The organism is Roseibium alexandrii DFL-11 (assembly GCF_000158095.2).
GTDB classification, from domain to species: Bacteria; Pseudomonadota; Alphaproteobacteria; order Rhizobiales; family Stappiaceae; genus Roseibium; species Roseibium alexandrii.
In genome coordinates this window covers 2,575,203-2,805,888 of record NZ_CM011002.1, presented here as the reverse complement: position 1 = coordinate 2,805,888, position 230,686 = coordinate 2,575,203, and the positions used below count along the sequence as shown (strand labels likewise).

202 protein-coding genes (1 of these 202 running past the window's edge) are annotated in these 230,686 nt (G+C 57.0%); 102 read left to right on the top strand and 100 right to left on the bottom strand.

Annotated features, from left to right (window positions below):
- On the top strand, positions 1-1,195 hold the 3' portion of the coding sequence (locus SADFL11_RS12960; RefSeq protein ID WP_008193119.1) for a DEAD/DEAH box helicase. It extends 98 nt beyond the left edge of the window; only the last 1,195 of its 1,293 coding nucleotides appear in the window; its start codon lies beyond the left edge, outside the window; the stop codon is at positions 1,193-1,195.
- Between the two features lie 869 nt (positions 1,196-2,064).
- Here the strand turns inward: SADFL11_RS12960 and SADFL11_RS12955 are convergent.
- On the bottom strand, positions 2,065-2,442 hold the full coding sequence (locus tag SADFL11_RS12955; RefSeq protein WP_008189338.1) for a winged helix-turn-helix transcriptional regulator: 378 nt from the start codon (positions 2,440-2,442) through the stop codon (positions 2,065-2,067).
- Between the two features lie 178 nt (positions 2,443-2,620).
- Here SADFL11_RS12955 and SADFL11_RS12950 point away from each other — a divergent pair, with 178 nt between their 5' ends.
- Entirely contained in the window at positions 2,621-3,391 is a 771-nt protein-coding gene (locus tag SADFL11_RS12950) for a nuclear transport factor 2 family protein (RefSeq protein WP_040452912.1), read from the top strand.
- 89 nt (positions 3,392-3,480) lie between these two features.
- On the opposite strand, the gene SADFL11_RS12945 is transcribed toward SADFL11_RS12950, so the two are convergent.
- Complete coding sequence (locus tag SADFL11_RS12945; protein WP_008192970.1) at positions 3,481-5,157, bottom strand: electron transfer flavoprotein-ubiquinone oxidoreductase; 1,677 nt, start codon at positions 5,155-5,157, stop codon at positions 3,481-3,483.
- Positions 5,158-5,553: 396 nt separating this feature from the next.
- On the opposite strand from SADFL11_RS12945, the gene SADFL11_RS12940 reads away from it, so the two are divergent.
- From SADFL11_RS12940 to SADFL11_RS12920, 5 genes are all read left to right on the top strand, one after another.
- A complete protein-coding gene (locus tag SADFL11_RS12940) occupies positions 5,554-6,456 on the top strand; it encodes a uracil-DNA glycosylase (protein ID WP_008196457.1) in 903 nt (300 codons plus the stop codon).
- 309 nt (positions 6,457-6,765) lie between these two features.
- Positions 6,766-7,401: a PilZ domain-containing protein gene (locus SADFL11_RS12935; RefSeq protein WP_008196019.1), complete on the top strand. Its 636-nt coding sequence runs from the start codon at positions 6,766-6,768 to the stop codon at positions 7,399-7,401.
- 90 nt (positions 7,402-7,491) lie between these two features.
- A complete protein-coding gene (locus SADFL11_RS12930; protein ID WP_008191079.1) occupies positions 7,492-8,349 on the top strand; it encodes a S49 family peptidase in 858 nt (285 codons plus the stop codon).
- 47 nt (positions 8,350-8,396) lie between these two features.
- A complete protein-coding gene (locus tag SADFL11_RS12925; RefSeq protein WP_008193716.1) occupies positions 8,397-8,582 on the top strand; it encodes a hypothetical protein in 186 nt (61 codons plus the stop codon).
- Positions 8,583-8,690: 108 nt separating this feature from the next.
- Positions 8,691-8,924 carry a hypothetical protein gene (locus SADFL11_RS12920; protein ID WP_008190791.1) on the top strand — a complete coding sequence of 78 codons (234 nt, stop codon included), beginning with the start codon at positions 8,691-8,693 and terminating at the stop codon, positions 8,922-8,924.
- A gap of 33 nt (positions 8,925-8,957) precedes the next feature.
- On the opposite strand, the gene SADFL11_RS12915 is transcribed toward SADFL11_RS12920, so the two are convergent.
- The 3 genes from SADFL11_RS12915 to SADFL11_RS12905 form a co-directional block, all read right to left on the bottom strand.
- On the bottom strand, positions 8,958-9,548 hold the full coding sequence (locus SADFL11_RS12915; protein WP_134853025.1) for a hypothetical protein: 591 nt from the start codon (positions 9,546-9,548) through the stop codon (positions 8,958-8,960).
- A gap of 124 nt (positions 9,549-9,672) precedes the next feature.
- Positions 9,673-10,059: an MAPEG family protein gene (locus SADFL11_RS12910; RefSeq protein ID WP_008191677.1), complete on the bottom strand. Its 387-nt coding sequence runs from the start codon at positions 10,057-10,059 to the stop codon at positions 9,673-9,675.
- Positions 10,060-10,255: 196 nt separating this feature from the next.
- The gene (locus SADFL11_RS12905) at positions 10,256-10,573 is read right to left on the bottom strand and encodes a YciI family protein (protein ID WP_008192826.1); all 318 of its coding nucleotides are present in this window, start codon (positions 10,571-10,573) and stop codon (positions 10,256-10,258) included.
- Between the two features lie 109 nt (positions 10,574-10,682).
- On the opposite strand from SADFL11_RS12905, the gene SADFL11_RS12900 reads away from it, so the two are divergent.
- From SADFL11_RS12900 to SADFL11_RS12870, 7 genes are all read left to right on the top strand, one after another.
- Positions 10,683-11,279: a TetR/AcrR family transcriptional regulator gene (locus tag SADFL11_RS12900; protein ID WP_008188672.1), complete on the top strand. Its 597-nt coding sequence runs from the start codon at positions 10,683-10,685 to the stop codon at positions 11,277-11,279.
- Between the two features lie 190 nt (positions 11,280-11,469).
- Positions 11,470-12,435, top strand: a complete 966-nt coding sequence (locus SADFL11_RS12895) for a glycine--tRNA ligase subunit alpha (RefSeq protein WP_040451578.1) — start codon at positions 11,470-11,472, stop codon at positions 12,433-12,435.
- A gap of 159 nt (positions 12,436-12,594) precedes the next feature.
- On the top strand, positions 12,595-13,152 hold the full coding sequence (locus SADFL11_RS12890; RefSeq protein ID WP_040452916.1) for a LemA family protein: 558 nt from the start codon (positions 12,595-12,597) through the stop codon (positions 13,150-13,152).
- 22 nt (positions 13,153-13,174) lie between these two features.
- Positions 13,175-15,136: a DUF2207 domain-containing protein gene (locus SADFL11_RS12885; RefSeq protein ID WP_050776048.1), complete on the top strand. Its 1,962-nt coding sequence runs from the start codon at positions 13,175-13,177 to the stop codon at positions 15,134-15,136.
- A 379-nt stretch (positions 15,137-15,515) separates the two neighbouring features.
- Positions 15,516-16,736: a sodium/glutamate symporter gene (gene gltS / locus SADFL11_RS12880; protein ID WP_008192419.1), complete on the top strand. Its 1,221-nt coding sequence runs from the start codon at positions 15,516-15,518 to the stop codon at positions 16,734-16,736.
- Between the two features lie 138 nt (positions 16,737-16,874).
- Positions 16,875-18,962 carry a glycine--tRNA ligase subunit beta gene (gene glyS / locus SADFL11_RS12875; RefSeq protein WP_008196589.1) on the top strand — a complete coding sequence of 696 codons (2,088 nt, stop codon included), beginning with the start codon at positions 16,875-16,877 and terminating at the stop codon, positions 18,960-18,962.
- Between the two features lie 66 nt (positions 18,963-19,028).
- The gene (locus SADFL11_RS12870) at positions 19,029-19,469 is read left to right on the top strand and encodes a 6,7-dimethyl-8-ribityllumazine synthase (protein WP_040452920.1); all 441 of its coding nucleotides are present in this window, start codon (positions 19,029-19,031) and stop codon (positions 19,467-19,469) included.
- 276 nt (positions 19,470-19,745) lie between these two features.
- Here SADFL11_RS12870 and SADFL11_RS12865 read toward each other — a convergent pair whose 3' ends face one another.
- A complete protein-coding gene (locus SADFL11_RS12865; protein ID WP_040451580.1) occupies positions 19,746-20,981 on the bottom strand; it encodes an MFS transporter in 1,236 nt (411 codons plus the stop codon).
- A 411-nt stretch (positions 20,982-21,392) separates the two neighbouring features.
- Between SADFL11_RS12865 and nadA the strand changes: the two genes are divergently transcribed.
- The 3 genes from nadA to nadC all read left to right on the top strand — a co-directional run bounded on the left by nadA (position 21,393) and on the right by nadC (position 25,054).
- Complete coding sequence (gene nadA / locus SADFL11_RS12860) at positions 21,393-22,475, top strand: quinolinate synthase NadA (protein ID WP_040452922.1); 1,083 nt, start codon at positions 21,393-21,395, stop codon at positions 22,473-22,475.
- 99 nt (positions 22,476-22,574) lie between these two features.
- Positions 22,575-24,179: an L-aspartate oxidase gene (locus SADFL11_RS12855; protein ID WP_008195289.1), complete on the top strand. Its 1,605-nt coding sequence runs from the start codon at positions 22,575-22,577 to the stop codon at positions 24,177-24,179.
- A 14-nt stretch (positions 24,180-24,193) separates the two neighbouring features.
- The gene (gene nadC / locus SADFL11_RS12850) at positions 24,194-25,054 is read left to right on the top strand and encodes a carboxylating nicotinate-nucleotide diphosphorylase (RefSeq protein ID WP_008190707.1); all 861 of its coding nucleotides are present in this window, start codon (positions 24,194-24,196) and stop codon (positions 25,052-25,054) included.
- Between the two features lie 6 nt (positions 25,055-25,060).
- Here the strand turns inward: nadC and SADFL11_RS12845 are convergent, their stop codons facing one another.
- Positions 25,061-25,654, bottom strand: a complete 594-nt coding sequence (locus SADFL11_RS12845; protein ID WP_008194370.1) for a HupE/UreJ family protein — start codon at positions 25,652-25,654, stop codon at positions 25,061-25,063.
- 332 nt (positions 25,655-25,986) lie between these two features.
- Here SADFL11_RS12845 and SADFL11_RS12840 point away from each other — a divergent pair, with 332 nt between their 5' ends.
- Positions 25,987-26,487 (top strand): YqhA family protein, encoded by a 501-nt coding sequence (locus tag SADFL11_RS12840; protein WP_008195956.1) that lies wholly within the window; start codon positions 25,987-25,989, stop codon positions 26,485-26,487.
- Between the two features lie 36 nt (positions 26,488-26,523).
- Complete coding sequence (locus tag SADFL11_RS12835) at positions 26,524-27,561, top strand: GlxA family transcriptional regulator (RefSeq protein ID WP_008196532.1); 1,038 nt, start codon at positions 26,524-26,526, stop codon at positions 27,559-27,561.
- Positions 27,562-27,700: 139 nt separating this feature from the next.
- Here SADFL11_RS12835 and SADFL11_RS12830 read toward each other — a convergent pair whose 3' ends face one another.
- The 5 genes from SADFL11_RS12830 to ygfZ form a co-directional block, all read right to left on the bottom strand.
- Complete coding sequence (locus tag SADFL11_RS12830) at positions 27,701-28,861, bottom strand: cell wall hydrolase (RefSeq protein ID WP_209002588.1); 1,161 nt, start codon at positions 28,859-28,861, stop codon at positions 27,701-27,703.
- Between the two features lie 317 nt (positions 28,862-29,178).
- Positions 29,179-30,162 carry an NUDIX hydrolase gene (locus tag SADFL11_RS12825; RefSeq protein ID WP_008193942.1) on the bottom strand — a complete coding sequence of 328 codons (984 nt, stop codon included), beginning with the start codon at positions 30,160-30,162 and terminating at the stop codon, positions 29,179-29,181.
- A 12-nt stretch (positions 30,163-30,174) separates the two neighbouring features.
- Entirely contained in the window at positions 30,175-30,684 is a 510-nt protein-coding gene (locus SADFL11_RS12820) for a tyrosine phosphatase family protein (RefSeq protein WP_008193284.1), read from the bottom strand.
- A 70-nt stretch (positions 30,685-30,754) separates the two neighbouring features.
- Positions 30,755-31,417, bottom strand: coding sequence for a YfbR-like 5'-deoxynucleotidase (locus SADFL11_RS12815; RefSeq protein ID WP_008195875.1), 663 nt, complete (start codon positions 31,415-31,417; stop codon positions 30,755-30,757).
- A 25-nt stretch (positions 31,418-31,442) separates the two neighbouring features.
- Complete coding sequence (ygfZ, locus tag SADFL11_RS12810; RefSeq protein ID WP_008191816.1) at positions 31,443-32,333, bottom strand: CAF17-like 4Fe-4S cluster assembly/insertion protein YgfZ; 891 nt, start codon at positions 32,331-32,333, stop codon at positions 31,443-31,445.
- Positions 32,334-32,699: 366 nt separating this feature from the next.
- Between ygfZ and SADFL11_RS12805 the strand changes: the two genes are divergently transcribed.
- From SADFL11_RS12805 to SADFL11_RS12795, 3 genes are all read left to right on the top strand, one after another.
- Positions 32,700-33,941, top strand: coding sequence for a L,D-transpeptidase family protein (locus tag SADFL11_RS12805; protein WP_040451585.1), 1,242 nt, complete (start codon positions 32,700-32,702; stop codon positions 33,939-33,941).
- A 144-nt stretch (positions 33,942-34,085) separates the two neighbouring features.
- A complete protein-coding gene (locus tag SADFL11_RS12800; protein WP_008193916.1) occupies positions 34,086-35,348 on the top strand; it encodes a BtaA family protein in 1,263 nt (420 codons plus the stop codon).
- An 18-nt stretch (positions 35,349-35,366) separates the two neighbouring features.
- Positions 35,367-36,020 carry an SAM-dependent methyltransferase gene (locus SADFL11_RS12795; protein ID WP_040451587.1) on the top strand — a complete coding sequence of 218 codons (654 nt, stop codon included), beginning with the start codon at positions 35,367-35,369 and terminating at the stop codon, positions 36,018-36,020.
- 10 nt (positions 36,021-36,030) lie between these two features.
- Here the strand turns inward: SADFL11_RS12795 and SADFL11_RS12790 are convergent, their stop codons facing one another.
- Positions 36,031-36,711 (bottom strand): hypothetical protein, encoded by a 681-nt coding sequence (locus tag SADFL11_RS12790; RefSeq protein WP_050776049.1) that lies wholly within the window; start codon positions 36,709-36,711, stop codon positions 36,031-36,033.
- Between the two features lie 171 nt (positions 36,712-36,882).
- Here SADFL11_RS12790 and SADFL11_RS12785 point away from each other — a divergent pair, with 171 nt between their 5' ends.
- Entirely contained in the window at positions 36,883-37,521 is a 639-nt protein-coding gene (locus SADFL11_RS12785) for a LysE family translocator (RefSeq protein ID WP_008192098.1), read from the top strand.
- 80 nt (positions 37,522-37,601) lie between these two features.
- Here SADFL11_RS12785 and SADFL11_RS12780 read toward each other — a convergent pair whose 3' ends face one another.
- From SADFL11_RS12780 to SADFL11_RS12765, 4 genes are all read right to left on the bottom strand, one after another.
- Positions 37,602-37,874 (bottom strand): hypothetical protein, encoded by a 273-nt coding sequence (locus SADFL11_RS12780; RefSeq protein WP_008193146.1) that lies wholly within the window; start codon positions 37,872-37,874, stop codon positions 37,602-37,604.
- Positions 37,875-38,065: 191 nt separating this feature from the next.
- Positions 38,066-38,455: a TIGR02301 family protein gene (locus tag SADFL11_RS12775; protein WP_209002586.1), complete on the bottom strand. Its 390-nt coding sequence runs from the start codon at positions 38,453-38,455 to the stop codon at positions 38,066-38,068.
- 93 nt (positions 38,456-38,548) lie between these two features.
- A complete protein-coding gene (locus tag SADFL11_RS12770; protein ID WP_040451589.1) occupies positions 38,549-38,977 on the bottom strand; it encodes an NUDIX hydrolase in 429 nt (142 codons plus the stop codon).
- A gap of 28 nt (positions 38,978-39,005) precedes the next feature.
- Positions 39,006-39,518, bottom strand: coding sequence for a hypothetical protein (locus SADFL11_RS12765; RefSeq protein WP_040451591.1), 513 nt, complete (start codon positions 39,516-39,518; stop codon positions 39,006-39,008).
- 118 nt (positions 39,519-39,636) lie between these two features.
- Between SADFL11_RS12765 and SADFL11_RS12760 the strand changes: the two genes are divergently transcribed.
- Positions 39,637-40,383: an SOS response-associated peptidase gene (locus SADFL11_RS12760; RefSeq protein WP_008196819.1), complete on the top strand. Its 747-nt coding sequence runs from the start codon at positions 39,637-39,639 to the stop codon at positions 40,381-40,383.
- A gap of 176 nt (positions 40,384-40,559) precedes the next feature.
- On the opposite strand, the gene SADFL11_RS12755 is transcribed toward SADFL11_RS12760, so the two are convergent.
- From SADFL11_RS12755 to SADFL11_RS12740, 4 genes are all read right to left on the bottom strand, one after another.
- A complete protein-coding gene (locus SADFL11_RS12755; protein WP_008190738.1) occupies positions 40,560-41,069 on the bottom strand; it encodes an anthrone oxygenase family protein in 510 nt (169 codons plus the stop codon).
- Positions 41,070-41,137: 68 nt separating this feature from the next.
- The gene (locus SADFL11_RS12750) at positions 41,138-41,965 is read right to left on the bottom strand and encodes an NmrA family NAD(P)-binding protein (RefSeq protein ID WP_008195933.1); all 828 of its coding nucleotides are present in this window, start codon (positions 41,963-41,965) and stop codon (positions 41,138-41,140) included.
- A gap of 227 nt (positions 41,966-42,192) precedes the next feature.
- Positions 42,193-42,807: an isochorismatase family protein gene (locus tag SADFL11_RS12745; protein WP_008191376.1), complete on the bottom strand. Its 615-nt coding sequence runs from the start codon at positions 42,805-42,807 to the stop codon at positions 42,193-42,195.
- Positions 42,808-42,847: 40 nt separating this feature from the next.
- Complete coding sequence (locus SADFL11_RS12740; RefSeq protein ID WP_134853022.1) at positions 42,848-43,714, bottom strand: pirin family protein; 867 nt, start codon at positions 43,712-43,714, stop codon at positions 42,848-42,850.
- Positions 43,715-43,824: 110 nt separating this feature from the next.
- Between SADFL11_RS12740 and SADFL11_RS12735 the strand changes: the two genes are divergently transcribed.
- A complete protein-coding gene (locus SADFL11_RS12735; protein WP_040452929.1) occupies positions 43,825-44,745 on the top strand; it encodes a LysR substrate-binding domain-containing protein in 921 nt (306 codons plus the stop codon).
- 238 nt (positions 44,746-44,983) lie between these two features.
- Entirely contained in the window at positions 44,984-45,853 is an 870-nt protein-coding gene (locus SADFL11_RS12730; protein ID WP_008190257.1) for a class I SAM-dependent methyltransferase, read from the top strand.
- A gap of 215 nt (positions 45,854-46,068) precedes the next feature.
- On the opposite strand, the gene SADFL11_RS12725 is transcribed toward SADFL11_RS12730, so the two are convergent.
- The 3 genes from SADFL11_RS12725 to SADFL11_RS12715 form a co-directional block, all read right to left on the bottom strand.
- A complete protein-coding gene (locus SADFL11_RS12725; protein WP_008188781.1) occupies positions 46,069-46,503 on the bottom strand; it encodes a glyoxalase superfamily protein in 435 nt (144 codons plus the stop codon).
- Positions 46,504-46,855: 352 nt separating this feature from the next.
- The gene (dnaA, locus tag SADFL11_RS12720; RefSeq protein ID WP_040452932.1) at positions 46,856-48,316 is read right to left on the bottom strand and encodes a chromosomal replication initiator protein DnaA; all 1,461 of its coding nucleotides are present in this window, start codon (positions 48,314-48,316) and stop codon (positions 46,856-46,858) included.
- 1,055 nt (positions 48,317-49,371) lie between these two features.
- Positions 49,372-50,784 (bottom strand): FAD-binding oxidoreductase, encoded by a 1,413-nt coding sequence (locus tag SADFL11_RS12715; RefSeq protein ID WP_040451594.1) that lies wholly within the window; start codon positions 50,782-50,784, stop codon positions 49,372-49,374.
- A 171-nt stretch (positions 50,785-50,955) separates the two neighbouring features.
- Here SADFL11_RS12715 and fabI point away from each other — a divergent pair, with 171 nt between their 5' ends.
- The 3 genes from fabI (at position 50,956) to SADFL11_RS12700 (ending at position 53,844) form a co-directional block, all read left to right on the top strand.
- Positions 50,956-51,774, top strand: coding sequence for an enoyl-ACP reductase FabI (fabI, locus tag SADFL11_RS12710; protein WP_008191954.1), 819 nt, complete (start codon positions 50,956-50,958; stop codon positions 51,772-51,774).
- 100 nt (positions 51,775-51,874) lie between these two features.
- Positions 51,875-52,528, top strand: coding sequence for a histidine phosphatase family protein (locus SADFL11_RS12705; protein WP_050776197.1), 654 nt, complete (start codon positions 51,875-51,877; stop codon positions 52,526-52,528).
- A gap of 122 nt (positions 52,529-52,650) precedes the next feature.
- Positions 52,651-53,844, top strand: a complete 1,194-nt coding sequence (locus tag SADFL11_RS12700; protein ID WP_134853020.1) for a DUF3095 family protein — start codon at positions 52,651-52,653, stop codon at positions 53,842-53,844.
- A gap of 21 nt (positions 53,845-53,865) precedes the next feature.
- Here SADFL11_RS12700 and SADFL11_RS12695 read toward each other — a convergent pair whose 3' ends face one another.
- Positions 53,866-56,124 carry a putative bifunctional diguanylate cyclase/phosphodiesterase gene (locus SADFL11_RS12695; RefSeq protein WP_008196707.1) on the bottom strand — a complete coding sequence of 753 codons (2,259 nt, stop codon included), beginning with the start codon at positions 56,122-56,124 and terminating at the stop codon, positions 53,866-53,868.
- Between the two features lie 267 nt (positions 56,125-56,391).
- On the opposite strand from SADFL11_RS12695, the gene aroC reads away from it, so the two are divergent.
- Positions 56,392-57,477, top strand: coding sequence for a chorismate synthase (gene aroC / locus SADFL11_RS12690; RefSeq protein ID WP_040452940.1), 1,086 nt, complete (start codon positions 56,392-56,394; stop codon positions 57,475-57,477).
- A gap of 120 nt (positions 57,478-57,597) precedes the next feature.
- Positions 57,598-58,503: a YghX family hydrolase gene (gene yghX / locus SADFL11_RS12685; protein WP_008191823.1), complete on the top strand. Its 906-nt coding sequence runs from the start codon at positions 57,598-57,600 to the stop codon at positions 58,501-58,503.
- Between the two features lie 62 nt (positions 58,504-58,565).
- Here the strand turns inward: yghX and SADFL11_RS12680 are convergent, their stop codons facing one another.
- The 19 genes from SADFL11_RS12680 to SADFL11_RS12595 form a co-directional block, all read right to left on the bottom strand.
- A complete protein-coding gene (locus SADFL11_RS12680; protein WP_008195229.1) occupies positions 58,566-59,126 on the bottom strand; it encodes a hypothetical protein in 561 nt (186 codons plus the stop codon).
- Positions 59,127-59,150: 24 nt separating this feature from the next.
- Positions 59,151-60,470 carry a 3,4-dihydroxy-2-butanone-4-phosphate synthase gene (gene ribB / locus SADFL11_RS12675; protein ID WP_008193243.1) on the bottom strand — a complete coding sequence of 440 codons (1,320 nt, stop codon included), beginning with the start codon at positions 60,468-60,470 and terminating at the stop codon, positions 59,151-59,153.
- A 72-nt stretch (positions 60,471-60,542) separates the two neighbouring features.
- On the bottom strand, positions 60,543-61,637 hold the full coding sequence (locus SADFL11_RS12670; protein WP_008194581.1) for a class I SAM-dependent methyltransferase: 1,095 nt from the start codon (positions 61,635-61,637) through the stop codon (positions 60,543-60,545).
- Between the two features lie 27 nt (positions 61,638-61,664).
- On the bottom strand, positions 61,665-62,897 hold the full coding sequence (locus tag SADFL11_RS12665) for a class I SAM-dependent RNA methyltransferase (RefSeq protein ID WP_008189493.1): 1,233 nt from the start codon (positions 62,895-62,897) through the stop codon (positions 61,665-61,667).
- 49 nt (positions 62,898-62,946) lie between these two features.
- Positions 62,947-63,687, bottom strand: a complete 741-nt coding sequence (locus SADFL11_RS12660) for a TlyA family RNA methyltransferase (protein ID WP_008190101.1) — start codon at positions 63,685-63,687, stop codon at positions 62,947-62,949.
- 49 nt (positions 63,688-63,736) lie between these two features.
- A complete protein-coding gene (locus tag SADFL11_RS25715; RefSeq protein ID WP_008196332.1) occupies positions 63,737-63,871 on the bottom strand; it encodes a hypothetical protein in 135 nt (44 codons plus the stop codon).
- Positions 63,872-63,912: 41 nt separating this feature from the next.
- A complete protein-coding gene (locus tag SADFL11_RS12655) occupies positions 63,913-64,539 on the bottom strand; it encodes an SCO family protein (RefSeq protein ID WP_008197065.1) in 627 nt (208 codons plus the stop codon).
- Positions 64,540-64,566: 27 nt separating this feature from the next.
- Positions 64,567-65,076, bottom strand: coding sequence for a copper chaperone PCu(A)C (locus SADFL11_RS12650; protein ID WP_008190227.1), 510 nt, complete (start codon positions 65,074-65,076; stop codon positions 64,567-64,569).
- A 36-nt stretch (positions 65,077-65,112) separates the two neighbouring features.
- A complete protein-coding gene (locus SADFL11_RS12645) occupies positions 65,113-65,499 on the bottom strand; it encodes a hypothetical protein (protein ID WP_134853019.1) in 387 nt (128 codons plus the stop codon).
- A gap of 104 nt (positions 65,500-65,603) precedes the next feature.
- A complete protein-coding gene (locus SADFL11_RS12640; RefSeq protein WP_081450638.1) occupies positions 65,604-67,046 on the bottom strand; it encodes an MFS transporter in 1,443 nt (480 codons plus the stop codon).
- A 182-nt stretch (positions 67,047-67,228) separates the two neighbouring features.
- Positions 67,229-69,190, bottom strand: coding sequence for a 1-deoxy-D-xylulose-5-phosphate synthase (dxs, locus tag SADFL11_RS12635; protein ID WP_050776050.1), 1,962 nt, complete (start codon positions 69,188-69,190; stop codon positions 67,229-67,231).
- Between the two features lie 333 nt (positions 69,191-69,523).
- A complete protein-coding gene (locus tag SADFL11_RS12630) occupies positions 69,524-70,678 on the bottom strand; it encodes a helix-turn-helix transcriptional regulator (RefSeq protein ID WP_008196593.1) in 1,155 nt (384 codons plus the stop codon).
- A 316-nt stretch (positions 70,679-70,994) separates the two neighbouring features.
- A complete protein-coding gene (locus SADFL11_RS12625) occupies positions 70,995-71,249 on the bottom strand; it encodes an exodeoxyribonuclease VII small subunit (protein WP_008190357.1) in 255 nt (84 codons plus the stop codon).
- Between the two features lie 125 nt (positions 71,250-71,374).
- Positions 71,375-72,304 (bottom strand): histone deacetylase family protein, encoded by a 930-nt coding sequence (locus tag SADFL11_RS12620; RefSeq protein ID WP_186009072.1) that lies wholly within the window; start codon positions 72,302-72,304, stop codon positions 71,375-71,377.
- 108 nt (positions 72,305-72,412) lie between these two features.
- A complete protein-coding gene (locus SADFL11_RS12615; protein ID WP_008192317.1) occupies positions 72,413-73,219 on the bottom strand; it encodes a mechanosensitive ion channel family protein in 807 nt (268 codons plus the stop codon).
- Positions 73,220-73,326: 107 nt separating this feature from the next.
- Positions 73,327-74,865 carry an ankyrin repeat domain-containing protein gene (locus tag SADFL11_RS12610; RefSeq protein WP_040452946.1) on the bottom strand — a complete coding sequence of 513 codons (1,539 nt, stop codon included), beginning with the start codon at positions 74,863-74,865 and terminating at the stop codon, positions 73,327-73,329.
- 178 nt (positions 74,866-75,043) lie between these two features.
- Positions 75,044-75,907 (bottom strand): SDR family oxidoreductase, encoded by an 864-nt coding sequence (locus SADFL11_RS12605; protein ID WP_040451598.1) that lies wholly within the window; start codon positions 75,905-75,907, stop codon positions 75,044-75,046.
- Positions 75,908-75,942: 35 nt separating this feature from the next.
- Entirely contained in the window at positions 75,943-76,689 is a 747-nt protein-coding gene (locus SADFL11_RS12600; RefSeq protein WP_008189313.1) for a crotonase/enoyl-CoA hydratase family protein, read from the bottom strand.
- A 41-nt stretch (positions 76,690-76,730) separates the two neighbouring features.
- Positions 76,731-78,512 (bottom strand): acyl-CoA dehydrogenase family protein, encoded by a 1,782-nt coding sequence (locus SADFL11_RS12595; RefSeq protein WP_040451599.1) that lies wholly within the window; start codon positions 78,510-78,512, stop codon positions 76,731-76,733.
- 218 nt (positions 78,513-78,730) lie between these two features.
- Between SADFL11_RS12595 and SADFL11_RS12590 the strand changes: the two genes are divergently transcribed.
- Positions 78,731-79,726 carry an L-threonylcarbamoyladenylate synthase gene (locus tag SADFL11_RS12590; RefSeq protein WP_008196452.1) on the top strand — a complete coding sequence of 332 codons (996 nt, stop codon included), beginning with the start codon at positions 78,731-78,733 and terminating at the stop codon, positions 79,724-79,726.
- Between the two features lie 473 nt (positions 79,727-80,199).
- Here SADFL11_RS12590 and SADFL11_RS12585 read toward each other — a convergent pair whose 3' ends face one another.
- Both SADFL11_RS12585 and SADFL11_RS12580 read right to left on the bottom strand, forming a co-directional pair.
- Complete coding sequence (locus SADFL11_RS12585) at positions 80,200-82,923, bottom strand: cation:proton antiporter (RefSeq protein WP_008192956.1); 2,724 nt, start codon at positions 82,921-82,923, stop codon at positions 80,200-80,202.
- 87 nt (positions 82,924-83,010) lie between these two features.
- On the bottom strand, positions 83,011-83,925 hold the full coding sequence (locus SADFL11_RS12580; RefSeq protein ID WP_008189496.1) for a DMT family transporter: 915 nt from the start codon (positions 83,923-83,925) through the stop codon (positions 83,011-83,013).
- Positions 83,926-84,170: 245 nt separating this feature from the next.
- Here SADFL11_RS12580 and SADFL11_RS12575 point away from each other — a divergent pair, with 245 nt between their 5' ends.
- The 6 genes from SADFL11_RS12575 to SADFL11_RS12550 all read left to right on the top strand — a co-directional run bounded on the left by SADFL11_RS12575 (position 84,171) and on the right by SADFL11_RS12550 (position 88,808).
- Positions 84,171-86,333, top strand: coding sequence for a malate synthase G (locus SADFL11_RS12575; RefSeq protein ID WP_040452948.1), 2,163 nt, complete (start codon positions 84,171-84,173; stop codon positions 86,331-86,333).
- Positions 86,334-86,473: 140 nt separating this feature from the next.
- Complete coding sequence (locus SADFL11_RS12570) at positions 86,474-86,848, top strand: hypothetical protein (RefSeq protein ID WP_040451604.1); 375 nt, start codon at positions 86,474-86,476, stop codon at positions 86,846-86,848.
- 68 nt (positions 86,849-86,916) lie between these two features.
- Positions 86,917-87,213, top strand: a complete 297-nt coding sequence (locus SADFL11_RS12565; protein ID WP_134853017.1) for a hypothetical protein — start codon at positions 86,917-86,919, stop codon at positions 87,211-87,213.
- Complete coding sequence (locus tag SADFL11_RS12560) at positions 87,206-87,676, top strand: DUF411 domain-containing protein (RefSeq protein WP_040452949.1); 471 nt, start codon at positions 87,206-87,208, stop codon at positions 87,674-87,676. Before SADFL11_RS12565 ends, SADFL11_RS12560 begins: the two co-directional genes overlap by 8 nt.
- Before the next feature lies 1 nt (position 87,677).
- Positions 87,678-88,334 (top strand): L,D-transpeptidase, encoded by a 657-nt coding sequence (locus tag SADFL11_RS12555; RefSeq protein WP_008195997.1) that lies wholly within the window; start codon positions 87,678-87,680, stop codon positions 88,332-88,334.
- Between the two features lie 3 nt (positions 88,335-88,337).
- A complete protein-coding gene (locus SADFL11_RS12550; protein ID WP_008191345.1) occupies positions 88,338-88,808 on the top strand; it encodes a c-type cytochrome in 471 nt (156 codons plus the stop codon).
- A gap of 18 nt (positions 88,809-88,826) precedes the next feature.
- Here SADFL11_RS12550 and SADFL11_RS12545 read toward each other — a convergent pair whose 3' ends face one another.
- Genes SADFL11_RS12545 through SADFL11_RS12535 form a run of 3 tightly spaced genes read right to left on the bottom strand, consistent with a single transcriptional unit; the run spans position 88,827 to position 93,171 of the window.
- On the bottom strand, positions 88,827-90,038 hold the full coding sequence (locus SADFL11_RS12545) for a mandelate racemase/muconate lactonizing enzyme family protein (protein ID WP_008188585.1): 1,212 nt from the start codon (positions 90,036-90,038) through the stop codon (positions 88,827-88,829).
- An 11-nt stretch (positions 90,039-90,049) separates the two neighbouring features.
- Complete coding sequence (locus tag SADFL11_RS12540; RefSeq protein ID WP_008195804.1) at positions 90,050-91,537, bottom strand: aldehyde dehydrogenase family protein; 1,488 nt, start codon at positions 91,535-91,537, stop codon at positions 90,050-90,052.
- Complete coding sequence (locus tag SADFL11_RS12535; RefSeq protein WP_228198197.1) at positions 91,534-93,171, bottom strand: GMC family oxidoreductase; 1,638 nt, start codon at positions 93,169-93,171, stop codon at positions 91,534-91,536. Before SADFL11_RS12535 ends, SADFL11_RS12540 begins: the two co-directional genes overlap by 4 nt.
- Positions 93,172-93,320: 149 nt before the next feature.
- Here SADFL11_RS12535 and SADFL11_RS12530 point away from each other — a divergent pair, with 149 nt between their 5' ends.
- Positions 93,321-94,205, top strand: coding sequence for a LysR substrate-binding domain-containing protein (locus tag SADFL11_RS12530; protein ID WP_008196820.1), 885 nt, complete (start codon positions 93,321-93,323; stop codon positions 94,203-94,205).
- Positions 94,206-94,452: 247 nt separating this feature from the next.
- On the opposite strand, the gene SADFL11_RS12525 is transcribed toward SADFL11_RS12530, so the two are convergent.
- Both SADFL11_RS12525 and SADFL11_RS12520 read right to left on the bottom strand, forming a co-directional pair.
- Positions 94,453-96,543: a fatty acid cis/trans isomerase gene (locus SADFL11_RS12525; RefSeq protein ID WP_008190451.1), complete on the bottom strand. Its 2,091-nt coding sequence runs from the start codon at positions 96,541-96,543 to the stop codon at positions 94,453-94,455.
- Positions 96,544-96,834: 291 nt separating this feature from the next.
- On the bottom strand, positions 96,835-97,068 hold the full coding sequence (locus tag SADFL11_RS12520) for a hypothetical protein (RefSeq protein WP_008196998.1): 234 nt from the start codon (positions 97,066-97,068) through the stop codon (positions 96,835-96,837).
- A gap of 191 nt (positions 97,069-97,259) precedes the next feature.
- On the opposite strand from SADFL11_RS12520, the gene SADFL11_RS12515 reads away from it, so the two are divergent.
- The 4 genes from SADFL11_RS12515 to SADFL11_RS12500 all read left to right on the top strand — a co-directional run bounded on the left by SADFL11_RS12515 (position 97,260) and on the right by SADFL11_RS12500 (position 101,110).
- Entirely contained in the window at positions 97,260-98,585 is a 1,326-nt protein-coding gene (locus SADFL11_RS12515; RefSeq protein WP_008190752.1) for an NAD(P)/FAD-dependent oxidoreductase, read from the top strand.
- Position 98,586: 1 nt separating this feature from the next.
- Complete coding sequence (locus tag SADFL11_RS12510) at positions 98,587-99,909, top strand: NAD(P)/FAD-dependent oxidoreductase (protein WP_008195580.1); 1,323 nt, start codon at positions 98,587-98,589, stop codon at positions 99,907-99,909.
- Positions 99,885-100,541: a GNAT family N-acetyltransferase gene (locus tag SADFL11_RS12505; protein ID WP_008189902.1), complete on the top strand. Its 657-nt coding sequence runs from the start codon at positions 99,885-99,887 to the stop codon at positions 100,539-100,541. The genes SADFL11_RS12510 and SADFL11_RS12505 overlap by 25 nt, the downstream gene beginning before the upstream one ends.
- A gap of 68 nt (positions 100,542-100,609) precedes the next feature.
- Positions 100,610-101,110 (top strand): ClbS/DfsB family four-helix bundle protein, encoded by a 501-nt coding sequence (locus SADFL11_RS12500; protein WP_008195763.1) that lies wholly within the window; start codon positions 100,610-100,612, stop codon positions 101,108-101,110.
- Positions 101,111-101,196: 86 nt separating this feature from the next.
- On the opposite strand, the gene SADFL11_RS12495 is transcribed toward SADFL11_RS12500, so the two are convergent.
- Positions 101,197-102,198 carry a DnaJ C-terminal domain-containing protein gene (locus SADFL11_RS12495; protein WP_008195399.1) on the bottom strand — a complete coding sequence of 334 codons (1,002 nt, stop codon included), beginning with the start codon at positions 102,196-102,198 and terminating at the stop codon, positions 101,197-101,199.
- Positions 102,199-102,383: 185 nt separating this feature from the next.
- Positions 102,384-102,866: an RT0821/Lpp0805 family surface protein gene (locus SADFL11_RS12490; protein ID WP_209002584.1), complete on the bottom strand. Its 483-nt coding sequence runs from the start codon at positions 102,864-102,866 to the stop codon at positions 102,384-102,386.
- A gap of 83 nt (positions 102,867-102,949) precedes the next feature.
- Here SADFL11_RS12490 and pdxH point away from each other — a divergent pair, with 83 nt between their 5' ends.
- The gene (pdxH, locus tag SADFL11_RS12485) at positions 102,950-103,585 is read left to right on the top strand and encodes a pyridoxamine 5'-phosphate oxidase (RefSeq protein WP_040452960.1); all 636 of its coding nucleotides are present in this window, start codon (positions 102,950-102,952) and stop codon (positions 103,583-103,585) included.
- A 6-nt stretch (positions 103,586-103,591) separates the two neighbouring features.
- Here pdxH and SADFL11_RS12480 read toward each other — a convergent pair whose 3' ends face one another.
- Both SADFL11_RS12480 and SADFL11_RS25295 read right to left on the bottom strand, forming a co-directional pair.
- Complete coding sequence (locus SADFL11_RS12480; RefSeq protein WP_008191436.1) at positions 103,592-104,566, bottom strand: CorA family divalent cation transporter; 975 nt, start codon at positions 104,564-104,566, stop codon at positions 103,592-103,594.
- Between the two features lie 248 nt (positions 104,567-104,814).
- On the bottom strand, positions 104,815-104,958 hold the full coding sequence (locus SADFL11_RS25295; protein WP_008193877.1) for a hypothetical protein: 144 nt from the start codon (positions 104,956-104,958) through the stop codon (positions 104,815-104,817).
- A gap of 377 nt (positions 104,959-105,335) precedes the next feature.
- Here SADFL11_RS25295 and SADFL11_RS12475 point away from each other — a divergent pair, with 377 nt between their 5' ends.
- The gene (locus SADFL11_RS12475) at positions 105,336-106,322 is read left to right on the top strand and encodes a DUF1499 domain-containing protein (RefSeq protein WP_008192226.1); all 987 of its coding nucleotides are present in this window, start codon (positions 105,336-105,338) and stop codon (positions 106,320-106,322) included.
- Positions 106,323-106,331: 9 nt separating this feature from the next.
- Here the strand turns inward: SADFL11_RS12475 and SADFL11_RS12470 are convergent, their stop codons facing one another.
- Positions 106,332-107,234, bottom strand: coding sequence for an MBL fold metallo-hydrolase (locus SADFL11_RS12470; RefSeq protein WP_008194830.1), 903 nt, complete (start codon positions 107,232-107,234; stop codon positions 106,332-106,334).
- Between the two features lie 112 nt (positions 107,235-107,346).
- On the opposite strand from SADFL11_RS12470, the gene SADFL11_RS12465 reads away from it, so the two are divergent.
- The 8 genes from SADFL11_RS12465 to phoB all read left to right on the top strand — a co-directional run bounded on the left by SADFL11_RS12465 (position 107,347) and on the right by phoB (position 116,015).
- Positions 107,347-107,868, top strand: a complete 522-nt coding sequence (locus tag SADFL11_RS12465; protein WP_008191763.1) for an SRPBCC family protein — start codon at positions 107,347-107,349, stop codon at positions 107,866-107,868.
- Between the two features lie 161 nt (positions 107,869-108,029).
- Positions 108,030-109,346, top strand: coding sequence for an ATP-binding protein (locus tag SADFL11_RS12460; protein WP_008194179.1), 1,317 nt, complete (start codon positions 108,030-108,032; stop codon positions 109,344-109,346).
- A 401-nt stretch (positions 109,347-109,747) separates the two neighbouring features.
- A complete protein-coding gene (locus SADFL11_RS12455; protein WP_040452964.1) occupies positions 109,748-110,785 on the top strand; it encodes a substrate-binding domain-containing protein in 1,038 nt (345 codons plus the stop codon).
- An 89-nt stretch (positions 110,786-110,874) separates the two neighbouring features.
- Positions 110,875-112,347 carry a phosphate ABC transporter permease subunit PstC gene (pstC, locus tag SADFL11_RS12450; protein WP_040451609.1) on the top strand — a complete coding sequence of 491 codons (1,473 nt, stop codon included), beginning with the start codon at positions 110,875-110,877 and terminating at the stop codon, positions 112,345-112,347.
- On the top strand, positions 112,347-113,696 hold the full coding sequence (gene pstA / locus SADFL11_RS12445) for a phosphate ABC transporter permease PstA (protein WP_008195675.1): 1,350 nt from the start codon (positions 112,347-112,349) through the stop codon (positions 113,694-113,696). The genes pstC and pstA overlap by 1 nt, the downstream gene beginning before the upstream one ends.
- Positions 113,697-113,717: 21 nt before the next feature.
- Positions 113,718-114,506 carry a phosphate ABC transporter ATP-binding protein PstB gene (gene pstB / locus SADFL11_RS12440; protein ID WP_228198287.1) on the top strand — a complete coding sequence of 263 codons (789 nt, stop codon included), beginning with the start codon at positions 113,718-113,720 and terminating at the stop codon, positions 114,504-114,506.
- A 31-nt stretch (positions 114,507-114,537) separates the two neighbouring features.
- Positions 114,538-115,233, top strand: coding sequence for a phosphate signaling complex protein PhoU (gene phoU / locus SADFL11_RS12435; RefSeq protein WP_008196366.1), 696 nt, complete (start codon positions 114,538-114,540; stop codon positions 115,231-115,233).
- A gap of 86 nt (positions 115,234-115,319) precedes the next feature.
- The gene (gene phoB / locus SADFL11_RS12430; protein WP_040451610.1) at positions 115,320-116,015 is read left to right on the top strand and encodes a phosphate regulon transcriptional regulator PhoB; all 696 of its coding nucleotides are present in this window, start codon (positions 115,320-115,322) and stop codon (positions 116,013-116,015) included.
- Between the two features lie 66 nt (positions 116,016-116,081).
- Here phoB and SADFL11_RS12425 read toward each other — a convergent pair whose 3' ends face one another.
- Positions 116,082-116,627, bottom strand: coding sequence for a GcrA family cell cycle regulator (locus SADFL11_RS12425; RefSeq protein WP_008192977.1), 546 nt, complete (start codon positions 116,625-116,627; stop codon positions 116,082-116,084).
- Between the two features lie 423 nt (positions 116,628-117,050).
- Here SADFL11_RS12425 and SADFL11_RS12420 point away from each other — a divergent pair, with 423 nt between their 5' ends.
- The 5 genes from SADFL11_RS12420 (at position 117,051) to SADFL11_RS12400 (ending at position 125,174) form a co-directional block, all read left to right on the top strand.
- Positions 117,051-118,250 carry an aspartate aminotransferase family protein gene (locus SADFL11_RS12420; protein ID WP_008195439.1) on the top strand — a complete coding sequence of 400 codons (1,200 nt, stop codon included), beginning with the start codon at positions 117,051-117,053 and terminating at the stop codon, positions 118,248-118,250.
- Complete coding sequence (argF, locus tag SADFL11_RS12415) at positions 118,247-119,176, top strand: ornithine carbamoyltransferase (RefSeq protein WP_008196528.1); 930 nt, start codon at positions 118,247-118,249, stop codon at positions 119,174-119,176. Before SADFL11_RS12420 ends, argF begins: the two co-directional genes overlap by 4 nt.
- A gap of 12 nt (positions 119,177-119,188) precedes the next feature.
- A complete protein-coding gene (locus SADFL11_RS12410) occupies positions 119,189-120,163 on the top strand; it encodes an Hsp33 family molecular chaperone (protein ID WP_008189620.1) in 975 nt (324 codons plus the stop codon).
- Positions 120,164-120,354: 191 nt separating this feature from the next.
- Positions 120,355-121,764 carry an efflux RND transporter periplasmic adaptor subunit gene (locus SADFL11_RS12405; RefSeq protein ID WP_008188868.1) on the top strand — a complete coding sequence of 470 codons (1,410 nt, stop codon included), beginning with the start codon at positions 120,355-120,357 and terminating at the stop codon, positions 121,762-121,764.
- A gap of 11 nt (positions 121,765-121,775) precedes the next feature.
- Positions 121,776-125,174: an efflux RND transporter permease subunit gene (locus SADFL11_RS12400; protein WP_040451611.1), complete on the top strand. Its 3,399-nt coding sequence runs from the start codon at positions 121,776-121,778 to the stop codon at positions 125,172-125,174.
- Positions 125,175-125,176: 2 nt separating this feature from the next.
- On the opposite strand, the gene SADFL11_RS12395 is transcribed toward SADFL11_RS12400, so the two are convergent.
- Positions 125,177-125,818, bottom strand: coding sequence for an alpha/beta family hydrolase (locus SADFL11_RS12395; protein ID WP_008194557.1), 642 nt, complete (start codon positions 125,816-125,818; stop codon positions 125,177-125,179).
- A 178-nt stretch (positions 125,819-125,996) separates the two neighbouring features.
- On the opposite strand from SADFL11_RS12395, the gene SADFL11_RS12390 reads away from it, so the two are divergent.
- Positions 125,997-126,761: a sterol desaturase family protein gene (locus tag SADFL11_RS12390; protein WP_008193208.1), complete on the top strand. Its 765-nt coding sequence runs from the start codon at positions 125,997-125,999 to the stop codon at positions 126,759-126,761.
- On the opposite strand, the gene SADFL11_RS12385 is transcribed toward SADFL11_RS12390, so the two are convergent.
- Positions 126,755-127,552, bottom strand: a complete 798-nt coding sequence (locus SADFL11_RS12385) for a transporter substrate-binding domain-containing protein (protein WP_008196162.1) — start codon at positions 127,550-127,552, stop codon at positions 126,755-126,757. The genes SADFL11_RS12390 and SADFL11_RS12385 overlap by 7 nt on opposite strands.
- 143 nt (positions 127,553-127,695) lie before the next feature.
- Between SADFL11_RS12385 and SADFL11_RS12380 the strand changes: the two genes are divergently transcribed.
- The 3 genes from SADFL11_RS12380 to SADFL11_RS12370 all read left to right on the top strand — a co-directional run bounded on the left by SADFL11_RS12380 (position 127,696) and on the right by SADFL11_RS12370 (position 131,685).
- The gene (locus SADFL11_RS12380) at positions 127,696-129,549 is read left to right on the top strand and encodes a glycosyltransferase family 2 protein (protein WP_008190256.1); all 1,854 of its coding nucleotides are present in this window, start codon (positions 127,696-127,698) and stop codon (positions 129,547-129,549) included.
- Between the two features lie 130 nt (positions 129,550-129,679).
- A complete protein-coding gene (locus SADFL11_RS12375) occupies positions 129,680-130,501 on the top strand; it encodes a bifunctional allantoicase/(S)-ureidoglycine aminohydrolase (protein WP_008190682.1) in 822 nt (273 codons plus the stop codon).
- A 200-nt stretch (positions 130,502-130,701) separates the two neighbouring features.
- Entirely contained in the window at positions 130,702-131,685 is a 984-nt protein-coding gene (locus SADFL11_RS12370; RefSeq protein WP_008189842.1) for a type I glyceraldehyde-3-phosphate dehydrogenase, read from the top strand.
- 1 nt (position 131,686) lies between these two features.
- Here the strand turns inward: SADFL11_RS12370 and SADFL11_RS12365 are convergent, their stop codons facing one another.
- The 3 genes from SADFL11_RS12365 to SADFL11_RS12355 form a co-directional block, all read right to left on the bottom strand.
- A complete protein-coding gene (locus tag SADFL11_RS12365) occupies positions 131,687-132,175 on the bottom strand; it encodes an ureidoglycolate lyase (protein ID WP_008191192.1) in 489 nt (162 codons plus the stop codon).
- On the bottom strand, positions 132,172-133,587 hold the full coding sequence (puuE, locus tag SADFL11_RS12360; RefSeq protein WP_008195155.1) for an allantoinase PuuE: 1,416 nt from the start codon (positions 133,585-133,587) through the stop codon (positions 132,172-132,174). The genes SADFL11_RS12365 and puuE overlap by 4 nt, the downstream gene beginning before the upstream one ends.
- Before the next feature lie 88 nt (positions 133,588-133,675).
- Complete coding sequence (locus SADFL11_RS12355) at positions 133,676-134,593, bottom strand: LysR family transcriptional regulator (protein ID WP_008194771.1); 918 nt, start codon at positions 134,591-134,593, stop codon at positions 133,676-133,678.
- Between the two features lie 103 nt (positions 134,594-134,696).
- Between SADFL11_RS12355 and SADFL11_RS12350 the strand changes: the two genes are divergently transcribed.
- The 3 genes from SADFL11_RS12350 to SADFL11_RS12340 all read left to right on the top strand — a co-directional run bounded on the left by SADFL11_RS12350 (position 134,697) and on the right by SADFL11_RS12340 (position 138,849).
- Positions 134,697-135,956, top strand: coding sequence for a urate hydroxylase PuuD (locus tag SADFL11_RS12350; RefSeq protein ID WP_008194352.1), 1,260 nt, complete (start codon positions 134,697-134,699; stop codon positions 135,954-135,956).
- A gap of 289 nt (positions 135,957-136,245) precedes the next feature.
- Entirely contained in the window at positions 136,246-137,961 is a 1,716-nt protein-coding gene (locus tag SADFL11_RS12345) for an AMP-binding protein (RefSeq protein WP_008189978.1), read from the top strand.
- A 6-nt stretch (positions 137,962-137,967) separates the two neighbouring features.
- On the top strand, positions 137,968-138,849 hold the full coding sequence (locus SADFL11_RS12340) for a bile acid:sodium symporter family protein (RefSeq protein WP_008191643.1): 882 nt from the start codon (positions 137,968-137,970) through the stop codon (positions 138,847-138,849).
- A gap of 59 nt (positions 138,850-138,908) precedes the next feature.
- Here SADFL11_RS12340 and SADFL11_RS12335 read toward each other — a convergent pair whose 3' ends face one another.
- A complete protein-coding gene (locus SADFL11_RS12335) occupies positions 138,909-140,978 on the bottom strand; it encodes a peroxidase family protein (protein WP_008189303.1) in 2,070 nt (689 codons plus the stop codon).
- 612 nt (positions 140,979-141,590) lie between these two features.
- Between SADFL11_RS12335 and SADFL11_RS12330 the strand changes: the two genes are divergently transcribed.
- Positions 141,591-144,383: a bifunctional aconitate hydratase 2/2-methylisocitrate dehydratase gene (locus SADFL11_RS12330; RefSeq protein ID WP_008194801.1), complete on the top strand. Its 2,793-nt coding sequence runs from the start codon at positions 141,591-141,593 to the stop codon at positions 144,381-144,383.
- Between the two features lie 82 nt (positions 144,384-144,465).
- Here the strand turns inward: SADFL11_RS12330 and SADFL11_RS12325 are convergent, their stop codons facing one another.
- The 3 genes from SADFL11_RS12325 to SADFL11_RS12315 form a co-directional block, all read right to left on the bottom strand.
- Positions 144,466-144,855 carry a hypothetical protein gene (locus SADFL11_RS12325; protein ID WP_040451613.1) on the bottom strand — a complete coding sequence of 130 codons (390 nt, stop codon included), beginning with the start codon at positions 144,853-144,855 and terminating at the stop codon, positions 144,466-144,468.
- A gap of 199 nt (positions 144,856-145,054) precedes the next feature.
- Positions 145,055-145,984, bottom strand: coding sequence for a cobalamin B12-binding domain-containing protein (locus tag SADFL11_RS12320; RefSeq protein WP_008195882.1), 930 nt, complete (start codon positions 145,982-145,984; stop codon positions 145,055-145,057).
- A gap of 123 nt (positions 145,985-146,107) precedes the next feature.
- Positions 146,108-148,003 (bottom strand): 1-deoxy-D-xylulose-5-phosphate synthase, encoded by a 1,896-nt coding sequence (locus SADFL11_RS12315; protein ID WP_050776052.1) that lies wholly within the window; start codon positions 148,001-148,003, stop codon positions 146,108-146,110.
- 345 nt (positions 148,004-148,348) lie between these two features.
- Between SADFL11_RS12315 and SADFL11_RS12310 the strand changes: the two genes are divergently transcribed.
- A complete protein-coding gene (locus SADFL11_RS12310) occupies positions 148,349-148,795 on the top strand; it encodes a TspO/MBR family protein (RefSeq protein ID WP_008190755.1) in 447 nt (148 codons plus the stop codon).
- 27 nt (positions 148,796-148,822) lie between these two features.
- On the opposite strand, the gene SADFL11_RS12305 is transcribed toward SADFL11_RS12310, so the two are convergent.
- The 6 genes from SADFL11_RS12305 to SADFL11_RS12280 form a co-directional block, all read right to left on the bottom strand.
- Positions 148,823-149,092: a hypothetical protein gene (locus SADFL11_RS12305; protein WP_008189120.1), complete on the bottom strand. Its 270-nt coding sequence runs from the start codon at positions 149,090-149,092 to the stop codon at positions 148,823-148,825.
- Positions 149,089-150,294 carry a geranylgeranyl diphosphate reductase gene (locus tag SADFL11_RS12300; RefSeq protein ID WP_008194180.1) on the bottom strand — a complete coding sequence of 402 codons (1,206 nt, stop codon included), beginning with the start codon at positions 150,292-150,294 and terminating at the stop codon, positions 149,089-149,091. Before SADFL11_RS12300 ends, SADFL11_RS12305 begins: the two co-directional genes overlap by 4 nt.
- A 28-nt stretch (positions 150,295-150,322) precedes the next feature.
- On the bottom strand, positions 150,323-151,693 hold the full coding sequence (locus SADFL11_RS12295; protein WP_008194770.1) for a BCD family MFS transporter: 1,371 nt from the start codon (positions 151,691-151,693) through the stop codon (positions 150,323-150,325).
- A gap of 23 nt (positions 151,694-151,716) precedes the next feature.
- Entirely contained in the window at positions 151,717-152,637 is a 921-nt protein-coding gene (gene chlG, locus SADFL11_RS12290) for a chlorophyll synthase ChlG (RefSeq protein ID WP_008194167.1), read from the bottom strand.
- Between the two features lie 95 nt (positions 152,638-152,732).
- Positions 152,733-154,169, bottom strand: a complete 1,437-nt coding sequence (gene ppsR / locus SADFL11_RS12285; protein ID WP_008194855.1) for a transcriptional regulator PpsR — start codon at positions 154,167-154,169, stop codon at positions 152,733-152,735.
- A complete protein-coding gene (locus SADFL11_RS12280) occupies positions 154,166-155,191 on the bottom strand; it encodes a cobalamin-binding protein (RefSeq protein ID WP_134853014.1) in 1,026 nt (341 codons plus the stop codon). The genes ppsR and SADFL11_RS12280 overlap by 4 nt, the downstream gene beginning before the upstream one ends.
- A gap of 173 nt (positions 155,192-155,364) precedes the next feature.
- Between SADFL11_RS12280 and bchF the strand changes: the two genes are divergently transcribed.
- From bchF to idi, 15 genes are all read left to right on the top strand, one after another.
- Positions 155,365-155,922, top strand: a complete 558-nt coding sequence (gene bchF / locus SADFL11_RS12275) for a 2-vinyl bacteriochlorophyllide hydratase (RefSeq protein ID WP_008192132.1) — start codon at positions 155,365-155,367, stop codon at positions 155,920-155,922.
- Complete coding sequence (locus tag SADFL11_RS12270; RefSeq protein WP_008190331.1) at positions 155,919-157,223, top strand: ferredoxin:protochlorophyllide reductase (ATP-dependent) subunit N; 1,305 nt, start codon at positions 155,919-155,921, stop codon at positions 157,221-157,223. Before bchF ends, SADFL11_RS12270 begins: the two co-directional genes overlap by 4 nt.
- Complete coding sequence (gene bchB / locus SADFL11_RS12265) at positions 157,214-158,776, top strand: ferredoxin:protochlorophyllide reductase (ATP-dependent) subunit B (RefSeq protein WP_008191798.1); 1,563 nt, start codon at positions 157,214-157,216, stop codon at positions 158,774-158,776. The genes SADFL11_RS12270 and bchB overlap by 10 nt, the downstream gene beginning before the upstream one ends.
- Positions 158,751-162,521 (top strand): magnesium chelatase subunit H, encoded by a 3,771-nt coding sequence (locus SADFL11_RS12260; RefSeq protein WP_040451615.1) that lies wholly within the window; start codon positions 158,751-158,753, stop codon positions 162,519-162,521. The genes bchB and SADFL11_RS12260 overlap by 26 nt, the downstream gene beginning before the upstream one ends.
- Entirely contained in the window at positions 162,518-163,447 is a 930-nt protein-coding gene (bchL, locus tag SADFL11_RS12255; RefSeq protein ID WP_008189250.1) for a ferredoxin:protochlorophyllide reductase (ATP-dependent) iron-sulfur ATP-binding protein, read from the top strand. The genes SADFL11_RS12260 and bchL overlap by 4 nt, the downstream gene beginning before the upstream one ends.
- 17 nt (positions 163,448-163,464) lie before the next feature.
- Positions 163,465-164,184, top strand: coding sequence for a magnesium protoporphyrin IX methyltransferase (gene bchM, locus SADFL11_RS12250; RefSeq protein WP_008197000.1), 720 nt, complete (start codon positions 163,465-163,467; stop codon positions 164,182-164,184).
- Positions 164,184-165,620 (top strand): BCD family MFS transporter, encoded by a 1,437-nt coding sequence (locus SADFL11_RS12245; RefSeq protein ID WP_008195766.1) that lies wholly within the window; start codon positions 164,184-164,186, stop codon positions 165,618-165,620. The genes bchM and SADFL11_RS12245 overlap by 1 nt, the downstream gene beginning before the upstream one ends.
- Positions 165,621-165,654: 34 nt before the next feature.
- On the top strand, positions 165,655-166,434 hold the full coding sequence (puhA, locus tag SADFL11_RS12240; RefSeq protein WP_050776198.1) for a photosynthetic reaction center subunit H: 780 nt from the start codon (positions 165,655-165,657) through the stop codon (positions 166,432-166,434).
- Positions 166,431-167,108, top strand: coding sequence for a photosynthetic complex putative assembly protein PuhB (puhB, locus tag SADFL11_RS12235; protein ID WP_008194962.1), 678 nt, complete (start codon positions 166,431-166,433; stop codon positions 167,106-167,108). The genes puhA and puhB overlap by 4 nt, the downstream gene beginning before the upstream one ends.
- A 9-nt stretch (positions 167,109-167,117) precedes the next feature.
- Positions 167,118-167,612, top strand: a complete 495-nt coding sequence (gene puhC, locus SADFL11_RS12230) for a photosynthetic complex assembly protein PuhC (protein WP_008193468.1) — start codon at positions 167,118-167,120, stop codon at positions 167,610-167,612.
- A complete protein-coding gene (locus SADFL11_RS12225; RefSeq protein WP_040451617.1) occupies positions 167,609-167,914 on the top strand; it encodes a hypothetical protein in 306 nt (101 codons plus the stop codon). Before puhC ends, SADFL11_RS12225 begins: the two co-directional genes overlap by 4 nt.
- Positions 167,911-169,020 (top strand): magnesium-protoporphyrin IX monomethyl ester (oxidative) cyclase, encoded by a 1,110-nt coding sequence (acsF, locus tag SADFL11_RS12220; RefSeq protein ID WP_008190570.1) that lies wholly within the window; start codon positions 167,911-167,913, stop codon positions 169,018-169,020. The genes SADFL11_RS12225 and acsF overlap by 4 nt, the downstream gene beginning before the upstream one ends.
- 10 nt (positions 169,021-169,030) lie before the next feature.
- The gene (gene puhE / locus SADFL11_RS12215; RefSeq protein ID WP_008196535.1) at positions 169,031-169,882 is read left to right on the top strand and encodes a putative photosynthetic complex assembly protein PuhE; all 852 of its coding nucleotides are present in this window, start codon (positions 169,031-169,033) and stop codon (positions 169,880-169,882) included.
- Positions 169,883-169,912: 30 nt separating this feature from the next.
- Complete coding sequence (hemA, locus tag SADFL11_RS12210) at positions 169,913-171,130, top strand: 5-aminolevulinate synthase (protein WP_008191681.1); 1,218 nt, start codon at positions 169,913-169,915, stop codon at positions 171,128-171,130.
- A gap of 61 nt (positions 171,131-171,191) precedes the next feature.
- On the top strand, positions 171,192-171,725 hold the full coding sequence (idi, locus tag SADFL11_RS12205; protein ID WP_040452982.1) for an isopentenyl-diphosphate delta-isomerase: 534 nt from the start codon (positions 171,192-171,194) through the stop codon (positions 171,723-171,725).
- Between the two features lie 305 nt (positions 171,726-172,030).
- Here idi and pufC read toward each other — a convergent pair whose 3' ends face one another.
- The 12 genes from pufC to SADFL11_RS12145 all read right to left on the bottom strand — a co-directional run bounded on the left by pufC (position 172,031) and on the right by SADFL11_RS12145 (position 183,113).
- Complete coding sequence (pufC, locus tag SADFL11_RS12200) at positions 172,031-173,173, bottom strand: photosynthetic reaction center cytochrome PufC (RefSeq protein ID WP_008192490.1); 1,143 nt, start codon at positions 173,171-173,173, stop codon at positions 172,031-172,033.
- Positions 173,174-173,184: 11 nt separating this feature from the next.
- Positions 173,185-174,147 (bottom strand): photosynthetic reaction center subunit M, encoded by a 963-nt coding sequence (gene pufM / locus SADFL11_RS12195; protein WP_008189646.1) that lies wholly within the window; start codon positions 174,145-174,147, stop codon positions 173,185-173,187.
- A gap of 10 nt (positions 174,148-174,157) precedes the next feature.
- On the bottom strand, positions 174,158-175,003 hold the full coding sequence (pufL, locus tag SADFL11_RS12190; protein ID WP_008192657.1) for a photosynthetic reaction center subunit L: 846 nt from the start codon (positions 175,001-175,003) through the stop codon (positions 174,158-174,160).
- A gap of 147 nt (positions 175,004-175,150) precedes the next feature.
- Complete coding sequence (pufA, locus tag SADFL11_RS12185) at positions 175,151-175,351, bottom strand: light-harvesting antenna LH1, alpha subunit (protein WP_008192311.1); 201 nt, start codon at positions 175,349-175,351, stop codon at positions 175,151-175,153.
- 30 nt (positions 175,352-175,381) lie between these two features.
- Positions 175,382-175,528, bottom strand: coding sequence for a light-harvesting protein (locus tag SADFL11_RS12180; RefSeq protein WP_008196822.1), 147 nt, complete (start codon positions 175,526-175,528; stop codon positions 175,382-175,384).
- Between the two features lie 130 nt (positions 175,529-175,658).
- On the bottom strand, positions 175,659-175,892 hold the full coding sequence (locus tag SADFL11_RS12175) for a hypothetical protein (protein WP_040451621.1): 234 nt from the start codon (positions 175,890-175,892) through the stop codon (positions 175,659-175,661).
- A 46-nt stretch (positions 175,893-175,938) separates the two neighbouring features.
- Positions 175,939-177,384, bottom strand: coding sequence for a chlorophyllide a reductase subunit Z (gene bchZ, locus SADFL11_RS12170; protein ID WP_008191743.1), 1,446 nt, complete (start codon positions 177,382-177,384; stop codon positions 175,939-175,941).
- Positions 177,378-178,886 (bottom strand): chlorophyllide a reductase subunit Y, encoded by a 1,509-nt coding sequence (gene bchY, locus SADFL11_RS12165; RefSeq protein WP_050776199.1) that lies wholly within the window; start codon positions 178,884-178,886, stop codon positions 177,378-177,380. Before bchY ends, bchZ begins: the two co-directional genes overlap by 7 nt.
- 84 nt (positions 178,887-178,970) lie before the next feature.
- Positions 178,971-179,978 carry a chlorophyllide a reductase iron protein subunit X gene (locus SADFL11_RS12160; protein WP_008188882.1) on the bottom strand — a complete coding sequence of 336 codons (1,008 nt, stop codon included), beginning with the start codon at positions 179,976-179,978 and terminating at the stop codon, positions 178,971-178,973.
- The gene (bchC, locus tag SADFL11_RS12155) at positions 179,975-180,916 is read right to left on the bottom strand and encodes a chlorophyll synthesis pathway protein BchC (RefSeq protein ID WP_040452985.1); all 942 of its coding nucleotides are present in this window, start codon (positions 180,914-180,916) and stop codon (positions 179,975-179,977) included. The genes SADFL11_RS12160 and bchC overlap by 4 nt, the downstream gene beginning before the upstream one ends.
- Before the next feature lie 134 nt (positions 180,917-181,050).
- Entirely contained in the window at positions 181,051-182,172 is a 1,122-nt protein-coding gene (locus SADFL11_RS12150; RefSeq protein ID WP_008197181.1) for a methyltransferase, read from the bottom strand.
- 71 nt (positions 182,173-182,243) lie between these two features.
- On the bottom strand, positions 182,244-183,113 hold the full coding sequence (locus SADFL11_RS12145; RefSeq protein ID WP_008191139.1) for a polyprenyl synthetase family protein: 870 nt from the start codon (positions 183,111-183,113) through the stop codon (positions 182,244-182,246).
- A gap of 102 nt (positions 183,114-183,215) precedes the next feature.
- Between SADFL11_RS12145 and crtD the strand changes: the two genes are divergently transcribed.
- Complete coding sequence (gene crtD / locus SADFL11_RS12140) at positions 183,216-184,811, top strand: 1-hydroxycarotenoid 3,4-desaturase CrtD (RefSeq protein ID WP_040451624.1); 1,596 nt, start codon at positions 183,216-183,218, stop codon at positions 184,809-184,811.
- Between the two features lie 68 nt (positions 184,812-184,879).
- Entirely contained in the window at positions 184,880-185,665 is a 786-nt protein-coding gene (locus tag SADFL11_RS12135) for a hypothetical protein (RefSeq protein ID WP_008190062.1), read from the top strand.
- 16 nt (positions 185,666-185,681) lie between these two features.
- On the opposite strand, the gene SADFL11_RS12130 is transcribed toward SADFL11_RS12135, so the two are convergent.
- From SADFL11_RS12130 to SADFL11_RS12120, 3 genes are all read right to left on the bottom strand, one after another.
- Positions 185,682-186,866 carry a phytoene/squalene synthase family protein gene (locus SADFL11_RS12130; protein WP_008195685.1) on the bottom strand — a complete coding sequence of 395 codons (1,185 nt, stop codon included), beginning with the start codon at positions 186,864-186,866 and terminating at the stop codon, positions 185,682-185,684.
- Positions 186,863-188,428: a phytoene desaturase family protein gene (gene crtI / locus SADFL11_RS12125; protein WP_008196559.1), complete on the bottom strand. Its 1,566-nt coding sequence runs from the start codon at positions 188,426-188,428 to the stop codon at positions 186,863-186,865. The genes SADFL11_RS12130 and crtI overlap by 4 nt, the downstream gene beginning before the upstream one ends.
- A gap of 173 nt (positions 188,429-188,601) precedes the next feature.
- Positions 188,602-189,381 (bottom strand): hypothetical protein, encoded by a 780-nt coding sequence (locus SADFL11_RS12120; protein ID WP_008196829.1) that lies wholly within the window; start codon positions 189,379-189,381, stop codon positions 188,602-188,604.
- 52 nt (positions 189,382-189,433) lie between these two features.
- Here SADFL11_RS12120 and SADFL11_RS12115 point away from each other — a divergent pair, with 52 nt between their 5' ends.
- Positions 189,434-190,816: a cytochrome P450 gene (locus tag SADFL11_RS12115; protein ID WP_040452988.1), complete on the top strand. Its 1,383-nt coding sequence runs from the start codon at positions 189,434-189,436 to the stop codon at positions 190,814-190,816.
- Here the strand turns inward: SADFL11_RS12115 and SADFL11_RS12110 are convergent.
- The 4 genes from SADFL11_RS12110 to bchI are packed head-to-tail and all read right to left on the bottom strand — an operon-like array spanning position 190,797 to position 195,923.
- A complete protein-coding gene (locus tag SADFL11_RS12110; protein WP_008196138.1) occupies positions 190,797-192,047 on the bottom strand; it encodes an ATP-grasp domain-containing protein in 1,251 nt (416 codons plus the stop codon). The genes SADFL11_RS12115 and SADFL11_RS12110 overlap by 20 nt on opposite strands.
- A 33-nt stretch (positions 192,048-192,080) precedes the next feature.
- Positions 192,081-193,001, bottom strand: coding sequence for an alpha/beta fold hydrolase BchO (bchO, locus tag SADFL11_RS12105; RefSeq protein WP_008196476.1), 921 nt, complete (start codon positions 192,999-193,001; stop codon positions 192,081-192,083).
- Positions 193,001-194,875: a VWA domain-containing protein gene (locus tag SADFL11_RS12100; RefSeq protein ID WP_008195491.1), complete on the bottom strand. Its 1,875-nt coding sequence runs from the start codon at positions 194,873-194,875 to the stop codon at positions 193,001-193,003. The genes bchO and SADFL11_RS12100 overlap by 1 nt, the downstream gene beginning before the upstream one ends.
- Positions 194,868-195,923, bottom strand: a complete 1,056-nt coding sequence (gene bchI / locus SADFL11_RS12095) for a magnesium chelatase ATPase subunit I (protein ID WP_008190478.1) — start codon at positions 195,921-195,923, stop codon at positions 194,868-194,870. The genes SADFL11_RS12100 and bchI overlap by 8 nt, the downstream gene beginning before the upstream one ends.
- A gap of 302 nt (positions 195,924-196,225) precedes the next feature.
- On the opposite strand from bchI, the gene SADFL11_RS12090 reads away from it, so the two are divergent.
- Positions 196,226-196,639, top strand: coding sequence for a universal stress protein (locus SADFL11_RS12090; RefSeq protein ID WP_040451626.1), 414 nt, complete (start codon positions 196,226-196,228; stop codon positions 196,637-196,639).
- Between the two features lie 81 nt (positions 196,640-196,720).
- On the opposite strand, the gene SADFL11_RS12085 is transcribed toward SADFL11_RS12090, so the two are convergent.
- Positions 196,721-198,328 carry a BCCT family transporter gene (locus SADFL11_RS12085; RefSeq protein ID WP_008191215.1) on the bottom strand — a complete coding sequence of 536 codons (1,608 nt, stop codon included), beginning with the start codon at positions 198,326-198,328 and terminating at the stop codon, positions 196,721-196,723.
- Between the two features lie 464 nt (positions 198,329-198,792).
- Here SADFL11_RS12085 and SADFL11_RS12080 point away from each other — a divergent pair, with 464 nt between their 5' ends.
- The 4 genes from SADFL11_RS12080 to SADFL11_RS12070 all read left to right on the top strand — a co-directional run bounded on the left by SADFL11_RS12080 (position 198,793) and on the right by SADFL11_RS12070 (position 202,462).
- On the top strand, positions 198,793-200,097 hold the full coding sequence (locus SADFL11_RS12080; protein WP_008192424.1) for a tyrosine-type recombinase/integrase: 1,305 nt from the start codon (positions 198,793-198,795) through the stop codon (positions 200,095-200,097).
- A 419-nt stretch (positions 200,098-200,516) separates the two neighbouring features.
- On the top strand, positions 200,517-200,702 hold the full coding sequence (locus SADFL11_RS12075) for a helix-turn-helix transcriptional regulator (RefSeq protein ID WP_008196627.1): 186 nt from the start codon (positions 200,517-200,519) through the stop codon (positions 200,700-200,702).
- A 50-nt stretch (positions 200,703-200,752) separates the two neighbouring features.
- On the top strand, positions 200,753-200,914 hold the full coding sequence (locus SADFL11_RS25290; RefSeq protein ID WP_008194057.1) for a hypothetical protein: 162 nt from the start codon (positions 200,753-200,755) through the stop codon (positions 200,912-200,914).
- A 200-nt stretch (positions 200,915-201,114) separates the two neighbouring features.
- A protein-coding gene (locus SADFL11_RS12070; protein WP_134853011.1) for an IS3 family transposase occupies positions 201,115-202,462 on the top strand; the annotation gives its coding sequence in 2 pieces (ribosomal slippage) (positions 201,115-201,447 and positions 201,449-202,462; 1,347 coding nt in all).
- Between the two features lie 645 nt (positions 202,463-203,107).
- On the opposite strand, the gene SADFL11_RS12065 is transcribed toward SADFL11_RS12070, so the two are convergent.
- Positions 203,108-203,347 (bottom strand): hypothetical protein, encoded by a 240-nt coding sequence (locus SADFL11_RS12065; RefSeq protein ID WP_040451628.1) that lies wholly within the window; start codon positions 203,345-203,347, stop codon positions 203,108-203,110.
- A 35-nt stretch (positions 203,348-203,382) separates the two neighbouring features.
- Positions 203,383-203,781 (bottom strand): hypothetical protein, encoded by a 399-nt coding sequence (locus SADFL11_RS12060; protein WP_008197178.1) that lies wholly within the window; start codon positions 203,779-203,781, stop codon positions 203,383-203,385.
- Positions 203,782-204,257: 476 nt separating this feature from the next.
- On the opposite strand from SADFL11_RS12060, the gene SADFL11_RS12055 reads away from it, so the two are divergent.
- Positions 204,258-208,139 (top strand): bifunctional DNA primase/polymerase, encoded by a 3,882-nt coding sequence (locus tag SADFL11_RS12055; protein ID WP_008195785.1) that lies wholly within the window; start codon positions 204,258-204,260, stop codon positions 208,137-208,139.
- A gap of 64 nt (positions 208,140-208,203) precedes the next feature.
- Positions 208,204-208,512, top strand: coding sequence for a hypothetical protein (locus SADFL11_RS12050; protein WP_040451630.1), 309 nt, complete (start codon positions 208,204-208,206; stop codon positions 208,510-208,512).
- A 481-nt stretch (positions 208,513-208,993) separates the two neighbouring features.
- Here SADFL11_RS12050 and SADFL11_RS12045 read toward each other — a convergent pair whose 3' ends face one another.
- Positions 208,994-209,794, bottom strand: coding sequence for a hypothetical protein (locus tag SADFL11_RS12045; RefSeq protein WP_008193238.1), 801 nt, complete (start codon positions 209,792-209,794; stop codon positions 208,994-208,996).
- Between the two features lie 130 nt (positions 209,795-209,924).
- Positions 209,925-211,568 (bottom strand): sulfatase-like hydrolase/transferase, encoded by a 1,644-nt coding sequence (locus tag SADFL11_RS12040; RefSeq protein ID WP_040452996.1) that lies wholly within the window; start codon positions 211,566-211,568, stop codon positions 209,925-209,927.
- A 173-nt stretch (positions 211,569-211,741) separates the two neighbouring features.
- Between SADFL11_RS12040 and SADFL11_RS12035 the strand changes: the two genes are divergently transcribed.
- A complete protein-coding gene (locus SADFL11_RS12035) occupies positions 211,742-213,121 on the top strand; it encodes a tetratricopeptide repeat protein (protein WP_134853010.1) in 1,380 nt (459 codons plus the stop codon).
- Between the two features lie 279 nt (positions 213,122-213,400).
- Here the strand turns inward: SADFL11_RS12035 and amt are convergent, their stop codons facing one another.
- The 4 genes from amt to SADFL11_RS12015 form a co-directional block, all read right to left on the bottom strand.
- Complete coding sequence (gene amt, locus SADFL11_RS12030; RefSeq protein ID WP_081450562.1) at positions 213,401-216,073, bottom strand: ammonium transporter; 2,673 nt, start codon at positions 216,071-216,073, stop codon at positions 213,401-213,403.
- 328 nt (positions 216,074-216,401) lie between these two features.
- Positions 216,402-217,226, bottom strand: coding sequence for a sulfurtransferase (locus SADFL11_RS12025; protein ID WP_008190300.1), 825 nt, complete (start codon positions 217,224-217,226; stop codon positions 216,402-216,404).
- Between the two features lie 213 nt (positions 217,227-217,439).
- Positions 217,440-218,072, bottom strand: a complete 633-nt coding sequence (locus SADFL11_RS12020) for a tyrosine-type recombinase/integrase (RefSeq protein WP_040453001.1) — start codon at positions 218,070-218,072, stop codon at positions 217,440-217,442.
- A gap of 199 nt (positions 218,073-218,271) precedes the next feature.
- Complete coding sequence (locus SADFL11_RS12015; protein WP_008195332.1) at positions 218,272-219,906, bottom strand: arylsulfatase; 1,635 nt, start codon at positions 219,904-219,906, stop codon at positions 218,272-218,274.
- Between the two features lie 525 nt (positions 219,907-220,431).
- Between SADFL11_RS12015 and SADFL11_RS12010 the strand changes: the two genes are divergently transcribed.
- The 9 genes from SADFL11_RS12010 (at position 220,432) to SADFL11_RS11970 (ending at position 229,842) form a co-directional block, all read left to right on the top strand.
- A complete protein-coding gene (locus tag SADFL11_RS12010) occupies positions 220,432-220,794 on the top strand; it encodes a hypothetical protein (protein ID WP_134853009.1) in 363 nt (120 codons plus the stop codon).
- A gap of 83 nt (positions 220,795-220,877) precedes the next feature.
- Positions 220,878-223,073 carry an efflux RND transporter periplasmic adaptor subunit gene (locus tag SADFL11_RS12005; protein WP_008193750.1) on the top strand — a complete coding sequence of 732 codons (2,196 nt, stop codon included), beginning with the start codon at positions 220,878-220,880 and terminating at the stop codon, positions 223,071-223,073.
- Positions 223,073-226,252 (top strand): efflux RND transporter permease subunit, encoded by a 3,180-nt coding sequence (locus SADFL11_RS12000; protein WP_008191732.1) that lies wholly within the window; start codon positions 223,073-223,075, stop codon positions 226,250-226,252. The genes SADFL11_RS12005 and SADFL11_RS12000 overlap by 1 nt, the downstream gene beginning before the upstream one ends.
- Positions 226,253-226,290: 38 nt before the next feature.
- Complete coding sequence (locus tag SADFL11_RS11995; protein ID WP_008191541.1) at positions 226,291-226,656, top strand: copper-binding protein; 366 nt, start codon at positions 226,291-226,293, stop codon at positions 226,654-226,656.
- Positions 226,657-226,751: 95 nt separating this feature from the next.
- The gene (locus SADFL11_RS11990; protein WP_008195796.1) at positions 226,752-227,243 is read left to right on the top strand and encodes a copper-binding protein; all 492 of its coding nucleotides are present in this window, start codon (positions 226,752-226,754) and stop codon (positions 227,241-227,243) included.
- The gene (locus SADFL11_RS11985; RefSeq protein WP_008193481.1) at positions 227,227-227,586 is read left to right on the top strand and encodes a copper resistance CopC family protein; all 360 of its coding nucleotides are present in this window, start codon (positions 227,227-227,229) and stop codon (positions 227,584-227,586) included. Before SADFL11_RS11990 ends, SADFL11_RS11985 begins: the two co-directional genes overlap by 17 nt.
- Positions 227,587-227,592: 6 nt before the next feature.
- Positions 227,593-228,474: a copper resistance D family protein gene (locus tag SADFL11_RS11980; protein WP_008196802.1), complete on the top strand. Its 882-nt coding sequence runs from the start codon at positions 227,593-227,595 to the stop codon at positions 228,472-228,474.
- Positions 228,475-228,503: 29 nt separating this feature from the next.
- Positions 228,504-229,289, top strand: coding sequence for a hypothetical protein (locus SADFL11_RS11975; RefSeq protein ID WP_040451633.1), 786 nt, complete (start codon positions 228,504-228,506; stop codon positions 229,287-229,289).
- 82 nt (positions 229,290-229,371) lie between these two features.
- A complete protein-coding gene (locus SADFL11_RS11970) occupies positions 229,372-229,842 on the top strand; it encodes a DUF411 domain-containing protein (protein WP_040453005.1) in 471 nt (156 codons plus the stop codon).
- The last annotated feature ends 844 nt before the right edge of the window (positions 229,843-230,686 follow it).

Genomic DNA, 230,686 nt, shown 5'->3' with positions numbered 1-230,686 from the left:
CCCGCTTATTCTTGACGGACAGGACCTGATGGGCCTGGCGCAGACCGGGACCGGCAAAACCGCCGCATTCGGACTGCCCCTCATCGAGCGTCTTCTGGCCGAGCCGCGACGGGCGGCACCCAAAGGAACCCGTGCCCTTATACTGGCTCCGACCCGCGAACTGGTGAACCAGATCGCCAAAAACCTGATTTCCTTCCTCAAGACTACCCCTTTGCGGGTGACCTCGGTGGTTGGCGGTGTGTCCATAAATGGCCAGGTGAAGCGGATGTCGAAGGGGACCGATATTCTGGTGGCAACACCGGGCCGGTTGCTTGACCTTGTCGACCGGAATGCGGTTGACCTTGGTTCAGCGTCCTATCTGGTCCTCGATGAAGCCGATCAGATGCTTGACCTCGGCTTTATCCATGCCCTCCGCAAGATTGCAGGTTTGGTGGCCAAAGATCGCCAGACGCTACTCTTTTCTGCCACCATGCCGAAGCAGATCAACGAACTGGCTCAATCCTATCTGACAGACCCAGCGCGGGTGGAAGTCTCTCCGGTCGGCCGTACGGCCGACAAGGTCCGTCAGAAAGTCCATTTCATGGATTCAAAAGCTAAGACCGGTTTCCTGATCGATGTGCTGTCGGACCAGCCTGACGACATGTCGCTGGTATTCTGCCGGACGAAACACGGTGCGGAGCGCCTGATGCGCAAAATGGCGCAAGCGGGCATTGCTGCCGGATCGATCCATGGAAACAAGAGCCAGAACCAGCGCGAGCGCGCCATTAAGGAACTTCGCTCCGGCGCTATCAAGGTTTTGGTCGCAACGGACGTTGCAGCGCGCGGTATCGACATTCCGGGCGTCAGTCACGTCTATAACTTCGAATTGCCGGAAGTCGCAGAAGCCTATGTGCACCGGATCGGCCGGACAGCCCGTGCAGGTGCAGACGGCGATGCCGTTGCACTCTGCGCTCCGGAAGAAATCGGTCTTTTCCGCCAGATCGAAAAGCTGATCGGCATCGACATTGAGGTTGCCAGCGGCGAGGCTCCTCCGCTCTCCGCTGCGAAGTCCGCCAAGCGCGGGAAAAACAACAAGTCCGGTGGCGGTGGCAAGCCGCGCTTCCAAAAGGCTGCCGGAGCTGGCGACAACGACAATGGCCGCCGGTTTGCCAAGAACCGCCGCCGCCGCCCTCAGGCGCGCAAGAACGCGGCATAATCCAGCATTTTGCAAGTATCAGACGCTGAAAATAAAAGCACCGGGAAGTGGCCTTCCCGGTGCGATGTCCTGTGGTCGATGGGGTCAGTGCAGTCAAACCGCGCTGAGTAGTCATTTGTCACATCGAGCCAAAAGTGCGAGACCGCCGCGTCTCTAATTTTTGCCCTCTGCTCCTGGTCCACAAGACACCATCTCTGCCTTTGCGTGTATACGCAAAGCGTAACCCGGTGTTCGCAGGTGCAAGCCCACTCTAATCTTCTAAGACTTTGTTGTTATCTTTCCGATGCAAGTGAATTTAGGTTAATCAATTGCAAAGTGCAAATACAACCTGGGCTTTGCTGTCCTTGGTTTTTTTTGAAAAAAACTAAGGAAAAGCAGATAGTTAGGCGAGGTGTGTAGGAGAATTCGCAGGTTGTGTTGTGTAAGTCCTGAACGAAGGGCCCGGACGCGGAAAGTCGGGAAAACCTTAAACATCAATGAATTGTTCATTATATTTTCTTTATCTATCACCCCATAGAAAATGCTTATATCGTCAAATCTTCCCCTGCGGCTGTGGATTGAAAATCGATAATTCGGCTGTAGTTGCTCGTGAACGCGCCGAATCCTTGAGAATCATGCAGTCCACGGTTGTGTTGTGTGTTTTGCCTCCGGAAGGATGCGCGCCAGCAACGTTGGGTTTAATGGTAAGTCTTTGTATTTGATGGATCTTTTAAGCCATAACTTTTGTTTATGTGTATCCCACTCTGGTTTTAGGGGCATCAATCCTCAGCTGGTGTCCAGCACCAATAAGGACTGATGCCACGTGGCAGGTTTAGGGCGCGTTTCAAGTCTGCGCGGCCCCTCCAGTAATTTCCGTTCGTAAGACGGGCTTATTTCGGATGAGCCCGATCATACTCCAAGCGGGCTGTTTTAACCTGCTCCATCTGCTCGCCGGACCAAAACACCAGAGGCTTCAAGGTGGCAACCAGGCTTTGGCCGAGCGGGGTGAGTTCATAGGACACAGCGACCGGCGGGCCTGGATCGACCGTGCGTGTGAGATAGCCGTCCCGCTGCAGTCCGCGCAGATTTTCCGTCAGCACTCGCTGCGTGACATCTCCGATGCAGCGTTTGATCTCGCCAAAACGCATCGGTCCGTCTTCCAGCGCCAGAACAATGATCATGCGCCATTTGCCGGTGACATTGGACAGAACGGATCGGATCGGGCAGTTCGAGGCTTCAGCCTTGGTTTCAACACCAATCGGGAGCATGGGATGTCTCAGTATGCTTAGGGTACCAGTTGCAGATATCAAACCAGAATTATGTGTCAGAACAAACGGTAAAACAACAGGTATCCTGGAGCATACCTTGTGACAAATTAGTGCGTAATTGACTGTTGGTGCGGAATGAATACCTACTATGGTGACGGCACAAGCAGAGGATACAAACATGTCGCCCAAAGAATTGGTACTTGCTCTTTTGACTGCAGCTTTCGTGGATCATGATCCGGAGGCTGCCAAGCCGTTGCTGGCGCCCGATTACATTCAACACAATCCCGCGATCCCGACCGGCGCGGACGGATTGCTGAGCGCGATCCCTATTGTGAAAGACGCCGGTTTGACCGTCACAACACATCGTGTGATCTCGGAAGGCGACTACGTCGTCTTTCACAACACCTATGAAAATGCAGATGTGTTTGGGGCGCCGAGCCTGATCGCTTTTGATGTTTTTCGGGTTGAAGATGGTGTTGTCGCCGAGCATTGGGACAATCTACAGGCACCGCCCGAGGAAACTGTCTCCGGACGGTCAATGACCGATGGCCCAGTCGAGGTGACTGACCATGACCGAACGCAGGAAAACAAGGAACTGGTTGTCGGCTTCGTGCGGGACGTTCTTGGCGGTGCGGCGCCGAAGAACGTTACCCAGTACATGGATCCGGCGGTTTACATTCAGCACAATCCGCTCATCGGTGACGGGCTCAACGGTCTTATGAAGGCTATGGAAGAGTTTGCGGCCCAGGGCCAGGTGATCACGAAGTTTGAGCCTCAGATCGTTGTTGCCGAGGGCAACTTCGTGTTTGTTGCCTCCGATGCCGTCATGGGCGGTGAGCCCTGGGCGTTTTTTGATCTGTGGCGGGTCGAGGCAGGCAAGATCGTCGAGCATTGGGACGTCGTGTCCCCGATCCTGGCAGAGATGGCCCACGACAACGGCAAGTTCTGAGCAGCCTCAAAACGTTGACTAAAGAAAAAGCCGGGGCGTCCAGTTGGACGTCCAGGCTTTCTACTATTGTTTTCGCCGCGAGCGGCAGATCACATGTTCGGGTAGTTCGGACCGCCAGCCCCTTCCGGCACCGTCCACGTGATGTTGCGGTTCGGATCCTTGATGTCGCAGGTCTTGCAGTGCACGCAGTTCTGCGAGTTGATCTGGAAGCGCGGCGCGTCTTCGCCTTCTTCCACCCACTCGTAAACCCCGGCCGGGCAGTAGCGATTGGAGGGGCCGGCAAAGATGTCGTGTTCGGACATCTTTTGCAGTGTTTCGTCGGCGACCTTGAGGTGGATCGGCTGATCTTCCTCATGGTTCGTGTTCGACAGGAAGACCGATGACAACTTGTCGAAGGAAATCACTCCATCCGGCTTCGGATAATCGATCTTCTTGCAATCCTTGGCGGGCTTCAGGGTCTCAGAGTCCCGCTTGCCATGCTTCATGGTTCCGAAGAAGGAGAAGCCGAACAGCTCGTTGGTCCACATGTCGAGACCGCCGAGTGCAACGCCCAGAACCGTGCCGAATTTCGACCAGAGAGGTTTGGCATTGCGGACCCTCCACAGATCCTTGCCAATCTCGCTGTCGCGCCACGCCTGATCATAGGCGGCCAGCTCGGTGTTGGCCTCGCCGCGGCCAATCGCGGCCATGACTTCTTCCGCCGCCAGCATGCCCGACAGCATGGCGTTGTGCGATCCCTTGATCCGCGGCACGTTGACGAAGCCGGCGGAGCAGCCCATCAGCAAACCGCCCGGGAAGGACAGTTTCGGCACGGACTGATAACCGCCTTCTGTAATGGCGCGCGCTCCGTAGGCCAGGCGCTTGCCGCCTTCGAACGTCTCGCGGACGGCCGGATGGGTTTTGAACCGTTGGAACTCATCGAACGGCGACAGCCATGGGTTTTCATAGTTGAGGTGCACCACGAAGCCGACGGCCACCTGATTGTCTTCCAGGTGATACAGGAAGGAGCCGCCGCCGGTCTTGCCGTCCAGGGGCCAGCCGAAGGAATGCTGGACCAGGCCCTGGTTGTGCTTTGCCGGGTCTATCTGCCAGAGTTCCTTGATGCCGATGCCGAACTTCGGAACATCGCTGTCCTTGTCGAGCTCGAACTTTTCGATCAGCTCTTTGGCAAGAGATCCGCGTGCGCCTTCGCCGATCAGGGTGTATTTGCCGCGCAGCTCCATGCCGCGGGTGAACATTGCGTTCGGCTTGCCATCACGGCCGATGCCCATGTCGCCGGTCGCAACGCCCGTGACATTGCCGTTGTCGTCATAAAGGATCTCGGCTGCAGCAAAGCCCGGATAGATCTCGACGCCGAGCGCTTCTGCCTTTTCCGCGAGCCAGCGGCAGACATTGCCAAGCGACACGATGTAATTGCCATGGTTGTTCATGAGCTTTGGCATGAACATGTTTGGCAGGCGCATGGAGCCCGCCGGGCCAAGCACAATAAACTGATCGTCTGTGACAGGGGTTTTCAGCGGCGTGTCTTCCGCGCGCCACTCCGGCAGCAGCTTGTCGAGGGCAACCGGATCGATCACCGCGCCAGACAAGATGTGCGCGCCAACCTCGGAGCCTTTCTCCAAGACCACGATGCTTATGTCTTCGCCTTTTTCATTGGCGATTTGTTTCAAACGGATCGCGGCGGCCAGACCTGCCGGGCCAGCGCCGACGATCACCACATCCACGTCCATGCTTTCGCGTTCGCCGAGCGCGTCCTGTTCGCTCATGAAATGTCTCCCTCCGCAAGGTTCGCAATGCCGGTTTCGCGCGATTTGCCGTTCAATGACAGGCAATTCGCGACATTTTGCATATGAAAATGCGAAGCCGGTTGCTGAATGCTCCTATTTGGGGCCAGATAGACCAAAGCTCGGCTCGGGCGTCAAGTGTAAAAGTGACGCTTACGTAAACGTAATTATGTCTGCCGGTCGATGTGGTGCCTTCGTGTTTGTGTGCGCAGCTCTTTACGCAAAGGGTGTGGTAGGATCACTGCGGCTGTGTGCTGCCGCCTTGGCAGGCATGACCTCTTAGCTTAGTTTACCGGTTCATCTGATGACTGCATTTGCGGTCAGTCTCTGGGCGCTCGGCCCTGTTGGAGAGTTCGTTTGCAACACAGCCCGTCTGATATGCGGCATCTGGAAGCCCTGCTGGATTTCTATCTGGCATCCGGCGTTGATGCATCGCTGGGTGAAGACGTCGTTGACTGGTTTCAGCTCTCCGAAGTCCAGGCAAAAGCACGCCAACAGAGTGCCACACCGCAGGCTGCAGCTCAGCCAGTTGCTGCTCCGGGGCAAAACGTATCCCAACAGGTGCGGCAGGTCTCTCCGCAGAATCAATCCCCCTCTCAGCCTAGACCAACCCAGGCTGCGCCGGCCGTTGGAGCCGGTACCCGCAGTCCCACCGATCACGGAGCAATCCCGGATCAGGCGGTCATTTCCACGGCGCGAGAGTTGGCCTCCAGCACCGGGTCTCTGGCTGATCTGCGGGCCTGTCTTGAGGCTTTCGACGGCTGCAACTTGAAACGCACGGCCAAATCACTCGTATTTGCCGATGGCAACCCGGATGCGAGGGTTATGTTGATTGGCGAAGCGCCGGGCCGCGATGAGGACCTGCAAGGCAAACCGTTCGTTGGCCGCTCCGGCCAGCTGCTTGACCGGATGCTCACGGCGATCGGCCTCGACAGATCCCGGGTCTATATCGCCAACACGGTGCCCTGGAGGCCGCCCGGAAACCGGACGCCGACACCGCAGGAGACGGAGATCTGCCGCCCGTTCATCCAGCGCCAGATCGAATTGGTGAACCCGGATGTGGTTGTGTTTCTAGGCGCAGCCTCTGCGAAGACGCTTCTTGGCGTGCAGGACGGTATCCGGAAAATGCGCGGCCGCTGGATGACCTATCCGGTCGCTGGGCGTCAGGTCGCGGCCCTTGCCACGTACCATCCGGCCTATCTGCTGCGCAGCCCGCTGGAAAAACGGCTGTCCTGGCGCGATTTTCTAAGCGTGAAATCCAAGCTGTCCGAGCTCGGCTGACCGACGAACTGAGGCGGCGCAGTGCACTGGTTGCAACTGACCGTTCGGTCAATTTATTTAAGAAAATGCAGCCGCTTTTCAAATACAAGCTCAAATATTTGCATTCTGGATGGCAGGGAAAGCTGAGCGAGTTTGTTGTAAAGATCTGTAATAAAACGGAAAAACGTTTCTTTTGTAAGTATAATGTAAAAATATCAACAAATACATCCTAGGGTCACCGGTAGAATTAACAATATTTTTGCGCTTTGAGGGCTATGGTCTTTCCCCAACTGGAAGTGGTCTTTAACCACTGTCAGCGGGAGACTGGATGTGAAGGAAATCTTTGACCGATATTCCGGCGGCTCCAACATCATGGTCCTGGTTCTCGACTTCGAGACCTTGGATTGCGAGGAGGCGGTCGCCACAGATATTACCCGATCCGGTTGCCGGATCCGGGACACCTCCCACTCGGAAAAAAACAAACTGATCGGCCTGCGCCTGTCCGGTCTGGACAAGATGGTCAAGGGCAAGATCCGGGATATCCTGGAAGAAGACGTCCGGGTGTCATTCTTGTTCGAAGACGTTACGAAACGGGAAAAGCGCAAGGAACAGCGCCGCACTGTTTCCATCGCGGCCTCGGTTATTCCTGGACACGGAATGCCTCCGGTGAGTTGTCAGATCGTGGATGCCAGCCTGTCTGGATGCCGCTTTTTCTGTAATCAGCTGGACCAATTGCCGGACACCATTGCTTTGCGGATCCCGGGCATGGATCTGCCTGTTGGCGGTAGCATCGTCTGGCGCGCCAATGGTTATGCGGGTGTCAAAATGAATTGGCAGTTCAGCGGAAAAACCGAGTTTATGGCGGCCAAGACGATCCGGCCGCCAAGCCTCGCCGAAAAAGCCGGTGCCAACGGAAGCCGCAAAAAGACCCTGGCGAAACAGCCGCACATTATTCCGGCCCGATGATCCCGCTGCCTTGTTGCGAAACCGCAGTGGTATCTTTCGAACCAGCACCTATATCTCCTGAAACAACAAACTATTCAGGATTACCTCTTCGTGCTGTCTTCCTTGCGCCGGTTTTTGCCCGGATTTTTGAAAAATGACGCCCCCATCATTCCAGTCGTGCGCCTGCAGGGGCCCATCGGCATGTCCAGCCCGTTGCGGCCGGGTCTGTCGTTGGCAACCGCAGCCCTGCCGCTGGAGCGCGCCTTTTCCATGAAAAAAGCGCCGGCTGTGGCGCTCATCGTGAATTCTCCAGGGGGCTCGCCGGTGCAATCGCGGCTGATTTTCCAGCGGATCCGGGATTTGGCGAAGGAGAACGAAAAGGACGTTCTGGTCTTTGTTGAGGATGTTGCGGCCAGTGGCGGTTACATGATTGCGCTGGCGGGCGATGAGATCATCGTCGATCCGTCCTCCGTTGTCGGCTCGATTGGCGTTGTCGCAGCCGGGTTTGGCTTCACGGAGTTGATTGGAAAAATTGGTGTTGAGCGCCGGGTCTATACGGCCGGTGAGAAGAAGGTCACGCTCGATCCGTTCCAGCCGGAAGTGCCGGAAGACATTGAATACCTGAAAACCCTGCAGCAGGAGATCCACGACACCTTCATCGACATGGTGAAGTCCCGCCGGGCGGACGTCCTGTCGGATGAACCAGATCTGTTCACGGGCAAGTTCTGGACCGGAACCAGCGCGGTTAATCTCGGGCTTGTGGATTCCCTTGGCGATTTGCGCGGTGTTTTGAAGAAACGCTACGGAGACAAGGCGGAAGCCAAGTTGATTTCCGCCCCGCGCGGACTGTTTGGGCGCAAGGGCGGTGTCGGCGTCAATTTGGAAGCCGGGGCCCTGACCGCGGGCCTTGGCAATGAACTGATTTCGGCTGCCGAGGAGCGGCTCATGTGGCAGCGCTTTGGTCTTTAAAAAAACGTATTGAGGGTGTGAGCTAGGTCAGTAACAGGGGATATAAGATGACCGAGTTGATTGGGGCCGCGGCATTGGCGGTTGGCGGATATTGGATCGTCCAGCGGATCAAGCGCAAGATGGCGAATGTCGAAGCGCAGATCTCCAAGGCAGCTGCAAAGGCCGATCCGGCCGGGCGCGGTGAAAAGCTTGTTCTGGATCCCGTCAGCGGAAAATACCGGCCCCAGAGCTAAAACGGTTTTCAGTGTCGTTCAGAAACCTTGAGGCGGTGGCTCGACCACAAAGCGCCGTGCGCTATTTTTCCTGACACAAGATATTGAACTCAAAAAGGATTGAGAGCCATGTTGCAGGAAAAGCACGGCGATTTGGACGCTGAAAAGCGAAAGAAACTCATAACGCGTTTGCTTGAAGACTTGAGCAGATCGAACCCGGATCTGTACTACCAGCCGACAAGCCAGATCGCACTGCAGATCAAACAGCAAGTCGACGAAGGCACAAATCTCAGCAATGAAGACAGGGCGCTGCTATCGCCGCTCACGCTGCGGGACATAGAAGTCTTGCTGAGCCTGCATTGACGGGCCAGCCGGGACAACACCCGTTGCCGACTCCTAGCCGAAAAGGCCAGACCCCAACGCTTTCCGGCGTTTCAGCGGTTCAGATTGCACGGCCTTGCGCTGGATGAACTTGAAGTGCCCGAGCGCCTCGCGGATCGTCTCGTGAACCGGTTTGCGCTCCAGATAATCCATCAGCCGGTAGAGATTGATCGGCTGCTTCTGAATAAGCGCCGACACCTTCTCCAGGGCTTCATCGAAGGAATAGGTGTCGATGATCTGGCAGGCCGTTTGTGTGGGCGTGAGGATGTAATAGTCCCGCTCCCGCTTCGGCGTGTAGCGCAGTACGTCGAACGGGGAGGCCCCAAGCACCTGGGGCTTCGGGATATAGCAGAACACATCATCGGCCTTATTGTGCAGGACAGATCCGGACGTCTGCTTGAACCCGTGGCGCTTGAGTTGTTGAACGGCGTGGGTGCGCATGCCCGGGCTCATGATATCGGCGTCGGAGCGGTCGTAGCGCAGATCGTCGAACACGGATAAAATGTTCAGCCGGTCATCCACCAGCGTCATGTAAACACTGAGATCCCGCCCTGCGCCGAAGGTTTTCGAAGTTCGCGTTTCCGTACCTGCCGAACTTGCGTCCATGATCTGTCTCCTGTCTTTGGACACTTAGAACACTGTGACGGCCGGGCAACGGTGCATTTTTGTAGGATTGGTAAGCTTACATTCTCTTCTTAGAGAAGGCGAAGGTGTTTTCGTAAGGTCCTGTTCATCGCCAGATCCGCAGCAAAAGCCAAAAGCCCATCAGCATCCCCGGCAGCAGAGTGACAAGCATGGCGAAGCCCCGTGTGCGGCTGTCAAAGAGAATGAAGTGCAAGACACGCCCAATGAGAAAAACGGCAACAGCCAGCCACAGCCACGTTTGTCCAAGCCCAACCATTTCGGATGCTCCCAGAACCAGGATGAAGACTGGCGCATTCTCCATCAGGTTTCCGTGTATCCGGATCCGTTTGAAGAGCGTTGCATCATCGCCGTCTCCTCGAAAGACACCACCGATTTTGTCGCGGCGCAGACCGATCCAGCCGGTCAGCGGGATGAGAGAAATAGCGAGCAGGCTGGTAAAGGTAATTGTGACGGGCAGCAGGATTTGGGTCATTGATTGTCACTTTTGATCTCCGTCGGCGATGCGGGCTCCGTTGATGTCAACAAAGCGAACACCGCCGATCAATTGATACTTGATTCATGGACGGCTTCGATCGGAGCGTCTTACAGATCGAAGGGGCGAGCTGTTTGGTTTCCAGCTGGTCTCCGCACGAGACCCATGTCTTTGTCAGGGGCCAGATCTTGCTGGCTCACATCTCCATGTCCAAAGCTTCTGCGATCTCAATCGTGCCGGTCCCGCAGAGATGAGGACAGCCTTTGGCCAAGGCAATCGCATCTTCCATTGTGTCGGCTTGTAGAACGGTCATGCCGCTTGCTGGATTGGCTCCCCCGTGATCCTCGACACCATCTGGCGTGATCGTTTTCGACGGCCCGACCGGAAGGCCTGGATCAATGACAGCCTCAGCGATGGAGGCGCTCCAGGCTTTCCACGCCTGCATGTGATTGACACCATCCTCCCGGCTCTGGATGTCAGGCTTCCCGTGATAAATCAGCAAAAATTTGGGCATGTTGAATTTTCCTTGTTTCAATCAAGGAGAGAAGGATTGGCACAAATCAAAATATGATAAAGAACATTTTTAGAGGCGGTGCTAAGTACACGTCGTATCGGAGGAAGCGATGCCCTATAGCGCTGAACACAAGGATAAAACGCGAAAGAAGATCGTGGAGACCGCGCGTGTCCTGTTCAATCGGCATGGCTTCAACGGCGTGTCGATCGACATGGTGATGCAGGAAGCCGGACTGACCCGCGGCGGTTTTTACAATCATTTCAAGAACAAGGAAGAGCTCTTCAGCGAGGCAGTGATGAGCTTTCTAATGGGGCGCGGCGCAGAGTGGCGGGAAGATGCCGGTGTCGATGTCACCAACCTGCGGCCCGAAATGGCCCACCAAATGATCGACGCGTATCTGTCGCCGGAACACCTAAATGATCTGGATGGGCAGTGCCCGATGATCGCGTTGCCTTCGGATATTGCGAGAGGTGGGATAGAGGCACAGCAGTCTTTTCAAACCCTGCTGGAGGCTATGGTCTCTCTGTTTGAGACAAACATGTCCTACGACGACAGCACCAACAGGCAGTGGGCTCAAGCGATCGCTGCGCTGTGCGTCGGCGGGATGGTTCTTTCCCGCGCGCTACCAGATTCAACGCTGGCGAAGGAAGTGCGCGTTGCTGCGGGCCACTCAGCTAAGCGTCTCTTGAGCGAAGGTGAGTGTTGATTTCTTCTGGCAAAAATTGTCCATTTTGGTTTGGAAGAGCGCTCAATTCCGGAAAACGGTCCTCAACTCGTGAGTGGCGTTTACTTCCCACCCTTGACCTCTCCCGTCCTCCGTGGCACCTGTCGCGCCAACAGGCGAGGAGAGCCCTTGCCGGATTTAGCCAAGCCTCCGTTCTCAGGAACACGAAAACATGTCGAGCGACGTTCCGGCGCATATGCGCCCTGAAAATTCCTTCCAAGGCCTGATCCTGACGCTGCAACGTTTCTGGGCCGATCAGGGCTGCGTGGTTCTGCAGCCCTATGACATGGAAGTTGGCGCCGGCACATTCCACCCGGCAACGACTTTGCGCTCGCTGGGGCCACGTCCATGGAAGGCAGCCTACGTGCAGCCGTCCCGTCGCCCGACCGATGGCCGCTATGGCGAGAACCCGAACCGCCTGCAGCATTACTATCAGTTCCAGGTGCTGTTGAAACCGTCTCCGTCCAACCTTCAAGAGCTTTATCTCAATTCGCTCTACGCCATCGGGCTCGACCCGAAGGTGCACGACATCCGCTTCGTGGAAGACGATTGGGAAAGCCCGACGCTGGGGGCCTGGGGTCTCGGTTGGGAATGCTGGTGCGACGGCATGGAAGTGTCGCAGTTCACCTACTTCCAGCAGGTCGCGGGCTTTGAGTGTTCGCCGGTGTCCGGCGAACTGACTTACGGGCTGGAGCGTCTGGCGATGTACATTCAGGGCGTCGATAACGTCTATGACCTGAACTACAACGGCATGGAAGGGGCGGACAAGGTCACCTATGGCGATGTATTTCTGCAGGCCGAGCAGGAATACTCCCGCTACAATTTCGAGCACGCCAACACCGAAACCCTGTTCCAGCACTTCAAGGATGCGGAAGCCGAATGCCGCGCCATCCTGGATGCTGGTGCCAAGGCCCGCGACGACAACGGCCTGTCGGTTCATCAGGTGGTGCTGCCGGCCTATGACCAGTGCATCAAGGCCTCTCATGCCTTCAACCTTCTGGATGCCCGCGGCGTGATCTCCGTGACTGAGCGCCAGAGCTACATCCTGCGCGTTCGCGAGCTTGCAAAGGCCTGCGGCGCAGCGTTCCTGGAAACGGAAGCCGGCGGCGTCGGCTATCACAATCAGGCCGCTGAATAACGCCGGGCTCCAGTAACCAGCTTGGGAAAAACCACAATGGACCGGGAAAAGTGTGGTCTGGATTACACTTTTCCGGTTTTGACCGTCTTCCCGGCCACCGGCCGATGACATCTGGTGCAAGTCCGGCTAGCCTCCGCTGCAAATGGTTCGGAGGTTTTGATGACCACTTGGTTTGTTCTCGCTCTTTTGATCGCGCTCTCGGTTTTCGCGATCCTTTTTTACAACGCGCTGGTGAAAAAGCGGCAGATGGTCGAGGAAGGCTGGAGCGGGATTGATGTCCAGCTGAAGCGCCGTGCCAACCTGATCCCGAATCTCGTTGAGACGGTGAAGGCCTACGCGTCCCATGAAAAGGAGGCGCTGGAAAATGTCACCCGGCTGCGCACGGATGCCGCCGCTGTTTCGGGAAGCGACATTGCTGGCCGGGCAAAGGTGGAAGGCGCGCTCACCCAGGCATTGGGCCGTTTGTTTGCCGTCGCCGAGGAGTATCCGGACCTCAAGGCCAGCCAGAATTTCTCGGATCTGCACAATTCCCTTGATGAAATTGAAAACGCCATCCAGATGGCCCGGCGTTATTACAATGGCGCAGTGCGTGGCCTCAACGTTGCCGTAGAAAGCTTCCCGTCCAACCTGATCGCGGGCCAGTTCGGTTTTCAAAAAGCAGAGTATTTCGAGATCGAGGACGCAGCGGAGCGCGCTGTTCCGAAGGTTGAATTTTAAGAAGTTTCTGGGAGATCCGATCATGCGGTTCCATCAAGGTCTGATGGCGGTCCTGGCGGCTGTCTTGTGGCTCGTAACAGTCAGCGGTGCGGTCTCGGAAGAACGCATCCTCACGTACGTCTCCGACATCGACGTTCAGGAGGACGGATCCCTGATCGTGACGGAAACCATCCGGGTCCGGGCCGAAGGCGATGAGATCAAGCGAGGCATCTTCCGCGACGTTCCCTTGCGCGCAAAAGACGCCAACGGCTGGGAGCATGATGTGCCATTTGAGCTGCTGGAGGTCTTGCGGGACGGGCAGCGCGAAAACAAGTTCACGCGGGACAACGGGCGCGGTGTCCGCATCTACATTGGCCGCGAAGATGTGTATCTGGATCCCGGCGTTTACACCTACACGATCAAATACCGCATGTGGCGCCAAGTTCGTTTTTTTGACGGCTATGATGAAGTCTATTGGAACGCGACCGGCAACGAGTGGATCTTCCCGATCGATGAAGCCGTTGCAAGGGTCCGCTTGCCTGCCGGGGCCGACGCTACGCAATATGCTGCCTACACCGGCCCATTCGGCTCTGATGCGACCGATTATGAGGCCTCCGTCGACCCGGCAACGGGGCAGGTGGTCTTCGAGACCACGCAGCCGCTCGGCGCTTACGAGGGCCTGACGGTCGCGGTCGGATTCCCGAAGGGCTTTGTCGCGGAGCCCAGCGAGTCTGAAAAATGGGACATGTGGCTCCAGGACCAGCGGGTCTTTGCGATCGGCGCGCCCGCGGTTCTGATCCTTGTTCTTTATTACTTGATTTCCTGGTGGCGCGTTGGCCGGGATCCAGCCCGCGGTGTCATCTTCCCGCGCTTCAAGGGACCGGATGGCGTTTCTCCGGCGATGGCCAACTACATCACCAATCGCGGGATCGAAGGGCAGCGCTGGGTTGCGTTGGCCGCGGCCTGTTTGAGCCTTGCCACCAAGGGGCGCCTCAAACTCTCAAAAGACGACAAGGATCTTGTTCTGGAGATTCCCGAGGAGAGCACACCGACAAACGATGAGCCGCTGCCGAAGGGCGAGGCCGTTATCGAGAGTTACATTCGGGGGCGGGGAACACCGCTCGCCTTGAATGACAAAAACGGTAAGGCGATCAGCGCGCTGGGAGACAAATTCGTTTCAGCGATCAACCGCGAATACAGCGGGGTCTATTTCAAGCACAATGGGTATTATCTGCTGCCCGGTCTTGGGGTCAGTGTTGTGACGATCTTCTCGCTGTTTTATTTCGGCAACTTGAGCGATGCGCAGTTCGAGCAGTCCTTTTTGTTCGGCTTCTTCACCATCTTTGGAATTGCGGGCTCCGTCGGCCTGACAATTCTGGTTCAAAGCCTGTTTGACAAAACGACAGGGCGCAGCTCCAAGGCGCTGGCATTCTGGCTAGTCTTCGCGGTGATCTTTGCTGGCGCGGTCTACCTTGTCATGCACCTCACCGCGTTTATCCTTCAAATCCCGCCGGAAATTCCCCTGCTGCCCGCATTTGTGATCGGGATTGTCCTGATGTTCATTGTCTATGCCAATGTCATCGACATCCCGACCACCCATGGCCGGGTGGTCATGGACGAGATCGAGGGCCTGAAGCTTTATTTGTCGGTTGCCGAAAAAGACCGTCTGAACATGACGGATGCGCCGGACATGAGTGTTCTTCATTTTGAAAAGCTGCTGCCCTATGCGGTTTCGCTGGGCGTTGAAAAGCCCTGGTCTACGCATTTTGAAACCTGGCTTTCGAGTGCAGCCAATGCAGGACAGTCGCGTGAATACCGCCCGAGGTGGTACAGCGGCCGCGACTTCGACAGCCGGGACATCTCGCGCAGCGTTGGCGCAACGGCAAGTGCCATGGCCGGATCGTTCCAGTCTTCCCTGCCGGTGTCTTCCAGCTCCAGTTCCGGCTCGTCCGGTGGCGGGTCTTCCGGCGGCGGCGGAGGCGGTGGCGGCGGCGGCGGCTGGTAGGCAGCCTCAGACCTCATGGCTCTCAGCAGTCGTCCTCGGCCTTGTGCCGAGGTTCCAGTTTTTTCACTGTGTAATGGATGTTCGGAACAAGTCCGAACATGACGCCGGAGGGTAGAAGGGGCTTTGTCAGAAGTCTGACCTCTCCCCGCGGGAGAGGTTACCTTTATGCGGGGCTGGTCCGATGCCGCCGTCCCGGCCCTGAGCCGGGACCGGGCGACGTGGCCCCGGATCATGTCCGGGGCAGCTCCGATGCTTCTAATAATCTTCAGAATAGCGAGCGGGGAAGATTGGTAGCCGTCCGCGCTGGCTCGGCGCTGATCTGGTAAACCTCGTCATTCTTCGCTAGGGTCGCTTCGGGCTAAAAAGGGGCAGGTTTGATATGAACGGCGAAGTGCTGACGCTGGATGAATTTCTCAGCTTCAATATTGCGATTCTTGTTTATTTTCTGGGCGTTCGCCTGAACAAGCAGTTCGCATTCCTGCGCCACTACAACATTCCGGAGCCGGTCTCCGGCGGTCTGATGGTCGCGACACTCGCCCTTGTCGCCTACGGGGTTTTCGACAAGGAAATCAGCTTTTCGCTCGGTGCGCGCGATTACCTTCTCTATTGCTTTTTTACCGCTATCGGCCTCAACGCCCGCTTCTCGGATCTTGCCAAGGGCGGCAAGCCACTCTTGATCCTGTTGATGCTGACGGTCGGCTACATGCTGTTCCAGAATGTGATCGGCACCGGGATTGCTGTCGCCATGGGATTGCCTGTCGGCTTTGGTCTTCTGGGCGGGACGATTTCGCTGGTGGGCGGTCACGGAACGGCGATTGCCTGGGGCCCGCGTCTGGTGGAGCAATATGGCGTTGTCGGTGCTGTTGAAATCGGTGCGGCAACGGCAACTCTCGGCCTGATTGCGGCCAGTTTGCTGGGCGGCCCGATCGGCAACTATCTGATCCAGGTGAAAGGCGGCAAGCCTGACCCGAACCGCCCGGATGAAGGCCCGGTGATCGGGATCGAGACCGATGAGGAAGCCGATACGAGCGTAACCCACACCGGCCTGATGCGGGCGATCCTTGTTCTGAACATCGCGATCGGTCTTGGCGTCGCTCTGCAGGAAGCGCTGGTGTATGGCTTCAATCTGGATCTGCCAGTGTTCGTCTGTTGCCTGTTCTGCGGCATCATCCTGTCCAACACCGTACCTCTCATCTTCAAGAAGATGATCTGGCCGGCACGGTCGCGGTCGCTCGCCGTCATCTCCGATCTTGCGCTCGGGATCTTCCTGACAATGTCGCTGATGAGCCTGCAGCTCTGGACCATTGCCGGGCTCGCCGGACCGATGATGCTGATCCTGGCAGCTCAGATTGTCGGGGCAGGGGTGTTCATTATCTTTATACTCTTTCCCGTGATGGGGCGGGACTACAACGCTTCGGTGCTGGGCGCCGGGTTTGCCGGTTTTGCGCTGGGCGCGACCCCGACAGCCATTGCCAACATGACGGCGGTGACCAAGCAATATGGCCCGGCCATGCAGGCCTTCCTGATCCTGCCGCTCGTCTCCGCCTTCTTCGTCGACCTCGCCAATGCCGCAATCATTGTCCTGTTTTTGGGAGGATAGCGCGCGGTCTCAAGTGTCTTTGAAGTGCCTTCGCTCGCTTGTGCTTGCCAAAGGGGGTGACAAGCCGCGGCTGACTTGGTAACGGACGGCCAACGCATTTCCGGTGGTTTCCACCCAGACCCGAAGGCTTTTGACCCTATGCCCGATCTTCTGCTTGAGCTGTTCAGCGAAGAAATCCCGGCCCGTATGCAGCGCAAGGCGGCCGAAGACCTGAAAACGCTTGTGACCAATGCCTTGGTGGATGCCGGTTTGCCCTATGAGGGAGCAAAAGCTTTTGCAACGCCGCGCCGCCTGGCCTTGCATGTTGCTGGTGTGCCAGCCGGTTCTGCCGCGACCCGTGAAGAGCGTAAAGGTCCGCGCGTCGGTGCGCCGGAAAAGGCCGTTGAAGGGTTTTTGCGCGGGGCTGGGCTTGCCTCCATTGACGATGCAACAATCCAGACGGACCCGAAGAAGGGCGACTTTTATGTGGCCGTGATCGAGAAGCCGGGCCGGTCCGCCATCGACATCATTGCCGAATTCATGCCGGGGATCCTGCGCAACTTCCCGTGGCCAAAGTCAATGAAATGGGGCACCACATCAACCCGTTGGGTGCGCCCGCTCCATTCTATCATCGCCACATTCGGTCCGGAAACCGAAGAGCCGGATGTCGTGCCTTTCGAGTTTGACGGGATCAAGTCCGGCAAGACCACCCGCGGTCACCGGTTCCTTGCCGATGTCGCCTTCGATGTCCGCCGGTTCGACGACTACGCACCGGCCCTTGAAAAGCACAAGGTCGTCTTGGATGCGGACCGCCGCAAGGACATCATTTTGGCAGATGCCAAGGACCGCGCACTGGCGCTTGGTCTTGAACTTGTCGAAGATCCGGGACTTCTGGAAGAAGTCGCCGGTCTGGTCGAATGGCCGGTTGTTCTAACCGGGTCCTTTGACGAGGCGTTTCTGGAAATCCCGGACGAGTGCATCCAGCTGACCATCAAGGTCAATCAGAAGTGCTTCGTGTTGAAGGACCCGAAAACCGGCAAGCTCGCCAACAAGTTTGTTCTGATCTCCAACATCGTTGCACCCGATGACGGCAAGCTGATCATCGCGGGCAACGAGAAGGTGATCCGCGCGCGCCTGTCGGATGCGCAGTTCTTCTGGACCAGCGATCTGAAAACGAATCTCACCGACAATCTGCCGAAGCTCAATGACGTGAAATTCCACGAAAAGCTCGGCAGCGTTGGCGAACGGGTCCAGCGCCTGATCGCGCTCTCCGCAGAGCTTGCTCCGCTGGTCGGGGCAGACGAAGCCAAGGCCAAACGCGGTGCGGAACTTGCCAAGGCCGATTTGGTCTCTGCCATGGTCTTCGAATTCCCGGAACTGCAGGGTCTGATGGGCCGCTACTACGCCACCGCGCAGGGAGAAGACGCCTCTGTGGCAACGGCGATCGAAGAGCATTACAAGCCGCAAGGGCCGAGCGACAGCGTACCGGCCGATCCGGTCGCGATTGCCGTGGCGCTGGCTGAAAAGCTCGATCTTCTTACCGGGTTCTGGGCGATTGACGAAAAACCGACCGGCTCCAAGGATCCTTATGCCCTGCGCCGCGCTGCTCTGGGCGTCATTCGGATCGTTCTGGAGAACAATCTGCGCCTGAAATTGGGCGAGCTGATCCTGTCCGCACTGAAAGCGCAGTCTGCTATCGCTGACGATGAAGCGGCACTGGTTGCCGATCTCCTCTCCTTCTTCGCCGACCGCCTGAAAGTCCACCTGAAGGACGAGGGCATGCGGCATGATCTGATTGACGCCGTGTTCGCGCTGGATGGTCAGGATGATCTCCTGATGGTCGTGAAACGCGTTGAAGCCTTGCAGAAATTCGTCTCTTCCGACGACGGCACCAATCTCGCGGCCGGCTACAAGCGTGCGGTGAACATCCTGAAGGCGGAAGAGAAAAAGGACGGCACACCGGTTACCGGCAAGCCGCACGCCGATCACCTGTCCGAGCAGGCCGAGATTGATCTGGCAGTTGCCATCGACACGGCACGTGCGGAGGCCGCCGAGGCTGTGAAATCGGAAAACTTTGAAGGGGCCATGGAGGCGCTGTCCAAACTGCGTGCACCGGTCGACAGGTTCTTTGAGGACATTCTGGTCAACGCCGACGATCCGGCACTTCGGATGAACCGCCTGCAGCTGCTCGCCGAAATCCGCGACGCCACCCACGTGGTTGCCGATTTCTCGAAAGTCGCCGGTTAACTCACAAATTCGGGCCTCACCTGATGAGGCTCGTTCCACCAAATTTGTTGCTTATTGGAGAAAGCCGTGACTGCAGCCCCAACCCGCTATGCCTTCATCAAGGCAAACTGGCACGCCGACATCGTGGATCGCGCTCTGGATGGGTTTTGCGAGGTGATCCCGGCAGATCAGGTCGATGTCTTCACCGTGCCCGGTGCTTTCGAAATGCCGTTGCTCGCGCGCGATCTGGCGAACAGCGGCAAATATGCTGCCGTTGCCGCGGCCGCTCTGGTGGTCGATGGCGGGATTTACCGGCATGACTTTGTGGCGCAAGCAGTTGTCAGCGGCCTGATGCAGGCGGGCCTGGACAGCAACGTTCCGGTCCTGTCGGTGTCCCTGACCCCGCATCACTTCCAGCCGACCGACCACCACATCGGCATTTATAAGGACCACTTCGTCGAAAAAGGCCGCGAAGCTGCCGAGGCCGCACTCATGATCGGCAAGACCCGGGAAAGCCTGAAGGGGTAAGGAGTGGGGGCGAGGGCTTTGAAGCCCAGGGTTCCAAAAGAAGTTCTGCAAACGAATAGGTCCCGGATCTCCGCTTCGCTGCGTCCGGGATGACAGCTAGCGCGCTTCCTTCCCACGTCATCCTCGGGCTCTTGACCCGAGGATCCATCCCGCTCCTCCTCCATGCGATCAGCAGTGCTTGTGGGGCGGTCACGGAATGGATTACCTCCCCGATCATGTCGGGGACAGGCTCTTCTCGCCGGGTAATGACGCAGAATATTTAGGCCAGGCCTTGCATCACTCCGCCGCCTGTTGGGCGAGGCGGTCGACGGGTTTTTCTTGGATTGGCCAGTGGATGATGGCGGCTGCAATGCCAAGGGCAATGCCCATCCACCAGATGGCGTCGTAAGAGCCGGTTTCATCATAGAACTTTCCGCCGAGCCAAACGCCGAGGAACGAGCCGATCTGGTGGGACAGGAACACGAAGCCGAACAGCGTTGCCATGTAGCGCGGGCCGAACATGACCGCGACCAGACCGGAGGTCGGGGGAATGGTGGACAGCCATAACAGGCCCATCAGTGCGGAGAAGACCAGCACGGAGACCGGGCTCACCGGCAGCATGATGAAGCCGAAGATCACCACGGCCCTTGCAAGATAGATCAGCGAGAGCAGGATCGGTTTGGGATAGCGCCCGCCAATATATCCAGAGGCGAGGGAGCCGACGATGTTGAACAGGCCGATCAGCGCGATCGAGGTCGCGCCCCATGACGGGTCGAGACCGAGATCGGCTATGTAGGGGGGCAGGTGGACGGTGATGAACGCCACGTGGAAGCCGCAGACGAAAAAGCCAATGGTCAGCAAAATGAACCCGCGGGTGCCGAACGCCTCGGCCATCGCGCTTGTGAGGCTCTGGTCCGCAACAGCCTGATCGGAAGACGGGGGTGCGGCCTTTCCTTTCAGCGCGATCGCCAAGAGCGGGATCAGGGCGATCAGGCCCATGAAGACGATCAGGGTTTGCTGCCAGCCGATGCCGGCAATCAGCGCGCCGCCGAGCGGAGCAAACAGGAACTGCCCGAGAGACCCGGACGCCGTGCCGATGCCGAAGGCGATAGAACGCTGCTCGGTGGAGACCGTGCGGCCAAATGAGGCGAGCACAAGCGAAAACGATGAGAAGGCGACACCCAGTCCAATGAGGACACCTGCCGAAACATGCAGCGCTACCGCGCTTTGGGCATCGACCATCAGGAAGAGGCCAGCTGCATAAAGCGTCGCGCCAATCGCCATGGCTTTCCAGGTGCCGAAGCGGTCGGCGAACATCCCCGCAATCGGCTGACCAATCCCCCACATCAGGTTCTGGATGGCAATGGCAAGTGCGAAGATCTCACGGCTCCAGTCACGGGCGTCCGTCATCGGCTGGAAGAAGAGACCCATAGCAGAGCGGGGCCCGAAGGAAATCAGCGCGATCAGACAACCGCAGGCGATAACCAAGGGAATGTTGGGGCCATCGCGCCGGGATGTGGATGCAGTTGACATCAGAACCTCTCATCGTGAATTGACGATAAGATACTCCCGTCCGGCAAAACGGCCAAACGTGTATTTGTGATGTGTCCATCAATCTTGAGAATGAATTGCCAGTTGAGGTCAACGGAAGGCCGGACCGTCCCGAAGTGCCGGTGAATTCCTGTAGGCCTCAAAGTGCCCTTTGGTTAGCCGGCGTTGAAAAAAATTTATTTTGTGAAGGAATATCAATCGCTTGCGAACTGATTTTGAGTTATTTGCCAGAAAGTAATAGATTTTGCCGTGAAAGCCTCTTATATAAACTCCGAACGAGCAAAAGAGATGGGCACAAGCCCGTTTTCTTTTGATCTAAATATGCTCAAAATGAGTATAAGTGTGCATCGGGCCAAAAACACCGGTGTTCGAGCCAAGATGAGGGAGGTCGCCATGACCATTGCCCAAACAACCGCGCCGGTCGGAACTCCGATCAAAGACGGCCTTTCGGCCCTGGATCGCTATGGCAAATTGAACCGTCCGGATCTGAGCTACACAGCTGAAGTTGCGGAAGCGACCGCCCCGATCTACCAGAAGGTGAAACACATCATTCCGGAGATCGAGTGGCCGGCCCTGGCCCCGACAATCCACGCGATCAACAAGCTGAAAAAAGAGCGGAATGCGGTCATTCTGGCGCACAACTACATGACGCCGGACATCTTTCATGGCGTGGCCGACATCGTGGGTGACAGCTTGCAGCTTGCGATCGAGGCGACCCGCACCGATGCGGATGTTATCGTGCAGTGCGGCGTGCACTTCATGGCGGAAACTTCCAAGATCCTGAGCCCGGAAAAGACCGTGTTGATTCCGGACATGAAGGCCGGCTGTTCCTTGGCTGAGTCCATCACAGGGGCGGATGTGCGGGCCTTGCGTGAGCGCAACCCGGGCGTCCCGATCATCACCTATGTGAACACGTCTGCCGACGTGAAGGCCGAATGCGATATCTGCTGCACATCGTCCAATGCGCTGCAAGTTGTTGAGAGCTTCGGTGTCGACAAGGTGTTCCTGATCCCGGACAAATATCTAGCGGCGAACGTTGGCAACAAAACCGATGTGGAAGTGCTGACCTGGGATGGTGCCTGTGAGGTCCACGAACGTTTCACCGCACAGGAATTGCGCGACTACCGCAAGATCGAACCGAAGGTGAAGATCATCGCGCACCCGGAATGCCCACCCGAGGTGGTCGCGGAAGCTGACTTTGCCGGCTCCACGGCGCACATGATCGACTGGGTGAAGACCAAACAACCGGAAAAGGTGATGATGATCACCGAGTGCTCCATGGCAGACAACGTCGCCAGCGAGACCCCGGAAGTGAACTTCATCCGTCCATGCAATCTGTGTCCGCACATGAAGCGGATCACTTTGGACAAGATCCTCGACACCCTTCTGGAGATGAAGGATGAGGTGGTCGTCGATCCGGTGATTGCCGACAAGGCGCGGGTGGCTGTTGAGCGGATGATCAACTTGAAAATCTGACCGCCCAAGGTTAGGTCACACATCTTCAAATGAATAACTTCCGGGCTTGGGCCCGGAAGCTCTTTTTGGGCATTGCCCAGTTCCATCCAGGAAGGTCTCATGGCGATCTCGACCGATGATTTTGTACCTGCCTATCCGGGCAAGGATGTCGATGACGTTGTCATTTTGGGCGGCGGATTGGCCGGCCTCTTCTGTGCACTGAAGTTGAGCCCACGGCCTGTGACGATCATCTCCAATGCACCGATCGGGCAGGGCGCTTCGTCCGCCTGGGCCCAAGGCGGTATTGCCGCTGCGATTTCTGAAAAGGATTCAGTCGAAAAGCACCGCGATGACACGCTGGCTGCCGGTTGTGGCATTTGCGAAGAAAACATCGTCGACCAGATGACCCGTGAGGGCAGCGAACGCGTTCGGGACCTTCTGTCCTACGGTGTGCCGTTTGATCAGGATCTGGAAGGCCGCCTCCAACTGTCCCGGGAAGCTGCCCACTCGCACAGCCGGGTCGTCCGTGTTCGCGGCGATATGGCCGGCAAGGCGATCATGGACGCGCTGATTACAGCTGTTCGCCGAACTCCGTCAATCCGGGTGCTTGAAGGCTACATAGGCGAAAGTTTCATCGGCGAAGGCCGGTATGTGACCGGCGTTCTGGCGCGGCGCCGCGGTGGTTTGGAACGGATGGCTTTTCCCGCAAAAGCGGTTGTTCTGGCGTCTGGCGGCATTGGCCACCTTTATGCCATGACGACCAATCCCGGCGAAGCAAATGGTCATGGATTGGCGATGGCGGCCCGCGCTGGTGCGGTCATTTCGGATGCCGAATTCGTTCAGTTCCACCCAACGGCCCTGGATGTTGGCTCTGATCCCGCTCCGCTGGCAACTGAGGCCTTGCGCGGCGAAGGCGCGATCCTTGTCAACAAGGCGGGAGAACGCTTCATGGAAGGCATCCATGCCGATCTGGAACTCGCACCTCGTGACATCGTCGCCAGAGCCATTCACCGGGAGATCCTCGAAGGCCGCGGTGCCTATCTGGATTGCCGGGACGCGATTGGCGCCCGTTTCAAGGACGACTTTCCGACCGTATTCGCCGCCGCGCAAAGCGCGGGCCTTGATCCGGTCAAAGATCTCCTGCCGGTCGCACCGGCAGAGCATTACCACATGGGCGGCGTCCTGACCGACGCCAATGGCCGGACGTCCCTCGACAACCTTTGGGCTGCGGGGGAAGTTGCCAGCACCGGCGCGCATGGGGCCAACCGACTGGCTTCCAACTCCCTTTTGGAAGCCGTGGTGTTTGCCGCTCGCATTGCGGAAGATATCCAAGGCCTGATGCCGACGCCGCGCAGCGCCTTTTGGGACGAGATGGACGCAGCGCCCGGCCTGCCGAGCCAGCGGAACATCGAAGAGCGCGATGCGATTACGGTCCTGCGGAACACGCTGTCTGAGAATGTCGGTGTCCTGCGCAGCCGGGAAGGCCTGAGAAAGGCGCTGGCGGATATTCAAAAGGCCGAAAGCGTCTGCGTGCGCCAGTCTATTCAGAACATGATGGTGACCGGCAAGCTGATTGCCGCGGCGGCCCTCATGCGCGAAGAAAGCCGGGGGGGCCATTTCCGCACCGATTTCCCGGATGAAAACCCTGCGATGGCCAAGCGGTCTTACGCGACTTTGAAAGAGGTCAACGCGCTTGTTGCCGAAAACCTCGAAACAGTGATCTGATTGCGAGTATTTCCATGCCGAGACAGCTGCCGGACCTACCGCGCCTGATGGTGGACGATGCCGTTAAGGCGGCCCTTTTGGAAGACTGGGGCCGGGCCGGGGACATCACCAGCCAGGCAACCATCCCGGTGACCTCCCGCGCCGAGGCCGTCATCGCAGCGCGCAAACCGGGGGTGTTGTCGGGGATCGCGCTTGCAGAAAGCGCGTTCCGACAGTCGGATGCCAGCCTGTCTTTCGCAGCTGACAAACAAGATGGCGATCGGCTTGAACCCGGTGATGTTGTCGCCCGGATTACCGGGCCGGCTCGAGCGCTCCTTTCGGCAGAGCGCGTGGCCCTGAATTTCCTCGGCCATCTTTCAGGGATTGCCAGTGCAACATCCCTCTTCGCCGACCGGATTGCCCACACAAAGGCATCGATTGTCTGCACTCGCAAAACCACTCCGGGTCTGCGCGGGTTTGAGAAATACGCGGTGAAATGCGGGGGCGGGTCCAATCACCGCTTCGGTCTGGATGATGCGATCCTGATCAAGGACAATCATATTGCCGTTGCCGGCGGTGTGGTAGACGCTGTGTCTGCGGCCAAGGCTTACGCCGGACATCTGGTAAAGATCGAAATTGAAGTGGATACGCTGGAGCAACTTCATCAGGCTCTTGGAGCAGGGCCCGATGTGATTATGCTCGACAACATGCCGCCCAAAACGCTTGAAAAAGCCGTCGAAATCACGGGTGGAAAGGCGCTTCTGGAAGCCTCCGGCGGTATTGAACTGGACACAGTCCAGGCGGTTGCCGAGGCCGGGGTCGACCTGATCTCGTCAGGTTGGATTACCCATTCGGCCCCGGTTCTCGATCTCGGGCTTGATATCGAAATCAGCTAAACAGTCTTAGCTCACCACAAGCAGAACACCGCCAGCGGCTGTTGCAGCGCCAATCGCGCGGATGATCGTTTTGGCGACCGGGCCATCCCGTCCGGCTGCCACGTTCGCACCATGGCCGATCAGCACACCGGCGGCGTGAAGGATGACCGTTGCGAGTGCGAAACCTGCTGCGTAACCGAGCCAGCCGGCATTTCCCATTTCGCCGCCATGCGCATATCCGTGGCACAGACCAAAGACTGCAACCAGGGCAACGCTGAGCCAGTTCGGCAGGTTGACGGCTGCCGCTACGATCAAACCAAGAATAATCACCGAAGCGAGGATGACCGGTTCCACATAGGGAATTGGAACGCCGGCGAGCGAGAGTGCAAAGCCGGACAGCATTGCGCCGACAAATACAGTCGGCAGCAACCAGATCGCGCGGCCACCGACAAGCGCGGCCCACAAACCGACGGCGATCATCGCTAGAACATGATCAAGGCCGAACACCGGGTGCGTGAAGCCGGCGGCAAAGGAGCCATGCTCTGCCGGGTCCAGGTGGGCGAATGCAGGAGAGGTCGAAACGGCCACAAGAAGCGCGGCGGCGGCAAAACGAATACTCATGTGTGATCCTTTATTTGGTCTTTCGGGTGCCCCGGAGTGGGTCGCACCTGACATGCGGGTTCTGGCTAACCCGCCGCGGTTATGGCTGATTCTCTTGTCTTTGAAAAATCAGATAAAATACGAAAGCATTTTGTCTTGATTGAGCGCGGCTCTGCGCGCCTGAGACTGTGAGATCATCGGTGTCAGGCCGGATCTGTATTGGCGGAAGTCGCCTGGTACTTTCAATGACCCTGCTTGATCTTGAGCAATGCGCTGCCTCGCGAAAGTGCGCTGAATGATCCGCAGAGGGCCTTTGTTCAGAAGCGTTGGTTTCAACTGACAGGAAGGAATGAATGAGCGACAGCGCGGACAACACCGAAAAAGAAATGGATGTGGTCACGCGCTTGACCAGATGGGCTCAGATCCCGCTTCTGATCGGGCTTGCCATAGGCATGATGTTGTTTCTGGTCACGTTCGTTGTCGATATACTGGTTGCGGTCCGGACCTTTGAATTTATGGATCGCAAGAAAACCATCCTGCTGATCCTCAATCTTCTGGACATGGTGTTCATTGCGAACCTGGTGATTATGGTGGCAACCAACACCTACAACAGCTATCGGATCCGGGCCTCGGCGCATGGAGAAGATTATATTTTGCAGGGCCAAATGGCCTACCGGCGCATGAAACATCGGATCGTCTCCACGATCATAATCATCTCGTCGATCCATGTTCTCAGCGAGCTTTTGGAGTACTCTCAGGCAACCGCGCTACAAGTGGCCGCCTTGTTTGGCTTTCATTTGATCTTGCTGGCGACCTATGTTGTGACCAATGTCTTTGAATCAAACGAGAGATAGTGCAGAAGCGCTAACCCTTGAGACACTGGTATTGAAATGCCGCAACTTGATGATAATCGCGAAGCGATACTCCAAACAGCCGAATTGAGCGGTGCTGCACCGGCGGCATCCGGGGTCACCAGCATCTGTTTCCTGCTTCTGGACAATTTCTCGCTGCTGTCCTTTTCATCCGCCATCGAACCCTTGCGCATTGCCAACAAGATCATGAAGCGCAAGGCGTTCGAGTATGTTTGCTGCACGCTGGATGGAAACGACGCCCTGGCAAGTTCCGGTGGGATTATGCGGGCGGATTGCGCATTGGATGATGTTAAGTCGTCGGATCTTCTGGCGATTTGCAGCAGCGATGATGTCGAATTGAACAGCCTGAGCCCTGCGCACAAAAACCGGATCCGGCGTTTTGCCCATCAGAAAACCAGGATCGCGGGCATTTGCACCGGTGCCTATGTGCTTGCGGATCTTGGGTTACTGGAGGGGCGGCAATGCACGATCCATTGGGAATACGCTGATCTCTTCAAGGAGCGCTTCCCGAAGGCCAAACTCATCGACAGCCTGATCCAGACCGACGATCACTATTTGACATGTGCTGGCGGGACTACGGCGCTGGATCTGATGATTGGCTACATAGCCGATCTGCATGGCGGAGCGGTGGCCAGCGATGTGGCAAGCATCGCGCTGCATCAGGATATGAGATCGGGCAGTGAACGACAGAATACCTTGATGCGGGACGAGCTCTACCTGATCCCACCGCGTCTGCGCCGGTGCATTGAACTGATGACCGAAAACGTTGGTGAAACCCTGTCCCAGAATCAGCTGGCGGCGCGGCTTAATGTCAGCCCGCGGCAGCTCCAGCGGGATTTTCAGCACTATTTCGAGTGTTCCCCGCTCGCCTATTACAGCAAGATCCGTCTCGACATTGCTCAGCGGCTGGTCTGCCGGACCGCGATGCCGATCATTGAAATCGCGGTGGCTTGCGGGTTTGCCAATGCTTCACATTTTGCAAAGCGCTACAAGAGCTTGCACGGCAAGAGCCCGATCGAAGACCGGCAGGCAAAAGGCCGGCCCCGGCAACAATGATTGCTGAAAAGGGGGAGGTGCCGGAGGAGGGCTGGATTCTAGCGAGTCGTGTTTAACTGAATACAGGCTGCTTCAGATTTCGAGTACGAGGCAAAGCCGAGTGACAGCGAAACCTGAATCCGTTTAAACGCGATTTGCTCTAGTTCCAGCCGCCAGCGTAAGTCTTGTAAAAGATGTGAAGGCCGATCTTGCCGCGCTTGGCCATGGATTTCGCCCACCGCGGATTGACGTAGTCGGCATGGTAGTGGGTCGATGCGTCGACCAACTTCAGGAACTCCTTGCCGTCGGTGACGTCCCGGGCAATACGCTCGGCGATTTTCCAGGCGCGGGGACTTGCGATCCGGTCGCGGATGCCATCACAGGCAAAGGAGAACTGGCAGCGGTTGCGCTTGTGCTTGTTCTGATAAACGACACCGCAGATGGAATCCGGATAAGACGGGTTCTTGACCCGGTTCAAGACCACCTGTGCAACTGCGATTTGACCCTCTTCAGACTCGCCGCGTGCCTCAAAGTAGATGGCTTCTGCGAGACACTTTTGTTCTTTGCGGGTGCCGACAGAAAGGGGAAGCGGGACCTGGGCCCACCAATGCGGGTTGTCGGGATCTTCCGGTGGAGGCAATTCCTGCTCGTACTTTGCAGCGCCGAAGAGTGCATCAAACGGCTCTTTGGTTTCTTTCACCGAATCTGGCGCATAGGCCGACACGAGGGAGAAACTGGCTGCAGCTGCATTGCGGGCCATCATGACCTTTTGAAGATCGATCGGAGCACCGGGTTCGAACTCATCGGAACTGGATTTTTCATCCAATGGTTCGGGCTTGACGAAGGCCACCCGCGGCAGGTCTGCATGCTTTTTCTCGGTCGAAATGAGACTGGACATCGCAAAGAGATTGCCGGCGGCCTGATCCACCATGTGCCGGTCCGGTGCCATGGTGATTTTCCGGTTTCCCTTGGAGGACACGTTCGTCTTGATGCCGTCGGGAAGCGTATCAGGCAGAACGCTGCGGGCAACGTCCTCCAGTCCAAGGACGGGCTTTGCATCGAAATCTTTATCGGCAGAGGTGAGTGTCAGAAGTGGCGCTGTTGTGTGGTCCGGAACGGTCGGGGTCGCAAGGTCCAGCATCGGAGCAATGCGGGATGTGAAGTTTGCCGGTTCCAGCGCCAGCATCCAGCGCGGCGTTTCCTGATGTTTTGCATTGATCAGGGCAAAAATGTCCTGATTGCCGACCTGGCCCTGGAGACCGAAGAACAGCAACGGACTTGCAAGAAGCACACGCGACATCTGTCGAAGACGCGCACCCATCCTGCGGGAACCTTGGTTTTTGCGAGTAGAAAACCGCTTTACTTCGCGGGACTTAAGGCCAGACATACGCAGCCAACTCCAACTCAATACACGCTGTCCGAATACGCCGGATCAATCATCGCTAACGTTGTGTAAACGTCCGCTCTGAAAGACAAGATGTCTGCTTAACCTTGAAAGACCGTTAATAAGCTTGAAATTGGCAGAATTTCTTGAGATCTGCGTAAATAATCAGCAGCTTATGGTTAATGGCGCTGAGAAAAATCAGGATGAAATGACAGCCTGCGGCCTTGTTGCAGGGGTAGATGCTCTCGGGGGTTCTACCGGCCGCCGACGCGTAGGCCAGGCGCTGGCCGTTCGCTCAAGAGCTGATGCTTGAACCGGAAGAGGGCCGCCGGCCGCCCGCCAGTCGCCGTTGACGTCGCACCTGTCGGTTCCACAAGGTCGGCGTTTTCAACCAGTCGCCGGAAGTTCTGTTTGTGGAGGTGGCGGCCTGAAATGGCTTCCACCGAGTTTTGAAGATCGGTGAGGGTGAAAGCCGAGGGCATGAGCTCAAAGATCACCGGCCGGTATTTGAGTTTGCCGCGCAGCCTTGATATCGCGGTGGCAAGAACACGGCGGTGGTCAAACTCCATGGAAATGCCAAACGGCGGGATCTCATCGCGCTTCAGGGCCGCCGGACGTCCATCCCTTTTGGCCTCGGCGACAAGGCCCGCCTCGTAGAGGAGCTCAAAACGTTCCAGAGCCCGTTCTTCGTCCCAGTCGGTTCCACCGGTGCCAAAGGCGAGGTGGACGCGTTCACTCCGGGCAAGAGCGCGGGGGGGCTCGCCTTCCGCCGGTGGCTCTTCGGCCCAGCTCTTCAGAGCTGGCAGCATGTCGGTATCCAGCAAGTCCGGCCGTCCGGCCCGCCAGTCTTCCCAAGGGAAGTAATCGTACCAGGACCGCCATGCGGAGTGATGGCGGGACAGCGTCTCTTCTGAATCCGGGGTCTGACGCGTCAAAGCGAGATATCCGACAGACACCACATGAGGGCCCTCATCTCCCGACACCCTGTGCCGTCCCCGGTCTCCAAACGTGTAGAGCTGCTCGATGTAGCCCAGCCGCAGCGCGGTCTGGTTTTCCACCCAGGCGCGCAGCCCGATCTCGAAGGTCCGGTGATGGAGAGGGTCGAAAGGACCAAAGGGCAGGCTGTCCGCCATATCCTTTTCCGGTTCTTCCACATGCACGATTTGCGGCATGCCACCCGCGACCGACACGATGACCGCATTCAGACCAATTTCAATGCTGGCGTGCCGGTGCGGCATGAAGGCTCCTCGTTAATCGAATATGGGCATCTCGAAGGGGGCACCCTCAAAAGCGTTGGCTCCGCGCCCGATGCCCCGGATGGCGTCGATCATCCGGCCATCACGATTGAGGATTCTATCCGCCATCGCAACAATTCGAGGGTTGGGCGTTGCGGAGGGCGAATGGCGGCGCAGCGTTGCGGCCATGGTGTATTCGTCTGCCTCCGGATTGAGCGCGCAAGCCGTCACATAGGCGCCCGCAGTGGAGCGGCTGATCCCGGCCCAGCAATGAATGACCAAAGGCGATGTCCGGTCCCACGCCCGGACAAACGCCAGAAGCTGCTCAACATGGCTTTCACCTGGAGGGGTCAGCCCCTTGACCGGCGCCGGGATGTCATTGAACGAGAGGTTCAAGTGACGCTCTGCAGAAATGCTTGGCGGTGTCGGCACCGGCATCTCGGCATTGATCAGGGTAACGAGTGACTTGGCGCCGGTTTTTTCAACCGTTTCGCTCAGCCGGGATAGGGAGCACACGTGCAGCATTCGGGGTTCCAGAACGAAAAATCAGTGCCGTTGGGGCGTAATGTGAAGGTAGGGCTATTCGCCGGTCAGGTCACCTGCTGGCGCGTCCGGTTTTCGGTTTTTTCCCAGCTTCCCGTAGGGCTTCGATCAGTTCGAACCGCTCCATAAACAAGATTTCTGCTTTCGCGACGGGCAAAGGCTTCAGACCATACCGCAACTTGCCATCCTCATCGGCGGGATAGCCACGGGGGCGGCCGAAGATTTTGGCAGCTTCCTTGTCTTCGAAGCCGGCAAGTTCGACAGCTTCAAAATAGGCGCAGATGATGTCCGCCCGCTTGCAGAGTTTCTTGATTGTTTGCGGCATTTCCGCAGGCAGGCCGAAGCGCAGGTGAATGGCGCCTTGTAGACGGTGTTCAACCGCCTTGTAGGCTTCACCGATTACTGTTTTGAACGGTGAAATCATGTCTCCGATCACATACTCTGGGGCATCGTGGAGAAGGATTGCAAGCCGCCAGTCCGGCGAGATATCGGGCTTCAGGCTAAGGGCGATATCTTCAACGATCAGTGAATGCTCTGCGACGGAGAAGGCGTGATCGCCGTAGGTCTGACCGTTCCAGCGGGCGACACGGGCAAGGCCGTGGGCAATGTCGGAAATCTCAACGTCGAGCGGCGAAGGGTCCAGGAGGTTCAGCCGGCGGCCGGACAACATGCGTTGCCAGGCGCGGGGCGGCTCATCGGAACGGGAAGCAGACATTGGACCCCTGTCGGTGGGTGGAACGTTACTCTGCTGCCTTGGCATCCGGCCAGCCGAACTCTGCCCAGTCGGGCAGCTTGACGGTGATGGCCACATCTCCGCAGGTCAGCGGGACGCCGTTTTCAATGGCTTGGTGCACCTTGTCAAGGCGCAGCAGGGCAACGCCAAAGGCTTGGCCGTCGATCATTGTGGACGAGCCGAGTTCGCCGACGCTTTTGTCGTTCGCGATGACGGAAGTACCCTTTTCCGGAAGCGCGCCCGCTGCCTCGATTTGGATAAACCGTTTGCGGGCCGTGCCCCGGTGGTGGACGCGCGAGACGACTTCCTGTCCGACATAGCAGCCCTTTTTGAAGGAAACGCCGCCGAGCTGATCCATATCCGCATCGTGCGGGAAAATGTCGGAGTATGCGAAATCCTTCAGACCCTCCGGAACTCCGAGGGCAACACGATGGGCGTCATAGGCTTCAAGATCCTTGACCGTTGCCGCAGACGCATCAGCAAAACCTGTAGGGCCGACGACCCGCTGGCCGAGCGCTGCGAGACGGGGATCTATCACCACAAGTTCGGCGCCGTTGGTGTCTGAAAGGTCTCCCCCCCAAAGAGCAAACACGCAGACATCTTCACCGGCAGCCTCCAGGTCCACCTTTGCCCGCAAACGGTAGAATGTGAGGCGCTTCAAAAGATCCGCGGATGTTTCTTTGGGCGCATCAATCAGGTAGCCGCTGTTCTGTTTGTAGATGAGGAAATCGAAGAGGATCTTGCCTTGGGGTGTCAGAAGCGCGGAAAGCGTCGAGCCCGGATCCGCGAGCTCATCGATGTCGGCAGTCACGAGGTTCTGCAGAAAGTGTTCGGCATCCGGGCCGGAGACGCGGATCAGGGCACGATCATGAAGCGGTGCGATGTTGGGGGATGACACGGTGAAACGCTCCTTGAAGTTCTGGCAGACGAGGCCTTGGACGGCAGATAAGCCCTTTCGTGTACACAGACAAGGTATCGACCCGCGATCCCGGCATGACACTGCATCCATTAGTCTTCAGCGAAATCCCGGAAAATGGGGTGCGACGTCAGCCACAAGGAATGTGTCCTGAAAAACACACCCGGAAACTCTTCGAATTTGTGATGTGAATAACAGCCAGCCCCCCGCTAGTGTGCGAGGAAAGGTGCGCTTAGAGGGGCTGGACGCTTGGAAACCATTTGGTAACCTTATGTCCTAACCCAAAATACACGGCTCACTTGTAAGGTTTTCTGAGGGCTTATGGGTATTGCGTTGGGGAGCTCGGGAATGTTTGTAACGAAGTACGGTGAAAGACCTTCGAAATCGCGCGGCGCTAGCCGCATGTTTTCGCAGCTCGCTTGTGCGGCTTTTCTAACCCTGTCAGCAGGCTCAACAAGCCTTGCCAGCGAAGCGGTTGAGGGCGCGCCAGACGAAGTCCAAAAACAGGACCCGTTGCATTTTCTTGTTTCTCTCGATGAGCAGCGTATTGATGTTTATCGCGGGTCGGAATTGATAGAGACATCGCCGATATCTTCCGGAAAACGTGGCAACAGCACCCCAACGGGCGTGTTTTCCATTCTGGAAAAACGGCGGAAGCACTTCTCCAATCTTTATGACAACGCCCCGATGCCGTTCATGCAGCGCCTGACGTGGTCTGGGATTGCACTTCATCAGGGCAAACTTCCCGGATATCCGGCGTCTCACGGCTGCATCCGTCTGCCGCGCAGCTTTGCCAAGTCTATTTTCGGCATGACAGCGCGCGGCAATCACGTCGTCGTAACGCGCGCAGCTGCAACACCAATGCCTGTCACGCACAGCGCTCTGCCGCAGCCGTTATCGCCCTCCACCAAGGTGGCAAGCTTGTCCGCACAGAACATTGCCATGGATCCGGCGCTGCGCGGTGCGATCCAGCCTGCCGTCCTGCAGACGCCTATAGCGGCAGCGGAACCGGAAAACCCTCACTTCGATCGACCGCTTCGGATGATCATCACACCGCAAAAGCCGCCGAGCAAAAACAAGATTTTGCAGCGGCTTTTGAACGAACTTGGATACAATGCCGGGCCGGTCGATGGCGTGGTCGGGCGCAAGACCCGGGCAGCGATCGAGCTTTATCAGGAAGGTGCGGACCTGCCGATCACCGGAAACATCACCGACAGTCTGGTGGCGCGGATTTATCGCGAGGCCGGGTATGAAAAGCCGCACAATGCCAAGCTCCGGGTTCGCCGTAAATTCCGCGATGTTTACAGCGCGCCCGTTACAATCAAGGGAACCGGTGAGGACATTGGCACCCATGTCTTCACCGCTCTTGATTTCAAACAGGGCGACCCGTCTGTCGAGTGGATTGCCGTCTCTGCAGAGGGCGAACGCGGCGGCGCATCATACGAAATTCTGGATCGCCTCGAGATCCCGCAGAAGGTGGCCGAAGACCTTTCGAAAATGTTGACGCCGGGGACATCTCTGACCGTGACGGACCGCAGCTTCCAGCGCAATACGGGGCTTGGCACAGACTTCGTCGTCATCACGCGCTAACTCTTCAAAGAGCGGACTTGCGCCGGATTTCCGGCGCAAGACTATTATCCGGATAACCTCACAATTCTGGCGTGAACGTCACCAAACTGTCGTCACTCTCCCGTATCGCAAGGGAACTTTCGACCAGCGATCCGGGAGAGCGAGATGCCTCAGAGCACGTTAACTGCATCCAAAAAACGTCTGAAAAACGCGGTGCACCGCTCCGATGCCGCGTCCCGGGATGGAATGCTGGAACGGCTCTTTACATTCGCATTCAAGGGCCTGGTCTATCCGCAAATCTGGGAAGACCCGGATGTAGACATGCGGGCGCTCCGTCTGACCCCGGAAAGCCGGATGGTGACGATTGCGTCTGGTGGCTGCAACGTGATGTCTTACCTGACAGCCAGCCCGGCAGAGATCACCGCAGTTGATTTGAACCGGGCACACGTCGCCCTCGGCCGTTTGAAACTCGCTGCGGCAAAGCACTTCCCGAACTACGAGACATTCTACCGGTTCTTCGGTGAGGCGGATGAGAAGGCCAACGTTGCCGCGTATGAGCGTTTCCTCAAAGCCAACCTCGATCCGGAAACCATTCACTACTGGGAAGGCCGGGACCTGGCCAACTGGGGCCGCAAGCGCATAACGCTGTTCTCGCGTGACCTCTATCATCATGGTCTTCTGGGCTACTGTATTGGCGCAGGGCATCTGGTCGCCCGCCTGTATGGAATTGATCCCAAGCACATGGTCCGGGCCAAGTCTCTTGAAGAGCAGCGCAGCTTCTTCGACACGGCTCTGGCACCACTGTTTGACAAGCGCCTGGTCCGCTGGGCGACATCGAAAAAGATGTCTCTTTATGGTTTGGGCATTCCGCCGGCGCAATATGATGCGCTGGTATCCGGCAATGCGGACGGCAACATGTCTGCGGTTCTGAAAGAACGGCTGGAGAAACTTGCGTGCGATTTCTCCATGTCAGACAACTACTTCGCGTGGCAGGCCTTTGGCCGGGGGTATGCGCCGCAAGATGGCGGAACGACGGGCAAATCCGGACCTCTGCCGCCGTATCTGAAGCGTGATCATTTTGAAGACATCCGCGACCGCGCAGGCCGCGTCCGGGTCCTCAACCGGAACTTCACCGAGCATCTGCAAAGCGTTGGCGAGGATATGCTGGACGCTTATGTGTTGCTTGATGCGCAGGACTGGATGACGGATCACCAGCTCAATGCGCTTTGGAGCGAGATCACGCGGACGGCGCGTCCGGGCGCGCGGGTGATCTTCCGGACGGCTGCCGAACCGAGCCTTTTGCCGGGCCGTGTTGCTGACGAGATCCTGGACCGCTGGACCTATGAAGCTGAGGAGAGCCTTGAGCTCGGCCGCCAGGATCGATCCTCGATCTATGGCGGTTTCCACCTCTACGTCTTCAAAGGATAGGCGAGAGCGGTAAACGTCATGAGCCATACTGCTGACACCGCTAGCCTGATGGATGCGGTCTACCGCAACCAGCGCCACATTTATGATCTGACGCGCAAATATTATTTGCTCGGCCGGGACCGGCTTATCCGGGATCTGGCGCCGCCGGTCGGCAGTGCCGTTCTTGAGCTCGGCTGCGGAACCGGCCGCAACCTGATAGCCGCCGCAAAGCGCTATCCGAAGGCGCGGTTTTATGGCCTCGACATTTCTGAACAGATGCTGGAGACGGCGCGCGCGAATATCGAAAAAGCAGGCCTCTCAGACCGGATCATCCTTGTTCGCGGAGATGCTTCAGACCCGGCGGCGCCAAAGCCTTTGGGTATCACCCAGTTCGAACGGGTATTTTTCTCTTACACCCTTTCCATGATGCCGATTTGGCGTGAGGCTCTGGCGGCTGGATTGGCGCACCTGGCTCCTCAAGGGCGTATTCACATCGTCGACTTCGGCCAGCAGGAGGGGCTGCCGGTGTGGTTCAAAGCGCTTCTAATGAAATGGCTGGCCTCTTTCCATGTAACACCGCGCGCGGATCTGCACGAGGAACTGCAGAAATTGGCGCAGGGCAACGGCGCCACATGTTCCTACAAGCCGATCTATCGCGGCTATGCCGTTATGGCAGAACTCCGCAAACCGTGATCCATCCGGATCAATCGCCGGCGACAAAGTAATGCAGCGTGCCATCCGGGCCAATGCCGACCCGGTAGAAATTCCACGCACCGTACTGCTCCATTTCTGCAAAGTCCCCGGATGTCACGATGCGGAACAGCTCAACCTTTTGCTCCGGCGTTAGATCCTGGATCGGATAACGGGAGAAGTACGGCCAGACATACATTTCCTGCGGAGTGCCGGCGTCCACATGCACGAAACCGGCATCCAGCACATCGGCCAGGATCGCGAGGATTTCAAAGCCTTCTCCGTCGCCGGAACTCTCTTTCAGGAAATCAATCGGATCTTCAATTTCTCCGAACGACAGTGTTGGCATCACCTCGTTGCTTTCCAGAATGATGCGCATCCGGTTGATATCGCCGGACAGAGCGGCCTCCATCATCTGGGAATGCATGCGGGCGACGGGTTTGGGCAAATAAGACTTGTTGTAAAGGATTTGCGGGCGATCCTGGAGGACGTCCGGGACGTCAACAATCACCTCATCAGCACTTTCCAATGTGCCCGGCAGATCTCCCAGTGGGATCGTTTCTGGGGAGGCCGCAGGACTGTCTTCACCTTGGGCGGGCGACACTTCTATCGTCTCGACAGTGACTGTTTTGGCTGGAGCGTGCCCAACCCACAAGAGAAAGGCAATGCATGCCCCGAGGGTGTGCAATTTCATGGGTCTTTCTCCTTTAGAATCGCTTTGCCGCCAGCCGTTCTTCTTTAATCAGTTCATGGCAATGTGAAAACAATAAGAAACGGCGTTGATATGCTTGTGGTGCATGGGCTGCAGCGCTATCGAAGGTATTCCCTTCCGCTCGGGCGATGACAACACACCTAAGGCTGGCCTGTGACCTTTCTGGAATATGCCGTTATCGGCTTCTTCATTGGTATCATTACGACGGCGCCGGTCGGACCCGTCAACATCATGGCCATCCAGCATGCCGTGCGCAGTGGGTTTCGCCATGGGGTGTTCGTTGGGCTTGGGGCTGTTGTCGCAGACACGCTCTACGCGACCGCCGCGATATTTGGCGTCTCCGCCGTCACGCGGTTCATCGAAGGCCAATTCGATCTGATTGAGATCGTTGGCGGGGCGCTTCTGATCATTTTCGGTTTGAAAATCTGGAACAGCCATCCGCATTTGAATGGCGGAGATGACGGCAAGGAACACGGGTTCTGGGGCGATGCAACGGCGGCCTTCTTCATGGCCATCACAAACCCTGGAACAATTCTCGCGTTTATCGCGATTTTCGGCAGTCTGGGGGACTGGCGTCCGGACCACGACAACTACTTCGGATCACTGATGATGGTCGCTGGCGTCACGGCCGGCGCGTGTTCCTGGTGGGTATTCATCTCCGCTACGGTGACCCATTTCAGATCCCGCATCGACGATGCCTGGCTTGACAGGGCCAATCATATAGCAGGCGCAATTCTGATGATCTTTGGCGGCCTGATCTACCTAAAGCTTGCCTACGATCTGATCCGCTGACCCTAGGCTTTGCGCAAAACGAGACTTAAAAAGGCCGGATGAACCGGCCTTTCCAGATATCGGTATTTGCTAAGCTGATGCTACTGCAGAACCCGGTTGACCGTGTAGTCGCCACGCTGAATACGGTCCGGCAAACCTTCTGCCAGTTTGGCAACAGCATCTTCGCCATAGGCCGCAACGAGGTCGGCGAGGGCGGTGAACATTGCGGCATGTGCGACAGCATCTGCGTCGACACCATTGGCAATAGCTTCTGACCAGGCTTCTGAAATGAAACCCAATGCAGCGCGCCGAATATCCTCGTCTTCGGCAAATTCGGCTTCCATTGCCGCTTCGGCGTAATCGTCGTTGATCATTCGTTCCCTTACCGGTCTTTCCCGACGCGCATGGTATCAACCCCAGCGTGTCCCATCCCCGAATCTCATGAACTGATCCTAGCACGGTGAATCGCGCTGATAAGCAACCGTGAACACAAACTTAACGGCCACCCACAAATTTGATGCAAAAAGTTTACGAACTGATAACGAAATGGAAAAAACTGCCGGGTTCAGCGCCCGTACCGGCTGGTCACGTCGGAGATGATCGTTTCGCCTTGACCCAAATACTGTGCCATGGCGAGACGGGCGGCATCCGTGCAGTCCTGATAAGCAACTGAAAAACCGCGATAACCCTGATTGAACCGCTCGATGAAGCGCCGCCGCCGGTTCTCATCCCGGGTTTCTGCGTCGAGGAATTCCTCCATACGATCCCGCCAGGTCGGCGTGTCTTCTTCTCCGCAGAGCGGACGCAGGTAATGCAACGCTCCGAAGATTTCAGACAGCCGCATCAGCTGCGGTTCATAGGGCGGAGCGCTGACACCGGGTGTGTCCTGAGCAGACGCGGTCAGAGGTGCAGATACGACGAGAAACGCCGCCATCAAGGCGGCGGCGGAAGACACAGGTTGTATCGCGTTCCCGAACATTCGGCGATCATGCGCCGGGGTCGCTCGTCCTGCAACAGCTATGGTGCGTTGACCCCAGGAATTCACTTCTCAGGCGAGCTTGGAGAGCAGGCGCCGGATCCGCGCCGGTGTTCCAGGCGTCGTGATGCGGCCGTCCAGGTCTTTTAGGGCCACCCATTCGGCTGCAGTGGCATCATCACCGGCCATCACGGTCCCGGACGGGTTTTTCGCAACAAATACCGCCAAAACGAAATGAGAGAGGATGTCCCCATTCTCATCGCGTTGGATGGAATCGAAAACCTCGACAGGGCCGTCAAGCTCTGCCGTCAGCTCTGTCTCTTCGAGTAACTCCCGCGCCGCAGCCTCTGCAAGTGTTTCGCCAAACTCCACCTTACCGCCGGGCAGGCTCCAGTGATCCTTGTAAGGCGGTTTACCGCGTTTGATCAGAAGCGCGGAGCCATCCTTGTGGCAGAGCACACTGACGCTGAGAACGGGGACGGAAGGAAAGGGCCGGGACATACCCGAACTCTGTCACATAAAAGGTTGATCAGGCAAACAGGGCGTCGATCTCTGCCTGGGCGGCATCGCCTTCCGGCTGCTCGGCTTCCGGTTTGACGTGACCGTGGATCACACCACTCGCTGTCGAGATCAGCGGCTTGATTTCGTTGGTCGCAAATCCGGCGATATCCGCAGCGATCACAGATGGATCTTCGGTTTCCCGGAGCTGATCCTGGATTTGAGCCACAAGCACATTGATGTCGGAGGCGCAGGCTTCTAGGTGCTCACGAAGATGAGACGGTGCAGCATGATAGGCGAGAATTGCCAGTTTCTTGTCTTTGAAGGATGAATTCTCAAAGTGCCCTTCATAGTCGAGCGGCTGCCATTCCAGAACGTCAGCGGCACAATCCGGCATTGCCGGCAGCATTTCGAGCAGCATCATCACTTCATTGAAATGGTTTAGGTAGTCGGTTGCCAGGCCGGTCTGGGAATTGATATTGGCCTGCTCCAGCCGTTCGGCGGCCAGCTCACCGGCGCCCAAAACTGGATCCACACATTCCATACCCGACCCCCGATTGTGTTACTTTCAAAAAAGCTAGCGCTTTATCGTTTCAAATTGCCTAACTTCACGTCATTTCTCGATAATTCGCAAACGGACATGTGAATAAGGACAACCAGACATGTGCGGACGTTACAGCCTGACAGCCACACCGGACGATGTACGGGCGCTTTTTGGCTACATCGATCAACCGAATTTTCCGGCACGCTACAACATCGCGCCGACCCAGCCGGTGGCGACAGTGATCAATGCGCATGGCCAGCGGCGGTTTCAACTTGTCCGCTGGGGCCTGATACCATCCTGGGTGAAGGATCCGGCAAGTTTCACGCTTCTGATCAATGCGCGCGCAGAGACGGCAGCCGAAAAACCATCGTTCCGCTCGGCCATGAAACACCATCGGTGTCTGTTTCCAGCCTCGGGTTTTTACGAGTGGCGGCGGACGCCAGAGGGCAAGCAGCCTTTCTATATTTCGCCCGCAGAAGGTAGGCTGATGGCCTTTGCGGGCCTTTGGGAAACGTGGTCCGACCCGGACGGCGGCGACATGGATTCCGGGGCGATGCTGACCACGCAATCCAACCGGATGATGTCCGAAATCCACCATCGTATGCCGGTGATCTTGAGGCCGGAGAGTTTCGAAACATGGCTAGACACCGGCAATGTGCCCGTTCGGGATGTGAAACAGCTGATGCTGCCAATCGAAGACGATTATCTGAAAGCTGTTCCTGTCTCCACGCGGGTCAATAAAGTCGTGAATGATGACCCGGATCTGCAAGTCGAGGTTCCGCTTGAGCAGGCAGACGCTCCGGAAAAGACGAGCCGAACTCAGAAGAAGGCGGCAACAGGCGGTGGGCAGTTGGATTTGTTTTGAGCGTCAAGGAACCGATGGTTTTCTTGCCGGTGGAATAACCGGTGTGAGCCCTAGGTGCCCATTCTCAAGGTCGCGGCGCTGGGCCGCCTTGCGAAACTTGCGACAATTTAACATGAAGCAAAAAGCAATCGGTGCGCCGTTCTAAACGGCGCGTCCCGTCCATCTTTGAACCCGCATCACGCCGGTTGTGTTTGGATCTGGATCATCCAGGGCAGCCCAAAGAGAAGCATCGCGGCCGATATGGCACAGGCGATGGTGCGCACCGAGTTCCAGAACGTCCATCGTGGCAGATAGGTCTGGCGCCAGTAGTCACGCGTGCTGTCGGATGACAGGTTCATACCCGCCAAAGCCTTGTTCATCGGGACATTGAAGAAAACGGTCACGCAGAAGCAGCCGACAAGATAGACTAGCCCGGCCAGCATGATCAGCGTTCCGGCGGGGCCCGAAAGCCCCAAGGCGCCGTAGCCTGCGATGACCAGTGAAACTGCGGTCGTTCCAAGAAACAACGTCATGAAGACCCAGCGAAACACTTCTCGGTTGATCACTTGCATAGCCTCGACACCGCCAGAGCCGCGGGTCAGCGCAAGGGAGCGCATGATGAAATCGGAGAAGGCGAGGAAAACGCCGCCCACAAGGGCATAGGCGAGGATTGTGAATTGGATAAGAAAGAAGAAAACAGGCGACATGGGCTTACTCTTCATTGCGGATAGCGCGGCAGGAGCGCTACGCCTCCTGCCGTTTTCTCTGGGGTGGATCAGGTGGCCGTAGACCAGGCGCCATCTTCCATGGCGGTCGCGGCAAACTCCGCGAAGTTACGCGGGTTGCGACCCAAGGCGCGTTCGACTCCGTCCGCAGTATAGGCGTTGCGCCCGTCAAGCGTTTCCCGCGCGATCTGTGTAAAGACGTCGGCCACAAAGTACCCGCCGGAGGCTGCGACATTGGCGTGGAAGTCCTCGAACGCAATGGGGATGTGTTGGATCGGACGGCCCATTGTGGTGGAAAGGATATCAGCCATTTCGGCAAAGGTCACCACACGTGGGCCAGTTACCTCGTACCGCTCACCCAAATGCCCCTCTTCGGTCAGAGCGGCGACAACCACATCGGCAATGTCGTCGATATCGATGATCGGTTCGGCAACGTCGCCGCCAGGCATCGGCAGCACGCCACCAAGGATCGGGTCGCGCAGATAGCCTTCGGAGAAGTTCTGCGCAAACCAGGCCGAACGCACAATGGTAAAGGGAATTCCGGAGTTGCGGATCACTTCCTCGCCCATGCTCGCGAAGTGTTCTCCCCGGCCGGACAGCAATACGATGTGTTGCATACCGGTCTCCAGCGCAACCTTGGCAAAAGCCTCCAGCTTTTCCACCGCGCCCGGAAAGGCGAGATCGGGGAAGTAGGTGACATAGGCTTTGGATACGCCGGTCAGGATCGGGGCCCAGGTGCTCTGGTCTTCCCAATCGAAGCGGGGGACCGACCCGCGCGTGCCACGGAGAACGGGCAGGCCCCTGGCTTCAAGCTTGGTAACAACGCGCGATCCGGTTTTTCCCGTGGCGCCAATGACGAGAATGGGTTGGTTGGTCATAGTCGTCTCCAATGGTGAGCCGCGAGCTCATTGATTGTGTTGAATTAGAATGGAGTGGGTCGGAAGGCTGCTGAGACCAGGGAAGTTCAGCGGCCGTCAGTCCCGGTACGAGGAGGCAAACAAGCGAAGGGAGATAGATCAGGAAAAAAGAACCTGTGATCCCTTGTGCAGACTGAGGTTGCCAAAAGGTTGCCTGCGTTTGCTCGTGTGAGTGTCGCAGCGCATCGCTATGCATGCGCCCGAACTTGACCGACCAGGATCGACCAATCCATACCCAAGGCGCTATAGACGTCGCCGGCCTGCTCATTCCCGTTATCTGCAAGAATTTCGATCATCAGACTGGCCCCATCCGCGATGACAACTCCGGCTTGTGTCAGCCGGTGCAAAGCTGTCTCACGCTTTGTCATGTTAAAGGTCCCGCTGGCATCGACGGCGATGTAGGCTTCAAACCCTTCGCGCACGGCCCTCATCGCGGGAAACGCAGCGCAGACTTCCAGAGAAAGCCCGGCGAAGATCAATTTGCTTCGCCCGGTTGCGCGAATGGCCTCTTCCACCCGTGGATCGTCCCAAGCGTTGACAGTTGTTCGGTCGATAAAGGTCTGGTCTGGCAAAGCTTCCAGTAGTTCTGGAATGGCAGGTCCCCATAATGTCTCTGACGAGGTCGTGGTCGTGACGATCGGCAGGCCGAGCGCCTTTGCGGCTTTGGCCAAGCCGACGATGTTGTGTTTGAGATCGGCGATCGAATAGTCGCGGATACCGGTCATCAGCCCGACCTGATTGTCAACAAAAACAACGGCGGCATTGTCACTGGTCAGGGGGGCTGGATTGGTCAGGTTCATCATGGTTTTCTCCTTTCAAGGGTGTCGTCGGACGGTGTTGAGTTCAGTCAATTGATCCAAGGCGACCGGCTCGGTAATCAGCCTCGACAGCGTCAAGCTCTGCTGCTTTGTCCATGGCGAATGGCCCCCTTTGAACAAAGGCTTGGCGTAAGGGATGCCCCCGAAACAGGACGGCATGGGCACCCTCTTCGGAGGTAAATGAGATGTCCGCGGCACCTGCAAATGCGATGGCTTTGCCAGGTTTCAGATCGGCAGACCCTGCGTTCCAGGTCACGGTGGAGGTGCCAGTAATGGCCAAGATCCAGGCGTGTTGGTCGCTGTTGCCGCTGTGCGTGAACTGACCGCCGGCCTGCATGTTGATATCCAGGAGCGTAAGCGGAACGTCCGGCGCGACCCGGCCCGTGACACCGTTGCCTCTCCCAAGTATCAGCCGCGCGGTGGAGCGGTCGCCTGTAAGCTTTGGGATGTCCTTGGCTGGGAGGTGAAATGCAAAAGGCGCGTCGTGCCGGTTCTCTGCGGGTAAGTTCACGAAGACCTGCAATGCGTGGGTCCTGGCATCGGGCCGCGGCGCTTCGTCATGCAGGGCGCCGCGCGCGGCCTTGAACCAATAGAGATCACCCGGCGCCAGCTCGAGGTCATTGCCAAGAGAGTCGCGGTTGTGGAACGCACCTTCGCTGTCTTCAAACATCACGGTCACGGCAGACAGGCCTGCGTGCGCGTGCGGCCCGAATGTGGGCTTTGTCGCGACGAAGTGGTCGACCATGATCACCGGGTCCATCAGCCCCTGGAAGTCCGTATGTTGGTAGCTTTGGGCCACGAAGCCATCGCCAATGGTGAGCTTTCGGCCGTCGCTTTGTGCATGTGTTTCGCAAGGGGCGCCCGCGAGTGTGTCGATAAGCTGCGTTGTCATGTCAGTCTCTCTCTTCTGTTGCATTGAGGATATGAGAGAGACAATCAGCAGAAAATCGGTCATTATCAGAACATATCGTTCCACTGATGGAACGCAGGATAAAGCACGGCATGGACCTTAACGACGCGTTCTACTTTGTTCAGGTTGTTGAAAAGGGCGGCTTTTCCGCCGCGGCACGGTTGTTGAACATTCCCAAGTCCCGGCTCAGCCGCCGTGTGCGGCAGCTTGAAGAGGACCTTGGCGTGCGCCTCTTGCAGCGCACATCGCGCATCGTCACGACGACAGATATCGGTGAAGAATACTACCGCCACGCGCAAAAGGCCCTCGCACAGTTCGAGATCGCCGAGACCGCCGTTCGCCGCAAAACCAACAGGATCGAGGGCACCGTGACCATGTCCTGTTCCGTGGGGATGGCGCAGTTTGGTTTGGACCAGATCTTACCGCGTTTTCTCCAGGAATATCCCGGGGTGACCGTTGTTCAGCGCGCCTCGAACCGGATGGAGGATTTGATCAAAGGCGGGATAGATATGGCGATCCGTGGACATATGGACACTCTGCCCGACTCGAGCCTCATCCAAGTGCGTTTGGCGCGTGTGGAATGGCACATGTTCTGTTCCCCGGACTACCAGGGCATCCTGGATCCGTCCGATGATCCGGCCGGGTTGGCAAATCACCCAGCTCTAATTCTGGGTCGACCCGGAGCGACGCACCAATGGCTGCTAACCGATGGAGACGGGCAAAGCGCATCTGTCCCGTGCCGGGTGCGGTTTGCAAGCGATGATATGTCGACGCTTAAAAACGCGGCGGCTTTGTCCTTGGGGCTCGTCGCCCTGCCTTCCTACGTATGTCGACCAGAGGTGGAAGCCGGATCGCTTGTGCGCATCTTGCCGGGTTGGACGGCGGGGACCCCGCAGATCAGCCTATTGATGCCTTCGCGTGAAGGATTGCTACCGGCATTTGAGGTGTTGCTTGATTTCTTGAAGCGTGAACTGCCCACCGTTCTGGCCGGCGACGCACCAGGGTCCAGATAGGGGGGCGTCCGACGGAATTGAACCTCGCGCGTTTGGCTATTGCCTGACATCTTTCATTACAGCTTAGCTTGGCAATTCTCCTTCTGAGCAAGAAAACAAGCAACCATTGGAGCCGAGGAACTCAATGGTCGTTTTGTCCGCAGAGCAGTCATTGGAAATTGGTTCAAGAACAATCATTTGCCGTGCATTGTAACCAAGGCCGCGATAGGAGAGGACTGTAACGAGAGATGAGAGCCTCATGAGCGACGATCAAACCAATTTCGAGGCAACTGACATGCCCGCAGCAACCGTCGAGAACGACTCGCTTGCTGAAGCTTACAATCGGGGTTTGGAACTCGAAAAGGCAGGTGACCTCGTTGCAGCGGCCGAGTCCTACCGGGAAGCCTTGGCACTCGATCCGTCCGATCCTGGCGGCGTCAGTATCCGGCTTGCAGCCATGGGCGTGGCGGAGACGCCCGGCAAGATGCCGGATGCCTATGTGGCGACCTTGTTCGATCAGCATGCCGACGTCTTTGATGAAATCCTGGTCGATGACCTTGGATATTGTGTCCCATTGTTGCTCCAGGACCTTGTCGGGCGTTTGGAGCTGGGACCGTTCGACCGTTTTCTGGAACTCGGTTGCGGCACCGGACTGACTGGTCTCGCGTTCTCCGAGACCGCTCAGCATCTGACCGGCGTTGACCTTTCGGAACGGATTGTCGAACTGGCTTATGATCGTGAGGTCTATGATGACCTCTATGTCGGGGAAGCCGTCGAGTTTCTTGAAGAATTTGAGGAAGAAGACGGCAGCCGTCCATCCTGGGACTTTGTTGCCGCAACGGATGTGTTTCCTTATCTGGGCGCGGTTGAACCTTTTCTGAAAGGGGCTTCCGAGCGGTTGGTCGTGGGGGGATATCTCGCCTTTTCGACCGAAACCCTGCCGGATGCCGTGCTGGATGGACGGGACTATATGGTCGGGCCGAAGAGCCGGTTTGCTCAGAGCGAAGCTTATGTTCGAAAAAGGCTTGAGGAATTCGGGTTCGACATCCTGGCGATGGATCCGATTACCGTCCGGATGGAGGAAGGAGAGCCGGTTCCAGGCCATCTCGTGATGACCCGGAAACGGTAACAGCGCCTCAAAGAGCATCGGGCGTTTTGTTGGAGACGCCCAAAGCCGCCCGGTCACTTCTGAAACGATCACCTTTGGACGCTCAATCGATTTCGATTGAGTGTCCGCTGATCTAGAGCGTGTCGCGTTCAATTAAATTCAGGCTGCTTCAGGTTTCGCGTACGCGGCGAAGCCGAGTGGCAGCGAAACCTGAAACCGCTTAAACGCGATTTGCTCTAGGCAGCCAGGTCCATGACCAGATGCGGACGACCGTCAGACGTCCGGTTGATCGCAATCCCGTTTTCCCGAATGGTGCAGGTGACGCGGCTCCGGTAAGCGGAGAAGCTGTCAAATGTCACCACATCGACAGGGGCGTCAAACTGGATGGTCACCCTGTAGGTCCCGGACTGCGAGGTCTTTGCGAAGCCGCGAATTTCGCCTTCGAAAGACTGACCAAGATACGTGCCGTTCACCCTGTCCCCCACAGTGAACGGACGGAAGCCGTTGTTTTGGGTGGCCGCATGCAATGTATTCCAGTCCCGGTAGCCATATTGTTTGGCGACCAGTTCCAGCGATTTGCTGTGGCTGACGTCAGCACTGTCAGAATTTGAGATCGCGAGCCGGAGGCGTTTCGCCTGAGACTTCAGATCAGTCAGATTAGGTAAAGTCATTACGTACCCTTCCAAGAAAGGCAGGCATGTTCGGATGGGGTCCGCATTGCCATCGGCCTGCACAACTTAGTCAGGAACGATTGAAGCAGCCAGCCGGCTGCGAAGGTGTTCACCGAGGCTTGTCGCCCGCGGACGGCTGGTCCCTTCAAACCGAGCCGACATGTAAGTGCGCGCTTTGAATAAATCAAGAGTGCAAAAAGAAAGCCGCACGCGGCGGCTTCAAGGGAGGGAGGAGTAGATACTCAGGTACACAACGCTTCACAATCAAATGGCAGGGCAATCACGTCTGCCACATCAATAGGGTATTGGGTGAAGCTGGCCTGAAGCTTGCGTTAATCAGGCCAGCATCGTGTCATGCGTGGACGAGACGCTTCAACAGTTCGACCTCTTGGGCCAATGCTGCGTCGCCCGCAACCATGCTTTCGATCTTGCGCACAGCATGGAGAACCGTGGTGTGGTCCCTGTTGCCGAACCGGCGTCCGATTTCCGGCAAGGACCGCCCTGTCATGACCTTTGCGATATACATCGCGATCTGGCGCGGACGGACTAGGGTCCGGGCGCGGCACGAAGACAGCAGGTCCGCTTTGGTGACGCTGAAGTGCTTGCAGACAACGTTTTGAATGTCTTCAACCTTGATGGACCGCGGCTCGCCAATCCGGACCAGATCATGAAGGGTCTTTTCGGCAAGCTGCATGGTAACCGGCTGTTTGGTCAGCTGATTGTGTGCAAACAGGCGGTTCAAGGCGCCTTCCAGATCTCTCGCTGAGGAAATCACGTAGCGGGCGATGTAGTCGATAACTTCGTCCGGTACCGTGAAACCTGGATGGGTCCGTCGCGCAGAGAAGATCCGCTTCTTGAGGATGTCGTGACGGAGCGCGTAGTCGGTCGCTTGGATCGTGACAACTTCACCGGTCTGGATGCGCTGGCGGACCGTGCTGCCCAAAGTGCTCATTTCATCCGGAGCCCGGTCTGCTGCCATGATGATCTTCATCGGCGATTCCATGAGCATTTCGAGAGTTTTGCCGAACTCCTCGTGACCCTGTTTGCCGTGCAGGAACTGCAGATCATCAATCAAAAGAAGATCGATGGACTTCATGGCCTGGCGCAGAACCGGATAGGCCGGTGTGCGCAGGGCCGGTACCAGGTGGTACATGAAGAACTCGGCAGACAAGTAGGCCACCCGGCGTCCGCCTTTCCGCGCTTCGGTCGCCGCAGCCTGAAGCAGGTGCGTTTTGCCGATGCCCGTGGAGGAGTGGATGTAGAGCAGGCCAAGCGAGCCATCATGACCGGCCGCCATTTGGCGCACCGCTGCACAGGCGAGGCTATTGGACGTTCCTTCAGCAAAGGTGTCGAAGGTCAGTTTCGGGTTCAGTGCGGCGCCATTCAGGAAATCAGCTGCAGCATCTTCACCCGTGTCCGCCAGGCACGGGATGGACGCAACCGTGTTGACCGAGCCGAATTGGGGGTTTGTGGCAAATGGGGCGGCCCGGCCGCTGATGCGCCGTGCTTTGATCGGTTTTGGGGCCTGGCTTCCAGCCGGCCGCGGGCGAAGTGCACCGCGGACCGTCAGCTCAACCCGGCTGATGTCGTCGTGCTGCCGCTGCCAAAGGTTGACCAGCTGCTTTTCGTAATTGCTCAAGATCCAGTTCTTGAGAAAGGGCGTCGGGACAGACAAACGAACCGCATCTCCGTTCGTCTCTTCGTGTTTTACCCTGCCGAACCAGTTGGAGAAAATGTCTTCGCCCAGTTCGTTTTTCAGTTCTGCCTTCACCCGATCCCACGGATCGGACACTTGTAGAGTCTGAACCTGCATTGTGGCCTCCATCCAAAGAAACGCACTCGTCGCTTCTTCACGTGCACTGTCATGCCTGGCTGCGATCGATTTCTGTTGTCGCCGCCTTGTGGCTGTTTTCTGGCCCTAGGGCCTGTTGGCTTATTTTTGCCTATGAACAACGTTAACTATTTGCTTACCATAAATTCAAATAGCTAATTCTTATGGGGTCATAGACGTTTTGTATTGTAATTTTTGTAGATGCCCAGTCTTCGATTCTGTTGATTAGGGAAGGAGACTTTCCCTTTTACTCGCCGCCGAGCAGAGAGGTAGTTCCGACCCAGTATTCCTCCTTGGTCTGCTTTTGGTTCCTACCGTTGCAAGATAGGATTTTAGGAAATTTTTAACTATTTCGGAAACTATCCAGAAGTTTTCAAACGGTAACCTGAAAAATTGGGATTTTTTTTTAGATAAAATCTGCGATCTAGCTGAGAAGTAATGATATTTTTCCCAAGGTGGCGTGTGTCAAAAAAACGACGCGAATTCTGGATGGACTGGATTTTTGCTGAAAAATCGTCTTTTCGGCAGTGGATTTCTGGGAAAAACCTGGCCTGCGGAACTCGGGACTGAGGCGGAGCAAACCGTCTTTCGACCACTTGGTCAGAATCAAAAAATTCGCTTAAACAGGCCTTTACTTCACAGAGTGAAATTATCAGGTCAGCAATCGCCGCTAAGTCGGTTGGTCTGTGCGTTCCCGTTCAGGGCATAAATCTCTGCAATATGGTAATTTTAACAATTGCACGCCTCGGCAGGAATGCTCTGCCAATCCATTTGGGCATCCTTTCGGCGCCGTTTGCCGAACCGGCAAGTACAGCATTCACTGTTGGAAGTAAAAATGGGCATTTACTCAAAAGGGGAGTGGGCGCAGTCGATGGATATTGCCAAGTGGCTGATTTTTTAAAGCAGCAGTTTTGCTTGTTGAGCCCGGCGAGACACACGGTTGTTCCAAGGCTGGAGTGCCGCCGTGAAATAACACCGCAGTAGTATGGGAAGAAAAGAGGTTAGGGGAGGCGGGCACCTCCCCATTTTCAGAATATTTAGAGTATCCGGCCCGGGTTCATGAGGTTTTTCGGATCGAAGGCCGATTTGATCCGGCGCATGAGATCGAGCTCGATCTCTGATTTGACGTCGCGCAGCAAGTCTTTCTTCAAACGCCCGATGCCGTGTTCTGCGGAAATGCTGCCGCTGAAATCTGCAACGATGCCGTGGACGATCGCATTCATCTCGTCCCACTTGGCAAGATAGGCTTCCTTGTCCGCACCAACCGGCTGGCTGACATTGAAATGGATGTTGCCGTCGCCCAAGTGGCCGAATGGCACGGGCCGGCACCCGGGAACGAATGCTTCCACAGCAGCAATCGCTTCATCAAGGAAGGCGGGAATGGAGGCAACCGGGACAGAGACGTCGTGTTTGATGGATCCGCCTTCGGCTTTTTGGACTTCCGACATGCCGTGGCGAATGTGCCAGAAGTCCTGAACCTGGCTGAGGTTCTGGGCAAAGGCTGCGTCTTCGACCAGTTCGGCCTCAAAAGCTTCGCCCAGAATACCCTCCATAAGGTCCCTGACCGGGAACACTTCAGAGCCGCTGGACAGCTCCATCAGCACATACCAGGCATGTTCGCCTTCCAGGGGATCCCGCGCCCCGTCCAGATGATCGAGACAGAATTGCACACCAACACGCGGCATGATTTCAAAACCGGTGAGCAGCGGTCCGGCCTGGGCTTTGGCCATCGAGAAGACCTTCAACGCAGCATGCGGGTTGGCGAGGCCGATAAACGAAGCTTCCAGTTTCTTCGGCTTTGGAAACAGCTTCAAAGAGGCTGCCGTAATAATCCCCAGGGTGCCCTCTCCACCGATAAACAATTGTTTCAAATCATAACCGGTATTGTCCTTGCGAAGGGTTCGTAGACCGTTCCAAATCTCACCCGTCGGCAGCACAACTTCGAGCCCGAGAACCAAGTCGCGGGTATTGCCATAAGCCAGCACGGCGGTGCCGCCGGCGTTGGTCGAAATGTTGCCGCCGATCTGACAGGAGCCCTGCGCGCCGAGTGAAAGCGGGAACAGGCGGTCGACTTTTTCAGCCTCGTTTTGCACCGTCTCAAGGATTACGCCGGACTCCACGGTCAGCGTGAAACCGTCCGGATCGACGGCCCGCACTTTGTTCATCCGGGTGAGTGAAAGAACGATTTCCTCCCCGGATTCCTGCGGAATTTGACCGCCGACGAGCCCGGTGTTGCCGCCTTGCGGGACGACCTTCAGATCGTTCTCATAGGCGTAGCGCATCACGGCGCTGACCTCGTCGGTGGACCCTGGCCGCAGCACCATTGGCGTAACGCCTTTATATAGGTCACGCCACTCGGTGAGAAACGGGGCTTGGTCGTCGGCGGTCGTCAGTACGTTGGCTGCGCCGATCATTTCGGCGAAGCGTTCAGCGTGAGGGGAGGGCTCCATAGTCGGGATTCTCGTCCTGTTCCGTGATCAAATTTTGCGGCCAACATAGTGATTGAACCGGCCCCCGTCGACGCTTCATTCCGTCCCGGTCTCACTTGAAGGAGAAAATGCCTTGTGCCATAGGAGGCCAGCCCGCTCGGGTGGTGAATGGAATCCTAATCGGAGAATACGATGGCGGAAACGCGCGGACTGATGAACGGCAAACGTGGCTTGATCATGGGCTTGGCAAACAAGAAGTCAATTGCCTGGGGGATCGCCAAATCGCTTGCCGATGCCGGTGCCGAGCTTGCCCTCACATACCAGGGCGACGCTCTGAAAAAACGCGTGGAGCCGCTGGGTGAAGAACTCGGTGCGTTTGTAGCCGGGCATTGTGATGTGACCGACACTCAGTCCATAGACGACGTCTTCAAAGCCCTTGAGGAAAAGTGGGGCAAGATCGACTTTCTGGTTCATGCCGTTGCATTCTCCGACAAGAACGAGCTGACCGGCCGCTTCGTTGATACGACTGCCGACAACTTTGCCCGCACGATGGACATCTCCTGCTACTCGCTGACCGCTGTTACCCAGCGCGCGGAAAAGCTTATGACCGACGGCGGGTCGATCCTGACCATGACCTACTATGGCGCGGAAAAGGTCATGCCGCACTACAACGTCATGGGTGTCGCCAAGGCGGCTTTGGAAACCAGCGTCAAGTATCTCGCGATGGATCTCGGACCGCAAAACATTCGCGTCAACGCAATCTCTGCCGGACCGATCAAAACGCTGGCGGCGTCCGGTATCGGCGACTTCCGCTACATCCTTAAATGGAATGAATACAATTCGCCGCTGCGCCGCTCCGTGACGATTGAAGAAGTTGGCGACAGCGCCCTGTTCCTCTTGTCCGATCTTGGCCGTGGCGTCACCGGTGAAATCCAGCATGTCGATTGCGGCTACAACATCGTCGGCATGAAAGCCGTCGATGCGCCGGATATTTCAGTCGTTAAAGACTGACGCTCAGGCTGCAAGCCAAGGCGGGGCCCCGCCTGGCATATTCCATTTTCAGCGCTCCGGCTTATATCTTGCCGGAGCGTTTTCATATCCGGACACCTTCATGACGATCGTACCTGCGCCCCAATCCCCTGAATATCTGAAGAAGCTTTTTGATCCCGGATTTCTGATTTTTATCCGCCATGGCCAGACCGATTGGAATGCCGAGGGCCGGATGCAGGGCCAGAAGGACATTCCCCTGAACGCCCACGGCGAGGGCCAAGCGACCAACAATGGCGCGCTCTTGAAGGCGTTTTTGGAGAAGGAGGGGATCGACCCGGTTTCTCTGGACTTCGTCGCGTCTCCGCTCGGCCGGACCCGGGCGACAATGGAACGCGTCAGGACGGAAATGGGGCTTGCGCCGGACACGTACCGGCTTGATGATCAGTTGAAGGAGATCACCTTCGGCGACTGGGAAGGGTTTACGCTCGAAGAGCTGGCCGTGAATGATCCGGAACTCGTCGAGCAACGGCGCGCGGACAAGTGGCGTTTCGTGCCGCCGGGCGGGGAAAGCTACGAGATGCTTGCAGATCGCATCGGCCGGTGGCTAGTGACCGTCGACCGCCCATCGGTCGTGGTGTCCCACGGTGGTGTCTTCCGGGTTCTGCGCGGTCTTCTGGAAGGCGGTTATACGGACAAGGTTCCGAAATACGATGTTCCGCAAGACAAAGTGTTCATTTGGCGGGACAGCCGAATGACTGCTGTTGAAACAATATGAGAGCACTCCGGCAGATTATCCAGCCGATGTTTTGACGCATATGTGAACTGAAAACGGTCTGTCCGGTCATCGGATGCCGCGTTTCAGTCCGTATGAACCTTTACTCATACGGAGACAAAGACATGTCCGCAGAAGACTTCTATTCCGAGCTTCCAAGCTGCCAAGATTTCAAGTCGGACAACATACACAACGATTTCATCCCGGTTCCGGAAGACTGGGTAGTTCTCACCGCGGATATCGTCCGGTCCCGCAATGCCATCAACGCCGGACGATACAAAGACGTCAACATGGTTGGCGCGGCTGTAATCGCAGCTGTTTTGAACCAGGTCGATCGTGACCGCGTTCCCTTTGTGTTTGGCGGCGACGGGGCTGTTGTTGTCGTTCCAGAAGCCGACAGAAAACTCGCTGAGGAAGCGATTGCCGGCGTTGTTGCCCTCGCTCGGGACGTTTTGGATCTGGAATTGCGGGCAGCTGCCATCCCGGTTGCCGACATTCGCAAGAAAGGCGGCGATATCAAAGTCCGCAAGTACCGCCTGAGCCCGGGAAATCACCTTGCCATGATCATTGGCGATGGGTTGTTGATTGCGGACCGGATCCTCAAAGATCCTGAGGCGGTGAAACCTTATGCCTTAGCAGCATCTTCCAGTGACCCTGTGCTGAGCGGTTTGTCCTGCCGATGGGAACCCCTGGACGCTCAAAATGGGCATATCGTTTCCCTGATCCTGAAACCGGCCACTGATGAGAGTTTGCCGGAGATTATTGAGGGATTGGCCGGCAAGCTTGGTTTCAATCCGTTGACGGACGACGAAAAGCTCCGTTTGGCAGAGGGCCCTCGTTTGAAGTTCCGGTTTCCGCCACGGACCTTATCCCTGGAGGCAAGCTTCAGCTCGCCAGCCAGCTGGTTGAAGGGTTATCTCATGGGCATCGTGGAAAGCCTGTTTTTCATGTATGGCTATTATACCGGACGGCGGGCGGGGCCTTTTGATCCAAAGAAGTACATGAAGGAACTCAGCCTCAATACAGATCACAGGAAGCTTGGGGACAGTTTGCAGCTCGTCCTCGACCTGACTGCGGACCAGCTGACTGCTTTGCAGACCTATCTGGAAAAACTCTCAGATGCTGGCCAGCTGGTTTACGGGCTTCATGTATCGGACCGGGCTCTGATGACATGTTTCATGCAGGATGTGTCCAACAATCAGCACATTCATTTTGTGGATGGGGCTGATGGTGGGTTGTCTTTGGCTGCCATTGATTTCAAGAAGCGGCTCGCGGAACGCGCCGCAGCGCCAGAAACTTCCAGTTCACCAGCCGGTTAAAACGGCGGTGAGGTGTGAGGATCACGCGTTGACGGCGTACACCTTGCCGTCTGTATTCAGGATCGCCTGCCGCTGGATCATGTCAAGGATTTCACCTTCCGGAATAGCCTTTGAGACCAGAAAACCCTGTATGTAGTCGCAACCGTTTTGCTGTAGCCAGAGCCGTTCGCCTTCGGTTTCAACGCCTTCTGCCAAAACACTGATATCGAGGCTCTTGGCGAGATTGATCAAGGCACTTGTGAATTTCTGCAGGCCCGGATTGGTGTCAACACCGGTGATAAAGCTGCGGTCGATCTTCACACGATCCACCTTGAGGTCCCGCAGACTTGAAATGCTGGAATGTCCGGTGCCGAAATCATCCAGTTCAATGAAAAAGCCGAGTTCCGACAAGCGCACGATGTTGGCCTTAACCGGCATGGCCGCGATCTCGTCGATCATGACGGCTTCAAGAATTTCCAGATTGAAATTGGACGGTTTGAGGCCGAGGCTGACGATCTTGGCGTAGATTTCTTCCGCCACATTTTCCTGTTCCAGAAAACTCGCTGAGACGTTTAGCCCGAGATGAATGCCATGAATGTCCCGGGTCTCAAGCGTTGTGGCCAACGACAACACGTTCTCGCGAACTGCTGTTTCGATGAGCTCCATGTATCCAGCATCTTCTGCAGCAGGCAGAAAGGCGCCTGGAAAGCGGACCTGATCTCCATCTATCCAGCGGGCGAGGGCTTCCGCGCCGATGATCTGTCCGGTGTGGATGTCCACCTGGGGCTGATACCAGGGAACGATGTTGCCATGTTCCAGAGCCGACAGGACTTCCTTGGCGGTCTCCGCGTTGCTCTCAAAAATGGCACGCATCATCGGCGAGAAAACTTCGAGTTCCTTCGATCCCTTTTGTTTGGCCGCGCGCAAGGCAAGCGTTGCATCCGTCAGGATGTTTTCGCTGAGTGCGGTGTTGGCCTTTTGAAAGGAAACCCCACCATTGGCGTCGATTACGGTTTCCTGGCCTTCCACCACCTTGACCGAGCAGATTTTCTTCAAGACCCTTCGGGCAAAGGCTTCAAAGTCTGCGATGCTGTTGGCGTCCCGGCGGAGCAGGGCAAACTCACTGCCTCCCGTCCGGCACAGGAAGTCTTTAGGACCTGCAACCGCCGTGAGGTCGCTCGCAATGGCCCTTAAGATCATGTCGCCAGATTTGTCCCCGAAACGATGATTGATTTTCCGAAACTGACGGATATCGAACACGACAAGGCCTGATGTGCCATTTGCGCTGGACGGGCGGACGCTTCTCAGCGCTTCCAGAAGAGCTCTGCGGTTCGGTAGGCCGGTCAGCGGATCGTGAAATCCAAGTTTTTCGAACTCCTTTTGGGTCCGGTCGGCAAGTGCCCTGACAAGAACAGCGCCGATGCCAAAGGCGATGAGAATGACGGCTGTTGCCACAGCACCTGCTAAGGAGACCGCTTGAATCGTGTCCTGCTTTTCTTCGATCAACGCGTTTCGCAGATAATCCAGCGTCTCCCGCCAAAGTGTGTACGCTGCCTCGATGAGCATGGGCTCCGCAGTGATAACGGGCTCGGCGTCGATATCGGCACCTTTTTGGGCCTGTATCGTCGACGTCAGGAATTTCGCACCCTGGGTCTGAAAGGCAACGTTTGCTTCTCGGTACTGGCGGGCCTTGAGACGCAGGGCATCGGCTGCCGGGCCGGTGAGATCCGCGAACAGCAACACGGTGTCGCGGGCCGCACCATCGGCGGCCACTTTGAACTGACCCCCTTGGACGGGGACCATCATCTTGTCCCAGACGTTAATGGTGTCCTTTGCAGACAGGAGTTCGGCATTCTCGCGCATTTTCGACGTTTCGATAATGACGGAGGGCAGAATTTCAGTCAGCAGATGTGGGAGTTTTGTTGTCTCGTACGGACTGGATGACGAGATTTTGGCGAGGGCTGCAATCGAAAGTGCCAGGCTTCTGGCATGTCTCAGCGATTTGGAGACATCTTCTTCCGTCGCAAACTCTGTCAGTTGGGTGTCCAGATAGTCCGCATAATCCGGACCGCCGAAGCGGATAAGCTGGGCGCGGTAGTCGTCTGGGATCTCCAGTGAAGGAATGCCACGCGACTTTTCCTCCGTCAGGGGCCCCAGCGCTTGAAGCAGGCCAACGCCCTTCAAACTGCGGTCAATCGCGCGGACACTTTCGAAATTTCCGTAGAACCAAAGCGAGGCAAAGAGCAGGCTGGGCACCAGCAAGAAAATGATCAGACCTGTTAGCCAACCACGAATGCGCACTATAGAATCCCGCTGACATCAACTTGGGGAGGCACGATAAAGATTGGTGTTTAACGATTGGCAAATTCGATTTTATAAAAACGGGTCTATCGCCGGTTCACACGTATAGGTGATCTGTTTTTGATCAATCAGCGATTTTCTTGTTTTCTATCTTCTTGGAGTGCGTCGAAATAGAAGACCGCTCCAACGCCTCATGGGCTTGAGCTTCAAGGGCGGATGGCTTATCGCTCGCAGTCTTGGTTCACGCTTTTTTTGGGAAAGCCACGGATGTCGCACAACAGTTTCGGTCACATGTTTCGGGTCACCACTTGGGGGGAAAGCCACGGACCTGCAATCGGCTGTGTTGTTGATGGTTGTCCGCCGCTCGTACCGCTGACCGAAGCTGACATCCAGGGTTTTATGGAAAAGCGCAAGCCCGGCCAGTCCAAGTACACGACACAGCGGCGAGAGCCCGACGAAGTGAAGATCCTGTCCGGCGTCATGATTGATGAAGACGGGGTGCAGAAAACAACCGGTACACCGATTTCGCTGATGGTTGAGAACACCGATCAACGGTCCAAGGATTACTCCGAGATCAAGGACCGGTTCCGCCCGGGTCACGCTGATTTCACCTATGATGCGAAATACGGCATTCGTGACTATCGCGGCGGCGGACGGTCCTCTGCCCGCGAAACAGCGATGCGTGTTGCAGCCGGCGCCGTTGCGCGGAAGGTTCTGCAGGGTGTAACGATCCGCGGCGCCTTGGTTCAGGTTGGGCCGCATAAACTCGATCGCGGCAATTGGGACTGGACGGAAGTCAACAACAACCCGTTTTTCTGTCCCGACGCAGCGGCGGCTGCCCAATGGGCGGAGTATCTTGATGGGGTGCGCAAGGCAGGATCTTCAGTCGGCGCGGTGATTGAAATCGTGGCGGAAGGCGTGCCCGCCGGATGGGGTGCGCCGATCTACGGCAAACTGGATACGGACCTAACCGCGGCGATGATGTCCATCAACGCGGTGAAGGGCGTTGAAGTTGGCAACGGCTTTGAGTCCGCAACCTTGACCGGCGAAGAAAACGCCGATGAAATCCGCGTTGACGATGTTGGCCGACCGGTTTTCCTGACCAACAATGCAGGCGGGGTTCTTGGCGGGATCTCCAACGGCGATCCGCTGGTCGTGCGGTTTGCAGTCAAGCCAACATCTTCGATCCTGACGGAACGCAAGTCGATCACACGTCAGGGAGAGGAGGTCGATGTGATGACCAAAGGCCGCCATGATCCGTGTGTTGGCATCCGCGCCGTTCCGGTCGGCGAGGCTATGATGGCCTGTGTGCTGGCCGATCACTTCATCCGCCACCGCGGCCAGGTGGGCTGACGGCAACGGGTTCCTGCGACATTTAAATACAAATCTTTTGCGCGGTGATTATGGTCCCGGTTGGCAAAGCTTCTAGATATCCAAGGAGCACCAATAGGCGTGCCGACAGGGAGCTATCGCATGAACGAGATGACACCGGTTCGCCGCATGACGGCGAAGGACTTCCCTCAGGAACTGCTCGACCTTTACGACTACTATGCGCATGGCAAGATCACCAAACGTGAGTTTCTGACAGGCGCTGCCAAGTTTGCAGTGGCGGGTGTCACCGCTGCCATGCTGCTAGATCAGCTATCCCCGAATTACGCTTTGGCCCAGCAAGTCGCACCAGACGATGGGGCAATTGAGACTGACCGGATAACCTATCCGTCGCCGAACGGGCATGGCGAAGTCAATGCGTACATGGTCAAGCCAGCGGGTGCGACGGGCAAACTGGCGGCGGTGCTGGTGATCCACGAAAACCGGGGCTTGAATCCTTACATTGAAGATGTTGCCCGGAGGCTCGGCAAGGCCGGCTTTCTGGCTCTGGCACCCGATGGCTTGACGTCCGTGGGCGGGTATCCGGGAAATGATGACGAAGGGCGGCAGCTCCAACGCACGGTCGACCGCGAAAAACTACTGAACGACTTTTTTGCCGGATTCGAGTTTCTGCTGAACCATGAAGACAGCACCGGCAAGGTCGGGGCGGTCGGTTTCTGTTATGGCGGTGGTGTCGTGAACGCCATTGCTGTTGCTTACCCGGAACTCTCTGCGGGTGTGCCGTTTTACGGACGTCAGCCCGCAGTCGAAGATGTCGCCAAGATAGAAGCGCCATTGATGCTGCAACATGCCGAGCTAGACGAACGCATTAATGCGGGCTGGCCCGCCTATGAGGAGGCGCTCAAGGCTCATGGTAAAGAATATGTGGCGCATATGTATCAGGGTGCGAACCACGGCTTCCACAACGATACGACACCCAGGTTTGATGCAGAAGCCGCAGAACTGGCCGAAGAGCGCACAGTTGCGTTTTTCAAGGAACACTTGACGTAGTCGGATACTGCCGGGGAGAGCTTGTTCCCCGGCAAGATCGGATAAGATGACGTTTTGGTATCTCAGACGAACTTGAACGTCCGGATGCGTGTCAGAACTTCATCCGGATCGCCGACAAGGGTGTGCAGGTTGACGGAAATCAGCTCCCTGCCGTGTTCGCGTTTGCTGCGTTTCCAGTTGCGCATCGTGAGCCGCTTCCACAAGGGTGTGTGCTGGCCTTGCGTGACGGCGTCTTCCAATGGGCGGGTTAGAAGCACGTTCAGCTTTATCAACTCGATGCTGCGGACACTCGTGCGGGTCAGATCGATCATCCGGATGGCTCCCCAGTCGATAAAGCCGATGCGGTCAACAAAGAGCCCGTCTTCATTCGCGCCCAGCTGCGGGCGCTTTTTCTCAAGCATGGGAAAATGCCAGTAGGCAATGACTGCCGGACCTAGAGCTGCGAACAACAGCAGGTACATACCGGAGACAACGCTCACTACTGCGAAGAGACCTGCAAGCAGCATGCAGCCGTAAACGATAGCCTCGCTGTTCCGCCGGTCGTAGCCGATTGTGAACGGCGCGGGAGCTGGTTTTTCAGATCCCTTGCTCTCGGCTTCCTTGTCGACCACCTGTTCTTTCATGCAGCATTATCCAATCTTTTGACCTCACAAGTCGAGGATCTCGGTTTCGTCGATCTTGATGTCAAACCCCTCCAGCCCGACGTAGTGCCGTTCACGGGAGGCCAGTAGGCGAATGGAGCTGACACCCAGATCTTTCAGAATTTGAGCACCCAGTCCGACTTCCCGCCATTGTTCCTGTCTAGCTTGCGCGGAGCTGTGGTCTTCGGTTTCCGCGGCTTCGAAATCCGATCTTGGCCGGGTGGACTGGCGGGCAACCCCAACAGATCCCTCGCGGAGATAGACAACAACGCCGCGCCCCCGGTCGGCAAAATGCTTCATGATGGTGTCGAGAGGGCGGGCATCCCCGAACGTGTCGTCCAGCACGGATTCCAGCTGCAGGCGAACCGGCACGCTGCGCCCATCCAGGATATCACCATAGACGATGGCAACATGGTGCATCGGGTCGTAAGGCGTTGAATAGGTCATGGCGTAGGCCGGTCCGGCGATTGTCTCGACCGGCTGTTCGTTGACCCGTTCGACCATGCGTTCCGTGCGCTGACGCCAGGCGATCAGGTCGGAGACCGACACCATCTTCAGATCAAATTCAGCGGCAAATTCGGCGACTTGGGCGCCGCGTTTGACCGTGCCGTCGTCATTGACCAGCTCGCTGATCACGCCAACCTGTTCCAGACCGGCCAGGCGGCATAGATCAACAGCTGCTTCCGTGTGGCCGGAGCGCATCATCACGCCGCCTTCCTTTGCAACCAGCGGGAAGATATGGCCGGGGCGGACAAAATCATCAGCGCCGACATTCGGGTTGGCGAGGGCGCGGACAGTTGAGCAGCGCTCTTCAGCTGAAATTCCGGTCGTCAGCCCCTGACGGTAATCGACCGAGATCGTGAACGCGGTTGCCAATGGAGCATCGTTTTCCGCAACCATAGGGTCCAGGCGCAGGCGGCGGGCGTGGGCGACGGTCATCGGCGCGCAGATAATCCCGGATGTGTGCCGGACCATGAATGCCATTTGTTCAGGCGTGACCTTGGAGGCGGCGACAATCAGATCGCCTTCGTTTTCGCGGTCGTCATCGTCGGTCACGACCACCATTTCTCCACGTTCGAATGCGCGGATTGCTTCTGCGACACGGGCCTGGGACACGGGATGCTCCTTGGTTGTAGCTAGTCCGAGAAAGTCGTTTGGAGTGACTTCGCCATTTGTGGCGATGGCGATCTTGCGGGCCATATCGCGCGACACCCAGACATTCGGGTCGTTGCACAGGGCGGTAACGGAGGCAGGGGACAGGTTTGCCCGGCGCGCGAAGGCGCTGCGGCTTTCCCCTGTTTGCAAGAGCCAATGATCCAATCTCATAAGACCGGATATACGCCCTTCAGCTTTCAGTCACAAGACAAGAAGCGGAAAAATTTCAGTAATACTGAAAGGTCATCCTGTTTTCACGAACTCTGCAGTTCGGGACACAAAGGCAGGCCGCATCCAGCGTTCATCAAGCCCCACATCCGCGCACAGGCTCGTGAGGTCCTCTTTCAGGTAAGAAGTATAGTACGGCTCATGGAACAGCTGCGGAAAAATCGTCAAAAGCCCGTCGTAATCCGGCACGTCTCCAGTTTGCAGACTGTCAACGAATAGAAACGAACCACCCGGTTTCAGGACCCGGGCAATCTCGCTCAACACCTGGCGCCGGATCTTCGGTGGCAGTTCGTGAAACAGAAAGACACACGAGACAACATCGAGGGAGTTGTCCGCGAAGGGCAGTTCTTCGGCCATCGCGGTCACATATCCGGCGCGCGGACTTTTGAATCGATCCCGCGCAACGTTGAGATAAGGCTCTGAAAGGTCCAGCCCGATTCCGGACAGGCGGGGAAAGGCATTGAGCGCGGGACGGAGCAGGCCGCCCGTGCCGCAAGCAATATCGACATAGGCGATCTTGCGCTGGTCCTTGCGTTTCAGGATCTCCGCGAAGGGCAGGAGAGTCTTGCGCCGCATGGCGGCCGTTGCCCCGGAAAACAGAACATCGACCTGGAAATCATAAAGGCGGGCGCTGTCTTCCGACAGCCAGCCATCTGTCTGGAAATGGAAGTTCTGGCGGTAATAGCGCGGAAGAGCATCGGCAAAGGCCGGGCCGTCTTGGTTGACTTCCTGATGGGTGTTTTCGGCCCGCCGCCGCGCGACTTTGGGCACGTCCTCGAAAAAGGCCTGGCTGGTCTGCAACAGCTCCCTTGGGCTCAGAGTGCCGTTTGAGGGCATCGGGTAGATGCCATCTTCAACCGCCTTCATGTCTTCGGCAAACAACTTGACGATATCGGCCAACATGCGCCGCTGGCTCGGGACCGGGCCTTCCGGCGTGACTTTCGGCGTTTCCGGCAGATCTTTTTGGAGCCGCAGGTTCATGCGGCGCATGGCTTCGGAGTGTAACGTGTAGAGCGCGACACGGCTGCCTTGATGGGCCGCATAGCGAAGCCGGCGGGCGACTTTGGTAATCGGGGTCGGTGACCGGCGCAAACCCTGTTTGTCAGACATATTCGAATCCGTCGCCGCAGCCATAGCTCACTCCCGTTTTAGAACCGCCACCGCCTCAATATGGGGCGAGAAGTGGAACTGGTCCACCGGGGTGACAGTGTGAAGCGCATAGCCGCCGTCGATCAGGATCCTCAAATCCCGAGCCAGCGTTGCCGGATTGCAGGAGACGGCGACGATCGTCTTCACTTTCGATTTTGCCAGCATCTCTGCCTGGGCTTGAGCGCCGGCGCGTGGCGGGTCGAAAACAACGGCGGCAAACGGCTCCAGCTCTTCCGGCACCAGCGGGCGGCGGAAAAGATCCCGCTTTTCAAATGTCACCTTCTTCAAGCCCTGCGGCTTGCGTAAGGAGCGGTCGAGCGCTGCAATCGCAGCTGAGTCGCCCTCAACCGCATGGACGTTGGCTGTGCGGGCAAGCCTGAGCGCAAAGGTGCCGACACCTGAAAACAGATCGGCCACGGTCTTGGCCTTGCCAACACCTGCAACGACAAGTTCCGAAAGTGCTTGTTCGGCGGCAAGCGTTGCCTGCGTGAAGCCGCCCGGTGGCGGGACGAGGCCGGTGCCACCCATGTCGAGCAAGGGCGGGCGCACTTCCAGCAGGACTTCGCCGTTCACACTGAGGCGCGCCAGATCCAGCTCCACGGTCTTCTGGCTCAACGCCGGGATCTTGCGGTCATAAGCCTTGTCGGCCTTGTCGAAGGCTACATCCAGACCTGAGGTGGTGCTGAGCACGGTTATCCGGAGTTCGCCGTTCTTCGGCACCAAATCGGCTGCCAGGGACTTCAGGCCCTTGAGTGCGCTGGTGATGCTTGGGTCGAGCACCGGACATTCGGAAATGTCGACCAGCTTGTGGCTGGCCTTCTCATGATAGCCGAGAAGAACCGCGCGCCCGGCCCGGGTCGCCGTAAAGGCCGCCCGCCGCCGTCCGCCTTCGGTCGCTGCGATGGTCTGTGCCACTTCAGCGTCTATGCCCTGGGTTTTGAGTGCTTTTTCGACGAGGTTCCGTTTCCACGACAGATAGGGCGCTTCGGCCAGATGCTGCACCGAGCAGCCGCCACAGGCCGCGTAATGCCGGCACACCGGCTCAATCCGGTCCGGCGATTGGGACAGATAGTCAGGGTTCTGCACCCGTCCGTTTTGGATTTCGGCCTCAACAGTCTCGCCCGGCAGGCCTCCGGCCACATAAACAGGCCCTGTTCCAGTGAAAGCAATGCCATCTCCCCGATGGCCCAGCTCGGTGATTTCTAGTCGCGTCTCAGTCATGGCCGAGCGATACAGGCGAACGCGGGTCGGGGCAAGCGATAGGTCGGCTTTAGGCCGCTTTCTTCCCGTAGAGCAGCCATTCGGCGTTGCCGTCGCCGCCTTTTACGGGGGATGGGATCAAATCTCCGGCGGTCCAGCCAGGCACGGTTCCGAGCCAATCCTGCAAGTGTTTGGCGGTGGCCTCGGCAATTTCCGGGTCCACCAGCCCGCCTTTGCCGATTTTGTCCTTACCGGCCTCGAATTGCGGCTTCACCAGAAAGATGCCGTCCGCCCCCGGGGCTGCAAGATCAAGGGCGGGAGGGAGGGCGAGTTTCAGGGAAATAAAGCTGACATCGGAGACCAGCAGCTTCGGCCGGTCGCCCCCTAGATGCTCTTGGGTCAACTCACGGGCATTCAACCCATCTTGAGCAATCACCCGGGGATCGCGGCGCAGCTTGTCGTGCAGTTGGTCATGTCCAACGTCGATGGCGTGGACTCTCGTTGCCCCGTTTTGCAGCAGAACCTGTGTGAAGCCCCCGGTGGATGCGCCGATATCAAGGCAAATCTTGTCTACCGGTGTGACATTGAAGGTGCGCAGCCCCTCAATCAGTTTCAGCGCAGCGCGGGAGACGTAGCCTGCCGCAGGATCTTCCACGGCAATTGCAGCATTCGCGGCGACCTTTTGAGCTGGTTTGCCGCAGACCGCACCGTTCACCGAAACCGTGCCGCGCAAGATCGCATCCCGGGCACGGGCACGGGACGGGAAGTGGCCGGTGTCGACGAGATGTTGATCAAGGCGTTGTTTGGACATCAGAAAGGACGAACAGACTAATCACAAAGGAAACGGGGCGACGGGGTGTTCAAAAACACCCGGCGATCGCGGAGATGAGACGGTCAACATAGACCCGCTCGCCTGCATAGAGCCACAGTATTGCGGACAGTGCGACAAGGCTTGTCGCGCCAAGCGCCAGTCCGAAATAAAGTGACGTTTGCATTCCGCCTTTATCCTTTCACCCCATTATTTATCGCCGCTCTGTCAGGACGAGGCAGGGGCATTTTGGATCAGCCGCTTGAGTTTGGCCAGCGCTGTTTCTTCCACTTCGCCATACGCAATGGTGCCGACGAACTTGTTGTCAGCATTCATCAGGTAGACGGCCGCTGAATGGTCCATCGTATAGTCGCCGTCGTCAAGTGGAACCCGCTTTGCATAGACCCGATAGGCCTTCAGCATTGAATCGATGTTCTCGCGGGACCCGGTCAGGGCAAGGATGCGGTCATCGAATGCACCGACATAATCGCGCATCACGTCTGGAGTATCCCTCTCCGGATCAACGCTGACAAAGGCGTAGTTGAGTTTGTCTGCATCCGGGCCAAGAGCTTCGATCCAGCCCTGCAGTTCCGACAAGGTGGTGGGGCAGACGTCCGGGCAATAAGTGAAACCGAAGAACATGACTGTCGGTTTTCCGGCCAGCGTCTGGTCGGTGACAGTTTCTCCATTTCCGCCGACCAGCTCAAACGGGCCACCAATGGCAGCCAGCGGCTCGATCAAGGCACCGGAATTGTTGCTGGATGTGGTTTGCAGATAGACAAGCGCGCCGGCCACGCAGGCAAGGACGGCAACTGCCGCCCAAGCCACGTACCGGAAGAGTTTCAAACCTGACATGGTTGGCTCTCCCTGGGTCCTTTGGTGTTAGTTGGTCTTGCTGTGGTCGTGACCACTGTGATCCATTTTACCGTGGTCCATTGCTTTCGCGCCCATCTTGGCGACCGGCAGTTCGACGGCGACATCACCAGCTTTTTCGAACGTCAAAACGACTGGAACGGACGTGCCCTCTTCAAACGACTCATTCAGTCCCATGAACATGATGTGCAAGCCGCCCGGCTTCAAGGACACAGTTTCGCCTGCCGGTATCTCAATGCCGTTTTCCATCTCGCGCATTTTCATCACGCCGTCGGTGACGGCCATTTCATGCAGCTCGACTTTCTTGGAGACATCGGAGTTTGCCGCGACAAGGCGGTCAGCCTCTGTTCCTGTGTTGACGATTTCGATAAAGCCGCCGCCTGCTTTGGCTTTCGGCGGTGTTGCCCGGGTCCAGGCGTTCGACAGCTCAAGAGAACCGGCGGAATAATCGGCGGCAACGGCCGTCATGGAGACGAACGAAAGAGCAGCTGCGGCTGCAACGGAAGTCCAGAGTTTCATTTGTGAATTCCTCGTGTTCTGAAGATTTGGTTCGGGTCAGACACGAAGAACAGGCGGTGCACGGATTGGCCCGCTTTTGCCAATCGAAAGATGGGGTGCGTGTTGGGCACGATGAGGCGTGTTCAGGCCTGTTGGATCATTGGCCGATAAGCGTTCAATCTGTGCCGGGGTAAGGCATGGGCCAGCTGCACAGCCATGCGGACAGCTCGTTGCGCAGGTGCAGGTTATAGGGTCATGCGCACCTTGAGAAGACGGATCCAACTCCGAGGTGATGCAGAGGCGCGTCAGTCCGTCACCAGCAATCGAGGCGGTGGGCGCGAGAGCAGTGCCGAGTGTGATCAGGATCAGCCGGAATGCAAACGCAAGCGCGGTGAGAGCCACCAGTGGTGTGCGCTCTTGCCGCAAGATTCTGAGTGTGCTCATGCGCCGTTCCATAGGGCGGCTATAAGCTGAATACGAACTTCTGTCGAGCGGCGAAACAGCGCAGAAGTCCGATTGTCAGCACAAAGGGCCTTCAACACCTAGCGTCAGGTTTTGTCTGCCGGCTTTGCTGGTTCCTCTGACACAGTCTCGGAGGGGCCGCCTTCCGGGGCATCGTCCTTGAGTGATGTGTCAGCGCCATCTGCATCATCAGCCGAAATAGCCTCGTCCTTTTTTGGCTCGTCCGAAGCTTCAGTATCGAAATTATAGATGTCATCCTCGTACGCCGGGAACTCTTCGGGCGGGATGACATATTCTTCGTCGTCGGCGTTCAGCTCTTCGGTTGAGATAACAGAACCGACCTGAGCCGTTGCAGCGTATTCGAAGTCTGTCTTTTCTTCGGCCGTCAGTGCTTCACGGGTCAGGACGCGGGTGAAGATGAACGCGGCCATCAAGATGTTGAATGCAACCACCATCACATAGAGACCGGAGGGACCCATTTGGCCCATCAAAACCGATGCAATCAGTGGTCCGATGATTGAGCCAATCCCGAAGGACAGTAGCATGCCGGATGAGGTTTCAACGAAGTCTTCCTGCGCTGCGTGGTCAAACGCGTGCGCCACTGCAATCGCGTAGAGCGGCTGTGAGAACATGCCGACCAGAACAGCAGTGCCGGCTGCAATCAGGAATACGTTCGGTGAAAAGACAACGATCGCTGTTGATGCTGCTGCGGTCGCAAGCCCGAGAATGATCAGAACAACACGCCGGTCCATTCGGTCGGACAAGCGGCCAACCGGCCATTGGGCAATCAGTCCGCCACCGATGATCGCCGCAGCGTAAAACGCGGACTGGTTGGTGCTCAATCCGATCTGAGACCCATAGAGCGGTGTTAGCGTCAGCAGCGCGCCTTGAGAAATGCCTACGAAGAATACACCGACAAAAGCGGCCGGAGAGTTCTCGTAGAGCTGTATTGGGCGGAACCGGACAAGCGTAATGGGAGCGGGCTGAGCAGAGGTTGTCAAGGAGACCGGCATGACCGCCAGGCTGACCGTGACTGAGGCGATCACGAACGGAATGAAAGACGCAATGCTCATCGTTGCGATGGACACCTGGCCAAGCATCAGCGCACCGAATAGAATCACGATGTAAACGGACATGATCGTGCCGCGATTTTCGTTTGTGGCGCTCTCGTTGAGCCAGCTCTCAACGATCATGTAAAAACCGGCGAGACAAAAACCCGAGACGATACGGATCACGACCCAGAACACTGGATCTACAACCACCGGATGGAGTATGGCAGCCGCCGACATCATGGAAACGAGCGCAGCGAAGGCCCGGATATGGCCAGCCCGCATAATCAAGAGCGGAGCGCCGAAGCAACCGATGACCATTCCCACAAAGTAAGCGGACGAGATCGCACCGATCTCGAAATCTGAGAAATAAAATCGGTCCGCGGCGAGTGGCAGCAGCGTAGTCTGCAGGCCGTGGCCAAAAATGAGCAGAGCAACCGACAACAAGAGTGCGGAAACCGAGAGTAGCGTCTGTGCCATGGCAGCCTCCTGAGCGTTTCGTTCAGCGTCCGGAACGTTCAAATCGGGCGAAAAACAAAAGCGCCGGCGAGATGCCGGCGCGGTTTTTATCGTTCTCCAGCCTTAATCTTCTCGCGCCCGGCCTGTCAATCCGCATTTTGCGGCGCGACGTGGCTCAAATTCGCCGAGCCCCGGCGTCCAGTTTATGCGCGTTGAGATCCTGTCATGAATTCGCTGCCCAGTGCTGTAAAGACCGTGGTGAGAATGCCTTCCTTGTCAAGACCGGCAGATGCGTACATGGAGGCCGGTTTGTCGTGGTCCTGGTACGTGTCGGGAAGGGTCAAGGTGCGGATCTTGAGGCCAGCATCCAGCGCGCCCTCTTGGGCCAATGCACTCAGGACATGGCTGCCGAAACCGCCAACGGATCCTTCTTCGATTGTCACAAGCACTTCGTGTTCGCGCGCAAGCCGCCGGATGAGATCCATGTCGAGCGGTTTGGCAAAGCGGGCGTCTGCAACCGTTGTGGAAAGTCCTGCAGCATCCAGTTCATCCGCAGCCTTCAGGCATTCGGCCATCCGTCCGCCAAATGAGAGAAGCGCCACCTTGGTGCCTTCGCGCCGAACAATGCCCTTGCCGATTTCCAGAACAGTTCCGCGCTCCGGCATGTCGAGGCCAACACCTTCACCGCGCGGATAGCGGAACGAGATCGGGCCTTCATCATAGGCAACAGCAGTCGCGACCATGTGCCGGAGCTCTGCTTCATCAGAGGCAGCCATGACCACAAAGCCAGGCAGGCAAGAGAGATACGCAGTATCGAACGCACCTGCATGTGTTGCGCCATCCGCGCCGACGAGACCCGCACGGTCTATCGGAAACCGGACGGGCAGTCCCTGCAGGGCGACATCGTGGATCACCTGATCGTAGGCGCGCTGCAGAAACGTCGAATAGATCGCGGCAAACGGCTTGTAGCCTTCGGTCGCCATGCCGGCCGCAAAGGTCACCGCATGCTGTTCGGCAATGCCAACATCATAAGTGCGTTCGGGGAAGGCTTCGCCGAAGAGGTTCAGGCCGGTGCCATCCGGCATGGCCGCGGTGATTGCAACCACCTTCTCGTCTTCTTCCGCTTCCCTAATCAGGGACGTTGCGAACACATTGGTGTAGCTCGGCGCATTGGCCTTCGGTTTGGACTGTTTGCCCGTGACGACGTCGAACTTGGCAACGCCGTGATACTTGTCTTTCGCGCCCTCTGCAGGCGCATAGCCTTTGCCCTTCTGGGTGACAGCATGAATCAGGACTGGCCCATTATGCGTGTCGCGGACATTTTTCAGGATCGGAAGCAGATGCTCAAGGTTATGCCCGTCGACCGGGCCGACGTAATAAAAGCCCAGCTCTTCAAACAAGGTGCCACCCGTCCAGAAGCCTCTGGCATACTCCTCCGCACGGGCCGCCTTTTCAGCCAGCTGCTTCGGGAAATTCTTGACGATGCTCTTCGCGGCGCCGCGCAGCGACTGGTAAGTCGGGCCGGAGACAAGCTTGGCGAGGTAGGCAGACATTGCGCCCACCGGCGGTGCAATCGACATATCATTGTCGTTCAGGATAACCACAAGCCGGGAACCAAGGTGCCCAGCGTTGTTCATCGCCTCATAAGCCATGCCCGCGGACATCGCTCCGTCGCCGATGACCGCTATGACATTGTTGTCGCCGTCCTTCAAATCACGGGCTGCTGCCATGCCGAGACCGGCAGATATAGATGTCGACGAATGAGCCGTGCCAAAAGGATCGTAGATGCTTTCAGAACGTTTGGTGAAACCCGAGAGGCCACCTGGTTGGCGCAGTGTCCGGATCCTGTCCCGCCGTTCGGTCAGAATCTTGTGCGGATAGCTTTGGTGTCCAACGTCCCAAATGATCCTGTCGTCGGGCGTGTTGAAGACGTAATGCAGCGCGACAGTCAGCTCCACGACACCCAGGCCGGCGCCCAAATGCCCTCCGGTTATGGAGACCGTATCAATGGTTTCGGTCCGCAACTCTTCGGCCAATTGACCGAGCTCTGCTTCGTCGAGCTGGCGCAATTCGGCCGGAGAGGACACCTGATCGAGCAAGGGCGTTTTAGAATCTGCAGTCACGCTGGGGAATGCTCCGGAATAGAAAACATGGCGCGCAGCCATACACCAACCTTACATATGGCGCAAACGCCGCAAGATCAGGGGGGGCGGACCTTGAAATGTGACACCTTGTTGAACGTACGCAGATATGATGAGTGTGGAGGCGGTAAGATGCACTTATAGCGCTAATTTTTTCGTCGATTTCCGTGCCATGTCACCCATTTGGGTGATGCATACATTATTAATGTGTATTAAACCTTTAAGTGTGGTCGATGGGGCCACGTGCACAGTGATAAACTTGGGGTCGTAATTGCGCGGCCCCAGTTTTTTGCCTTTTTAAGCGCAGTTTGTCTTTAGAACATTTGCCAGCGCATTGCCTATCCTTGGGCTCTTTTGTCACACCAGACCGGAAAGACGATACACCAATTGCACCAATTCCAATTGTGTCCGCACTGCGGTCTTGTCGAATATCCGGCGCAAATGAGTTTTCATGGTGTTTCGCGTAATGTTCAGCAAGTCCGTAGTCGCAGAAACGGAGCCGGTTTCCGCTAAAGACCGCGCAAGGTGCGCTTCAGACAGTGAGAGGCCGAGTTCCTCCTGCAGGATAGTCTCCACGGCTTCAGGTATGTTGGCTGGCTGGCAAACACGGAGAAGAACCCATGGGTCATGTGTATCTCCCGATACTGCCTCGATCGTGACCCGGTTTAAGTTGCCCGACCGGTCACGAAGACAAAAACCGGACCGGGAAAGAGAGCTGTCTGACTTGGCATCTTGGTTTTGACCGGTTTTATGCGGGGCTTTTGCAGAGGAGGGAGCTGACGGCATATCCGACAGAAGCATCTCCAGCTCTCTGTTCCGGATCTGCAGTTTCCCGCCGGCCACTAGCCCGACGTCCAGATCTGCCAGAACGGATAGCCCATTTTCATGCTCGGCCATGACGCGACGTTGTCTGTTGATGATAACGGAAGGAACCGCGCAATGGTTCGCAAAGGCGCGCTGAATGCGGCTTTGCCTTTTTAGCATGTCGATGTTTGTTATTGCCCCGAAGCAGGTCTCCAGGATCTTGGCGACTTTAGAGAAGGCAAGAACGGTTTCCGCTGAAGCCGTTTCCACCGGCGATGCGTCATCAAAGAGCAGGCCGAATATCATGGTCAAGCCTGAGCTGTTCCGTGTAATGCTGATTATCGCCGATTGGGATGAGACTTCATTTCCAGATGTAAGAGAAATGCCGGGTGCGTCGAGCTTTGAAATGTGACCTTGATGAACAACGTACACAGCATCTGGTTCCGCCAACTCAAGCAAATACTTAAACGCTGTTACTCCCGCGTGGTAGGAAGCAGAACTCAAAAAGTCCCTAAAGGCTTCCGCATGCGCTGGCCCTGTAAACCGGCCTGTTGCAAATCCATCGTCGAGATATTCTGCTGCGTAGGCGTAGCAATCAAAGAGCCCACTGACTTTGTCCAGGAATGGCAGCCAGTCCGTATGGGTCGTAATCTTGCCTAAGGCGTCTTCCAAAAGATCCAGTTCAGCGTCTTTGCGTAAATTGGGCATTTCCGGTCGCTCGATAGGTGTCCTTAGATATTACAAGTTGAGCGCAAGGATAACACCGTAAAATAGTCAATGATTTGAAAAAAATCATGAGATCGTCAATTTGCCAGAAATAAAGTAAAGGTTCAGGCAATAACGTTTTGCAATTGATTTATAAGTATTGGTAGACGACTTGAAGTATTTCTACCTATGAGTGCATAATCCCGACACTCTTGAGGTTGGTTCCTTGCAGAAACCAGCCTTCGCAAGCGGATAGGTTTGTGTTCGTCGGAAGTTATTTGGCTGCAAGAGCCGATGCTGGCGTCACCGGCTGAGCAGTCTAGCCGTTTTGCGGGTCAAGTTCGGTTGTTCCAGTTGGCTCGCCGTTTTGCCCAAGCTGGATTTTTTCCACTTTGGCCTCAGCAGCCTTCAGCAATGTATCGCAATGCTGACGCAACGCATCGCCGCGCTCGTACATTTCGATGCTGCGCTCCAGCGGAACGTTTCCCTGCTCGAGTTCGCGTACGATTGTCTCAAGCTGCTTGAGCGCGTCTTCGAAGGACAGACCGGCGATTTCCTTGGCAGCATCGGACATGCGATTTTCCTGAATGAATTCCCTACAGACCGGCACATTTGCGAGACCTGCGCCAAAGGTCAAGAGGGCGCGGGTCTATAGGCGTTGCCATCCACCGCCAACTGGAGAATTCTTGTTGTTAGACTTCAGCCGGTCATCAGCGTCATGACATGGGCGGCGGTTGAGCGGGCGAGGCCTTCTAGGTCATAGCCGCCTTCCAGGACGGAAACGACGCGGCCATCGCTGTGTTTGTCGGCGACATCCATCAGAGCTCGCGTGGCCCACGCAAAGTCAGCCTCCACGAGATTCAGGCCGCCGAGCGGGTCGCGTGCATGGGCATCGAACCCTGCGGAAATGATGACCAATTCCGGTGCAAACCCATCAAGCCGGGGAAGCAGGATAACTTCGAACGCTTCCTTGAAGCCTGCGCCGTTTTCGCCCGGAGGCAGCGGGACATTGACGATCGTGTTGGCCTCACCAGTTTCCGAGGCATCGCCCGATCCTGGATAAAGGGGCATCTGGTGCGTTGAGCAATACATCACGCTTGGGTCGTCCCAGAAGATATCCTGGGTGCCGTTGCCGTGATGCACATCGAAATCGATTATCGCGACCCGGTCGATCCCGTATTTTTCTTGAGCGTAACGGGCTGCAACAGCCGCGTTGTTGAAGAAGCAAAAGCCCATGGCCCGGTCTTTTTCCGCATGGTGCCCGGGGGGACGGGAGGCAGAAAAGGCATTGTTGACCTTCTTTGTCAGGACTTCGTCAACCGCCCGGCAGGCTCCGCCCACACCGCGCAGCGCCGCTTCCCAGGTGCCGGGCGACATGGTCGTGTCCGCATCGACACGCGCAACACCCTCGTCCGGGGACAGCCGGTGCAGTTGGTCGATATACGCCATCGGATGGGCCCGCGCGATGTCCTCCAGCGCGCCGATCGGCGCGAGATCCCGCTCCACCGACTGAAACTTTTCATGTTCCAGAATACGATCGATGGCACGAATGCGATCCGGGCGCTCCGGATGACCCACGGGGGTCAAATGATCCAGGTAGGTCGGGTGATGCAGGAGGAGTGTTGACACGGCGGGCGTTTCCATAAGGTATGAATTTATAGTTGTCCGCCATCAGATCCGCGGTCCCTGGATCTGTCAATGAGCCATCTCAATTCCGGCAGCTTATTCCGGGCCGGCTTATCCGGCTTTCTGAATTTCCACCTGGTGCGGGTAGGGAATGGAAATTCCGCCAGCGTCGAAAGCCTCCTTCACAGACTTCAGCATGTGAAACTTCAGTTCCCAATAGTCGCCTGCATCGCACCACAGCCGCACACCGAGATCCACGGAGCTGTCACCGAGATTGGTCACACGCACCCAGGGTTCCGGGTCCTTGTGGACACGGGCATCAGCAGTGGCAGTGTCGAGGATGATCTGGATCGCCTTGTCGGCATCGTCGCCGTAGTCAATGCCGAAGGTCAGATCGAGGCGGCGTGTCTTGTGCGCGGAAAAATTGGTAATGACCGTGCCCCAGGCCTGACCGTTGGGCATGATGATCTGAACATTGTCCGGGGTTACCAGCTCCGTGACGAAGATGTTGAGGTCCTTCACCGTTCCGGAGGTGCCGCCGATGGAGACAAATTGCCCGATCTTGTAGGGGCGGAAGATGATCAGCATCACTCCGGCCGCGATGTCACTCAAGGTGCCCTGCAAGGCAAGGCCGATCGCAAGCGTACCAGCGCCGAGGACGGCCACCAAACTGGTCGCCTGAATGCCAAACAGTTGCAGAACCGCAATGAATGTAACGAGAAGGACAAGCCATCGGACGATCGAGGCCGCGAAGCCGCCGATTGTATCATCGATCCGCTCGTGGGAAACGATCCGCTTCCTGACGAAGCTCGACAGGGCACCGGCAATCAGCCAGCCAATGATAAGAACGATCAGTGCTTTTGCCGCATTGATCACCAAAGGCATGTAAACGGTTACCTGATCCATTGTGCCGTTCATCGACGGTCTCCCCAATAGTTGACGTGTCTCCCCACTCGTCAAAATGTCGTAGCGGAATGATTTGCCACAAGCAAGTAAGCCTGTGGCAAATCTCGCTTTTTGTCGGATCAGGTCCGGTGGTCAAGGCTCTCCGGATGCGCGCTGATCCAGGTCTCTAGAAAGGCGGCCATCTCCTCGTCACCACACCCCTTGATGTGGTCGGGATAGATTCGACTGCCGTTTTCCAGCAAAAGCCGCGCGCAGTGCACATGGTCAGCTCCAGGTTTTTCAGGTGCGAACTCTGCGCCATGAAGCACTGTGTCGAGCGCGTCACCTCCGAAGCCGTTCTTTCTGGAAAGATCCGGCTTTAAACTCAAGAAATATGCGGTTTTTTCGGGTAGACCGTGCCAGCCAGCTGCATGAAGGGGCGATAAGCCCATCTCATCGGTGTCATTCGGGTCCAGACCGGCTGCAATAAGAGCCTTGATTTGCGGGAGACGTCCAGGTTCTGAGGCAAGCCTGACCAACAGCCGTCTGTCTTCCTCAGTTAGTGCTTCCAGATCCAGGCTCTTAGAAGGAACTTCCCCGGTGGCGCATGCCGCGAGAGCCTGCTCATCCGGAGTAAGGTTTGTGTTGCACCCAAGGTCCGACAGCGACCTTGCTGCTTCTTCATGGCCGTGGATCCTTGCAAGCGCATAGGCAGAATGGCCCTGCCACTGGGCATCAAGTTCCGCCCCGGATGACACAAGCAGCGAAACAACCTCTCCGGAACACCCTCGGCGTGCTGCCTGGTGCAAAGCAGGGGTGGTATTCATCGGTTGTCCGCTTGGATGATTGTCTTCAAGCAGGTTCGGATTGGCACCAGCCTCCAGCAGCATACGAACCTTGTCGAGGTCATTGAAATCGAGCGCGCGCGGCAGAGCGTTGGTGCCATCCGGTTTGGCACCAAATTGCAGAAGCAGCTTCAGCGCGCGTGAGTGTGCGAGCTCCGTGGCATGATAGAGGCTTTCATTGTCATTCGGATCTGCGCCGTGACGGAGCAGGAATTCGCCGAGTTCGTAATTGTCGGCATGGCACAAAGCACCGTACAGCGCTGAGAGCTTGTGATCTGTGTTTGCATCCGCGGCAAAACCGTCATTGACATCTGCGCCATGAGACAGAAGCAACTCTGTCAGGGCCAGCATGTCCACATGTTTCGAGGGAGACCGGTGGATCTCTTTCGAAAACGCGAGATGGAGCAGGGGCGTTCGAACTCCAATTGGGGTAAGAGCTTTTTGTGGATCGGCTTCAATCGCTTTGCGCACAGACACAAGATCATACAGTGCGATTTGCAGGCCTAGGCTCTCGTCACTGAGTGCCGGATCGTCGCCGAGCAGCTTCGCTGTAATCCAATGCTGACCGGCGAAGAGTGCGGTTTTCAGCCGCTCCGCCCGCTCAGAGCGGGTCATGGCCGCACTTTCGACGGCAAACTTCAGCTGCGGCCAGCTGTCTTGTCCGGCTTCACGCGCGATTACATGGAGGCAATCGGCATGCTTGAGCGGCTTATCGGCTGAAACATATTTATGTGCCCGCGCAAGAGCTGCGTGGTCGCCACTGGCAATCGCCTTCTTGAGGCGTCTGGCATCCTTGCGGAATTGGTCGAGTGAGGTAAGCGTCTTGGAAGACAAGGCTTTTCTCCTGTTGGCGTGCCCGGACGATCCGCTTGTGTCGGGCGCAGGTGAAAAACCGGCATAATGTATATGTGTCAGGGTGCTTTCGCTGTCCGCGGATCCGGGTGCCGCCCTCATCGGCTCGCGGACATTGCCGGGACGGGCCTGAAAATGCAAGCCCGCCTCGGTGAGTTTCTCAGGTGGTGACAGGTTTCATGCTAGCCGGGGCCGGGCTGTCGTCCGGGACAAAAAAGTCCGGGGTGAGCGACTGGGTTGGATCCACACGATACTGATCAAAGTCCGTCACGCCGCGGCTCTGGAGGAACGTGTCGTCTATCAGGAACTGACCGCTTAACTCCTTGGACGGTGTCGTGAAGATCTCGTAGGCAGCATCTGCAAGGATGTCCGGCGTCCGGCTGGTTTGCATCATCTTGTCGCCGCCGATGATATTCTTGATCGCCGCTGTCGCAATTGTGGTGCGCGGCCAAAGCGCATTTACCGCAATCCCCTTGGACCGAAGTTCACCAGACAAGCCCAGAACAACAAGGCTCATGCCGTATTTGGCGATTGAGTAGGGCGTGAACGGCGCAAACCACTTTTCCTGCATATCCAGCGGCGGGGACAGCATCAGGATGTGCGGATTTTCGGATTTCTTCAAATGAGCGATGGCGTGTTTCGAGCATGCCATCGTGCCGCGCGTGTTGATCTGGTGCATCAGATCAAACTTCTTCATGTCCGTCTGCTGCAGCGGTGTCAGTTGGATCGCGCTGGCGTTGTTGACAAGGATGTCCAAACCGCCGAAGTGATCCGCCGTCTTGTCGATGGCTGCCTGAACCGCTTCATCATCGCGAACATCGAGCACGATTGGCAGGGCCTTGCCGCCAGCCGCTTCGATTTCCTCGGCCGCTGAAAAAATCGTGCCCTCCAGTTTCGGATGCGGTTCTGCGGTCTTGGCAGCAACGGCGACATTAGCGCCTTCCCGCGCGGCACGCAATGCAATGGCCTTGCCGATCCCGCGCGAAGCGCCGGTGATGAAGAGTGTTTTGCCGTTCACGGACATGGTGTTCTCCTTCAAGGAAGCTGCTGAGTGGCTGTTCAGGATTTCGACTTTTTGGTCATGAAGGCCTGGAACGCGGAAATTGCCTCCGGCGACGTGAGGCGAGAGGAGAACACCTTGGCTTCCTCATCGACCCGGTCGCTGAGGTCCTGGCTTTCCTGCCAAAGGAATTGACGGGAGAGTGCCATTGCTTCCGGCGGTTTTGCAGCAATTTCCCGGGCGCAGGCCAAAGCCACTTCATCGACATTCTCAGAGACCACTTCATTGATGAGGCCAGCCTGATAGGCCCGTTCGGCACTGAACGGACGGCCAAGACACAGCATTTCAAATGCGCGGGCATGCCCCATAAATTTTGGACCGAGCAGGCTCGATCCGGCTTCCGGAACGAGACCCAAGTCGATGAACGGGGTGCGGATTACGGAGCGCGGGCTGGCAAACACCATGTCGCAATGCATCAGGAGCGTTGCGCCAACACCAACGGCAATCCCGTCAATGGAGGCGACCAGCGGTTTCCGGTTCCCCACAAGCGCGCGCAGAAAGCGGTAGACCGGTGTTTCCGACATTTGCATCTTGCCGGCGAATTGAAGGAAATCACCAATGTCATTGCCGGACGTGAAGGCTTCCGGCTGGCCGCAAATGAGGTGGCACCGGACAGCATCATCTGTGTTCCCGGTTTCCAGCGCTTCCGCCAGATCCGCGTACATCTGGCCGGTCAAAGCGTTCTTTTTTTCGGGTCGATCAAGACGCAAAGTCCTGACGCCGTCTTCAAGAGACTGCGTGATCATGAGGAAATTCCTTTCAGTATTCGTCTACAAGGCCGGGGCGTTTAAGAGGTCATGGCTTCTGGATCGAACTCCAGGATGCTGTCCGCCGAGCCGACGATGTCTTCCTTGAGACTGGTCGTGTCACAGAGAAGCGTCATTGCGTAACTTCTCGCCATGATGGTGCGCTGGGTCCGAAGAGCCCGGTTTTCCATGCCGGACTTGAGCGCCCCTTTCGCCAACAGAGCGCCGCCATAGGCAAGGCCGGCAAGCCGCAGATAGGGCGTTGCACCCGAAAGCGCTTCTTCAACTCGCCCGTCGGCCTGGGCCGCCAGCATCCAGTCGGTTGCCTCTTCCAGATCATCAAGGGCACGGCGCAGGCGTTCGGCCGTGTCACCGAACTCGGGACGGTTGGATTGGGAGACTTCCCGGGCGATCTCACGCAACTCAGTGAGGAACCCGCGAACATGATCACCGCCCGACAGCGGCAGCTTGCGCAATACAAGGTCGATGGACTGGATGCCGTTGGTGCCTTCATAGATCGGAGCAATCCGGGCATCTCGCAGGTGCTGCGCGACCCCGGTTTCTTCCACGTATCCCATACCGCCATGGATCTGAACGCCGATGGTGGCAACTTCGACGCCGAAATCGGTCGACAACGCCTTGGCAATCGGGGTGAGCAGACCGGCGCGTTCCGACCAGTGCTTCTTCTGATCCGGATCGGTGGCCGTGTCGGCCATGTCGATGGCGTGGGCGCAGGAATAACAGATCGCGCGGGCGACCTGTGTGCGGGTCCGCATGCCGAGCAAAGAGCGTTTAATGTCGGGGTGGTGGGCAATGGCGACCATGCCGTCGCCCTTCTTGCCGGGCACGTTGCCCTGCTTGCGCTCCAGCGCGTAGGCATGGGCGTCCTGGCAAGCGCGTTCCGCAACACCTAGCCCTTGAATGCCGACGGCAAGCCGGGCGTTGTTCATCATCGTGAACATGCAGGCAAGGCCCTTGTTTTCCTCGCCGATCAGCCAGCCGGTGGCACCACCTTCATCGCCATAGACCATGGTGCACGTAGGGGAGCCATGAATGCCGAGTTTGTGTTCGACACCCGCGCAGTGAACATCGTTGCGCGCACCCAAAGAGCCGTCTTCGTTCACCAGGAACTTCGGCACGAGAAACAGCGAAATGCCGCGGGTTCCAGCCGGCGCGTCCGGCAGGCGGGCAAGCACCAGATGGATGATGTTGTCGGTCAGATCATGTTCGCCGTAGGTGATGAAGATCTTCTGGCCGTAGACCCGGTACGTGCCGTCGTCATTGCGTTCGGCCCGGGCTTTTAACGCGTTGAGATCAGACCCTGCCTGTGGCTCGGTCAGGTTCATGGTGCCCATCCATTGACCGGTGACCAGCTTTTCCAGGTAGGTTGCCCGCAGCTCTTCCGTTGCGTGCTTTTCGATGGCCTCCACAGCGCCCATCGTCAAGGTCGGGCCAATGGCGAAGGCCATGGAGCCGGAGTTCCACATCTCCAGCGCAGCGGCTGAAAGCATTTGCGGCAACCCCTGACCGCCGGCTTCCTCGCTGGCAGAAAGGCCGTTCCAGCCGCCTTCGATCCAGCCATGATAAAGTTCGCGCCAACCGGGAGGTGTTGTGACTTCGCGGTTTTCAAGCGGTGTTCCGTGCTTGTCGGCGACGCTGTTGAGCGGGGCAATCTCTTCGGCAGCGAAGCGCCCGGCTTCGTTCAGAATGGCATCCACCAGATCATCGCCGAGTTCGGTATGCTGTCCGCCCTCTTGCAAGTCTGACAGGCCGCAAACGTGTTTCAAGGTGAAGGCGATCTCATCGACCGGTGCACGATACATGATTGGTCCTCCCAAGAACCGGTGGCCCATCTTGGCCAAATTTCTTCTTTCAGCCGTCCAAAGCTTGACGGAACACGGGGTTGCCCGCAAAAGGCGCTACTGGCAGCCGATTGACGCAAACAGTAGCCGTGTTGACGTAAACGTCAACCCATTTCGCTGCGGCATGTCCTTATCTTTTTGGTCAGTCTTTCAAAATGGCAAGCAACGGAACGAAATGAATGCAGCGCTGGAACGTCAATCTGAGCTCAAATGACTGGCAATGGCACCCGGAAGCTGATGCCGTCTGCCGCAGTCTGATTGACGGCGGTCTGGTCGCTGTGCCGACCGAAACCGTTTATGGCCTGGCGGCCGACGCGACGAGCGGGACTGCCTGCGCGCGGATTTTCCAAGCCAAAGGCCGGCCGAGTTTCAATCCGCTCATTTCGCATCTGCCCAACCTGGAAGCCGCTCGCCATCATGGTGTCTTTGATGACCGCGCCCTGAAACTGGCGGAGGCATTTTGGCCGGGCCCGCTGACCCTTGTTGTGCCGAAGACTAAGGCCTCAGAAATTTCAGATCTGGCGACGGCAGGTCTGTCCACGGTCGCACTTCGGGTCCCGTCCGGGCCGATCATGCGATATCTTTCGGAAATAACGGGGCGTCCGCTGGCAGCCCCAAGCGCCAACCGGTCCGGCAAAATCAGCCCCACCCGGGCGGAGGATGTGATTGCCGATCTGGGGGACGCGCTAGATTTTGTCATTGACGCCGGACCGTGTGAGGTCGGCATTGAATCAACAATCATCGGCTTGACAGACGAACGTGTTACGCTGCTGCGTCCCGGAGGTCTGGCGCGCGAAGCAATTGAGAGCGTGCTGCAGACAAAAGTCCAGACAGCAGCCTCAAACAGTCAGCCGGAGGCGCCCGCGGCGCCCGGGATGCTCACCTCCCATTACGCACCGAATGCACAGATGCGTCTTCATGCACGAGCCGTCGCGCGAGACGAGGCCTTGTTGTCGTTTGGTGCAGACCCGATTGAGGGGCGGGATGAAGCATTTGCGGAAACGAATCTTAGTCCGTCCGGGGATCTTGTAGAGGCCGCGGCGCGGCTCTTTCAGGCCATGCGGACCCTTGATTCGTCCGGTGCAAAGACGATTCAGGTGCAAGATATCCCCAATACCGGCCTTGGCGAGGCAATAAATGACCGTTTGAGACGGGCAGCGGCGCCGCGCGACTAGTCTTGTCGGTGACTGATAACGGCATGAGGGCGAGTTTAGCGAGGCCCGTGCTTGGCACGTTGTTTTGGGTCGCAGCTTAAACTTCACCAAAATCAATAAGTCGGCGGGAACTGTTGATGTTCTGCATTAACTTCGGATCACCTAAAGTTAATCTGTCTAGTGTCTTCATTTAGCGTGGATTGCCGTAGGTAATAATGCAAATGAACGGTCAATGGAAGTTAAAAATGTCATACGCCCATCTTCTAAAAACAGATCTTCATCTAAAACTTATCAACACCATAGGTGCGTTTACTTGAACAAAGGGCTGGCAAAAAACCGTTCGCATGACTTACTATGTAAATCAGATTTTGGATGTGATGTACCTCCCCTCGAGCAAGCGATGCTCGCACCTCAGACCGGACCGGCCCCTAATCGCCGGTCCATTTTTTTGCCCGGCTTTTCCTCCCTACAAACCAAAGAGCTAACCTCTGCTTTCAGGTAGCCACTTCTGGAGTTCTATTGGGAGTGGCCTCCGCAGGATCATCTGCCTCTTTTGAACGCGTATTGCTGTCCTCAGTTGGTTCTGTTTTTGCGTTGCTTTCCTGGATAGCGTCGGCGCTGGCGTCTTCGGTATTCGACCCTTGCTGCGAACCCGGTTCTGTCCTGTGTTCGGACCGCAGCTCCTCTGCGTTGTCGGAATTTTCCTTGAACTGGGGAACGACCGGGTCCTCGGTTTCAGCTTCCTGGGCCTTGGAGTTCATCTTCAAGCGCTGGGCTGAAAGGCTTTCCACATGGGCCTTCAGATCCGGATACTTGTCCATGAGCAACCGGAAGTCTTGCGCTCGCAGGCTCAGCAAGTGGCAATATCCGATCGCGACAACATCTGCGCTTCGCCGCCCGCCAGTCATGAGAGAGATTTCCCCGAACACATCACCGCGGCCGAGACGGATGGTGGTAATTGGCGTACGCACCTCGACCGCACCGGATGCGATGAAGTAGGCCGCATCTCCGCGTTCACCGGTCCGAATCAAGGTTTCCCCCGGTGTTGCGAATTGCGGGCGCATCATCTTCATGATGGCTTTCTGCTGTTGTTTGGGCAGACCTTCAAACAACGGGTGGGCCTGGACCAACTCTTTGGTCTTCATGCCAAGGTCCAGCTTCGGCCGGAAATCGCAAGCACGCCGGACCTTCTCGACGTCTCTGAGAAGATCTTGATGCAATTCGGTGCCCACCAACATCTGATCCCGGGCTTCGTCGTATGCGGTCTCTTCAAGACGAACACCGCTCATGCGCAGGAATTTGTTCTCCAGTGCGTCTGCATAGTCCGGGTATTGCAGACGCAAAGCCTCAATGGCCTGGATGGTCTCAGCTTGCCGGTTGCTCAGGGTTTCTTTCAAGATATCGGCCACCCGATCGCCCAAGAGCGGGCGGATACGGCGTTCATTGAAAACGAGCAGTTCGTCTTCGAGGATCCTGTACACCAGCAGAAACTCGAAGCGGTTGGCCAGTTGACGTGCCAGCGGCCGGTTGATCTTGAACCGGCGCTGCAAGGTCTGTGCAAAGCGGAAACCAAACCCGAACTTCAGAGGTTCCCGGCTGGCTTGACGATAGCCGCTGCGCCCTTCACTGCGGGCAAGGTCACTGGTCCGGCCTGTAATAGCCAGAAAACCGGCGACCGCGCGTCCCGAAATCGTTTTGTGGTGGAAGTGTTCCAAGACAAGTTGCTGTTCCCGGTCAGCGAGCGCAATCAGACCCATGTTGACCCGGTCCTTGTCTTTCAACTCCTCCAGCATGTTGGTCTCTGCGGCCGCAGAAGCTGCGCGTTTTTCGTAGTCATCGAGCACGACAGAGGCGACATGTGGTGCCACATGATAGGCTTTGGCAGCTTCCCCAAGCTCGGACCGGATGTCGGACAGCGTCAGGGCCAGGTACTGGGTTCGGAGGGCTTCGTCTCGTGCGTTTAGCTGGTCAAGACCCAGGAGTTTGATCAGCGGCTTCAGGCTGGTTCCATATACCAGCAAGGTGAACAGCACGAAGCCGGTGGCGAGCTTGGTGACAAACGTTGAAATCTCTGGAGACAGAGCCGCGTGTTCGGAGACACTGAGAGCCAGGGTAAGGGTGACCGCGCCGCGCATGCCGCCCCACAGCATGACAACCTTGTATTTGTCGTTCACCGCCTCTCCAGCTTTCATAAAGCTGAGGACGGGCAGTAATCCGTAAATCACGACGGCCCGGGCCGCGAGGGCCGAGACGATCACGATCAAAAGCAGCAGAATGTCGAGTGGGGCAAACCCGTCGACAAGCCGCGGGATAAGAATAGCGGCGAGCAGAAAGATGAGCGATGCGGCCCAAAAGGACATCTGGTCCCAGACCGAATGCAGAAAGTTCCAGTTGGCCGGCTGGATCCGGGCCGGGCCGTAGAGATTGAAGACGATCCCGGCGGCAACAACAGCAACAACCGCCGACACGTCGGCAAACTGATCACTGAGCACGTAGATGCCGTAAGGCAGGGCAAGGCTCAGGGTCACCTGGGCAAGCGGCAGGTCGCGCATCAGATGCAGGAAGCTGACGGCGATGCGCGCCAGAACCGCGCCCACAATGACGCCCCCAACAAACGACCGGGCGAAGGCAATGGCCACTTCGCTGCCGGTGAGGGCTTGGTCACCCGTCAGGATCCCTAGCAACAGAACGAAGATCACGATGGCAGCGGCGTCGTTCAAAAGGCTTTCGCCCTCAACGATGCGCCCAAGGCGGGCTGGGGCTCCGATGTCGCGGAAAATCGCCACAACGGCAACCGGATCAGTGGTTGCCACGATTGCGCCGAGTAACAGGCAGGCCACCAACGGCACACCGGCCAACGGGTAAAGCGCAGCTCCGATAAAGGCTGTTGCCACGAAAACGGCCACAACCGCCATGACCAAAACCGGGGCCCAGTCCTCGAACAACCGCCGCACGTCGAGGGTCAATGAGGTCTGAAACAAAAGCAGTGGCAGGAAAATGTAGAGGATCATTTCTGAATCCAGGGGCGGATTCACAAAGACATTTGCAATGGTGTTAAAGGCGTCAGTGCGCGGCGTATAAAGAAGATAGGTTGCCCCGATCCCGATCAGGGTGCCGACCATGGCAAGAAGCACACTGGGAGCCACACCGAACCGGCGGGCCAGCGGTTGCAGCAGGGCAATTGTCAGCAACAAAAGCGCAAAGGCGCCCGTAATCATTGGTGTTTCCATGACGCCAATGTGCCTTGTGATTATGGCAAATTCAAACTCGCTAAAGTGACCAGCTGCAAATACTCCGCGGCCACATCAACTGCCTGCCTTGCGTTCCGACAACCAGATCCCGCCCAAAACCAGCAGCAAGGCTAGCCCGTGGTGCCATTTGAACGGCTCACCGAGGATGCTGACGGCAAGGACGGCTGCAAAGATCGGGACCAGGTTGATGAAGACGCCTGCTCGGGCCGGGCCGATCAGTTCCACGCCGCGCATGAAAAAGATCTGGCTGAGGCAGGAAGGGCCGAGCGCTATATAGAGCACGATCAGCCAGCCTTTCATGTCGGGCCAGAGCGCCGTGTCCGTCGCCATCTCGTAGGCAAGACCGGGAAGGGAGGCGAACACGGAGATGACGGACAAAACGGCAAAAAAGACCAGCCCCGAAACTTGCGGCCGGTTGCGCAGCGCCAGCGCGTAGCCTGAATAGAGCACGCAGGCGATCAGCATGACACCGTCGCCGGGATTGACCGCAAGGCTCAAGAGAACGTCGAGACTTCCTTGAGCCGCTATCAAAGTCACGCCCAACAGTGTCGCCAAAATACCGACCACCTGAAGCAGCCGCACTTTGGAGCCAAATGCGACAACAGATCCAATGAGGACCAGGATTGGCATGGATCCCTGGATAATCCCGAGATTGACCGCCGTTGTCTCTGTCGCCGCGATGTAAAACAGCGTGTTGAAACCGACAAAGCCGAAGGCGGCCATAAGCACCATGCGCAGGAACGAGCCGCGCATCACAGGCCATTCGGACCGGATCCGCGGCCACAAGACCGGAACAAGCAGGCCGGCAACAATGATCCAGCGCAGAAAAACCACGACCATCGGGGAAACCTCCCCTGCAGCAAGTCGTCCGGCTACGGTGTTGCCGCCCCACAAAAGCGTGGTTGCCACCAAGAGCAAGACGGCATTGCCATAAGCCATGGTTCCGATACGTCCGGCAAACGAACTCATAAGGTGTCTTTCTTCCTGCCATTTTGGCAGCCGAGGAGGGGCGTTGGTTTAGAGCGGTAGCGGATTGTTGGCGTTTCGGAAAGGCCTTGGAGGCGCCGAATTGTTCGCTCTACAGCGATGATGGTGCGGATTATTTCGGAAAAGGAAAAAGTCATGAAGGCTCGCTGGCAATTGACCCGGAGCGTTTGACAGCTAAAACACCCACAAAGATCAACATAATGCCGCAAAGGCGTTTGGAGAAAATTATGACAGAACGGGTCGACGCCCACGGATTGCAAGTGGCAAAAGAACTCTTTGAGTTTGTGAACGACAAGGCCTTGCCTGACACCGGTGTTGACAAGGAGCATTTCTGGAAGAGCTTGTCAGCGCTTGTTCATGACCTTGCCCCGAAAAACCGCGAACTTCTGGCCAAACGCGACGCGCTCCAGGAAAAGCTGGATGCGTGGCATCGCGCCAATCCCGGCACGCCCGAGATGGCGACGTACAAAACGTTTCTGGAGGAGATCGGCTATCTCGTCCCGGAAGGCGAAGCTTTCGAGGTCGGCACTCAGAACATTGATCCCGAGATCGGGTCGGTTGCAGGCCCGCAGCTTGTCGTTCCGGTGATGAATGCCCGTTATGCACTCAATGCTGCCAACGCCCGTTGGGGATCTTTGTACGATGCGCTCTACGGCACGGACGCGATGGGGTCCAAGCCCCAGGCCGGCGGCTATGATGAGGCCCGCGGAGCAGAGGTGATTGCCTACGCGCGCAAGGTTCTGGACGATGCAGCCCCACTTGCAAGCGGAAGTTGGGCGGACATTTCCGGGCTCTCCATTCAAGACGGCGCCTTGATGGTCGCAACCGAAAACGGTGCGACTGGCCTCCAGGACCCGTCCCAATTCGCAGGTTATTCCGGCGATGTTGCATCCCCTTACAAGGTCTTGCTCGTCAAGAACGGTCTGCATCTTGAAATCAACGTTGACGGTCAGCATCCGATCGGGAAGACCGACAAGGCACATATCTCGGATGTTGTTCTGGAATCAGCCATGTCGACCATCATGGACTGCGAGGATTCCGTTGCTGCAGTTGATGCCGAAGACAAGGTTGTCGTTTACACCAACTGGCTTGGTTTGATGAAAGGCGATCTGGAAGAAACCTTCCAGAAGGGCGGCGAGACCGTGACCCGCCGGATGAACGGGGACCGCCAGTACACCGCTCCAGATGGCACGGCTCTGTCCCTTCACGGCCGTTCGCTGCTTCTGGTGCGCAATGTCGGCCACCTGATGACCATCGACGCGGTTCTGGATAAAGACGGCAACGAAGTCCCCGAAGGCCTTCTGGATGGCATGATCACCGCACTGATCGGCCTGCATGATGTCGGTCCGAATGGCCGGAACACCAACAGCCGCGCGGGCTCTGTCTACATCGTGAAGCCGAAGATGCACGGTCCGGAAGAAGTCGCTTTCGCTTGCGAGATTTTCAATCGTGTCGAAGACGCGCTGGGCATGGCGCGCAACACGATGAAAATGGGCATCATGGATGAAGAGCGCCGCACCACGGTGAACCTCAAGGAGTGCATCCGCCAGGCCAAGGACCGTGTGTTCTTTATCAATACCGGCTTCCTCGACCGGACCGGTGATGAAATGCACACTTCCATGGAAGCCGGCCCGATGATCCGCAAAGGCGACATGAAGGCAGCGACCTGGATTGGCGCTTACGAGAACAACAATGTTGATGTTGGACTTGCTTGCGGTCTTCCGGGACATGCTCAGATCGGCAAGGGCATGTGGGCGATGCCCGATCTCATGAACGCCATGCTCGATCAGAAGATCGGCCATCCTATGTCGGGAGCAAACACGGCGTGGGTTCCGTCGCCGACCGCTGCAACGCTGCATGCTCTTCACTATTACAAGGTATCTGTAGCAGGCCGCCAAGCCGAGCTGATATCGCGCGATGCCGCGAAACTGGACGACATTCTGTCAATTCCGGTCGCCGAACGTCCGAACTGGGCACCGGAGGACATTCAAGCCGAGCTCGACAACAACGCACAGGGCATTCTTGGCTATGTTGTCCGCTGGGTCGAGCAGGGTGTCGGTTGTTCCAAGGTTCCGGACATCAACAACGTCGGCCTGATGGAAGACCGTGCGACCCTGCGGATTTCTTCGCAACACATTGCCAACTGGCTCCGCCATGGCGTGTGTTCGGAAGCGCAGGTCGTTCAGACGATGAAGAAGATGGCCAAGGTGGTGGACGGCCAGAACGCGGGCGACCCGCTGTACCGGCCGATGGCGGATGACTTCGACGGTTCGGTTGCGTTTCAGGCGGCCCTCGAGCTTGTTCTGGAAGGTACGAGACAGCCGAATGGCTACACGGAGCCGGTTCTTCACCGCCGCCGGATCGAATTCAAGGCCAAAGCGGCCGCTTGATTGATCGGCATCTCTGAAAATCAGAAGCCCTCGCCCGAATCCCGGGCGGGGGTTTTGTTTTGCGAATGCTCTCGGTGAAGTGAGTGATTTTCATCCAGCCGGGACTGGCTTTTCAGAAACAACTGCGATAGGGCGGTCTCATGCGTTCGTTTCTGACGGTCCTTTTGCTGATTCTTTTCACCGCGGTGCATGGTGTGCCGGCGGCGGCATTTAACGTGTCCGATTGGGAAAGCCAAGCGGGATCGTTTTCTGTAGCAGCCGTGCTTGAGGACGTGAACAACGTCGAGCAACCCGCGCAAACGGCCGACTTGAAGGAAGTCATGGCCTGCTGTGGCCAGGAAGTCAGCGATGCTGCGCCGCATGCCGGCAGCAAATGCTCAAGCGACTGTGCGTCTGTTTTGCCCATGCCGCCAGGCTTGGTGGTACCTGGCTCCGTCCGGGTTCACGAAAACGCTGTGAAGACGCTCACGATGGCAGCGCCCGCCGTCGCAGACCACCCGCCCCAATCTGTCTGAGACCGGACCTTTCCGGGACATCTGCCGGCACATGCCGGACAAACACACTCAGACAGAAAGGGAGCTAAATGCTTACCTCACATAACGTTTCGCTTCTGCGCAGCCGGTTCGCTTTTGATCGGCTGCGGCAGAGTGCCAGCCCCCGTTCGCTCTTCATGCTGGCGTGCTGCCTCATGATGGCCGCAGGAATGGCTATTGTTCTTGCAAGTGCGCCAGCCAGTGCGTCGTTTGCCGATCGCTTCTGGCCCGTTTTGCCGCTTGCCGGTTGTTTGGCGATGCATTTGATCATGCATCGCTTCATGGGGGGATGTGTCCACCAAAGAAGCGGTGACAACCGCACACACGGAGACAAATCCAATGCTTAATCACAACTTGGTTCGCGCAGGCGCCCTTGCGGCAGCGCTGTTGGCCGCTCCGGCGATGGCGGATGAGGAACGTACAGTCACAGTCTTCAAAACGCCGTGGTGTGGGTGCTGCCACATTTGGGCGGAAGAGGTCGCTAAGGCCGGCTACAAGGTTGAGATCCGCGACATGGAAGACCTGACCTCCATCAAGAAGCAGGCCGGCGTTCCGGGCGATTTGCAGGCCTGCCACACGGCTGTGCTTGGCGATGAGCGCAAGTACGTGCTGGAGGGCCATGTCCCTTTGCAAGCGATGGATAAACTGATGAGTGAGCGCCCCGACATTCGCGGGTTGGCAGTTGCCGGGATGCCGATGGGGTCGCTCGGAATGGACTACGATCCCGCGGCTCAATATCTGGTTCACGCCTTGCCGATGGAACCTGGTGCAACACCACGCGTTTATATGAAAATGGGCGAGGTTAAGTAACGTGTCTTTGCTGACAAGAAGATCATTTCTTGCCGGTTCGGCGAGCCTGACCGGGCTCGCCGTTTCCGGCTGCGTGTCGACGACGACACAGCCGGCTGCGCCGCCGGTCTCACCGTATCTATCCATGTACCGGGCGATGCCGGAAGAACGGTTTCCGATCCCGGCGATCAATCTGAACAAGGTTCCGGAGCGTTATTACCGCAAGCAAGTGCGGTATAACACGCCCGAGCGTGTCGGCACGCTGATCGTCGATACCTCCAACTATTATCTCTATCTGGTCCAGGAAAACGGCATGGCCATGCGCTACGGTGTTGGTCTTGGCCGAGCCGGATTCGAATGGTCGGGCCGCGCCCGAATTGCCCGAAAAGCGCCATGGCCAAGATGGGTCCCGCCGGAGGAAATGATCCAGCGCGAGCCGGAGCTTGAGCAGTGGAGCTGGAAGAACGGCGGCATGGATCCGGGTTTAGAAAACCCGCTCGGCGCCCGCGCGCTCTATATCTATCAGGGCAATGTCGACACCCTCTACCGGATTCACGGCACAGCTGAATACTGGACGATTGGTTCTGCTGTTTCCAGCGGCTGTGTCCGTGTGATGAACCAGGACATCATCGACCTTTATGGCCGCGTGCCGGTGGGGTCCCAGATCGTCGTGATCTAGGCCGTGGGGAAGCCGTTACAATATCTGGCGATTGCCGGGGCCCTGATTGTGGGCCTCGGCGCCGCCGCGTTGTATGTGTTCCCACGCAATGAAAACACCGGTTTGCTTCAGCCCGAAGATGCTGACGCGGTTGCGCGCGGGAAGGCTATCTACGATGAGACCTGCGTGGCCTGTCACGGGGCAAATCTGGAAGGGGAAGCGGATTGGCAAACGCCAAAGGCGGATGGGCTGATGCCGGCGCCGCCACATGATGTCTCTGGTCACACTTGGCACCATTCTTCGCAGCTGTTGTTCGACATGACCAAGTACGGCGTCGCTGAGGCCGCAAACCTTGAAAACTACCAGTCAGCCATGCCCGCCTATGAGGGCGTCCTAACGGACGATGAGATCATCGCTGTGCTATCCTTCATCAAGGCAAGCTGGCCCGAAGATGTCCGGGCCAGGCACGATGCGCTTGACGCAGCCACAAACTGACAGGCCTGATGGCACTTCCTAAAGCGGCAGTGCTGGTGTTTCCTGAAAACCCAGATGAAGGTCACTGCCGGTGTAAGGATTTGCGCGGGCAACGTCTTCGTTGAGGTCATGCCCAAGGCCCGGTTCCTGTGACGGGATGATGTAGCCGTTCTCCCACCGGATTGGTGTTGTCAGAAGTTCTGCGAAGAATCCGTCAAAGGTACGGATTGATTCCAGAACCAGAAAGTTCGGGCTGCAGGTAGCAAGCTGGATATTGGCGAGCGCCACCAAAGGCCCGCAATAAAGATGCGGGGCGATTTGCGCCGAATGGCATTCCGCCATCGCCGCGATCTTCTTGGCCTCCAGAAGCCCGCCGACCCGTCCAAGGTTCATCTGCAGGATGCTGGCGGCTCCCGTCTCAAGAACTCTTGAGAACTCGTATTTGGTGCAAAGCCGTTCGCCGGTCGCCACCGGGATTGATGTGTACCGCGCGACCTCTGCCATATCCTCTGGCTTTTCGGGCGGGATCGGCTCTTCAAACCAGAGCGGATCGTACGCTTCAAGCCGCCGGGCGAGGCGCTTGGCGCCGGAGACAGTAAACTGGCCATGGGTGCCGAACAGAAGATCGGCTTTTGTGCCGACCGCCGCGCGGATCTGTTTGCAGAACGCCTCGGAGCGCTCCAGATCCTCCAGGCTCGGCTGGTGGCCGTCATAGATGGTGTAAGCGCCAGCTGGATCAAATTTTACGGCTGTAAAGCCTTGGTCTACGGCCTTTGCAGCTGCCTCAGCGGCCATATCCGCATCGTTGTAGACATTGGGTTTATCCGGATCCGGATAAACATCTCCATCGGTTGGATAAAGATAGGTGTAAGAACGCAGCCGCTCGTGCACCTTGCCGCCGAGCAGCTCATAGGCGGGTTTGCCTGCCGCCTTGCCGATGATGTCCCAGCAGGCCATTTCCAGACCCGACAGCACACCCATGACCGTTACATCCGGACGCTGGGTATACCCGGCGCCGTAGGTCTTGTGCCACAGCTTCTCGATATGGTGCGGGTCTTCTCCGGCAAACTGGCGCGCAAACACATCCTCAGCCATCTTTGCCACCAAGTCGGGCCCGAAAGTGGCATTGTAGATCTCGCCATAGCCGGTGATGCCGCAGGCAGTCACCAGCTTGACGAAGATGAAGTACCGCCCACCGTGGCGCGGTGGGGGATTGCCAACGACGAAGGTCTCGATATCGCTAAGTCTCATGTCGAACCGCTTTAGCTGGCGTTGCTGATAGTGATGGCTTTGACCTTGGTGTAGGCATCAAGGCCTTCCCAGCCCTTTTCGCGGCCATAGCCGGATTTTTTATTGCCGCCAAAGGGCAGTTCCAGCCCGCCGGCCCAATAATCGTTGACCGAAACCTGGCCGCTGTCGAGTGCATGGGCAACCCGCATCGCGCGTCCGGTGTCGCGTGTGTAGACACTTGCCATCAGGCCGAACTCCGTTCCGTTCGCCAGCTCGACGGCTTCGTCTTCTGTCTCGAAATTCTGCACTGACAGGACAGGCCCGAAGATTTCGTCCTGAACGGCCGGATCGTTCGCCCTCAGATCTGCGATGATGGTCGGCTGGAAGAACCAGCCCTTGCCGGTGTCCGGATCGGTGGTCACATCGCCGCCGGTCAGGATGTTGGCGCCGCGCGCCTTGGCGGCATCGACATGCGCCTTGATCCGGCCAAGGTGCAGATCAGAGTTGATCGCCCCCATATCCGGGTTCTTCAGGCCATGACCAACTTTCAGGTTGCTTGCCCGCTCCGTCAGGATGGCGAGGACTTCATCACGCAAGGATTTGTGCAGGATGAGCCGGGAACCCGCGGAACAGATTTGGCCGGAATTGGAGAAGATCGCCCAATAGGCGCCATCTGCGACCTTTTCGGGATCTGCATCTTCAAAGGCCACCAGCGGTGACTTGCCGCCAAGTTCCAGCGTAAGCCGGGTGACGTTCGGGGCTGCCGTTTGGGCGACGTTGACGCCGGTGGTGACGGAGCCGGTGAAGGTCAGCTGCTTGATCCGGGGATCACGGGCGAGTTTGGCGCCAACATCACTGCCCAGGCCGGTCACAACATTGACAAGCCCGTCCGGCACACCGGCTTCGCTCAGGAGCTCGGCCATCACAAGTGCGGTGAATGGTGTCGTCTCTGCAGGCTTGGCAACAACAGAACAGCCTGCGGCAAGGGCAGGGGCGACGCCACGCGCAAATGTGGACGTCGGATAATTCCACGGAATGATATGTCCGGTGACACCCACCGGCTCGCGAACCGTAAAGGCCGTCAAGTCCGGGCCAAGGTTCACCGACCGGCCGTCCAGTTTGTCGGCAGCGCCTGCATAATACTCAAAGAGCCGCGCAGAACTTTGAACATCGCCTTGGGCCTCAGCCAGCGTTTTGCCGCTGTCGAGGACTTCCAGGACCGCGAGGCGGTCTGCGTTTTCGTGGAAGACACGGGCGACATTGTTGAGGATCCGGCAGCGCTCGGACGGGAGCGCTCGTGCCCAGTCTTTGGCGGCTTTTTCGGCCGCCTCAATTGCGGTGTCCATATCGGCTTCAGTGCCGAGCGAGAACTCGGCAAAGGCCTCGGCACGGGCCGGATCGAAGCTTTCCATCTTCCGATCGGAGGCGGACGTGAACCGCCCGCCGATGAAATGGCCATCTGGCAGGCCATCAATGCGTCCGGTGGAAAGGTAGTTGGCGGCAAGGTCTTGAACGGTCATGCGGAGGCTCTTTTGTGATCTTCCAGAATTATGTCAGCGCCCTTGAGGGCAAGCATCATGGTGGGGGCGTTGGTGTTGCCGGAGGTGATGTTCGGGAACGCAGAAGCATCTACCACACGGAGGCGGTCAATGCCGTGAACTCTCAAGTGGCTGTCGACAACAGATGTTTCCTGATTGGCCCCCATCCGGCAGGTGGATACAGGATGATAGACGGTCCCGGCCCGGGAGCGGAAGTCGTCCAGAAGCCCTTGATCGTCCAGTTTCAGCAGGTCCGGTCCGGTTGGCCGGGCGACAATAGCCTGCAAGGCCTTGCTCGCCATGATTTTCTGACAAAGCCGGCCGCCGGAGATAACCGTATTCCTATCTTCGTCCGTCGACAGGGAGTTCGGCTGAATGGATGGCGCGACAGAACTGTCTGCGCTCTTGATATCGATCCGGCCCCGGCTGGTCGGCCGCGCCGGCTGGGCGCAAATGATAAAGCCGTTGAAGGGGTCAAGGGTAAAGCGGGAGGACCCGCCGGAGGATTTCATCTGATAGCTGATCGGATTGAAATAGATCTGCTGATCAGGCTGGGTGAGCTCCTTGCGCGAGCGCAAGAAACCGCCGCACTGGTTGACCGACAGGGCCAAGGGGCCTTTGCGCGAGAGGGCATATTGGAACGCCGCGCGCATTTGCCCGATCAGTGGGCGCAGAACCGCATTCAGCGTCGGTTCATGGGCCTGAAACGTGTAATTGGCCGCCAGGTGATCCTGCAGGTTTCCGCCCACATGATCGTTGGCTTGGACGATCGGAAGGCCAAGCGATTGCAGGAGCTGACCCGGTCCAACACCAGATAGCTGAAGCAGTTGCGGCGAGGCAATCGCACCAGCGGATAAGATAACTTCCCGGCCGGCGGTCAAGACTTCGCCGGATAGCAACTGAACGCCGGTTGCGCGCTGCTCCTCAAAGAGGATGCGCTTTGCCTGCGCGGCCGTGCGAACAGTCAGATTTGGGCGTTTGAGGGCGGGGTGCAAGAAGGCGCGTGACGAAGAACACCGAAGTCCGGCTTTTGTGTTTATGTGGTAGATCCCGGCCCCTTCGGGCTGATCACCGTTGAAATCTTCCGACAAAGGCAGGCCGGTTTCCGTGATCGCGGCAAAGAAATGACGGTTCAGCGTGTGTATCTCGCGGGAAATATCCTGAACGTTGATCGGGCCGTTGCCCCTCTTTATCCCGTCCGCACCGGTCTTTGTTTCAAGACGCTCGAAGGCTTCGCGCACCGCGGTCCAAGACCAACCTTTTGCGCCTGAGCTTTCCCAGTCGTCGTAGTCTTGCGGCAAGCCTCGGCAATACACCATCGCATTGATAGACCCGGAGCCGCCGAGCATTTTGCCGCGTGGCCAATAAAGCGACCGGCCATTCAGTCCGCTGTCAGCTTCGGTCGTGAATTGCCAGGTGCGTTTTGGATCGGCGTAGAGTTTGCCGTAGCCAAGTGGCAACGAAACCCACGGTGAATCGTCGGCCCCTCCCGCTTCCAAAAGCAGCACCGTGGTGCCTGGATCCGCACTCAAACGTTCGGCCAGAATGCAGCCCGCCGAACCGGCGCCCACAATGATGTAATCGGCAGTTTGCAAAGTCGGGTCTGCTCCGGTCAATCGATCGTTCCGGTAACTGTCGATGAGTTTGCAAAAAGCCTGAAGCGAAAAATCATTTGGTGTAACATTGAAAAAATTTGAAGAAGGCAACGGGCGCACAATGAGAAATGGAGCAATCCTTAACACGATCCAGCGGTTGAGAAACTTGGATGGCCTATAACCTTCCGCCCTTGCCGTGGTTGAGAGCGTTCGAAGCAGCGGCCCGGCTTGGAAACTTCACGCGTGCCGCGGAAGAGCTCCTAATTACGCCTGCCGCCGTCAGCTACCAGGTGCGTCAGTTGGAACAGCAGCTCGGCTATCCCCTGTTTGATCGCCTGCACAGGGAATTGAAACTAACCCGGCTCGGGCAGACCTACCTGCCGTCGGTGGAAAAGGCGTTTTCCGACCTGTCGATTGCAACAGTCTCGGTATTTGGAGGGCGGGAAAGCAAGCCGGTCCGGTTCCGCTGCCTGTCCAGCTTCGGGCATCTGTGGATGATCCCCCGGCTTGCGGCTTTTCAGGCGGAGAACCCTGGTATTGATGTGCAAATGATCTCCGCCGCCTGGGCTGAGACCCTCAATCCGGATCTTTTTGAGATCGATGTGCGGTTTGGCGATGGAACCTGGAGCGACGGGGCTGTCGAGTTCCTGGTCAACGACCCGGTGATCGCCGTTTGCCATCCAGATCTTGCCCTGGACAGCACGAAGAGCGACGTGGGACAGCTTAGTCAGGCTGTCCGGCTCGACATCATGGGGGTTCTGGATACGTGGGAGAGCTTTTTCCGTCTTTACGGCCATGCAGTTCCGGGGCGGTCGGGGCTGCAGGTGGACCAAACTCTGTCTGCTCTCGAGCTGGCGGCCCTTGGTCATGGTCATGCGCTCGTTTTGGAAACGCTCGCCAATCCTTATCTGGAAAGTGGACGATTGATCCGCTCAACGGATAAGGTCATCACCAGCCGGCACAGCTACTATCTGGTGACGTCCGGACCGCGCCAAGCGCTGAGCCCGGAGGCTCAGGCCTTTTGCGACTGGCTTATCCGGGAAATGCGGGCTTAGAGCCCCGGGCGGTAAGTTAGACACGTTTGACCTTTCTTATTTGTCTGCTGACGAGGCGGGTTGCTCGCAATGGTGTCCTCCACCATAAGAGCGAACCAACACAGTCAGCGGACAAATGAGTTTGGCCCTCCGGGTGGCGTTCTGCGGCCCATCGGCTATGTTGCACCGCTTGCCCGGCCAACCAGGCCGACCCGCGCGACGCGCCTGGCCAACGCCATCAAACGCTTCCAACTTATCGCCCGGGGCTCTAGTCAAAATTGAAGGTGAAACCGAACAGCCGCTCGATCGGATCTGTCACTTTCGGGTCGGTATAGCGATTGAGATCTAGAAGACCGGCTTCAACAGCATCTTGTGCGTCCAAGGCAGCCTGAACCTGATCAAAAACCATCCAGAACTCTTCATGTGTCCGGCGAATGCCAAAGGTTTCCACCACTCCCTGAAAATCAGTCTGACTGCGAACCGCGCTCAATGACTCGACAAACTCGGGCAGTGCAGCCTCTTTCACTTGGAAGATAAAGTTCGGGTAGCTGCTGAACTGGCCCGGAACAATCGTCATCGCGTCCTCTTCAGGCTTGCGGCGCAGATCCTCGTTGAACACGAAAGCAACGTTGCTGTGTGCCATGTCGTGTACCAGCGTGTAGATCTCGTCATTCTCCGAGCGCTCAACAACAAGCACGGCAATATCGGGCATAAACTTGGCAAAGGGCGCGGGTTTCACCGTCAGCGTGCGCAGCTGCCCGGCCGGTGTCTCTGGCGAGGCACACGTGTCCCCGGTGCAGCGGTTGATTGGGTCGGCTTTCGGCCAGAGGCCCGGCTCAATCTGAAGGAGCCCGTTCAGAAACTCGGCCTTTGGTGTTTGGGTCTGAAAAGGTATGCCGGTTGGTGTCTCGGTATCGAGAGGTGCTTCTTTCCATCGGTCGACCAAGGAAACGAGGGTGCCCTGGTACCAGGAGCTGTGGAGCGGGTTCCTGCTTTTCGGCGGCAGAAAAGACAGGAACAGGCGTTCGCCTTCCCGGCGCAGACTGTCCATGTAAAGACGGGTCGTCAGTTGGTGTTCGACATTTCCGAAGACGTCGAATCCGGCGACAAGATTGTAGTAGATCCGTTCAAACAGAGGAAAATCGATCACCCAGGCTGTTTCAGGTATGGACCCCGCAAACCCCCGGACCACAGACGCGGACGAGTAGTTCCGGTAAACGGTCAGCCTTGCATCATGGTTACTGCCATCCCCGTCCCAGATGTCCTGATAATCCAGACCGCCGGTTGTGCGGGCGGCATGCCTGTAGCGGGCCTGCCGAAACTCCTGATACTTGATGGGACCAAGTGTCAGAAAATTCCGCATTCGGCCTGAAATTGAGCTGTCCGAGACGGCGACCGGCAGTTCCAGAATGGGCGTTGCCTGTGGCAGATAATCTGGATCGGTGACCGAAAGATCGGCATCTGGATCGAGGAAAGACACCCAGAAGCGGTCTTCAATAACATTCACTGCGACCTGACCATAACACACCGGTCCGCGAATGAACGAGCGGACAAAATAAAGCGCGTTGTCGAGCAGGAATTTATACCGGCTGCGGGCTGGGATTGCTGCGAAGGTGGATAGCGGATTGCCGCCGGCAGTCGTGGAGTAGGCTGGCAGCGCTTCTAACGACCAGTCTGTTTTCAGGAACAATTCGTTGTAACGGTTAATCCGCTCCGGTCCGATTTCATAGACGATATGCTGCTTGTGCAGGATCGTCTCGTTCAACGGGATCAGACGGTAGAAGAAGCGGCCGCCGGGATCATCGAAGGGGCGGCGCGACGCAATTTCATCGGCCGGTTCACCCGGTGCTGTTCTGGACCGGATCAAACGGAAAAAGCGGTCCGGCTGACCGCCTTCAAGGTGCAGATGCGCCAGAAACAGATGTTCGTAGATGTAGCGGGCAACGAGTTTCGATTTCAGCGCCGGTTGATTGAAGAACGCTTCGATTTCAGTCACCTTGGCCGAGACATCTGGCGGGAGAACAACGGGCTCGACAGCACCAGGCGCCCCGGCTTTGGCCCAGGCCAACAAAATCCGGTAGTCGCTTTCAGGAAGCGCGGCCATGCCGTAAGGCATGCCGCCAAACTGGTGATCATTCAGATAGTCTGCCGTTTCATTGGGCGCAGGGCAGGACATGTTCCGGTTCAGTCCGAGCTCAACTTCGTCCGGCAATGCCGCGCCCAGTTTCAACGGATTGTCACGCCCGGCCTGCAGCAATTGCACCAGCGTCGAAGGTTGGTCTGATGTTCCTGTGACTGGAAAGAAGCCTTTCTGGCGCCATTCCGGGACAGTCTTCGCATCGACCCTCAACCGGGTCATTGGCGCATCGTCCAGGCGGGAAGATTCGTAGACCTTTTGTTTACTCGCTCCTCTGGCCCATCCATCGGGGGAGGAGAATTTCAATTGGCAGGGGGCATCATAGCAGCCGTGACACACCACGCAGCGGTTGTTCAAAACATCCTGCACCTGCGTATGCGGTGATTGTTGCGCCTGCGCAGGACTGACAATCAGGAGGACAAGTCCCAGCGACGAAAGGGTGTATTTGGCCCTGCCGAAGATTGTGCTCCTAAGGAGTGCCAAACAAGGGCTCAACATGTGCGGCATCTCCTGTCATCCCCGATCTTCAGGCGGTTTGGGTGTCGCGCCCTTGTAGGCAATGAGATACCCATAAAACGCATAAGCCGTGATCGCCCCTACGATGATCGCCCAGGTCTGGTTGTCATTATAATATTCCACGCCTGTCCAGACTGCACAAAAGCCGACGATCAGGATGCGCCTCCAGAGAGGATCCAGCCAGGGATGTTCAAATCCACCAAACACAAATTTGCCTTTCTTCTTCGCCATCAGTGGCGATGACTGGCCTCGGGACTTCCTTAGGGTAAGGTGTCAAGATGTTGCGCAACAAAGTGAAATTCCAACAGCCTTCGTCTTTTTGCCTTGCAACATTGGTCACAAGAGAACAGGGTAATCAAGCTGGCCGATGCTGAAAAGGCCATCTGCATCATGACACCATTCATGTATACCGGCACCGCGACATGTTGAATTCGCTTGACCTTCTGACCGCCAATGACACACCGGGTCAACACCCGCCCTCCTACTATGCTGCAACAGCACGGTGGCAGACGACCTATGCGCCGTTGGACGGGCCGCGGGCTGCCGATGTGGTGATTGTCGGTGCTGGTTACACCGGGCTTTCCGCGGCACTTCATCTGGCCGAGCGCGGCTTGGACGTCGTTCTTCTTGAAGCCAACCGGGTCGGTTGGGGCGCGTCCGGGCGTAACGGTGGGCAAGTCGGATCCGGTCAACGTGTTGAGCAGGACGTGCTGGAAAACCGCCACGGCAAGTCGCATGCAAAACTTCTTTGGGATTTGGCGGAGGACTCCAAGGCGCTTGTAAAAGACCTGATCGCGAGACACGAGATTGCCTGCGATTACACCCCGGGAATTCTGCACGCCGACCATCGCAAGTCCTACGTGGAAGAAAGCCGCGACCATGTCGAGCATCTCCGGCTGACCTATGGCTACGACCAGATCAGGTTTGTCGATGGCGATGAGATCGGCGACATGGTCGGCAGTCCGAAGTATTTCGGCGGATCGCTGGATATGGGCGCCGGACACCTCCACCCGCTGAACTACGCGCTGGGCCTGGCACGTGCTGCAGATAAGGCGGGCGCAAAAATCTTTGAAGAAACCAAGGTGACCGGGATTGAAGAGCAAGCTTCCGGCGGTGTGCAGGTCACAACTGACACCGGCACAGTGAAAGCCCGCCATCTGATCCTTGCCTGCAATGGCTATCTCGGCAAACTCAACCGGGAAACGGCTGCTCATGTCATGCCGATCAACAACTTCATCGTTGCGACAAAGCCGTTTTCCGAGGACGAAGCGCGGGCCCTGATCCGCGACAATGTCGCGGTTGCCGACAGCAAGTTTGTCATCAACTACTTCCGTCTGTCTGCGGACCGGCGTTTGTTGTTCGGCGGCGGTGAAAACTACGGCTACCGCTTCCCGGAGGATATCAAGTCGTTCGTCCGCCGGCCCATGACAGAGATTTATCCGCAGCTGGCGGACGTCGAAATCGACTATGGCTGGGGCGGAACTCTCGCCATCACCCCAAAGCGGATGCCCTATTTCGCACGCGTCAAACCCAACATCCTGACAGCGACAGGCTACTCCGGACACGGCGTCGCCATGGCAACGCTTGGAGGGCAGCTTCTGGCTGAAGCCATCGCTGGAACCGCGGGCCGGTTCGATGGCTTTGAACGGCTTAACATTCCGGCATTCCCGGGGGGCGACAAGTTGCGTTTTCCGCTGCTCGTCCTAGCTATGACATGGTTCTCACTGAGGGATCGGCTCGGCATCTAAAATGCTCCAGAAGACACAAGATCAGCGGCAATTGGCGGGAAGCTATTGGGAGGCGAGCAGACCCGCACTGCGCACGGACCGTCAGCTGATGGGCAATGCGTTGTTTGATGTTGCAGTGATCGGTGCCGGTTTTGCCGGATTGAGCGCTGCGATGAAGCTGGCAGCGGCTGGTGTTTCAGTCTGCGTCCTGGAAGCAGAGCATGTCGGCTACGGAGCCTCAGGCCGGAACGGCGGGTTTTGCTGTTTGGGCGGGACAAAACTGAGTGTGCACCAGCTTGTCCGGCGTTTCGGTTTGGAAGAGGCGCGCAAGTTCCTTGCATATCAAGTCGCCGGCATCAACCAGGTCGCTCAGCGGCTGGAGACTTGGGGGATTGATGCCGACTGCCATTCCAAAGGCGAAATCACACTGGCGCACCGGCCAAAAGACCTTGACGGTTTGAGGGCTGAAGCGGCCTACCTGAAGGAGAATTTCGGGATCAAGTCCCAGGTGCTGGACAAAGCAGCGCTGGACGAAGAAGGTTACGGCGGTCCCGGCTTTCACGGCGGTCTTCACATCCCGTACGGTTTTGCGCTCAATCCGATGGCCTATCTCTATGGCCTTGCCGATCAAGTACGCAGGAAGGGGGGGCGGATCTACGGCAAGTCCCCGGTGAATGGTATGAGCCGCGACGGGGACCGGTGGCGGCTTGATACCGAACATGGCTTCGTGCGCGCAAAAGGCGTCGTGCTTGCTGGCAACGGTTATGCAAAGGAAACCGTTCCGAAATGGATGCACGGCCGAACGCTCCCGGTCATGTCGTCCATCCATGTTACGCGCCAGATGTCTGAGGATGAGTTGTCCGCTCAAGGCTGGACGTCGGAGACGATGGCGTCAGACTCCCGTATTTTGCTGCATTACTTCAGGCTGATGCCCGACCGCAGGTTCCTGTTTGGAACACGCGGCGGAATATTCGAGACCGAACCGTCCCTCAAAGCCATGCACAAGCGCGCAAGGCAGGATTTTGAGTCAATGTTTCCCGCTTGGGAGAACGTTGAGAGCGAATATCAGTGGTACGGCCGCGTATGCCTGTCCCGCAACCTGACCCCGTTTGTTGGTGAAATCCCCGGAATGGACGGCGTTTATGCTGCAATGGGCTGGCATGGAAGCGGAATTGCCATGGCGTCCTTGTCCGGAGAAAAAGCCGCCGGTCTGATATTGGGCACCGTGCGCCCTGAAGATCTGCCGGCCGCCTTGCAGCAGCCATTCAAACGTTTCCCGCTGCCTTCGTTGCGCAAGCTCTATCTGCAGGGGGCCTACTGGTGGTACGGATATCAGGACCGCTAGACGATGATCTGGAGTTTCGCCCGGCGATCCGATCGGATCTCGATGCTGTCTATGACATAAGCCTTCTTACCGGCAATGCCGGACGAGATGCGACGAGCCTTTACGTAGATCCGAATTTGATGGGGCACATCTACGCAGCTCCGTACCTGATTTTAGACGGTACGATCGGGTATGTCGTCGAGAACCAAAAACAAGTTCTTGGATTTGTGCTTGGCGCCACAAATACACGAGACTTTGAAGCACAACTCGAAGATCGTTGGTGGCCAGAGCTTAGGCGCGATTATCCTTGGCCCGGACAGGTGCAGGGAGAACTCACGGCCGATCAAAAACGAATCCACATGATTCATCGCCCTGATGTTGTTCCTGAGCGGGTCGTCCAGACATTTCCCGCACACTTGCATATGAATCTCTTGCCGGAGGTTCAGGGCAAGGGTGTAGGCACAGCGTTGTTGAATGTATGGCTGGACGCTGCCCAAAACGCGTCTGTCTCCGGTGTCCATGTCCGTGTGAACGCAAAGAACACGTCGGGATTTGCCTTTTGGAAATCGCGCGGATTTCAAACGCTCCTAACCCAAAAATCCATGGGCTCCGTAGGGACCATATGGTGTGGCTTGCAGGTTGGGGTGTCGTGAGTTTTGTTCAATAAAGAAATAGGTGCCTTGAATTCGCAACTGTGCGGTATTCAAACCGGGAGGCATAGATGGCGGCAGGGTCTAAATCAGAGCTTCTTGAGATCACCGAAAAGGAATGGAGCAAACTCAAGGATGTGCTTGATGCCCTTCCGGCAATGCAGCGCCTGGAAAAGGATGAAGACGGCATCAGCCCCAAGGACATCGTGGGCCACCGTGCGCACTGGATCGAGTTGTTCTTGAAATGGTACCGGGATGGTCAATCAGGCGTACCGGTCCATATCCCCGCTGAAGGCTACAAATGGTCGGAAACGCCACGCTACAATGCCGATTTGAGAGCGCGTCAGGCCAGCTTTTCGTGGGCATCCGTCCGCACACTGCTTGAGGCCAACCATTTTGAATTGTTGGCCCTTGTCGAAAATCTGACTGAAAAAGAGCTCTATGGCGCGCCGATGAAGGGAAGCCATAGCAAATGGCCCGCTGGCCGTTTTGCAGAGGCTGCCGGTGCAAGCCACTACCGGTCGGCTGTCAAATACCTGCGGAAACGGATGCGCGCAGCCAAAGCCGGATGAGTGCTGGTCTGGCCCTCTGAGACCTATCAGTCACTTCACTATGATGGCGGTGACAGGCACCGTCATCATAGTGCTGAGTTGACGTCCTAGTCGAATTCGTGACCGCGAACCCGGTACGGTGTGATTTCCCGCCATGCCTTCATCAAGGTATCCAGCTCATCATCGCCGTGCGGCGGCAGCATGATCTGGATCTTGACCAAAAGGTCCCCGTGACCGCCGTTCTTGGTCGGCAAGCCCTTGCCTTTCAGCCGCATTGTCTTGCCGCTGGAGGTGTTTTCCGGAATGGTCAGATTGACAGCGCCGGTCAAGGTAGGTGTCCGGATCTTCGCGCCGAGGATCGCTTCATAAAGCGTGATCGGCAGATCCAGATGAAGGTCGTACCCTTTGACGTCAAACAGCTTGTGCGTCTTGAAGCGAACTTCAATCAGAGCATCACCCGCAGGACCACCCTGATCGCCCGGATGACCTTGACCTTTCAATCGGATTTTTTCACCTTCAACGACGCCTTTGGGGAGGGTGACGTTGACGGTCTTTCCGCTTGGGAGCGTGACCTGAGCCTTGCCGGAGTTCAGAATATCTTCCAGTGAAACGGCCGCCATCAGATCGGCATTTGCACCTTTGGAAGGGGAGGCCCGGCGCGCACGGGCTCCGCTCGCGCCAGCAGACCCGCCGGCACCTTGACCTGCGCCGCCTCGCGCACCTCCACGGCCACCGAAACCACCCAGAATGTCATTCAGGATGTCATCGAACCCACCAGCAGCGCCGCCGCTGGTGCTCCCCGATGATCTGAAACCCCGGGTCCCGCCAGTAGCGCCAAAATCTTCAAAGCCAGAAAAGCCATCAAAACCGCGGGATTGGAACTTCTGCTTGCCCTCGGCATCGATCTCGCCGCGATCGAACTGGGCCCGCTTGTCCTTGTCGCCGACAATTTCGTAGGCCTGGTTCACTTCGGCAAAACGCTGCTGCGCCCCCGGATCGTCTTTGTTCTGATCCGGATGGTATTTTTTGGCCAATTGCCGAAAGGCCTTTTTGATGTCGCCCTCGTTGGCGGATTTCGCCACCCCGAGAACGCTGTAGGGATCCCGCATTCGTCTCACCAGTGTTCACAAGATTGCCGGTCTGGACCGCTCGTGGCGGTCTTGATGCCTGTCATAAGGCACAGCCCGCATATCGTTGTCCGACCATCGTTACCTTAGATATCGTAACGGATAGGAAAAAATTCCAGAGCGCCGACGGTAGACTCTCGGTTCTTTTATAGTGAATTTTCTGTTGTTCAAGCGTCAGCGACCGTGAGCGCTGTTACGGCAAACTTCTGCGTAATATCCCGGCAGGCTGTACCGGAATAGAGTTTGATGCCGCTGATGGTGTTGGCGGTGGTTTTGAAACCAAGGCACCCGGTTTGCGCAAAAGCAGTCGAATTGATTTCGGAAATCGTTCCGGAATTCCCGCTGATGCCGTTCAGCCAAGGCAGTTTCAAGTCTTCCAGGCCCGCCCCGCTCGCCAGATCCTGGTCCAGGGTGTCAAAGTTCTTCGCAATCGACTGCCGGTCTTCAACGCTGAGATCTGTGTAGGCTTCATCTGCCGCAGAGGGAATGGATCCGGTCAGAATGGTCGGTGTTTTCAGATCATCGGTGCCGACTTGCATGCCGACCTGGCTGCACCCCGACGCGGTCAATCCCATGACAAGTGCGCACACCACCGCGGATTGGTTTTTCAAGGGGTGGATCTTGCTGGGTCTGGCAGTATATGAACGCATACGGCGCATCAATTGATAGCCTTTCTCAAGGGCGGCATCTTCTTGCCGTTCCTCCGGCCATCGAATCCTTCGACAGGGTACCAATGACAAACCACAAGAATCCCCATGAAGAGTTAACAAAAGGTGACTTTGTTGAGGCAGAGAAACCATTTGAGCTGTTTGATGAATGGCTTGAGGAAGCCAAAACGACCGAACCCAATGATCCGAATGCCTTGGCGCTGTCGACGGTTGATCCGGACGGATTGCCAAATGTACGCATGGTTCTCCTGAAGGGTTTTGATGAAACCGGGTTTGTTTTCTACACAAACCTTGAAAGCGCCAAGGGCCGCGAATTGTTGTCAGCTGGGAGGGCGGCTATGTGCTTCCATTGGAAGTCTTTGCGGCGGCAAATCCGGATCCGCGGCGAGATCGTCCAGGTCTCGGCAGAAGAGGCAGATGAGTATTATCAATCCCGTCCGCGCGGCAGCCGGATTGGTGCCTGGGCTTCTCGCCAGTCCCGCCCCGTGGAAAGCCGTTTTGCGCTGGAAAAGGAAGTTGCCAAGTACACGGCGAAGTTCGGTATTGGCGATATTCCGCGCCCCGAGCATTGGTCAGGACTGCGGTTGATCCCCAGTGAGATTGAGTTTTGGGCGGACCGGCCCTTCAGGCTTCATGACCGTGTAAAGTTCACCCGGTCTGCGTCGTCTGAACCGTGGAGCAAAGAGCGCCTTTATCCGTAAGCCGGCTCAAAGCAGCCGGAGCCAGCGGAAAAGGAAAAAGGTTACGCCGACGGAGATGACCATAAGACCAATGGCGAATATGAACCCCATTTGCCATTGGAGCTCCGGCATGTTGACGAAGTTCATACCGTAGATCGACGCAATCAGCGTCGGTGGCAAGAAAATCAGTCCCAGAACGGTAAAGATTTTTGCGATCTGGTTTTGCTCCATAGAGACCAAGCCAACGGTTGCATCCAAAAGAAACGTGAGTTTGTTGTCGAGCGCATCCCCGTATTCCTTGATGGAATGGATGTCCCGCCCATACATCTTGCAATCGGTCACTTGGTCGTCGCTGAGATTGAAGCGCTTTGCATGCGTGGAGATGTAAAGCACCATCCTTGCCAGACCGGCGCACACATCGTGCATCTTGGCAACTCTCAAGCCAATCCGTCCCAGTTTCCTGATAGCGTCCTTGTAGCTGGCGGTTTTCCGTGTGTTGAGGCCGTCTCCGAACACTTTCAGCGCGAGGTCGTCATAACAGGCAGATGCGGTTTCCATTTCGTCGGCGCAGCGGTCGACGATGATGTCCAACAGCGCGAACATGATCGCAGGTCCAAGATGCGCGATTGTCGCATCCGATTGCACCTTTCGGGTCAAAAGCGTCAGGGATTTCGGCTCGCCGTATCGAACGGTCACCAGGCGTTTTGCGTTCAGTACAAAGGTCACGGAAGACCGGACAGGATCCAGGGTATGGGACACAGCAGGCATCTGTGCCGTCATCACGACCGCGCCAGGTTCCAAATAGAAGCGTTCTGACGTCTCGATCGAGGTGATTTCATCCCGGTTCGGGATCTCGGCACCCATCAACCGCTCTGCTTTGGTCCGCTCTTCTTGCGTTGGACTGATCAGGTCAATCCATACAGACGTTGACGGCAACGGCGCGTCATCAGTCAGCTCGATACGTTCCAGGCCATTCACGGACGGGCAATAGGCAATGATCATTCAGACAAGCTCCACCCAGATTGCAATGCAATCGACAGTCAGGAGCTTGCCCAAAAGAACTGGGCGCACGCAACCACTTTTGCGGCTATTTCAATAACATACCCAAACCAACAAGCATTATGGATGGATCATCCAAACGCTAGCGTTTTGCGCGCACATTATTCGCTCACGCAAAAAGCATTGACGGTATGTCATTTGTTTTGAAACCAGAAGGCGATGAGTGATCGCCTCTGATTACTCCTGCCGGATTATTTTCCGGAGGTCTTTTTTGAGACGGGACGCAAGCACAATGCCGCAGCGTTCAAGGCTGCAATGCCGACTGGCTTGTAGAGGCTTTCAAGTTTTGCTCCAGCCTGTGCAGTTTGTGCAGGGCGGGCAGTTTGATCAGACATTGTTCCGTTCCGTCTTTCTGTCTCAGTTTCTAATCGATGCGGCATAAGAGTGTTCCGATCCGCAACCGGTGATGTGGTGCCGGAATAAGGCGCTTAAATGACATTTTGTCCATTTTTCGCATTTTCTTACCCGGATAAACTTAGGATGCCCCGACGTCCCGAGTTCGGCTACTCAAAAAGGATGTCAGGTTGTTACCAACTTGGTTCAAACGTGAACAATTGCGGTAAGGCTTTCTTAACGATCCGAGCGAGTGCACTGGTTGCAAGGCAATTCAGGCCGTAGGCCGATGTATTGCCGGGGACTTCACGCACATGCCCGCTATGCCGACACGGTCAGGAATGCTAAACAGGCGGTTGGAAACTGAACGCAAGGTCAGATGAAGCAATACCCGGCTCACAGATCAAAAGCTGCACCAGCCAGCCGCACTCTCGGGGCGCTTGCGTTCGCGCTGGCTTTGGTCACCTTGGTGACGCAGCGTTTTGACCTTCTGACACCCGATACATTCGTTTTGTCCCTCTCTGTGGCAGCTGTGTTGGCTGCAACGGCCATGCTGTGTGGACTGATCGCATTTGTCCGAATTTGGAGCCGCGGTGGCGGCGGTATCGGATCTTCCATACTTGGTGTCATGTTGGGTGCCGTCGCGCTGTGTGCGCCTGCAGCCGTATTGGGACTTCTAATCGTAGATCCGGAGCTCACAGATGTGACCACTGATCCGGACGAGCCTCCGCTGCTGGTTGAAGCTCTGCCGCACTCGGATCAGGCTGTGTTGGTCTGGATGGCATCACATGTCCGCAACACGGCCTGGATCCAATACCAGGAGGCTATGCGTGCCGAGAGGTCAGCTGCCGAGTTGCAACTGGAGCTCTACCCGGACATTGTTCCACGGCGCTACCGGATAACTCCGGGCGAATTGCACGCAGCTGCAAAGAAAGCGGTTGATGAGCTGAATTGGCGCGTAGTTGATGAGCTTCCGCCCGATCTCTTGGATGCGCCGACCGCATTGTGGGCCGAGGAAACCACCCAACTGCTGGGCCTTAAGCATGATATTGCGCTGAGGGTCCGCCCGGATCCTGTCGGTGCGCTCCTTGACGTCCGCTCCAGATCCCAGTCGCCTTTACGTGAGTTTTCAGGCAACGCGAATGTCATCCGAGGTCTTATGTCCGAAATCGACCGTGTTCTTCTTGAGACCTACGGCGATCTGGAGCGTCTAGCGGTTGAAGAGTCCGAACTCCAAGAGGACGCCCCTCTGGAGGTTTTTGAACGCGATCGGGAAACAATTCCGTTGCCGAGTTTCAAACCCTACTTTGAGGATGATGAAGGGCTCTCTGCCGATGCCTTCGAGCTGGATGATCTCGAAGGCTGATATCTATCGTTACGGCTTTAGCCGGAATGTTGCGTCCAGCGCCAAACTTGGGTCAGCTGTTGTCCGGCCGCGTTCGGTCAAATCCTCCAAATGCGCAAAAACCGACAGCCCTGCCGCGCCGTGCAATTTGGGGTCTACATCGGCGTAGAGCTTGGCAACGATCTCCGGAATGCTGCGTGGTTGAGTGCCAAGTTCATTCAGGATTGAGGCCTCGCGGGACAATCTGTGCTGTTTCAGCTGCTCAACATAAATGGGCGCATCAGAAACAATGCCGCCATGCCCTGGCAGGTAGGTTGTCTCGGAGCGTGCAAGCAGCTTTTCGATGGAAGCCATGTAGTCGCGCATGGAGCCGTCCGGGGCAGCCACAATCGATGTGGACCATGCCATGACATGATCCCCGCTGATCAGCACGTCTTCGCCGGGGAGTACAAAACACATGTGATTGGCAGTATGACCCGGTGTGGCAATGGCTTCAAACTTGATGGCTGCGGCTTCAAAAACATCGCCATCCTGATATTCCTGGTCCGGCGCGTAGTCTTTGTCTCCGCTGGCATCCAGCGGATTGACCTCACCTTCCATGAGGGGGCGGGCCGCACGGTGCGGCGCGCATCCGATGATCTTTGCGCCTGACCGTTCTTGAAGCATCCTGGCCGCGGGCGAGTGGTCCACATGTGTGTGCGTGACTAGGATAGCCTCGATCTGTGCGCCATCCGTCAGCGAAAGCAAGGTGTTTACATGTTCTTCGTCCGCCGGGCCCGGGTCCACAACAACCAAGTGTTTTTGGCCCAGAATGTAGCTGTTCGTGCCATGAAAAGTGAACGGGCCCGGGTTTCTTGCTGTCACGCGGCAAAGGCCGGGCAGGAGCTCCACGCGTTCCCCATAGCGCGGATCGAAGGAGCGGTCATGTTTCATGCTAAGATGTTTCCTGAAGGATGGGACCGGACGTCACGCAATTGACGTTTGAATCGGATAACGGCCATATGATGAAGCATCGAGCCCAAAACATGGGATCTTGTCAAACCCGATGAAACAAGATGTCGAAAACAACGCTGCCATGACGAGCCAAGCGGCATCAGAGTTTGAATGCCGGTTTGAGAGCGTAATCCCGCTCGCGCGGCTTGATGCGTTCAAGCTGGTTGTCGACCATCCGGAGCTTTGGTGGTGCCCGCCCTTGAGCGAGGCTCACAGCGGCGGTCTTGATGTCCGCATAGAACCCTTTGCTGGCGGCGCCTGTTACCAGATCGACGAAAAGGGGCAGCGGTGCATTTGGGGTACTGTTCTTTCTATAGAAGAACCGCTCTACATTCGGATTTCTTGGCAAGTGGCGCAGGATGGCAGTTTGATTGCCGATCCGGCTGCAGCAAGCCGGGTCATGCTCAATTTTCGCGAAGCCGGAGAGGTGACGCGGGTTGAGGTCGTACACAACAAGTTTCTGCGGCATGGCGAGGCGGGCGGCGAATATATGCAGCTCATGATGCAATCGAGCGGCTGGCCACGAATTTTGAAGAACCTTGTTGAGGCGGCAAAAACGCTTAAGCGGAAATGAAGCGCCTGCGTCAGGAAGCCGCCATTCTGTCGTTTAGCTGACATGCATTCTGTGCTAGGCGGAGTGCAAGTTTCCTGCCTTCACACTTTAACCTGTAAGGTGAGGTGTCGAAATAACCATAACTGGCGGACACTCAGAGTTCGTTTCAAACCCGCAAGCCCATGACCGTGTCTCAACCGCCTTTTGAAGACAGCCCTCAGATTTCGCCTGCGGAAACACCAAGACGCCGCTTGAGGGATGCGCGGTGGGCGCTCTTGGCCAGCGCGGTCATTCTGACTGGCCTCGTGGTTGTATATGAAATCCCGGTTTGGGTAGGGTTACTCTGTTTTACCGCCACCTTGGCAGCGACGCTCTCAATTCCCCGCAACTCCGCCAGCCGCCGGCTGAAGATCAATGCGCAGCGCAGAATGCGGCGCATGTGGCCCGGAACGGACATGAAGGTCACGGTCGATGCTTTGCCAACGCCGTGCTTCGTCGCAGATGCTCGTGGCATCACTCGGTATGTAAACGCACGGGCGATGGAGATTTATCCCGGCGCTAAACCGGGAGATCCGCTGTCGTTCTCCTTGCGGGCTCCATCGCTTTTGGAGGCGTTTGATCGCGCCTGTTCAAACGGCACTGCAGAGCGCATCAATTGGATCGAGAAGGTTCCAACAGAAACCTGGCTTGAGGCCTACATCGCACCCATTCACGAGCCGGGTCCTCAGGAAGGACAGACGAGCAGCCGCAAGCCGGCATTTGTTCTTGTCGTGGTCCAGGACCAGACGGAGAACCGCCGACTTGAGCGCATGCGGACCGACTTTGTGGCCAATGCGAGCCATGAGCTGCGCACACCACTCGCATCGCTGACCGGTTTTGTCGAGACCTTGCAAGGCCCGGCCCGTGATGATTCTGAAGCACGTGACCGGTTCCTGTCGATCATGCTGGATCAGGCCGGGCGGATGCGCCGGTTGATCGACGATATTCTATCGTTATCCCGGATTGAGCTGCGTGCGCATGTCCGTCCGCAAACTTCAGTTGATCTTTGCGAAATCGTCCGGCACACAAATGACGCTCTTGGGCCTTTGGCGCGCGACATGAAAATGACGATACGGCTTGATCTCCCCGAGACGCCGGTGATGATTTCGGGTGACCGGGACGAACTGATTCAGGTGACTGAAAACCTGGTCGAGAATGCGCTCAAATACGGCAGCACCGGCGAAGTTGTCGATGTCAGTTTGACCTCTAAACAGATGGGCGAGGGCGAGATCGCGTGGGAACTTGCCGTGCGCGACTACGGAGAAGGGATTGCTCCGGAACACTTGCCGCGCCTTACAGAACGGTTCTACCGCGTTGATGTTGATTCCAGCCGGGCCATGAAAGGCACGGGACTGGGTCTTGCGATCGTCAAGCACATCCTGACCCGTCATCGCGCTCGGCTCGATGTCGAGAGCGCGCCGGGCAAGGGCGCCACGTTCAAGGTGATCATTTCCGGCTAGTGTCTGTTTCCGGGCCGAGCAACCGCGACTTATCCGGTTGCTGGATCGAAAGTCTTCATTGTCAGAATGACTTACGGGGCGAGTTCGCTGGCTAATCACGCGAACCGTGCTGGGACGTGTTCTGCTACCTAAAGAAGCAGGCTCGAGGTGAGGGGACCTGAGAGCTTCTCTACTGCGTATCAGTCACTCCATGGATTATGTGTCAATTGGAAGCGCTGGATGACACAAAGAAATGTAGAATTGTAAAATTAATCAATAAATACAGAATCTTATAATGTCATAAAACTGAAAAAAATCTGTCATAGAACTCTCATCCATCGGGCCTAGGTTCCGGGCAGCGCTTGGGCGAAATCGCGTCCAGCGTGGATTTGCAAACCTTGACATTCAAAGGGAGTGGTCAAGTGAAATTTACGACCCTCGTTAGCGCAACTGCTCTTGCCGTTGCTTCCACTGCATTCGTTGGCGCCGCTCAGGCTCGCGACCAGGTTCAGGTTGCCGGTTCTTCAACCGTTCTTCCTTACGCTTCTATCGTCGCTGAAGTTTTCGGTGAAAACACCGACTTCCCGACACCTGTTGTTGAGTCCGGCGGTTCTTCTGCTGGCCTGAAGCGCTTCTGTGAAGGTGTTGGCGAAAACACCATCGACGTTGCAAACGCGTCCCGTAAAATTCGCGAAAAAGAGATCAAGGCTTGCGCAGAAAATGGCGTAACCGACATCATGGAAGTTCGCATTGGCTATGACGGGATTGTTTTCGCATCCCAAAAAGACGGCCCGGCTTTCACCGCTTTCACACCGGTTCAGTGGCACAACGCCCTGGCTCCTAAGGTCCTGGTTGATGGCGCTATCGTCGACAACCCGTACACAAAGTGGTCCGAAGTTGACGCTTCCCTGCCGGACGTTGAGATCGCTGCTTTCATCCCGGGCACCAAGCACGGCACCCGTGAAGTCTTCGAAGAGAAAGTTCTCCTCATCGGCTGTGAAGAGTCCGGCGCCATGAAGGCGATGATGGACGGTGGCATGTCGGAAGACGACGCTGAAGACGCATGTCTTGCAGTTCGGACAGACGGCAAGTCCGTTGACATCGACGGTGACTACACCGAGACCCTGGCTCGCATCGACTCCAACCCGAACGGCGTTGGTGTTTTCGGTCTGGCGTTCTACGAGAACAACACCGACAAGCTGAAAGTTGCGACCATGTCTGACATCGCACCTTCCACAGAGACCATCTCGACTGGTGAGTATCCGGTTTCCCGCCCGCTGTTCTTCTACGTCAAGAAAGCACACATCGGCGTTATCCCGGGCCTGAAAGAGTACGCTCAGTTCTTCGTAGCTGACGAAATCGCTGGCCCGCAAGGCCCGCTGGCTCAGTACGGCCTGGTTTCCGATCCGGAGCTGGCTGCTACTCAGGCTTCCATCGAAGCTGAAGACACCATGAAGTAATCGAACCTTCTGGTTCGAATTTAAGGGGCGGCATATTCCGCCGCCCCTTTCTCCTTTTTGGAAATTTCATATAAAATCCGGGGAAGCAGATGCCTGTGATCTGGCTCATCTTGATCGTACTCGCCATTGCTGTGGTGGGTTACGTACTCGGACGTGGTCGAGCTTTGGCGAGCGCAGGGGGCGAGCAGATAAAGCTCCATTCGCTTCCTTCGTACTACGGCTCAAACGTCGCAATGAAGGTGGTGGTTCCTGCCTTCCTCATCTTGGTCTTGTGGCTGCTGGCGCAGCCCCTTATCGTCAACAACAGTATTTCCGGCCTGATCCCGGACAGCGAGATTGCCGAGGGATCGTCCCGTGGCCTTGTACTTGCTGAAGTCCGTCGTGCAGCCCGTGGTCTGGACAATGCGGTGGCCTCCGGTCTGATAACCGAAGACTTCGCCCGCAATGCGCGTGCCGACTTCAATGATGTCACGGCGCGGCTGAAAGAGGCGGGTCAGGTTGTCACCTCTCAGATAACGCAGCCGATCCTCCGGGCCGCGCAGGAATACCGGATCCAAAACGCCACCGGCAATTTAATGATGACGATTGCGGTCATCCTGGCCGCGATGGCGGGTGCAGCGTGGGGTTTAGCGGAATCAAAAGCCGATTTCCGCGCCAGGAACACGGTTGAACAAGGCGTCAAGGCGCTGCTGATAGCAGCAGCATCGATCGCGATTTTGACTACGATCGGGATTGTTTTCTCGCTTGTGTTCAACACGATTGAATTCTTCAGGCTGTACCCAGCTTTTGATTTCTTCTTCGGTTTAACTTGGTCGCCGACCTTTTCCGGTCGGGGCGGCAATTCTCAACTCGGGATCATCCCGCTGTTGTGGGGCACATTCTACATCTCGTTTGTGGCTCTCGCGGTCGCTGTACCTATTGGATTGTTTGCCGCGGTTTATCTCTCCGAGTACGCGGGTCCAAATGTCCGGGCCGTTGCCAAGCCGCTTCTTGAAATCCTCGCGGGTATTCCGACCATCGTTTACGGGCTCTTCGCTCTCTTGACGGTCGGCCCGCTTCTGGTGTCGATTTTCGGTCCGGACGGGGTCGGGATCATGCAGGCCGGAACGGCAGTCATGACTGCGGGATTGGTCATGGGCATCATGCTCATCCCGTTTGTGAGTTCGTTGTCGGATGACATCATCAACGCAGTACCGCAGGCAATGCGCGATGGGTCTTACGGGTTGGGAGCAACCAAGTCCGAAACGGTGAAACAGGTTATTTTGCCTGCCGCTCTTCCGGGCATCGTCGGTGCGATCTTGCTCGCAGCGTCCCGGGCCATCGGCGAGACAATGATCGTGGTGCTTGGTGCCGGTGCTGCTGCGCGTCTCAGCCTCAACCCATTCGATGCCATGACGACCGTGACGGCCAAAATCGTCAGCCAGCTAACGGGCGATGCCGACTTTGCCTCACCGGTGGCTCTGGTGGCCTTTGCGCTGGGTATGACGCTCTTTGTGGTGACGCTCGGTTTGAACATTGTCGCGCTCTACATCGTGCGCAAATACCGGGAGCAGTATGACTGATGACCGACGCAACTCTCTCTCCAGATGGTGCCAAAGCACCTGAAAAAACGACCACTCAGCCGCGTTCGCTGTATGCGACGGATGACCTGACCAAAAAGCGCAACGCGTCCGAGAAGCGCTTCCAAGCCTACGGTATCACCGCAATCCTGATCGGGTTGGTCTTCCTGGTGGTCATGGCATATTCGATCATCAGTGAAGGTATACCGGCTTTCACCCGTACAGTCCTGACAGTCGAATTCACGGTTACGCAGGAACAGTTTGACGATGCTGAAAGCCAGCTCTTCAAAACGCGTGCCTATGAGGCTGTCTTCACCGAGGCCATGAGCTCGCAGTTCCAGCAAAAAAACATCCAGGTACCGTTCGACATCGCCGCAATTGAGCGGATCGTCGGTAAGCCGGGAAGCACAATTCGCGAGTTCTACCGGGCAAATCCAGACCAACTGGGTCAGCCGGTTGTCTTCGAATTGGCTGCCTCATCCCGGGTTGATGGGTACATGAACGGTCGCCTGACCCGGGACAACATTACCGACAGCCGCTTTCTCATGAAATCGGATCTGGACCTGGTTGATGTATTGGTCGAAAGCGGAATTATCGAGACAGTTTTCAACTGGCCGTTCATCACAGGAGCAGATTCCGGTGTGGACAACCCGGGCGGGGCCGGGATCGGAGCATCCGTTGTCGGCTCGTTCTTCATGATGCTGGTGGTGTTGTTCCTGTCCCTGCCGATTGGGGTGGCAGCATCCATATACCTTGAGGAGTTTGCTCCTCAGAACAGGATTACCGACTTGATCGAGGTGAACATCTCGAACCTTGCAGCAGTGCCTTCCATCGTGTTCGGTATTTTGGGTCTCGCAGTGTTCATCCAGTTCATGCACTTGCCGCAATCGGCTCCGATTGTTGGCGGACTGGTGCTGACCCTGATGACCCTCCCGACAATCATCATTTCGACGCGGGCCTCTCTCAAGGCGGTGCCGCCAAGCATTCGTGATGCTGCGCTTGGTGTTGGGGCATCAAAAATGCAGTCCGTGTTCCACCACGTGTTGCCATTGGCGATGCCCGGGATCTTGACCGGGACGATCATCGGTTTGGCCCAGGCGCTCGGTGAAACGGCCCCGCTGCTGCTTATCGGGATGGTCGGCTTTGTTGCCCGTGGATATCCGGACGGCTTTGTATCCGGGTTCATGGACCCAAATTCGGCAATGCCCGCGCAGATTTATACCTGGGCCGCCCGTTCAGACTTCGCGTTCTACGAGAAAGCCTGGGGTGGCATCATCGTCCTGCTGGTGTTCCTTCTGACTATGAACATTATCGCCATTATCCTGCGCCGCAGGTTTGAGCGTCGCTGGTAAGGAGGCCTACCCATGAATGACATGCCGAAAATTGAACAGGCGACAGATATGACCGACAGCAAGATTTCAGCCAACAAAGTGCAGGTCTATTACGGTGATACGCACGCGATCAAGGACGTGGACATTGAAATCCAGCCACGTTCCGTCACGGCCTTTATCGGGCCGTCCGGATGTGGCAAGTCCACATTCCTGCGCACCATCAACCGTATGAACGACACCATCGATATCTGCCGGGTCGAAGGCTCGATCAAGATCGATGGAGAAGACATCTACGACCCGAAGGTCGATCCGGTGCAATTGCGCGCCAAGGTCGGGATGGTTTTCCAGAAGCCCAACCCCTTTCCGAAGTCGATCTACGACAACGTTGCCTACGGGCCGCGTATTCACGGTTTGGCCCGGAACCGGGCCGAGCTTGATGACATCGTGGCCTCCAGCCTGCAAAAGGCGGGTCTTTGGGAAGAAGCCAAGGATCGTCTCGACGAGCCAGGCACCGGCATGTCCGGTGGTCAGCAGCAGCGCCTGTGTATCGCACGCGCGATTGCCGTCAGCCCGGAAGTGATCCTGATGGATGAGCCGTGTTCTGCACTCGATCCGATTGCAACCGCAAAGGTTGAAGAACTGATCGACGAGCTGCGTGAGAACTATACGATCGTGATCGTAACGCACTCCATGCAGCAGGCCGCCCGCGTGTCTCAGCGCACCGCATTCTTCCACTTAGGGATTCTGGTTGAAGAAGGTCCGACACAGGATATCTTCACCAACCCGGTGGACAAGCGTACGCAGGATTACATTACCGGCCGCTTCGGTTAACCGGATCGCACATTTTTCGAAGGGACACAGGATGTCTGAACATACAGTCACGGCTTATGATGACGAATTGAACGTCATGGCCGGCCGGATCGCTGAAATGGGCGGTCTTGCAGAAAAAGCTTTTGCTGAAGCCGTGTCGGCTTTGGTGTCCGGCGATACGGAACTTGCCCGCCAAGTCATTGACCAGGATCGCCGCCTCGATGCACTTCACCAAGAAGTTGAAGAGAGCCTGATTGCAATGATCGTGCGCCGTCAGCCGATGGGCCAGGATCTACGCGAAATCACAGCAGCCAGCCGGATCGCCAACGATCTGGAGCGTGTTGGTGATCTTGCAAAGAATGTTGCGAAGCGGGCAATCGCCATCGATAACGACATTCAAAACAAGAAGCTGGCAATCGGCGTGGAGCACATGACCGAGTTGGCCCTTGGTCAGTTAAAGAAGGTTCTCGATGCCTACACCGGGCGTAACGCTGAAGCGGCGCGCCAGGTTCAAGACGCAGATGCCGAAGTCGATGCAATATACACATCGCTGTTCCGGGAACTTCTGACGTACATGATGGAAGACCCGCGGGTGATCACCTCCTGCGTCCATCTGCTGTTCTGCGCAAAGAACATCGAGCGGATCGGCGATCATGCAACCAACATTGCCGAAAACGTCTTCTTCATGGTGACGGGCGAGCGCCTTCCGGAAGACCGTAACAAGGTTGATGAAACCGGCGCTGTGTGAGTTGCCAGGCCCAGCCTGAACGGCTGTGAAGCAGGAACTGTAGGCTGGCGCTTCGGTGCCGGCTGAGGGAATTGGAGCGAGAATTCATGCCGAAGGTCCTCATCGTCGAAGACGAAGAACCGTTGAGCCTTCTGTTGCGGTACAATCTGGAAGCTGAAGGATACGCCGTTGAGACGTGTGTCCGCGGTGATGAGGCGGAAATCCGCCTCCGGGAAACCCAGCCGGACCTTCTGTTGCTGGACTGGATGTTGCCCGGTTTGTCGGGCATCGAGCTGTGCCGGCGCCTGCGGGCACGCGAGGACACCGAGCGTTTGCCGGTCATCATGCTGACGGCGCGCGGCGAGGAAGCCGAGCGCATCAGAGGCTTGTCGACCGGAGCGGACGACTATGTTGTCAAGCCATTCTCTGTGCCGGAGCTGATGGCTCGTGTCCGCGCGATCCTGCGGCGGGCGAGCCCGGAGGTGGTGTCCACGATGCTGCGCTCCGGCGACATCGAACTTGATCGGGAAACACACCGCGTCCGGCGCAGCACCAAGGAAATCCATTTGGGGCCGACGGAGTTTCGCCTTCTGGAATTCCTGATGACCGCGCCAGGCCGGGTCTTTTCTCGCGAACAACTGCTGGATGGCGTTTGGGGGCACGACGTGTATGTGGACGAGCGCACGGTCGATGTTCACGTGGGACGCTTGCGCAAGGCGCTGAACAAGGGCAAGGCGAAGGATCCAATCCGCACGGTGCGCGGGGCTGGTTATGCCTTCAACGACCAATTTACGGCAGCCTGATCGAGACTACCAAGACAAACAAAAAAGCCCGCCAAATCGGCGGGCTTTTTCTTGGGTATTTCGAGATCAGGATGCCTGGGCAACACTGGTCTTGTTGTTGGCGCTCCGGCGGCGGTCTGCGACCGGCTGATAAGCAATCTTGCAGTGGTATGGACAGTAGGGCACACCGGCTTCGGAAACTTGACCGCAGAAGTAGAAGTCATCTGTCGCCGGATCGCCGATCGGCCACTTACAGGTGCGCTCGGTTAGCGTAAGGATCGTTGCCCGCTTGGACATCGGGACCACATCTGCGATCGGTTCTGCAACGGGTTGAACTTCTGCGACCGGAGCCGGGGTTGGCTCCATCTTCAACGCTGCGGAGCCTTGGGTCTGCGGCTGTGTTTGTGGACGTTTCGGTGCTGATTGAGACGCCGGGCTGGCTGTTGTGCGCGGGCGACGCGGTTTCGCGCTTGAGGAAGAAGACTTCGCGCGCCCGGAAAGACCGAGCCGGTGCACCTTGCCAATCACAGCATTCCGGGTAACGCCGCCAAGCTCACCCGCGATCTGGCTTGCACTCAAACCATCACCCCAGAGCTTCTTCAAAAGCTCAACCCGTTCGTTCGTCCAACTCATTGCCGCACCCCTTGCCAAGGCCAGTGACTGGCCAGAATCTCGTTAATGGACATGCAAGCGCAAGCCCATTATGGCATATCTTGTGCCTCTATTTGATACACCGCACGAGATGTCGTGTCTGATTAGCTAAAGGTTACAATAACGTTAATTTATGAAGCAACCGTCAGGCTGCAGTGAGTTGGGGATGAACGGACTTTTCCCCAACAGATGCGAGGTCATTGAGACTTTTACATAAAACAGCCCGAACCCCGGCAACGGCCATTTCCATTGACAGGCGGGGACCTCGGCAGTGTATAAGGATCTTGCAACGTGCCGCCGCTTTGGCGGCACATTGCGTTTTTGGCCTGTTTAAAGGCGATGCCCTGGAGTTCCGACGGTCCGATACCAGCGGGGCTTCCGGTGGCCAGAGGAGACTAAAGAGGTATGTCTGCGTCCGCGCTTTTTGGAAACTACGCAAGATCGAACCTGTCATTCGATCACGGGGAAGGTGTCTGGCTTGTTACGAGTGATGGCCGACGATTTCTCGATTGCGGGTCCGGGATCGCGGTAAACTCGCTCGGACATGCTCATCCGCATCTGGTTCAGGCACTTCAGGATCAGGCGGCCAAGCTCTGGCATATTTCCAATCTGCACCAGATGCCGGACGGCGCGCGGCTTGCGCAGCGCCTCACCGATGCAACATTTGCAGACAAGGTTCTGTTCGTGAATTCCGGCGCTGAGGCCATGGAAGCGGCGATCAAGTGCGCCCGCCGCTATCACTATGACCGCAATGATCCGGACCGGTATCAAATCGTGACCTTTGAAGGCGCGTTTCATGGCCGGACGCTCGGCACGATTGCAGCGGGTGGCCAGGCGAAATATCTGGAGGGTTTCGGACCGAAAGCTCCGGGCTTCGATCAGGTGCCCAGCGGGGACTTGGACGCCTTGAAGGCCATGGTCGGTCCGCAAACCGCAGCGATCGCGATCGAACCCATCCAAGGAGAGGGCGGCATTCGGGAAGTCGACTACGAATTCCTGCGTGCCCTGCGTAAGCTTTGTGATGAAACCGGAGCCCTGCTGATCTTTGACGAAATCCAGACTGGTGTCGGCCGGACCGGAAAAATGTTCGCGCATCAGTGGACTGGCGTTGATCCGGATCTGATGGCCGTTGCCAAGGGCATCGGCAGTGGGTTCCCGATGGGCGCCTGTCTTGCGACTGAAGAGGTTGCATCCGCGCTGGCACCTGGAACCCACGGCACGACATTCGGTGGCAATCCGCTCGCCATGGCTGTTGGCAATGCGGTTCTGGACGTCATCCTTGCAGATGGCTTTCTGGAAGAGGTTCAAAAGAAGGGCCTCTCCTTTAAGCAAAAGCTTTCCGGTTTGGTCGATAGCCACCCGAAGGTGTTTGAGGCTGTCCGGGGCAATGGCCTGATGCTCGGCATCAAGTGCACGGCGCCGGTTGGAGACTATGTCGCCGCCGCGCGCGAAGCGGGCATTCTTGCGGTCCCGGCCGGTGACAACGTTGTCCGCATCCTACCGCCGCTGACCATCTCGGAAGACGAGATCGCCGATGCCCTTGATCGGCTGGAACAGGCCGCCGTTGCTGTTGAAGAAAAGTTGTTGGAAGGAGCGGCCGAATGACCGCCAACGGAGCGTACAAAAACTTTCTGGATTTGACCCAGTTTGAAGGTGACGATCTGCGCGCTATTCTGGAAACCGGTAAGAAGATCAAGGCGACCCGGGATGGTGTTCGCCGGGGCGAAGGCCCGCTGGCGGGCAAAGTGCTGGCCATGATTTTCGAACAACCATCGACGCGGACCCGCATTTCCTTTGATGTTGGAATGCGCGAACTCGGTGGCGAGACATTGATGCTGACCGGTGCGGAAATGCAGTTGGGCCGGGGTGAAACCATCGCCGACACAGCGAAGGTGCTGTCCCGGTTCGTCGACGGCGTCATGATACGGATCCTGGACCACGAAGCCCTCAATGAGCTTGCGGAAAACGCAACGATTCCAGTGATCAATGGCCTGACCAAGATCTCGCATCCGTGCCAGATCATGGCAGACATCATGACTTTCGAAGAGCATCGCGGCGGTATCTCCGGGCGCAGCATCGCCTGGACCGGCGACAGCAACAATGTTCTGGCGTCTTGGGTTCACGCTGCACCGCGTCTGGATTTCGAGCTGCGCATCGCAACCCCGGCCGAACTGGCTCCACCTCAGGATCTGATTGAGACCGCCCGTGCCAAGGGTGGTTCCATTCTGGTTACCGACGACCCATATGAGGCTGTCAAAGGGACCGACTGTGTCGTCACCGATTGCTGGGTGTCGATGGGCGACGACGATGCTGAAAGCCGTCACAATCTGCTGAGTGCATATCAGGTGAACGAACGCCTAATGGCGGAGGCAAATGGTGATGCACTGTTTATGCATTGCCTTCCGGCACACCGCGGCGAAGAAGTCACCAACGAGGTCATGGACGGCCCCAACTCTGTCGTGTTTGACGAAGCCGAAAACCGGCTCCATGCTCAAAAGGGCATTTTGGCCTGGTGTTTCGGCGCAGCTTAAGGCGTAGCCAAAGTGGCACTGAACTTGGAAGAACTGGGCATCAAGCCCGTAGGGCTGGACGCTGTCCGGCCCTTTGCCGTGGAAGGGCTGGATGTCCGCGGGCGCAGTGTTGCGCTCGGCCCCATCCTTCAGAAAATTCTTGGACGTCATGATTATCCAGAGCCGGTCTCCCGGCTGCTGGCAGAAGCGATCGTCCTCACAAGCCTGCTCGGGACATCTTTGAAGTTTGACGGGCGATTTACGCTCCAGACCCAGACCCAGGGTCCGGTATCTATGCTGGTGGTCGATTTTGAAACTCCGGACGCGATCCGTGCATGCGCCACATTTGATGCAGAGCGTGTCGTAGGATTGATCGATGCCGGTACTGCGACACCTGAGGCGTTACTTGGACATGGACATCTGGCGATGACCATCGACCAGGGCAAGCATATGCAGCGCTACCAGGGCTTGGTCGAGCTGAACGGTATCTCATTGGAAGAAGTCGCGCGCCGATACTTCGAGCGGTCTGAGCAGATCCCCACCGAAGTCCGTCTGGCTGTTGGAGAACTCTACACCCGTCAGGACGGGGATGCTCCGGTCAAATCATGGACCGGCGGTGGCTTGCTTATCCAGTTTCTGCCGGAGGCGCCGGAACGGATGCGCCAGGCGGACATTGATCCGGGAGACGCGCCGGAAGGGGCCGTGCGTCACTTTATTGATGAAGACGATGCCTGGGTCGAGGCCAAGGCACTTGTCGATACGGTCAAGGACGTGGAACTGACGGATCCTGAGGTCAGCGTAGAGACGTTGCTCTACCGGCTGTTTCACGAACGCGGTGTCCGGCTTTTCGATGCGCAGCCGATTGCCGACAAATGCCGTTGCTCGCGCGACAAAGTTGCCAACGTTTTGGCAAACTTTAGCGCAGACGAGGTCGAAGCAGTCACGGTCGACGGCAAGATTGTTGTCACTTGCGAATTCTGCAGCACGGCTTACGAATTCGACCGCTGAGAACAATAGCGGGCCGGTTGTAACCGGCCTGCCGACTGTACCAATTGATACATTTGGTTACACGAAATCCTGCCTGAAAGGCGCGTTTCTGCGCTGAAAACCTTGATTTTTTGCGGTGCAAAGTAATCTTATGCCCACGGTTCGCGTATAGTTTAGAGCCGTCGAACTCGCACCTGTGAGAAAGCTTGAGTATGTTGCAGTCCGTTGAACCGGAAACCGGCAAGCCGCCAAGTCCCGAAGTCCTTCCGCCCGCAGGCCGGACACGGACAACGATGGAGCGCACCAAGCTGGTTTTAAAAGCGCTGCTTCAAACGGCTCTGGCGTTCGCCATTCTTTTTGGTGCCTTCAAGGGCATGAACCAGCTCATCGCAACCCGCCCGGATGTGCCAAAGCGGCCCGTTCAGGAAAACAGCTACGCGGTTGAGACGACCACCGTTCAACAAGGCGATTATGCGCCCTTGATCTCCGTTTACGGGCAGACCCAGGCTGGCCGGGAGGTGGATTTGCGCGCCTTGGTTGGCGGCGAGATTGTCGAAGTTCACCCGGACCTTAAGGCAGGCGGCAAAGTCGAGCGCGGCGATACCCTGGTTGTGATTGACAGGTTCGACTACGAAGGGGCTGTGACCGAAGCCCGCGCCAACCTTGCCGAAGCGCAAGCGGCTCTGGTGGAAAACGAGGGCCGGGTCGCGCTGGAAAAGGCCAACCTCATTCGCGCCGGTGAACAGCTTGAGTTTGCACAACGCGATCTGGAACGAGCGGAGGAGCTCATTGGCCGCGGTGCGATCACGGAGCGGACGGTTGATGACCGCAAGCTGATCGTTTCCCAGCGCCAGCAAAGTGTGGAGCGGTCTGAAAACACGCTCGCCCTGGAAGAGGCAAAGGTCATTCAGCAAAATGCGACGGTTGATCGGCTCGAATGGCGCCTTGAAAACGCTCAGCGCCAATTGGAGAACACCGTCCTCACGGCACCATTCGATGCGATCGTGCGCTCTTCGGCGGCAGAGCCGGGACGTCTTATCAGCGTAAATGATGCTATCGTATCACTCTACGACAGCAGCGAATTCGAAGTCCGGCTGACTCTGTCAGACAACCAGTATGGCCGTTTGCTGGCAGACAGCGGTACGGTTGTCGGGCGGCCGGTCGACGTGATCTGGAACCTTGGAGATCAGCCTGTCACTTATCCGGCGACGGTTACGCGAATTGGAGCGGATGTCGTAAGTGACCGGGGCGGCGTTGATCTGATAGCGCGCATTGATGCATCGGGAGCGGCCGTTCCGCTGCGGCCGGGCGCCTTCGTTGAAGTTGCGGTTCCGGACAGAACCTATGCCAACAGCTTCCGCATTCCAGAAACAGCCTACTACGGTCAGGGGACTGTCTATGTCGTTGAAGACAATCGCCTTCAGGCCAGGTCAGTGAACGCACTTGCAATTGATGACGGTTTCATCCTCGTGCGCGGAGACCTGAATTCCGGTGAAACCTTGTTGGTGACGCGTATCCCGGAAGCTGGCGAAGGACTTCTGGTCAGCGATGTGAACGCTGAGCAACCGGCGGCGAACGTAGCTGCTGAGCCTGCAGATCAATCTGCTGCCGTTGCGCAGTAAAGGGGGACGACATGGCACGCCCTATCGAACCCCGCGGCATCATGGAAGTTCTGGTCCGGCACCCGAATGCAGCCAACCTGATCATGGCGATCATGGTCCTGTTTGGCGCATACGGCCTTGCGAAGCTGAACACGCAATTCTTTCCAACGGTCAAGATCGACAGCATCTCCGTTTCGGTTGCCTGGCCGGGAGCCAGTGCGGAGGACGTGTCGTCCAATATTCTTGAAGTCATCGAGCCCGAACTCCGGTTTATTGATGGCATGAAGGAATTGACGTCCTACGGCCGTGAAGGCAGCGCCTCGGTGCGGATGGAGTTCTTCGAAGGCACAGACATGCAAAAGGCTCTGTCGGATGTCGAGCAGGCCGTCTCCGCTGTCACGACGCTTCCCGTGGATTCCGAAACGCCTGTCGTATCGGCGGCAAGCTTTACAGACGGCGTGGCAACGCTCGCTCTTCGCGGTCCATTCCCGGAGCAGGCGCTGAAAGTCTTTGCGCGGCAGATGCGCGATGACCTGCTCGCCCGTGGCATCGACAAGGTTGAGCTCAAGGGGTACCGGTCGCCGGAGTATCTCGTTGAAATACCGGAACGCGAACTCCGCCGCCTGGACCTGACCGTCTCGGATGTGTCTACCCAGATTGCCGGAAACACAGTTGATTTGCCTGCCGGCAATCTCGACGGAGGTGTTGAACGGCAGATCAGGGCCTTGTCTGAGGACCGGTCTCCGGAGGCTGTTGGCCGCGTTGAGGTGAAGTCCTTTGCGTCGGGCGAAAAGACCAAAGTTGAGGATATCGGCACGGTCGTCCGGGATTTTGACGAAAGCGAAAACCAGGGTTTTTCTCAAGGTGCGCGCGCAATTGAACTCGACATTCTTCGAGCCGAGACCACCGACACTTTGAAGGCGGCACAGATCGTCGATGACTATTTGGCAGAAATCACGCCTCAGCTGCCGCAGTCACTGGAAGTCCTGAAATACGATGTCCGCGCCGATGCCGTGAAGGGCCGCATCAACCTGCTGGTCGAAAACGGGCTGACTGGTCTCGTGCTTGTGGTCGGGATTTTGTTCTTGTTCCTCAACGCACGGATCGCGCTTTGGGTCGCAGCTGGCATTCCGGTCGCCATGATGGCAACGCTCGGGATAATGTGGCTGATGGGCGAGAGCATCAACATGATCTCCATGTTCGCCCTCATCATGATGCTTGGTGTGATTGTTGATGATGCGATTGTGGTCGGTGAGCATACAGCGACCCGGCAAGCCATGGGTGACAGTCCTGAAGACGCGGCTGTCAACGGGGCAACCACGATGCTGGCGCCGATCTTTGCCGCAAGCCTGACGACCATTGCGGCCTTTGTGCCGATCCTCCTGATCAGTGATGTGCTCGGTCAAATCATGGGAACGCTGCCCGTCGTTGTGGTCGCTGTTGTCATCGCATCCTTGATCGAATGTTTCATGATCCTTCCGGGCCATCTGTCGCATGCCCTCGGCAGCCGGCCGCGCTGGAACTGGTGGCGCGTCGTTCTTCTTGCGGGTGCGCCGGCGCTGTTCCTGAGCGCGCTGGTCAACCAGCCGGACATGTCCGTTCCCCCATTCCTGGATGTGATCGATGATCCCTTACGCGCCCTTAAAGACACAGTCGGTTTGGTTGCGTTCGAGGCGATTGTTGTCGCGGTCTGTTTCACGCTGGCGGTAGGATTTGAAGCGTTTCTGAGTGTCATGCGCCGATCACGGGCCGGGTCCCGCCGCAGCGGTCAGCCAAGCTGGTTCCGCCGCGGGTTTGACGCTGGCTTCAACTGGGTCCGCGATTATCCCTTCCATGCCTTTGTGAAAGTCGCTGTGAACTGGCGGTATGTGACCTTCGCGGTGGCGGTCGCGGCCATGGTGCTGGCTGTCGGGCTGGTCCGTGGCGGCCGGGTGGGCTTCACATTCTTCCCGTCTCCAGAAGCTGAGAACCTGACCGCCTCAATCTTTTTCCATGCGGGCATACCGGAAGTTCAGGCGGTCGCCGGGATTATCAGAATTGAGGACGCCCTTAAAGAAGCGGAAGCGGAGCTCTCCGGCGGTGTTGGATCGAGCCTTGTCGTTGCGACTTATGCAACGCTCGGTGTTGCGGGCAACAACCGTGGGGACAATGTCGCAAACATCACGGTGCAGCTCAGCCGGTCCGAGGAGCGACTTGTCAGGACACCGGCCATTGTGAATGCATGGCGGGCTGCTGTTCCTGAAATTCCAGGCATCTCGCGCGTTGCGATTGCCGAGCGCCGCGGCGGTCCTCCAGGACGGGATCTGGATATCCGGCTGACCGGCGCATCGCTTCAGGATCTGAAGGCAGCGGCACGGGAGCTGCAGCAGGAACTGTCTGCGTTCCCGGGAACCAGCGGAGTTGAAGATGATTTGCCCTATGGCAAGCCGGAGTTGCTGGTTGAGCTGACACCGCGGGGCCGGGCGCTCGGTTTCACGGTGGAAAGTGCAGCCCGGCAAATTCGCAATGCATTCGAAGGCAATATCGCCCGGAGGTTTGCCGAAGGCGATGAAGAGGTGACCGTTCGGGTTCGCCAGCAGATCGATGTTGACGGTACGGCCGCCCTGCGGCAGCTGTCCTTGCGAACAACGGGCGGTGAATTCGTACCGCTCACAGAAGTCGTCAACCTGACCGATGCGCAAGGCTTTTCGGTGATCTTGCGCCGGGACGGCAAGACGGTTGTCTCCGTGGTCGCCGACATCGACAGCACAGTGACGTCAAACAACCAGATCATTGCTGAGCTTCAGGAAGCCTTCCTGCCCAAACTCGCCAGAACCTATGGTCTGGAGTATTCGTTTGCGGGCAGGGCAGAGGAGCAGGCGAATGCGTTCTCCGAACTCCTGACCGGTGTTCTCATGGCAATTGCCGGGATCTATATAATCCTTGCTGCGATCTTCGGCAGTTATTCCCGGCCTCTTGTTGTGATGTCGATCATTCCGTTTGGCATCGTCGGTGCAATTGTCGGCCACTACCTGATGGGCTTTAAGCTCACGATTCTCAGCATGATCGGCTTGCTGGGACTTGCCGGGATTCTGGTCAACAACTCGATCATTTTGGTCGCTCGTTTTGAGGAACGGCGCAAGAGTGGTGAGGACCTGGATTCAGCTGCTATCAGTTCAAGTTGCGACCGTCTGCGGGCCGTATTGCTGACCTCGATGACCACCATCGGCGGGTTGTTGCCGCTGATGTTTGAGACCAGCCTACAGGCGCAGTTCCTGCTGCCGATGGCCATCACGATCGTTTTCGGGCTGGCAACCGCAACTGCATTGGTTCTGGTGCTGGTTCCCGCACTCTTGAAAATCGGCGACGATATCGCCGGTCTTGTCCAGCTGCGCCAGAGGCTTGTGCCACCATCAGATGGGACCGGACGAGGATTGACGCCCGCCGAGTAGTGTCAAAGCGCGGCTGCGAACTCTGCAACAGCTTGAGCGGCGGCGTTTATGTTGCCATCAAGTGTTGCAGGCGACTTGCCGCGCGGACCAAAATCGTGGTTGCCATCTTCTAGATAGGTCAGTGTGACACTGGTCGGCAAGGTTATCTCCGCAATCTCCGACTGGTTGCCAAACGGATCCCGGTCTCCCTGAAGGATTATGACAGGGCGTTTGGCTTCCTGAAGAGGGGCTAGACGCCATTCGACATCCGGCTTGCCGGTGGGATGGAACGGATATCCGAAGCAACCGACACCTTTGACCCGGGAGGGCAAGGAGCCGCCACCGGACAACATGGCCGCCACCCGGCCGCCCATGGATTTCCCGCCCACCAGAAGCGGGCCTTCTGCCTCACTCATCAACTTCTGCAGGGCGGTTTGGAACTCGCCGATCAGCTTGTCGGCCTTCGGCGGTGGTTTCTTGGGGCCGCCAGTTCTGCGGCCAGCCATGTAAGCGAATTCGAACCGTGCGCTTGCTATCCGGTTTTCTGCCAAAGCACCGGCAAGCTTCTCCATGAACGTGGAATCCATCGGTGCGCCGGCCCCATGCGCCAGGAGAAGTGTCGCCAATGGGTCTGTGTCCGGCCGGGTCCAAAGAAAATCTGTCATGGTTTTGTCTTCTGTGCCGCGCGAATGTGAATTGCTGGAAATCGTGTCCGTGCACTACATATGCTCGGCAAGGAAAGCAAGTCAGGGAAATGAGGTACAGGTGGAGACGGCTGGATTACTGGAAGGTCTGGATACGAATACAATCCGGCTTGCATGTTTTGCGGGAATATTTGGTCTGATGGCAGCTGTTGAATTCGCACTGCCGAAGCGTGAGCAGCCGCTTGGACGGGGCAAACGCTGGCCGACCAATTGGGCGCTTGTCGTTTTGGATGCAGCTCTGGTCCGGCTGATCTTTCCAATTGGCGGTGTTGGTTTGGCGATGCTGGCCTTCGACAACGGCTGGGGCCTGTTCGGCTGGCTTGGCTGGTCGGGCGTTGCGGCCTGGTTGCTGACCTTCGTTATTCTGGACTTTGCTGTCTGGTTCCAGCACTGGGCGTCTCACAAGGTGCCACTGTTCTGGCGCATTCACCGGATGCACCACGCAGATGCCGAGGTCGATGTTTCCACCGCCCTTCGGTTTCACCCAATCGAGATCCTTCTCTCGTTTGTCTGGAAAGGTGCGGTCATTGTCGCGCTCGGCGGACCGGTTGAAGCAGTCCTGGTGTTCGAAATTGTGTTGAATGGCGCAGCACTCTTCAATCATGCAAATGCCTCGCTTCCGGGATGGCTCGACCGGGTCTTGAGGGTTGTCATCGTGACACCGGACATGCACCGGGTTCATCATTCGGTGAAGCGCCGCGAAACAGACTCGAACTATGGCTTTAATCTTTCTGTATGGGATCGGATTTTCAGAACCTATGTGCCGCAGCCCGAGCAGGGGCACGAGGGCATGGAGCTCGGCCTCGGGCCTGAACTCACGCCGAAAGCGCACAGTTTGCCGTTCAGTCTGGCCATACCGTTTCTGAAATACGGACGGCGTAAGGAGACTTCAGAAAATCAGTAAAAGCTGAGCGGGAAGTAGCGCAAGTACAGTTCCTGATAAACGCCCTTCTGGTGCAGCTGCCTCAGTGCATAATTCAGCGCTGCAGCCCGCTCCGTATCACCGCTCCGCGTTGCAATCGCCATACCCTCCCCGAAATAACCGGGCTCCAGCCAGGGACCACCGGCAAAGCGGCAACAGCTTTCCGCCGCCGGGCTGCGCAGCCAAAAGGAAAGGCTGAGACCGTCACCAAAATAAGCGTCTGCCGTTCCATCTTTCACGGCCTCTCGTGCCTCTGCGGTGGAGGAGAAGCCCAGAATGTCAGCGCCAGGCCAGAATTTGCGGGCAAAGGCTTCGTAACGGGTTCCGGCTTGAACCGCGACTGTTTGGCCGGGTTTGGGAGAATCGCCGAAGTTAGTATCCGCTGAGTCTGAAACGATCACACGGGCTGGCAGTTTCATGTAGTCGTCGGTGAATGTCAGACCGCGGGCCTGCGGGGAATACCGGGAAAGTCCCGAGATGATTGCGTCTCCTTCCTCCTCATCCAAAGCAGGGATCAGAACCTCAAAGTCCTTTATTTTCAATGCACAGGAGATTGCGAGTTCCTGGCATAGAGCCCGGGACAAGTCGATGTTGAACCCTGTCAGGCGGCCTTGCGGATCGCGGAACACAAAGGGCGGGAAGTTGTCCGTTGCAAGAAACTGGATTGTGTCCGGGATGTTGTTGGGCCGGTCGAAAACAGCTTTGTGATCCCAGAAATTGGGAACGATGATTTCTGGCTGATCTGCCCGAGCTAAATCGGAAGTTGCAACCATAGCGATTATAGTTAATAGTAATGCAACTAAATATAGGGAAGTAACACCAAATACCCGTTTGCCGGGGGGCAGCAACTCAGCTTCGTTTATTGATAATCCCCTACGGCAGAAGTGCGTGTATCGAGTATGCGGGGGGAACGGAAATGCAGGACAGTCTGCCGGGTGTTCTTGAAATCCTGTTGTCACGTGGCGTTCCCCGATCGGTATTAACAGCGGCTCATGGCGCGGCCCAAGTTCAGGGCGTCCCGTTCGAAGAGTATCTGCTTCGCCACGCCATTGTCACTACGGAGTGTCTTTACAGCGCATTTGCAGAACTCTGCAATCTACCGTTTTTGCCGGAAAACGGGTTTCGGTTGCGCACCCTGAATGACCGGCCATTGGCCATAGGGGAGGCGGAGTTCGGCCCGACCCTGTTATCGCTTTATCGAAACCAGGCACTTTATGCGATCGCTCCGGAGCCCGGACAGTTTCTTGAAGTTCGCCGCCATTTGGAACGCCATCCGGTACTTGCCAAACAAATCCGGATTACGACCCCGGCCGCAATTGAATATGCGTCCCATGTATCCAATTCACCGGCCGGAGAACTGGAAATCCGTTTTCCGTCTTATTCGGCGAGGCATATCCGGTTGCCGGCGGTCCTTTTGATCCTGTGTTTTCTCGCTGTCTTTGTGCTGGGTGTCAGCCAGATGATTTCCGGGGCTTTGCTGTTTGTTGTAACCGGCGTCGTTTCGCTGGCCTGTTTTGGAGCCGGGATCATACGTTTTGTCTGCGCACAGTCTTCTCAAGAAGAAGACTTGGTCTACCATTTGCCAGAGCCCTTGAGCTCCGGGCTAATCATTTGGCCGAGATATACGGTTCTTGTTCCGCTTTACAGGGAAGCAGGTGTTGTTCCGGATCTGCTACGGGCCCTAAACGCACTGAACTATCCGCGCGACCGGCTTCAGATCCTTCTCCTGATGGAAACGGACGATCTCGAAACCGCAGCAGCCCTTCCTGAAGATCTGCCGTCTCACATCGAAGCCTTGGTGGTGCCGGACGGGACACCCCGGACGAAACCACGCGCGTTGGACTACGGTCTGGCAGCAGCCACCGGAACTTATGTGACTGTCTTCGATGCGGAGGACAGGCCAGACCCTGACCAGCTGAAGAAGGCGGCGTTCCTGTTTGCAAAAGGACCGGCGGAACTCGCCTGCCTGCAGGCACGATTGGTTGTCGACAATGCAAACGAGACCTTCATCTCCCGCCAGTTCGCGCTTGAATATGCCTGCCTGTTTGACCAGTTGTTGCCGTGGTTGTTCAGGCATCGTTGGCCGTTTCCGCTGGGGGGGACCTCCAACCACTTCCGCATCAGTGCTCTGCATGCTGTCGGCGGTTGGGACCGGTACAATGTGACCGAAGACGCTGATCTCGGCGTCCGGCTCGAACGGCTGGGGTTTCGGCTCGGTGTCTTGCCGTGTCAGACATTGGAAGAAGCGCCGGTTACCTTGAAGGCTTGGCTCGCCCAGCGCGCCCGCTGGCACAAAGGGTGGCTGCAGACAATTTTCGTTCATGCCCGATCACCGAGACGGCTACTGAGCGATCTGGGAGCGGTCAGAACAGCCGTTTTGGCGGCATTGTTCCTCGGCACTTTTCTTTTGATCGCACTACATCCTGTCTTCTTCGTTCTCCTGACCGGATCTCTCCTTGGGTATTACGACCACACTTATTTCTTCGGCAATATCGTGCTGACCGTGATGTTTGTATCAGGTGCGGCTGCTGGCTATGCGGGCGCTCTGTTTGCTTTGTGGACAGGTGCCCGAAGGCGCGGGCATGGCATCCGGTTGCTCGACGCGCCAGGCGTGTTGATCTACTGGATGTTTGCGGGTTTCGCCTTTTACAGAGCCGTCTGGGAATTGGCCTCAGCACCCTATCGCTGGAACAAGACGGAACATGGTGTATCGCGTCAACGAACTTCTTTGACTGATTGGAAGCCGCTGCCCGAAGCGGAACTGAAATAAGCATTATCTTTGCCACGAAGGATAATCGCCCCATTTTCTTGAAAAACCAAAAACTGCTGATCTCTTTCCCCTCTGGCTTATGGGGCCATTGAAGGCCATATTTCCGTTTGCAACTGAATTTAAGGGAAGAATGGCAGTGCCGAAGTCGTACTATGCGCCCACCGGCGGACATCCAGGGCAGGAAACACTTTTGACTGACAGGGCCGTCTTTACAGACGCCTATGCCGTCATTCCGCGCCGGACCATGCGCGATATCGTAACCAGCTACCTGCCATTTTGGCATGAGACGCGTCTTTGGGTCCTGGCCCGCCCATTGTCAGGGTTTGCCGAGACCTTTTCGCAGTACATTATGGAGGTCTCTCCAGGTGGCGGTTCTGAGCGCCCGGAAACGGATCCGGATGCTGAAGGTGTTCTCTTTGTTGTGGAGGGCGAGGCCGTTCTAAATGTCGAGGGAACGCGCCATGACTTGCGGGCCGGGAGTTATGCCTTCCTGCCGCCCGAGACGGATTGGACCTTCAAGAATGAAAGCACCAATCCAGTGCGCTTTCACTGGGTACGCAAATCCTATGAAGCTGTCGACGGTCTGGATTTTCCCGAGGCCTTTGTGACCCATGAAGACGATGTCGCGCCGATCGAAATGCCCGGCACCGAGGGTAAGTGGGCAACGACCCGCTTCGTCGATCCCAAAGACTTGCGGCACGACATGCATGTCAACATCGTCACTTTCCAGCCGGGGGCGGTCATTCCCTTTGCCGAGACTCATGTGATGGAGCACGGGCTTTATGTGCTCGAAGGCAAGGCGGTTTACCGGCTCAATCAGGATTGGGTCGAAGTGGAGGCCGGTGACTACATGTGGCTCCGGGCCTTTTGTCCTCAGGCCTGTTATGCCGGTGGCCCGGGAGCATTCCGGTACCTTCTCTACAAGGACGTCAATCGGCACATGGCGCTCTAAACAGCTGCGTCAGACGGAATGAGAAGAGGTAGGGCATTACCTTGCCCTTTTCCATAATTGTCTCTAAGGACAATGTTTTTCGAGACAGGCAGCCATGGATTGATAACAATAAGACCACGGTCCAGCTTCACCCGCCGGGCCGTGACAACCCCGGCCTTGCCGGGTGTTCCGGCTGCTCTTCATCATAGCGGACATGTTACATGCGGATCGTTATCAACGGGTTCGGCCGTATTGGCCGGACTGTCTTGCGTCAAATACTTCGGTTGCCTGCTGGTCACTCCATAGATGTGGTGCAGATCAATGACATCGCTGCGCTCGAGACCTGTGCGTACCTCTTCAAGTACGACAGCGTCTTCGGTCCTTATCCCGGGTCCGTTGAGCACACAGACGACAGCCTTATCGTGGATGGGCGTGAGATCTATTTCACGTGTGCACCGGATATTTCCGGGTTCGATTTGTCAGGTGTGGATGTTGTTCTCGAGTGCACCGGGCGGGCAGATACGAGAGACGTGGCGTCCCGGGGCCTAAAGGCCGGGGCCCGCAATGTGCTGATCTCCGGGCCGTCTGCTGCCGCAGATGTGACCTTGGTGCGTGGGGCGAACGAAGACCAGCTCGCCAGCCACACGATTGTCTCCAATGGGTCCTGCACGACGAACGCCTTGGCTCCGCTCTTGCGCGGAATTGATGATGCGATCGGCATCGAAACCGGTCACATGACCACGGTTCATTGTTACACCGGTAGCCAGCCGATGGTGGATGCGCCGCGCGGACCATTGGAGCGCAGTCGGGCCGGCGGCGTGTCCATGGTTCCGACAACGACCAGTGCGACCAAGCTCTTGGGCGTTGTTTTGCCGCAGCTGGGTGGCAAGGTCAGCGGCGCCGCCGTGCGGGTCCCATCAATCAGTGTCTCGGCAATAGACGTCACGCTCACGTTGAAAGAGCCGCCCGAAGGCGGCGTCAACGCACAGCTTCAGAAGATCTTTCAAGACAGTCCGGTTGTCGGTTTCACAAACGACCATGTCGTCTCGACCGACATGCGTACCCGGCCGGAGTCTTTGGTTGTCGCTCTGCCGGAAACACTTGCAGTTGGGGGCCGTCAGGTCCGTATTTTCGGCTGGTACGACAATGAATGGGGCTTTTCCTGCCGGATGATCGACATGGCGCGCCTCATGGCAGCCAGGTAGCTCAAACCGACTCAATGATCCACGGCGTATCGAACCAGTGTTCTTCCAGGTTCGTACCGTCACCGATCCGGTCAACGACGATATAGCGGCCGGGTTGTTCGATTGGTGCGAGAACACCGTGCCACGTGCCTCGGTGAAGGTTGATGGATTGCCCTGGCTGGGTGACAAATGCTTTCAAATTGATCGGCGCGCCGTCCTTGTCTTCGGCGACAATCACCAGCATCGAAACACGGTCCAGCGGAACAAATGCCTGGCTTCCGTCCGGGTGCCGCTCAACCATGTCGACCGTGTAGGGAAAGGTCCGAGCTTTTGCATCGAATAGGCTGATCCCGGCGCGCCCGCTGCCAAAATCAACCTTTGCCAGATCATGATGGCGCCCGCACATGCCTTGATTGATGATCTTGTCCGGCTCACCGGATACCTCGATCACATCGCCATAGGTAGAAAAGGCCTCAGCTGTCAGTGGTGCGGGCGTCAGAAAATGGGTCATGGCAGAACATCCATCAGCCGGAACTCCGCGATCCGCTCAACCTGCCGGCAGGCCTCGGCAAATTCCGTTTCACGATCATTGCCGATCCGCTCGTGAAAAGCAGCCAGGATGGACGCCTTGGTGTGATCGCGGACGGCGATGATGAATGGGAAGCCATGTTTGGCGACGTAGTCGGAATTGAGCTTGGTAAAGGTCTCCCGCTCGTCGTCGGTGAGCATGTCCAAACCCGCACCGGCTTGTTCGTTTGTGCTTTTTTCTGTCAGGCGCCCCGCTGCGGCCAGCTTTCCGGCAAGGTCCGGGTGCGCGGTCAAAACGCCCAGCCGCTCGTCTGCGCTCGCCGTCCGGAACTTGCGGCAGAGCGCATTGTGGACCCCGGCCGCGCAGTCATGCGCTGGGCCGAGTTCCAAATCAAACGCCCGCTCAGCAATCCAGGGCGAATGTTCAAAGATGCCACCGAACTTGGCGACGAACGTGTCGCGATCCATCTGGCTCGGCCGCTCAAAGGCTTGCGGCGGATGGTGTTTGGCCCAATGCTCAGCAATCTCGATCCGGCGCGGACACCAAACGTCCGTGTGGCTCTGGATGTAATCGATGAACTTCTTCAAGGCCGCGATCTTGCCCGGTCGGCCGATCAAGCGGCAGTGCAGACCGACGGACATCATCTTCGGTGCACCTGCCTCACCTTCGGCATAAAGGACATCGAACGCGTTTTTCAGGTACTCGAAGAAATCCTCACCGCTGCTCCATCCCGGCGACACGGAAAAGCGCATGTCGTTGGCCTCCAGCGTGTAGGGGATGATCAGCTGATTGCGACCGTCCACGTCCAGCCAATAGGGCAGGTCATCGTCATAGGTGTCGGAGATGTAGTCAAAGCCACCTTCTTCCGCGACCAGCCGGACCGTGCTCTCCGAGCAGCGCCCGGTGTACCAGCCGTGCGGACGCCCGCCTGTGACCTCAGTGTGAAGACGGATCGCTTCCGCAATGGCCGCGCGTTCGGTCTCCGGGTCCATGTCCTTGTGTTCGATCCATTTCAGACCATGGCTGGCAATTTCCCAGCCGGCGCTCTTCATAGCAGCAACCTGTTCCGGATTGCGGGCGAGTGCCGTTGCAACACCGTAGATGGTCAGCGGGATGTCTGCGCCGGTGAAGAGCCGATGGATCCGCCAGAAACCGGCCCGTGCGCCGTACTCATACATGGATTCCATGTTCCAATGGCGTTGGCCCGGCCATTGCGCAGCGCCCGGAATATCTGACAAGAACGCTTCAGACGCGGGATCGCCGTGAAGGACACAGTTCTCGCCGCCCTCCTCGTAATTCAAGACGAATTGCACAGCGACTTTGGCACTGTTCGGCCAGTTTGCGTTCGGCGGCGTGGGACCATAACCACGAAGATTGCGGGGATAGCGATTCAAGACAGACCTCCAAGCTTTCCGGTCTTATAAAACAGCGCGTGGGTAATCAGTTTTCGATAATTCTTGAAAGTGCTTCACAGTTCCAGCTTCAGACCAAAGGCGTTTTCGCCAGTTCGTCCTGAATGTGTGAAACCATGAAATCGATGAAGAGGCGGACTTTTGGATCCTGACGGCGGCGGTGGGTGTAAAGGCATGCCATTTGAACGGGGATCGGTGGTGCGCTTTCCAAAACCTGAACCAAGCGCCCGGACTTCAAGTGTTCCGCCACTTCAAACACCGGTTTTAGAACAATCCCATGACCTTCCAGCGCCCAGGCGGTCAGTACATCACCGTGGTCGGACTCAAAAGGGCCTTTGACCGGAATGCGTTTCACACCCTCGGGTGTTTCAAGGGGCCACTGAAATTCCGGCGCGCCGGGATAGCGCATGTTCAGGCAGTCGAATTTTCCTGTCGACAAGTCGGCGCTCGATGCCGGTTGTCCCGTCTTGGCGATGTAGTCCGGCGAAGCGCAGAGAATCCTCTGGCAATCGGCGATCTTGCGGATTTTCAGGTTCGAGTCTTCCGGAACTCCCAAAAAGAACGCCGCATCGAGGCCTTCGCCTGTCAGGTCGACCTTCCGGTCAGACAAGCGCAGCCGGATATCGATCAGCGGATGGTCTGCCTTGAAGGTCGGAATGGCTGGGGCAATCAGGCTTTGCCCCATGCTGATGGGAGCGGCCACGAACAGTGTCCCGCGCGGTGAGCGGGTCATGTTGGTGATTTCCGCTTCCGCTTCTTCCACCGCTTCCATGATTTTTGTGGCACCGCGGTAAAAGATATTGCCCTGTTCTGTCGGGCTCAGGGCGCGGGTTGTACGCTGAAACAGCCGGACATTCAGGTGTTCTTCCAGTTGAGAAATCCGGGACGACGCGACCGCAGACGAAATTCTAAGGTCCCTTGCGGCCGCGGACATGTTACCGAGCTCATAGACACGTAAGAAGGTGCGGATATTCTCCAGGTAAGCCATTTGGCGATTGTTCCGGATTTTTTGAAACTGCTTGGATTATGTCGGGATACCAGAAAATTGGTTGATCGACTAGGTTGATGGCAAAGTTTTTGGAGGGATTGGAATGCTGGATATCGCCATCATTTGGGACTGGCTGATGTTTGCCGTCAGGTGGCTTCATGTCATCACCGCGATCGCCTGGATCGGCTCGTCGTTTTACTTCATCGCGCTTGATCTGGGCCTTAAAAAAGTGCCGCATTTGCCCGTAGGCGCGCATGGTGAAGAATGGCAGGTCCACGGCGGCGGCTTCTACCATATCCAGAAATACCTGGTTGCACCCGCCAACATGCCGGAACATCTGATCTGGTTCAAATGGGAGAGTTATGCGACCTGGTTGTCCGGCGCGGCCCTCTTGATGATGGTCTACTGGGTCGGCGGCGAACTCTATCTCATCGACCCGGCAAAAGCGGACCTTGTGCTTTGGCAGGGCATCTTGATCTCCGCAGCGTCCCTGTCGATCGGCTGGCTTGTCTATGACTTCCTCTGCAAGTCGAAGCTCGGCGACAATCCGACCCTCCTGATGGTGCTCCTGTTCGCCCTCCTAGTGGTAATGGGATATGGCTACAATCTGGTCTTCACCGGCCGGGCCACCATGCTGCATCTGGGTGCCTTTACGGCGACCATCATGTCGGCGAATGTGTTCTTCATCATCATTCCGAACCAGAAGATCGTCGTTGCGGATCTGAAAGCGGGTAGGACGCCCGATCCGAAATACGGCAAGATTGCCAAGCTGCGGTCCACGCACAACAACTACCTGACCCTGCCAGTCATCTTCCTGATGTTGTCCAATCACTACCCGCTGGCCTTTGCTTCGGAGTACAACTGGGTGATCGCAGCGCTTGTCTTCCTGATGGGTGTCACCATCCGGCACTACTTCAACTCCAACCATGCCGGAACCGGAAATCCGACCTGGACTTGGTTGGTGACCGCGCTTCTGTTCCTCGGGGTTATCTGGTTGTCGATGGCTCCTCTTCAGCACGATACCTACGAAGCGTCCGAAGCGCGGCCGCTGACAAAGACTGAACGGATCTTTGCCAATGCCGAAGGGTTTGAACAGGTCATGGCGATCGTGCCGGGCCGTTGTGCCATGTGCCATGCCCGGGAGCCCTTCTACGAGGGGATCCACTGGGCGCCGAAAGATGTGCTTCTTGAGACGGAAGCTGATGTCGTGCGCTCAGCCAAACAGGTTTACTTGCAGGCCGGTGTGACCAACGCCATGCCGCCGGCCAATGTGTCTCATATGGAAGAGAGCGAACGGCGCGCCATTGTGGCTTGGTACCGGAACGCCACCAAAGACCAGCCGTTCTGGATTGGAGCGCGCTGACAGACCGGTCGGTCAATTTCTTTCATGCGTGAAATATAACGCTTGTTAAACAGCACGCGCCGGCCTCCAATGCTTTAATTCGGGGGGCGGCGGTATTCAGTGTTCGTGTCTGTCAATTGAAGACTTGTGTCATTCGTCAATTTTCCCAATAAAAAACTTTGCCTATGCCCTTGCGTCACGGGGTTTTACTAAGGCCGTCCCGCATCTATGGTTGAGGCACAATCTTCACTGCTTGAGGAGGCAACTGAAGGTTGTTTGAGGAACAGGCCGTTGATGCCGGGGGGAAGCAATGACATCAAGCGATCGTCCGTGGACCGCGTTTTATGGACCTAATGTACGGTCCGACATAGAGGCGGCATCCTACCGCACGATCAGTGATTTGATCCGGTCTGCAGCAGACACTTACAAGTCCGCCCCGGCCTTCACGACCTGCATGCACAATGGCATGAACGGCACTTTGACCTTCGAGCAGGTCGATGAAATGTCAGACGCCTTTGCGGTCTATCTCCGGGAGTTGGCGGGACTTGCGCAGGGCGACCGCGTGGCATTGCAAATGCCGAATGGCCTTTCGTTTCCAATTGCCGCCTTTGGTGTCTTCAAGGCCGGCTGTGTCCTGGTTAACGTCAACCCGCTCTACACAGCAGAAGAGATGGCGCGCCAGTTTCAGGATGCGGAACCGCATGCGCTGGTGATTGTCGACATGTTTGCCGACAAGATCCCGGCTGCAACAAAAGGGCACCCGATCCCCAACATCATCGTCACGCGGGTTGCGGAGTTCTTACCCTCATTGCCGCGCGGCATCATTGGGTTGGTGCAAAAATACTGGGACCGGTCGGTCAAACCGATCGAAGTCCCGCACATCCGCTTTCCTGAAGCGCTCGCCGCGGGGCGGGAACACAAAACCCGCGACCATGTCGAAGTTGATGCCTATCACCAGTCCGTCGAACCGGACGATGTGGCCTGCTTGCAATATACTGGCGGGACGACGGGTGTTGCGAAGGGCGCGATGCTCTCCCATAAGAACCTGCTTATGAACATGGAGCAATCGCTGGAGATGTGTCCGGCGGTGCAACGAGGTGAGGAGGTCGCACTTACTGCACTTCCGCTCTATCATATTTTTGCGTTCACGCTGAATTTGCTTGCCTTCTATTGGATTGGCTCGCGGAACATTTTGATCCCGAATCCCCGGCCGCTAACCAATCTCAAACGCGCGTTTGAGAACTACAAGATTACCTGGATGAGCGGGGTGAACACCTTGTTCAACGGTCTGTGCAACGAAACATGGTTTCTCGACAGCCCGCCAAAATATCTGAAGTTTTCCTCGGCCGGCGGCATGGCTTTGCAGGCAGATGTTGCGCGCAGATGGGAGGACGTGACAGGCCGGCCCGTTTTGCAAGGCTACGGGCTGACCGAAACTTCACCTGTTCTCAGTTTCAACCCGATCGGCAAGACGCGGGACGGTTCAATCGGGATACCGTTGCCGTCTACCTTGTTGCGGTGTGTGGACGATGACGGCAATCCGGTGCCGCAGGGCGAGCGCGGAGAAATCGCGGCAAAAGGCCCACAGGTCATGTCTGGATATTGGAACAAGCCGGAGGAGACCGCGATCGTCATGCGGGATGGTTGGTTTCTCACCGGTGATATCGGCGTGATGGAGACGGACGGGTACTTCTATATCGTTGACCGGAAGAAGGACATGATTGTCGTGTCGGGCTTCAATGTTTACCCGAACGAGATCGAAGACTGTCTTGCCTTGCATCCGGGCATCTTTGAAGCTGCCGTAATTGGCGTTCCCGATGACACCACTGGAGAGGCGGTGAAGGCGTATGTTGTTCTGAATGACAAGAGCCTGACCAAAGAGGCGATCCGGGCCCATTGCAAGGAACACCTGACGGCTTACAAGGTGCCCAAACGGGTTGAGATCCGGGACGACCTGCCCAAATCAAACGTTGGCAAGATCCTCAGAAAAGACCTGCGCGCAGAAGACCAGCAGGCGGCGGAGTAACATTACATGGTCGGACCATTTGAACAGGCGCTTCTGGCGGCCATGATCTTTGTCATCATGCTTGGAATGGGCGCGTCCCTGACCCCGCGCGACTTTTATTTGGCACTGCGCCGGCCCTATGGTCTCGCCGTTGGCGTCGTCTCGCAATATGGCTTCATGCCGTTCATCGGCTTCCTGATGACACTGGCTTTGGCTTTGCCCGAGCCGATTGCTATCGGGCTCTTGATCATGTCCTGCATGCCGGGCGGCACGACTTCGAACATTTTTGCCTATTTCTCCAAAGGCAATCTGGCACTGTCGGTACTCATGACGGTGACCTCGACCGTATTTGGCGTAATCCTCATTCCGATTGTCCTTGTGATCTACGCAACGGCGCTGGATCTCGAAATCCCTCGGGAAAATATCATCGCAACCCTGGTGATCCTGTTGGTCCCGGTCGCGATCGGTATGGGATTGCGGAAAATCAGTGCGAATATCGGAGCAGTAACAGAGTTCTTCGGATCGGCCTTGGCCTTGTTCTTCATCGCCTTTATCGCGATCTCCTGGATCCCGCGGAACTGGCAATTCCTTCTGACAACCACGCCGGCAACCTATTTCGCGGCGATCATGCTCGGCGTCTTCGGGATTTTGGTTGGTTATCTTTTCGCCCGGTCCTTAAAACTTCATCCGCGCAATGTACGGACCATCGCCTTGGAGACCGGCATTCAGAATGGACCGCTTGCTGTTGCCATCATTGCCCTAACCTTTCCAAGCGACGAACAACAAGGGATCATGGCCGTGGCGGCGCTCTATTCCCTGTTCATTGTGATCACGTCGACTTTGGTGACGCTGATCTTCCGGCGGGCGAATACGGCCGCGGAACAGAAAATCCCCGACAGCCTGCTTTAACGGCTGCCGGTTCTCTTCGTCGATCCGATCGCAGCAAGACGTCCTTCAGTTCTTTGTAATCAGATGATCTGAATATCCGATGCGTCCAACTGCGAAACGGAAACGCCCAGCAGGGTGATCGACAGGTTGTCTGAGAAACTGAGAACGGCCCCGGCGTCGGTGTCCGCGGCGAGCGCCAGGATTTCGGCAGATGACGAGAAACCTGCGACCCCGATCTGAAGGATGTCACCGTTGCGGTTACTGGTGCTGAAATCGGTCACAGTGTCTGATCCGAAAGCTCCGTCAAAAACAAAGGCGTCACTGCCGCGCCCGCCATCGAGGGTGTCGTTGCCCGTGCCGCCGACCAGCACATCATTGCCATCGCCGCCATAAAGAATGTCGTTTCCGGCCTGGCCGAACAGGACATCGTTTCCGTCCTGTCCCTCCAGTTGATCGTCTCCGCCGGCGCCGTCCAGAACGTCGTTGCCGCGATTGCCCAGGATCAGGTCTCTCTCTTCCGAACCGACCAGAGCATCATCGCGATTGGTTCCGCCGAGGCGGTCGTGAGCGAGCATCACGTTGTCCTGAATGGAGCGGATGTCCGTGTTGCGTTCGATCACGTCGGCCAGCGTGGTGGACCACAGAGCGTCAATCTGAGCCTGAGGAAGATCTAGGCCCTGGCTCCAGAAAGGGTCGCCGTCGCGCAACCGCAAAAACTGATCAAGGAGGATCGTGGCGAACAACTCTCCAACAATCCCGCTGCCCGAAGGGTCCTCTGCAAGTCCGCCGATCCAGGCATCGACTTGATCGACGGATCCGTAAATGCTGGCCAGTTGTGCGGCCAATGTGGCATCTGACGTTATATCCGAGAAGTTTGCTGCGCGTTGCAAGCCAAGAGCCTCGCGCAGGTCGTTGTAGCTGGCGACCCCAAGATCCCGGCCGCGTTCGATGTTCAGGGCGGCCAGGTCCAGGCCGCCAGAGCCTGGAGCGCCAAACAGGAAGGACCGCACATCCTCGACGATGTGTGTGTCCAACTCTTGCGCCATGCCATCTGCAAGTCCGCGCAGAAGGGGATCGATGCCTCCATTCTCTGCGATCTCCGACGGGTTGAAAAACGCTTCACTCAAAGAGAGATCTCCGGCGGCAATGGTATCGCCATCCCGGTCCAACCTTTGAATGCTGGATGACAAGAGGCTGTGGCCAAAGCGGAAAGCCGCAGTTGCAAATTCGACCGAAATGCCAGGATTGATATCTGGATTATACCCGGCGTAGTCCGTGATGGCATTCTCTCCCAAGAGGAGCGGCAAAAACTCGTTATAGGTGATTGCCTGGATTTCAGCTTCAATGATGATGCGTGCGGCATCGTAAAGCTCATCTGAATTCATGCTTGGGTCCTGGCGGGCCAGCCGGTCCACCCAGAGGTTATGCTCGCGGGCAAACAGAGTGTGCATGGATGTCAGAGCGACATTTTCCGCTGCGCGCACCTCGCCGGCCAACACGCCACCTGTTTCCGGTTCAATGAGGAGATCGTTGTCCGTAAGGCGCAACGTTCCACCGTCCCCGCGCAGCGCGGCGGCAGTTTCGGCATCTGATCCGTAGACCATGGAGGCATCGATAAATGTGGTGATTTCGTTGCTGTATTGCCGTGCGGACGTGGCTCCGGTTACATCATCAAATCCCGCGCGTGTAAACGGTATGATCGCTTCACCGGTTCCGGTCGGGTCAAAGTCGCTGTCGCCAGCAGGTACAACAATCGGCGCGAATTCAAATCCCTCGCTTCCGGTGAGTGTGATGTCATGATCGATGAATTGGCCCCAGACCCAGAACATGTCACTTAGGCCAAAGGAATTGGGTTCGTCTTCCGTTTGCTGCGCAACCGCATTACTGACCGCTCGGGCGTTGGGAAGGTCTGTTGCGATAGAGCCGATGCCGTCTGTGTAGTTCGCATCTGTCAGGCGCAGCATTTGCTGGCCGGCAGATCCCCAGTCGATATTGGTCTCATGACTGGAGGATCCGTCAATGGACCGGGTTTCAAGAGCCGCGACAAGGTTTGCCTGAATCTGAGCCAAAGTGTTCGACGCGCTTTGCTGGTTTTGGGGTTGATCCGGATTTTGCTGATCGCGGCGTTGATCTTGACTGGACCGAGGCATCTCAGGCTCCTGATTTTATTGTTGGATGGGACGGAACGTGCGGTATCGCCAAAACGCCAGTGCACGCGGCGTTTGGTCGAATGCGATGAAGTGCTGTTGCTTTGGAATGGTGAGGTGAGCGGACGTGGATCGCATGAGTAAACGGCGACCGCAGCGCCGGGCTGCAAGCTGGATGGTGTCGCTGGTTTGTGTCGTGGCCTTGCGAGAAAAAACGCAAGGAAATGGTCTCCGGTACGGAGCAACATACCGCTCGTCCCCCAGTCTGGAGTCCACCGCACCCAGATTTATGCACGCCCTACTGGAACAACCCTTCGGAACGGGTTTCATTCCGTTGGCCATGAAAAAATGCTAGTTTAGAAAGGCTTCGAGGATTGCAGGAATTGGGCGCCGCACCTGAAAGCATCACGCGGTAGGCGCATGATTTCGAGGGCCCATTAAGACTTGCTCAGTGGTGTGCGGTTAAGAAGCAATCGAACCGCAATTAATTCAGCGAACAATATTGCATACCATTGTATACTGAATTATGTAGTGCGCAGCGAGCTTACCCGGCGAGCCAGCAATTGTGCGACCCGGCGACTAAGCGATATCCAACTTCAAGACGCCGGGGTCCTTATGAGTCTCTATACTGATTATCTCGCCGAGATCGAAACGCGCAAAGAGCAGGGGCTGCACCCCAAGCCGATCGAAGAGGCGGCTCTGGTTGCCGAGCTGATCGCTCAGATCAAGGACGCTGGCAACGAACACCGTGCCGACTCGCTCAAGTTTTTCATCTACAACACTTTGCCGGGCACGACGAGCGCCGCGGGTGAAAAAGCAAAGTTCCTGAAAGACATTATCCTCGGCCAGTCCGTGGTTGAGGAAATCACACCGGCCTTTGCATTCGAGCTGTTGTCGCACATGAAGGGCGGCCCGTCCGTTGAGGTCCTACTGGATCTCGCTCTTGGCAATGATGAGGCAATCGCGAAGGACGCTGCTGAAGTCCTGAAGACCCAGGTATTCCTATACGATGCAGATACCGATCGCTTGAAGGAAGCCTATGAGGCCGGCAACGACATTGCCAAGGACATCCTGGAAAGCTATGCGCGGGCCGATTTCTTCACAAAGCTTTCTGACCTCGACGAAGAAATCAAGGTCGTAACCTTCATCGCCGCCGAAGGCGACATCTCCACAGATTTGCTGTCACCGGGCAACCAGGCGCACTCGCGTGCCGACCGTGAACTGCACGGCAAGTGCATGATTTCAGAGAAGGCGCAGAAGGAAATCGAAGCGCTGAAGCTGCAGCATCCGGGCAAGCGCGTGATGCTGATTGCCGAAAAAGGCACCATGGGTGTGGGCTCGTCCCGCATGTCCGGCGTCAACAACGTGGCACTTTGGACCGGCAAACAGGCCAGCCCCTATGTGCCGTTCGTCAACTTTGCTCCGATTGTTGCCGGCACCAATGGCATTTCGCCAATCTTTCTGACGACGGTTGGGGTGACCGGTGGTATCGGTGTCGACCTGAAAAACTGGGTCAAAAAACTCGATACGGACGGCAACCCGATCCTTAACAACGATGGCAATCCGGTTCTGGAGCAGAAGTACTCTGTCGAGACCGGCACAGTGCTGACCATCAACACGAAGAAGCAAAAACTTTTCAATGAGGCTGGCGACGAAGAGCTGGTCGACATGTCTTCTTCGTTCACTCCGCAAAAGATGGAGTTCATGAAGGCCGGTGGTTCTTATGCCATCGTTTTTGGCAAGAAGCTGCAGACACTGGCCGCGGAAACGCTCGGCATCGAAACACCGCCGGTCTTTGCACCGTCCAAGGAAGTGTCTCATGAAGGCCAGGGCCTGACTGCCGTTGAAAAGATCTTCAACAAGAACGCAGTCGGCTCGACTCCGGGCAAAGTTCTTCATGCCGGCTCAGATGTCCGCGTTCGGGTTAACATTGTCGGCTCGCAGGACACCACTGGTCTGATGACTTCCCAGGAACTGGAAGCCATGGCCGCAACGGTGATTTCCCCGCTCGTAGACGGTGCGTATCAGTCCGGCTGTCACACCGCATCTGTTTGGGATCTGAAGGCTCAGGCCAACACGCCGCGCTTGATGTCATTCATGCACAAGTTTGGTCTGATCACCGGCCGTGATCCGAAGAACGTCTACCACCCGATGACGGACGTCATTCACAAGGTGCTGAACGACATCACTGTCGACGATTGGGACATCACCATCGGCGGCGACAGCCACACCCGCATGTCCAAGGGCGTTGCCTTTGGAGCTGACTCTGGAACCGTGGCTCTGGCACTTGCGACCGGTGAGGCGTCCATGCCGATCCCGGAAAGCGTGAAGGTGACCTTCAAGGGCTCCATGAAGGATCACATGGATTTCCGCGATGTCGTGCATGCTACCCAGGCTCAGATGCTGCAACAGCACGGTGACAACGTCTTCCAGGGCCGTATCATTGAGGTGCACATCGGCACGCTGCTTGCAGACCAAGCCTTCACCTTCACCGACTGGACTGCGGAAATGAAGGCAAAAGCCTCCATCTGTATCTCCAACGATGAAACCCTGATCGGATCTCTGGAACTCGCCAAAGGCCGTATTCAGACCATGATCGACAAGGGCATGGACAACGACGCCAAGGTTCTTCAGGGCCTGATCGATAAGGCGAGCAAGCGCATTGCCGAAATCCGGTCCGGTGAAAAGCCGGCTCTGACGCCGGATACCGATGCGACATACTTCGCAGAGGTCGTTGTCGATCTGGATGAGATCGATGAACCGATGATTGCCGATCCGGACGTCAACAATGCGGATGTTTCCAAGCGGTACACGCATGATACGATCCGCCCTGTTTCCTTCTACCATGGTGAGAAGAAAGTCGATCTGGGCTTCGTCGGATCATGCATGGTGCACAAGGGCGACATGAAGATCGTCGCGCAAATGCTGAAAAACCTGGAAAAGATGCGTGGCAAGGTCGACTTCAAGGCGCCGCTCGTTGTCGCGGCTCCGACCTACAACATCATCGATGAGTTGAAGGAAGAGGGCGACTGGGACGTTCTGCAGAAGTACTCCGGTTTTGAGTTCAACGACAACGCGCCGAAGACAGCAGCCCGGACCGAGTACGAGAACATCCTGTATCTTGAGCGTCCCGGCTGTAACCTTTGTATGGGCAACCAGGAAAAGGCGGCCAAGGGAGATACCGTTCTGGCGACATCCACCCGTTTGTTCCAGGGCCGTGTGGTTGCGGATTCCGAAACCAAGAAGGGTGAATCCCTGCTTGCCTCGACACCGGTTGTCGTATTGTCGGCAATCCTTGGCCGGACGCCGACCATGGAGGAGTACAAGGAAGCGGTTGAAGGCATCAACTTGACCAAGTTCGCGCCACCAAGCCAGAAGCCGCTCGATCCGAAATCGATTCACTTCTAAGCGAGAAAGACACTCAGGCGGCTTGTTTTCCGGCTACCAGGTCCAATACGAAAAGGGCGGCAAAGATCTCTGCCGCCCTTTTTTATGCCTTCCAGTCGCCGATGCCATGCCACCACTGATTAATCAAGCCCAGGCTCAAAGCCGGGTAGGGGGTGCCAGGATCGGGGTCGTCGGGGTGCGGGAGTGCGCCATGGGACTGCAAAACCCTAAGGCTTGTCACAAAATCGCGCATGCGGTTCGTAATCTGCCGGATCTCGTCCGGCGTTTTCGCGATAGTCCCGCTGGTGGGCCGGTAAAACTGTTCCCACTGCCGGTAGAGCGCATGGCCGAGTTCAATGACTTCCTGCTCGCCATGCGGTTCGAGGCCGAGGCACATTTTGATCAGTTTGGTTGCAGGGCCTTTGCCGTCTGTGAAACCGGTAGTCACCGATGGGTCTCTTTTCTGTTCTTCTTCTTCTCGAGTGTCCGACATCCGACATGCCTGCAGCGTGTAAAGCGTGTTGGACGGCTGAGCCTCTCCCCTTTTGAGAACAAAAGGGACATTTTAGAGGCGCTGAGAGATTTGGTTTGGGACGCATTGGTTACCTGGCAACGCTTGAGTCGCCAAGCAGGCCTTTAGTTGGCAAAGCTGCCGTTGAGTGATGCAATGGATTTTTCAGTTCAGGACGAGATCATCCAACGGCTTGTTCGGCCAAAGTGATGGCCTCCAACGCAGAACGCGTGACGAAGTCGGCACCAGTGTTCTGAAAACCTTCCGGATGTGTGAGCACGGCCGCGCCGCCAATCACGATCTTGGTGTTTTCCGTAACAATCTCCGATCGGGAGCGCTCGATGGCTTCCTTGCAATCAATGGCCTCTTCAAGCCGTCCGACCGAAAGGCCAAGCAAATCATAAGACCGGGCAGAGAGGCGCATATACATTGTGTCACCGATTTCCATATCGGCTCCGCCATCGACTATCCATCCCAAGTCCTGGAAACACATTCTGACAAGGGTGACGCCTAATGTATGTTTTGTCCCGCGCGAGCGTGCCAGAAGGATACGTTTTTCGGTTTTTGGAACGGACGGCCGAGGTCCGGCATGGGTCAGGTGATTGACAATATTGCTCAACCGTGTCGAAGCCACCGCGACCTGCATGAAATCGGCATCGTCGTTACACCAGTAATTGCCGAGCTCCGTAGCGATGGGGCACAGGAGATGAATTGCGAGTGTCTGAAGAGGGATATTTGTCTGTACGAGCTCTTCGATGAGGTCTCGGTGATGGCGCGGATCGGGGTCGATCAGCGCCTTCAGGAATGGCACCCGATAGGAAATTGCCACATCCATGGACGGCATCTGGCGTGCTCGCTCATCCAATTCGGGATGCAAACGGAGATCAAGACGCGACACCGAGGTGCCGTTCAACGTTCGGTTTTTGATGTTAGGGTGCAGTGCGCCAACCAAACCGGACACTTGCCCGCGCACAGACCTCTCCAAAACAGTGAGATCCTGTACGGACAAATTGGCAGTTTCATCTGCCGTTATCGTCAGGCCATTGTCAGCAAGTGTCGACGGTGTCTTGTTATTTTCCGTCGGTTGTTCGCCGTCGTAATTGTTGGCCAATTCCCCCTCCCGATGTCTCGGCCCAGGCGGTCAAGCTCCTCCAAGCAAAAAGACCGTACTATACAACCTTTCCCCCGCCAATTGAGATCACCTACTCGTTTTCGAAATTATCTTTGCCCGTCTTCAACGGTCCTCCGCGTGGTGCGTCCATAAAGGGCGATCTTGTATTCGAGTTGTCCCGCCACCGAGTGTCACCTGTGACCCGTGACCCATGCGTGACAGGGTCACACGGACGAGATCGGCGATCTGGCGCGCATTCAACCCGGCTTCATTATACATTTCCCACGGTGATGCTTGCGAAATGAACGTATCGGGCAGTGTCATCGTGCGCACTCCGCAGCGTCCATCCAGTAACCCTTTATCTGCAAGGTGATGCAAAACCAGTGCCCCAAAGCCGCCGGTCGCACCTTCTTCAACTGTCACCAGCAACTCATGGGTCTCGACGAGGTCCTCAATCAGCTCCGTATCGAGTGGTTTGGCAAAGCGGGCATCAGCGACCGTGACGGATATGCCGAGTGCCGACAAGAGAGCTCGGGCTTCAAGACATTGCTCAAGCCGTCCGCCGAAAGACAACAGCGCGGCTGTGTGCCCGATGTCGACGATCCGGCCCTTTCCGATCGGCAGGGCAACCGGTTGAACGGGAAGCTGTGCACCCGTTCCTTCACCGCGCGGATACCGGAAAGCAATAGGTCCAAGGTCATGTTCGGCCGCGGTCTTGACCATGTTGACCAGTTCTGCCTCGTCGGCGGCGGCCATCACGGTGAAGTTCGGCAAATTTGCCAGGAAGCCTATGTCGAATGCTCCGGCGTGGGTCGCGCCGTCCGCACCGACAAGACCTGCACGATCAATGGCAAAGCGCACGGGAAGGTTTTGCAAGGCAATGTCATGCACGACCTGATCATAACCACGCTGCAGGAAGGTGGAATAAATCGCGCAGAACGGCCGCATGCCGCCGGCGGCAAGCCCTCCGGCAAACGTTACGGCATGTTGTTCGGCGATCCCGACATCGAAGCTGCGATCCGGATATTGTTTACCAAACAGATCAACACCGGTACCCTCGGCCATGGCTGCGGTGATGGCGATAACCCGGTCATCCTGCCGTGCTTCCTCAATCAAAGCGTTGGCAAAGACCTTGGTGTAGCTCGGTGCCTTTGGAACCGACTTGGACTGTTTTCCAGACGGAACGTCGAACTTCGAAACGCCATGATATTTGTCGCTTGCCGCTTCCGCGTGGACATAGCCGGCACCTTTGCGGGTAATGGCATGCAAAACGACAGGGCCCGTGCCTTCTTCTTTCAAGTGGCGCAGTGTCGCCAAAAGAGTTGGAATATCATGCCCGTCGACCGGGCCATGATAGGCAAATCCCATATTCTCAAAGAAGCTGCGTTCCCGCTGGACTGTATCGGATTGGGCGAGTGTGTTGAGATGATCCGATAATGCGCCTGTCGGCGGCGAAATCGACATGTTGTTGTCGTTCAGAATGACGATCATGCGGCTGTTGAGGTGGCCAGCGTTGTTGAACCCCTCATAGGCCATCCCGGCTGTCATCGCGCCGTCCCCGATTACACAGACGACATGGCCGTCCTTTCCTTCAAGATCCCGGGCTACGGCGAACCCAAGCCCGGCAGAGATCGATGTGGAAGAGTGGGCAGCGCCGAATGGATCGTACGGACTTTCACTGCGTTTAGTGAAACCGGAAAGGCCGTCCTTTTTGCGCAAGGTCCGCATTCTGTCGCGCCGGCCGGTCAGGACTTTGTGCGGGTAGCACTGGTGGCTTACGTCCCAAATCAGGGTGTCTTCCGGTGTGTCGAACACCGCGTGGAGGGCGACCGTGAGTTCGACAACGCCGAGACCAGATCCCAGATGCCCGCCGGTTTCTGACACGATATCAATAACATCTGTCCGAAGTTCATCAGCAAGCCGGGCGAGTTCGCCATCACTAAGGCTTTTCAGGTCTCCTGGCGTGTGGATGGTATCCAGCAATGGGGTTGTGGATGTCCTGTTGGAGTTGGAGCTCATTGCGTTTCCTCCACCGCATGGTTCCGTCCCTCTGGTGGTGCAGTGCTTCAGCCAGCTGCGAGGCCCACCAGTAGACATTGATGTCGTTAGGGTATTCTCGAGGATCTTTATAGATGTGTAAACTTTTTTTTACACATGAAGTTCGAAAATATGGCGTCAAAGTTGACAGTTTAAGCGGGTCGCGGCACGTGTTCGGGCTGTCATGAGCAAAGCGGCGGTGGGCTTGTTTTCCTGCGAGGTGCCCTTTAATCCAGTGTGACTGTTCGCAAATGCTCCGCAGATCTTCATTGCGGAACCCGCGCTTCTATCTAATGCAGGGTCTAAATCCCCGGAACGGAGCCTTTGATGGCCATCGCAGTTTTTATTGGTGTCGTTTTTCTGGCTGCAGCCAGCGGCGCTGTTTTCAAACCAGGACCTTGGTATGAGGAACTGCGCAAGCCAAGTTGGACGCCGCCGAACTGGGCCTTCCCGGTTGTCTGGACACTTCTCTACATCATGATCGCCTATGCTGGCTGGAGTGTTTGGTCCAAGGTCGGCTGGTCATTGCCGATTGTATTCTGGGCCTTGCAGATCGTGCTCAATGCGGCTTGGTCCTGGTTGTTCTTCGGACTGCGGCGCATGGATCTGGCGCTTGTTGATGTCGGTCTTCTCTGGCTGGTAATTGCAGGGTTTATTGTCACCGCGTGGCCCGTTTCACCACTCGCGGCGCTGCTTTTCGTGCCTTATCTTGCCTGGGTAACAACTGCCGGACTGCTTAACCGCTCGGTCCAGCAGCTGAATCCGGAGGCCTAGAGCGTTTCAATAAGCGCGTGAAACGCTCTAAACACGCAACCGTGTGACCAGGTCCCAAATGTGTGCGATCAGGGCGAGGCTTAGAAACAACAGCACAAGAAACAATGCCTCGCCGCGCAGAGCAAAACCAAGCGCGGCCATCAGGCAGCTTCCGGCAAGGACATTGGCGAGCAGCAACTTGAACCGCTCGCCAGGTGCGTTCGAAAACCTGCAAAGAACGGCGAACTCTATCCAAAGGAACAGAACTGCGCCGAACGGCAACCATCCGGACTGCAGCCACGTCAAAAGCAGGTTCATTTCTGGCTGGCCGGCAGGCCTGCAAGTTGTGCGAGGTCTTTGAAGAAGACCCGTATATGGCCGAGCGGATCACGGCGGACCAGACGCTTGTTGAGGTACGATTCCCAGGTCAGGCGCTGGACGTCCGGATCGGCGCACATTGTGACAAACCGCTCCCGCAGCCCATCACTGCGGTACCAGACCGCTTGCATGATGCCGAGAATGAAAAAGATACGGCCATGCTCCGCCATGAACCTTCGCCGTGCCTGGCGCAGCGCCGATGCCTGTCCGGTTGCAAGGCACTCAGCAACGGCATCTGCACTCAGGTTACCACACAGCATTGCGTAGTAAATGCCTTCGCCTGACGATGGGGCGACTGTGCCTGCAGCATCGCCGGCAAGTAGGACATTCTGTCCATTGTCCCACCGCCGCATTGGTTTGAGCGGCAGTGGAGCCCCTTCGCGCCGGATCGTCCGTTGTCCGGTCAACCCTGCACGGTCGCGCAAGTCGGACGTGGCATCCCTGAGGTTATGCCCCTTGACCGCAGAGCCGCAGCCGACGGATGTTTGTCCCCCATGCGGGAAGACCCAGCCGTAGAAATCTGGAGAAATCCGGCCATCATAGACAACGTCACAGCGGTCGCGCTGGAAGATGTCTGGGTCTGGAACCGCCGGGCTTTCCACGATCTCGTGATAGGCAAAAACGTAAGGCGGCTTCTTCTTCGCAGGGAACATCAACCGCCTGACAGCGGAATTGGCACCATCGGCACCGATTACCATGCGCGCATTGAGGTGTTCTGTAGTTCCCGGATTGTGCGGATCGGTCCCGTCCACTTTCAGATCCAGGCTGCCGTTCTGTCCTGTGTCTATGCCAGCCAGCTTGCCTCTGACAAATCGGGCTCCCGCCTGTTCAGCACGGGCACGCAAATATGGATCAAAGGTTTCCCGGTCGACCATGCCGACAAATCCTATGTCGCCAATCCGCATTTCCACCGCGTTCCCGGACGGCGCAATGACACGTGCCGCATTGGCCCGGGCCACCAGCTGATCTTCAGAGATTTCGAAGTCTTTCAGGGCGCGGGACGGGATCGCCCCACCACAGGGTTTGATCTTGTTGTCCGGGTCGACCAAAACAACAGAATGATCGGACTGCGCCAAGCGCTCCGCAGCAATTGCGCCGCAAGGACCGCCTCCAATGACAGCAACATCAAAATTCGATTTCATTGCAGGCTCCTTGGTGTGAGGTTTGCGCCTATTCGGCGGGCACTGCCGATGGTTCCCGGTGTACGGGTAAACGAGGTTGGGCAACTTGACCGCCGCCGATCCGCAACGCAATGGCAGCTGACATGAGGAACAGGACGGCTTCCATTGAAAAGACGATTGCAAAAGCGGTACTGTCCTGGGCCGTTGCCCATCGCCCAAGGGTAAGAGCGATCGTTCCGGCTAGTCCGCCAAGGCCGAAAGAGATGGCCTGAGCCGCTCCCCAAACCCCCATCCGCATACCCTCGTTGGCTTTTTTTCCAGCCCCGGCAAGGATCATCATGGTGCCGATGGCCGCAACGGCGAAAGCGCCATTCATGAAGCCGAGCACAAAGATGTTGATCTCAAGCGGCCAGGCGGGTGCAAAGGACGCCGAGACGGCGAGGCCGGTGAGCGCCATGCCCGACCCGACACAGCCGGTAACGATGAACATCTTCATCAGGCCGGGCTTGCGTTTTGAAAACAGCCATCCGGCGATCCCAACAAGTGCCATCCCTGCAAAGATACCGCCGTGCTGAGTTCCGGACAGCTTTGTTGTCTCGCCCGGAGACATGCCGAACAACAAGCCGGCAAACGGTTCCAGGATCAGGTCTTGTGTGGAATAGGCCAGCATCGACAGGAAAATGAATACCGTCAAAAGGCGCGCTTCCGGATCGCTCCAGACTTCACGGACACTTTCGCGGAAACTGCCCGGCTTCTCGCGGCCAGTTTCGCCCACCATGGTTGGTTTGCGTTCAATTCCGGCAACGGCGATGGCCGATAGAACCAGAACCACAACACCGGTGAGGGCGGTGACTGTAACAAGCCGTAGATGCGAATAGGGCTCAAGGTTGATGCCGGTGACAATTGAAGTCACCACGATGCCGGCAATCATCAGCATCCAGGTGATCGTGGCTGCCGAGGCCCGGCGTTCTGGTGCCGTTTTGGTCGCAATCAATGTGAGCAGGGACGTGCCGCTTGCGCCAATGCCGACCCCGATAAGCGCATAGGCAAGAACGGCCGCTGCCAAGCCAGCTGCAAAGCTGATCTCGAAAAGAAACGTTGTTGCCGCGGCCGCTGTCCCACTTAGGGCGAGAAGCGCCAAGCCACCCAAGATCCACTGGGTCCGCGAGTTTCCGATATCCGACCGGTGTCCCCACAAGGGTCTGGAGATCTGCACGCCATAATGAAGCCCGACGAGCAAGCCGGGAATGACGGCTGCCAGGGCGAGCTCAACGATCATGACCCTGTTCAGCGTAGAGTTGGTGAGAACCACAATGGCGCCCAGTGACGCCTGTACAAGCCCAAGACGTAAAATCGAGACCCAACTCAGCCCTTTCACGGCTGCGGAGTTTTGCTGATTGGCGTCTCCCCGACCGATCATGGGGATCTCCCTTTTAAAAAAGCCTAAGAGATGGTTGGCACCAGAGTGCGCAGCCCAAATGCTGTGATCATCATTCCTGTGACGTAGAGCCCGACGCCAATGGCCGAGTACCAGACTGCGAACCGCACGGGATTACGGGCAAAGCGAACCATGCAGACCATCTGCAGCAGCAGAACAAAAAGAATTGCCAAGGCATAGACCGGCAGACTGAGCATCCAGAGTGTGAGGACAACACCCGCCTGAGCCACGGTGATGACGGCGCAAGCGATGAGCGCTGCCGATCGTTCCCCATGCAGAACGGGAAGGGTCCGGATGCCCATTTCTTTGTCGCCTGCGATCGCCTTGAAATCGTTCAGCGTCAGGATGCCATGGGCACCAAGGCCATAGAGCAAAGCAACGATCCAGATGGGTGCTTCCGGCACAAGGCCGGTCATGGCGGTCGCGGCTGTCAGCCAAGGTAAAGTTTCGTAACTGAAGCCGACAACGCCATTGCCCAGCCAGCCGTTTTGCTTGAAGCGGAATGGCGGCGCGCTGTAGGCCCAGGCAAAGGCAAGACCGAGAAGCGCTGCTGCAAAAATGAACGTGCCCATTAGTCCGGCGACAACAAGCGAGAGCGCCGACATGATGATAGAGATATAAAGACCCCACTGTCCCGGCATGCGGCCGGAGGGGATCACCCGGTCCGGTTCGTTGATCGCATCAACATGTCTGTCGAACCAATCGTTGACCGCCTGGCTGGTGCCGCACAAAAGCGGCCCGGCCAAGAGAACTCCGAGGAAGATGAACCCCAGCCGCCCATCCATCCCATGGCCCGTGGAAATTGCTCCGCACGCATAGGCCCACATTGGCGGAAACCAGGTGATCGGCTTGAGCAAAGCAACGATTGCGCCGGGCATTGGCCAGTTGGCTTGTGGTGTTTGGCGGGTGAGTTCCATACCAAACATGCTAGGCGGCGCTCCAAAAAGTGTCAATTAAAATTGACACATTGAGCGGCCATAAAATGCGAGTGTAAATGAGGGTTGACGGTCAGCCGGAAGCTTCACTTGCCGGGACGATAGTTTTCGAGCCCGTGCCGGCGCAACTTGATGTAGAGGCTTTGGCGGGAAAGACCCAGGATCTCAGCCGCGCTGGCGCGGTTGTTGTTGGTCTGGTCAAGGGCGGCTTCAATGCAGATCCGCTCAACGACGTCCAGTGACTCGCGGATCAGCTCCTTCAAGGGAACCTTGCCAACAAGGCTCGCAAACCCCTCCGCCTGATCTGCTGTCGCTGGCGGCGGCAAGGTCATTTTACCGGCACTGGCCGCTTGAAGAATAACCAGCAGCTGTGTGGTGTCGGTCTCTTTGTTGTAATGGGCGGAGAGGCTGACATCCTGACTCTCGCCGAGCGTATCGGTCAAAACAGAAGAGAACCCGCTGAGGGTCTTTTCGTCCCGGACGCGGGTGAAAAGAACGCTCAATTCGACGGTGGATTTGCCGAGCCAGTTTGACACATTCCGCCCGACCACCTGATTGAGGGTCGGTGCATGAACACGGTCCAGAAACAGGGTATTTGCCGACAACACAGTGCCTTCACCATCAATCGTCAACGCGGCTTCGGGCAGCAGTTCCAGATCAACACGAGTGCCATTGAGCCGATCGCTTGAGCGTTTTGCATCAACCCTGTCCGTTTCCTGGGAGTTCTCAAGGGTAATGACCAGGTTTGTGGTCCCGTGTTCTCTATAGGCGCGCAGTTTTGCGTCGAACGTACTTCCAGCGCTGCTGTGAAGGTTGGCAAGCTGAACAGGTTCTCCGCTGTGGCGGGCTTCGCCGATCGCGTCTGCAAGACGCTCCCGGTCTCCTTTCTTGAAGAGATCCCGTATCGCCTTTCCGGTTAGATTGCCAGAAGCGCCGGTCAAGAGAGACACAGCTGCCGTATTCGCTTCCAGAATTGTCCTTTTTTCACTGTCCATTACGACAAGGGCTGTTTCGGACATCTTGAAGACGGTCCGGTACCGCGCTTCGGCCTGACGAAGTTCGCGGTAGTCGGCCTCCATTGCGATCTGCGCTTCCACCAAACGCTGCTGGTCCAGCATCTGCTGCCGCATTTCGTGTCCGACAACAATGGTGAAGGGAAAGTCGTCGGTCCTGCTGGCCGTGTAGGCGACCGGAAGATCGGGCTGTCCGCTGGCGCTGTGGTTGACCTGATAGCCACGGGCCGGCCGTTTTCTTGCCGGAGCAAGGAGGGCGTCAATTTTCGGAACGGATTCCACGGTCACGCAGTCGCGCAATTGCTTGCCGACAATGGCCGACAAACCGTACGCATCCAGATCGGTGTTGCGGTAATGGAGGCGCTTTACGACACCTTTTTCATCGACTAATGCGACGATATCGGCACCCAATCCGATCAAGGCTGTTAAGGCGTCTGCACCCAGCAAATCAAGCAAATCAGTCCCAACCCCGATATCTTGCAGCGCGCCATGTGTCGAGGGAGAGGTCATTGGGAATGCCGATCGATGCTGCTTTTTCTTCTTTTTGCATCGCGGCCTTCCTGCGCGGCAAAGTGATTGATTTTTTCCAAATTGTAGAAACTCTCAGCGGTTTTTACCGCTGAAAGCGCACTATCGCAAATACAATCGACGCCCATTTCCACAAGGGGGTTGATAAAATCAAGGGTAGCTGCACCACCTGCAATTATGGGTAGTGTTTTGTGGCTGGAGTACAATCTGATGTTGTTAATCAGTTGGATTGCGTTGCTTTTGAGGTATGTGGTGCTCCACGCAATGCACACAACATCGGCTTGGGTCACCACTTTGGCAAACTCAAATTCACTCAGTGATTCGTGCGGAACAACCTGTTGCTGCCATCCAAGCGCCTGAAAAAGGGCACCTGTGAGGTAAGACATCAAGCTGTGCTGTTCATCAACGGGCAGAAAGATGACGGCGAACGGTGCTGTCGATCCAGAGCGGTCCCGCGCAGCTTCCGTAGTGAGAGCTTGAGCAATGGCTTGCAGCCGGGCTGATGCGATCGTGACATCGATGAAACTGGCCGCATCGCAGCTCCAGTTCTTGCCCAGTTCGCGCGCAACCGCTTCTAAAAGCATGACTTTCATAGCGGTGGGCGGAAGTGCTACCGGGTTGCCATTTGATTTGAACCTGGAGCGCACTTCCCCGTCCAGAAAGGCAAGGTGATCCTTTATGCGGGCATCTGGTGCCAGGATACGTTCGTACATTTCTGCGATGACAGATTTGTAGCGGATGTCGGTTTCAAGACCTGCATCCAGCAGGCCAGATAATTGCTCTGCGGCCATTGCTGCTACTGGTCCTTGGATGAGGTTGCGAAGCGTCTCTTGTTCGCCGCTGTTAAGCCGGGATGTCTTTACCATATTTGCCTGGTCAGAAACATAAATATTGCCGTCGGCGGGCTCTATCCGGCGGGCGGCCACGGTTTCAATGGGCAATTCAGTTGTGCCGTTCATCCTCATTTCGCGGTCGGCCTCCCTGGCCTTGCGGAAAGGGGTCATGCTCCGGCGTGCGCATTTATTGTTGTTATTCGCACCGTGAGCCCACTAAGCATGACTCTCAGCTGATGTGATGTAAACAAAAATATACGTCAATCAAAGTTGACACTTTTGCAGTTGCGGCGTTACCCTCACTCATCTGCTGAACCCAATGTCGGGTTTGGGGGGAGGGTTGAATGTCCGTGAGTGGAAACAGGAATTCGATTAAACCCGGTTTTCTTTATACCGATGAAGAGAGACGCCGCCGTGATGAAACCGTTTGGACACTTGTCCAAGGCGTCCTGGCACCCGTTCAGTTTGTCGTCTTTCTGATCAGCCTTGCTCTTATCGTAGTTTTTTTGATCTCAGGCGAGATGCAGGGCGCAGCCGAGCTATCCGTCGTGATCAAGACGCTCACGCTCTATGCGATCATGATCACCGGATCGATCTGGGAGAAAGAGGTGTTCGGGTGTTACTTGTTCGCCCGGCCGTTCTTCTGGGAAGACGTCTTTTCCATGCTGGTTCTGGCCTTGCACACTGCTTATCTCGCAGCCCTTTTCACTGAGGCTCTGACCGCCAATCAGCTGATGGCTTTGGCCTTGGCAGCCTATGCAACCTATGTGGTGAATGCCGGACAATTCGTCTGGAAACTGCGGCTCGCCCGGCTGGATCAGACGGCCCGCAAGACTGGTCTTGAAAGCGGTGTCCGGTCCGCCGGTGTCAGTGATTTGCAGATCGCAGGAGGTTCTCAATGAACCAGGCGTTTTCTGCAGGATGCGCGACGGGACCCACAATCCGTGAGCGGGGACAGCATGAAGTTTTTTGTGGCCTGACGTCCATCATCTGGCTGCATCGGAAGGTCCAGGATGCCTTCTTTCTGATCGTCGGATCCCGCACCTGCGCCCATTTGATGCAATCGGCAGCCGGCGTTATGATCTTCTCCGAGCCGCGCTTTGCGACCGCGATCATGGAAGAGCGGGATCTTGCCGGCATGGCGGATATGCATGACGAGCTCGATGGCGTGGTCGACAAGCTGCTCGCGCGCCGGCCGGACATTAAAATGCTGGTCTTGGTCGGTTCGTGCCCGTCTGAAGTTATCAAGTTCGATTTGTCCAAGGCCGCTGAGCGGTTGAACCGGGTTCACGCGCCCAAACACCGTGTACTCTGTTATTCGGGCAGTGGGATCGAGACGACCTTCACCCAGGGCGAAGACAATTTCCTCACAGCTCTTGTGAACGAAGCGCCAGCCTCAGGTCCGCAGAACGAAACCAAATTGATTGTCGCCGGATGTCTTCCCGATGTTGTCGAGGATCAGTTCACGCGCCTTTTTGATGACCTTGGTATTGAGGGTGTTCAATTCCTGCCTGGCCGTTCGAGCGCAGCAATGCCGTCAATCGGCCCGGGAACCCGGTTCATTCTGGCCCAGCCATATCTGGGTGCGGCAGCAGCAGCTCTGCAATCGCGCGGCGCTGAACGCATTAATTCCATCTTCCCGCTCGGTGAACAGGGGACAACGGCCTGGTTTAAGGCGATCGCCGACACTTTTGGTGTGCCGGAGGACCGGTTCGAAGCGGCAACAGCCGCGCCGCGCAAGCGCGCCAAAGCCGCGCTCCAATCCTTTTTGCCGTGGCTTGAAGGACGACGGATGTTCTTCTTCCCCGATTCTCAGCTCGAGCCTTCGCTAGCCCGTTTCCTCCACAGCGAAACGGGAGCGGAGATCATCGAGGTCGGAAGCCCGTATCTGCATCGGGAACATGCAGCAGGCGAACTTGGACTGCTCCCGCCGGGCACCGCTGTTTCGGAAGGGCAGGATGTTGATCTTCAGATTGACCGCGCCCGGAAGGCCGATCCTGATCTAATTGTCTGCGGTATGGGTCTTGCCAATCCATTCGAAGCGGAAGGCCGTCTGACCAAGTGGTCGATCGAATTCGCATTCACGCCGATCCAGGGCTACGAGCAGGCAGGCGATCTTGCAGAGCTGTTCGTGCGCCCGCTGCGGCGCCAGTCCGTTTTGAAATCCGGTCTCGGATTTGAGGAGGGCGCGCCATGCAGCTGAGCATGTGGACCTACGAAGGACCGCCTCATGTGGGCGCAATGCGGGTCGCCGCCTCGATGAAGGATGTGCATTACGTCCTGCACGCGCCACAGGGCGATACCTATGCCGATCTCCTGTTCACGATGATCGAGCGGCGGGACAGTCGGCCTCCGGTGACCTACACAACGTTTCAGGCGCGCGATCTCGGTGCGTCAACCGCCGACATTTTCAAGACGGCCTGCCACGATGCGGTCGACCGGTTCAAGCCGCGTGCATTGTTGGTTGGGGCATCGTGTACCGCAGAACTCCTTCAGGACGATCCGGGCGGCCTTGCCAAGACACTTGATCTCGATATCCCGGTCGTGCCGCTTGAACTGCCCTCCTACCAGAAGAAAGAAACCTGGGGCGCAGCGGAAACCTTCTACCAGCTGGTCCGGGCGTGCGCGTCCAATCGGCGGCGGCCTGAGACCATTGCAGCCAACACCTGCAACATTCTGGGCCCGACGTCCCTGGGTTTCCGGAACCGGGACGATGTCCGCGAGATCAAAGTGTTGCTGGAAGAAAACGGTCTGAATGTCAGGGTGGTCGCCCCGCTCGGTGCAAGTCCGGAAGATTTGGCCAGGCTGCCGGAGGCTGCCTTCAACATCGTGCTTTACCCGGAAATCGCCGACACCGCAGCCCGTTGGCTGAAAAAGGCGTATGGCATGCCGTATCTGTCTACGGTGCCGATCGGCGTGTCTGAAACCCGCCGGTTTGTTGCTGAAGCGCGCGCGTTGGCCGGTCTTGAGTCGGTTCCCTCACCGTCAGAAAACAAGGACCGTCTGACCTGGTACTCCCGGTCTATCGACAGCACCTATCTGACCGGCAAACGGGTGTTCATTTTTGGCGATGCGACGCATGCAATCGCAGCAGCTCGGATTGCCGCGAACGAACTTGGCTTTGAGGTCTGCGGTCTTGGGACCTACATGCGCGAGTTCGCACGAGATGTGCGGGCTGCGGCCAAGGACTACGGTCTCGAAGCGCTGATCACTGATGATCATCTGGTCGTTGAAGATGCCATCATCGAAGCACGCCCGGAACTTGTGCTCGGCACCCAGATGGAACGCCACATCGCCAAGCGGCTGCGCGTTCCCTGCGCTGTCATTTCATCGCCTGTGCATGTGCAGGACTTCCCGGCGCGGTATTCGCCGCAGATGGGCTTTGAAGGTGCCAATGTCATCTTCGACAGTTGGGTTCATCCGCTGATGATGGGGCTGGAAGAGCATTTGCTTTCCATGTTCCGCGACGACTTTGAATTCAATGACGGTGCGACGGCCTCACATCTGCATGCCCACAGTCCCGCAGCTGCCTCAAACCAGCACACAGCCCCGGCAGGTATTTCAGTGGAAGACCAGATCACTTTGCCAGCAAGCGCAACACTCTGGACTGATGAAGCTGAAAAGGAACTCAAGAAAATCCCGTTTTTTGTGCGCGGCAAGGCGCGGCGCAACACCGAGAGCTTTGCCACTGACAATGGCATTCACCCGATAACCGTGGAGACGTTATACGATGCGAAAGCGCACTTCGCCCGATAACGACCTCCCGATCCGGGTGGTCTTTGTTACGCTCGACAATCATGTCGCAGCAGCCGTCGATGACGCGCGCAGGGCTCTGAAAAAAGAGATGCCGGGCCTGACTTTCACGGTGCATGCGGCAACTGATTGGGCGGACAATCCGGACAAGCTGGCCCGCTGCCGTGACGCCATCCGGGCAGGCGACATCATTGTTGTTTCGATGATCTTCGTCGAAGAACACGTCAAGGCGATCGCTGACGTTCTGGAAGAACGGCACCTTGAGTGTGACGCCATGGTTTGCTGCATGTCTGCCGGCACGATCATGAAGTATACGGCCATGGGCCGCTTCCGCATGAATGGCGAACAAAAAGGGCCACTGGCGCTTTTGAAAAAACTGCGCGGCAGCAGCTCCAACAGTGGCAAGGAGAGCGGTAAAACGGCCGGTGAGCGCCAGATGGCGATGCTCCGCCGGCTGCCCAAGCTTCTGAAGTACATCCCCGGCACCGCCCAGGATGTCCGCAACTATTTCCTGACCCTGCAGTACCGGATCGCAGCTTCAGACGAGAACATTGCCAACATGGTCCGCCTGCTGGTCGGCAAATATGCCGCCGGTGAACGGAAGCCGCTGCGCTCGGCAGTTACGGCGAAGCCACCGAGTGACTACCCGGATATGGGGCTTTATCATCCGCGCACCGAACCGCGGATAACGATCCAAAAGAGCGATCTTGCAACTGTTAAAGGCGCAAGTGGCACGGTCGGGATTCTGCTCCTGCGGACTTACATCCTGTCCGGTGACACAGGTCACTATGACGGCGTTATCTCGGCGCTAGAAGCGCGGGGACTGAATGTCGTTCCGGTGTTCTGTTCCGGCCTCGATATGCGGTCCGCGATCGAAACCTACATGACGGATGCCAATGGCAAGCCAACGGTCGATGCGCTGTGTTCGTTGACCGGTTTTTCACTTGTCGGTGGTCCGGCCTACAGCGACGCTGCCGCTGCAGCAGAAACCCTTCAGCAACTTGACGTTCCTTATCTGTCAGCCTGCGTAACGGAATTCCAGAGCCGCGAGGGATGGCAGGCCTCAACGCAAGGGCTTACCCCGATTGAAACCACTTTGATGGTTGCAATTCCTGAGCTGGATGGTGCCGTCGGATCCATGGTGATCGGTGGCCGCAGCGGATCGGACGCCAATGGCAAGAGCTGCATTTGCGCCCGCCAGCTTGGAACATGCCCGTCCGGCCGTTCTTGCATGCGGCCAGATGATGAACGTGTCAGTCTGCTTGCCGACCGGATCGCGGCAATGACAAAACTGCGCCAGACTCCGCGGTCAGATCGCAAGATCGCAGCCACCTTGTTCAATTACCCGCCCAACGGCGGCAACATCGGAACCGCGGCCTTCCTGTCCGTTTTTGAAAGTCTTCTGGAGACGATGAAGCGCTTGAAAGCGGAAGGCTACGACGTCGATGTGCCAGCCGACGTCCAAACACTTCAGGACATGATCCTCAAGGGCAATTCGGACCGCTTTGGCACCGAGGCCAACGTCCATGCGACAGTTTCTGCAGATGATCACGTCCGTCAGGAAAAGTTCCTGAGTGAGATCGAAACCCAATGGGGACCGGCTCCGGGACGGATTTTGAGCAACGGCCGCGGAATTCACATTCTCGGCCGCCAGTTCGGCAATTTGCTCATCGCTCTCCAGCCGTCATTCGGCTACGAGGGCGATCCGATGCGTCTACTGTTTGAAGGCGGATTTGCCCCGAACCACGCCTTTGCCGCGTACTACACGTACCTGCGCGAAACATTTGCCGCTGATGCCGTTCTTCACTTTGGAACGCATGGCGCGCTGGAATTCATGCCGGGCAAACACACCGGACTGTCCGGCACCTGCTGGCCGGACCGGTTGCTCGGTGCCTTGCCGAACTTCTATTTCTATGCGGCCAACAATCCGTCCGAAGGCTCGATCGCCAAACGCCGGTCTGCGGCAACGCTTGTTTCCTACCTGACCCCATCGATCACGGAAGCTGGTCTCTACAAGGGCCTGAATAGTCTGAAAGCCAGTCTCGATCAGTACCGCTCCATGGCGCCTGAGGCCAGAGGGGAGCGCGAACGTCTTCTGGACGTGATCCGCGTTCAAGCTGAAGAACTCGACCTTACAGGAAAAACGGCGGAGCTTTCCGAAGACCAATTTATCCAGCATCTGGTAGCGGCCATCACCGAAACCGAATACGCGCTGATTCCGCATGGGCTTCACATCGCTGGGCGCGGCATGGGCACGTCCGAGCGCTCAGAAATGCTCGCCAAAATGGCACTGAGTGTCGAAACAGACTCAGGCTTTGTTGCCGACCCGCAGCTGTGCCAGGCCATTGCCAATCGCGATCGCGATGCCCTGGCTGCGGCAACGGAGAAGCTCGACGAAGAGGCGAAGTCTGTCGTTCAAAAACTCGCCCAGATCGATCAGGACTTATCAGACAATCGGGAACTTGACGGCCTGGTACAGGCGCTGGATGCGCGCTTCGTACCGCCAGCCCCGTCCGGCGATCTGTTGCGCACGCCGGATCTCCTGCCAACTGGCCGCAATATTCACGGCTTTGACCCGTTTGGTATTCCAAGCAAGTTCGCGCTTGAAGACGGCGCACGTCAGGCGGCCCTCATTCTGGAACGGTATCTGGAAAACGATGGCAAGCTGCCGGAAACCGTTGCGATCGTTTTGTGGGGCACGGACAATCTGAAAACCGGCGGTGCGCCGCTGGCTCAGGCCATGGCATTGATGGGCGCGCGGCCACGGTTGGATTTCTACAACCGGGTCTGCGGGGCCGAGTTGATCCCGCTTGAAGAGCTGAACCGGCCGCGCATCGATGCGGTGATGACCTTGTCCGGCATCTTCCGCGATCTCCTGCCGATCCAGGCAAGTATGCTTGCGGAAGCGAGTTATCTTGCGGCCATCGCCGATGAACCGGTTGAGCAAAACTTCATTCGCAAACACGCGCTTGCCTATTGCGAGGCCAATGGCTGCGATCTGGAAGATGCTGCCTACCGCGTCTTTTCCAATGCGGATGGGACATACGGTTCCAATGTCAACATGCTGATTTCGTCTTCGGCCTGGACCGATGACGAGGAAATCGCCGAGACCTACACCAATCGGAAGAGCTTCGCGATCAGCCGCAATGGCAAGACCAGCAAACAAACCGAGCTTCTCGATTCTGTTCTCGCAGACGTCGACATGGCCTATCAGAACCTTGAATCGGTCGAAATCGGTGTCACCACGATCGAGCATTACTTCGACACGCTCGGTGGACTTTCAAAAGCAGTTTCAAAGGCCAAGGGCGGCGCGGAACTCCCCGTTTACATATCTGACCAGACACAAGGTGAAGGCAAGGTTCGTTCCATTGACGAGCAGGTTGCCCTGGAGACCCGGACCCGGACGCTCAATCCGAAATGGTACGAAGGCATGCTCCAGCACGGCTATGAGGGCGTGCGGCACATCGAAGCCAATGTCACCAATACCTTTGGCTGGTCGGCAACAACCGGCGGCGTCGAGCCCTGGGTCTATCAGAAAATCACGGAAACCTATGTGCTCGACGAGACGATGCGTCGGCGTCTCGCCGATCTCAATCCAGCCTCTGCAGCCCGTGTCGCATCACGGCTGATGGAAGCGCATGAACGCGATTACTGGCAACCTGACGAAGAAACGCTCGAGGCTTTGCGCCGGGCGGGTGAAGAACTGGAAGACCGGCTGGAAGGCCTGGCAACGGAGGCAGCCGAATGAACATCTACACCCATCCGAAGACAGCCGCACAAGAGGCAAAAACCGCTCAGAAACTCCGCGAGCGTGCGGATGGCGACGGCAGTGTCCAGGTTCATCTGGATCCGACGATGGAAATCGACGGTGCCAAGGTTTTTGCGATTTACGGCAAGGGCGGTATTGGCAAGTCGACCACCTCGTCCAACCTGTCTGTGGCTTTCTCCAAGATCGGCAAGCGCGTTCTGCAAATAGGCTGCGATCCGAAACACGACAGCACATTCACCCTGACAAAAAGCCTGATCCCGACCGTGATTGACATTCTGGAGCAGGTTGACTTCCACACAGAAGAACTGCGCCCAGAAGACTATATGGTCGAGGGCTTCAATGGAGTTCAGTGCATTGAGGCCGGCGGACCGCCAGCTGGCACCGGTTGCGGCGGGTATGTGGTCGGTCAAACCGTCAAGCTCTTGAAGGAACATCACCTTCTGGATGACACGGATGTGGTGATCTTCGATGTCCTTGGGGACGTCGTTTGCGGCGGTTTTGCCTCTCCACTTCAACATGCCGAAAGGGCGGTTGTTGTCGCGGCCAACGACTTCGATTCCATCTTCGCGATGAACCGGATCGTGGCCGCAATCAAGGCAAAAGCGAAAAACTACGAGGTGCGCCTCGGCGGAGTGATTGCCAACCGGTCCCGCGAAACGGACCAGATCGACCGTTACAATGACAGTGTTGGCCTGAAGCGTCTCGCCCACGTGCCGGACTCCGATCATGTGCGCCTGAGCCGCCTCAAAAAAAGCACGCTCTTTGAAATGGGTGACTCTCCTGAAATCGCAGCCATCCAGAATGAGTATCTCCAGCTCGCTGAGCAACTTTGGGCTGGGACAGAGGCACTTCAGGCGGAACCCATGAAAGACCGGGAAATCTTCGAGTTTCTCGGCTTTGAATAAGAAGGTTTGAACCGGATATGACACGGGCCAGCTACACACAGCGGATCGGTGAGATCGAACATTACTTCGATCGCACGGCGCTCGATGCCTGGAAAAAGCTGACCGGCGATCAGCCGGTAAGCGGGATTCGGGCTACTGTGCGCCAGGGCCGTGAAGACATGCGGTCAACCCTGGCAAGCTGGCTTCCGCAGGATCTCACCGGTTGGCGCATTCTCGACGCCGGCTGCGGTTCTGGCGTGTTGTCCATGGAATTGGTCGCACGTGGGGCGGACGTGGTTGGCATTGATCTGTCGGCGCAGATGGTTTCCTTCGCCCGCCAGCGTGCCGCTGAGCAGATGAGCCGCCTCAACGGCCATCCGCACGGAACCGTGACGTTCAAAAGCGGGGATATGCTGGATCCGCATTTGGGACAGTTCGATGCGGTCGTCGCCATGGACGTTCTCATTCACTACGCCCCCGAGGATGCCAAGAAGGTGCTCGAGCAGTTTGCCGAGCGCACCAGCAAGAGCCTTTTGTTCACTTTGGCCCCGAGTTCGCATCTCCTGAAAGCCATGCTGATGATCGGCAAGGCATTTCCGCGGGCCGACAGGGCCCCGGCCATCTATCCGGCCAACCCGGAGCGGCTGGTTGACCAGCTCGTGCATCAGCCGCATATGGCCGGTTGGACGAGTGGCCGAACGCACCGGATTTCAGTCGGTTTTTACACCTCCCAGGCCATGGAGGTGATCCGGCCATGATGTTCAAGTCCGCATCAGACAGGATGATCGGCTTCTGGCAGACCGCCGGGGTCAACTTCATGCCGTTTGCGGACGCGGCAACAAAGGACGTGCCGCTGTCACGTCTTCTTCGCCTCGCGCTCTTCCAGGTGTCTGCGGGCTGTGTCTTGGTGCTTTTGACCGGAACGCTCAACCGGGTTCTGATTGTCGAGCTCGGGGTATCCGTTGCATTGGTTTCTGCCGTGGTGGCAATCCCGGTTCTGGCAGCACCCTTGAGGCTCTTCTTCGGCTATCGTTCGGATACCTACAAGTCGGTGCTCGGCTGGCGGCGTGTTCCCTATCTCTGGTTCGGCACCATCTTGCAGTTCGGCGGACTGGCCTTCATGCCGTTCGCGCTTTTGCTGCTCGAATCCCAAAGTGTTGGACCGGCCTGGGCTGGAACCGTGCTGGCAGGTCTTGCCTTTCTATTCGCCGGCTTTGGTTTGCACATGTCGCAAACTGCGGGTCTTGCGCTCGCAACGGATCTGGTTCCGCAAGACAAGCGGCCCCGTGTTGTTGCGCTGCTTTATGTGATGCTGCTGGCGGGTATGATCGCCGCTTCGATCTTCTACAGCATCTTCCTCGCCGACTTTTCGCCAAAACGGCTCATTCAGGTGATCCAGAGCACAGCGCTTCTAACCCTGGCGCTCAACGTGATTTCCGCCTGGAAGCAGGAAGCGCGTAATCCGGCCCGAACGTCTCACGACAGGAAAGTTGCCGGGTTCTTTGAGGCTTTGGCCGACTATTGGTGCGAACCGGGCACCGTCCGCTTGTTGATTGCTGTCGCGATCGGGTCTGCAGCGTTTTCCATGCAGGATATCTTGCTGGAGCCCTATGGTGGCGAGATCCTTGGCATGACGGTCGGCCAAACCACGCTGCTGACGGCGCTTTGGGCCGCTGGCACGATGGCAGGATTTGCCTGGGCAGCGCACAGCCTTAACCGCGGCGCCCACATGTACAGGATCGCCGCCCGTGGCCTCTTGATCGGTATTGCCGCTTTCTCTGCCATTGTTTTTGCATCGCCGCTTGAGACTGACATGCTGTTCTACGGCGGTGCCGCGGGTGTCGGGCTTGGCGGTGGTCTTTTTGCAGTCTGCACCATGCTGGCAGCCATGAGCATTTCGAAACGCGCTGACAGCGGCATTCTTGTTGGCGCCTGGGGAGCGGTCCAGGCGACCGCCATCGGCGTCAGCCTGTTGCTGGGCGGTCTGATCAAGAATGGCGTCAACATCCTTGCGCTGGATGGGCTGCTCGGATCTGCAATGAACAACGAGGCTGCCGGTTATCTGGCTGTCTACCATATTGAAATCGCGCTTCTTTTCATCTGTCTCGCCGTTCTTGGTCCCTTGGCCGGGCACCAATACCGGCAAGAGCGCGGAGACGACAGGCGCTTTGGCCTTGCCGAAATACCCGGGTGATCCCGGATCGGCACCAGTTTTAGGAGGAATGACCATGACCGGTTCTATCGTCGGCAGCATAGATGTCGCCCAAGTGGTGCTCTATGTCTTTTGGGTCTTTTTCGCCGGGTTGATCTGGTACATCCGTCAGGAAGACCGGCGCGAAGGCTATCCGCTAGAAGATGATGTCACAGGCAGGTTCAACAAGGACCCGTGGCTGTTTGTTCCAGACAAAAAGACGTTCGTTCTGCCACACGGTCATGGGACCGTTCAGGTTCCGGATTTAAAGCGCGACGACCGCCCTTTGAATGCCAAACGGGTTTCTCCAGCACCTGGATATCCGATGGAGCCGGAAGGCAATCCTCTGCTCGCAGGCGTTGGGCCCGGCTCATGGGCCGAGCGCGCAGATACGCCGGATCTGACCGCTCATGGCGACGCCCGGATTGTCCCGATGAACGAGGCGGAAGGATTTTCGATCGCTGACGGTGAACTTGACCCCATTGGCCTTCCGGTTGTGGGTTGTGACAGCAGTTCTGCAGGAACCGTCAAGGACGTCTGGGTCGATCGGGCAGAATTTCTGATCCGCTACTATGAGGTTGAGATTGAGGGCGCCGAGAAAACGGTTCTTCTGCCGAACAACTTTGTCGTCATCAAGCGTGGCCGTGGCAACAAGCCGTATCTTTATGTCCATGCAATCACATCCGAGCAATTTGCTGATGTCCCGGCGCATGCGAAACCAGGCACGGTAACCTTGCTGGAAGAGGACAAGATTGCGGCCTACTTCGGCGCCGGTCTCCTCTATGCGTTGAAAAACCGTGGGGAGCCGCTGATATGAAACAGTTTGTTGCGCGGGAACATGAAATGGAGCCGGTTCCCGGTTTGCCTGAACGTCTGCCGAACGGTGAAAAAATGCTGTGGCAGGGGCGGCCTTCAACGCGCCTACTTGCCCGCCATCTCCTCAAGAACCGTTGGATATCAGGCTACTTCCTGATCCTGGCAGCATGGGCGGTGTTTGGCGGTCTTTATGATGGCCGTCCCTTGGCTGGCATCGTGTTCTCAGTCGCCGTATTGACCGCATTGGCCGCGATCTTGATCGGTATGCTGGAGTTGTTTGCCTGGGCTGTCCACAAGACGACGCTTTACACCATCACAACGCAGCGCGTTGTCATCCGCTTTGGTGTCGCGTTTTCCATGACGCTCAATTTGCCGTTCAAGCAGCTGGCAGCAATCTCGATGGCCGACCTTCCCGGTGGTGCCGGACATGTTGCGATCCAGGTCCTGCCAGGGCATCAGATCTCCTGGTTGGTGCAATGGCCGCATGTCCGCGGGTGGCGGTTTGCGAATGTCGAGCCGAGCCTTATCTGCCTGACCGACGCCAGGAAAGTAGCCGATCTCCTTGCGCTTGCGATCAGCCAGAATGCGGCTGTGACCTCTGGTCATTCGCGTTTGGCTCACAATGACACCGTACCGCAGGGCGCAGTTTCGGCGTCTGTAGAAGCTGCGGAGTAGGAGCGAGCGATGCCTTCGGTTTCCCATCTCGGATATTTCTCGGACCGCAAAGGACGGCGCGGCAAACAGTTTCCGCGCAGGATCCTGATCGGGACGGCATTGCTTTTGAGTTTTGCAGTCGCAGCGGTGGTTTTTGGTCAGACAACCGGCATTGGCGTCGTCAAGCACCAAACCGGTGCGCCGGTCGCGATCCGGGACATTCTGATCACGCGGGATGCGGCGGATATCGTCACTGTCACAGACGCGCGAAGCGGTGTTGTTGTTTCAGCCTTTGAAAAGGACAACGGGGGCTTCGTCCGCGGCTCGCTGCGCGCTTTCGAACGCATGCGGATGGTGGCGAAAGTTCCGGCCACGGCACCCTACCGGCTCATTCAATGGGAGACCGGTGCGGTCAGCCTGTCGGACACGGCAATCGGCGAACGTATCTATCTGGAAGCTTTTGGAAAAGATAATGCAGCGGCCTTTGCAGCCCTGCTTGAAACCCGGGAAGGAGCGCGCAAATGAACGCGATTTTCAATCTCATGAGCCGGAAGGAAACCGTCAGCTGCACGGTGGAGATCAACAACACTTTTGATCAACTCGGTGCGCATCTGCGCCTTGACAATGGTGTGGTGGTGCATCCTGGCGACGAGGTCTTGGTCCATGGTGCGCCAGTTTCGATTCCCTACGGCGAGAGCCAGAGTTTCCAGCGCGAGGCGACCATCCGCCGGGCCGGACGTCTGGAACGAGCCTGGACCCGTGCAACCGGCGATCTTGAAATGATGGAATTGTGTGAATTCAGCTTCACGGAAAGGGCGCTGTCATGAACAAACCCGTATCGCCAACCGAATTGGCCTCGAACGAACCGACCCTTGAAAAGCGCCGGGCCGCTGTCAACGATACGACCAAGAGCGCCTTGGTCTCAACGATGTTGACACCGCGTTTCTACACCACCGACTTCGACGAAATGGACAAGATCAATGTCGAGCCCGTCCGTGAAGAGTGGGATGCCTTGATATCTCAAATGCGATCCGACCCCAATCGGGGACATTTCAAGCGCACAGAGGCGTGGGATGACATTGACATCGACGCCCTGCCGGATGATCTACGCGAAGAATTGGTCGATTTCCTCGTGTCGTCCCTGACTTCGGAGTTCTCCGGCTGCGTGCTTTACAAGGAAATGAAACGGCGCGGCAAGAACCAGGAAATCTGCGAGCTCTTCGGCTATATGAGCCGGGATGAGTCCCGTCATGCCGGGTTCATCAATGACGCGCTTAAGGATTTCGGCATCGGCGTAAACATGGGGTTCCTCGCCAAGGCGAAGAAATACACCTACTTCAAGCCGAAATTCATCTACTACGCGACTTACCTGTCAGAGAAGATCGGCTACGCCCGGTACATCACAATCTACCGGCATTTAGAGAAGCATCCAGAGCTCCGGTTCCACCCGATCTTTAAGTGGTTCAAAGAGTGGTGCAACGACGAGTTCTCTCATGGCGAAGCGTTCTCCCTGATCATCCGGTCGGACAAGCGCTTGCTTGAAGGGCGCAACAAGCTCTGGATCAAGTTCTTTTTGCTGGCAGTCTTTGCCACAATGTATGTGCGCGATCATATGCGCCCTGCGTTCCACAAGGCACTTGGGATCAACATAGAAGACTACGATATGCGGGTGTTCCGCTTAACGTCTGAAATCTCCCGCCAGTGTTTCCCGCTCGAACTTGATCTCGATAATCCCAAGCTTGTGGAAGGTTTCCGGCGCATGGAGCGGATTAGCCGCAAGATGCAGGCTGCAACTGAAAAAGGCGGTCTGTTCGGTCAGCTGGGAAGAGCGTGGTGGGGCGCAGCCGCAGGGCTCAATTTCGTGCGGATGTACATGATCCCGACAAAGAAAAATACTTTGCCGGAGACCTCGCGCCTGCAGCCGGTCTGGTAGGCCAAAGCTCATGTGGCTCGCAAACCCGGTCATTGCTGTTCTGATTGCCACAGGCGTCTGGTGGCTGTCGACCGGGCTTGTCTTGTTGATGGTGCATTGGTCGATCCGGAATAAGCTCGGCCCCTGGCAGCTCTTGCCTCTGGTGACCCTGGTCGGGGTTGCCGGTTTTCTGCTGCTCCTGAAAGGCAGCGAGATGCAGACACCGCTTGGATCCTACGCGGGGTTCTTTGGCGCACTGCTGGTCTGGGCCTGGCATGAAACGACGTTTTTGACCGGTATGGTGACAGGCCGCAGCAAACAAGAGTGTCCGCCGGACGCGAAAGGCGCCGCCCGGTTTGTTGCTGCCTGGAAAGCCGTGTGCGATCACGAAATCGCGCTCCTGGTAACGGCCGTGTTTCTCTGGTTCGTCCTGGCGGACGCCCCCAACACCTTCGGCCTTGCCACTTTTGGGCTTTTATGGGGGATGCGGATCTCGGCGAAGCTGCTGATTTTCCTGGGTGCGCGCCATGCAATCAGCGGCCTGATGCCGCCAGGTATCGTGCACCTGAAAACCTACTTCAACACAGGCCGGACGACACCGTTTTTTCCGCTTCTTCTGGCGATCGCTGTTGGTTTGTTCGCGGTCCTGGTTACCGGCGCGATGAATGCGCACAGCGCGTACTCATCTGTAGGACACATTTTACTCGCCGCGTTTATGGCACTGGCGATCATCGAGCACTTAATCCTCGTTTTGCCGGTCTCGGACATGGCTCTTTGGCGCTGGGCGGTGCCAAAGGGTGCGCGCGAAAAGCGCTCAAATCCGCCCGCTCATGAGTTCGCACCTGCCAGCGTTGGCGTGAAACGCGGCATGGAAACGCGATAATTGGAATTGCTTAGGGAGAGGACGATAGCGATGGACATCTTGAAAACTATGGAGACCGCTCTCTCCGAATTGCACGAGGCTGGCAACTACCGCGTCTTTGCCGAGCTGGAACGTCATTGCAACGATTTCCCGAAGGCAACGTTTTATGACGATGCCGGTGAAACACGCGATGTAACGGTCTGGTGTTCCAACGACTATCTGGGCATGGGCCAGAACCCTGTTGTGACCGGCCGGATGACTGAAATCATTCAAAAGTGCGGGGCAGGCGCGGGTGGTACCCGCAATATTTCCGGCACCAACCATTATCATGTGATGCTGGAGCGTGAACTGGCGGATCTGCATGACAAGGAAGCCGCTCTGATTTTCACATCTGGCTATGTGTCCAACTGGGCGGCACTCGGCACGCTCTTGTCGAAGATCCCCGGAATAATCGTCTACTCCGATGCCCTCAATCACGCGTCCATGATCGAGGGGATCCGGCATTCCAGATGCACAAAACGGCTCTTCCGGCACAATGACCCGGAGCACCTGGCCGAACTGATGGCGGCCGATGACCCGAACGCGCCGAAGCTGGTTGCATTTGAGAGCGTCTATTCCATGGATGGCGATATCGCGCCGATCGAGGCGATTTGTGATGTCGCTGACCGGTTTGGGGCAATCACCTATCTCGATGAAGTTCATGCCGTTGGAATGTATGGACCGCGTGGCGGCGGTGTTGCCGAACGTGAAGGTCTTATGGACCGGCTCACGGTGATTGAAGGAACCCTTGGCAAAGCGTTCGGCGTCATGGGGGGCTACATCACCGGTCCGGAAGTGCTCGTGGACTTCGTCCGGTCATTTGCATCGGGCTTTATCTTCACGACAGCCTTGCCGCCGGCGCTTGCCGCTGGCGCAACTGCTTCGATCCGGTATTTGAAAGAGAGCTCGGCCGAGCGGGATGCGCACAAGGCCAATGTTGCCAAGGTGCGGGCGGCACTCAATGCCCGAGGCATTCCGCATATGGAGAACCCAAGCCATATCGTGCCCGTGATGGTTGGAAATGCATCGAAGTGCAAATGGATTTCTGATGTTCTCATGACCGACTTCGGCATATATGTGCAACCGATCAATTATCCGACCGTGCCGGTTGGAACGGAGCGGCTGCGGATCACACCGACACCACTTCATACCGAAGCCGATATCCGGCATCTGTCAGGGGCGTTGTGCTCCCTATGGTCACAATGTGCTTTGGCAAGAGCGGTGGCCTGATCAAGGCGACAGCAAAAAGACACTGTTTGAAACAAAGAAGGGGCAGCGAGCCCGTACACCAATGAACAAGCCCTTGATAATTCCTGCTGTCGCACCGGATGGATCGTTTTATCCGGTCGAGAAACTGCAAGCCCATATAGATGGCGTGTTGCATCTGGCCGTGTCTGTCTTTGTATTCGACGGCGATCATCTGCTCATTCAGAAACGGGCTGCCGGTAAGTATCATTGTGGCGGTCAGTGGGCGAACACGTGCTGCAGTCATCCCCATTGGGATGAGAGCGTTGAAACCTGCGCAGAGCGCCGGCTGATGGATGAGCTCGGTTTCACGCTGCCGCTGTCGCGGCATCAAACCGTTGAATATGAAGCCAGCGTCGGCGAGGGCCTGAAAGAGCACGAACGCGTCACGCTCTTTAGTGCGCATGTGGATCGCAGTAAGCTCATCGTGGCGCCCAATCCGGACGAAGTGGAAGATGTGCGGTGGGTCACCGCGGCGGACCTTCATCGCGAAGTCCTGGAAAATCCAAATGCCTTCACGCCCTGGTTTCGAATTTATCTGGGGCGCTTTCCGGGGCTGAAGTTCCAAGCTGCGGCTTGAATTTCCCGGAGATCAAACTTCTTTAAATCAATCACGCGATTTCAATAGCTGCGTGAGCCGCTCTCGTTGGCCGACGGGCTCCCGGAACTGTGCCGTCAGCCGACTTTTGCCGCTAACGGGCCATTCTACATTTTGAATTGAACCAAACGGCGTGACGGACTCTATGGCTGTGTTGCGGGTTTTTGAAGTTTGCTGTCTAAACACCAAACTCTAAAGCAGTCACTGAGGGCTGCTTCTGCGAGTGCAAAAAAGGCAAAAAAAATGGGAGCCCGAAAGCTCCCAAGTATCCTCGGCGGATGCCGCGCTCATTGCTGAGTGGCGGCAACCGTCGTTTTCGCCGGGAGGGCGGAGGAGTTGGTCGGTCCGTCCGGCGCCATGGTCTGGGTCTCGCCGGGGACGTATTTCGAATAATCAGGGACCGCTGTCGGTCCTTTTTTATCCAGGGCGTCTACATAGTTTTGAAGCATGGAGACGCCGTAGAGCGGCTTTTGAACACCTTGGTGGCAGGTCGAGCACCCGATCTTGAAGACATCACCTTCCGGTCCCTTGCGGTTGTCCGGGAAGACCGGGGTCAATCCGACCATATAGTCGTTGTTGAGCGCCCGTGTCATTTGAATGCCATGCCAGGCGGTAACCCGTTGCGGCGGGCTCTGATCCCAGTCGTTAAAGGCCCGGGAATTGTGGCAAGTCACGCAGTTGACGCCAAGACCCTCTGACATGTGCATCATCAAGGCCCAGGTGCTTTCCGTTTCCTTCGTTCCCGCAGGGTTTGGATTTGCAGGGTCAGGCAAAGCGGTCAGGGAATGCACCCGGATTTCCTTGTCACCCAGCAGATACTCTGCCAATGCATTTTGCGGCATAGATGTTTTGCCGACAAACTGACCGACAACGTTCTGTCCGCCCCGGCCGGACGCGCTGGCCGGTTTAGGCTCCTGGTCGTCATACCAGTAGTAGGCCGGAACAGCCTGGCCGCGATGGCAGGTGTAACAGGTTACTCCGACATCACCGACATGCGGTTCCCAGTCCACATTGATGGTCTGGTTCATCTGGATCATACGCCGGGAAACGACCTTGGTGTAAACCTCGTCGGATGCAAGGTTCTCCAGATTGTGGCAATAACCGCAGCCTTCTTCCGGTGCAACCCATTCCGTGATGGCCGCCATGAACAGGTTGAACTGGTCATCTGACAAATCGCCCAAGACCTGAACATTTTCATAGATCTCACCAGCGCGGTCGCCTTCCGGATCCGCTTCCCAAAGCGGTTCTGGAACCGCATTTAGGGCTTTCAGGGCCTCGACCTTGTCAACGTCTTTGATGACGTTCATGCCCGTGCCGCGATATCCCATCTGAGTTGTCTCTACAGGTGGGGCATCCCAATCGGCACCAACGAAGCTCGCAATACCGAGAAGTGTTCCGGCAGCAGCTGCAAAAGGTATCCAAAGTTGCATTTTCCTTCTCCTTATTGCGCCGCCGGATCAACAACACCCGGCCAGACGTCCGGTGTCGGAGACACGATCCCGTGCTCGATGCCCCACAGGTACCAATTGTCGACGACGGTGCCTGTGAGAAGGATGCCGATCCCTCCGGTCAGAGGGGTCAGAATGGCGAACCACCACGCCCAGCGGTGAACCGATTCCATGGTGGCGTTGAAGCCCATTGTCCAGCGCCAGAATAGCGCTGCACGTTCGGACGCGGTCCCGCGGTCGGTGATCTGCTCAAGCTCCCGCTCGCCGCCATACTTGCCGACAGCAAGGATTGTCGCGCCATGCATGGCAAACAGCAGAACCGAGCCATATAGGAAGACGATCGAGAGACAGTGGAACGGGTTGTAGTAAAGGTTGCCGTAGCGGATGGAGAAGGCTGCGGTCCAGTCAAGGTGCGGGAAGATCCCGAAAGGGACGGCTTCGGAAAAATCGCCCATCAGGATCGGGCGGATGAAACCAAGCACCAGGAACAACCAGATCGCCGAGCCAAACGCCCAGGCAATATGGGTGCCGAGCTCCAGCTGACGTGCCCGCCGATAGACGCGCACCCACCACAACAAGATGGAAGCAGTTAGAAAGAAGCCGGCAATCTGCCACCAGCCACCTTCGTTGAGAGGTGCCATGGTCAGGCCGTACTGCGCTGGCGGCGGTTCCAGACCGAGCCAGAACAATTGCCGGACGAACTGGATCGGATCCCAGCCCACAGAGGCCAGCATGTTCAATCCGATGATCTCGAACGCGATCAGTCCGAACACAAGGGACAAAGACCCGAGAAAGCCCAGATAAATTGGCCCGATTTGCGCGTTCCCCAACCAGCCGGCAAGACGCGACATGATTGGCGTGCCGATGCGTTCACTGTCGCCTTTGGGAAGCGGCATGCCCTCTTCGGCCGGGCCGCTGACCTGAATGATGGTGAGGATGTTTTGATATTGGGTCATTGTCGTGTCCTCAGCTCCAGATCGGCAGGTTCAGCCACCAGTTCCACCATTGCGGCCAGCCCTGGTTCCAGAACGGCCCGCTGATGACGATGCAGACGGCGCTCCAAAAACCGGCGTTCAGCGCAAGGATCAGCCCCAGGCGGTGAATGCCGAGGGTCCCGATGGAGTAGCCGATGATGTCTCGGAAGAAGGTGTCTTCATATTCCGGCGTTTTCACTTCCGCCTGCTTGCCGCCACCTTCCATGGACTCGCCCGGATTGGCCGCCGACAAAATCAGGCCGCCGTGCAAGGAAAGAGCGAGTGTCGTCGTGAAGAAGAACGTCACGGCGATCATGTGTGCGGGGTTATAGTGGAAGTGGAGATATTGGTAGCCGACGTTCGAGACCCAGTCGAGGTGACTGAAAATCCCGTATGGAAACCCATGTCCCCAAGCGCCCAGCAGCAGCGGCCGGAAGACGACCAGAGTGGCGTAGGCGAAGATCGCGAAGGAGAAGGCGAAGGGCACGTGATAGCCCATGCCGAGCTTGCGGCAAATCTCGACTTCGCGCAAAGCCCAGGATCCGAAAGACCCCAATGCGCAAATGGTTATGATCTGCCAGAGGCCGCCTTCTTTTAGCGGCGCCAAGGCAAGCCCATAGGAAATATCAGGCGGGGCGATCGAGATCTGCCAGATGTTCCAGGTTGGGCCGATTGCAGCGCCGTAAATAATCAGGGCGGTGCCAAGAAATGTAAAAAACGCGCCGGTGATTCCAAAGAAACCGACATAAAATGGGCCCACCCAGAAATCGAACAAGTCACCGCCGATCAGTGTGCCCCCGCGTACGCGGTACTTCCTTTCGAAGCTGAGCAAAGCCATAGAGTCCTCCTTAGCCGCGAATTGCCAATGCGCGTGCTGCGGCTAATATTTGAAAGCAAGGCTTGGTGGCGGAGAGTGCTGACCGTCGTCCAGGCGCCGGCCAATACGCAGCCTCCGCCACCGATGATGTTGAACCGTGTAGGTCCGTCAAACCAAGGCTGACGAACCGTTCGGTAGGAGCATTTCGATATGCGCGTTGCCGTCGCTTAACGATGCTTGCTGTTCCAGCCAGTTGTACCTTTCGGTGCTGAGCAGAATGAAATGAATCAAAACTGCAAGGCTGAACAGGAAGACCGTCAGAAGAACGAGCACGCGGCGCGGATCGAACAAAAGCCACATTTTCCACATGTCTTCAGATCCTTATCTGGTGTGAGCTCGTCAGAGCCACGGTTTGTAAAGCCACATCGAAATGTGGGCGAGGAAGGGTGCAAGCGACATTGCGATCGCAAACTTTACAAAGAGCCGGTGAAACTCCTGTGCTTCCTCACGGCTAAGACCGGTAAGGGTCTCCTTGTCCGAAGCCATTCGCATGACCTCCACTTCTTGCCTTTCGGCGGTTACCGCGCAGAACCCTCGCGGCGGGGCCTCAGTCAAGCCGGTTGGAAGGACTTACTGAGCAATTGCCGATGCTAAGACAGCGGCAAAGGCGTTGGGATCATGCGTGAAACGCGTATCCCAATGCGGCGTATGCCGAGGCCTTGGCTTCGGCGTATGCGGATTGTGTCGTACCTTCATGGGCTCCGAAGATCCGGCCGATACGGCCGAGGATCGTCGTCATGAGGCAAAATGGAAACACCAAGAGAAACAGGCGCTTCATCAAAACACGCTGGGACTCCCGTTCCTGATGGCGGCGACTGAAGGCCTGTTCGGTATGGCTGGTGGAAATCATCTGTCTTCCTCCCGGGGGTCCATTGGGGTGTAAATAGTCAAACGGGTCATGCCGGAGCGCCTTCTCTGCCTGAGACCTGCTCAAGATCATCAAGGGTCACTTCGGAAGCCTTGTTTTGCCGGGCGCGCTGTTCCGCTCCCTCGCGCAAACGTTTTGCAGCGGAAATGCGCACCAGAACGGGCTCCTGATTGACGCGCCTTTCAAGCGCGGCTTGAGCGTCTGGATGCCAGGGCATTTGGGAATGGGCCTTGGCCGCCGTCGCTTCGATGGCATCGAGCTCACTTGCCATGGGCAGGATCTCGAACAGCATGTCGAACAGCGCGTTGCAAACTTCCTGTATCAGCCAGCAAGCGCCGGAATACCCCATGACGGGTGTCCCAGTATGACGGCGGACGATCGCGCCTGGATAGGAAAGCTGGATGAATTTTCCGCGCGCGCCGGCCTCAGCCATGTACATGCGTTCGTTGAAAGATCCGAACATCACCATGGGCGGTGTGCTGGCCGTCAGTTCCGCGACTTCGGCATTGTCGGTCTTCGACCCGGCCTTTCGCGCAACGGCGAAGGCACAGGGGAGGCCCATTTCCTCTTCCAGGAAGTTCTGAATGCCGCGGACATAGGTTTCATTGGCGACCACAGCGAAATTGGCAGTGGCAAAGAAGTCCTGCGTCACGGATCGCCACAGATCCCAAAGCGGTTTCAGCGTCGTATGTTTTTCCCGCTCAATAAATGGTTCTGGATCAAGTTCCAGGATCTCGCCCAGCTTGCGCAGAAAAGCGGTGGTCGAATGAATGCCGATGGGGGCCTGCAGGAAGGGGCGTTCAAGGGTCTCGCACAACAACCGGCCGAACTCGCGGTATAGGCAGATATTGGCATCTGCATCGGCGAGTTTGCGGATATCCTCCACATGGCTGCTGAGCGGGAAAATCATGTTGATCTCCGCCCCGATGCCTTCCACGAGGCGGCGGATTTCATGCAAATCGGACGGCATGTTGTAGGTGCCGTAAATCGGACCAATGATATTGACCCGCGGCTTGGCGCCGTCCTTGCGTTTACGCGGCTTTGGAACCCGTTTCGGACCGAATTCCGTCCAGAGCCATTTTAGGGCGCGATCCGCACTCTGCCATTGATCTTCATCGATCGTGCGCGGCAAAAAGCGCTTGATGTTGGAGCCATCCGGCGTCACGCCGCCGCCGATCATCTCGGCAATGGAGCCGGTCACGACCACAGCTGGAAGGTCCGGGTCCAGCGCATTGCGGGCGCGCTTCATGGCGCCTTCGGTTCCATGCTGCCCCAGTTCTTCTTCAGCCAAACCGCTGACCACGATGGGCAGCTCATGCGGAGGCAGGGCATCCGTATAGTGAAGAACGGAGGTCACCGGCAGGTTCTCGCAGCCGACAGGTCCGTCGATGATCACCTGCAAACCCTTGATTGCCGTAAAGGCATAAACGCTGCCCCAGTAGCCGCCGGCTCTATCGTGATCGAGGATCAGCATCCAACGCTCTCCCCGTTGTCGACCGCATTGCGGGATTTCGCGACAGATTTGGCGTATTTCGCGCGGTAACCGCTATGGTCCTTTGGAGTGTCCTGCCAGATCCCGGCGGTATCCCCCTGACCAACGCCTTCAAAGAAATCCTGCATTTTCACAAAGCGGTCCTTGTTGGCGATGGCCGTTGAAATCACGCTTGGGAGCGAAGCCGTTCCGGCGGGGCCCATCAGCGGGCGTGCGGAAATCAGATTGGTGAAGTAAAGCGCGGGCGTTGCCCGTTCTTTGGCTTTCTGGACGACAGGGGTCGTACCGATCGCAAGGTCTGGATCAAATTCTTCAAACGCGGCGAGATCTTGCTCAAGCGACGCGCGGAACTGGACTGTGACACCTTGTGCTTCAAGCCATTCTGCATCAGCTGCGCTGTAGGGCGTTTTCGGGCAGGCCGTTCCGACATACCGAAGGTCAGCCCCCAGTTCGACCAGTAACCGGCCGACCAGAAGTTCTGAGCCTTCGTATCCGGACAGCGTGATCCGGCCGTCGATCCGGTTCTCGCTCAACATGGCAGTGATGGCGCCGCGCATGGCGTTCCGGCTGATATCGGTCTTGGCAGCGGCAACACCGCAGCTCTCTCCGATGGCTGTGAGCCAGTCATCGGTGCCTTCAAGTCCAACAGGTGCAGAGCCAACTATAGTGCGGCCGGCAGCTTGAAACTCCCGGAAAGCGGATGTGTAGAAAGGATGAATGGCTGCAACTGCGGCGCAGTCGAGGGCTGCGTAAAGTTCGCGCCACTCGCGGACTGGCACAGTCGGGCCGGCGGCCAAACCCATTGGCTCCAGCATGTTGCCGATGACAACCGGATCGGCCGGGAACATTTCTCCAACCAGGGTGACGGTCGGTTTGTCCTTGATGCCGTCGCGCGGCGCTAGTACGGGGCCAACTGATGCCTCCTGCCGCGCATAGGCGAGCATTGCACCTGAAAGAACGTCCTTGGCTTCTGCATGGGTTGGCACGCCAAACCCTGGAACATCGATGCCGACGATGCGGACACCGTTGATTTCCTTCGGCAGCATTTGAAGCGGGACACCTGAGGCGGTTGGGACACAGAGGTTTGTGACCACGATGGCATCGTACTTCGCCGGATCCGCCATCGCATGAACCGCTTCGACGATATCTTCAAAAAGCTTGCCGGTGACCAGCGTTTCGGAGTCGAACGGCACATAGCCGACAGAGCGTTTTGCGCCATAAAAATGGGATGTGAATGTCAGCCCATATACGCAACAAGCGGACCCGGACAGAATGGTCGCTGTGCGGCGCATGCGCAGGCCGACGCGCAGTGAACCAAAGGCCGGACACATGGACTGCGGCTGATCATGCGGCCCTTTCGGATAGTCGGCTTCCAGCCGGTCCATCACCGCATCATTTCCAGCACTTCTGGCTGCCGCCTTCGAAAGTTCTTGTCCACCATGGCAACCACCGCCGGCGGCAGGTTGGTCATCCGCCAAACCCATCACCGGCCGGTCGGAAACTGCTGGGCCTCCAACTGGTTCGGGATCATGAGATTTGGTATAGGTATCCATGGCGGGTGTCGATCCTCAAACGGTGTCGTAGATCACTTCCAGTGATGGTTTATCGAGAGCGCCAGCTGCGCACATGTCTTCCGCTGTTGCAGGTGTCAGGACAAAGTCCGCACCGGTTTCGCTGGCATCGAACAGGCCGAGCAGCCCATCCTGATCCAAAGGTTCGGGGAGTACCGGCGGTGCTTCTGCAAGATTGATCGACAGGGCTTCAAAGAGCGGCGCCCAAACACCACCGGGTTTGCCGATGATCTGATAGTTCGCGCTCTTCCGGCGGATGTCTTCGTCTTGGGGAATGGCGGCCAGGACCGGAATGCCAACAGACTTAGCAAAGGCATGTGCTTCACCCGTGCCGTCGTCCTTGTTCACAACGAGGCCGGCGACACCGACGTTACCGCCAAGTTTGCGGAAGTACTGAACGGCAGAACAAACGTTGTTTGCAACATAGAGTGATTGCAGGTCGTTGGAGCCGACAACGACAACCTTCTGGCACATGTCCCGGGCAATCGGCAGACCGAAGCCGCCGCAAACGACGTCACCCAGGAAGTCGAGCAGAACGTAGTCAAAATCCCAGTCGTGGAAGCCCAGTTTTTCAAGGGTTTCAAAGCCGTGTATGATGCCGCGCCCGCCACAACCTCGGCCAACTTCGGGTCCGCCGAGCTCCATGGCGAAAACACCGTCGCGTTTGAAGCAGACATCTGAAACAGTGACTTCACTGCCCGCTTCCTTCGCCGCGGAGGCGGTTTGAATGATGGTTGGGCAGGCTCGGCCGCCGAACAATAGGGAAGTCGTGTCGCTTTTCGGATCACAGCCGATCAGAAGGACTTTCTTGCCCAGCTGGGCCAGCATGTAGGAGAGATTGGCGAGCGTGAAGCTCTTGCCGATCCCGCCCTTGCCATAGATGGCGATGATCTGTGTTTCCTTGGTCACCGGACCGGTTGCCGGTGCATCGGGTTCAATCGCGGCCTCGCCTCTGAGGAAGTCCTGCATATCGTAATGCCGACCTGTTGGGTTTTCCAGGGTCATGCGGCTTTCCTCCAGTCGATAACCATTTTCAGGCAGGTCGGATCTTCAAATGCCGTTCGGTAGGCGGTCGCAGCGTCAGTCGGGGCTGCGTGATGGGTAACCAGACCGCCCAGCGACAAACGGCCGGAAACCACGAGGTCAACAACAGCCTGAAGATCGTCCGGTTTGAATTCAGCAGACAGCAGGACAGAAATCTCCCGCATGAAGGCGGCAGGAAATGCAAAACTGACCCGCTCACCATAGAAGCCAGCGAGCACCAGTTTGCCGCCCTTTGTCAGGCGGCCTATCGCAGGATCGAGCGCATCCTGATTGCCACTGGCATCAATGATTGTGTCAAAAGACTTTGACGCTCGTGCATCGTTCGGGTCGAGGACGTCATAGTCATCTGCACCGTGCATTCGGGCCGTGCAGGTTTCCGTCACTATCGGAGGCTCCTGACCAAGAGCACACGCGAGCCGGGCCATAAGTCGGCCAAGAACACCATGGCCAATGATCAGGTCTACCGGACTTTCAGCGCGAATCAGCGCGTGGTGCGCGGTGGCAGCCAGGGCGAGCAACACAGCGTCCTCTGAAAAGTCTTCCGAAATCTGGATCGTACGCACACCCGGAAGAACCAGCCTGTTGGCGGTCGCGCCGAACAAGCCGGCAGCACCTTCGAAGCAAGAAGCGCCAGGTATAAAGACCGTTTCGCCGATCTCTCGACCTGATAACGGCCCTGCGCCGACGACTCTGGCCACAGATTCGTAGCCCGGGACCAATGGATATTTCATTCCCGGAAATGCCGGCATTGTGCCTTCGAACAGCATTTTTTCCGTGCCGGTGGACACACCACTCACAAGCGTTTCAACAACCACGTCAAAGTCGCCTGGTGCGGTCAGTCCAAGTCGTTTGACCTGGAGCTTGCCAGGATCTTCAAAGACGATTGCCGTGGTTTCCATGTGTGCCTCCCTCACTTGGGTTTGGCGGCGTGTGAGTGTCATTGTAAATTGACGCTTCAAAGTGTCAATTAAAATTTACACATTTGCTGAGCGGGATAGTACTTAGGATGACCTGCAAACAGCATGCGCCATGGCTAGCGCTGTGCAAAAACGAGCGTTGCCAACAAGGGATTGGGTGTCGTTTTGGTATGTGCACTTTTGAAACCCGCCGCCAAAAGAAGGTCCTTTATGTCGGCGTCACTCCGGCAGCGGCCGGACCCCATGGCGAGAAAGTAGAGACTGAAGTAGACAGCCGCGAGCTGCGCGCCTTCGCTGTTTCCAGCCATCGCTTCCGCGATCATGACTTTTGTGCCGGGCTTCAAAGATCGATGCAGATTCGCCAGAATTTGTTCCACGCGGGCATCATCGTGGTCGCACAAGATCCGGACCAGGGTAACGCAGTCTGCCTTGTCCGGGATTAAATCCCTTGAAAAGTCGCCGCCGTGAACCTCTGTCCTGTTGGTGAGACGGTTTTCCGCAAGGTGCTTCTGCGCGAGGTCCGTAACCGACGGCAAATCGAAAAGGTGCAACCGGGTGTCGGGACAGACCTTGCCAATTGCGGCCAGGAATGCACCTTCTCCGCCCCCAACATCCTGGACCGCCGAGTATTGAGAGAAATCATGGGCTGCGAGAATGCAGTCGGCGAGCATGTTCTGGCTGCTGCGCATCAGTTCGGAATAGGGCTGGGTTATATCCGTCCCGATATCAGCAGGGTCCTGCGCGTGCGCATAGGCCCAGTATTTCTTGAGTTCCGTATCTGGAGCCGGCGCTTGGAGGAGAGCGGTAGGGTCCGCCAGGTCCCGGTAAAACAGGGCGTGATGCCGGATCATTGCCTGCAGTCCGGGATCTGCTGCGATCACCGCTCCAGCATCGTCCATAACCCAACGGTCTCTTTCAACTTTCTTGACGAGCTGCAGACGTTCTGCCTGCTCAAGGAGCAATTGCATCCGGCCTGGCTCAAGGCCGCAGCCTTTTGCAACGGCTTCTGTGCTTGCAACCGTGTTCTTTAGCTGCTCAAACACGCCAAGCGACACACAGGAACTCAAAACCTGGCTGAAGACAAAACCGTTGATCAGTTTGAATAGATCATTTGATTTCTTCTGCGCGATCCATCGCGTCCCCGGAAAACGTGCAATTTTGCTGCGGAATGTTGCCGATCCGATCAACCGGTTGCGCCATAAGCGATAGCGCACACGAAGCGCGTTCAAGCTGGTCATCGACCGACGGGAAGGTCTTTCGTCTTGTGGCGCGTGGGCACCGGGCGCCGTCTCTGTCCAGTCTGACATTGTCAGGCGGCACTGGCGGCCAGTTTGGCCGGCATGAGACGTTTGGCCTCTTTGTGGATCATGGCGCTAAGCAGATCTGCACCTTCGCAGTCCGGAATACTATCGGCTGCAGTTTCGACCAGTTCCTGCAGTTTTTTCAAAGCGCCTTGAACGCCCAGCTCAGCCACCAGGTTTGGACGGCCATTTTCGGCATCCTGGCCTGCGGGTTTGCCCATGCTGTCCGTGTCATCCATCGCGTCATAAAGATCGTCAGCCACCTGATAGGCCGCACCAAGGGCATCTGCCAGCGCATACCAGTCGAGCGGGTTGCCGTAAGATGACAATGCACCGGCCGATACGGCACCGGTGAACAGCGAGGCTGTTTTCGCGCGGTGATAGGCGGTGATGTTTATTTTCTCTTCGCTCTCCCATGCCTGACCGGCAACGATCCCGTAAGGGGAGCCAACTGCATTCGCAATTGTGGCGACAAGCCGTGCCGTCTGTTCCGGCGCATGAAGGGTCTCGCGGGCCAGAGTTTCAAAGGCCGTTACGATCAGTCCGTCGCCGACCAGAAGGGCAATTTCCTCACCATATTCTTTATGCACGGAGGGTTTGCCTCGCCGGGTCGCTGCGTTGTCGAAACAGGGCAGATCGTCGTGGACCAGCGACGCACAGTGCAGAAGTTCAATCGCGGTTGCGCAGGCATTGGCAACGCGTGGGTCCTTGTCGCCGCAAGCCTGAGAGACGGCAAGGCAGAGCCGGGGCCTTATGCGGGCACCGCCCGGAAAGACAGCATACTTAAGGGCTTTTCCAAGCTTTTGCGGGCATCCATTCGCAGTGGCGTAGCGGATGGCAGTTTGCATCCCAGTTTCGATGCGGTCCGACAGGTCCATGGAGCCGTTCCTCTATTTAACGTGGATGTCCACAAAAATTGACGGTATAGTGTCAACTAAGAGTGACACATTGAGTGCGAATGTCAACTTGAAGGAACACGAATGGCATCAGCCATAACCGAGCAAAGAGTGGTCGTTGTTGGCGCCGGCATGGGCGGTTTGGCTGCTGCGCTGCGCTTATCCGCTGCAGGCCGTCAGGTCACCGTTCTGGAAGCGGCCACCGCGCCGGGCGGCAAAATGCGCCACGTTTCAGCGGGGGGGAGGAACTTCGATGCAGGTCCGACTGTTCTGACGATGAAATGGGCTTTTGACAGCTTGCTTGAGGCTTGCGGGACAACGCTGGACCGGGAAATCCTAATGGAAACGGCGGGAGTGATTGCCCGGCATTACTGGGAAGGCGGCGCATGTCTCGACCTTCATGCCAATGTTGCGGACAGCGTCCGGGCCATCAGAGATTTTGCGGGAAAGCGCGAAGCAGATGGATACCAAGCCTTTGCGCGGGACAGCCGCCGCGTGTTTGAACTCCTGAAAGATACCTTCATCGATGCGACCCGGCCCAATCCAATCACCTTGTCCCGGCGGGTAGGCCTTTCAAAACCGGGTGCGCTTTTTGCACTGAAGCCATTTTCATCCCTCTGGTCCGTTCTTGGCGACTATTTTTCCGATGAGCGGCTCCGGCAGCTGTTCGGACGTTACGCCACCTACTGCGGCTCTTCGCCCTATCTGGCGCCGGCGACGTTGATGCTCGTCGCGCATGTGGAACAGGAAGGCGTCTGGATCCCGGAAGGCGGCATGCACGCTGTTGCTCGCAAGTTTGCTGATCTTGCAGTGGGTCTTGGCGCCGAGATCCGGTATGGCGCGAAGGTCGCCGAAATTGTCTCCAGTCCAGATGGCCGGTCCGTCTCAGGTGTTAAGCTGGAGAGCGGTGAGTTTGTCCCGGCCGGACAGGTTGTCTTTAATGGAGATGCCGCTGCCTTGCCCAAGCTCTTAGGCCATAGCAACGCGAAAAAGCGGGCAGGGGCGAAGACCGCGCGATCCCAATCTGCACTTGTCGTATGCGGTCTCGCAGAGCCCGACGGCGTGCCCTTGGCGCATCACACCGTGTTCTTTTCCGAAAACTACAGGGCTGAATTTGATGCCGTGTTTGACCGCGGTGAAGCGCCCAAGGACCCAACAGTATACGTGTGCGCACAGGACCGGACTGCGGCCGGGCGACGCAACGGGGGCGCAAACCCGGATACGGTTGAGCGGATCTATTGTCTTACGAACCTGCCGCCAGATGGCGACCGGCATGACTACACCGAACAAGAGTTGAACCAATGTCTGACAGCGATGGACCGCCGTATGGCGGCGAATGGATTGGTGCTTCGGCGGGACCAGACGGCTCAAGTGGTCACGGCGCCGGACACGTTCGAGCAGCTGTTTCCAGCAACAGGGGGCGGGCTTTACGGTCAGCCATCCCACGGTTGGATGGCATCGTTTCAACGGCAGGGCGCGCGGAGTTCTCTGAAGGGGCTCTTTCTGGCGGGAGGCAGTGTGCATCCGGGGCCGGGCGTGCCGATGGCGCTTCTGTCGGGCAAGATCGCGGCGGAAACCCTTCTCGCAGACCACCCTTCGACCGGCAGGTCCCACCCGGTGGCTATTGCTGGTGGTATATCGACGCGACCAGCGACTGCGGGCGTTACGCCCTCACGGTAATCGCATTTATCGGGTCTGTTTTTTCCCCGTACTACCATTGGTCCGGGCGCGGAAAACCGCAAAATCATGTGGCACTGAATGTTGCGCTTTACGGCAGGGACCGGAACAGCTGGTCCATGACAGAGCGAGGGGAGAGCGATCTTGTCCGGACCCAAAACAGCATGCAGATCGGCAGCAGTTCGATTGTGTATGTCGACGGTGGTCTGGAGATCGTGTTCGACGAAACTGCCCTGCCTTGGCCAGGGCATCGGCTGATGCCATCGCGTATGTCCGGGCGGATACGCCTTGAGCCGCAAATCCAGAACGACCGCGTTTTCGATCTGGATCCTGAAGGACATCACATCTGGTGGCCGGTGTTCCCGAGGGCGCGTGTGCGAGTTGAAAGCAATCATTTGCCCAAAGGCGGTTGGCAGGGAGAGGCCTACCACGATTTCAATTTCGGCGACCGTGTCCTGGAAGAGGATTTCGAGCACTGGGACTGGGCCCGCGGGCCGTCAGGCGATCAGGCTACGACAATCTTGTATGATGCGGTATTGAGAAGCGGAGCCCGCCGCACCCTGGGTGTCGTGTTTTCCAAAGAGACGGAAGAACGTCATTTTGCCCCGCCGGACCGCCAAATGCTGCCGGTTGGTTCGTGGGGGGTGAAGGGCGGCATCGCGTGCGATCCCGGTGGCACACCCCGGCTTTCCATGAAGCTGGAGGACGCACCCTTTTACCGGCGCTCCCTTGTCGAGACGATGGTCCATGGCGATCAGCTTGCGATGGTGCATGAGACCCTCGACTGCAATCGATTGGCCAATCCGGTTGTCAGAATGATGCTGCCATTTCGGATGCCCCGCCGCGCCCGCCGCTAAAGCGCCGGTTGCTCTTCTAAAAACTGTCCTGAGACCGTCGTTGCATGGCGAGCTTCTGGGATCTGTGATGCGCACGGCTTTCCGCTTGCAACTTGATCATGACACCGAGGACCCACTCCATGTTGCTGTCATCTGCAACACTTGCGTTCGCCGCTTTCTGCAGTCTGGCATGTGTCTCAAATGAGTTTGCACAAGCAGAAACCAGATGCGCGGCGGATGGATCAGCAGGACGTCGCATATTCAAGTGCGCTGCGTTGGACTGTTCCAATTGGGGCAGCCGGGCCTTTAGCAAAAGACTGAGCTTTTTGATCTTCCGGGTATGAGCGCGGCGCGTGACACTGTCATAGTTGTTGACTGCAATTTCAGTCCCGATTTCCTGATAAACCAGAGCCGCGGTCCGGATCGCATGGCGGCAGTTTTCCGGCAGTGCGGCTATCCCGGCATGGCCCAGTTCATAGTGATGGCCAGCTTCGGCCAATAGCCGCAGGACGACCTCGCGGAGCTCCGGCGAAAACTTCGGAGAGGCGAGAAAAGCCTCCGGATCAAGGCCGGCGTCGCGCATCCAGTCTTCCGGGAGATATAGGCGTCCGTTCCGGGCGTCTTCTCCGACATCTCGGGCAATATTCGTCAATTGCATTGCAATCCCGAGATCGGCGGCCCTTGCAAGGGCGTCCTTGTCGCCCGCCCGCATCACAAGCGACATCATCAGCCCGACTGTTGCAGCAACACAGGTGGCGTAGTCCTTGACTTGCGCGATGGTCTTGTAGTGCCGCTCACCAAGGTCCATGGCGAACCCGTCAAGCAATGCATCCGGAACGCATTTCGGTATTCCATAAGCCTGAACTGTTCTTGCAAACGCCCGGTCACAGGCATAGGGCGCGGGGATGCCGCGATAGACAAGATCAAGACGATCTTTCAGCTGTTCAAGGGCTGTTCGATCGGCACGTGGATCATCGATCAGATCGTCGGAGTGCCGGCAAAAGGCATACAACGACAAAGCGGCCTTTCGGGTTTCTGCCGGCAAAATCAGGGAGGCGAGGTGGAACGATTTCGATCCTTTTCGGATCGCAGCTGCACATTCCCTCAAATCCGCATGGCGACTTAAAGAACTGGATGCCTGTGCTGCTCTGGCCCTTTGTTTGCTGGTGGTGGTCGCGAACGGCACGAAACTTTCCAGATTGTCGGGTGTAATGTCGCTCATACGGATGCCTCCGTCCCGGCCTGAACCGCTGTGAGGGTCTCCGGATCCGGAGCAAGTTCAGCAACGATCTTCGCGGAACAAACAACACCTGGAAGACCAGCGCCTGGATGTGTTCCGGCGCCGCACAGGAAGAGGTTGTCCAGTTCCTCGCTTTTGTTGTGCGGCCGGAACCAGGCACTTTGGAAAAGGTTCGGCTGAAGCGAGAAGGCAGCGCCCTGCCAAGACAAAAGCCGGTCCCGGAAATCAAGCGGCGTAGAGATACGAGAACTAACAATGTGCTTGGAAAGATCCGGAAGAAGTGTCGCCTCAAGTTCTGCGGCAATCTTGGCCCGGTATTGCTCCGCGACGGTTTCCCAATCCGCATCGCCTTTCAGGTTTGGAACAGGGCTCAGCACATAATAAGCGTCGCAGCCGTCTGGCCCGACAGAAGGATCGTTTGCGGATGGACGGTGAAGGTAAAGGCTGAAATCCTCTGCGAGCACCCTGTTCTTGAAAATGTCTTTGAGCAGCCCTTTGTACCGGGGGCCGAACAGCATGGTGTGGTGCCCGACATCGTCATACCGCCGGTCGGTCCCGAAGTACCAGACGAACAATCCCATTGAGTAGTCCTGCCGGCCGAGCTTCCCGTCGGACCATCGGCGACGCGGCAGATCCTTCAGGAGTTTTGAGTAGGTTGTTGCCGGGTCGGAATTGGAGACCACAATGTCCGCTGGAACGGTCTCTCCAGATGAAAGCCGTACCCCTGTCGCGTGCCGTCCGGATGTCAGGATCGTGTCCACCGTCTCCTGATACCGGATCTGTCCTCCGTTCCTGGTGACGAGACTTGCGATTCCCCGCGCCAGAGCATTTGTGCCGCCCATCGCGTAATGCACCCCGTGTTTGCTCTCCAGGTGAGCAATGAGACAGTAGAAGGAGGTGGTGGTGAATGGGTTGCCGCCAATGAGCAGCGGGTGGAAGGAAAACACGGACCGCAGACGGTCATTCTTGAAGTGTTTGGACACCACATTGTAGACGGACCGATAGCCACCGAGCCGGATCAGTTTTGCAAATGTGCTCAGCGTAAAGGGCAGGCTGTGAAACGGTTTGTCGGCGAGTTCCAGAAAGGCGTATTCGTAAATCTCTTTGCTTTCCGCCATGAAGGAGCGGTAGCCCTTGACGTCATCCGGCTCAATCTTGGCGATTTCCGCTTCCATCGCGTCTTTGTCGGCGGAGTATGTAAAGAACGTGCCGTCCGGGAACCGGATTTTGTAGAAGGGAATGTTCGGGCGAATGTCAACATCGTCTGACAGTTTTCCGCCGCACGCCTCCCACAGCTGTTCGAAAAGCCACGGGGCGGTGATGATCGTTGGGCCGGCATCGAAGGTAAAACCGTCTTGCTCAAAGGCATAGGCCCGGCCGCCCGGTTTATCGAGCGGATCGAAAATTGTGACCCTGTACCCCTTCGCTCCAAGCAGAGCACCAGCCGCCAGGCCGCCTATTCCTGCACCGATAACGGCCGCATGCGGTCGTGTAGACCCGATTGATTGCGGCTTTGGAAGCCCAAATCCCTGGACAACATTCACGCCAGAACTCCCGTTCCTGCAAACCTCTCACCTGAAGGTCCGCTTTGGCTCTCCCTCCGGATCTCCGGCTGGGCGAGCGTGTGCCTTGGCAACAGCTGATATGAAGGCTAGACCTTCACATGTGTCAAATTTAGTTTACACTTTTCTCCGCAAGAGAGAAGGGCCCTGGCGGATTATTCCGCTGCATCCAGGTCCATGGACCGTCTTTGGTGCGGTCTGGCTGTTCGTTGAGTGAAGCGCTGGGTAACTTTGTGCCGATGGTAGAAGATGAGAGCGAGACCCGTTACGAGAGGTATGGCCCAAAGCCCTGGCGCAAGGGCCAGTTCCGGCATCAGCCGGACGGCGCCGAAGGCGAAAAAGGCGGTGTAGACCGAGATGCCGGTACCGACGATTGCCTTGATATGCTCCAGCAGCCATTCAATCGGAGACGGGTCTGTTTTCATCAGGAACCAGACATTCGTCGCGACGGTCGCAAAACCGACCATGGAAATCCCGATCATCATCGGCTGGGAAATCAAGACCCCTTGAAGCGCGCAATTGGCAGACGCAGCAAGCAGGGCCGCCTGAAGGCCCCAGTTGAGCGCCGTCTGGTTCTTCCGCTGATCCCGCTTGTTGACCGCGCAGCGCCAGCCGTACCAGGTGAGGTTTACGGTCAAGAGCCCGAGATAAAACATCATCCAGCCAAATATGCCCTGCACCAGAACGGGATCGGAGAACTCCGGGTGGTCGACGAGATGCGGATGGGTCGGCATAGGGTAAAGAAGGGTCAAGGTTGCCATCATCATGGCCACCGTGCCTGTGATCAGCATCAGGACCGAGAAGATCTTGCCCCACCACTTGTGACGCTCGCCGCCCTTTTGGGCCAAGACCGGGATCCAGAAACCAATCAGTCCCGGCGCGCCGGTTGTGATGTGTATGGCGATCAATACGACAAAAAGATCATGTTCGGTCATGGGCTTGGCTCTTTGATCGAGGCATACAAAATGCGGAAGAAGGGAAATGTTGATGGCAGCTGTTGAGACATACATTCCGCCGCGCCCGTCGCGGCTGCCGCCAGTTTTGGCGCTGCTGCGCACCGTCTGGCACGGCGATGGAGATCTTCTCAGCCTGTTGCCGGGGGCAGCGTTTTCCATGGCCGCCGGAGAGCTGGGCTACTCCCGGCGGTCCATCAAACTCTTCAACGACCCGGAACTGGTCCGGCAGATCCTGCTCGACCCGGAAGGAATCTTTCCGAAAAGCGATCTGATGGTCGGTGCACTGGAGCCGCTTATCGGCGATTCCATCTTCGTCTCCGATGGAGCGAAATGGCGCCGCCAACGGGCCATGATCGATCCGGCGTTTTCTAAAATGCGTCTGACCCATGCCTTTGGCGCAATGGTCGGGGCGGTCGATGACTATGTCGCCCGTTTGAAGGAGAGCGCAGCCCGCGATGAGGTTCTGTCGCTTGACAGGATCATGAGCGAGCTCACAGCCGATATTATTTGCCGAACGGTATTTTCGACCTCGCTCGACACTGGGATTTCGCGGGATGTCTTTGACGACTTCGCCGTGTTTGAACGCGGTGTGGCGCAGGTGAAAATCTGGCGATTGATCACCGATCCGGCTTGGGCCGACATTCCGCAAAGCGAAGAGGTTCTGGCGGCTTGCAAGCGGATCCGGCATCACCTTGGGAGCTTGATCGACACGCATATGGGCCCGGATGCCGAAAAATATGATGATATCGCAAGCGCAGTTATTTCTGCCCGGGACAGCGAAACCGGCGAGCCGTTTACGCGCGATGAACTCATCGATCAGTTGGGTGTCTTTTTTCTTGCAGGCCATGAAACGACAGCCAGTGCGCTGACCTGGGCGTTTTACCTCCTGGCGATGTGTCCGGATGTCCTGCGCCGGCTGCGGGCGGAAGTCGACGAGACCACGGACGGTGATGCTCTCACCTTTGAGGCGACCCGCGCGTTGGGCTATACGCGCGCTGTCTTTCGCGAAACCTTGCGGCTTTACCCGCCAATCACGTTTTTGCCGCGGGTCGCGATGCAAGGCACCCGTATCGGCAAGTACAAAGTGCGCAAGGGCGCGCTTTTGATGATCTCGCCCTGGACTTTGCAGCGTCATGGAGATTACTGGCCTGACCCGGACCGTTTCGATCCGGACCGCTTCCTGCCCCCGAGGGAGCAAGAAGTTGTGCAAGGGGCCTACATTCCCTTTGGAGCCGGGCCGCATACGTGTGTCGGAGCCGGTTTTGCGGCCGTCGAGAGTGCGCTCATTCTTGCCCGCCTCACACGTGAATTCGATTTTCTGCCCGAAAACGCTGATGCCGTGCGTCCGGTCGCGCGCCTTACGACGCGTCCTGCAGAGCAAATCTATGTGCAGCTCAAGTCTCATGGGCGTTGACCGGATCGGCGGCGCTGACCGCCTGTTCAGTGCGGACCGGTTGGGGAGCGCGGGCTTCTCTTGTTGCATTGGCCTCGGGAAACCCGGCAGGCCAGGCAATGTCGAGAGTTGCGGCTTCACCAAAGGTCTTCCCGCCAAACAGAACCTGTTTCAGCACGGGCCAGGACGAGAACGTCATCACGGGAAACGGTAAGGGATCGGAGCCCGACCAAAGCACATCGCGCGATGTAACCATGGCCCCCGCACGACGTGCCATCTGTTTTGGTTTCAGAACACTGCCGTAGACTTGCAACAGTGTTGTGTGGCCTTCCTGAAAACGCTTCTTCGCTTTCAAACGAACCGGCGGCGCATTGTCTGTATCGCACACCGCTGCGGCCAGATCCCCATGCTCCATGAAATGAATGCCGCTCGTCAGCCGCGGATTGCATTCCAGTGGCCAGGGCGTTCCGTCTTGGTCGACAATAAAGTCGAACGCCAAAAAGTAGGAGTAGCGGTTTGCGGCAACGAAATCGGCGACCCACTGCGCCACTTGCGGGGCATCTTCAACACGTTGAAAACAAACCGCGACGGTGCCCGAGAAGATAAGGCCTTCATAGGTCACATGCGCCAGGATCTTACCGTCCTGGCAAAGGGTCAAGGTGCTGAGTTCGCGGCCAAAAACCCGCTTTTGAAAAATGGCATCAGCATCGCTCAAAAGTCCCTCTGGAACAGCGTCCGGTGTCAGCATTTGCATCTTCTGCCCGGAGCATCCGATGCGAGGCTTAAACACACAGGGGGTAGTTTGAACCAGTCTGGCGGCCTCAGGATCGGTGGCAAGATAGGTCTCGGGGGCAGGCAAGCCCGCGGATTGCGCCAAGCGATTGAAGAGGTATTTGTCGTTGAGGTCCCACAGCACGCCATGCGGATTGGTGAAGAGCTGGGTTCTTTCCGGGAGCCGCGGCGCCAGCAGGCTGACATGAAGAGCTTCTTCGGAAACGGGAACGACCAGATCGACGTTTTCTGCCTTTATGATGGTGAGCAGGGCATCGAGATACTCGGATTGCTGCGTTGCTGGCGGCGGTGTCTGATAACACTTGTCGACCGCATTCGACGGCCGGCTCAAGTGCCATGCAAACGGATCAGCCACCAGAACCCGGCAGCCCGCACCTTTCAGGGCCCGGGCGAGTTCCAGCGACTTTGGAAGCCGTCCAAGTGTGAGCAACACGGTTTTTGGGGTCGTCTCCGTTGCCACCTCTCCATTCCCTGGTTGTCTATTAATCCTTGCTCATGCAGCATCTGCGCCGTTGGTCCTGGCGGCCTGCAGGGCCTCAGTCATCCAATTTGCGACGCCTTCGGGATGGCTCTCGTGCACAAGATGGCCACCGGTCGGCGTGAGCTGCAGATGTCCGTTTGGTGCGAGCGCTGCGGCTTTTCTCGAGCTGGACGGCGGCACCATCGGGTCGTCTTCAGCCGCATAAAGCTGAAGCGGTGCGCTCAACCGCTGCAGCATGGCGTTCAGATGTGACAGATCCCAGGAAGCCATCATGCCTAGGGCGCCGCGAACGTGGCCGGAAGACCCGAGAAGGCGTTGGTAAATCGCGTCACCCAGCGGATCGATCCGGGACCCGGTTGCAGTCAAAAGGTTGTTGCCAAGCGGTGTTGATTTTGCGAGCAGCGAAAACATGGACGCTGACAAGGGATTGGCGAACAACGCCTTGGCCATTGGCGACAGGATCCGATTGCCCCGGATCGGCTTCAAGGCTCCATTGACACTGAAAATCTGCGGAGCGGGATCCTGCGCGTGTTTTGCATGCCGCGTTGCGTTGACCAGCGATATCCCGATAACAGACCCGGCCGAATGCCCTAAGAAAAATTGCGGTTTCAAGTCCAGATGGTGCAGCAAACCACGAATGGCTGTCGTCATCCCTTCAAGAGAAAGGTCCGGGCTCTCCGTCGGCCGGGTGAAGCCATGGCACGGCAGATCCAGAACGATCAGCCGATAGTCGTTTTCCAGAAACGGAACGAGATTGCGCCAGGAGAAAGAGGCCGCCCCGGTTCCGTGGATCAAAAGAAAGGCCGGTGCCGCGTCTCGCCCCAGTAGTTGGACATGCCACCGGTAACCGCTTGCCTCTACAAACTGGCTGGCCTCTCTGTAAGGCCAGTCTTGCCCGTCCCGGTCCCAGTTGAGCCAATCACGATCCGCCATCAGCTGCGCGCCTCCTCAAGCGAAGCGTTGACGAGATCGGACATGGCACGGGAATCGGCATGCCGCAAAATATGCAGATCTGCGCCCATGGTACTGGCCAGAGTGGAGACGGATTCCCGCGGACGGCGGGCGATGTCGATGCAAATTGCGCGGATCTCATGCGTCCGGCACTGTTCTGCAAGGGCGTGCACTTGTTCGGCTGCACGGGTCCGGTCTGGCGTGCCATCGAGCGCAATGTTGCCCCGTCCATCCGTCATGAAAACCAGAACCGGTGTGCTTCCTTGCCGCCGGACACTGAGGGCGAGCTCCAGGCCCCGTTCCAGACCAGCTGCCAGTGGTGTCGGGCCGCCGCCTGGAAGCCCGGCAAGTTTTCGCTTTGCCATCACCAGCGAGCGGGTCGGCGACAAAAGGGTTTCTGCTTGAGTGCCGCGAAACGCAATCATCGCAACTTCATCGCGGCGCACATAACACCTGGAAAGCAACTGCTCGATGGCGCCTTTGGTTTCGCCGAGGCGCTCCAAAGCTGTCGAGCCGGAGGCATCAACCACGAATATCGCAGTCGACGGCGTTTCGTGACGCAGGCGCTGATAGCGGTAGTCGTCGCGCGTGATCAACGTGCGCGGTTTGCGGCGCGGTGGAGCGGCGATCGCGCGTTCCAGTTTTGCTGCCAAGAGGTCCCGATTGCGGTTCCGGATCAGTTGCCAGGGAGCGGCCGCGCGCAAGGTCGCAAGAATGTTGGGACGGGCATCCGGGCGCGGCGGCATGCGGGAGGTTGAAACCGGCCGGCCGCGGCGGGCGTCTTTGCGCACCGCACCGGACTTTCCGGACCGGGCCCGGGGCGACGATCTGGTTGTGTCGGCCAAAAACTCGGGAAGACCGTCGATTGTGCCAGCTTCGACAGCTGCCAGAAGCTCTGTAAGCGCGGAAAGGTCCTCCTTGGCATTTTGGGAGGTTTCCTGATCTCGGCTTTCGGGGTCTTGTTTGGGGCCAGCATCCGGGGATACAGATTGGTCATTTTCTGCAGGCTGTGGCTGGGTTTCTTCAACCGGATCGTTTGGCTGCGCGACGAGGGACAGCCCGAGGCACAAGCGGACTGCGGTGAGGGCATCTGCCTCTGAAACGGTGCGGCGCCCCTCCAGTGCTGCGAGCGTTTGGCAGAGCCTTGAGAGATGCTTCAAGGTTCGCAGGGAAGAAACGCCCGCGGCAAACGCTAGACGGGACAGAAGGCCGATCAGTTCGTCGCTGATGATCACGTCGGCAGCAGTGGCGGTATAATTGCGCTCAGCGCCGGGTGAGTGTGATGCGACCGCGCTCCAAGGGATTGCATTGAGGTCAATCATAAGCCCGAGCCGGTCCCCGAGCGCTTTTGGGAGATGTTCTTCGGGGTCTGCCCCCTCATCAACCGCGATCACCAGAAAGTTAGCGGCGTCCTCGGCAGCGCTGTCGGCCGAGCGGCCGGCCTTTGGGCACGTGCCACGGTCCATTGTCTCGCCGATCAGGGCCGCAACAGGGGCTTCCACACGTTCCGCCATCGGGATCAGAAGGACGCCCTGATCAGCCTTTGCAAGAAGCCCGGGCTGGGTAATGACACGCCCGGCGAGGGCAGTTGCAGGAATGTCGACACTGCCGGTGAGGCCTTGCAAGGAAACGGATGAGGGAACGCGGACCCAAGGTTTGTCCTGGCCCAACAGCGCTGCCAAGTGATCGAGATATGCATCGCGAACACCGCCGGCGCGGGCCTTCAGCCAAAGTCCGCCCAGTCTGGCACCGCCCACTTTCAGGACTTGTGCTGCAAGAAGGGCGTCCTGCCACGTATTCGGGGCAAGTTCTGGTCTTGCGGCGTCAAAAGCCTGCATGGACCGGACATCATCCATGCGCTGCCTCTGCTGGGGAGACTGCCTCGGCGCTCACGGCAGCGACGGCGCGTTCGATCCGCGGAGCGCTTCCGGCATCATCCAGCGGATCCCGCCGCAACCGGTGGCACAGAACCATTGGCGAAATTTCAGAAACATCCGCCCAGGTCACCGTCAGACGTCCGGCGAGGGCTGCGCTTGCCCGGCAGGCGCGCATGAGGGTCAGCTCGCCGCGCATCCCGTCAATGCCAAGGCTCATGCAAAGTTGAGACATTCGCGACAAGACATCGTCCGGGATATCGACCTGCCGCAGAATCTTTCGGGCCTTGACCACCTTGCTCCGGATGGCGGCATCCTTGCGGGACCACTTCGCCACAAATGCATCCGTGTCGGCTTCAAAAGCGTCTCGGCGGCGGATTACCTCGATGCGTTGCTGGAGATCGTTGATTGTGCGGATCTCGACACTGAGGCCGAACCGGTCGAGCAGCTGCGGACGCAGATCGCCTTCTTCCGGATTGCCGCTTCCGACCAGTGCGAAGCGCGCGGCGTGGCGAATGCTGAGGCCTTCCCGCTCCACCACATTGACGCCGGAGGCCGCAGCATCAAGAAGAAGATCTACCAGATGGTCTTCGAGAAGATTGACTTCATCGATGTAGAGAAAGCCCTGGTTGGCAGCTGCCAGAAGCCCTGGCTCAAAATCTTTTTCGCCGGCAACCAGCGCCTTTTCCAGATCCAGAGCGCCGCAAATCCGATCTTCGGTTGCGCCAAGCGGCAAATCGATCATGGGGGTGCGGATTTGCACTTTCTTGGGCGGCTTCTTGCCATCCACGGGCGTGCAAACCGGGCAGGCAGCCTGGGGATGGTCCGGTGAGCAATTGAACCGGCAGCCCGCGCGGGTGTCAATTTTTGGCAACAGTTCAGCGAGTGCGCGCACGGCTGTCGATTTGCCGGTGCCACGATCACCAAAAATCAGGACACCACCCAAGAGTGGCTCCACGGCTGCCATCAGCAGGGCCTTTTTCATGTCCTCTTGGGCGACAATGGCTGAGAAGGGAAAGGGTGCTGACATCGGAATCCACCATATGAGAGTGTCAATATAAGTTGACACATTTTGCTGGTGGAGAGAAGGGGCGGAGCGTTTTTTTTGGCGCTGTACGTAGAATGCCGTTGTCTTTGCGTCCAAGCAGCACGGGCAGCCGTGTCCGACCTAGAAAAAATCGGACACCAAACGGTAGGCATTGGCGATCCCACTTGTGTGGGCACCATCTGCTGGCGGAGGCGCAGCTATTGTTGCACTCATTTCGATTGGATTAAGATCTTTGGCGTCAAACAATTGACCTTTCATCGCCGTCCTTGTTGGAAAGAGATGTTATGCCCAGCGACACGTCATTGATCCTCTGCCCGGTCAATCTGCGCCATGTGCAGTTGAACGTCACCGCTTATGAAGAAGCCAAGGCCATGGCACGGCGCCGGGAGGCAAAGCTTCTGGTGGCGACAATCGCCCCGGAAATGGAACGGAACCTCAACATTCGGGATTCCGCGTCCTACTGGGAAGAGCAGCTCAAGAGTTTCGTTGAGCAGCATCCTGCAGAGGGGATCGAACTGGAGACAGTTGTCCGCCTCGGCGCGGTACACCGGCAGATCGTGAAGCTCGCAGATGAGCGAAACGTGGATCTCATCGTGATGGAATCAGCCAATCCGCGTGTTCAGGATTACTTGCTTGGCACCACCGCGAGCCACGTCGTCGCGCACGCAAAATGCTCGGTCTACGTTGTCCGGGGTTAACGCGTGAACCGGAGGTTCAAGGACGGTCTTTGATAGGGTGGTGAACGCCCCCGCACAGACCGGGGGCGTTCAAACCAGAGTCTAAAGCTTGCGGTACTCGGACCGCAGCGCGAGCCATAGGCAATAGCACATGATCAGGACTACGAGGGTGAACGGGATTCCCATGGAGACCGCAGCCCCCTGAAGTGCGTTCAGTCCACCGCCCAAAAGCAGAGCGATGGCCACCAGACCTTCGAGTGTGCACCACCAAACGCGCTGAACAACAGGTGCATCCAGCTTGCCGCCGGCTGTGATCGTGTCGATCACAAGGGAGCCGGAGTCCGACGAGGTGACAAAGAAGATCACGATGAGAACAAGCGAGATCGGTGCCACGATGCTGTAAAGCGGCAACTCCTTTAGGAAGCCGAAGAGCGCACCTTCCGGTGCGTAGCTATCGATGACCGTTGCTCGCACGCCTTCTGCGCCGCCTGCATTCAGCATGTCGATCGCAGCGCCGCCGAATGTGGACATCCAAAGTGCACAGACTGCAGTCGGGGCAATCAGGGCGCACAGGACAAATTCCCTTACCGTCCGGCCGCGGGAAATACGGGCAATGAACATGCCGACGAAGGGCGACCAGGCAATCCACCAGGCCCAGTAAAAGGTTGTCCAGCCGTGGAAGTAACTGGAGTCTTCCCTGCCAAATGGATTGGAAAGCGCGGGAAGAAGGGTCACGTAGTCGACCATCACGCTGAAGTATCGCGAGAAGGTGGCGCCGATCCCGGTCACGATGACGACAAAAAGAAACAGGCCGACGGCCATGATCATGTTGATCTCAGACAGCCGCTTCACGCCTGCATCCATGCCAAGCAGCACGGACCCGAGCGCGATCAGTGTGATGCCGACAATGATGAAAACGGTGAGCATTGGCGACGGCGCAATGCCGAAGACCTCGTTCAAACCGGCTGCAACTTGTTGTGCGCCTAAGCCGAGTGACGTGGTCAGACCAAACAGCGTCGCGAATACCGCAAGCGTGTCGATGACATGTCCCCAGAAACCCCACACTTTCTCGCCCAGCAGCGGGAAAAACGCCGACCGCAAGGTCAGTGGCAGGTTGAGGTTATAGGCGAAGATTGCCAGCGACAGGCCGACGGCCGCATAGACCGCCCAACCTTCAAGACCCCAATGGTGAATTGTGCCGACGATACCGATGTATTCGTTGCCGGGTTGGGTGATGTCGATGCCGAGCGGCCGGGCGCCGCCATTTTCGGAAAAGTTATAATAGACAGGCTCTAATACCCCGAAGAAAAGCAGACCAATACCGATGCCTGCAGCAAACATCATGGCGATCCAGCCCGCATAGGAATAGTCGGGTTTGGCGTCCTTGCCGCCAATCCTGACCTTGCCGACCGGCAGAACGATCAGCGCCAGGCAGAAAAGGGTGATCGCGTTGACCGACAGCACCAGGAACCAGTCGAACGTGCTCGTCAGCCATGGGCGCAGCCAGCCAAAGAATTCAGCGGCAGCCTCCTGATTGGCGAGGGCCGCGATAACGAAGCCCATGATCAGGATGCCTGAAACGATGAAAACCGGATTGTGGATGTCGAGCCCGAGTGGACGGATATTGTCTTGTCCCAGCTCGTATTCCGTCTCGAAATCCCAAACCCTTGGATCTGGATCGAGCATCTTTTTGTGACTTGTGTCTGCCATTGTCTCCCCCTCCTGGCTTATAGTATCGGAGTAGACTGGCACGGCAGACAGGTTCTGTCTAACGTGGCGGCAGAAAAGTGATAATTATTAGCTTCAGAAACAGGCAGGCGATCAATATAATATTTTCAACAACACGCCATCCTCAGAAGAATAACACAACGTTACTACCACGACATTAGGTCAACTTGCGGGCAGGTGAGTGGCCGGGGGGGTAGTCAAGGCTTTGAGAACGCTGGAGCGGGTGAAGGGAATCGAACCCTCGTCTTAAGCTTGGGAAGCTTGAGTGTTGTCTCTACAACGAAAAACAACTAAGGTCAATAGAACCCAATGAAACCCAATGAGGGTCGGCAAAAAATGGCTATTTTCTGCGGTTTTTAGGCCAAGAACCCAACCCCTGCCTGAAGCCGTGCAGCGCGGCCCGATCTTGCCCCCAGTTGCCCCCAGTTGCCCCCGGAGCGTCCCCAATGCCGACCTTGCCCCTGACAGATCAGCACTGCAAAGCCCTGAAGCCCACGGCCACCCGGCAGGAGTTACGCGACACCAAAGTTCCGGGCTTGATCCTTCGCTGCACCCCGTCCAACATTAAGAGTTGGTCGCTGCGGTATGCCGACGTGACCGGCAAGCACGTCCGCATGACAATTGGCCGCTACCCTGCTGTAAGCTTGTCTGACGCCCGCACAGCCGCATTGCAGGTGCTTGCCGAGGTATCGACCGGGAAAGACCCGGTTGCCGACAGGAAGGCGGCGCAGGCCGCTGAGAAAGCCGCCAGAGAAGCCGCCACCGCGTTGACAGTCGAAAAGATCGGAAACGATTACTTCGAAGCCGCCGCCAAGGGGCGGCACCGTCCAAAAGGCAAACCAAAGAAACCGTCGACGCTGGGATACGAGCGGGGTTACTTCGACAGCTTCGTTCTGCCGAAGTTCGGCAAGTCGGCAATCGGGGACTTACACCGGCGGGCAGTGCAGACTTTCATTGACGGTCTTGCTGACGATCACAACCTTTCGACCGGCGTGCAGTCCCTCAAAGTCCTGCGCCAGATTTGCGCCTATGCCGAATTTCAGGAATTGATATCTGCGAACCCTTGCCGGTTTGTCGAGGCGACCGACTACGACAGCCGGGAACGTGTTCTAACCGATGCCGAGCTTAAGGCGATCTGGAAGGCGCTCGAAAACCCGTATGCAATCGCATCCAATCCGCAGGCTGCTATCGCGGTTCGTATCTGCGCAGCGACAGCCCAACGACGCGCCGAAGTCGCCAAGGCGGAACTGTCCGAACTGGATTTTGACAACGCGATTTGGACGATGCCCGGAAGCCGCCGGAAGAACGGCAGAACGCATATCGTCCCGTTGTCCGATTTGGCCGTGCAGCTTCTCAGGGCGGCGATTGCTCTGCACGAAGACGGATACAAGGGCGCGGCGGTCTTCCCGCCGCTGCGGGGCGAAGGGGCGGCGATGGCCGTCGAAAACCTGACGCGATGCTTCGCCGCCGCTGCCGAAGCCGCCGGGGTGAAGGATACGCGCTTGCACGATCTGCGACGCACCGCTGCCACCAACATGACCGGCGAACGCCTGACCATCGCCCGCAGCACCGTGTCGCTTTGCCTCGGGCACGACGATGGAGCGAACGCCGCCGCCGCGACCCGCGTTTATGACCGATACGGATACCTGCCGGAAAAACGCCGCGCTCTGACGGCTTGGGCTTCCCTCTTGCTGGAAATCGTCGGTGAAACCGAAGCCCTTGGAAACGTGGTGGCCCTTCGCCGCGCCTAGACCGCTACGCGCTGGGCCAGAAACCGGCCCTGTGGAGCCGTTCGAGGTGTCCCGGCTAGGGTGGGGTGCGGGCAGTGCCTTAGCGTCTCTATAGCGCCTTTTGAATGCAATAAAATTTTTGGTTGATTAAGTATTAGATAACTCACGTTCTAGGTGTTCGGCTTGTTGCGCGATGTCTGAAAGCTGTGGATATTTTATGAAAAAGTATCGATAAAGTATCCGTTGACTTGAAAACAACAAATACGATCTCTTTCGAAGAAATAAGCCGGTTGAGAGGCGCGAAATAAAAAATATGTGAATTTTTGTCTTTCTTTTGTTCCTGAGATTGTAATGAAAGATGCTTTCCAGATAGGCGATGTTGTGAACTATTGTGGACCTATCACGCCGCCGACAGCCCTTTGTGAAAGGACACGAAGTCAATGCTCAATGACCGCATCTTGACGGTTAAACAAACCGCCCAACTCCTGACGGTTCACCCGAATACTGTTTACAACTATGTCGGCACGGAAGGCTTTCCGCCGTGTATCCGATTGACCGAACGCCGCGTCGGTTTTCGCCTAAGTGACGTCCAAGCTTACTTGGACCGGCAGGCCGCAGCCGCCTGACATGTTCGGCAAACCTGTAAAGGACGGAAAGCCCCGCCGTACTGAAACCAATGGAAACACTAGCGGCAGCTAAACCTGCGACCACACTACAAGACCGGCAGGCATCGGCGGAAACACTGGCGCAAACGCACCTTATGCGGCGCTATCAACTTTCAAAGGAACTTGCGCAGGTTGTCGCCGAGCTTGCAGGGCTGCAAAGCCAAAACGACTAAGACGAAGGCATCCCCCACACCCTTCGAAATTAACGATAACGCCCTCATGGGCTTATGATTAGTGGGGATATTAATTTGCCTAAGACCATGAAAGTGAAACCGGACTTCGACAGCTGTTCCCCGTCAGCAACCATGAGACATATCGGCGAAATGGCCTAAGGAGGATTTCTGGCACATCGTAGCCCGCCAAGGGAGCGAAGATGAGACAGAAATCCGGGCCGCAGGGGTCGGCCGAAAAGCATGTAAAAGACATTCGCCGGAAGACCCGGCGCAAATTCTCAGCCGAGGAGAAGATCCGTATCGTGCTGGAAGGCTTGCGTGGAGAGTATTCGATCGCCGAACTGTGCCGGCGTGAGGGGATCTCGCAGGGGCTATACTACACCTGGTCGAAGGAGTTTCTCGAAGCTGGCAAGAAGCGACTGTCGGGTGACACCGAGCGCCAGGCGACATCCGGCGAGGTGACGGGCTTGAAGCGTGAAATGCGCGACCTGAAGGAAGTCGTCGCCGACCTGACGCTGGAAAATCGCATTCTGAAAAAAGCGTGATCGGGGATGGGGAGGATATCGAATGAGATACCCCGCATCCGAAAAGCTTGAAATCATCCGACTGGTCGAGCAATCGCACCAGCCGGTGAAAAGGACGCTGGAACAAATCGGCGTGTCGCGACCAACCTTCTATCGCTGGTACGATCTGTATCGCAGGTTCGGCGAAGCGGCACTGGAAGACCGGCGCGGCGGCTCAGGCCGTGTGTGGAACCGTATCCCGAATTCCGTACGCGAGCAGGTGCTCGAAATGGCGCTCGACGAGCCTGAATTGTCCCCCAGAGAGCTGGCCATCAAGTTCACTGACGAACGTCGTTACTTCGTCTCGGAAGCCAGTGTTTACAGGCTTCTGAGGGCCTGCGACCTCATCACCAGCCCGGCCTTCATCGTGATGAAAGCCGCCGATGAGTTCCGGGAGAAAACCACGGTACCCAACCAGCTCTGGCAGACCGATTTTACGTATCTGAAGGTGATCGGCTGGGGATGGTTCTATCTGTCCACCGTGCTGGATGACTTCTCCCGATACATCATCGCCTGGAAACTGTGTTCCGGCATGGCTGCGAGCGATGTTCAGGACACACTCGATCTGGCACTGGAGGCCGCCGGGCTCGATGAAGTCAACGTCGTCCATCGCCCGAGACTACTATCAGACAACGGGCCGTCTTACATCTCTGGCGATCTGGCCGAGTACCTTGCCAGAAAGGGCATGACGCACACGCGTGGCGCGCCCTATCATCCGCAGACCCAGGGCAAGATAGAGCGCTGGCATCAGACACTGAAGAACCGGATCCTCTTGGAAAACTACTTTCTGCCAGGTGACCTGGAAGCTCAGATCGACGCCTTTATCGGGCACTACAACCATCGGCGCTATCACGAGAGCCTGAACAATCTCACCCCGGCCGACGTCTATACCGGGTGCGGACAGACCATCCTGCTCGAACGGGAAAAGATCAAAAGGAGGACCATGAAACAACGGCGCTTGCTGCACAACAAATCCGCTGCTTAACTGAAATCCAGATGTGCCAGACCCTCCTTTAGTCAGGCCGCTTGATGTCTCAATTTACCTGACGACGGACACTTATGGTCGGCAAAACCGGTCAGAAGGCAACCGTGCATGGCGGGCTGATATTAGGGTGGCATCCTGCAGGGCAGATAAGTTCGCTGTGGGTTGGCACCAAATCAGTCAAACGGCTAACAGGGCAACAGAGTTATCTCAGTGACGCCATGTTCCGGTCTGGCAAGAGTTGTGATTTCTCATCACGGCTGAAAGTGCGGTCCGATTTGTGTGAGTACAACGAACGCCTGTCCGCCCGTCTTCGGTCAGACGGCTGGACGATCAAAGGGGGGAGGCGAATGGAGCAACTGGATAGCCCCGCGCACTGTCGCGAGACGACAGCTGCCCAAGCACCTAAGCGATCCTGATCAGATTTTCATACGAGAGAACCGGCAGCTAAATAACACGGAAGACCGTTGACCGACGGGTTCCGTTTCTGCTGCTGATATTGGGCGCGAGCGCAAAGCTGATTTTCGACCAAATTAACGTTGCGTCAACAAAGCCGTCATAACGTTCAGACGGCCAGTGAAGAAAGCCCCTTGGTGACGCCCCCGCAATCGTCGCCGAGGGGTTTTCTTTTTCTGGCGCGCAGACAATTCATGCAGGCGGATGAAGCGTAAGCACGCCGCCGCGATGTCCGCATTGATCGCACCTTAGCGCAGCTGCAATTCGGTTTTCGTTCACGACTACGAAGTCGGCACCGAACTGATCGAACAAAGCTTGCAAGTCCAATCGCCGACCGCGCCCGCAGTTCGCAGCGGTACAGTTACCGACAACGCCATAACCCGCAGCTTTCAGATCGCCGAGTGTAGACAGGCTAATTGGGATTTTGGTCATCAAAACTCGCCATAGGACATCTGAGGCGCTGGGCGTTAAGTGAGAAAGCTGAGATCAGTTCCGTTGTCAATGAAGTCAGACAGGACCCGGTTTAACTGGATGCTTTGGACGTTGTGACTGTTCTCAGTAACAGTGCAGATGCCCGACACCGTTAATGCGTCCACTGCACCGCCAAACAACCAGCTGAAATACACGCTGGGTTCTTCACCGTCGATACTGTCCGTCGGGTCACAATCGGCAAGTCCACTTTCGCGATATACACGTGTTTCCACGTCTGACAGAAGCGTCTTGCCGCGTATGTCAGCGAGTTCTTGGATCACCAGAATAAGGATGGCGCGGCGACCCCGGACGACCACGTTCCCAGCTTGCAACAGCGGCTCAAAATGTTCCTTGGCGGTTTGATGGATCGAACACCGGGAAGCAACAGCGGACATTGGTGCGCCTTTCGTGCGGGAATGTTTGGGGTACCCTCTAAGTACACCCTGTATGTGTTCTCGGCAACCGAAGTCATAAACAACACACGAGAAATTTTCGTGTATTAAAATTACAAAAACAATCTCGGATAGTATTTGTTGACTTCATGTCAACAATTTGAAATTTTCCACATGTATAAAATGTAGGATTTATGCGGTTTTATATAATTATTTTAGAAAAAAGCGCTCCTTTTTGTCTTATAGGGGGGTTAGTTATTGACGATTAGGGCGAAATCCGGTCATTTTTAAAGATACTGAATAGCAAAGAAAAACCGCCCCCTTCGCGAAAAGGGAGCGGTTGATAACTGAGGCTTTTGCCGAAGCCGCACCGCCGAAAAAGTGGTCTTGCCGGTCACTAATTTAATAGCGGTTTATACCGTTAATAATAGCGCGGCGGTACGGTTGGAGCAAGAGCCAAACCGACTGGATTTGGGGCCGTGCTGATAGATAAAGACAAAAAAATCCAAAGAGCGATTGTCGCCGTTGACGAGTTCGAACGACAAGGTGTCGACATACCCGGCGCTATCCTAATGCGTCGAGAAGACGGCACGGTAAGTCTTGCTTCCCGCCAAGCCGAACAAGCGAAGTGGACGCTTGCGCAGCATGTCAAATTCAAAATGTGGCAACGGCGCATTGCCGGTTATCCGGTTCGCAGGTCGAGCTACCACGCTGCCCGCCTTATCGCCCGTTTCGGGCAGAACAACGTCCATGTGCTGCCCGCAATGCCCAAGGACAAAAGGCCAGGGAAGTACGGTGGCAGCGGTTGGTTTGGTGGCACATGGGGACAGTTCACCAATCCGGGCGGGGAAACAATCTATCCGCTGAAAGAGCGTGCATTGGACGTTCTGCAACACCACGGCGGCGCGGGGATAACCCTTGGCGGGCATCATAACATTGCGGCCATTGATATGGACGTAATGGACCCTGTTCTTGCTGCCGAGTTTGAAAGTGTGTTGGAGCTACTTTGCGACAAATCACCTTTTGAGCGTATCGGCAAATCACCCAAAAAGCTTTGGCTGTATCGGACAGAAAAGCCAATCAAGTCTTATGCTTCCGGGGAATGGTTCACCGACAGCGGCAAGAACCAAGTGGAATTGCGCGCGCAGTCCAATCAATTCATTGTTTGCTACGGCGTTCACAAGGACACAAAACGGCCCTACACATGGCCGAACGCCAGCCTTTACGACTGCGATGTTTCAGACATTCCGCTTATCAGCGCGGACGCCTTGATTGACATGCTCGAAGTCTTCGACGGTATGGCAGCGCGGCACGGCGCGAAGGGCATAGCGAAGAAACAGAACCGTGGCGCGGTTCCAGTAGGGTTAGCCGAGGCCAACCGGAACAGTCACCGTCTGGAAGACACCACGCCGCTGGAAGACGCGGTTGCGTTCATTGTCGAGTGCGCGGAAGGGGACTTCTTCGACCCACCGGAAGAATTGCTAGGGTATCACGGCTGGACAAATTCAATCGCGTCAATCGTCAATTCGGTTCCGCATGACCGGGCGCTTGCCGAAAGCCTTGCGCATGACATATCGGCGGCGTTGCCGGGGTACGAAGGTCCCGACGACGTGCAAAAGACGTTCGACAGCTACCACGACGATCTGGACCACAGAACCGGGACGAAGCTGGGGGCGTCCTACATATACAGAGCGGCCAAGTCGCTTGGGTGGAACGGCTACGAGCGGTTTGACCTGACAGGCGGACAGGGCACCGACATGGACGATTTCGGCCCGATCGAAGACAACAATCCGGAAGACAACCCCGAGCCTACTTACAGGCAAGACGACCGGATTGCGCTGGAAGACGCCGAGCGCATTGTCTGTGAAGCCATCGACAATTGGGAACTGGACGGCGGGCGTGTCAAAGTGATCAAGGCGGAAGCCGGACTTGGCAAAACGTCAGCCATGATCAAGAAAATCAAATCGCTGACCGAACAAGGAAAGCGGGGCGTGTTCATTGCGCCGTCGCACCTTCTGGTGAATGAGATTTGTGCCAAGATGCAAGCCCACGGCATCGACGCCGCTGTTATGGGCGGGTATGGGGCGCTGGAAGACCCGAACATGGAACCCAGCGAATTCAACCCGTTTTATTGCTTGCGCAAGGACGAAGCAGACACCGTAGCGGAAACCGGGCGATCTGTGAGGGCGTCGCTTTGCCGTGTCCGGCGTGAAGATGGCGGCTTTGATGAATGCCCGCGCATAGACGAATGCAGGCGGTTCCCGTTGAACTTCGCCCGCCCGGACATTTGGGTTGCGCCGACAGTTTACATGACCGTCGACCTGCCGGAAAGCTTCAAAGACGTGGACTTTGTTGTTGTCGACGAAGACCCGGCGGTCTTGTTCAGCGCGCAGTCGGTAATCGCCACGTCCGGCAACATCATGCAAGCCCGTGAAGTGCACCGGGCGGACGACTTCGGAAACAGGAGGTTGGACAGAAGGGGGACAAAGCGCCTTATGGGCATCAGCAAGAAGCTTTTGGACGTTATCAGCAAAGCCAAAAAGGGCACGTTTCTAACCCGCGACGACTTCGCGCAATGGGATGGCGACTTGATTGCTGACATCACCGAAGCCCTTGAACTGGAAGAATTGCGGATCACCAAAGGCCTGCGGTTCCGGCCCGGTATGAGCGGAAAAGAAATACGGGACGTTGCTAAGACCTACAGCCCCAGCCCAGTCAAACTGTGCGCAATGTGGCGCGGCATAAAAGAAGCCTTGCAGAGCGGCATGGCGGTGTTTCCGCGCATCCAAGTCGCAAACCACAAGAACGGCGGCTATGCGGTCACAATATTGGCACCCCCGCAGATGATCGAACTGTTTGCGGACAAGCCGGTCCTGTTGATCGACGCAACGCCGCGCAGCGAACGGCATCTTGAATATGCGCTGGGCAGGCCGGTGACGACGACCGCAGATGTCCGCTGCAAGTGGTCTGAAAACGTCACCGTGACGCAGATCGTCGGTGCGCCGTTTTCCAAGAACGGGCTTGTTGGCGGCACTACGAAAGACGGCGAAGGAAAGAAGAAGCCGAAGCCAACTCGCTTGCTTCGGGACATCGCTGCAAAGATTGGCGTCGCCGCAAGGGAGGCAAGGTGCGCTGGCGGCACCATTGGCGTGATCACGTCTAAAGCAGTTCGCAAACAGCTTGCGCCGATGCTTTCCGGTCATTCGAACATTATGCTGGGCCATTACGGCAACATCGTCGGGACAAACCAGTTCGAGAATGTCAGCAAGCTGTTCCTGATAGGGCAGGAGTATCCGCAGGTGTCTGTACTGGAAACCGCAGCAGGTGCCATTTTTGATCGCGTTCCAATAGTTTTGGAGAAAAAGGACGACGCGCAGTTCCGGTTCTACGAACAGAAAAAAGCTGTCATTGTCTGTAATGACGGAACAAAGGCCAAAGCCGCCGTAGTGTCGCACCCGGACCCGGACGTAGACGAATTGCTGAAACGTGCGTCAACGGACGAACTGCTACAGGCGGCGGCGCGGCTGCGCCCGCTGAGACGAAAAGACAGGTGCGAACTTATTATCATGTCAAACGTCGCGCTGGACGTTCCCGTTGACAAGGTGGTTCGCTGGGACCGCGTGAAAGCTCCCCATGTCGATCGTATGAAGGCGGCAGGCATCTTGACCAAATCGCCAATCGTATTCGCGGCAGCGGTACTCAGGAACACGGACGCTTACGAAGCGGTCAAAAAGGCCGCGCGGCAGGGCAAGGAAAACGGCCTATGGCCAACATGCGAAGCGGCGCTTGCGCGTGAATTCTGCGAAAGTGTCGGCGGTTATGCGGCTGGCGATGATTGGGCGGCTTATGAACTTGCCGCTGGGCTTGGTATGCGTACACTTCGGTTCAAGCTGCCAAGCGTGAACACCAAATGGCACACAGCGCGTGTTCTGCCATTCATCGATCTGGACGAAATTACCGAACGCCTGAGCGAAGCAGACAGCAAAGCGGTTTGGGAAGTTATCGATGCTGCGGACACTGCCGCTGTTATCACCCCTCAGGCAGTCAAGACGTTGACGGAGACTGTTGAGGACATGGAGACGGCGGCGGCGCGGTTGGGGATGTCACGCAGGGCGTTACAGCGGTTCCGGGCTGGCAGCGTGAAGAAGTTCCCGCCGCAATCCGTCCCTGCCTTGAAGTCATGGTCGTGCGAACTGTCTCCGGCGGTAACGTGGCGACCGGAACAGGCTAGCCGTTACGTCGAGCTGCCCGCGTTGCCGATCACCCGTCGGCACTGGGTAGATCACCGCAATGCGAAGCTGGAAAAGCAACGTCCGGAACAAGCCGTCGAAGACGTCTGTGAACCATGTGAAGCGGCCTGACTACCACAGGTGTAGGGGGGCGGATAAATTGAATACAGCGGCGTCAGGGGAAACTCTGGCGTCGTTGTCATATCAGCAACAAGGGGCAGGGGCGCGTGCCAACGAAACAAAAGACCATGACACCACGGCAGCGGGCGCTTGGGAAACAGCGCAAACAGATCAGAAGTGCAGAAGGGGCGGCGGCTGGACGATACAATCAGCGGGCTTGAGGCGAACGCCCAGCGCGGCAGGACCGCATTGGGTTGCCGCGACCATGCGGAAATTCGGCCACGACTACCTGCCGTCCTTCATACGGCTGGAAACCGAGCTCGCACAGCATGAAGCCAAGGAAGCCACCCGCGCGCGGGTGCAAAAGGTGCTGGAAGACGGGTGAGGATCGGCAAAGAGCACGGCCCATGTTCACGACACACGCCCGTGCAGTTGGCAAGCCAAGCCCCGGCCACTCCCTCCGATGTCATCCCCGACCTGATCGGGGATCCACGCGTTTCCAGAGCTGCGATAAAAGCACCGCCCCCTCCGGGCATCCGGCAACGCCAACCTGACGTTTGTCCTGCGCCTCAAAACCTATAGCTGCTCATCCCGAAGCCAACGAATACGCCCGCCCGCGGGTGCAAAAATTGCTGGAAGACCGGGGATCCACCTGACCGGTCCTGAAACGCGGACGCAGCTCGAAAATAAGCACTCTGATATCATTGATGCGTGGCAAAGCAATGACCAGAATGGGCGGGAAGCAGCCATTCGCTGCGGTCTGCACGAATGTCTGTAAGTAATCCATCTAACCAAATAGATGGGTGGTGGCCACTTGGGTTGACGCGCATATAGCCCTGCATGTGTGGTGCGTTTGCAAAACCAATTCAGAACCGCGCAACGACACCGAGAAGCGGTCCATGCGTAACAGTGTCGTAGGCAAAGCTGTCGATGCCCGACTTGCCGTTGCTGTAATCGACACCCAATGCCTTGTATTGGAGATGCGTCGACCAGACTTCGTTGAAGTGGTAGCCGACGCCGGCCTGCACGTTCCAGGTGAAGTCGGACGCAGCTCCGAAACCGCCAATGTCTCCGCGGCCACTGACGGACCATTTTTCGTTTAGCTTGTGAAATCCGCGAACCCCAATGACGGGATCGATCCAGTCGGCGCCGCGGGAAATGTAGAAATTGCCGGCAACGGTACCCGTGCGATTGAAATCGAGATTGATGTCCCAGTACCGCGCGCCCGCGATGAGGTCGAAATACGATTGTTGTGTTGAGTAGGCCCGGTATAACAGCATGCCCTCCACGATGAGCTGATCACCGCCAACGCGGATGCGCCCACCTGGCAAGAGCGCGTCGGTCGAGTTCGCCAGGTTCATGTAGGCCACATCCACCATCGCGCCGAACCGTTGCTGATAGACTGCTTCTGCACGGCCCATGAAGCCAAACCGAAGGTTCGAGAGGATGTCGGAAGTGCCGACATCAATGTTGGTGGCGGGTAATCGCCCAACCTGCGATGTCCCGGTTATATTCGCACCTACGAGATATGGGGCGATTATGAATTCCCAGGTCTTGGCAACCCGTTCATTGACTGGCTCAATAAATGGAGCAAGTTCTTTCGGTGGGTCCGCTGCAAGCGAACTGCCGGAAAAAAGAAGTGTGGAAGCACCTACCAAAAGCGCCAATTTTAGCGAATTCCACTTTAATACCGATTTCACTGTACACGGTCCTCAGTCTAATATTACCGCCGCGTGGGCTGTTCGCTTTCACACATTCGCGGAGTTACCCGGATCGCCTGTGTGGGCGGCGGTTTGGCTATTTCTTCTGCCAACTGGCAAAAACCTCCCGTGTCAGCTCACTTTCGGGGCGCAGGTTCGAGATACCTTCATACGGAACACCCTTTCCAAGCGGGAAATGCGGATGCTTGGCGATGGTCATCTGGTGGCGTTTGACCATGTCCTGGAAGGAGGCTCCTGACCACAACGAATAACCGACCAGAGGGTTCTCTTCCCGGGGATCTCTATAAATATTAAATACCGGAGCTGCTGCTCCCGGCTGACCAGGAGCTGGAAGATGCATCTTGAACTCCTGCTTGACCACCGAGCGCAGAACGGTGCCTTCATACACATAGACATAGTCGCGTCTAGAGTTGCCTTCGCCGTTTAACAGCAAGGCAGTCTGATCAACACCGTCGATTACACGGTCTCGCGGAATGAGATCGCTTGCCCCGGCAATCCTCGCAAACGTGGTGAAAAGATCTGATACGTGGACAATATCACCTGCGGCGCTTCCAGCTTCGATGACACCAGGCCATCTGATAAACGCATCGGTGCGTACCCCACCCTCCAGGTGCTGTGTCTTCCCACCCCGATAAATCAGCTGGTTGAGCCCGGATGTTCCCTCATAGTGATACATGAGACCGTTATCCGCCATGAGCATAACGATGGTATTGTCCCGCAAACCGAGCGCATCAACCTTTGCCAGCAGGTCGCCTATCCACGTATCAAGCAATTGCAGTTTGTCGGCGTGAAACCCGCCATTGCGAGAAATAGCCTGATCGGGGTAGACAAAGTTGAGAGGGTAAAGCGGCCAGTATTGCAAGAAAAAGGGTGCATCTTCAGCGGCCAGACGTTCAAGCTGCTCAAGGATCTGGCGCTGATAGCGCTCATTCATCTCTTCGTATTTTGCCTGGGTCCATTCCTCGCCAGGCGCAATGCCGACTTCACGAGCCTCTCCTCCGGCTTCCGCCTCGACACCGGTGACAAGTCCGTAGGGTTTAAACCTTTGATCGAGCGCAAACTGGTTTGTTTGTCCTGAAGCATGGAAGCCAAGCATTGTGTTGGACTGCATGGCCTCCCGGGTCATCAGGCTGAGCTGTACCTGCTGATGGAGCGGAAAGGCCGCCCAATCGAAGCCCTGATTATGCGGATACGCCTGCTCGATATCCCCTTGATGCCATTTGCCAACATGGGCGGTGTTATACCCTTTCTCTTTCAAGATTTCGGCAATGGTCACCTCTTCTGACGACAGCCCTTCTCCAACCAGCGCAACCTTGACTTCCTTGACACCGGCGCGGATTGGGTGGCGGCCTGTAAGCATTGCGGTGCGGGTCGGGGTGCAAGACGGTTCGGTGTACATCCGCATCAGAGACAGGCCTTCGGATGCCAGATTGTTGATGCTTGGCGTATCAATACCCGTCACATAGTTGAGCGTTCGATTTCCCATCTGCCCGAAACTGACATCATCAATCAGGATATAAAGGATGTTCGGCGGTTTGCCATTATTCGCCGCTCGGATTTCAGACAATTTCTCCTCAATTTCGACATCCTGGCTATCCCAGACGTCGCCATATTGGGCGCGCAGATACTCAAACTCCCCGTCATGGATGATGGGCTCCTGCGCCATAATCGGCGCGCTCAGTAAGGCGGCAGCGATCGAAAGGGCGGATAGATTTTTCATGGTCAGGTCCTGTTCCAAGTCCAACGCAGCCGAAGAATGCCGATTGTATTGACGTTCATGTGCGCGAGACTAGGTCATTCGCAGGGTCGCCGGACCGTTGCATAGCGTATGTTACGGTAGCATGATGTCAGTAATTTACTGATATATAGACGTTTTACGCTGAAGGCATGAAGATGGAACGCTTTGGGAGCGACGAAAACACACTTATTCGAGAAGAGCTCGCACGGGTCTTAACGTCGCAGATTTTCGCAGGCGCTGAAAGACACAAACGAATCCTTCAATACGTGGTCGATCGATATCTGGACGGGACAGCCGAAGACATACGCGCGAAAGCCATTGCATTGGATGTATATGGCTATTCGGTCAATGAGATCGAAAGGCGGGAAACCACGGTGCGCGTGGATGCGGGGCGTTTACGAAGGCGGCTAGACGATTACTACACTCAAGAGGGGGCGCAGAACACAGTTAGAATACGGTTGCCCAAGGGCGGTTATGCGCCGAGCTTTGAGTTTCTAGCTGGGACCGCCCCCAATGCCGAACAAGGTGGTGGGGATCACGGCAAGCTGGACAAAACTCTACCGGAGCCCACACCGAGTTTATCGTCCGTGTCAGCACGCACAAGGCAGATGTTTGTTGTTGTGGCGCTCGGCGTTTTCTTTGCAATCTCGGCCTTGCAAATTTACCAATGGTCATCAGGACCTCGCGACTCACCAGAGCGTTCCGTTTCAGGTCAGACCCGAGCAGCCGTTTTCCAAGCATCCCCGAGGCGTTTAGAAGCGGTCAATCTGGCTGAAACGGGACGAGACATGATTTTCCCCGCTATCGATCCAAAGCGCTTACAAGCGGCTCTAATTGTTTTCGAGGCATCTATCGAAGCTGATCCGAATTACTTTGGCGGCCATGCGGGTGCAGCGCAAGTTCTAGCGCTTAGTTCACTGCGCAATCCTGAAGCGGAATTGGCTGTCGATTACCTTGAGCTCTCCGAGAAACGAGCAAAAACGGCCGAAATACTAGCTCCCGAGGAGGCATGGACGCAGTCAGCTCGCGCAGCTGTTGAGTGGGCGGCAGGTAATTTTGCCGAAGCGCGATCCAAAGCAGCGTTCGCGACCTCGATAGCGCCGGAAGATCTGCATATTTTAGAATTTGACGCCCTGTTGAACCTTTTTTCCGGGAACTTTGAGCACGTTATCACGGTCATAACGGCACTTCGTCAGAGCGTCCAAAGACAGAGTGGCGCAGTCTTCGATAACGCCTTGGGGTCAGCGTACTTTCATTCAGGTGATCCAAAAAAGGCGCTGGATGTCTTTTCAAAAGCAATTCAATCCGGAGCGCCGTTCGGCCCCATCTCAATTGCTTACATGGCAGCTTCCTACCAGCAACTAGGTCAACTCAGCCCTGCAAAAAAGCATGCCAAACAACTGATGGAGGGGTGGCCAAATTTCCGCCCGGTACCTTTGTTTCAAAATCTGTTCTTGGATGAAACGCATGCTGATTACCTTGTTTCGGCGCTTGAAGCCGCTGGCTGGCAAGCCAGACAAAGCCCATCCGATTAGGTCTTCTTCCTTTTGGGCACTGCATTCAGGGAAAAGATGAGGGCTGCCGCAGGCTGTCCGGGTATAGAGTTGCGGATTTATCTGTAATCGCAAGGCGGACAAAGAAGGTAAGACGAGTCAATGACCGCTCAGGGCCGGTTCTTGACTAAGCACACTCCGGGCGGGAAACGGACTTTCGCTGCAGCGGGAATGAATGTCGGAGAAAGCGCTTCCGATAATTTTGAGGCACCCCGCCAGCACGCAAATCGATGTACTGGCGGGGCGGTTCCTCTTTTTTCGTTAAGCAGCCTGTTGTTCGGTGTTTTGGACTTCAAGACGATCGATCAGGTCGTTGAGGCTGTCGTCTTCACACGCAGAGGCATCAAATTGACAATTTACCCGATCTTCCGCTGTACCACTCACATTGGCCTTGAGCGGAACGGGGAAATCGGGAAAGCGCACATGGACTTCTTTACCAACTTCGACACCTGCCATTTCTGAGGTCCGTTCAAGCATGAAGCCGTCAATTGAGATGTTCCGCACTCGGGCTTCAATTGAATGGCCTCCAAGTTCAAGGTCGACGTTTGACACATAATCGAAGCGCGGGAAAATCCGACGATCCTGACCCTGCAGAATATCTGCAAGCAAACCATCGAATGCGGATCTCAATTCGCTAACGGCGTGCTCCACCTGTTCAGCTGTTTGGCCCAGAGAATCTGAAGCTTCCGCCATCCCTCCTGAAGTATTGCCGATAACCCCGGCGGATACCGCAATGTCTTTTGCAGCTCCTCCGAGCATACGAACATCTTCGGTAATCTGACCAGTCGACTGGTTCGTCTCTACCAGCACGCGATCAATCTTGTCCGCGGTCGCGTCCGCACCGGATAGCTGTTCATGGATCGAAGAAACCTTGTTATCCAGTTCATCGCTGACCGCTCGAATTTGCTGGACCTGCTGTGTTACCTCTTCCGATGCCTTCGAAGTCTGCTCGGCAAGATCCTTGACTTCTTGCGCAACAACCGCAAATCCACGACCGGCCTCTCCGGCCCTTGCAGCTTCGATAGTGGCATTCAGCGCCAGGAGGTGCGTTTGTTCAGAAATCTGGGTAATGACCCCAATCAAACCCTCGATCGATTGAGAAGCCGCCTTCATCCTGTTGGCCGCATCACGCGTCATATTGGCTTCGTTTGCCGAGTACCGCATGGCTTCAAGAGCAGATGAAACCTCCTGATTTATTTCACTCATCGCATGTTGAAGTTGTTCAGCTGCAGTCTCTGTTTTTTCAATTGCATTGCGGCTGTGGGTCGATGCCTCACCAATGGACGATGCCCCTTCAGATGCCTCCGCGCTTGTCGACTTTACCCGGCGAGCTTCAACGGACACTGTTTGGGAGTGCGCGCTGAGACTATCCAGCTGGGACTCCATCATGTCCTTCATCTCGCCTGAGAGCTTCGTGACGATCCTGTCGAGAGTGCGCCGAGCCCGTTCGACATGAAGTCGCCGTGCACGCCGCGCATCGTCCATCTTCTGCAGTCGAGTCATCACGCGATTGAACAAAAAGGCCAATTCACCAGCTTCGTCGCCGTGCTCCACATCGACCCGAGCGGAAAGGTTGACGCGGCTATAGGCCAGTTCTTTAAGCGCCCCTTGCAAAACACCGGTTCCAAGTGTGGCCCCATGTTCAGCTGCATTCAGCCCAACAACTTCATCCTCTTCGGAAACCCGGAAGCCACCGCCAGGAAAGCCTGACCAAACCTTGTTGACGGACCAGATGACCGCGAACGCGACACCGAACGCCCAGGCAAAAATCGCTGCCGCACCGATGAATTGCACGAAAACCTGCTCCATTCGGCTGCCCGCAAGCAGATATTCAGGCCGGGCAAGGAAGGCGACCGCTATCGTCCCCCAAAAACCCGCGATCCCATGCACCGGTATCGCACCGATTGCATCATCCAGCTTGAAGGTGTTCTCCATCACACGCTGACCGTAAAAGGCAATTCCGGAACCGGTTGCACCAATCATAAGAGCGGACCAGACGGTCACGGCGTCACACCCGGCTGTGATTGAAACCAGACCTGCCAGCACCCCGTTAATGGAGTAGTCAGGTCGATAAAAGCCACTGTGGATTCGACCAAGGATCATCTGGACCATTCCACCAATGGCCCCTGCAACCATTGTATTTGCAATGATTTGGGCGAAGGTTGATGTCCCGGCTGTCGTTGAACCGCCGTTGAACCCAATCCAGCCAACCCACAAAATGATACAGCCAACCGTCGCAAGGACGGCACTATGGCCATTGATCTCCCGCACCTCACCATTCTCAAAACGGCCAATACGGGGTCCGATGATGATGATGGCAGCCAAGGAGATCCATGCCCCTACGGAATGAACCACCGTCGAGCCGGCGAAATCCATGAAGCCCATCGAGGCAAGCCACGGCTCATTATCGCTGATCAGCAGACTGCCCCAAGCCCAATGCCCGGCAATCGGATAAATTAGAAGGCCCGTGGTTGCTGCCAAGATCATATAGCCTTCCAGTTTGACACGTTCGGCGGTCGCGCCGGAAATGATGGTCGCGGCAGTTCCGCAAAAAACCAGCTGAAATACGAAAAAGGTCAAGCCCCAGTCATCAAGACTGTCGAACATCATCAAGCTTGGGTCCCAACCGAAAAGTCCGTGCCAGCTGGTACCAAACATCAACATGTAGCCGACCGCACCAAACATCATCGTGGAAAAGATAAAGTCGGTAATGTTCTTCTGGGCGACGTTGATGGAATTCTTCGATCGCACCAAACCGCTTTCAAGGAACAAGAAACCGGCTTGCATGAAAAACACCAGTCCGGCGGCGATCATGGTCCAAACATGATCAAGGTTGGACTGCAGCGCAAACTGGTCAGATTGCGCCCACGCCTCCACTGGATAGACAACGGCTACCCCCACAACCGTCATCGCCATAGTAAAACACGCTCTCATAGGAACCCCCGTCCGATTTGACGAAAGTTTCTTTTTCCAAGTTGAACAAAAAGTAAAAAAGCCAGTCTTACCTATGGTTTGCCTAATGTTTGAGCGGAACAGCTGCGTAATGTGTCAGTATCATCGCAAGGGTGGCGCAAAACGCAAAATTGTAAACGTAATTTGACAAGTCACTTCCGGGGCTCCCGCGACACTGTTGGATCAACAGCTGGAAAATTAGCCGCTCCGGCCGTCGTACAATGCGTGTGCCGGGGAACGACAACGGACAGTGACCAAAGGCCGTGAAAATGACCGCTTTGGGTCGTTTTTGACAGAATTTACGGGAAATCTAACGTTCGATAGGAACGCCAACCATACTGCCCCATTCCGTCCAAGAGCCGTCATAAACGCGCACATTTGAATATCCGAGCAACTCGGTCATGGCAAAGCTCGCGAGCGTCGCCCTATGGGCCAGCCGACAATAGGAAATTACCGGCATGTCTTTGCTGGTGACATGGGTGCCTATGATCTTTTGAAGCTCGTCCGCAGATTTGAATGATGTGTCTTCGTTTATCAGAGCGTCAAAGGGAACATGACGGGCACCGGGTATGCGGCCGTATCTTTCAGCTCCCACGTCCGGTTTGCCGGGCAAGCCCACGCGCTGTCCCAGGTATTCTTCCCCGCTGCGATGATCCAAAATGACGCAATTCGGATTATCGATGCTCTCGAGGACCTTCTGTCGACCAACGCGCGCACTTTCGTTTCTTTTTGGAGACCCATACGCTACCGGGGTGCCAATAGGCATATCAGTGCTAAGCGGGCGACCTTCGTTCACCCATTTCACTTTGCCTCCGTTCAAGATTCGAACATCGGTATGACCAAAAAGCTTGAACACCCACCAGGCGTAGGTTCCGAATTGGACGGGCGCCCCGTAGAGAACAACGGTTGTATCCTGGCTTATTCCAGCGTCGCCCAGACGTTGAGCCCATTCTTTGTCTGTCGGAAACTCTCTTTCAAACGGGTCCCAGAGTATCGATTTCCAATGCCAGCCAAGACACCCGGGAATATGGCCAGCCTCGTAGTCAGTGAGGCCATCCCAATCGATTTCGATCACACACACATTTGGATCGGCTGTGTGCTCAGCCAGCCAATCTGTTTCAACGAGCGCGGTCAATACATACCCTCCAACCGTCAGCTTTCGTGTGTGATCTTGGCCGACTTACCGCTGCTTGTCACGCCAACAGCCAGCGTACTTCCTGCACTGTTATGCATGCAGACATTCAGTTTGATAGCTAGCAAGGTCGGCTTAGGGCCGATTTTGCTTCTGAACGGCCCTTTCTGTTTCGATGGACTTTAGGTTGGGGCCGACCTACGCCGGCCCTTGTAGTTAGATCTCGACACTCTCCGAGATCGACAGTGCGTCTTCCAGATCAACACCGAGGTAGCGAACCGTACTGTCCATCTTCGTATGGCCAAGAAGTAATTGGACTGCCCGCAAGTTGCCTGTCTTTTTATAGATTTGTGCAACTTTGGTCCTGCGCATGGAATGGGTGCCATAAGCACTGGGTTCCAATCCGATCGATTTCACCCAGTGTTTTAAGAGACGCGCATATTGCCGAGTCGAGATATGGAGACGGTCATGAAATCGGCCGGGCCACAGATACTCATGCCCGATCATCATCGGGTGTGAGATCCATTGCAGAAGGGATTTCCGGGTTCCATCGCAGACTTCAAACCGGACAGGTGTCTTAGTTTTCCTTTGTACAATCGACACCCGTTCTTTGACTGCACCCGCAGCGAAAACATCCGCAACCCGGAGACACACTAGGTCGCAGCCTCTCAGCTTGCTATCGATGGCTAGATTAAACAGTGCCAGATCGCGAACGGCTCCTGCCAACTCCAATCGTACTCGAATAGCCCAAACGTGTTTTGGCAACAGCGGACGTTTCTGACCTAACAGTCGGCCTTTGTTCCACGTCTTCCGGGCCGGAATGATCATAGGTAGATTTGCGCAAGACATAGCAGTCTCCCTGACCGCTCCATCCCGCCTCAACGTTCAAGACAATTGAACGCTCAAGCATACAAAAAGCGCCACAAGACATTTAATAACGGCCCGAACATGACTTGGTTGAAACCGGCCCAAAGCGGGCATTCATTCTGGTTGCGGCGAATGACCGGGAGCAGCTAAGCGTCAATATTGAAAAGTCTTGCCTTTTTGACTACTCGGCTGCGACTACTCCGACCTCTTCGGCATAGTCATCCCATGCCGCCCTAAGCTTTTCGAGCAGATCGGGCATCTCCACTGCAAGGTCGCGTGTTTCTCCAGGGTCCTCAACCACGTTGTAGAGCCGCCATACCCCGTCACCGTAGGGCGGGGTAACCAGCATTGCCTTGTAACCGCCCTGCCGCATCCACTTATCGCCATTCATTTCCCCACCGACAAACTCGTCAGGCTGATAGAGAACCTTAGAAGATCCGTTAAGCAATGGCTTCATCGTACGTCCACGCAGGGGTAGGATGGGACGGCCGTCTATGCTGTCTGGATATTCTACGCCTGTGAGATCCAATAGCGTCGGCAGGATGTCCCAGACATAAGCGAAGGCATGGGCCTTCGCACCTTCTGGAATACCGGGTCCAGATAAGATCAGCGGAACTCGAATGCCACCTTCTCCGACCGTTAGCTTGAACCGATCAATAGGGCCACTCGATGCGCTGGCGAAGCCGGGGCCGTAGGCGTAATTCGATCCGGGATGACCGAGGTTTTGGAAACTATGGTCGAATTTCGATACAAATTCGGGATCGTCAGCATCAGGGTAATCCGCTGAGTAGAAGGGGTTCGAGCCGTTGTCGGAGAGGAATACGATTATGGTGTTTTCAAGTTCCCCGATATCTCCAAGGAAATCCACAACCCGGCCGAAGTGATAATCCATCGCATCGACCATACCGGCGTAGATTTCCATCCCCCGCGCCTCCGTCGTGCGATCTTCCTGGCTGAGTTTGTTCCATGGTTCGATCATTGACAGGAAGTTTGGCGGCGGCGCGTTCTCTGGTACAAGACCGAGCGCTTTCGCGCTCGACCAGCGTTCCTCTCTTAGAGCCTCGTATCCGCGGTCGTAGCGACCAGAGTATTTCGAGAGCCATGGCTCCGGCACCTGCAGTGGATCATGAGGGGCGGTAAAGGCGAGGTAGCCGAAGAAGGGAACGCCGTCTCCGTGATTGCTCCTAATTGCTTCGATCAACAGGTCGACATAAGTTTGGCTGGAATAGAAATCTTCGGGAAGTGTCTCGATTAATTTGCCGTTCTCAGCATAGAGCGCGGGATCGTCCATCGGCAAGATGCCCAACCGATCGCCCCAGTGGCTGGCGCCACCGACAAGCAGCGTGAATGTACTATCAAACCCGCGGTCGAACGGAAGTGTCCCCTCTGAATGGCCTAGATGCCATTTGCCAGCCATGTAGGTGTGGTAACCGGCGGCGCCGAGAACTTCGGCCATGGAAGCCACGCGGTTATTCAGATGTCCTTCGTAGCCAGGTTGCCCAACCTGGTTGGGGGCTAGGATTTCGCCCATTGTTCCCAACCCCGCGATATGGTTGTCATTGCCAGACATGAGCATCGCGCGGGTCGGAGAGCAGGAGACCGAGGCATGGAAGTCCGTGAAAAGTATACCTTCCGCCGCCAGAGCCTCTAGATTTGGTGTCTCGATCTCTCCACCGTAGGGGCCGATGTCCGTCCATCCGAGATCATCAGCCATGACCAACAGGATGTTTGGCCTGTCGTCAGCGATCGCAGAGTCCGCTAGGCAGACCAAGGCGCAGAGCAGAATATTGATTGTTTGAAATCGGATTGACACCATAATCTCCTTTCCTGCCGCAGTCTTCTGGAGTGATGTGAGGATCGCGTGGAGTAGGCACCGTTGGCATTGATGTATATCAGAACTAATCGTTCGTTCTCTCTGCAGCGAACGACCGAATTCCGCCCAAAAAGTGCCTGCTCATTGCCGACCCTGAGCTTGCCATGGGATACCGTCCCAGCGAACGCCCACTAACCGTCTGCTACAGAACTTGATCCTATATCCGTAAACAAACGTTGATTAATTGGACGCAGAGAACTCTTGAAATAGGCGGCAATGGATATTTTTTCCTCGATAGAAGGTAGTCCTGGCAGCTCAAAATATTGAGCAAGCTTCCCAGAGTAACTGCCGCGAATTTTGGTAAGACTTCAGGTGCGCCACAAGACTAGTCATCGGAAGTTTATTGTTGGCGTGAAGGGGCGGCTTGCCCAAGCCTTCGAGCGTATTGGCGGCAACGCGACAGTTTTCAAGACTTGAACTCTTGCTTTTCACCGGCAATCAATTATATCGCAGCCGATGACCGGACGAATGCACCAGCTCAGCAGACTTGTAGCAACGCTGTTTTTGGCGTTGGTTATTGCTGTGGTCGCCGGTCTGCCCATGCCGCACCAAATCGCAGATGCGTCTGAAGCCTCCGTGTCAAGCGCGGCGATGCCGTGTGAGGCGATGGGGCATCACGGCGCGACCTCCGGCGCAAACGATCACGCCCAGCATGACCCTTCTGACATTGACCGGTGCTGCGGCGGAGCACTGTGCGGCGGGTATACGCTTGCCGGCGGCGTTGACGGGCTGACTACGGCAATGTCATCGGCAGACTTTGCCCAGTCTCCGCCCGACTCGCTTCGAGTTGCAGACACCTCTCTCCCAAAACGGCCTCCACGCCTCCTCTGAAGACACCATCTTGCGGAAATTCCGCAAGCGCTTGTTGTTGATCAGGCCTTCGGCACCCTGCCGGCGGCAACTCAGAGGTTATCATGCGTGGACGCTATGCCGCGCTCAGCATCCTGGCCCTTGCTGCAGGCACGGCCGGTGGGGTGTTTCTTGAGCGACTTTATCTAAATCCCGCCGGCGATCTTGCGTCCGGCGAAAACGACATCCTCTATTGGGTTGCCCCAATGGATCCGAACTTCCGCCAGCCGGGCCCTGGCAAATCCCCTATGGGCATGGACCTCATCCCCGTTTATGCGGGTCAGGAACCGTCCGGCGACCCCGCCGAAGTCCAGCTGTCAGCCACCGAAATCAATGCGATTGGTGTGCGAACCGCTCTAGCGCGGGTTGGCGAGATCTCGCAGAAAATCGAAACGGTGGGGTTTGTCGGATATGACGAACACCTCACCAGCCATGTCCACACGAGGGTTGATGGCTGGATCGAAACCCTGAACGTGCGTGCCGTCGGCGACCAGGTGAAAAAGGGCGAGATTCTCTTCGAACTGTTCTCTCCGGAGTTCGGCGTTGCGAGTTTTGACTTTCTTCGATCTTTGGCAAACGGCAACGGCCTGTCCTTGGAGGCCGCCCGCAACAAGTTGCGCAGTCACGGAGCTTCGGAGCTCCAAATTGCCGAAATCGAACGAACCGGTGAGGTTGCGCGCAGTATTCAGGTTGTTGCGCCACGCGATGGCGTGGTGATTGCGCTGAACGCCGCAGACGGCATGTTCCTGCAACCTGGAACCCAGGCGATGTCGATCACCGATCTGACCGAGGTTTGGCTGATTGTCGATGTGTTTGAACGTGACATTGCCCGGCTTTCAAAAGACATGCGGGCCATTGCCCGCTTCGAGCATCTGCCCGGCCAAACCTTCGAAGGTGCTATCGACTACATCTACCCGGAACTGGATGCGAAAACGCGGACACTGCCCGTTCGCCTTCGGTTCGACAATTCCGACGGCCAGCTGCGCCCCAACATGTTCGGCAATGTCACGCTGATTCCGCAGGAAACACGGACAGCGGTAACCGTTCCGACAGAAGCCGTGATCCGGACCGGGGCTGCGGAACGCGTCATCATAAAGGTAGCGGAAGGGACCTTCAAACCGCGTTTGATCACGACGGGCTTGCGCGACGATTTTGGAGACGGAGGACGCACCGAAATCGTTCAGGGGCTGGCGCCCGGAGAGGAAGTGGTGGCCTCCGCCCAGTTCCTGATCGACAGCGAAAGCGCACTCAGCGCCGGTTTGATGCGCATGGCCCCAACAGATGAGGATCCGGCCCGCGGAACGGGTGAGCTGATCGCGCTCAATCGTGCGACCCGCATGGCCACCATTCGCCACGACGCATTGGAAAGCCTCGATTGGCCGGCGATGACCTCCACCTTTCCCGTTCAAGCCGGCATGTCTCTTGATCGGTTGACCGGCGGGCAGTCGGTCGCGTTCCGGGCGGTCCGGGGCGCGGACGGCCTTCTCGGGCTCACGCAGTTGGGCAGTGACGACGGGATCGCGGCAACCGGCACAGGCACGGTTCTGGCGGTAACGGCGGACGGCAAACTGACCCTCGATCACGGACCGATACCGGAGCTTGGATGGCCTGCGATGAAAATGGATCTCGAGGTTGCTGATCTGGATCCCGCGACGGTTCCTCTGGACGTGCCGGTCGAATTTGACCTCTCCAAGGATGACGGCGGGATGTTTTCTGTGGTCGCTGTTCGTGAAGCCGGGGGTGCCAAGATATCCGGGACAAACGATGAGGTGGAAACGGAGACCTCCAACGCCGCCCCCCCGATTGTCGTTTCCGGCAAGATCGACGCCATCGATCCGGACGCGGGAAAGGCCACCATTACCCATGGCCCCATTGCGGAAATAGGAATGCCGGGCATGACCATGGCCTTCGACATGGATCCGGCGCTTGATCTGGAAACGTTACCGCTTGGGACCGAGACAACCCTGACCTTTGACCGGCCGGACAGCATGACCATGGTCCTTGCAAAAGCGGACCCGGTCTCCCCGCCCATGGAAGTGCGCGGCACCATCAACGCGGTCGACACGGACGCCGGGACAGCCAACATCACGCACGGCCCGATGACGGACATAGGCATGCCGGGCATGACGATGGATTTCACGCTCGATCCGGCGCTTTCGCCAACCGATCTGCCGTTGAGCCGCGAGGTCACTCTGCTGCTGCGGCGCAATCCGGACTTTTCCATGACGTTGATTGGAACGCGTTTTGAGGAGGCCATGTAATGATTGCCGCCATCATTCGCGCCTCCATCGCGAACCGGATTATCATGCTGGCGATTGCCGCCATGATTGCCGTCGCGGGGGTCTGGGCCGTTCGCGAAACGCCCGTTGATGCCATCCCGGACTTGTCTGATGTCCAGGTGATCGTCCGCACACCTTATCCGGGCCAGGCCCCGCAGGTGGTCGAGGACCAGATAACCTTTCCGCTGGCGACCGCGATGCTTGCTGTCCCCGGCGCCAGCGATGTGCGCGGGTTTTCCTTTTTTGGCGACAGCTATGTCTACATCGTGTTTGAAGATGGGACTGATCTGTACTGGGCCAGAACCCGGGTCCTGGAATATCTCGGCCAAATCACCGCGAGCTTGCCGGACGGCGTCTCACCGCAGCTCGGACCCGATGCGACCGGTGTCGGTTGGATATACCAGTATGCGTTGATTGATCGAACTGGAAATCATGACCTGTCGCAGCTCAGGGCGCTTCAGGACTGGTTCTTGAAATACGAACTGCAGACCGTCAACGGCGTATCTGAGGTCGCCACCATTGGCGGCATGGTCAAGCAGTACCAGGTCGTGGTCGATCCGAACAAACTCAGAGCCTACGATATTACCCTGGCCCAGATCCGCGGCGCGATCCAGGCGGCCAACCGGGAAACGGGTGGCAGCGTGATCGAAATGGGTGAAGCGGAGTTCATGGTCCGCTCCACAGGCTATGTCGATGAATTGCAGGATCTCGCGAAAGCGCCCTTGATGGTCAACGACCGGGGCGCCGCCCTGACCCTCGGCGATGTTGCCGAAATCCGCCTCGGTCCGGAAATGCGCCGGGGTGTCGGCGAATTCGGCGGCGAAGGCGATGCGGTTGGGGGAGTCGTGATTCTACGCTGGGGCGGCAATGCACTGGCGACGATCAAGGCGGTTGAGGCCCGGATCGGCGAGCTGCGCGGCAGCCTACCGGAGGGCGTTGAGATCGTGACAACCTATGACCGGTCCGGCGTGATCGAACGGGCGATCGACAACCTTCAGAAAAAACTGACGGAAGAGTTCATCGTCGTCGTTCTGGTCTGTGCCGCCTTTTTGCTGCATCTGAGGTCGTCGCTGGTCATTCTTGTCTCCCTCCCGCTCGGCATTGCGGCAGCCTTCATCATCATGAAGCTGCAAGGTGTGAATGCGAACATCATGTCGCTTGGTGGCATTGCGATCGCCATCGGGGCGATGGTGGATGCGGCCATCGTCATGATCGAGGCGATGCACCGGCGGCTTGAAAACGAGAAACTGACCAATGAAAACCGCTGGCGGATCGTTGGCGAATGCGCTTCGGAAGTCGGACCCGCCCTTTTCTTTTCCCTCGCGATCATCACGGTTAGTTTTCTGCCGGTTTTCGTTCTGGAAAGCCAGGAAGGACGGCTGTTCAAGCCGCTGGCGTTTACAAAAACCTACGCCATGGCGGCCGCGGCAATCCTGTCGATCACCCTCGTTCCCGTTTTAATGGGGTATTTTGTGCGCGGCCGGATCCTTCCCGAAAGCAGGAACCCTTTGAACCGGATCGTGATCTGGCTGTACCGGCCGTTTCTGGATGCGGCCGTCGCCTGGCCCTGGGCGACAACCTTTCTCGCAGCAGCTCTTGTGGCTTCGATGTGGTGGCCCTTGCAGCGGATCGGCACCGAGTTCATGCCGGAACTCAACGAAGGCGATTTCCTCTACATGCCGACCCTCTATCCCGGCGTGTCCATCGGCAAAGCCCGGGAAGTCCTTCAGCAGTCGGATCGTTTGATCGCGACGGTGCCGGAGGTTCTGACCGTCCACGGCAAACTGGGCCGCGCGGAGACCGCGACAGATCCAGCCCCACTGACCATGATCGAGACGACCATTCAGTTGAAACCGCAATCCGAGTGGCGGCCCGGCATGACCATGGACGGCATCCGGAATGAACTGGACAAGGCGGTTCAGATCCCCGGTGTCACCAATGTCTGGATTCAGCCGATCAAGAACCGGATCGACATGCTGGCCACCGGTATCAAGACGCCGGTTGGCGTCAAGATCACGGGCGCGGACCTCAAGGTCATCGAGCAGATCGGCATTGAGATCGAAACGGCCGTTGCAGGCATCCAAGGAACCGCCTCCGCTTATGCGGAACGCCCGGTTGGGGGGCGGTTTATCGAGATTGATGTCAACCGCGATGCGGCGGCCCGTTTCATGATGAGCGTGCGCGATATTCAGGACGTGGTGCAGACCGCCATTGGCGGCATGCAGGTGTCCGAATCCGTTGAAGGGATGGAACGGTTTCCGATCAACCTGCGCTACCCCCAGGACTGGCGCAACAGTCCGGAACGTTTGAGAGACCTGCCAGTGGTCACGCCGTCGGGCGCACATATTCCGCTCGGCGCCCTTGCGGAGATCAAGGTCGTTGATGGTCCGGGTATGATCCGCTCGGAAAACGCCCGCAGGACCGGCTTTGTGTTCATCGATATCGCTGGACGGGACCTCGGCGGCTATGTCGCCGAGGCCCGGCAGGTGGTGGCCAACAACGTGCAACTGCCGCCCGGCTATTCCATCGCCTGGTCCGGCCAGTATGAATACATCCAGCGCATGCAGGAGCGTCTCAAACTGGTGGCTCCGGCCACCCTCCTTATCATCACCTTGATGTTGTTCATGGCGTTCAACCGGGTGATCGAGGTCGGGATTATCCTGGCGGCTCTCCCCGTCGCACTGGCAGGCGGCGTCTGGTTCCTCTGGCACCTTGATTTCGACATGTCGGTCGCAGTCATCGTTGGTTTCATCGCTCTTGCAGGTGTCGCCGTGGAAACGGCAATCGTCATGCTGCTCTATCTCAACCTTGCCTGGGACAAGCGCAAGACGGCGGTAAAAGCGGAAGGCCGGACGATGACGACGCAGGATGTCGAGGATGTCGTCTTTGAAGGCGCGCTTTTGCGGGTCCGGCCAAAGGTCATGACCGTTGCAACGATCTTCGCCGGCCTCATCCCGATCATGTATGGCGATGGGACGGGCTCGGAGATCATGCAACGGATCGCGGCCCCCATGGTGGGGGGGATGGCAACAGCCACGCTCCTCACACTCTTCGTTATTCCCGCAATTTTCGTGATCTGGAAGCGTCTCGCTCTCGGCCGCGTCAATCGTGAGCTTGCGGCAAGCGCACCGGAAACCGGCACAGCCGTGCCGGCAGAATAACTCTTCGATCAAATGTCAAAGCAGAGAAAGGAAACTCCATGAACCTGATCAAAACCCTCGCACTCGCCGGCTTTTTGGCGGTCAGCACCGCACCCGTGACCTTTGCCGATTCCAAACATGGTGCAAATCACTCGGGTATGGATCACTCCGATATGCCCATGAACGCCGATCAGATGGAAGGCGCCGTACACACCCAGGCGGTCGTCAACTCAATTGGCGACGGGACCGCGAACGTGACGCACGACCCGATCCCGGAAATTGGTTGGCCGGCCATGACCATGGATCTGCCGCTTACGGAAAGCGCCCAGATGATGGGCGATTTCGCCGCCGGAGACAGCGTCACCTTGATGCTGGTGAAAGGCGATGATGGCCTTTACGCAATCAGCGCAATCATGCCGAACTAACCATCTTGCAGAAGCACTGCAGCCCGGACTGTGCCGCCGGGCTGCGGCGCGCCACCTCCTTAGAGTGACCGCACAAAAGAAGAAGTCTCATCAAAATGAAATCGTCCCCCATCAACGCCTCGACGGCTTTTGCCGGTCTGCTGATACTTTCAACGCTCACTCCCGCATATGCCGTGTTTGATACGCCTAAGGCCTCTTACGAAATGGACCATGAAAGCCTGCAAAATGCGGGCGCGCAGATTGTTGGCGCTTTCCATCTTGAGGGCGTGATCAATGCCATGTCCGAAGGTGTCTTAAATGTCAGCCATGAAGCCAATGACCGGATTGGTTGGCCGGCCATGACCATGGACCTTCCGCTTGCGCCCTATGCCGAGGGTGTGACCGGGCTCCGGGTCGGGGCATCCGTCACCCTCATGCTGACATTGGGCGAGACCGGAAGGTACCGGATCGCGGCCATCGTGCCCGGAAGCTCTGAACCACCGTCCGTTGCCGAAAGGGTCGGACCCCATTGGGGATCGGCAAATCCCCCTGTTAATCGCATAAAACGGATGAATGAGACGAGGAAACGACATGATGACCAAGTTTAAACGTCTGGCGCTGGCAGCAGCCTTTGGGACAGCAGTTGCCACATCGGCCCTTGCGCACTCCTCCAAGGAGACGACAAGCCCCGCCGATGGATCCACCGTCGCGCAGCCGCCGGAAGCCATCGTGATGACCTTTGATGCGCCGATGCGCATCACGCTGATCCAGGTGACCGGCAAGGACGGCACCAACTACCCGGTCACCCGCACCGACAACATGGCACCATCGAAGACCTTTCAGGCCGTTCCGGCTGCGCTCCCCGATGGGTCCTACACTGTAAATTGGCGGGGTTTGGCCGAAGACGGGCACGCAATGGATGGATCCTTCACGTTTTCGGTCGGGAACTGACGGGTCATGCTCGCAGTGCTGGCAGCCATGGACGCCCAGATCCTGACCTCAATCGCCGCAAAGACACTGGCATCGGCAACCACGCTGTTGGCAGCCGGCAGCGTCCTCGTATCTGCCGTGCTGCGGTCCTTGACCGAAGATGACCGGAAATACCTCGCACGCGTCGCAGGCTTGATGGCTCTGATTGCCGCGGTGGCGACAGTGTTGCGGATCCCGCTCCGCGCCAGTTTCCTTATTGGCGGCACGCTGAACGGCGCGTTTGATCCCATGATGCTTGGGCTGATCGCAGACAGTCCCCTCGGCGGCAGCGTGCTCGTGCGGCTCTTTGGTCTTGCTTTGATCCTTGGCATATCCTTCAAGTCCCGCTTCGGTCTTGCAGTCGCTCTTTGTGGAGCCCTTGTTGCTTGCCTGTCTTTTGCCTTTCGGGGACATACGCTGGAGGAACCGCGTCTTCTGCTCGGCGGACTGATCACCCTTCATATGATTTGCCTGGCATTTTGGCTTGGCGTGTTTGGGCCATTGCTCCGCTCGGCGAACAGAAACGCCTCACGGACGACCGGCGCGCTTGCGGAAGAGTTTGGCAAGAAGGCCTTGTGGAGTGTGGGACTGCTCGTGATCGCAGGCGGAACACTATTGGGGCTGTTTGGGGTTACGACAGCGCAGGCTGTTACAGCCCCTTATGGCCAGTTGTTTTTGATAAAGCTCGCCTTGTTCGCCGCGGTGATTGCGTTTGCAGCATTGAACAAGTTGCGCCTCACGCCCGCGCTGCTGGCCGGTGATCCGCAGGCTCAGCATCGATTGAAAACATCCATCCGCCTGGAGGCAGTGTTGGTTATCTCAATCTTCTTGGTGACAGCGACCGTCACCACGATCACTTCCCCGACCTAGACCGCACGCCGAATTGAGAAGTATTGCCTATGGCAGACGAGATGGGAACAAAACCGGTGAACCGCATCTGTAACGATATGCGAAGGCATGAGACTGCCAATGACCCGGGATGGAAAATTGCGATCCTCACTGGGGCTGTTCTGCTCGGCCTGGGCGACCTGGTGGGGTCGATGCTCGTCGATGCACTCGGACCGGCTTTGCTCCACTGGGCAGAACTGGTTGTCCTGACACCCATTGCCGTTTGGATCATTTGGCGGGCTTTCTTCGACCACTGTCCTGAAGGGATTTGGCCCGCCCGGGTCTTCAGGTATGGGATTGGACTGGCCGCTTTGGGCACCTATGTCTTTACTCTGGTGACAGCGATCGGGCCGGGTCTCTTTCCGAAGGCCCTGAGCGGCCCGCACGGCCCGCCCCTATATTTCGAGGCAACCGGTGTGCTGATCATCCTGGCACTGACGCTGAGTGTCTGGTCCAGGTGGACCCAGTCGCTGCCGGCATTTGGTGGCTCTTCAACAACCTTGTCTTGCATACCACCGGAGTGCAGATCCGTTTCAGAACAACCTGCTCTCCGGAAAACTGCGGCCCATGCTCCAAACATGTCGCCCAACAGTTTGGCAACAGCTCGCACCGCGGGGGATGATCACGAGGCGAACTGGCCCGCTGCAAAAAAACCATCCGTTCAGACATCTGTTTTTTCTGAGATGGCCCTGGAAACCATCGCCATCCTATCCGGCCTCGCCATCTTGGCGGCCGTGTTTCTTGCGGGACTCATCTTTTTGATTGAGTTGCCCTGGTGGGTGCGGCTGGCCTTTTGACCCGAAATCTCTAACCCGCCGCGTTTGCAAAACCGGATGAAAAACCGTCAGATTAGGCGATCAACTGGCAGGGAGAAATATGATGACAATCGACAGACGGGCTCTGCTAAAAGGCGCGGTCTCTCTTTGCGTTGCCACACCAAGCTTTGCAAACGCGACCGGCGCCCCCGCAATCCATGTCCTCAAGGCACGCGGCTGCGGCTGCTGCACCGCCTGGATTGATATCATGCGATCGGAGGGGTTTTCCGTCACGGCCGAGGACATTCCGCCGGGCCTTCTGGCAAGGGAAAAGTTCACGCGCGGAATTCTAACCCAACTTGCGAGCTGTTACACCGCGCTCATCGATGGGTATGTTGTTGAAGGCCACGTACCGGCCCGCGACGTACGGCGCCTGATAGCCGACCGCCCGGATGCTGTCGGCCTGTCCGTCCCAGGAATGCCCTACGGATCACCGGGAATGGGGCCAGAGACAGAACGGGAAGCCTACGATGTCCTATTAGTCCTGCGGGATGGATCGTTTGAGGTCTTCTCGTCCTATCCGGCCGCTGAGTGAGGCTGGTTCGAGACGATGAGCCGAAACACTATCGTTTGAGGATGCCAGGCCCCAACACCGTCATTTTGTCCTTAGTAAACCGTTGAAAGACGAGTCGGGCCGTCAACAGAGTAGAGCCCTGTTTTCCACACGGTATCCGAATGGCGTGAGCTATGGATTGAACTCGACAGCGATAAGCTGAATGCCAAGCCAAAAGCAACCACCCTCGACGCAACGGCATCCAGCTGTTTTTCCAGCCACTAAAAACAAGCCCGGCACGAAACAAGAAACGCTATCCGAGCGTGGGTGCAAAAGATGCCAAAAGACGGGTTTGGATCGGATGCGGTCTATGGACGGTTCCAAGGGCCCAAAACAGGGTCTGGAATCGCCCCACGGGAGTCAGTCGGTCTTGAATGTACAAGTCTGAAAGCCTTGCAGAGACTTGCAGTAGGCGTTTTCGGCCCCATTGCTGCCATTGGTTCATACTGCAATAGACGACCTCTTACCGCCCGATTTTCGAGCGCAGCGCACCGCACAAAACGTCTTGGATAGGCTCAAAGCCACCATTCGCCGCAAAATCAACAAACGCTCGCAATTTTGACCTTTTTCCCCATCGGGGCGGTATCGCTGACAGAACATGTCGGGTTACAGGAGAAGTCCGCTTGTCCGCCCAAGGCATGTGCCGGTTGACACCTTTCAGTCGGGTCAGAATTGATGGGTCCTGAGCCCAGTCTGATACGGCAGGACGGCCACGCTAAGATTTAAATTTAAAGTCTGGACCTTATCGTTTCGGCTTAATTTTAAGCTTAAGCGACGGAGTACAGAGTTAAGGAGATACCCATATTGCGATTTTGGGGGGCAATTA

Coding starts and splice junctions, on each gene's coding strand:
- SADFL11_RS12955 (WP_008189338.1), bottom strand. CDS start 2,442: ATGCTCCCGATTGGTGTTGAAACCAAGGCTGAAGCCTCGAACTGCCCG.
- SADFL11_RS12950 (WP_040452912.1), top strand. CDS start 2,621: ATGTCGCCCAAAGAATTGGTACTTGCTCTTTTGACTGCAGCTTTCGTG.
- SADFL11_RS12945 (WP_008192970.1), bottom strand. CDS start 5,157: ATGAGCGAACAGGACGCGCTCGGCGAACGCGAAAGCATGGACGTGGAT.
- SADFL11_RS12940 (WP_008196457.1), top strand. CDS start 5,554: ATGCGGCATCTGGAAGCCCTGCTGGATTTCTATCTGGCATCCGGCGTT.
- SADFL11_RS12925 (WP_008193716.1), top strand. CDS start 8,397: ATGACCGAGTTGATTGGGGCCGCGGCATTGGCGGTTGGCGGATATTGG.
- SADFL11_RS12920 (WP_008190791.1), top strand. CDS start 8,691: ATGTTGCAGGAAAAGCACGGCGATTTGGACGCTGAAAAGCGAAAGAAA.
- SADFL11_RS12915 (WP_134853025.1), bottom strand. CDS start 9,548: ATGGACGCAAGTTCGGCAGGTACGGAAACGCGAACTTCGAAAACCTTC.
- SADFL11_RS12910 (WP_008191677.1), bottom strand. CDS start 10,059: ATGACCCAAATCCTGCTGCCCGTCACAATTACCTTTACCAGCCTGCTC.
- SADFL11_RS12905 (WP_008192826.1), bottom strand. CDS start 10,573: ATGCCCAAATTTTTGCTGATTTATCACGGGAAGCCTGACATCCAGAGC.
- SADFL11_RS12900 (WP_008188672.1), top strand. CDS start 10,683: ATGCCCTATAGCGCTGAACACAAGGATAAAACGCGAAAGAAGATCGTG.
- SADFL11_RS12895 (WP_040451578.1), top strand. CDS start 11,470: ATGTCGAGCGACGTTCCGGCGCATATGCGCCCTGAAAATTCCTTCCAA.
- SADFL11_RS12890 (WP_040452916.1), top strand. CDS start 12,595: ATGACCACTTGGTTTGTTCTCGCTCTTTTGATCGCGCTCTCGGTTTTC.
- SADFL11_RS12885 (WP_050776048.1), top strand. CDS start 13,175: ATGCGGTTCCATCAAGGTCTGATGGCGGTCCTGGCGGCTGTCTTGTGG.
- gltS (WP_008192419.1), top strand. CDS start 15,516: ATGAACGGCGAAGTGCTGACGCTGGATGAATTTCTCAGCTTCAATATT.
- glyS (WP_008196589.1), top strand. CDS start 16,875: ATGCCCGATCTTCTGCTTGAGCTGTTCAGCGAAGAAATCCCGGCCCGT.
- SADFL11_RS12865 (WP_040451580.1), bottom strand. CDS start 20,981: ATGTCAACTGCATCCACATCCCGGCGCGATGGCCCCAACATTCCCTTG.
- nadA (WP_040452922.1), top strand. CDS start 21,393: ATGACCATTGCCCAAACAACCGCGCCGGTCGGAACTCCGATCAAAGAC.
- SADFL11_RS12855 (WP_008195289.1), top strand. CDS start 22,575: ATGGCGATCTCGACCGATGATTTTGTACCTGCCTATCCGGGCAAGGAT.
- nadC (WP_008190707.1), top strand. CDS start 24,194: ATGCCGAGACAGCTGCCGGACCTACCGCGCCTGATGGTGGACGATGCC.
- SADFL11_RS12845 (WP_008194370.1), bottom strand. CDS start 25,654: ATGAGTATTCGTTTTGCCGCCGCCGCGCTTCTTGTGGCCGTTTCGACC.
- SADFL11_RS12840 (WP_008195956.1), top strand. CDS start 25,987: ATGAGCGACAGCGCGGACAACACCGAAAAAGAAATGGATGTGGTCACG.
- SADFL11_RS12835 (WP_008196532.1), top strand. CDS start 26,524: ATGCCGCAACTTGATGATAATCGCGAAGCGATACTCCAAACAGCCGAA.
- SADFL11_RS12830 (WP_209002588.1), bottom strand. CDS start 28,861: ATGGGTGCGCGTCTTCGACAGATGTCGCGTGTGCTTCTTGCAAGTCCG.
- SADFL11_RS12825 (WP_008193942.1), bottom strand. CDS start 30,162: ATGCCGCACCGGCACGCCAGCATTGAAATTGGTCTGAATGCGGTCATC.
- SADFL11_RS12820 (WP_008193284.1), bottom strand. CDS start 30,684: ATGCTGCACGTGTGCTCCCTATCCCGGCTGAGCGAAACGGTTGAAAAA.
- SADFL11_RS12815 (WP_008195875.1), bottom strand. CDS start 31,417: ATGTCTGCTTCCCGTTCCGATGAGCCGCCCCGCGCCTGGCAACGCATG.
- SADFL11_RS12805 (WP_040451585.1), top strand. CDS start 32,700: ATGTTTGTAACGAAGTACGGTGAAAGACCTTCGAAATCGCGCGGCGCT.
- SADFL11_RS12800 (WP_008193916.1), top strand. CDS start 34,086: ATGCCTCAGAGCACGTTAACTGCATCCAAAAAACGTCTGAAAAACGCG.
- SADFL11_RS12795 (WP_040451587.1), top strand. CDS start 35,367: ATGAGCCATACTGCTGACACCGCTAGCCTGATGGATGCGGTCTACCGC.
- SADFL11_RS12790 (WP_050776049.1), bottom strand. CDS start 36,711: ATGAAATTGCACACCCTCGGGGCATGCATTGCCTTTCTCTTGTGGGTT.
- SADFL11_RS12780 (WP_008193146.1), bottom strand. CDS start 37,874: ATGATCAACGACGATTACGCCGAAGCGGCAATGGAAGCCGAATTTGCC.
- SADFL11_RS12770 (WP_040451589.1), bottom strand. CDS start 38,977: ATGTCCCGGCCCTTTCCTTCCGTCCCCGTTCTCAGCGTCAGTGTGCTC.
- SADFL11_RS12765 (WP_040451591.1), bottom strand. CDS start 39,518: ATGGAATGTGTGGATCCAGTTTTGGGCGCCGGTGAGCTGGCCGCCGAA.
- SADFL11_RS12760 (WP_008196819.1), top strand. CDS start 39,637: ATGTGCGGACGTTACAGCCTGACAGCCACACCGGACGATGTACGGGCG.
- SADFL11_RS12755 (WP_008190738.1), bottom strand. CDS start 41,069: ATGTCGCCTGTTTTCTTCTTTCTTATCCAATTCACAATCCTCGCCTAT.
- SADFL11_RS12750 (WP_008195933.1), bottom strand. CDS start 41,965: ATGACCAACCAACCCATTCTCGTCATTGGCGCCACGGGAAAAACCGGA.
- SADFL11_RS12745 (WP_008191376.1), bottom strand. CDS start 42,807: ATGATGAACCTGACCAATCCAGCCCCCCTGACCAGTGACAATGCCGCC.
- SADFL11_RS12740 (WP_134853022.1), bottom strand. CDS start 43,714: ATGACAACGCAGCTTATCGACACACTCGCGGGCGCCCCTTGCGAAACA.
- SADFL11_RS12735 (WP_040452929.1), top strand. CDS start 43,825: ATGGACCTTAACGACGCGTTCTACTTTGTTCAGGTTGTTGAAAAGGGC.
- SADFL11_RS12730 (WP_008190257.1), top strand. CDS start 44,984: ATGAGCGACGATCAAACCAATTTCGAGGCAACTGACATGCCCGCAGCA.
- SADFL11_RS12725 (WP_008188781.1), bottom strand. CDS start 46,503: ATGACTTTACCTAATCTGACTGATCTGAAGTCTCAGGCGAAACGCCTC.
- dnaA (WP_040452932.1), bottom strand. CDS start 48,316: ATGCAGGTTCAGACTCTACAAGTGTCCGATCCGTGGGATCGGGTGAAG.
- SADFL11_RS12715 (WP_040451594.1), bottom strand. CDS start 50,784: ATGGAGCCCTCCCCTCACGCTGAACGCTTCGCCGAAATGATCGGCGCA.
- fabI (WP_008191954.1), top strand. CDS start 50,956: ATGGCGGAAACGCGCGGACTGATGAACGGCAAACGTGGCTTGATCATG.
- SADFL11_RS12705 (WP_050776197.1), top strand. CDS start 51,875: ATGACGATCGTACCTGCGCCCCAATCCCCTGAATATCTGAAGAAGCTT.
- SADFL11_RS12700 (WP_134853020.1), top strand. CDS start 52,651: ATGTCCGCAGAAGACTTCTATTCCGAGCTTCCAAGCTGCCAAGATTTC.
- aroC (WP_040452940.1), top strand. CDS start 56,392: ATGTCGCACAACAGTTTCGGTCACATGTTTCGGGTCACCACTTGGGGG.
- yghX (WP_008191823.1), top strand. CDS start 57,598: ATGAACGAGATGACACCGGTTCGCCGCATGACGGCGAAGGACTTCCCT.
- SADFL11_RS12680 (WP_008195229.1), bottom strand. CDS start 59,126: ATGAAAGAACAGGTGGTCGACAAGGAAGCCGAGAGCAAGGGATCTGAA.
- ribB (WP_008193243.1), bottom strand. CDS start 60,470: ATGAGATTGGATCATTGGCTCTTGCAAACAGGGGAAAGCCGCAGCGCC.
- SADFL11_RS12670 (WP_008194581.1), bottom strand. CDS start 61,637: ATGTCTGACAAACAGGGTTTGCGCCGGTCACCGACCCCGATTACCAAA.
- SADFL11_RS12665 (WP_008189493.1), bottom strand. CDS start 62,897: ATGACTGAGACGCGACTAGAAATCACCGAGCTGGGCCATCGGGGAGAT.
- SADFL11_RS12660 (WP_008190101.1), bottom strand. CDS start 63,687: ATGTCCAAACAACGCCTTGATCAACATCTCGTCGACACCGGCCACTTC.
- SADFL11_RS25715 (WP_008196332.1), bottom strand. CDS start 63,871: ATGCAAACGTCACTTTATTTCGGACTGGCGCTTGGCGCGACAAGCCTT.
- SADFL11_RS12655 (WP_008197065.1), bottom strand. CDS start 64,539: ATGTCAGGTTTGAAACTCTTCCGGTACGTGGCTTGGGCGGCAGTTGCC.
- SADFL11_RS12650 (WP_008190227.1), bottom strand. CDS start 65,076: ATGAAACTCTGGACTTCCGTTGCAGCCGCAGCTGCTCTTTCGTTCGTC.
- SADFL11_RS12645 (WP_134853019.1), bottom strand. CDS start 65,499: ATGAGCACACTCAGAATCTTGCGGCAAGAGCGCACACCACTGGTGGCT.
- SADFL11_RS12640 (WP_081450638.1), bottom strand. CDS start 67,046: ATGGCACAGACGCTACTCTCGGTTTCCGCACTCTTGTTGTCGGTTGCT.
- dxs (WP_050776050.1), bottom strand. CDS start 69,190: ATGGCTGCGCGCCATGTTTTCTATTCCGGAGCATTCCCCAGCGTGACT.
- SADFL11_RS12630 (WP_008196593.1), bottom strand. CDS start 70,678: ATGCCCAATTTACGCAAAGACGCTGAACTGGATCTTTTGGAAGACGCC.
- SADFL11_RS12625 (WP_008190357.1), bottom strand. CDS start 71,249: ATGTCCGATGCTGCCAAGGAAATCGCCGGTCTGTCCTTCGAAGACGCG.
- SADFL11_RS12615 (WP_008192317.1), bottom strand. CDS start 73,219: ATGAACGGCACAATGGATCAGGTAACCGTTTACATGCCTTTGGTGATC.
- SADFL11_RS12605 (WP_040451598.1), bottom strand. CDS start 75,907: ATGTCCGTGAACGGCAAAACACTCTTCATCACCGGCGCTTCGCGCGGG.
- SADFL11_RS12600 (WP_008189313.1), bottom strand. CDS start 76,689: ATGATCACGCAGTCTCTTGAAGACGGCGTCAGGACTTTGCGTCTTGAT.
- SADFL11_RS12595 (WP_040451599.1), bottom strand. CDS start 78,512: ATGTATCGTGCACCGGTCGATGAGATCGCCTTCACCTTGAAACACGTT.
- SADFL11_RS12590 (WP_008196452.1), top strand. CDS start 78,731: ATGCAGCGCTGGAACGTCAATCTGAGCTCAAATGACTGGCAATGGCAC.
- SADFL11_RS12585 (WP_008192956.1), bottom strand. CDS start 82,923: ATGATTACGGGCGCCTTTGCGCTTTTGTTGCTGACAATTGCCCTGCTG.
- SADFL11_RS12580 (WP_008189496.1), bottom strand. CDS start 83,925: ATGAGTTCGTTTGCCGGACGTATCGGAACCATGGCTTATGGCAATGCC.
- SADFL11_RS12575 (WP_040452948.1), top strand. CDS start 84,171: ATGACAGAACGGGTCGACGCCCACGGATTGCAAGTGGCAAAAGAACTC.
- SADFL11_RS12570 (WP_040451604.1), top strand. CDS start 86,474: ATGCGTTCGTTTCTGACGGTCCTTTTGCTGATTCTTTTCACCGCGGTG.
- SADFL11_RS12565 (WP_134853017.1), top strand. CDS start 86,917: ATGCTTACCTCACATAACGTTTCGCTTCTGCGCAGCCGGTTCGCTTTT.
- SADFL11_RS12560 (WP_040452949.1), top strand. CDS start 87,206: ATGCTTAATCACAACTTGGTTCGCGCAGGCGCCCTTGCGGCAGCGCTG.
- SADFL11_RS12545 (WP_008188585.1), bottom strand. CDS start 90,038: ATGAGACTTAGCGATATCGAGACCTTCGTCGTTGGCAATCCCCCACCG.
- SADFL11_RS12540 (WP_008195804.1), bottom strand. CDS start 91,537: ATGACCGTTCAAGACCTTGCCGCCAACTACCTTTCCACCGGACGCATT.
- SADFL11_RS12530 (WP_008196820.1), top strand. CDS start 93,321: ATGGCCTATAACCTTCCGCCCTTGCCGTGGTTGAGAGCGTTCGAAGCA.
- SADFL11_RS12525 (WP_008190451.1), bottom strand. CDS start 96,543: ATGACCCGGTTGAGGGTCGATGCGAAGACTGTCCCGGAATGGCGCCAG.
- SADFL11_RS12520 (WP_008196998.1), bottom strand. CDS start 97,068: ATGGCGAAGAAGAAAGGCAAATTTGTGTTTGGTGGATTTGAACATCCC.
- SADFL11_RS12515 (WP_008190752.1), top strand. CDS start 97,260: ATGTTGAATTCGCTTGACCTTCTGACCGCCAATGACACACCGGGTCAA.
- SADFL11_RS12510 (WP_008195580.1), top strand. CDS start 98,587: ATGCTCCAGAAGACACAAGATCAGCGGCAATTGGCGGGAAGCTATTGG.
- SADFL11_RS12500 (WP_008195763.1), top strand. CDS start 100,610: ATGGCGGCAGGGTCTAAATCAGAGCTTCTTGAGATCACCGAAAAGGAA.
- SADFL11_RS12495 (WP_008195399.1), bottom strand. CDS start 102,198: ATGCGGGATCCCTACAGCGTTCTCGGGGTGGCGAAATCCGCCAACGAG.
- SADFL11_RS12490 (WP_209002584.1), bottom strand. CDS start 102,866: ATGCGTTCATATACTGCCAGACCCAGCAAGATCCACCCCTTGAAAAAC.
- pdxH (WP_040452960.1), top strand. CDS start 102,950: ATGACAAACCACAAGAATCCCCATGAAGAGTTAACAAAAGGTGACTTT.
- SADFL11_RS12480 (WP_008191436.1), bottom strand. CDS start 104,566: ATGATCATTGCCTATTGCCCGTCCGTGAATGGCCTGGAACGTATCGAG.
- SADFL11_RS25295 (WP_008193877.1), bottom strand. CDS start 104,958: ATGTCTGATCAAACTGCCCGCCCTGCACAAACTGCACAGGCTGGAGCA.
- SADFL11_RS12475 (WP_008192226.1), top strand. CDS start 105,336: ATGAAGCAATACCCGGCTCACAGATCAAAAGCTGCACCAGCCAGCCGC.
- SADFL11_RS12470 (WP_008194830.1), bottom strand. CDS start 107,234: ATGAAACATGACCGCTCCTTCGATCCGCGCTATGGGGAACGCGTGGAG.
- SADFL11_RS12465 (WP_008191763.1), top strand. CDS start 107,347: ATGAAACAAGATGTCGAAAACAACGCTGCCATGACGAGCCAAGCGGCA.
- SADFL11_RS12460 (WP_008194179.1), top strand. CDS start 108,030: ATGACCGTGTCTCAACCGCCTTTTGAAGACAGCCCTCAGATTTCGCCT.
- pstC (WP_040451609.1), top strand. CDS start 110,875: ATGCCTGTGATCTGGCTCATCTTGATCGTACTCGCCATTGCTGTGGTG.
- pstA (WP_008195675.1), top strand. CDS start 112,347: ATGACCGACGCAACTCTCTCTCCAGATGGTGCCAAAGCACCTGAAAAA.
- pstB (WP_228198287.1), top strand. CDS start 113,718: ATGCCGAAAATTGAACAGGCGACAGATATGACCGACAGCAAGATTTCA.
- phoU (WP_008196366.1), top strand. CDS start 114,538: ATGTCTGAACATACAGTCACGGCTTATGATGACGAATTGAACGTCATG.
- phoB (WP_040451610.1), top strand. CDS start 115,320: ATGCCGAAGGTCCTCATCGTCGAAGACGAAGAACCGTTGAGCCTTCTG.
- SADFL11_RS12425 (WP_008192977.1), bottom strand. CDS start 116,627: ATGAGTTGGACGAACGAACGGGTTGAGCTTTTGAAGAAGCTCTGGGGT.
- SADFL11_RS12420 (WP_008195439.1), top strand. CDS start 117,051: ATGTCTGCGTCCGCGCTTTTTGGAAACTACGCAAGATCGAACCTGTCA.
- argF (WP_008196528.1), top strand. CDS start 118,247: ATGACCGCCAACGGAGCGTACAAAAACTTTCTGGATTTGACCCAGTTT.
- SADFL11_RS12405 (WP_008188868.1), top strand. CDS start 120,355: ATGTTGCAGTCCGTTGAACCGGAAACCGGCAAGCCGCCAAGTCCCGAA.
- SADFL11_RS12400 (WP_040451611.1), top strand. CDS start 121,776: ATGGCACGCCCTATCGAACCCCGCGGCATCATGGAAGTTCTGGTCCGG.
- SADFL11_RS12395 (WP_008194557.1), bottom strand. CDS start 125,818: ATGACAGATTTTCTTTGGACCCGGCCGGACACAGACCCATTGGCGACA.
- SADFL11_RS12390 (WP_008193208.1), top strand. CDS start 125,997: ATGGCAGCTGTTGAATTCGCACTGCCGAAGCGTGAGCAGCCGCTTGGA.
- SADFL11_RS12385 (WP_008196162.1), bottom strand. CDS start 127,552: ATGGTTGCAACTTCCGATTTAGCTCGGGCAGATCAGCCAGAAATCATC.
- SADFL11_RS12380 (WP_008190256.1), top strand. CDS start 127,696: ATGCAGGACAGTCTGCCGGGTGTTCTTGAAATCCTGTTGTCACGTGGC.
- SADFL11_RS12375 (WP_008190682.1), top strand. CDS start 129,680: ATGGCAGTGCCGAAGTCGTACTATGCGCCCACCGGCGGACATCCAGGG.
- SADFL11_RS12370 (WP_008189842.1), top strand. CDS start 130,702: ATGCGGATCGTTATCAACGGGTTCGGCCGTATTGGCCGGACTGTCTTG.
- SADFL11_RS12365 (WP_008191192.1), bottom strand. CDS start 132,175: ATGACCCATTTTCTGACGCCCGCACCACTGACAGCTGAGGCCTTTTCT.
- SADFL11_RS12355 (WP_008194771.1), bottom strand. CDS start 134,593: ATGGCTTACCTGGAGAATATCCGCACCTTCTTACGTGTCTATGAGCTC.
- SADFL11_RS12350 (WP_008194352.1), top strand. CDS start 134,697: ATGCTGGATATCGCCATCATTTGGGACTGGCTGATGTTTGCCGTCAGG.
- SADFL11_RS12345 (WP_008189978.1), top strand. CDS start 136,246: ATGACATCAAGCGATCGTCCGTGGACCGCGTTTTATGGACCTAATGTA.
- SADFL11_RS12340 (WP_008191643.1), top strand. CDS start 137,968: ATGGTCGGACCATTTGAACAGGCGCTTCTGGCGGCCATGATCTTTGTC.
- SADFL11_RS12335 (WP_008189303.1), bottom strand. CDS start 140,978: ATGCCTCGGTCCAGTCAAGATCAACGCCGCGATCAGCAAAATCCGGAT.
- SADFL11_RS12330 (WP_008194801.1), top strand. CDS start 141,591: ATGAGTCTCTATACTGATTATCTCGCCGAGATCGAAACGCGCAAAGAG.
- SADFL11_RS12325 (WP_040451613.1), bottom strand. CDS start 144,855: ATGTCGGACACTCGAGAAGAAGAAGAACAGAAAAGAGACCCATCGGTG.
- SADFL11_RS12315 (WP_050776052.1), bottom strand. CDS start 148,003: ATGAGCTCCAACTCCAACAGGACATCCACAACCCCATTGCTGGATACC.
- SADFL11_RS12310 (WP_008190755.1), top strand. CDS start 148,349: ATGGCCATCGCAGTTTTTATTGGTGTCGTTTTTCTGGCTGCAGCCAGC.
- SADFL11_RS12305 (WP_008189120.1), bottom strand. CDS start 149,092: ATGAACCTGCTTTTGACGTGGCTGCAGTCCGGATGGTTGCCGTTCGGC.
- SADFL11_RS12300 (WP_008194180.1), bottom strand. CDS start 150,294: ATGAAATCGAATTTTGATGTTGCTGTCATTGGAGGCGGTCCTTGCGGC.
- SADFL11_RS12295 (WP_008194770.1), bottom strand. CDS start 151,693: ATGATCGGTCGGGGAGACGCCAATCAGCAAAACTCCGCAGCCGTGAAA.
- chlG (WP_008194167.1), bottom strand. CDS start 152,637: ATGTTTGGTATGGAACTCACCCGCCAAACACCACAAGCCAACTGGCCA.
- ppsR (WP_008194855.1), bottom strand. CDS start 154,169: ATGACCTCTCCCTCGACACATGGCGCGCTGCAAGATATCGGGGTTGGG.
- SADFL11_RS12280 (WP_134853014.1), bottom strand. CDS start 155,191: ATGACCCCTTTCCGCAAGGCCAGGGAGGCCGACCGCGAAATGAGGATG.
- bchF (WP_008192132.1), top strand. CDS start 155,365: ATGTCCGTGAGTGGAAACAGGAATTCGATTAAACCCGGTTTTCTTTAT.
- SADFL11_RS12270 (WP_008190331.1), top strand. CDS start 155,919: ATGAACCAGGCGTTTTCTGCAGGATGCGCGACGGGACCCACAATCCGT.
- bchB (WP_008191798.1), top strand. CDS start 157,214: ATGCAGCTGAGCATGTGGACCTACGAAGGACCGCCTCATGTGGGCGCA.
- SADFL11_RS12260 (WP_040451615.1), top strand. CDS start 158,751: ATGCGAAAGCGCACTTCGCCCGATAACGACCTCCCGATCCGGGTGGTC.
- bchL (WP_008189250.1), top strand. CDS start 162,518: ATGAACATCTACACCCATCCGAAGACAGCCGCACAAGAGGCAAAAACC.
- bchM (WP_008197000.1), top strand. CDS start 163,465: ATGACACGGGCCAGCTACACACAGCGGATCGGTGAGATCGAACATTAC.
- SADFL11_RS12245 (WP_008195766.1), top strand. CDS start 164,184: ATGTTCAAGTCCGCATCAGACAGGATGATCGGCTTCTGGCAGACCGCC.
- puhA (WP_050776198.1), top strand. CDS start 165,655: ATGACCGGTTCTATCGTCGGCAGCATAGATGTCGCCCAAGTGGTGCTC.
- puhB (WP_008194962.1), top strand. CDS start 166,431: ATGAAACAGTTTGTTGCGCGGGAACATGAAATGGAGCCGGTTCCCGGT.
- puhC (WP_008193468.1), top strand. CDS start 167,118: ATGCCTTCGGTTTCCCATCTCGGATATTTCTCGGACCGCAAAGGACGG.
- SADFL11_RS12225 (WP_040451617.1), top strand. CDS start 167,609: ATGAACGCGATTTTCAATCTCATGAGCCGGAAGGAAACCGTCAGCTGC.
- acsF (WP_008190570.1), top strand. CDS start 167,911: ATGAACAAACCCGTATCGCCAACCGAATTGGCCTCGAACGAACCGACC.
- puhE (WP_008196535.1), top strand. CDS start 169,031: ATGTGGCTCGCAAACCCGGTCATTGCTGTTCTGATTGCCACAGGCGTC.
- hemA (WP_008191681.1), top strand. CDS start 169,913: ATGGACATCTTGAAAACTATGGAGACCGCTCTCTCCGAATTGCACGAG.
- idi (WP_040452982.1), top strand. CDS start 171,192: ATGAACAAGCCCTTGATAATTCCTGCTGTCGCACCGGATGGATCGTTT.
- pufC (WP_008192490.1), bottom strand. CDS start 173,173: ATGCAACTTTGGATACCTTTTGCAGCTGCTGCCGGAACACTTCTCGGT.
- pufM (WP_008189646.1), bottom strand. CDS start 174,147: ATGACCCAATATCAAAACATCCTCACCATCATTCAGGTCAGCGGCCCG.
- pufL (WP_008192657.1), bottom strand. CDS start 175,003: ATGGCTTTGCTCAGCTTCGAAAGGAAGTACCGCGTACGCGGGGGCACA.
- pufA (WP_008192311.1), bottom strand. CDS start 175,351: ATGTGGAAAATGTGGCTTTTGTTCGATCCGCGCCGCGTGCTCGTTCTT.
- SADFL11_RS12180 (WP_008196822.1), bottom strand. CDS start 175,528: ATGGCTTCGGACAAGGAGACCCTTACCGGTCTTAGCCGTGAGGAAGCA.
- SADFL11_RS12175 (WP_040451621.1), bottom strand. CDS start 175,892: ATGATTTCCACCAGCCATACCGAACAGGCCTTCAGTCGCCGCCATCAG.
- bchZ (WP_008191743.1), bottom strand. CDS start 177,384: ATGCTGATCCTCGATCACGATAGAGCCGGCGGCTACTGGGGCAGCGTT.
- bchY (WP_050776199.1), bottom strand. CDS start 178,886: ATGGGTTTGGCGGATGACCAACCTGCCGCCGGCGGTGGTTGCCATGGT.
- SADFL11_RS12160 (WP_008188882.1), bottom strand. CDS start 179,978: ATGACCCTGGAAAACCCAACAGGTCGGCATTACGATATGCAGGACTTC.
- bchC (WP_040452985.1), bottom strand. CDS start 180,916: ATGGAAACCACGGCAATCGTCTTTGAAGATCCTGGCAAGCTCCAGGTC.
- SADFL11_RS12150 (WP_008197181.1), bottom strand. CDS start 182,172: ATGACCAGCTTGAACGCGCTTCGTGTGCGCTATCGCTTATGGCGCAAC.
- SADFL11_RS12145 (WP_008191139.1), bottom strand. CDS start 183,113: ATGGACCTGTCGGACCGCATCGAAACTGGGATGCAAACTGCCATCCGC.
- crtD (WP_040451624.1), top strand. CDS start 183,216: ATGGCATCAGCCATAACCGAGCAAAGAGTGGTCGTTGTTGGCGCCGGC.
- SADFL11_RS12130 (WP_008195685.1), bottom strand. CDS start 186,866: ATGAGCGACATTACACCCGACAATCTGGAAAGTTTCGTGCCGTTCGCG.
- SADFL11_RS12120 (WP_008196829.1), bottom strand. CDS start 189,381: ATGACCGAACATGATCTTTTTGTCGTATTGATCGCCATACACATCACA.
- SADFL11_RS12115 (WP_040452988.1), top strand. CDS start 189,434: ATGGCAGCTGTTGAGACATACATTCCGCCGCGCCCGTCGCGGCTGCCG.
- bchO (WP_008196476.1), bottom strand. CDS start 193,001: ATGGCGGATCGTGATTGGCTCAACTGGGACCGGGACGGGCAAGACTGG.
- SADFL11_RS12100 (WP_008195491.1), bottom strand. CDS start 194,875: ATGGATGATGTCCGGTCCATGCAGGCTTTTGACGCCGCAAGACCAGAA.
- bchI (WP_008190478.1), bottom strand. CDS start 195,923: ATGTCAGCACCCTTTCCCTTCTCAGCCATTGTCGCCCAAGAGGACATG.
- SADFL11_RS12090 (WP_040451626.1), top strand. CDS start 196,226: ATGCCCAGCGACACGTCATTGATCCTCTGCCCGGTCAATCTGCGCCAT.
- SADFL11_RS12085 (WP_008191215.1), bottom strand. CDS start 198,328: ATGGCAGACACAAGTCACAAAAAGATGCTCGATCCAGATCCAAGGGTT.
- SADFL11_RS12080 (WP_008192424.1), top strand. CDS start 198,793: ATGCCGACCTTGCCCCTGACAGATCAGCACTGCAAAGCCCTGAAGCCC.
- SADFL11_RS12075 (WP_008196627.1), top strand. CDS start 200,517: ATGCTCAATGACCGCATCTTGACGGTTAAACAAACCGCCCAACTCCTG.
- SADFL11_RS25290 (WP_008194057.1), top strand. CDS start 200,753: ATGGAAACACTAGCGGCAGCTAAACCTGCGACCACACTACAAGACCGG.
- SADFL11_RS12065 (WP_040451628.1), bottom strand. CDS start 203,347: ATGACCAAAATCCCAATTAGCCTGTCTACACTCGGCGATCTGAAAGCT.
- SADFL11_RS12060 (WP_008197178.1), bottom strand. CDS start 203,781: ATGTCCGCTGTTGCTTCCCGGTGTTCGATCCATCAAACCGCCAAGGAA.
- SADFL11_RS12040 (WP_040452996.1), bottom strand. CDS start 211,568: ATGAAAAATCTATCCGCCCTTTCGATCGCTGCCGCCTTACTGAGCGCG.
- SADFL11_RS12035 (WP_134853010.1), top strand. CDS start 211,742: ATGGAACGCTTTGGGAGCGACGAAAACACACTTATTCGAGAAGAGCTC.
- amt (WP_081450562.1), bottom strand. CDS start 216,073: ATGAGAGCGTGTTTTACTATGGCGATGACGGTTGTGGGGGTAGCCGTT.
- SADFL11_RS12020 (WP_040453001.1), bottom strand. CDS start 218,072: ATGTCTTGCGCAAATCTACCTATGATCATTCCGGCCCGGAAGACGTGG.
- SADFL11_RS12015 (WP_008195332.1), bottom strand. CDS start 219,906: ATGGTGTCAATCCGATTTCAAACAATCAATATTCTGCTCTGCGCCTTG.
- SADFL11_RS12010 (WP_134853009.1), top strand. CDS start 220,432: ATGCACCAGCTCAGCAGACTTGTAGCAACGCTGTTTTTGGCGTTGGTT.
- SADFL11_RS12005 (WP_008193750.1), top strand. CDS start 220,878: ATGCGTGGACGCTATGCCGCGCTCAGCATCCTGGCCCTTGCTGCAGGC.
- SADFL11_RS12000 (WP_008191732.1), top strand. CDS start 223,073: ATGATTGCCGCCATCATTCGCGCCTCCATCGCGAACCGGATTATCATG.
- SADFL11_RS11995 (WP_008191541.1), top strand. CDS start 226,291: ATGAACCTGATCAAAACCCTCGCACTCGCCGGCTTTTTGGCGGTCAGC.
- SADFL11_RS11990 (WP_008195796.1), top strand. CDS start 226,752: ATGAAATCGTCCCCCATCAACGCCTCGACGGCTTTTGCCGGTCTGCTG.
- SADFL11_RS11985 (WP_008193481.1), top strand. CDS start 227,227: ATGATGACCAAGTTTAAACGTCTGGCGCTGGCAGCAGCCTTTGGGACA.
- SADFL11_RS11980 (WP_008196802.1), top strand. CDS start 227,593: ATGCTCGCAGTGCTGGCAGCCATGGACGCCCAGATCCTGACCTCAATC.
- SADFL11_RS11975 (WP_040451633.1), top strand. CDS start 228,504: ATGGCAGACGAGATGGGAACAAAACCGGTGAACCGCATCTGTAACGAT.
- SADFL11_RS11970 (WP_040453005.1), top strand. CDS start 229,372: ATGACAATCGACAGACGGGCTCTGCTAAAAGGCGCGGTCTCTCTTTGC.